The sequence below is a fragment of the Microbacterium aquimaris genome, assembly GCF_039531285.1.
Lineage (GTDB): Bacteria > Actinomycetota > Actinomycetes > Actinomycetales > Microbacteriaceae > Microbacterium > Microbacterium aquimaris.
This window is the reverse complement of the sequence record NZ_BAAAPT010000001.1, coordinates 392,189-622,874: the sequence shown is the minus strand read 5'-3', so window position 1 is coordinate 622,874 and position 230,686 is coordinate 392,189. Positions and strand designations below refer to the sequence as shown.

The window sequence follows — 230,686 nt, the reverse complement described above, 5'->3', positions numbered from 1 at the left end:
GTCCAGCAGCTCGGCGAAGTCGTCGCCGACGGGGATGAGCCGCGCGACGCCGTCGGGCGAGGCGTAGGCATCGGGACGGGGCTCACGCCCGGCGAGGTCGCACAACAGGGCGGAAATGTGGCTGAGGGCGTGGATGGCCGTGGTCGGATCGTTCACACCCGCGGACAGGGCGCGTCCGGCGACATCGTCGAGCTGGCGCAGTCCGAAGCCCACGTCCTGCGCGGGTGTCCGCTCGTAGGCGCTCGTGAAGCACGCCACGATGTCGGAGGCGATCCGGTCATCGGTGGCGCGCGGGCCACGAGAACCACCCGCGGGCCACCAGCGCGCCAGCGGGGTTCCCGAGATCACGCTCGAACCCACAGCGCGTATCTCTGCCACGACGATTCCGTGCTCGTGTGCGGTCTCGACCAGCCGTGCCCGGTCGACGCCGGTGAGGAACCCGGATCGCGCGGCGAACACCGTGTGCGTGTGGTCGGGCTCGACCGGGGTCGGGGAGGGTCGTCCGGGACGGGCGCCGGCGAGGAGGGTGATCGTCCGCGCCGCTTCCCGGTGGACGTCGCGCATCATCGTCTCGACCCGGAGCTGACGCGCCAGGTGCGCGAGGAAGAACGTCAGCACCACGACACTGGCGAGAGTGAGCACCGAGGCGACGGTCACCGCGATGCGGGGCACGAAGGCGTCGAGGTCGTCGGTGGCGTTCTCGACGGTGCGAAGCACCGTGAGGGCGTAGGCGAAGGTGCCGAGGAACACCGCGAGGGTGCCCTGGACCATCGAGTCCGACGCGAACATCCGCAGCAGGCGCGGTGAGGCCTGACTGCTCGCCAGTTGCAGCGCCACGACGGTGAGAGAGAACGTCAGCGACGTCGCGGTGATGAGCGAACCGGCGATGGCCGACAGGACGGCACGCGCCGCATCGGTGCCGCCGGAGAAGACGAACGCCGTCACCACGTCGGGAAGCGACGGGTCGACGGCGCGATCGAGTTCCGGCAGCGCCAGGCCCATCAGCACGGCACCGATCACCGCGATGAGCGGCACGGGCCACAGGCGCGACGCGATCGCGTCGCTCACCACGGCGATGCGTCGTCGCACCGCGCCGCGTCGCGCCATGTGGTCTCCGTCGCTGTCAGCGGGACGTGGGCGCTTCGCCCTCGCCCTGTGTGCGGGTCTCGCCCTCGTGCGCGGCGAACCGGGCGAACGCCTCGTCGACGAGACGCTCGGCCTCGGTGGCGCCGGCCCACTGGTCGACCTTGACCCACTTTCCGGGCTCGAGGTCCTTGTAGTGCTCGAAGAAGTGGCCGATCTCCTTCTGGGTCCACTCAGGGACGTCGTCGACGTCCTGGATGTGCTCCCAGCGGGGGTCCTTGGCGACCACGGCCACGACCTTGTCGTCGCCGCCGGCCTCGTCGCTCATCTTGAGCACGCCGACCGGACGCGCCTTGACGAGCACGCCGGGGGCGATGTCGTGGTCCAGGAGCACGAGGACGTCGAGCGGGTCGCCGTCCTCGCCGAGGGTGTTCTCGAAGAACCCGTAGTTCGCCGGGTAGCCCATGGGGGTGTAGAGGATGCGGTCGAGGTAGACACGGCCGGTCCCGTGGTCGACCTCGTACTTGATGCGGCTGCCGCGGGGGATCTCGATGACGGCGTCGTAAGCGCCCATGCTGGTGCTCCTTCGGAAGACGTGTGGATGCGCGACCAGCCTAGTCGCGCGGGCGGAGTCCCCGAGGCGCCGCGGACGCCCGCGGATGCCGCCCCGCCCGGTACCGTTGCCGCATGTCTCATCGACCGAGCCTGGATCCCGCCGTCGCCGACGTGCGCCGCGCGGTGCGCGCCTCGCTCGCGCGGCTCGACCCGGCCCGCCCGCTCGTGGTCGGCCTGTCGGGTGGGGCCGATTCCCTGGCGCTTGCCGCTGCGGTGGCGTTCGAGGCGCGGCGATCCGATCTGTCGGCGACCGCGGTCGTGGTCGACCACGGGCTGCAGGAGAGCTCGGCGGAGGTGGCCGCGGGCGCGGCCGGGACGGCGGGCTCCCTCGGTCTCGAGGCCCGGGTGGTGGTCGTCGACGTCGACACCGTCGGCGGTGTCGAGGCGGCGGCGAGGCAGGCGCGCTACCGCGCACTGCGCACCGTGGCCGAAGAACGCGGCCGGGCGGCCGTGTTGGTGGGGCACACCCTCGACGATCAGGCCGAGACCGTGCTGTTGGGCCTGGCACGCGGCTCCGGCGCAGCGAGCCTGAAGGGGATGGCGCCGATGTCGGATCTCGACGGGGTCCCGTTGGTGCGTCCGCTGTTGTCGCTGCGGCGCTCCGCCACCCGGGCCGCATGCGCGGCCCAGGGGCTCGAGCCGTGGGACGACCCGCACAACGCCGACCCCCGTTTCGCGCGTGTGCGCACCCGGAACACGGTGCTGCCGGTGCTCGAGCGGGAGCTCGGGCCGGGCGTCGCCGAGGCGCTGGCCCGAACCGCCGAACAGCTCCGGGAGGATGCGGACGCGTTCGACGAGATGATCGGCGAGACCATCGAAGACATCGTCGAGCACGCCGAAGCGGGTATCTCGGTCTCGGCTCCGGCTCTCGCGGCGAACCCGGCGGCGATCCGCCACCGCATCATCCGGCTGGTCGTCGCCAGCGAGTTCGGGGCGAGCCTGAGTCGCGTGCAGACCCTCGAGGTGGCGCGGCTGGTGACGGACTGGTCGGGGCAGGGACCGATCGATCTGCCGGGATGCCGCGCACGCCGTGTCGGGGACCGCATCGCCTTCACCGCGGTGTGAACAATGCGCGACGGTACGGGGCGGACCCGTGACGTGGGAGCCCTCTCACGGTTAGGGTGACGCTCGTGAAGGTCATCGCGGTGTACAGCGTCAAAGGCGGAGTGGGCAAGTCCACGACGGCGGTGAACCTGGCGTACGAAGCGGCGAAGGACCAGCGGGTGCTGCTGTGGGATCTCGATCCGCAGGGCGCGGCGACGTTCCTCCTCGAGGTCAAACCGAAGCTCAAGGGCGGGGCGGAGGCGCTCCTGGGCGGCAAGGGCAAGATCGCGCGTGCCGTGCGTGAGACCGACGTCCAGGACCTGGACGTGCTCCCCGGCGACGACAGCTACCGAGACCTGGAACTCGCCCTCGACGCCGCCAAGCACTCGACCCAGCGCATCCAGAAGGCGCTCGGTCCGCTCGCCGACGACTACGACGTCGTGATCCTCGATTGCCCGCCGGGCGCCTCGCTGCTGGCGCAGAACGTCATCCGTGCCGCCGATCTCGTCGTGCTGCCGGTGGTGCCGGCGCCGCTGTCGGCACGGTCCCTGCAGCAGGTGCGCGATGTCATCGCCGCGGAGTCCAAACCCGCGAAGATCGTCTCGTTCCTGTCGATGGTCGACCGACGCAAGGGCAGCCACCGCGCCGCGATGGAGGAGCTGCCGGCGGCGGAGCCGGACATGTGCAAGGTGGTGATCCCGTCGAACATCCTCGTGGAGCGGATGGGGTCCGAGCGCAAGCCGGTCGCCGCGTTCGCCCCGTCGTCGGAGGTCGCGCAGGCCTACGCCACGTTGTGGAGCATCGCCTGGGTGGCCGCGCGCGACCGCAAGAAGTGAACCGCGCGAGCTTCTAGAATCAGTCCATGCGCGCCGCCGAGATCAGCGATGACCTGACCGACATCCTCGTCACCGAGGAGCAGATCCGGGAGAAGCTGAGCGAGGTCGCCGCACAGGTCGCCGTCGACTACGACGGCAAGGATCTCCTGCTGGTCGGAGTCCTCAAGGGTGCGGTGATGGTCATGGCCGACTTCGCCCGGGCCCTGCCCATGCACGCCCCGATGGACTGGATGGCCGTGTCGTCGTACGGGACGTCGACCAAATCCAGCGGTGTCGTGCAGATCCGCAAGGACCTCGACACCGACCTTCACGACAAGCACGTGCTGATCGTGGAGGACATCATCGACTCCGGACTGACGCTGCACTGGCTGCTGGAGAACTTCGCCTCACGCGGCGCGGCGTCGATCGAGATCTTCTCGCTGCTGCGCAAACCGGATGCCGCGAAGGTCGAGGTGCCCTGCAAGTACGTCGGCTTCGACATCCCGAACGACTTCGTCGTCGGCTACGGCCTCGACTACGCCGAGCGATACCGCAACCTGCGCGATGTCGCCGTGCTCGCCCCGCACGTCTACGCCTGATCGGCGTCCGTGCATTCCGCCGTGGGCGAATGCACAGACGGGGCATAGGCGCCAAGCGATAGCCTGTTCGAACCGCTGAGGCGGCTCCACGCCCGCCCGACGGCCGCCGACGAAAGGGATCGGGCCGCGCCCGCACCATGAACATCAAGAAGATCACTCGAAACCCGCTCTTCTACATCGTGCTGATCGGTGTGCTGCTGATCGTCGGGTTCTCGTTGATCTCGAGTCTGGGCGGCGCGAAGCAGGTCTCCACCCAAGAGGGTCTCGAGCTGCTCGGCGGAGGGACGGTCACCGAGGTCACCAACACCGACGGTGACCAGCGGGTCGACCTGACGCTGTCCGAAGAGTACGACGGTGCCACCGAGGTGCAGTTCTATTACGTCGACGCGCGCGCCGACGAGGTCGTGCAGGCCATCGACGCCGCCGACCCCAGCGACGGCTTCAACGACGTCGTGCCCCAGCCGTCGTGGTTCGACGGCTTCCTGTCCCTGATGATCCCGCTCCTGCTGCTGGGCGTGCTGTTCTGGTTCCTCCTCTCCTCGGCGCAGGGCGGCGGCAGCAAGGTCATGCAGTTCGGCAAGTCCCGCGCGAAGATGGTCACCAAGGAGACCCCCACGGTCACCTTCCAGGACGTCGCCGGCTCGGACGAGGCCATCGAAGAGCTCGACGAGATCAAGGAGTTCCTGAAGGACGCCGCGAAGTTCCAGGCGGTCGGCGCGCGCATCCCCAAGGGCGTGCTGCTGTACGGACCTCCCGGAACAGGCAAGACGCTCCTGGCCCGCGCCGTCGCCGGTGAGGCCGGAGTGCCGTTCTACTCGATCTCGGGGTCGGACTTCGTCGAGATGTTCGTCGGCGTCGGTGCCAGTCGCGTGCGTGACCTGTTCAACCAGGCCAAGGAGAGCTCCCCGGCCATCATCTTCATCGACGAGATCGACGCGGTCGGACGCCACCGCGGTGCCGGCATGGGCGGTGGCCACGACGAGCGCGAGCAGACGCTGAACCAGATGCTCGTCGAGATGGACGGATTCGACCCGAAGGTCAACGTCATCGTGATCGCGGCGACCAACCGCCCCGACATCCTCGACCCGGCGCTGTTGCGCCCCGGCCGGTTCGACCGGCAGATCGGCGTCGACGCCCCCGACCTCAAGGGCCGTCAGCGGATCCTCGAGGTGCACGGACGCGGCAAGCCGCTCGCCGACGGGGTCGACCTCGAGGTCGTCGCCCGCAAGACGCCGGGCTTCACCGGTGCCGACCTGGCCAACGTGCTCAACGAGGCGGCGCTGCTCACCGCCCGCTCGAACGCGCAACTGATCGACAACCGTGCCCTGGACGAGGCCATCGACCGCGTGCTCGCCGGACCCCAGCGTCGCACCCGCGTCATGAAGGACAAGGAGAAGCTCATCACCGCATACCACGAGGGCGGTCACGCCCTCGCCGCGGCGGCGATGAACAACACCGACCCCGTCACCAAGGTCACCATCCTCCCGCGTGGCAAGGCGCTCGGATACACGATGGTCCTCCCTGTGGACGACAAGTACTCCGTGACGCGCAACGAGCTACAAGACCAGCTCACCTACGCGATGGGGGGACGTGTCGCGGAGGAGATCGTCTTCCACGACCCCACCACCGGCGCCTCGAACGACATCGAGAAGGCCACCGGCATCGCCCGCAAGATGGTCACCGAGTACGGCATGACCATGGAGGTCGGACCCGTCAAGCTCGGTCAGTCCTCCGGTGAAGTGTTCATGGGACGCGACATGGGGCACGGTCGGGACTTCAGCGAACGCATCGCCGAACGCGTCGACCAGCAGGTGCGCGGGCTCATCGAGCAGGCCCACAACGAGGCCTACCAGGTGATCAACGACAACCGTGACGTGCTCGACAAGCTCGCCCTGGCGTTGCTGGAGAAGGAGACGCTCGACCACCTCGAGCTGGCCGAGATCTTCCGCGACGTCAAGAAGCTCCCGCCGCGCGCGCAGTGGCTCTCCAGCGAAGAGCGTCCCGTCTCGCAGCTGCCGCCGGTCGACGTGCCGGTCCGTCGGTCCGCCGTGGATGTCGCGGCTTCGACCGAGGCCGACGCCGCGCCCGCCGCCGAATCGGCGACGGAGCCCCGGCCGTCCGGTCAGGCGCGTCCCGCGACCGCGTAGGCTCGGCCACGTGGCCGTCGACCGTGACCGTGTCGCCGCGCTCGTGCGTCAACTGCTCGAGGCGATCGGCGAAGATCCCGAACGCCCGGGACTGAGACTGACCCCCGATCGGGTCGCCGACGCCTACGTCGACTTCTTCGGAGGAGTCGGCGAAGACCCGGCCGCACCGCTGGCGCACACCATCAGCGTCTCGCGGGGCCCCGCCCCGGATACGCTCCCGTCGGGTGCGGTGATGCTGCGCGACATCCGGTTCCGATCGATGTGCGAGCATCACCTGCTGCCCTTCCGGGGGCACGCGCACGTCGCCTACCTGCCGGGCGAGCAGGTCGTGGGGCTCGGTGCCCTGCCGAAGGTGATCGACGTGCTCGCCGCGCGGCCGCAGGTGCAGGAGCGGCTCGGCGAGCAGGTCGCCGACGCCATCGACGGCGCTCTGGACACCCGGGGTGTGCTCGTCGTGATCGACGCCGTCCACGAGTGCGTCACGATGCGCGGGGGTCGTCAGCCCGACGCGTCGACGGTGACCGTCGCCGCGCGCGGGGCGTTCACCGACCCGGTGCAGCGCGCCGAACTGTTCGCACTGCTGGGGGTGCCGAGATGACGGTGATCATGGGCGTCGTCAATGTCACGCCCGACTCGTTCAGCGACGGGGGGCGGTTCCTGGATCCCGACGCCGCGGTCGCGCACGCGATGGCGTTGCGCGAGGCAGGGGCCGACCTGCTGGATGTCGGTGGCGAGTCGACGCGTCCGGGATCCGACCGGGTCGAACCGGACGAGGAGCGCCGCCGCGTGTTGCCGGTCGTGTCCGCACTCGCCCAGGCGGGTCTGGCCGTGAGCGTCGACACGATGAACGCGTCGACGGCCGTCGCCGCGGTCGAGGCGGGAGCCGTGCTCGTCAACGACGTGTCCGGGGGACTGGCCGACGAGGGGATGCTCGCCGCCGTCGCCGCATCCGGTGCCGACATCGCCCTCGGCCACTGGCGGGGCCACTCCTCCGACATGTACGCCCGAGCCGTGTACGGCGACGTCGTCCGGGAGGTGGTCGGGGAACTGGCGGAGCGGGTCCGTGTCGCGCAGGCGGCGGGCATCGCGCCCTCCCGCATCATCGTGGACCCCGGCTTCGGCTTCGGCAAGCGGGGCGCGCAGAACTGGGAGTTGTTGCGCGGGCTGTCCCGCGTCGCCGCGCTCGGACCACGACTGCTCGTGGGCACCAGCCGCAAGCGCTTCCTCACCGAGGCGTTGTCGGCCACCGGCGAGATCGACACGCCGCGCCGCGATCTGGCCACCGCCGTGACGAGCGTTCTGGCCGCGCAGGCGGGAGCATGGGCGGTGCGCGTGCACGACGTCGCCACGACCCGCGATGCCCTGCGCATCGCCACATACGAAGGAGAGTGAACGGATGGATGCCTCCGGCGACCACACCGACACCGACGAGCTGACCCTCACCGGCCTACGGGTCTTCGGTCACCACGGGGTCCTCTCGCACGAGCGCCGCGAGGGCCAGGAGTTCTTCATCGACGTGACGATGCGTCTCGATGTGCGGGAGGCCGCCGGCGCCGACGACGTGGACAAGACCGTCCATTACGGCGACGTCGCCGAGCATGTCGTCGCCCTCGTCGCACACGACCCGGTGGACCTCATCGAGACGGTCGCCGCGCGGATCGCCCGCGATCTGCTCGCCCGCTACCCGCGGCTTCGTTCGGTCACGGTGACGGTGCACAAGCCGAACGCGCCGATCCGCGTGCCGTTCGCCGACGTCTCGGTGCGGGTCACCCGCACCCGGCCGACACGATGAGTCGGCGACTGGCGCAGGGGATCGGCGACCCCCGACCCCACGAGACCCGTCCCGCCGTCGACGCCGTGGTCGCGCTCGGCGCGAACCTCGGCGATCGCGCCGAGACGCTGCGCGAGGCCGTACGCGACCTCGCGCGGCTGCCGCTGGTGGACCGGGTGCGCGCCGCGGAGCCGATCGAGTCGGTGGCCGTGAAACCGGCTGGACCGGACGAGGAGGCGCCCGCGTACCTCAACTCGGTCGCCGTGTTGACCACGCGCCTGGCGCCCGCGATCCTCCTGTCCTATCTCCACGTCATCGAGGCACGCCACGGCCGTGAGCGCCGAGAGAGATGGGGGGATCGCACCCTCGACCTCGACCTCATCGCCTACGGCGACATGACCTCCGACGACCCCGCCCTCACCCTGCCCCACCCCCGTGCCGCGGGCCGCGACTTCGTGCTCGAGCCGTGGCTGAGCGTCGACCCCGACGCCGAGCTGATCGGGCACGGCCGTGTCGCCGACCTGCTCTCCGGGCTCCGGGGGTCGGCGTGAAGCGCACCGGTGCCGGAGTGCTCCTCGTCGTCGCCGTCCTCGGCGCCGGCGCCGGGTTCCTCGTCGATCAGCTCCTGACCGCTTCGGGCCGCCCGACCTTCACCCCCGCGGCGATGCTCCCGATCCTGCTGGTGCTGCTGGGCGCGGCCGTGGTGGCTTTCGCCATACCTGTCCGACGGGCCACGCGGGGCACCGGGGCGTCGCCGGACCCGTTCCAGGCGCTGCGCATCGCGATGCTCGCAAAGGCCTCGTCGATCGTCGGCGCGCTGACGGCCGGCTTCGCGGTCGGACTGCTTCTGTTCGTCCTGACCCGCCCGGTCGTCCCGTCGGTAGGCTCGTGGGGGGTCGTGCTGGCGACCGTCGGCGGCGGCGTCGCGTTGGTCGCCGCGGGCTTGGCCGCCGAGCACCTGTGCACGATCCGGAAGGACGACGATGACGAACACCCCGGAGGGCCCGGCCCCGGAATCGGAGCCGACGGAGCCTGACGCGCAGACCGCGGAACCGGCACCCGACGACGCGCTGATCGCGGATGGAGGACCCATGGCCGCCGCGGTGCTCGACGAGGGGACCTTCACGTCCGTCCGCGAGCCGAAGGGGGAGGCGCGGCTGCCGCTCGGCGATGGTACGTGGCACCAGCTGGCGCCCCAGTACGTCTGGGTGCAACTGATCTCCGGCGGGTTCTTCTTCGTGCTCGCGCTCGCCGTGGCGCTCGTGATGAGTCTGCTGTTCGGGCAATGGTGGATCTGGATCCCCGCCGGGGTCGCCCTCGTGATCACCGCGATCACGCTGGTGATCACGCCCCGGCAGGCGCGGGCCGTCGGATACCAGCTTCGGCAGGACGACCTCGTGTTCCGCAAGGGCATCATGTGGCAACGCGTCGTCGCCGTGCCCTACGGGCGCATGCAGCTGGTCGACATCACCCACGGTCCGCTCGATCGCGGCTTCGGCATCGCGCAGCTGAAGCTCGTGACCGCCGCCGCGTCCACCGGTGTCGTCATCCCGGGGTTGCGGCAGGCTGCGGCGGATGTTCTGCGCGACACCCTCATCGACGTCGCCGAGACCCGCCGGACCGGGCTGTGACCGAGATCCCTCCCGCACCACCCGCGCCGGACGGGCCCGGGCCGACCGGCGGTGTGGCACGATCGCCGCTCAGCGACGGCGACTGGCATCGGATGCATCCGTTGACGCCGTTGTTCCGCGGCGGCCTCGTGCTCGTGATCGTGTCGGGCATCATCATCGCCAATCTGCGTGACCGGGTCATCGACGTGCTCTTCGACGGGTTCTTCCCCGGCGGGTTCACGGGCGCCGAGGACCCGATCGACTTCGTCCTCGGACACGACCTCGTCCTGGTGGTGCTGCTCGGGGTGCTCGGGGTGTTGCTGATCGTCGTCGGGCTGTTCTACCTGATGTGGCGGTTCCACACCTTCCGCATCACGGGCGACGACGTCGAGGTGCGCTCCGGGGTGCTCTTCCGCACCCATCGCCGCGCGCCCCTGGATCGGGTGCAGGGCGTCAACCTCACCCGGCCGATGATCGCCCGCCTCGTCGGGATGGCCAAGCTCGAGGTGGTCGGGGCCGGGCTCGACGCGAACGTGAAACTCGAGTACCTCTCGACGACCAGCGCCGAGGCGGTGCGCGCCGACATCCTGCGTCTCGCGTCCGGCCGGCAGTTGGCCGAGGCCACCGCCAAGGCCGAGCGCGACCGGGTGTCCGGTCGACGCGCGGCCGGCGACCTGGCGGCGACGGCCGCATTGACGGTCTCCTCCGGCCTCGACGGACTCGTGCACGGCGCCGAAGATCCGGCCGACGAGCCGGAGTCGGTCGTGCACATCCCGCCCGGACGCCTCATCGCTTCACAGGTGCTGAGCGGCTCGTCGATCGCGCTGCTGGCCGGGATCATCGCCATCGTCGCCGGGGCGGTCTACGGAACGCCCTGGGTGCTGTTCGGCATCTTCCCGGTCGTGCTCGGCTTCGGCGCCTACACGATCCGTACGATCACGAGATCCCTGCGCTATTCGATCGCCCCCACGCGCAGCGGGGTGCGGATCACCTTCGGCCTGTTCACGACCGTCACCGAGATCATCCCGCCGGGACGGGTCCATGCCGTCGAGGTGTCACAGTCGATCTTCTGGCGGCCCCTCGGTTGGTGGTCCGTCAGCGTCAACCGCCTGTCGGGCAGAGGGGCCGGTGACACCGGGTCGGACCAGTTCGCCACCGTGCTGCCGGTCGGCGATCGCGACGATGTGGCCCGCGTGCTCGGGCTGGTTCTGCCGCATCTCGGGCCGGAGCAGTGGCGGGCGATCTTCGAGGACGGCGTGCTCGGTCCCCGCGACGACGACCCGTACGTCACCACGCCGCGCAGGGCACGGCTGTTCCGCCCGCTGTCGTGGAAGCGTAACGGCTTCCTCCTCGGCGACGACACGCTGTTCCTGCGACGCGGTGTCATCTGGCGCACGCTCGGTGTCTTTCCGCTGGCCAGGCTGCAGAGCGTGGACGTGGCCCAGGGGCCGATCGACCGGCGCCTGGCGGTCGCGAACGTGCGCGCGCACACGATCGCCGGTCGGGTGTCGGGTTCGCTCGGCATCATCGATCGGGATGCCGCCCTCGGCTTGTTCGAGTCCGTCGCCGCCGGGGCCGTGCGCGCGGCGGCGGAAGACCACTCGCACCGTTGGGACGGGGACACCTTCGACGCGTCGGTGGATGATCCCGCCCCCGTGCTGAGCGCATCCCGGGAACACGAGAGAGGACTGGGGGAGAGATGACCCGAGAAGGACGCCTCGGCGTGGGGATCGTCGGCGCGGGGCGGGTGGGCCCGATCATCGGCGCGGCGCTCGCCGGCGTGGGCCACGCGCTCGTGGGCATCACCCACGGATCCGACGACGAACGCGTCGAGACCGTGCTGCCCGGTGTGCCGTTCCTGGACACCCCGGCCGTGGTGCGCCGCAGCGAACTGGTCGTGCTGGCGGTGCCGCGCGACGAACTGCCGGGCCTGGTGGCGGGACTGGCCGAGACCGGTGACTGGCAGCCCGGCCAGCTCGCCCTCCATCTCGACCCGGCGTACGGCACCGACGTCCTCGCCCCGGCGGTGGCCAAGGGCGTCATCCCGTTGGCGATCCACCCGGCGATGACCTTCACCGGAACCTCGATGGACCTGCGCCTGCTCGCGCAGTCGTACGCGGCGGTCACCGCGCCGGCAGCGGTCCTCCCCATCGCGCAGGCGCTCGCCGTCGAGCTCGGCTGCGAACCGGTCGTGGTCGCCGAGGCGTCGCGGGCGGCGTATGCGGAGGCGATCGCGACCGCGACGACCTTCTCGCGCTCGATCGTCGCCCAGTCGGCGGCGCTGCTGGCCGATGCGGGGGTCGCCGATCCGGGCCGCTATCTGTCCGGGTTGGTGCACACGACCGTGGACCAGGCGCTCACCGACCATACGGTCCTGTGAGCGTCCGCCGCGGTCGGGGAGGCGTCTCCGGGTCGATACGATCGTCGGATGATCAGCACCACCGCGGGGCTCCGCGCCCGACTCGCTGAACGGCGAGCGGAGGCCCCCGAGTCGACGGTCGCCCTCATCTCGACCATCGGCGCCCTCCACGACGGCCACCGCGACCTCATCCGCACCGCTCGCGAGACCGCCGACATCGTCGTCGTCTCGATGTTCCTGAACCCGTTGCGTTTCCGCACGGCCGCCGACGCGCAGGCCTACCCGCGCACCCCGGAGGCCGACCGGGCCCTGCTGGCCGATCTCGACGTGGATATGGTCTTCGCGCCGACCACCCCCGAGATGTTCGCCGACCTGTCGTCCACGACGAAGATCTCGGCGGGCGATCTCGGGTTGCGCTACGAGGGCCGTTCGCGTCCGTTTTATTTCGACGGGCTGCTCACGGTGGAGGCGAAGCTGTTCTCGCTGGTGCGTCCCGACACCGCCGTCTACGGGCTCCGCGATCGGCAGCGGGTCTTCCTCGTCGAGCGCATGATCCGCGATCTGTTCTGGGACATCGACGTCGTGACCGTCGACACCGTCCGTGACGACGCCGGGCTGCCGGTGTCCTCCCGGATCGCGTTGCTCGACGAGGCCGACCGGGTCGCCGCCGCACGGCTGCCGATCGCGCTGGAGGCGGCCGCCGCGAACGCCGACCGCAACGTGGACGCGTGCATCGCCGCCGCGCAGGGCGCGCTCATGGGGGAGTCGCGCATCACGCTCGACTACCTCAACGCCGTCGACCCCGCCACCTTCCTCCCCGTCGACGAGGGGCACGCCGGTCGCGCGCTGGCCCTCATCGCCGCGACCGTGGGCGGACATCGCTTCATCGACAACACCGAGATCTACATCGGGTGACCCGTCCCGCACCGCGTCCCGCCGCACGGGGTGCCCCGGAGGGCGGTTCTGCCGCGGCTAGACTGGGCGGCGACTTTTCGCGAGGAGCTCCCCGATATGACCGATACGTCCGCTGCGCTTGAAGACGCGGCCGAGCAGTCCGCCGACGACACCTTCGAGCAGCGGGCGGTGCGCCTGGCCAAGCGCGAGCGCCTGATCGCCGAACGCGAGGACGCCGCCGGCGGTGCGTACCCGGTGGGGGTGCCGGTCACCGACACCATTCCGGCGCTGCGTGAGCGGTACGGCGATCTGGAAGCGGGCGCGGAGACCGGCGTGACCGCCGCCGTCGCCGGACGCGTCGTGTTCAGCCGGAACACCGGAAAGCTCTGCTTCGCGTCGCTTCAGGCCGGTGACGGCAGCCGCATCCAGGCGATGGTGTCGTTGGCGGGCGTCGGCGACGAGTCGCTCGCCGCCTGGAAGGAGCTCGTCGACCTCGGCGACCACGTCTTCGTCTCCGGCGAGGTCATCTCCTCGCGCCGCGGTGAGTTGTCGATCATGGTCGCCGAGTGGCGGATCGCCTCGAAGGCCGTGCTCCCGTTGCCGAATCTGCACAGCGACCTCAGCGAGGAGAGCCGCGTTCGCAGCCGGTTCCTCGACCTGATCGTGCGTGACCAGGCGCGCGAGACGGTGCTCGCCCGGGCGAAGGTCAACCAGAGCCTGCGTCGTACCTTCACCGAGCGCGGCTTCGTCGAGGTGGAGACCCCGATGCTGCAGGTGCAGCACGGCGGCGCCTCGGCACGCCCGTTCGTGACGCACTCGAATGCGTTCGACGCGGAGCTGTATCTGCGCATCGCGCCGGAGCTGTTCCTCAAGCGTGCCGTGGTCGGCGGTATCGACCGCGTGTACGAGATCAACCGCAACTTCCGCAACGAGGGTGCCGACTCCACGCACAGCCCGGAGTTCGCGATGCTCGAGGCGTACGAGGCATACAGCGATTACAACGGCATCGCCGACCTGACGCAGACCCTCATCCAGGACGCCGCCGTCGCGGTGGCCGGATCGACCGAGGTCACGTGGGCCGACGGTACCGTGTACGACCTCGGCGGCGAGTGGGATCGCATCTCGATGTACGACTCCCTCAACGACGCGCTCGCCGCCGCGTGGAGGGACGGGGACGCGCCGCACATCGACGCGCAGACCCCGCTCGACCAGCTGGTGGCGATCGCGGAGCGATTCGAGGTCGAGGTGCCCTCGCACGCCATCCCCGGAAAGCTCGTCGAGGAGTTGTGGGAGCACTTCGTCAAGGGGGGCCTGGAGCGTCCGACCTTCGTCATGGATTTCCCCCTCGACACCAGCCCTCTCGTCCGTGAACACCGCACCATCCCAGGCGTCGTGGAGAAGTGGGACCTGTACGTGCGCGGTTTCGAACTGGCGACGGGGTACTCCGAGCTGGTCGACCCGGTCATCCAGCGCGAACGCTTCACCGAGCAGGCCAAGCTCGCCGCGAAGGGCGATGTCGAGGCCATGCGCATCGACGAGGAGTTCCTGCGTGCGCTCGAGCACGGCATGCCTCCCTCGGGGGGCATGGGAATGGGTATCGACCGCCTCCTCATGGCGATCACCGGGCTCGGCATCCGCGAGACGATCCTGTTCCCGCTGGTCAAGTAGACCCTTCGGGCCACGGAGACCCTGCTCCTGCGGAGCGCGTCAGACCTCACTCCTCGGCATCGGTCCGGGGACGGATGCCGGTGTGCGGCGTGCGGAAGGCCCACGCGGGAAGGTGTCCCGCGCCGACCATCGTCAGCACGATTCCGGCGAGCCCGTGGTCGGGTTCGACCTCGAAGGCCATCTCGGCGAACGCTCCGGCATGGGTCGATCGGCCGAGGGCCCACGACAGCCACGCGCATGTGGCGAGGGCGCCCGCGCGTCGGTCCCGGGGCGCCGCCGCGGCGGCCTGGAGCGACGCCTCGAGCGCCCGGAGCAGGCGCTCCGCATCCGGTGAGGCACCTTCGCCCCACATCCGCTCGGCGAGCTCGGTCGGGTAGGCCATGCCCTCCTCCCACCGCGCTTGCGCGTCGAGGGCCTCGTCGCCATCGAGCACCGTGCCGCACCACTGCACGAGCGCGACATCACGCAGGGCCGGCCGCGCCAGGCACCACGTGAGCAGAGCGAGGTCGAACGCGGCGGCGGTGCCGCTCTCGGCCTCCACGACATCCTCGAACAGCGCGGGGAGGTCATCGAGGGCGTGGATGGCCGCGAGGGCCTGCGGGTCGATCCGCTCGGACGTGTCCGACGCCTCGCCGAACACCGCCCGGACGGCCGTGTCGAGCTGCGTCAGCGCGCGGGCGACACGTTCCTTCGTCGCCAGGTCCGCCGCCGGCAGCGAGGCGCCCGTGTTCTGATCGCCCGTCGGTGCGGAAAGGTCGGGCATGGCCGCGGCGCCGCGTTCGATCCGGTCCAGGTCGTGTCCGCCCTCGGGGCACTCCGGGTCGAACGCCGACCCCCAACCGTCTCCCGCGACGCACAGGGCGTCGGTGACACGGAGACCGGCGGCGTCGGCGCGGGTGATCAGTGCGTCGAGCAGCCGTCGATGAGGCATCCCGCCCGCGAAGCCCGCCGCGGTGTACACGATCGCGGCGAACCCGTCGACGTCGGGGAGCCGGCAGACCATACCGAGGAAGGTCGCCGCGCACCGGTCGATCTCGTCGGCGTCGGCTGCGACGGGGAGATCGACCCGCATCACGCCGGCCGTGCGGGTGCCCACGAAGGGGACGAGAACGAGGCTTTCGGATGGCTGATAGCCGGCGAGGCGAGGGACGAGGGCGAGGAACTCTGCCGCATTGGCGGCCTTCACGATCGAGGTCATACGCCCCACCCTCGCGGGCGGGCACGCGCCGCAGGGGGAAGCCTCGACAGTGGTGGACGACGCGGTCCTCCACAGGCTGCTCGCGGAGGAGTCGCTCCCTCCCCGCGCGACGGCGCGTATCCTGGAGGGGTGGATGACTTCTGGCTCGCAGCCGCTTGGGCGATCCTGCCCACCCTCGTGGTCAGCCTGCTGTTCTTCTGGGTGATCCGCAGCATGATCCGCGCCGACCGGAACGAACGTCGCGCCTACGCCCGCCTGGAAGCCAAGGAGCGTGCCCGCAGAGGCCTCCCTCCCGCCTCCGACGCCCCCGCTTCCGGAAACTGACGCCCGGCCCGATAGCCTGGGGCGAGTGCCCGTTCGTCCGTCGGGCCAGTCAGGGGGACGCCGCAAGTGGCTGACGACGCGATCACGTTCACGTTCGACCCGCCGAGTTGGTGGGTCGTGACGCTCTTCCTCGTCGACTTGGCGATCCGCATCACCGCGATCATCGTCATCCCCCGCAACCGGCGCCCGACCTCCGCGCTGGCATGGTTGCTGGCGATCTACTTCATCCCGTTCGTCGGTGTGTTGCTGTTCCTCATCATCGGAAATCCGCGGCTTCCGCGGAAACGTCGCAAACTGCAGGACGACATCAACGCCTACATCCGGGAGTCCAGCGAGGCCCTCGATTTCGGCAGCCTGCGCCCGAACGCGCCCGACTGGTTCACCTCCGTGGTCACCATGAACCGCAACCTCGGGGCGATGCCGCTCTCGGGTGACAACGACGCCCACCTCATCTCCGACTACCAGGAGAGCCTCGATGCGATGGCCGACGCGGTGCGTACGGCGGAGCGCTATGTGCACGTCGAGTTCTACATCCTGCAATCCGACGAGGCGACGGACAATCTGTTCCGTTCCCTCGAGGAGGCGTGTGCCCGGGGCATCAAAGTGCGCGTCCTTCTCGACCACTGGGCGAACCGGGGTAAGCCCTTCTACAAGCGCACGCTCAAGCGCCTTGAAGACATGGGCGCGGACTGGCAGTTGATGTTGCCGGTGCAGCCGCTGAAGGGCAAGTATCAGCGCCCCGACCTGCGCAACCACCGCAAGCTGCTGGTCATCGACGGGCTCGTCGCGTTCATGGGTTCGCAGAACGTCACGGACTCGACCTACAACCTCAAGAAGAACATCCGTCGCGGCCTCCACTGGGTCGACCTCATGGTGCGCCTCGAGGGGCCGGTCGTGGCCTCGATCAACGCGGTCTTCCTGTCGGACTGGTACGCCGAGACGCAAGAGGTGCTCTACGCCGAGACCGATCTCGACGAGCTGAAGGCCGGGCCGGGCGACCTCGACTGTCAGATCATCCCCTCGGGGCCGGGATTCCGGTTCGAGAACAACCTGCGTCTGTTCGCCGCCCTCATGTACGCCGCGCACCGCAAGCTCATCATCGTCAGTCCGTACTTCGTTCCCGACGAGGCCATGCTGCTGGCGATCACCAGCGCCTGCCACCGCGGCGTCGAGGTGCAGCTGTTCGTCTCCGAAGAGGGAGACCAGGCGATGGTCTACCACGCGCAGCGCAGCTACTACGAGGTGCTGCTGAAGGCGGGCGTGAAGATCTGGATGTATCGCAAGCCGTTCATCCTGCACTCCAAGTCGATGACCGTCGACGACGAGGTGGCCGTGATCGGTTCGAGCAACATGGACATGCGCTCGTTCGGGCTGAACATGGAGATCTCGATGCTCGCGCGTGGTGAGGAGTTCATCACGGAGATGCGCGAGGTCGAGGCGGAGTATCGATCGCTCAGCCGCGAACTGACCCTGGACGAGTGGGAGAAGCAGCCGCTGCGCTCGACGGTGCTCGACAACCTCGCAAGGCTGACCTCCGCCCTGCAGTGACCTGACCCGGTCGCGCCTGCGCGGACTCCGGCGGATTCGTTACATCGGCGTGATCAGACGTGTCGCGATCGTTCAGTCGGTGGGGGCATGATGACTTCATGCTCCACCCTCGCCACGTCATCGCCACTCTCGCGCTGGCCGCTTCGTCAGTCCTGATCGCCGGATGCGCCTCCGGCGCGACCCCGCATTCGACACCGGATCCGCTGGCCTCATCCGACACGGCCGGCAGTGTCGAAGCGGAGGTCGAGGCGGCATGGCTCGATGACGGCAGTGCGATCGGCATCCTCACCTACGGCAGCTCCACGTGCCTTCCGACCGTGGGCGACTCCGGCTATGCCGACGGTGTCTTGACGGTCGAACTCGTCGATTCCGACGATGTCGCCTGCACCCGCGACTTCGTGCCCCGGGGCGTCTACGTGCCGCTTCCGGAGGAGGTCGATCCGACCGCCGACCTCGATGTCGTGGTCACCGGCTCCTCGAGCGGCCAGGCCGAGGTGGCCGGTGACGCCGATCTCGGCGGCAAGGGCGGCGGGCTCGTCGAGGGCGCACCGAGTGCCGGGTGGGCCGGCGACGACGTCGTCCTGCTGCTGACGTGGGGATCGTCCACCTGCCCGCCTCTCATCGGGGGCGCCGTGGCCACGTCCCCCACCGAGGTGACGGTGACGATCGAGCCGCTCCCGGCCGAACAGCCGTGCACCGCCGACTTCGGACCCCGCGTCTCGGTCGTCGCCGTCGAGGGGCTCGGCGACGACGACGGCGGCGAACGCATCGAGGCCGTGCTCGACGGCGACCCGTTCGACGCGCTCCGCATCCCCATCGCCGGCTCCCGCTGACCCGCCCCGCACGGCCCCTCATCCGAACAGCTCCGTGCCACCTGCACGGTTCTGACGGCGGAGTGGTGTGGGGGGTGGATGTGGGGGAGGGGAGGCGGAGGTCGAGTGGGCCGGCGTCGGGGATATGCCCCTGGCGAACAGCGGCCCCTCGGATGCCGCCGCTGGCTAACCTCGATGTATCGCGCAGCAGTGCGACCTGCACCCCAAGCGCCGAGGGAGTGAACGATGTTCGAGAGATTCACCGACCGTGCCCGTCGCGTGGTTGTGCTCGCCCAAGAAGAGGCGAAGATGCTCAACCACAACTACATCGGCACCGAGCACATCCTGCTCGGGCTGATCCACGAGGGGGAGGGCGTCGCCGCGAAGGCGCTCGAGAGCCTCGGTATCTCGCTCGACGCTGTGCGCGAGCAGGTGCAAGACATCATCGGCCAGGGGCAGCAGCAGCCCACCGGCCACATCCCCTTCACGCCGCGGGCGAAGAAGGTGCTCGAGTTGAGCCTGCGCGAAGCACTGCAGCTCGGTCACAACTACATCGGCACCGAGCACATCCTCCTCGGCCTCATCCGCGAGGGGGAGGGCGTCGCCGCTCAGGTGCTCGTCAAGCTCGGCGCCGACCTCAACAAGGTCCGCCAGCAGGTGATCCAGCTGCTCAGCGGCTACCAGGGCAAGGAGCCCGCCGGGGTCGCCGCGGGCAGCGGTGAGCAGGCCCCCTCCGGCGCGCAGGGCGGATCTCAGGTGCTCGACCAGTTCGGTCGGAACCTCACCCAGGCGGCTCGAGACAACAAGCTCGACCCGGTCATCGGCCGCGAGAAGGAGATCGAGCGGGTCATGCAGATCCTCTCGCGTCGCTCGAAGAACAACCCCGTCCTGATCGGTGAGCCCGGCGTCGGGAAGACCGCCGTGGTCGAAGGTCTCGCCCAGGCGATCGTCAAGGGCGACGTGCCCGAGACGCTGAAGGACAAGCAGGTCTACTCGCTCGACCTCGGGTCGCTCATCGCCGGCTCCCGCTACCGCGGTGACTTCGAAGAGCGCCTGAAGAAGGTCACGAAGGAGATCCGCACGCGCGGCGACATCATCGTCTTCATCGACGAGATCCACACGCTCGTCGGCGCCGGTGCCGCGGAGGGCGCGATCGACGCCGCCAGCATCCTCAAGCCGTTGCTGGCTCGAGGCGAACTGCAGACCATCGGCGCGACCACGCTCGACGAGTACCGCAAGCACTTCGAGAAGGATGCCGCTCTCGAACGTCGCTTCCAGCCCATCCAGGTCAACGAACCGGCCCTGCCGCACGCCATCAACATCCTCAAGGGGCTGCGCGACCGCTACGAGGCGCACCACAAGGTGCAGATCACGGATGGGGCGATCGTCGCCGCCGCGAACCTCGCCGACCGCTACATCGCCGACCGGTTCCTCCCCGACAAGGCCATCGACCTGATCGACGAGGCCGGCGCGCGCCTGCGCCTGTCGATCCTGTCGAGCCCGCCGGAGCTGCGGGAGTTCGACGAGAAGATCGCCAAGGTCCGTGAAGACAAGGAAGCAGCCAGCGAGGAGCAGGACTTCGAGAAGGCCGCTTCGCTGCGCGACGAGGAGAAGTCGCTGCTCGCCGAGCGGTTGCGCCTTGAGAAGCAGTGGCGCTCCGGTGACGTTGCGAGCCACGCCGTCGTCGACGAAGGACTGATCGCGGAAGTCCTCGCGCAGGCCACCGGCATCCCGGTCTTCAAGCTGACCGAGGAGGAATCGAGCCGCCTGGTCTTCATGGAGAAGGCCCTGCACCAGCGTGTGATCGGCCAGGAAGAGGCCATCGCCGCGCTGTCGAAGACGATCCGCCGCCAACGCGCCGGTCTGAAAGACCCCAAGCGTCCGTCGGGCTCGTTCATCTTCGCCGGCCCGACCGGTGTCGGAAAGACCGAACTGGCCAAGGCGCTCGCCGAGTTCCTCTTCGACGACGAGGGTGCCCTGATCTCCCTCGACATGTCGGAGTTCGGTGAGAAGCACACCGTGTCGCGTCTGTTCGGTGCCCCTCCCGGATTCGTCGGTTTCGAAGAGGGCGGTCAGCTCACCGAGAAGGTACGCCGCAAGCCGTTCTCGGTCGTGCTCTTCGACGAGATCGAGAAGGCGCACCCCGACATCTTCAACTCGCTGTTGCAGATTCTCGAAGAAGGTCGTCTGACCGACGGCCAGGGGCGCCTCATCGACTTCAAGAACACCGTCATCATCATGACCACGAACCTCGGTTCCCAGGCGATCGCCGGTGGCCCGGTTGGGTTCCAGGTCGAGGGTGACACGTCGACGACGTACGACCGGATGAAGGGGAAGGTCAACGAAGAGCTGAAGCGTCACTTCAAGCCGGAGTTCCTCAACCGTGTCGACGACATCATCGTGTTCCCGCAGCTGAACCGCGGCGAGCTCATCCAGATCGTCGACCTGTTCACCAAGCGGCTCAGCGAGCGCCTGCTCGACCGCGACATGACGATCGAGCTGTCGCTGCCGGCGAAGGAGCGACTCATCGAGGTCGGCTTCGACCCGGCCCTGGGAGCTCGCCCGCTGCGTCGCGCGATGCAACACGAGATCGAGGATCGTCTCAGCGAGAAGATCCTGCACGGAGAACTCAACCCCGGCGACCACGTCAAGGTCGACGCCGAGAACGGCGTCTTCCTGTTCGAGCACGGTCCCCGTGGCGAGAAGGTCTCGGTGGGGGTGGGTACCGCGGGAGAGATCACCGCGACACCGGACATCGCCGCCTCCAGCTGAGGCCACGCGACACGAGGGCGGATGCCCGTCGCACCCTCCCGGGAAGACCGGGGCCGGTGCGACGGCATCCGCCCTTCCGCATGCCCCCCGGATCCTGCGGCGTATGGTGGAGGGATGGCCGAATACGTCGTGCGTCCTGCCCGAACCCGCGATGTGCGGCCCATCCAGGCGATGCTCGAGCCGTACGTGCACAAGCGCATCCTGCTCGGTAAAGACCTGGTGGTGCTCTACGAAGCGGTGCAGCAGTTCTTCGTGGCCGAGGACGGTGACGGCAATCTCATCGGCTGCGGTGCCCTCCACGTCATGTGGGAGGAGCTGGGTGAGGTGCGCACGCTCATCGTCTCGGACGACTGGCTGCACAAGGGGGTCGGTACGGCCATCGTCGATGCGCTCGAGACGCAGGCGCGCGAGCTCGGACTCACGCGCCTGTTCTGCCTCACGTTCGAAGTGGAGTTCTTCGCGCGGCGGGGGTTCGAGACGATCGGCGAGCAGGTGGTCGACCCGGATGTGTACTCGCAGCTCATCCGGAGCCCCGACGAAGGGGTGGCGGAGTTCCTCGACCTCGCGCACGTGAAGCCGAACACCCTCGGCAACACGCGAATGCTGAAGACGCTCTGACCTTCGGCCCCGCGACGTGCGGATCGTCGTCATGGGCGCGCCCACAGCGTGCGCGCGGGCGGCGTGCGTACCCTGGAGGGCATGAGCGGCGACACCCCGCGCAGGCGGCGACACTCCCCGGCGGTCTATCGTCGGCGGCGACTGGCCGTCCTGCTGGTGTTGATGGTGGTCGTCGCGGGTCTGGTCTGGCTGTTCGTCGCCCAGCCTTGGCAGGCGTGGGCGGCATCGGAGTCGGGGCCCACTCCGACGCCAACGGCGTCATCGGCGAGTCCGACCGCGACGCCGAGCCCGACGGCGAGCGAGACGCCCGCCGCGCAGGCGAGCGCATCTCCGGAGGAGTCGGAGACGCCGACCGCGACTCCGTGCGTGGCGCGAGACCTGACGGTCGAGGCGGTCACCGACAAGTCGGAGTACGCGGCGGGGGAGAATCCGTTGCTGTCGATCCGACTCACCAACAACGGTGCGGACTGCACGTTGAACGTGGGAACCTCCGCGCAGTCGTTCACCGTGATGAGCGGCTCCGACGTGTGGTGGCGCTCCACCGACTGCCAGAGCGAACCCAGCGACATGCTCGTCCTGCTCGAAGCGGGGCAGACCGTGGAGAGTTCGACGCCGGTCGAGTGGGATCGCACCCGTTCCTCGGTCGACACGTGTTCCGAGGCGGGGCGACCGGGCGCTCCCGGCGGAGGCGCGTCCTACTATCTGGATGTGGAGATCGGCGGCGTCTCCTCGACGGAGCCGGCGTACTTCCTGCTCTACTGAGCCGGCGCCCCAGCTCGACTGATATATCGTCCTGTCCCCCAAAGAGGGGACAGATACGGTTTCGTACTCGGGTTAGACTGGACGCGCTTCGGTGTACGCCTGGAACTGTCCCCAGCAGCTGATCCTTCCCAGTGGATCACCCAGCGGGCCACGAAGCTTGCTCCGACTTCTGTCGTGAGCGTGACGTGGGGCCGAGTCGATCCCCCAGTTCGCCTCGTCCCCACGTCCCCCTCTTCTCTCCCGCTCGCCGGATAGGCTGGAGCGATGGCGTCAGGCAAGAAGCGCTCGAAGAAGTCCGAGTCCCTCGAGTTCCGCAACACGCAGTTGACGGATGCGCTGCAGACCCAGGACATGGCCGCGGTGGCCTTCGCCTTGCGGCACGGCCCGACCGTGGTGCCGCTGATGACCGTGGGGGATCGCGACAATCCGCTCGACGTGGGGGAGGTCTGGACCTACCGGGACCCGACCTCCGGGGATGTCGCGCTGCTGCTGTTCAGCGACGCCGCCCACAAGCCGGAGAGCCTTCCCGCGGGCGTGGCGTTGCAGTCCCCGCAGTGGCTCCGCGCGTTCCTCGCCGCGCATGAGGAGGAGATCACCACGGTGTTCCTGGACATCGCCGGGCCGCATCCGATGCAGGCCACGCCGACCGATCTCCTCGCGGCACTCGACGCCTGATCACTCAGAACCCCGGCGCCGTCTCGGCCGATGCAGGGGCGGCGAAGCGGTCCATGGCCCGGAGCGCCGCGGACACGGTGCGCTGCTCGGCGTCGACGACGGTGCTGAAGCCCAGGCGCGCCGCTTCGGTACGCCGTTGCGAGGCCTGCGTGACCGGTCGGATCTCGCCGGCCAGGGTGAGCTCGCCGATCGCCGCGGTGCCGCGCGCGAGGGCCCGGTCTTTGAGCGAGTTGGCGATCGCGACCGCGATCGCGAGGTCGGCGGCGGGTTCGACGAGTCTCACGCCTCCCACGGTCGATACGTACACGTCATGCTGTGACAGCGGGAGGCGGGCGCGCTTCTCCAGTACCGCGAGGATCATCGCGACGCGGGCGCCGTCGACGCCGTTGACCACGCGTCGGGGGTTCGGGGCGGTCGTGTCGATGGTCAGGGCCTGCACCTCGACCGGGAGGGCGCGGCGACCTTCGAGCGCGATGGTGACGCACGTGCCGGGGACGGGGTCTCCATGACCGAGGAACAGCGCGCTCGGGTCGGGGACCTCGGCGATGCCGTCGCCGGTCATGTCGAAGCACCCGACCTCGTCGGTCGGGCCGAATCGATTCTTCAGCGCTCGCACGAACCTCAGCGACGTCTGGCGGTCGCCCTCGAAGTGGCAGACGACGTCCACGAGATGCTCCAGCACGCGGGGGCCGGCGATGGATCCGTCTTTGGTGACGTGGCCGACGAGGATCACCGGGAGATTGCGCTCCTTCGCCACGCGGATGAGGGCGGAGGCGACTTCGCGGACCTGGGACGGGTGCCCGGCCGCGCCGTCGCTCAGCGCGGAGGCGACCGTCTGCACCGAGTCCACGATGAGCAGGTCGGGACGCACCTCGTCGATGTGGCCGAGGATCGTCGCCAGGTCGGTCTCGCTCGCGAGGAAGAGCTGCTCGTGGAGGGCGCCGGTGCGTTCGGCGCGGAGGCGCACTTGGGCGGTGGACTCCTCACCGCTGGCGTAGAGCACCCGACCACCTGCGCGGGCCGACTGTGCGGCGACCTCCAGCAGCAGCGTCGACTTGCCGACCCCGGGCTCGCCCGACAGGAGGATGGCCGCGCCGGGGACGACACCGCCTCCGAGTACGCGGTCGAACTCCGCGACCCCGGACGTGCGCCGCGGGGTGTCCCGGGTGTCGACGTCGGTGATGGGCCGTGCCGCGCGCTGCGCGGAGGGGGCGACCGCGGCGACGGAGCGGACGATCCCGGTCTGTTCGGCCGCTTCGACGACGGTGCCCCACTGCTGGCACTCGCCGCATCGCCCGACCCACTTCACGGTGGTCCACCCGCACTCGGTGCACCGGTACGGGGCGGTCTGGGTCGTGCGTCTGGTGGCCATCACCGCAAGGCTACGCGCGGCGTGCGACATCGCCGCGTCGACCGGGTGGTGGCCTCCTCAGACGCCGGCTTCCAGAACGGCCTGCCCCACGATCTCCTGGCTGAACGGCACCGAGTAGGCCATCAGCGCGCCGGCCTGCGCATCTCGCACGATCCGCTGGATGGGTGAGCGCACGAGGTATGCGCCGCCACCGCCGACACGCAGGGCCAGCGCCGCGGCGGTCTTGGCGACCTCATTGGCGAGCATCTTCGTCTCGGTCGCGGCGGGCATCGCCTGGGGGTTCTTGCCGTCGGCGAGCCATGCGGTGCGCTCGGCCATGAGAAGAGTCGCGGTCACCTGCGCCCAGACCATCGCGGTCTCCTGCTTGACCCACTGCTGTTCGGCGAGCACGGCGCCGCCCTTCGCCCGGTGGGCGGTGGCGGAGAGGGCGTCGAGTGCGGACTCGGCGATGCCGATCGAGATGAACGCGAATCCGACGGTGATGAGGTTGGCGTAGTCGACCGGGGGTATCCCGCACATGCGTGCGGATGGCAGCGGAGTGGCGTCGAAGGCGATTGTGCGGCTGCGTGTGGCCCGCATGCCCATGGTCTCGTCGATCGGCGGGAATGAGACCGTCTCGTCCACGGTGACGCCGAAGAACGCGGGGTGGCCGTCGACGCGGGCGTTGAGGAAGAGGTGGTCGGCGGCTTCGGATCCCGACACGAAGAGCTTGCGCCCGGTCAGGCTCCACCCGCCGTCGACGGGCGACGCATCCTGCTGGGAGGCCAGGAAGTGGTTGCCACCGGCCGGTTCGCTGAGGGCGTTGGCGAACCGCTTGCCCGCGCGCAGTTCACCCGCGTAGAACGCCGCGGCCTCCGCCGGCGCCGTCGTCACCAGTGCGTGGGCGGCGCCGATGTGCATGAGCCAGACGGTGGCCACCGCCGGGTGCGAGCGGGCGAGGATGCGCACGATCTGGCCGAGTGTGGCATACGACACGCCCTGGCCGCCGTGTTCGACCGGGAGGAAGGCGGTGTCGAGTCCGCTGTCGGCAAGTGCGCGCAGATGCTCGATCGGAAGGCGGGCGGCGATGTCGTCGTCGGCGACGGTCTCGGCGAAGCCCGCGGCCAGTGTCGTGACGGTGTCGATCCAGTGCTGTTCGTCGGTGGGGACGGCGACGGGGGAGGGGCGGGTGAGCATCGGGGTCCTTTCGGGTCAGGGATGCCGGTCGGCGTCGGTGTGGCCGCACGCGTGGACGGGGCCCGGGAGCAGGACGTCGACGACCTCCTGCGAGAAGGTGTCGACGAGTCCCCGTTCGGTCACGCCCAGATCGGGCACGACATAGAGGCCCACGAACGACAGGATGATGTACGGGGAGGGGATGGGGCAGCCGAGCGCGGCCGTGACGGCGTGCGCGTGCTCGAGCGCCGCGGCGGTCTGTTCGAACGGGGCGTCGCTCATCATGCCGCCGACCGGCAGCTCCACGCGCGCGAGCACGTCGTCGCCGTCGACCGTGACGAATCCGCCTCCCATCGCGCGGATCTCCTCGACCGCGCGCAGCATCGAGGCGTCGTCGGCGCCGACGACGGCGATGTTCATGTTGGGGCAGTTCATCGAAATGGCGATCGCGCCGCGGCGTAGCCCGAATCCACGCACGAATCCGATTCCGGCGAGGGGCTCGGCGTGGTGGCGATCGATCACCGCGATCTTGAGGACGTCGGTCGCGGTGTCGCACTGCACAGCGCCCCCCGCGACCGGGAGTTCGGCCTCGAAGGCACGCTTGAAGTAGCCGTCGTACATCTCCATCGCCCGCACCCGGGCCCGAGGCGTATCGGCCGACACCCGAAGCAGGGCGGGATCGATCACCTCGGGTAGACGGATGCTGTCGCGCGTCCACGCCGGGACCTCGTCGTCCACGTCGAACACCGCGCGACCGTCGCGGGCGACCACGGAGCCGGCGACCATCACGGTCGTCGGCTGCACCTCGGCGAGGTCGGGGATGATCTGCAGATCGGCGAGCCGCGACGGCGCGAGCAGGCCGAGCACCTGGTCGAGTCGGTAGTAGTGCGCCGGCTGCGCGGTGGCCATGCGGTACGCGAGCACCGGGTCGACGCCGAAGCGGACGGCCTGACGGACGTGGTGGTCGATGTGGCCCTGTCCGCTGAGGTCGAGGGCGTGCTTGTCGTCGGCGCAGAAACACATGTGGCGGAGGGCGGGTGCCACGGCGTCGAGGTCGGCGAACAGGGGCACCGTGTTGTCGGCGAGGGAGGACCCCATGACGGTGACCATCGCGCCCAGCCGGGTGCGTTCGAGCACTTCCTCGACGGTGGCCGCGTTGTGGTCGTCGCCGACGCCGGCGGAGAGGTAGCTCCACAGGGTCTCGTGCGATTGCGCGGCGGTGTGCCCGGTGATGCGGCGTCCCGCGACCAGGGCCTCGCGGAAGCGTGCCGTGGACACCTCGCCGAGGTCGAAGGGGTTTCCCTCGCCGAGTGTGGCGGTGACATCGTCGTGGAGGCGCGTGAGCACGGTCTCCTCGGGAATGACGGCGCCGCCGCGTTCGAGCGTGGTCGAGGCCGGGGTCGTGGGGGATACCTGCTGGAAGATGTGGAACGGGGCACCGGTGGTGAGCATGTAGTCCATGCCTTCCGGGCCCCAGACGTTGGCCGCCGCGTTCGGGTCGGTCAGCACCGTGGTCGTGCCGCGTGGCACGCTCACGCGCGCCAGTTGGCCCGGCGTGAGGTTGGTGTATTCCACGTGCAGATGCGCGTCGATGAACCCCGGCACAACCCAGGAGCCCCGCGCGTCGAGCTCGCGCCCGGCGCCGGTCACGTGGCCCCAGGGGGTCAATGTGGCGATGTGGCGTCCGGCGATGAGGATGTCGCGCTCGAGCCACTCCTCGGTGCCGGGGGAGAGGACGAGGCCGCCGCGCACGATGACGTCGGGCCGCTCCAGGCCCGCCGCGACGGCCCGCAACCGCATCAGTTCGGCGGTGGTCGGGATCAGCTGCGTCTTGTCGGTCATCCGGTCTCTTCTCCGGTGCGGGGGGTCGTCGTCCCGTGTGACGGGGAGACCGCCGCCATCATGTCGCGGGGGGTCGACACGATGGCGACGGCCGGCTCGGGGTCACCGCAGCGATGCGCTGACGGTGAGCAGTTCTGCGGACAGGTCGCGCTTCAGATCGTCGTCGGCGAACGAGGCGTCGATGGAACGCTGGGCGAACCCGATCATGTCGGACAGGTCGAACCCGAAACGCTCCGCCGTGACGGCCCAGTCGACATCCAGCGTGGTCCCCATCGGTGCGGGGTCGTCGGTGTTCACGGTCACGAGCACTCCGGCGTCGACGAGCCTGCGGAGGGGGTGCGCCCCCCAGTCCGGGTAGATCCCGAGGGTGACGTTCGACCTCGGGCACACCCCGAGGCTGATGCGCTCGTCGACGAGGCGTGCGATGAGAGCCTCGTCCTCGACGGCGCGCACCCCGTGGTCGATGCGTTCGGCCTGGAGGAGATCGATCGCGTCCCAGACCCCGTCCGGTCCGCTCGATTCCCCGGCGTGCACGGTGCGGTGGAAGCCGGCGCGGGCCGCGCCGGCGAAGGCGTCGCGGAACTTCTCGCCCGTGCGCCCGGCGACCTTCTCGTCACCGTCGACCGAGAGGGCCACCACGCGCCGGGGGCGGGCGCGGGCCAGCTCGGCGACGATCGTCTCGGCGTCGACGGCGCTCTGCGACCGGAGGAGCGAGTAGGCGATGTTCACCCGACACAGGCCGTCCTGCTCGGCGTCGTCGAGACCGCCGGCGAGTGCATCGAGCAGGGCGAACTCGCGCCCTCGCCAAGCGTTCCAGTGCGTCGGGTTGACGATGACGTCGCTGTAGCGCACGCCCGCGGCGGTCTGGCGGGCGGCGAACGCGTAGGCGACCCGTGCGGCCTGCTCGGCCGTGCGGACCAGCCCGCACTGCCAGTCGAGGAAACGGAGGAAGCCCGTGAGTCCTGCCGCCCCGGCGCCCGAGCCGCCACCCGATGTCACTTCCGGTGCGACGTAGTCGGCGTGGGTCGAGATGTCGAAGATGGTCGCAGCCGGCCCCGGCAGGGGGACCCCGTTCTCTCTCGCGAGGGTCAGCAGGTCTATCAGCGAGAACGTGCCCTCAAGGTGCACGTGCACCTCCGCCTTCGGGAGGGCGCGGATCTGCTGCTCGTCGACGCGGACGGTGGTGGCGGGCGGATGTGGCATGACGACCTTTCCGAAGACGCTCACGACAATAGCCCAGCACGCCCACTTGTCGACAAGTGCACGGATCGAGAACGCCACAGATGTAACACGATGGAAATCATCCCCGGAAATGCGCGTGAACTGTCACCCGACGATCCCGCCGGGGTTCTCACTTGTCCACAAGAAGGCTCATCCGCCGTGCCAGGGCGGGCGTACCGTGCGCACCACCGAGTAGGAGGCCACGGCGGGGTTGTGATACTCGAGGCTGTACATCAGCCGCTTTCCGCTGGCGCCGACGCCGACGAGCTCGAACGTCATGACCGGCGTCCCGACGGCGAGCTCGAACGTCGTCGCCAGCGCCTCGTCGAGCAGGGCGACCCCGGGGGTGCTGACCTCCCAGATGACCGGTTCGCCCCAGACGCGGTGAGCGAGGTCGAAGATCGATTCGCCGTCACGGGCCTCGATCTCGTCGGCGAGCGGGACGACGTCGTCGGCCACCATCGCGACGGTCTCGTCGGCGCGCCATCGTTTCCGCGCGCGGTGGGCGCGCGTGGCCGGGGGGAGCTCCATGAGCGCCGCGGCCTGCGACGGGAGCGTCCCGGTCTGCGAGCTGAGGACTTCGACGCTCGCACGGTAGCCGAGGCGGTCGAGCAGGTCGGTGTGCTCGAACTGCTCCTCGAGCCGCACGCTCAGCCGCAGCGCGACGGGGTCCACCGTCGTGACGGTGCCTTGGCGCCGCCGGACGATGCCCTGGGCCTCGAGGGTGGACATCGCGTTGCGGAGCTGCTGCCGGGTGCACCCGAGTCGTGCCGTCAGCTCGTGCTCGCCGGGCAACGGTGCCCCGCTCTCGGCGGCCTCCCTGACGAAGCGCAGCAGACCGTGCTGCATGCGAAGAGCGGCCGGGTCCCCTCCGGGGGGCGGCAGGGGCAGGGTGGTGCTCACGAGGTCGCCTCGGCGCGCTCGGCGAAGTCCAGGGTGGGGAGCCCCCAGGTCTGGTCGGAGGGTGTGCGGAGCATCCGGGGGTTCAGCACTTCGTCGATGACGATCTCGACGACGTAGTGGGCTTCGGCGGCGAGCACGTGGCCGGCGAACGCGCGCGCCCCGGCGTCCTTTCGCCCGACGGCGAGGTGGACGTGGACGACATGGCCCTCGGCGCCGGTGGTGATGGTGCCGGACCCGATCCCCTCCGTGTAGGGGATGCGCACGCTCTCGGGCAGGGGTGGTTCAGGGTCGGCCGACGGGGTCTGCGCGGCGATCAGCTCCACATCGCGGAAGGCGCCGCTGAGGGTGACGATGACACCCTGTGAGATCCTGTGGTGGGCACATGCGCTCGCGATCGATCCGATCAGATCGTCGCCCGGTGCCAACGAGACCGCGATGCGGCGGCCGGTTTCCAGTGATGCGCTCCGCATCGTTCCCCCTACTTTCCTCGACTTATCGACAAGAGAGCCGATCGAGACGCAACCAGCATTCCTCATTCCCTTCAAAATCACGGTTCATCGTTTGTTTCTGACCTGTAAAACATCCTCTTCAGGTCGACTTGTTGACCTTTTTCTGAATCGTGGTAGGTAGTGTGGCCGTTCGTGTGCCGAGCCGGCACGAGGAGAGAGCCGGAGTCCGGCACACGAGAGGGGCCCGCGTGGCGCAGACGGAGAAGCGGATTGCGGCGATGTCGCTGTGGGACGGCGACGCCGATCGGGGCGTGCGCTCGCTCGCATGGCAAGACGGCGTCATCTCCGCGGTCGGGACGCCGCAAGGTGAGGCCGATGCGCAGTACAGCGTGATCCCCGGTCTGGTCGACACCCACGTGCATATGGACTCCCACGCCGGATCGGGGTCGGTCGACTGGATGACCTGGCCTCTGATCACGCCGGCGGAAGAGCGGTCGCTGCACGTGGTCGCACACGCACGACGGGCCGCGGCCGCCGGGGTGACCACGCTGCGCGACCTCGGGGGGTCGACGGTGCAACTCGCCGCCGCGCGCGCTCTCGAGGCGGGCCTGGTCCCCGGACCCCGCCTCCGTGTGAACTGCCCCGTGGGCATGACCGCCGGGCACGGCGACCTGTTCACCCCGCCGCACTTCCCGCATCGGGCGCCGACGGCCGACTCACCCGATGAGTGCCGCAAGCTCGTGCGCCAGTGGGCGCGTTCGGGAACCGACGGCATCAAGATCTACACCAGCGGTGGCGTGCTCTCGGTGGGAGACAAGGTCGGTTGGCGCAACCAGACCACGGCCGAGATCGCCGCGACCGTCGACGAGGCGCACGCCCTGGGCATGCTCGTTGCCGCCCATGCCCACAACGCGGAGGGGATCGACCTGGCGTTGGAGTTCGAGGTCGACTCGATCGAGCACGGAACCGGCATCGAGGAACGCCACTGGGAGATCCTCATCGAGCGCGACATCCCCGTCGCGCCGACCCTGCTCATCAACGACGCGATCGCCGAGCGTCGCTTCCCCGTCAGCGACGAGGCGGCCGAGAAGGCGCAGGCGGTCGTCGCCGAGCGCGACGCCAACTTCGTCGGGGCCGCCGCCGCCGGTGTGCGTTTCGTGCTCGGCACCGACGCCAACGGGGTGATGATCGCGTTCGGAGACCAGCTCGAAGAGATGCGCCTCATGCGGCGTAGCTTCGCCTGGACCTCCGAGCGCACCCTCCGCGCGGGAACCTCCGACGCCGCCGACGCCATCCGGATGGGTCAGACCACCGGACGCCTGATTCCGGGCCTCGGCGCCGACTTCATCGTCGTCCGCGGTCGCCCGTGGGAGGACATCGACACCCTGACCACCGAGAACATCGTCGCCGTCGTCGCCCGCGGTGAGCTCGTGGCCGGCACCCTGCCGGACTGACGCACCACCCCCTCCATCCCCCTAGGAGAAATCTGTGATCACCCGAACCCGAGCGGCCCGTTGGGCCGCCGTCCCCGCCGGCCTCACCGTCGCCGCAGTAGCCCTCTCGGCCTGCTCCGGCGACGCCGAAAGCGCCGCCACTCCCAACGCCGACCTGCCGCAGGACATCGTCTTCGCCCTGATGGAAGACGCCGGTTGCATCGACCCGCAGCAGACGTCGGTCACGACCGCACTGAACGTCGGTCGCCAGCTGACGGACTCGCTGCTGGACCAGGACCCCGACACCGGTGAGATCGTCCCGTGGCTCGCTGAGAGCTGGGAAGTCAGCGACGACCTCACCTCCTACACCTTCACGCTGCGCGACGACGTCACCTTCAGCGACGACACCGCGCTGACCAGTGAGGTCGTGGCCACCAACTTCGACACCATCATCGAACTCGGCGGCTCCGCATCTCTCGCCGGCGCCTACCTCGAGGGCTACACCGGCACCGACGTGATCAGCGACACGGAGTTCACCGTGAACTTCGCCGAGCCCAACGTCGCGTTCCTGCAGGGCGCCACGACGATGTCGCTGGGCATCCTCTCGGAGGCGTCCGCGACGGCCACTCCGGAGGAGCGCTGTGCCGCACCGATCGGCTCCGGGCCGTTCGTGCTGGATTCCTACGTCGCCAACGATTCGATCGTGATCGACCGTCGCGATGGCTACGACTGGGCCTCCGAGCTGCGCGGGCACGAGGGTGAGGCCTACCTCGAGACGGTGACCTTCCCGATCATCACCGAGGCGAGCGTGCGCACCGGTGGGCTGTCCTCGGGCGAGTACGACGCCATCCAGGACCTGCCCTACATCGACGAGTCGCGCTTCACCACCGACGAGTACAACCTGTACGCCAAGGCCAACCCCGGCGTGCCGAACTCTTTCGTCGTCAACACCACGCAGGGGTTGCTCGGTGACGAGAGCGTCCGTCAGGCGATCACGATGGGACTGGACCGCGACCAGATCAACGTCATCGCCGGCTCTGTCAGCGGCGCGGCACCCACCAGTGTGCTGACCAGCTCGACCCCGGGCTTCACCGACCTCGGTGACACGCTCGCGTACGACCCCGACGGCGCGACCGCCGTCCTCGAGGCCGACGGGTGGGAGCTCGGATCCGATGGCATCTACGAGCGTGACGGACAGCCGCTGACGGTCACCGTCACCGCCTTCTACGCGCAGGACGTCCTCGAGGCGGCGCAGCAGCAGCTTCGCGAGGTGGGTATCGACCTGCAGCTGAACATGGTCACCGCCGGTGACTTCTTCGGCGCGATCGCCACGGGCGACTACGAGATGCTCGGCGCAGGGCTCACCCGCACCGACCCCGACGTGCTGCGTGTGCTGCTGTCGGTCGACTCGCCTTCGCGCTGGGGCATCGTCGACGACGCCGAGCTGGAGGCCCTGCTGCAGGAGCAGAGCATGACCGCCGACGTCGACGCGCGTCAGGAGATCGTCGATGAGATCCAGGAGATCGTCGCCGAGCGCGCGTACGTGATCCCGACCCTGCAGACCGTGCAGCTGCACGCGTCGCGCGCGGGTGTCGAAGGCATCACGTTCGACTCGGCCTCGCGCATCCACCTGTACGACACCGTCGTCACCTCCGAGTGATGACCACGCCGGTGCAGCGCGTGGACGCAGGGACGACGACACGGGGACGGGTCGGGGTGGCGGTTCGCTTCCTGCTGCCCAAGATCGGCCAAGCCCTGTTCGTGGTGTGGGCCTCCTACACCGTCGCGTTCCTGTTGATCCACGCGCTGCCCGGCGACCCGATCCTCGCCGCGCTCGCCGTGCGCGGTGGGGACGCGACCAGCACCGACCCGGAGGTGCTGGCGGAATTGCGTGCCCGATACGGCCTGGACGGGCCCGCCTGGCAGCAGTACCTGACCGGCTTCTTCGGGATCTTCCGAGGTGACCTGGGGGTTTCGATCGCCACCGGGATCCCCGTCTCGGAGACGATCCTGCGGGTGGCCGGACCGACGGCGGCACTGGCCGTCTTCGCGTTGGTCGTCGGCTTTCTGATCGCGCTCGTGTTCACGGTGTGGGCCTACATCGCACGACCGGGATGGATGCGGAACCTCGTGCTGCAGATCCCGCCGCTGGGTATCGCGATCCCCGCCTTCCTGACCGGGCTCGTCCTCATCACGGTGTTCTCCTTCGGCCTCGGGTGGTTCCCCGCCTCGGGTGCGACAGGATTTTCGAGTGTGGTCCTGCCGGGCATCACCCTGGCGCTGCCGACGGCCGCGGTGTTCTTCCAGGTGTTCTCCGCGGCGGTCTTCGATGCCGGAGCCAGCCCCTTCGTCTTCACCGCCAACGCCAAGGGGCTGTCGCAGACGACGGTGGTCTTCCGCCACGTGCTCCGCAACGCGATGCTGCCCGCGATCACGATCATCGGTCTGCAGATCGGATACCTCGCCGGGGGCACCGCCGTGGTCGAGACGGTGTTCTCCCGCGACGGGATCGGGCGTCTGATGGTCGACGCGGTGCTCGCGCGCGACATCAACGTGCTGCTCGGCATCGTGGTCGTCGTCGCCACCGTCTACGCGGTGGTCACCCTCATCGTCGACGCGCTGTACGGCGTGATCGACCCGCGTACCCGAACCCGACTGATCGGGTCGAAGGGAGGCCGGCGGTGAAGTACCTCCGTCACCCCGACGTCGTCGTGTCGGTCGTCATCCTCGCGCTGACCGCGCTCGCCGTCATCGCCCCCGCTCTGCTGGCCCCGTACGACCCGTACCAGTCCGTCGGCGCTCTGCGTCTGGCCCCGCCCAGCTGGGAGCACCTGTTCGGAACCGACCATCTCGCGAGGGACGTCTTCTCCCGCGTCATCTACGGGGCGCGTCTGTCGCTGTCGGCGGCCGGCCTCGCCGTGGTCGCCGGTGTCACCGCCGGGGCGATCATCGGCCTGATCACGGGGTATCTGCGTGGCCCCGTCGACGCCGTCGTGATGCGCTTCGTCGATGTCGTCATCGCCATCCCCGGCATCCTGCTGGCACTCATCGTCGTCGCCTCGCTCGGGTTCGGGCCGGTCGCGATCGGGCTCGGCGTGGGGCTGGGCACCTCGGGGACGTTCGCACGCGTGATGCGCGCGCAGGTCATCCGGGTGCGCTCGGAGGAGTACATCGAAGCGGCGCGCACCCTCGGAGTGCGCGGACCCACGATCCTCGTCCGACACGTCCTTCCCAATGCGGCGCGACCGATCATCGCCATGGCCGCTCTCGAGCTGGCACTGGCGATCCTGGCCGTATCGGCGCTGAGCTTCCTCGGTTTCGGGGCCCAGCCGCCGGCACCCGAGTGGGGTTCGCTCGTGTCGGCCGGCCGGGACTTCGTCGCGGTCGCCCCGTGGCTGAGCATCCTCCCCGGTATGGTCATCCTGCTGGTCGTGCTCTCGGTCAACCGTGTCTCTCGATTCATCGGAGGGGAACGATGACCCCCGCACCCCTGCTCACCGTCCGTGACCTGCGGGTGGAGTACACCACCCCCGCGGGCGTCAACCCGGCGCTGCGCGGTGTCGACCTCGACATCGGACGCGGCGAGGTGCTCGCACTCGTCGGTGAGTCGGGTTCGGGCAAGAGCACGATCGCGCATGCACTGGTGCGCCTGCTCCCGGGCGAGGCGTCGATCGTCGGCGGCTCGATCGATTTCGACGACATCGACGTGATGCGGCTGTCGCAGCGTGCGCTGCGTCGCGTGCGCGGTGCGCGCATCGGATTCGTCCCGCAGGATCCCTCCCACAGCCTCAACCCGGTGGTGCGCATCGGTGAGCAGATCGCCGAGGTGGTGCGTCGCCACCTGGGACTCACACCGCCGGACGCGCGTCGGCGTGCGGTCGAGATCCTCGACGAGGTGGGGATTCCGGAGCCGGGACAACGGGCGCGTCAGTACCCCCACGAGCTGTCCGGGGGTCTGCGCCAACGTGTGCTGATCGGCATCGCGTGGGCATGCAATCCCGATCTCGTCATCGCCGATGAACCCACCAGCGCTCTGGATGCCACCGTGCAGCGGCACGTGTTGGACCGGATGCAGGCCCTGCGGGAGAGTCACGGTACATCGGTGCTGCTGGTCACCCACGACCTCGGCGTCGCCGCCGATCGTGCGGATCGGATCGTCGTGGTCAACAAGGGTGAGATCGTCGAGCGGGGCACGTCGACCGAGGTCCTGACGAATCCGACGCACGAGTACACCCGTCGTCTCGTCGCCGCGGCGCCGGGACTGCGCAGTCGCCGTCTGGAACCGACCGGCGGAACGGTCCGCGCCGTCCCCGAGACGGCGGAGCCGTTCCTGCGGGTGCGGGGTCTGGCGAAGAGCTACGGGTCGGCATCCGCGCCGATCGTCGCCGCCGACGGGCTGGAGTTCGAGATCGCGCGCGGTACCACTTTCGCGATCGTGGGGGAGTCGGGCTCGGGCAAGAGCACGACGGCGCGCATGATCGCACGCATCGTCGAACCGGATGCCGGGACGATCATCTTCGACGGGGCGGACATCACGCGGCTACGAGGTACGGCGCTACGTCAGCTGCGCCGTCGACTGCAGGTGGTCTATCAGAACCCGTTCGGGTCGTTGGACCCGAGGATGACCATCGGGGCGATCATCGATGAGCCGTTGCGGGCGTTCGGGATGGGTTCCCGGGCCGATCGTGCCTCAGCCGTACGCGCACTGATGGCCGATGTGCGTCTCGATCCGGCCTTGGCCGACCGTCGGCCTGCGCAACTTTCCGGCGGCCAGCGTCAGCGCGTCGCGATCGCGCGGGCCCTCGCGTTGCGGCCCGAGATGATCATCCTCGATGAGCCGGTATCGGCTCTCGACGTGTCGGTGCAAGAACAGGTGCTGCAGCTGCTGGTCGACCTTCAGGCCGAGCACGATCTGACCTACCTGTTCATCTCCCACGACCTCGGTGTCATCCGGCAGATCTCCGACGAGATCGCGGTGATGCGGCGCGGCGTGATCCTCGAGCAGGGGTCGGCCGGGCGCGTGTTCGCCGAGCCGCAGCACGATTACACGCGGGATCTGTTGAGCGCCATCCCGGGTGGCGGCGTCTCCGCCGGCTGAGCGGGGCCGAGGTCGGCGCAATACCGGATGCCGCGCCGCCCGCGGGAGTGCAGACCTCGTCGCGGCGCGACATCCGGAAGGGTTCAGCGCAATGAGGCGGCGACGTCCCGCAGGGCGTCCGCAGAGCGGTGGAACAGGTCGAGTTCGTTCGGTGCGAACGTCGTCCCACGGATCGGTCGTGCGCCGGACGCGCTGACGATCGACGGGACGGACAGGGCGACCCCGTCGACGCCGTGGAAATCGTGGAGCACGGGGGAGACGGGCATGACGGCGTGCTCATCGTTGAGAATGGCCTCGACGATGCGGGCGCTCGAAAGACCGATGGCGTAGTTGGTGGCGCCCTTGCCCTGGATCACCTTGTAGGCGGCGTTGCGGACGTCGTCGGCGATCTGGTCGAGTTCATCGACGGTCATGCGATCGCCGCGGGGGGTCTCCCAGTCGAGGATCGGGACGGTGCCGATGGTGGCCTTCGACCACAGCGGGAACTCGGTGTCGCCGTGCTCGCCGACGATGTAGGCGTGCACGCTCGACCGCGAGACCCCGGCGCGTTCGGCAAGCTTCCAGCGCAGTCGGGAGGTGTCGAGCACGGTGCCGGAGGCGAACAGGCGCTCGGTCGGAAGGCCGGTGGCCTCCTGCGCGAGCACGGTGAGCACGTCGCACGGGTTGGTCACCACGACGTAGATCGCGTCGGGGGCCACCTCGAGCAGCTGCGGCATCATCTTCCGCATGATCCCGGCGTTGACGCCGGCCAGTTCGATGCGGGACTGGCCGGGGTTCTGTTTGGCGCCGGCGGTGATGACGACCACCTGCGAGCCTTCGACGACCGAGACGTCGTCGGAACCGACGATGTCGCTCGATCCGGTGAACTGCGTGCCGTGCGCGAGGTCGAGCACCTCGGCTTCGACCTTGGCGGCGTTGATGTCATAGAGGGCGACGTGCCGGGCCGAACCGCGGATGAGGGCCGCGTACGCGGTGCTCGCGCCGACACTGCCCGCGCCGACGACGGTGAGTTTCGAGTTCTCGATCACGCTCATGAGCCCAGTATGGCGGGCTCCGCGGGCGCGCGGGTGACGGTTCTCTCGATGTCGAACGACGCCGGTGGAGCGGCTCGATTGGCCCGCGAGGTGAAGGTGTCGTAAGCTGGTGGGCGGTGACGTGTCCGAGCGGCCGAAGGTGCAACACTCGAAATGTTGTGTAGGTTCACCCCTACCGTGGGTTCAAATCCCACCGTCACCGCCAGCTGAGACCCCCGCAGATCCCTTGCAAAAACTGGGATCGCGGGGGTTTCTTCCTGCCCGGGGTGCCCGGTGACGGCCTTCGGTCTGCGACGTGCCTCATCCCTCGAGAGGAGAGCATCGAGGCCGTCGTCGAGTCGGGCGCCGTCCACATTCAACGTCACCGAGGCCTCTCCCGCGCTCGCACGAGAGGCCGTCTCGCTCGTGTCGGGGGCTGGCTTCATGAGCTTGGGCCGCCGGTGTCCCTATCCTGCCGGTGTCCCTATCCTGGGGGGGCAGAGGACGGGGGCGTATGGACGAGAACGCGATCTTCTTGGGGCTCACCACGATCGTCGTGCTCGGCATCGGCGCGCAGTGGGTCGCCAGACGGGCGGGATTCCCGGGGTTGCTCTTGCTCCTTCCGGCGGGGCTTCTGGCGGGAGGAGTCTTCGGCCTTGTCCGGCCGCAGGAGATGTTCGGCGACACTCTGTTCCCGCTGGTGACCTTCCTCGTCGCCCTGCTGCTGTTCCAGAGTGGGCTTCAGCTGCGCCTCTCGGATCTTCCGTCGGATGCGCGCCGCCCGGTGCTCCGACTTGTCGGCATCGGTGGGGCGGTCACCTTGCTCGGCGCCTCGTTCGCCTGCTTGTGGATCCTCGGCGTCTCCACGGAGCTGGCGTTCCTGCTTGGAGCGATCATCGTCGTGTCCGGGCCCACCGTGGTCGGCCCCTTGTTGAACGTGGTGCGTCCGCGCAGGCCCACCGGGGCCATCCTGAATTGGGAAGGCACGTTTCTTGACCCGATCGGGGCGACCCTCGGGGTCGTCATCCTCAATCTGATTCTCGCGGCGGACCGCGAAGGCGCGAACCCCGTGCTCGAGATGCTGGCGCGGCTCGGGCTCGGCGTTCTCGTCGGCGTCGTGGCTGCTGCGCTGCTCGTCTTCGTGATGGCGCGATTCCTGGTTCCCGACAGTATGGAAGCCGCGGTCGCCCTCATGTTCGCCGCCGCGGCGTTCGGGGTCGCGGACATCATCCTCTCCGAGGCCGGGCTGTTCGCGACCGTAACCCTCGGCTTCATCGCCGCGAACCAGAGGGTTGTGCCGACATCGCGTATCCGGGGCTTCGGTGAAACCCTCGAGGTGCTCATCATCGGCATCCTCTTCATCCTCCTCGGTGCGCTCGTCGACCTGGATGCGCTCGCGACATACGCGATTCCCACCCTGGTCATCGTGCTGGTGCTGGTCGTGGTGGTGCGGCCTCTGTCGGTCGCGCTTGCGCTGGTTCGGACGAAACTCCCCTGGCGCGACCGTGTACTGATCGGCGGTTTGGACCCGCGCGGCATCGTCGCCGCTGCGACAGCGGCGCAGTTCTCGGTGGCTTTGACGGCGGCCGGCATCGCCAGCGACTTCCTCCTCCCCGTGGTGTTCGGCGTGATCCTCGGCACCGGCGTGATCTACGCGCTCGGCGCGGGCCCGCTGGTGCGCGCGTTGAAGGTGGCAGAACCCGCACCGACCGGCATCGGCATCATCGGCGACGATCGCTGGCTCGGCGAGCTCGCGCGTGTCCTGCACGAGCGAGGCATCCCGGTCCTGCTCGTCAGCTCCCGCGAGGATGCCGCGGCAGCGGCCGCTGCCGCTGCCGGAGACGCGCCGCGCATCTCGATGGCACACTCCGTCGACGAGGTAGTCGCTGCGTTGCGGGAGGCCGGACTGTCGCAGGTGCTCATCGCGGACGGGCCGGATGCCCGACTGACGGTGCTGAGCGCGGCACTCGTCGGTCGCCTCGGTCGTCGCCGTGTCCTGCGACTGCCGGACACGGACCTGGTTGGAATCCGAGGCCGGATCCCGCGGGGCGCGACGGCTCGTCCGTTCGCTCGCGGGACGACCCGGCAAGACATCGACGAACGACTCGCCGCAGGCGCGCGCATCGCGCTCCGAAGTGACGGGCCGACGGGCGACGCCCTGGTGCTGGCCACCATCAGCGGCGGTGTCGTTGACTTCCGAGACGGCGCGGCGGGCCGCCATTCCGATGAGCGGGTCCTCCTCACCGGGTGACGGGTCACCCCCGTCGAGCTGCACAGCTCGGCACCGGACTGCTGCGCAGTGGCCCAGCCGGTGTACACCGTGCCCGCGGGATGGCCGTCCTGAGGGTCGGGGCCGCCGACGCCGGTGGTCGAGACGGTCATATCGGCGTCGAAGAGGGTCCGGCAGGCGCGCGCGAGCTGGGTGGCGGACTCGGATGAGCACGGGTCGGTCTCGGGGGAAAGCCCGAGAAGGCGCTGCTTCACCGTCGTCTCGTACGCGACGATCCCGCCGCGGAACCAGTCCTGAGCCCCGGTTCCGCGACCGACCTCGCTTGCGACGCGGCCCGCGGTGACGGTCTCGGCCACCGCGACATGGAGTCCGGCGCGTCGGCAGAGTGCCGCCGGGCGCTCAAGTGACGTGCGGTGCGGATGCAGCATCCAGGATGACGGCGCGTGTTTGCTCCAACGCATCGGGCCAGACGAAGTGCCCGAACGTGTCGTTCGCAAAGAAGGTGACGCCCTCCGCTCGGTGACCGAGGTCCGCGTACACCTCGTGCTGGAACAGGAAGGTTCGGCGGTCGTCGAGGTAGGTGCGATACCAGTACCAGGGATCGACGAAGTCGAAGGAGAAGAGCACGCGGGGTGCACCGCGTCCGGCGAGTTCGCGTCCGCGGAGCCCGAAACGGCTGAGCAGGTTCGGTGCCATCTGGGTGCGCTCCACGAGGACCGCGAAGTTGCACACCATGATCGCGTCGAGCAGATAGTAGTTCTCGCGACTCATCGCCCACGCACGGTCTTCGACGTCGGCGGGCCAGTAGCTGTCCATCCAGTAGATGAGCTTGTCGGCCATGTGCTTTCGCATCTGCTCGAAGAACCTCGTGATGCCGGTTCGTCGCTCGAAGGTGGGTTCCGGTGCATTCGCAGGGTCCCAGAACCCGAGGAGGCCGAACTGGTTCCCGAGGAAGATTCCGTCCAGTCCGAAGTCGCGTACGAAGGCTGCAGACTGCGCAGCGACGAAATCCCCGGTGATGAGCCCATCGGTGATGCCGTGGGGGAACGCCGCATACGCACGCGAGTCCGCCGTCAGCGTGGAGGTCACGTCGATGACGCCGCGGGCGATGTTGCCGCCGGCATCCGCCTGCCCGCGCGCGCCTTCAGGGTGCAGATGTGTCTTCCACTCACTGCGGCAGAACTCGGGTCCGGGCTCGAGATACTCGAGAAGCGTGAGGTCGATGCCACGTTCGGCGGCGGCGCCCCGCAGAGCCGCGTAGATGCCCGCAAGCGTGCGATAGTCCAGCGTTTCGTCGCTGAGGAGGAACATGGGGCCGGCCGAGTACGGATTGTGCGACCGCTCGCCGCCCTCGCGCACTCGGGAGAGCCATGAGCGGTTGTGGGTGTGGTGCCCGACGTCCTCGCCGGCGTAGCAGTTGTAGCGCGCCCAGTCGAAGGTGTCGTCCCATGCGGCGGATCCTCGATAGGCGAGGATGTGGTCTCCGTTCCCCGCGCAGAAGTTGAGCGTGAGACGGTCCCCGCGGCCCGCCCATCCGGCGTAGTGGTCGAAGAAGGCTTCGGCTGCCTCGGTGGGGTGGCGCAGCGAGGCGAAGATCTTGGGGGTCAACCACAGGCAGACCTCGCGGGAGGCCGCCACCGTGCGCGTGTGCGCCGCGGAATCCGACATCGTCGTCCTTTCGCACTCTGCCCGCACCGAGAATCGGACGGTAAGCGTTTACCCTATCGTGATCGTGATCGTGATCGTGATCGTGATCGTGATCGCGGTCACGTGTCGGTTGCGGGGGCAGGCCCGGGCGACCCGTGTTCCGCGCCCTCGGTCACACCTTCCGATAGGTGGCGGAGACGGGGCAGTCGAAGGGGTCACGCGCGGCGAGGCCCACGCGATTGAGGTAGGCGATGACGATGCCGTAGGAACGCCACAGCGTCGTCTCGGTGTACGGGACATCCAGCGTGCGGCAGTGCTCGCGCACGATACTGCGGGCCCGGGACAGGTGCGGGCGGGGCATGTTCGGGAACAGGTGATGTTCGACCTGGTAGTTCAGGCCGCCCATGAGCCACGTGGCCCACCAGCCGCCGGAGACGTTGCGGGAGGTGCGCACCTGTTTGCTGAAGAAGTCGAGGCGGGCGTCGGCGGCGATCACCGGCATGCCCTTGTGGTTCGGGGCGAAGGATGCGCCCATGTAGATACCGAACACCGCGAGCTGCACGCCCAGGAAGGCGAAGGCCATCCCGAGCGGAAGGAACACGAAGACCGGAGTCCAGATGAGAGCGAACCGCGCAAGGAGGAGGACGATCTCCCACGTGCGGTCCTTGACGGGGTCGCGGCGGACGACGTGGCGGAACGCGAGGGCGTGGAGGTTGAGACCTTCGAGCGTGAGGAGCGGGAAGAAGAGCCATCCCTGACGTCGGGTGATCGCCCGGCGGAGCCCTCGGGCTTCGGCGGCGTCGGTGTCGAGGAACGAGATCGTGTCGACGTCGATGTCGGGATCTTTGCCGACCCGGTTCGGGTTGGAGTGGTGGCGCGTGTGCTTGGACGACCACCAGGAGTAGCTCATGCCGACCACACCGTTGCCGAGGATCAGTGCGAGCTTGTCGTTCGCGGGGCCGGAGGAGAGGATCTGGCGATGAGCCGCCTCATGGGCGAGGAAGGCGACCTGTGTGAAGAGGATGCCCAGGGCGCCGGCGATCAGCAGCTGGAACCAGCTGTCGCCGAGGAGGATGAATCCGGCGACGCAACCCGCGAACGCGAGTGTCAACACGGCGCCGACCAGCAGGTAGAACCAACGGGTGCGCTGGAGCAGACCGCTCTCGCGGACGACCTGGGAGATGTCGGTGTACGCGCGGGCGATCGGCGGGAAATCTTCCGTTCGCGCGTAGGTCTGTCGGATGGGTCCGAGACGGGGCTCGACGGTGGAGGAGATGTTCCTACCTGTTTTCGATCGGGACCGTGTCGGCCGATGAAGCCAACGGCGGGTGCCGATCGCTGAGTGCCACGTTACGGCCCCGCGTATCCGGCGAAGGGAATACGACCGGACTCCCAGGGGTCGGTCAGGGTATCGACCGGCCCCTGGGCGGCGGTCAGATCAGGCGGATGTTCGCTGCCTGCATGCCCTTGGGGCCGCGCTCGGCGTCGAATTCGACCTTCTGGTCGTCCTGCAGATCCTTGAACCCGTTCCCGGCGATCGCGCTGTAGTGCGCGAACAGGTCGGCGGAGCCGTCGTCGGGGGCGATGAACCCGTATCCCTTGTCGGCGTTGAACCATTTCACGGTGCCAGTGGCCATCGTGTTCTTCCTTTTCATGAGTCGGCCGCGTGAGCGGACGAGGTTGTGCGGTCTCCGAGTGAGACCGCGACGGTTGGGGGGTGTGGTGGCCGGTCGGGTGCGGGGCGCGAGGGCGTCCGCGACGGCGATCCGGGCGAGAGTGGGGGTCGCGTGGCTACCGAGGTCTTCGCCTCGTGCGCTGTGCGCTTCGAACAGGTCGCCGGCTGCGGCGATGAAGCCGGCGTACTCGCCGGAGCGTGTGGCGACATGGACGTCGTCGTCGGCCTGAGCCCAGGTGAGGGCGTGGGGAGGCGTGTGGAGGGTGGCCGCGGTCGCGGCGGATGAAGAAGACAAGAGAACTTTCGAAGAGTGCGACAGCCAGGGACTCAGGGAATCCGCGGGGATAACGTCAACCTGCGCTGGTGCGTTGGGGCGTCGCGAGAACAAGAAGAGAGGCCCGAACGGGCACTCCACTGTATCAGGCTCCGGCGGGGGTGCGTACAGGGAGTCCCTCGACCGGCGGCGCGGACCAGAGCCAGGTGAGGGGAGGACCATCGGCGGGACGAAATCGCTACCGCGGCACCGATCGGGAGTGCGCCGGATCCGTACGGTCGAGTCGACGCGGGCCGTCGAACGGCCGTGTGATGAGTCATCCGAACGAAAGGCCGCAGAATGTGCACCTCGCTCCAGTACACGGATCTCTCCGGATTGCCGTATTTCGGGCGAACGCTGGAACTCGACGTCGATGAGCCGTGGGTCCTCGCCTATGTCCCGGCCGGCATGCCGTTCGAGAGCCAGGCCCCCGAGAACGACCCCGTGACCTTCACCGGCAAGCACGGTTTCATCGCCGTGACGGCGCCCGATCGGATGCCCACGAAGGAGCAGCCGCTCACGCCCAACGATCTGAAGGTGATCGAAGGCCTCAACACCGAGGGTGTCACGTTCAGCCTGCTCGCCTACCCCTCGGCCGGCGGGCCGGGCGAGGCGGCCGCGAAGACACTCGCCGCGATCCAGGCGTGGGACCTCGGCGCGTGGGTGCTCAGCCAGTTCTCCACCGTGGGTGAGGTCAAGGAAGCGCTCAAGACCCAGGAGGTCTACCTCACGCGCATCGCCCTGGTCGGCGATGCGGTCTTCCCGTTCCACCTGGTGGTGCACGACAAGACCGGCGCGTCGATCGTCATCGAGTGGCAGGAGGGCGTCGAGCACGTCTACGACAACCCCACCGGTGTGATGACCAACGGCCCGACGTTCCCGTGGCACCTCACCAACCTCAGCAACTGGACCCACCTGACCAACGTCGACCACTCCAGCGCCACCTTCGGCTCGCTGAAGGTCCGCCAGCCCGACTCGGGTATCGCGACCGCCGCCCTGCCGGGCTCGGGAACCTCCGTCGACCGGTTCATCCGCGCCGTCTTCTACTCGAACTTCGTCGAGAAGGTCGAGTCGGACAAGGCCGCGCTGACTCTGGCGCGGATCATGGACAACTTCGACCGTCCGCGCGGCGCATCCACCAGCCCGCCCGCGGCCGAAGGCGGCGAAGGCGTGAAGTTCCAGGGCATCGGTGCCGACTCGGGCCCGCCCACGGAGTACACGGTGTGGACGAACATGGCCGACCTCAACGGGGGGAAGTTCTACTTCCGTTCCTACGACGCGTTCAACTGGACTTCGTTCGACCTGAAGAAGATCGCCGAAACGGCCACCGGACCGTGCGTGATCCTCACCCCGAAGCTCGACCCCATGGGCGGGGACGCGACCGACGCCTTGCTGGCGGCCAGCGCGGCCTGAGACCGTGAACGCCCCGTGCCGTCGTCGAAGGACGACCGCACGGGGCGTTCGTCGTTCGCGGAGCGCTTGTGAGGAGGGTGTCCGGTCCGCACGATCGCACAGTGCCCGGGCGTAGCCTGGTGAGGCCGATGGCCGGCGACGAGGGAGGATCCGTGACCACGCCGAATCCGTACGAGACGAAGCCCTGGCTCGATGCCTACGCACCCGGCGTGCCGCAGGAGATCGATGAGGTGACCCAGACGCTCCCGGACATGTTGGCCGAGAGCGTTCGCACCTTCGGGCGCAGGCCCGCCCTGGAGTTCTTCGGCCGGGTCACCTCCTATCGTGCCCTCGGGGACGCGATCGACCGTGCGGCCGAGGGACTGCGACGGCTGGGGGTCGTCGCCGGCGACCGGGTCGCGATCGTCCTACCGAACTGCCCGCAGCACGTCATCGCGTTCTACGCCGTGCTGAGGCTCGGCGCGATCGTCGTCGAACACAACCCGCTGTACACGCCGCGGGAACTGCGGCACCAGTTCGAAGACCACGAGGCGCGCTTCGCGATCGTGTGGGACAAGGTGTACGACACCGTCGCCGACTTCCCCTCGGACGTGCGGCCCGAGCAGACCGTCAGCGTCGACGTGTCGGCCGCGTTGCCGTGGACGAAGCGGTTCGCACTGCGACTTCCCGTCCCCCGGGCACGGAAGGCTCGGGAGCAACTCACCCGGTCGCCCGAGGCCAAGCGCGTGCGCCGGTGGAAGGACCTCCTCGAGCACGGGCGACTCTCGCGGCGGGTTCCCGGACCCGGGCTGGAGGACATCGCGGTGCTGCAGTACACCAGCGGCACGACCGGATCGCCCAAGGGCGCGATGCTCACGCACCGGAACCTGCGCGCCAACGCGATGCAGGGCCGAGCGTGGGTGCCCGGTCTGAGCGAAGGCGAGGAGGTCTTCTACGGCGTGCTGCCGCTCTTCCATGCCTACGGCATGACCTTCTGCCTCACGTTCGCGATGAGTATCGGTGCACGTGTCGTGCTCTTCCCCACCTTCGACGTCGATCTGGTCGCCGAGGCCGCGGCCTCGACGTCGCCGACGTTCCTGCCCGCCGTGCCCCCGATCTACGACAGGCTCGCGCGAGCCGCCGCGCGCGACGAGATGGACCTGCGTACCGTCCGCTTCGCGATCTCCGGCGCGATGAGCCTTCCGGTGCAGACGGTCGAACGCTGGGAGGAGGCCACGGGAGGTCTTCTCGTCGAGGGCTACGGGATGACGGAGACCTCCCCCGTCTCACTCGGCAACCCGATCGGGCCCAGTCGTCGACCCGGGACCGTCGGGGTCCCGTTCCCGAGCACCGAGATCCGGGTCGTCGATCCCGAGGATCCCACCGTCGACCTCCCGTTCGGCGAGGAGGGGGAGCTGCTGGTGCGCGGCCCGCAGGTCTTCCGGGGTTACTGGCGGCGCCCGGACGAGACCGCCGACACGCTCATCGACGGTTCGTGGGTGCGTACCGGAGACATCGTCTCGGTCGCGCCGGACGGGTTCGTGACCGTCGTCGACCGCCTCAAGGAACTGATCATCACCGGCGGTTTCAACGTCGCACCGAGCGAAGTGGAGAACATGCTCCAGCAGCATCCGGACATCGAGGCCTCCGCGGTGGTCGCGATGCCCCGGGCGGATGGTACCGAAGAGGTCACCGCCGCGGTCGTCCTGCGCGAGGGAGTCGACCTGGAAGTCGAGGGCATCCGCGACTTCTGTCGCACCCGTCTCGCGGCGTACAAGGTGCCCAGACGCGTCGTCCAGGTCGAGGACCTGCCGCGGTCGCTGATCGGAAAGGTGCTCCGTCGTCAAGTGCGCGCCGAGCTCCTCCGCGACGTGTGATCGGTCCCGCGCCGGATCAGCCGGAGTTCTCGCGCACCGCGGTCTCCAGGTCGCGCCGGTCGCGGATGTCGGATGGCCGCGAGAAGCTGCTGGTGAGGAAGTGCTGCGCGTAGGGGAAGCACGCCGCCTCGAACGGGTCGGCGGAGCGGAACGACGCGCCGAAGGTGTCGACGGTCAGAGCGACAGCCTCTCGCGGGAGACGAAGCGCCTGCCTCATCTCGTCGGGGTCGAAGACGAGGCCGAACGGCTCGGACCCCTCGTATCCGAGTCGCCCGCCGTAGTCCACGCTGAGATTCCCCTCGATCCACAGGCGCTGCTCGAGCGGTTCCAGGGATCCTGAGGGCAGCGAGGCCGACAGCTGCAGCCGATTCGGGCGCTCCGCGCTTCGCATGTCGATGACGACCTCGCCCCGGTGCGTGGTCGTCAGTACGGCGCGCTCGGTCGTGGCCCCCGCGAATCCTTCGCCGGGGCCGTAGTTGATCGTGTTCGACTCGTAGTCGCAGATCACCCACGTGAGCATCCCGGTCCGGGTGTCTTCGGCGATGACGTACAACTCGACCCGCGACCCCCAGAACACCGAGGTGTGGATGTTGAACGCCCCGACGATCGCGCACAGACGAGGGGACTGGTCGGCGAACATGGCCGTCGGGATGAGCCGGTACCGCGAGGGGAGGAGCTTCGCGGCGCCCTCCGGATCGGTGATCTCGTACGACAGGAAGAAGCAGTAGGGCTCGACGACGAAGCCGATGTCGTCGTCCCCGGGTGCGTGCGAGACGACCCACTGCTGGACGCGACGGGGCATCCGCGCCAACATCTCCGCGCGACCGTAGAGGGCCGCGATCGACTTCGGCGAGACCATCGTCTCGGAGTGGGCGATGAACCTGCGCAGCTCGGGAGGTTCCAGTCCGGTCCCCATGGCCGCAAGCGTAGACCGCTTTCGGGTGTGGGGGGCCGGATCGTCGTCAGCGCCCGCGGCGACCCCGGCGGTGGCGCCGCTCGAGGATGACCGCCCACACCGCCACCACGGCGACCCCCGCCACGGCGGAGACCTGCCAGAAGCGGGTCGCGGTGACGTCTGCGATCGACACCGTCCCCACCGCCTCGAAATCCGCATCGGTGGCGAGGAGGGCGGCGGCGGGCTTGGGGGTGCCGTCCACGGCACGGACGCCGACGCCTCCCTCCTCGCCGGCATCCCGGAGGTCCCCGATCGCGACCGGCGTCCCGGTGGCGTCGAGGGCTTCGACCGAGGCGGCCAGTGACACCGCCTGCGCGTGCGCGGTGTGCGGCACCGGAGACCACCCGGGAACCGTCGACCCGGGCTCGAGGACGACGCTCGAGGGCGCCTCGCCTCCCGCCGAGAAGACCGTGGCACCGGCGGGCGCGACCACGGTCAGCTCGCCCATGGCGTCCTGCAACGCGGGCAGCGGGGTCGTGCCCTCGACCCATCCGATCGTCTGAGGGGTGGCCGGGGCGCTCTCCGCGACCGTCCCGGCCACGTGCGCCAGCACCGCGGCGCGGACCGGGGAGAGGTCGTCGCCGTCGACCCCGTCCATGAGGTCGACGACGCGGGCACGCCCGCCGACGGTCTCGAGAGCGTCTCGGATCACCGCGTCGAGGATGGGCCAGGATCCCGGATCGATCGCCGACTGTTGGTCGAGAAGAACCAGGTCGAGCTGGAGTCCCCGGTCGACGATCGCCGTGGCGACCTCCTCGAGTCGTGCGAGCGGACCGGCGTCGAGGGTCTCGGCGGTCACCTCCGGAAGGGCGACGCGGACCCGTTCGGCGCCCAAGGCGACGGCGTCGTCGATCTCGCCGGCGATGTCGGTGCCCGGGTCGGTCCACAGTGCGGCCGGATAGGTGACCGCACGAGCGCCGGGCGCCGCGGCCGCGGAGTCGACATCGAGGCCGACGAGGGAGACGGCGCCGTCGGGGGTCCGCGTGGTCACGACGGACGCGGTCTGTCCTTCACGCCGCAACTGGTCGATGCGCCAGTACCCGTCTTCGAGCACCATGACCGCCGCGTACGGTTCGACGGTGTCGAAGATCGTCGTACCCGCATCCGTCGAGACCTCACGCACGACCCGCGCGCCGGCATCGTCGAACGCAGCGATCGAACCGTCCCGTGAGTAGAAGGTCAGCGTGAGCCGATGACCGGTGGTCCACAGCGCGGTATCCGTCTCGGGGGGGACGGCGAGGACGTTCTCCCGCGCACCTCCGGTGAAGGTGTCCTCGACGGCGTCGACGTCGCCGGTGCTCTGGTGCACTCCCATCGCCGCCCAGGCGCGCACGTACGCCGACTCCAGCTCCACCCGGGTGGCCGGTTCGAGTTCCCGCTCCCGCGTCCACGCGTCGGGCTCCCACGTGACCAGCTCGTCCGCGAGGGTGGGCACGGCATCCACCTCGTGCAGCGCGTCCTCGGTGTCGGCACCGGAGGTGAACAGCTGGATGATCGCGCCGACCTGACCGACCACGAGGACCCCGACCACGACGAGCGTGGCCAGCAGGGCCAGCGCGATGGACCGTTTCGCGGTGGTGAGGGAGGTCATGAGCTCGCCTCCTGCTCGACCGCGACCGAGACGGCCGCCCCGAGGAGGTCGACCCGGACCTGCGCCGGGTCGAGGTCGCCGACAGCGAGCGTGAGAACCGCCTCGCCGTCTTCGAGGAACCCCTCGCCCTCGATGTCACCCGCCGATACGGTCACGACGGCGCCGTCGGGCAGTAGCGCACCGTCCTCGGCCCTCGCCGGGCCGACATGCACCGTGAGGATTCCGCCCTGCAACGACGCCTGCGCCGGGAAGGTCTCGAGCGCCGCCGTGGTGGCCACGGTCAGGGTTGAGGCGGCTTCCACGCCTTTCGACCGCGCCGCGATCGTGACGGTTCCCGGACGCGCCGGGGACTGGATCCAGGTCTCCGCCTGTCCGGCGATCGTCAGCGCTCGCGCCGACCCACTGCCGTCGGGGCCCTCCCAGCGGAAGTCGACCGCGGTCCCGTCGGCGAGGACGTTGCCGAACGCATCGGCGAGCGGGCCGGTGCGCACGTGCAGGAGCGCACGGCCGTCGGCGACGTGGGAGGAACCCTCGGGCTCGGCGAGGCCGAGGGAGAAGGGCAGCGGCGGGCCGGCCACCTCGTCCAGGTCGGCGGTGATGCTCTGCACGTCGGCGAGGCGCGACCACACGGCGTTGCGCCCCGCGACCGTCCCGGAGAACAGGTCGGTGAAGGCCAGGAGGTCGTCGACCTCTCGGGGGGTCGTCTCGGACTCGCCGTCGGGGTGGACGCGGAAGAAGTCGATGGAGGTCCCGTCCGCGACGGCGTTCCCCCAGATGTCGACGGGAAGGGCCACCGCCATCGCGACGTCGTCGGCGTCGGCCACGATCGAGCGTGCACCGACGATGGTCTGCACCGACGCGACCTCGCCGGGGACGATCCGCACCTCTTCGACCGCGACCTCCCCGTCGGAGACCGCGAAGATGGTCGTCAGGCCGGCGATGCGGGTGAGTTTGGCCGGGATCTCCACGGCGACGGTGCCTCCCGCCGTCTCCCGCGGGAATGTCGTGGTGCCGAGTGAACCGGCCACCGTCACCTCGACGCGTTCTCCCGCCCCGGTCACGGTCACGGTCGCCGCCTCCCCGGCTGTGACCTGTTCGGGGGCGAGGACGGTCAGTCCTCCCGGTTCGCCGGCGGCGTCGAGCGTCGCGCCGGCGGTGCCGAACACGACGAGGCCGCTCAGGCAGACGATGCCGATCAGGCGGGGGAGCATCCGGCCGGTCATCATCCGCCTCCGGTCCGCATGAAGCTGGTGAGGGTCACCGACACCGACGAGAAGCCCGTGCCGTCGGGGAGCGGGATCGCGTCCGCCCACGAGGTGTCGGGCTGATTGTGGGAGGGGCCGCCGTACGCGGAGGTCTGGACATCGGGCTGATCCAACACCAGATCCGTCGGGATGGGCACGTCGAAGTCGGCGGTGGACTGCGCCGCGACGCTGTTCTCGAGGTAGGCGTGGTTGACCCAGGCGAGGTCACCGGAGGCGTCGAGGTACGAGAAGAGCAGATGCGGCACCGCCGCCTCGACGACGCCGTCGTTGCGCACCGTCCCGCGCAGACGGAATTCGCCGTCCTCGTTGACTTCCACCCGGAGCCCCTGCACCTGCAGTCCGGTGGGGATGGGGGCGTCGGTCACGACGGCTCGGGCGTACACCTGGACCGCGTCTACGACGTCGCCGGGCGCCAGAGCGAGCGGGGTGATCGCCTGCGGGTCGAACTCGACCGGGGCGGTCAGATCTTCCGGCTCGTCCGCTTCGGCGTCGACGACGCTGTAGTCGTCGTTCGTTCCGAGAACGCCGCCGTCGGCTTCGAAGCCGTAGTCACCGGTGCCGGCGATGTTCTGGAACTCGATGCGGAACGGCGTCGACTCGCCCGGGAGCAGCTTGTGCACCATCACCTGGGCGGCGTCCCATTCGACCAGCAGGTCGTCGTCGGGATCACGCAACTGCGCCTGCACGGTGACGTCCGCGGGTGTGACGTCCGTGTTGGTCACCTGGCCGATGACGATCCACCGGCCGTCGATCTGCACGGTGCGCACCTGATCGACCAGCAGCTCGGGGCGGTCGACGACGTCGAGCAGGCTCGTCACCTCGGACGACACGTCGCGCCTTCCCTGCGAGACGAAGCCCACGTCCGGCCGACTGGCGAATTGATCCGGGGAGGTGGTGGGGTCGCTCGCCGGCAACTGGATGCGCCACCCGGACTCGGTGAGCACCGTCGGGAGCACGGTGGTCACCTCGTAGGTCTGCAGTGAGGTGAGGAAGGTCAACGTCGCCGTCACGGCGGCGCGGTCGTCGTCGATATGATCTTCGACCACGACGATGTCGATCAGCTTGGCGTACGAGGCCACGAGCCCGCCGTCGCTGCTCAGATCCGCCTGATACTGCTCGAACGTGGGGGCCGTCTGCGGGTCGAGCAAGGCGTACGCGTCCGAGAAGCGCCGGAAATCGAGATCGTCGTAGTAGTCGGCGACGACGTCTCCCGGAGACTCGGCTTCGGGGCGGAGGGCGACCACGGCCACCGCGACGAGTGTGCTGACGATGACCACGCCGACGATCGCCTGCGTCCTCCGCGAGGTCGGCCGTGCGGCCGTGATGCGGGACAGTGTGCGACGCAACGGCGGCCGCGGCATCCATCGACGTGGACCCCCGGCCGGGTCCTCGTCCGGCACACGCGCGGCCGCGCGGGCGAGCATGGCATCGAACCGTCGCCCCATGCGGGCGGGCACGTTGACGGGCGCAAGCCATCCGTGCTGTCCGGGTCGGTACCCCCGCCAGCGGCGGGGGATCGGGGCGCCGAACAGATTCCACACCAGCACGACGATCGCGCAGACCAGCGCGGTGGGCGGGATGATCCCCCACATGAGGCGCTGCCACAGGGGCTTCTCCTGCGAGAGCGTGGTGGCCGGGAGGGGCTCGACGTCGGCGCGCTCCCACACGTCGATCCCGTTCTCGAGCGGTCCGAGGTTCGTCCATCCGCTGGCTGAGAGGAGCGGCGCGTAGAAATCATCGTTGTTGAACACGTACTTCAACGAGTACCGCTCCGGGGTGGCCAGGAACTGCTGCAGGCTTCCAATCCCCGGCACGCCGGAGTACTTCGAGCCCTCGATGCGTTCCACCGGTCGCGTGGTCAGCTCGGGTAGGTCTCTCGCGGAGTGGTAGTTGCCGTCGACCATCTGCGCGGTCGTGTTGGCCGACAGCCACGCGACCTGATCGCCGAAGCCGAGCGTGAGGTACCGCCAGTTGTCGTGCTGGTCCTTCTCGATGAAGGACACGATCGGATCGATGTCGATCGCATCGGGCTGGAACGGCCGGAAGTGGGTGAGGTTCGCGGCGAACAGGGTGAACACCAAGAACGACACGGTCACGACACCGAGGACCACCATGCTCACCGCGCGTCCGAGACGTGCCTTCATCCATGCGCCGATGCGTCCACGGGTGGCGCTGACGACCATGGCGCCGGCGAAAGGCAGGATGACGATCGTCGCCCAGAAGGTGAACCGGTCGAGGGTGAGGATGTCGTACGCCCCACCCAGGATCGCGCGGGGGATGAAGGTGGTGCCGCCGGTGCCCAGCAGCGTCAGCGCGGCCAGCGAGGCTGCCTGCGGCCAGGCCCGGGTGGTGAAGCCGCGGACCAACGCATACGGCAGCACCAGGAGCAGCAATCCCCACGGGACGAGCCAGAACACCAGGCCGGCATTGACGTTGACGATGAAGCTGTCACGGCTGGCATGCGGGATGGACACCTGTGTGATCGGGTCGGTGCGCGAGTGCAACCAGTAGGGCAGCACGACCACCAGGAGCACCATGACCACGAGCACGGTGAACACGGCGGTCCGGACGAAGGCGGGCCACACGCGTCGGAGGCGCCGGGCGATCAAGGGCCATGCGGTGTCGCGGGTGAAACGGACCGTGTGCGCTCCGGTCTCATCCGCACGCGGTCGACGGAGCTCCCGCATCATCGCCGCGATGAGGACCGGTCCGATGAAGAACACCGACCCGAAGAGGGTGGTCACGTGGTGGCCCGCCGTGGTGGCCATGACACAGACCACCCCCGACAGGAGCGCGCGGCGCGAGCCGGTGCGTACCCAGCGGTCAGCGAACGGCAGCGCGTTCAGCAGGAATCCGAGCGAGAAGGTGGTGGGGAGCTGCCCGAAGACGTGGACGGTCTCGGCGATCGACGAGGACAGGACGAGGATGATGGCGGCCCATCCGGCGGCGCGATGCCCCACCCAGATCTTCGAGGACCGATAGACCCCGATGGTGAGGATGACCAGCGCGCCCAGCTGCGCGACAACGAACCCGCCCAACAGTCCGAACACGCCGCTCAACGCCGCGATCGTCTGGTGGGCGCCGGGCGGATAGCTCACGGTCGAGAATCCGGTGTACCACCTGTCGTCCCAGCTGGAGAACCACGAGCGCGCGTAGTGATCGCCGAAGAAGATGTGGACGTACGCGTCGTACGTGCGCTGGTAGCTGCCCGAGATCAGGAGCGCCCCGTGGAAGAAGACCACCAGGACCAGCGCGATCAGCAGAAGCCGGTGGCGCAGGACGAAGTACGTCAGTCCGCTACGCGGCCGCGGGACCACCCTCGGCGACGTCGTGTGCCGAGGCGGGGGCGAGGTCGCGACATCGGTCACGGCGTGGCGTGCGGCAGCCCCAGGGCCTCCAAGCATTCGGCCACCGCCTTGGTCATGACGGGCTTGGGGAGCACCGCGTCCACGCCCAGTTCGGCGGGGTCGGCGCTCGGCAGATCGACCACCCCCGAGACCAGCACGAACCGGGGCTTGGGCACGCGACCCGACAGCGAACGGAAGAGGGTCAGCCCGTCCTCGTCGGGCATGCGGTAGTCGCTGAACACGACGTCGAAGGCGTCGTCGTCGAGGAGTTCGCGGGCGTGCTCCGGGCCGTCGGCCTCGTGGACGTCGTAGCCGTTCTTCGCGACCAGGTGCGCCAAGACCGCGCGCGAGACCGGGTCGTCGTCGACGATGAGCGCTTCGCCGGTCACCGGTCGGCCTCGTCTTCGGTGACGAAGTCGAAGATCTCGTCGAACCGGGTCAGATCGAACACGCGCCAGGGTGCCGATCCCCGGGGGGCGACGAAGTCGATGGGGGTTCCGGTCGCGCCGCACCGGCGGTGCGCCTGGACGAGTGCGGCCAGTCCGGCGCTGTCGAGGAAGTCGACCTGCCGCAGGTCGATGCGCAGGCGCGCGGCGCTCTCCAGCTCGAGCGAGGCCACGCACTCCCGCAGGGTGGTCGCCGTCACCGCATCCACACGTCCGGTCAACATCAGCCGGGTTCCCGCCACCCCCAGGGGTCGGGTCGTGATCCGCAGGTCACCGCCCGGGGAGGTCACCTCGTCATGGCCGTCGACCATCGCGTGTCTCCTCGTGTCGTGCGACGCCGGAGCGTCGCTGTCGGCGCCTGGAATCCCGATCGTAGTGGAGCTCATCCCGCTTCATCGGAGGCTCCGGCACGTAGGGCGAAGACGGTCTGATCGTCCGAGCGCGCCGTTCCCGCGGCGAACGCCTCGACGCGGGCGAACATCTCATCGACCATCTCCGGCATCGACAGGCGTGCGACATCGAGGCACAGCGCGCAGAAGCGGTCGTAGCCGAACAGCTCTCCGGCGGGCTCCTCCTGCTCGGCCAGCCCGTCGGAGGCGACGATGAGCGTGGTGTCGTGCGTCAGCGGGATCCGCGACGGCTCCGGTGCGCGACCCCGGATGACGCCGAGGGGCGGGGCGGTCGCCGGCACCATGCGCACGCTCGCCGCGACCTCCACGACGGGGGAGTGTCCCGCGTTGTAGATCACGGCGGTGCGGTCGTCGGCTCGGACGTAGCCGAAGGCGAGCGTGACGAACATCCCGAGCTGGTCGAGATAGTCGAAAAGCTCCTCTTCGAGGTGCCGCCAGACGGCGGGGAGGTCGTCGGGGGAACCGCCGGCGAACGCCGCGCGGAGGGCGCCGACCGCGCGCGACATGACGATCGCCGCCGGCAGTCCCTTCCCGGACACGTCACCGGCGGCGAACCACAGTACATCGGGGGCGGCGACGCTCACGTGGAAGTCCCCGCCTGACACGTGCGCGGGGACACTCCGTGCGACGAGCTCGACCCCCGGTACGGTGGCCGGGCTCGCCGCCAGCGTCGCCTGGGCGATCTGCGACGCGATCCGGTGTTCCTGCTCGAGGGCGGCACGTCGGACGGACGCCTGGTGCATGACGTGCATCGACAGTCCGAGCTCGAGCATCGCCGCGACGGTGTCGATCAGCTGTATATCGGCCGTGGAATAGGCGTCGCCTCCGGAGCGGACAAAGCCCAGCGCGCCGAGGCGGGTGCCCTCGTCGCCCCGTGTCGCCACGGGTGCGGTGACCAGCCGGCTTCCTTCGTCGACGGTGAGGTCTTCGTCGTCGGTCACCCGGGCGCGCGCTCGGACCCGTGCCCGGGCGAGGTGGTCGAGACCCTCGGCGCCGCCCCGGGTGCGCTCGCCGCCGTCGAGCACCGTCGGCGCGGTGACCAGCAGCGTCATGTCGGAGCCGGTGAGGGTGCGGGCCGTCTCGAGCATGTCGTCGAACACGGCGGGGGCGTCGAGCACCTCCACGATCAGATCGGTCAGCTCGCCGATCGCCGCCAGGCGTTCGTGCGATTGCACCTGTGCCTCACTGAGTGCCCGGATCTGGGCGAACTGGCGTCGGTAGGCCTTCGACGCGGTCGCGATGCTCCGCAACAGCGCCGGATCGGCCGACGCGATGTCGGCGAAGTCCCCCAGGGGGCCGAGGTCGAGCTCGGCGTCGGGCGGGGGCTCATCCGGCGCTCGCAGCCAGCGGGAGACCCGCCTGCGTCGATCGTCCGCGGCGGTCATGGGCCGTCGCCGGCTTCGCCGGAGGTGATGGTGAAGACCATGTCCAGCTGGGTGATCTCCAGGATGACGCGCACCGGCGGTGAGGGTCGGGAGAGGACGAGCGACCCTCCGGCCCCGGTGGCCTGCTTGTTCAGCCGGATGAGCTCAGCCAGCGCCGTGGAGTCGATGAACACCACCTGCTCCAAGTCGATGGTGACGGTGGCGTCCGTGCGGACGAGGCCTTCGACGCAGGCGCGGAACTCCGCCACCTCGTTGGCGTCGAACCGCCCCGCCAGCTCGACACGAGCCGATCCTCCCGGCGAGTCGATCGTGATCCTCATCGTCCCTCCTCCTTGTCTGGGTGCCTGCGGGGTGTCGCGTATTGGCCGCGCAGGTCTCGCCATTTGATCGCGACGAGGTCACGCAGGAACAGTAGGCTCACGGCGATCGCGCTCACGGTCGACCCGGGGGCGTCGATCCATTCCACCGGCACCTCGGCCACGCGCAGGTGACGCTTGCCGGCGAGATACAGCACTTCGAGGTCGAACGAGAACCCGTCGACCCGCTGTGTCGTGAACAGCTCCTGTGCGGCGTCACGGGTGAACAGCTTGAATCCGCACTGGGTGTCGAGCACCGTGATCCCGAAGACGATCCGCACCAGAGTGTGCAGGCCCCAGCTGAGCACGCGTCGGAGCCTGCTCTTGTGGCGTACTTCTGCGCCTTCCGCCTTCCGCGACCCGACCACGACGTCGAACCCCTCGGCGGTCTTCGCCTCGAGCATCTCGAACTGCTCGATCGGGGTGGACTGGTCGGCGTCGGCGAACAGGACGAGGTCGCCGCGCGCGGCGAGCATCCCGCGGCGCACCGCGCTCCCCTTGCCCCCGTTGCGTTCGGCCACCAGGACGCGCAGATTCGCAAACCCCAGGTCGCCCACCAGGCGCACCGTGTCGTCGGTGGAGCCGTCGTCGGCGACGATGAGCTCCCACGGTCGGCCGCTCGCGCTCATATGCGTCGCGATCGCCCCGATGGTCGGCAGGATGCGGATCTCTTCGTTGTAGGCGGGGATGACCACCGACACCTCGGGCACACCCTCGATCGGGGTGTTCACCCAGGCCTTATACGCGTGGTAGCGGTCCAGCGGTTCGGTCATATGGCGCCTCCCTCGTCGGTGCCGGCGGGTCTCGGACGACGGACCGCGGCGTCGACCCCCATCGCCGCGACGAGCGTGGCCATGGCGACGATCTGGGTCAGGATGAGCTGCGCGATGTCGTCGTTCCAGATCAGCAGGAGAAGCAATTGCAGGACGGCTCCGGCGAGGACGAACACGGACGGGCGCAGTGTCCCCTTCGACAGGGCCACACTCGCCACCAGGTTCGCGACCGCGAAAAGGGTGGTCGCCACGGCGTAGGCGGCCAACGGGACCGACAGTCCGGCGTAGGCCTCGCCGATGACGATCCCCAGCACCGGTCCGCCCAGCCAAAGTGCACCGGCGGCGCACAGCAATCCCATGCCGCTGATGACGACGATGCTGGCCCGCAGGAGACCGGTCGACTCGTCACCGCCCGCGTGCCGTCGTGCGACCACCGGGAAGACGACCGTCGCCACCGACCAAGAGAGGTAGAACACGGCGCGGCCCACCAGGGCGACGGCGGCGTAGACGCCGGCGTCGGTGGGGGTCAGCGCGGCCTTGGAGATCAGGACGTCGCTGTTGTTGGCGATCATCTGGGCCAGTAGCAGCACCGAGACGAAGGCGCCGTAGCGCCCGACCTGGCGCATCGGGATCGCCGGTGCCGGCGAGGTTCCGCTGGAACGGGCCAGAAGGGTCACCGACAGCCAGGTGACCACGAACGACACCGACAACCCGATGGTGGCCCCGTTGACCCCCCAACCGGCGGCGACCAGGCCCACGGCCACGCCCAGGCGGGTGAGCATCTCGATCACGAAGGTGCTCGCGAGCATCCCGAACCGGAGGCGTCCCTGCATGACGCCGCGCCCGATCGCCTGCTGCAGATAGAACGGCAATCCGAGCCCGAGGATCACGAACGGCCACGCCGACTCGGTCTGGAACAGGTCGGACCAGGCCTGCGCGGGGGCGATGAGGGCGAGGGCCGCCGCGACACCCGCGCCGGTGGTCCACCATCGCAACGATCGGGCGACACGGTCGGCGGCGCCGGGGTTGCCCGTCGCCTCCGCCACGCTGGTGTACCGCGCCGTCACCATCTCGAGCCCGAGGGCGATCGCCGTCGCCGTCAGCATGAGGGTGACCATGAGGTTTGCGTCGGAGAACTCGGCCGGCGTGAGCACGCGGCCGAGGAAGATGTTGAGGGCGTAGTTGCCGATGTTGGCCAGCAGCATCGCGACGGACAGCATCGTGGCGCCGGACACGATCGCCCGGGTGCCGTCGGTACCTCGCCGCTCGGCCGTCACGAGGACCTTCGCGCCAGGATCCGCTGCAGGTGGATGACGTGCCAGTGGACGACCTCCGACATCGGGATGCCGGTGGCGGCGGCGAAGTTCTGTCGCCCGAGTGCGTCGCGGCGCGATTCGTCGTCGAGCACGGACGACAGGGCGGCGGCGAGGCTCTCGGGGTCACCGGGCTCGAAATACTCCCCGGCGAAGCCCTCCTCCTCGATGATGTCGACGAGGTCGCCGATGCGGGGGAGCACGGCGGCGCGACCGTACTCACCGGCCTGGTGCAGCACGCCGGAGCTGCCGGTGGTCGAGGTGTAGGGGAACGCGACCACCGCGGCGCCGCCGAAGATGCGCGCGACGTCCTCCTCGGCGACATAGCCGGTGAACTCCAACCCCTCGAGGTCGGGGTTCGCCTCGGCGACCGACGCCAGGTAGCCCTTCGCGTTGGGGCTGTCGGTACCGGCGATCACCAGACGCAGGTCGTCCCCGCCGCGTTCGCGAAGCATCCGGTACGCGTCGATGAGCACATCGACCGTTTTGTATGTGCCCCACTTGCCGAAGGCCAAGATCGTGCGTGGCCCGTCGGGCACGGCGAACGAGGGCACCGCGATCTCCTCGAAGCTGCCGTGCGGTGAGAGCAGCACGTTCCGGGCCTTGTACGACGAGCGGACGAACTCGACGTACCGCGGGATCGTGAGGGCGACGTAGTTCGCCAGCAGCAGGGCCCGCGTCAGGGCTCGTCCGGCCAGCTTCATCACGCGCGCCATGACGGCGGAGCCCGCGAAGCCCGCATCCTGCATGTCGACGTTGTCGGCGAGGTTGTGCAGGATGACCCCGGTCGGGGTGCGCAGAAGGCGCGTGAGGGCCGGAGCGAGTAGTCCGAGCCCGCCGGCCACCTTCGTGTCTGCGAACGTGGCGAACTGGAGGTTGAACAGCACGGCGTCGGGCTTCTCCCGCCGCACCGCCCGACACAGGCGGAAGAGATTGGACATGGCGTTGAACCGCCACGACACCACGGCGGTCACACCGGGCAACGGCGCGGGCGGGCCTTCGGGCGTCTCGTCGGCGAACACGATGACCTCACCCACGGACTCGTGCCGCGACAGGTGCGACACGAAGTGGAATCCGTACTCGTTCAGACTGTTCTTCCCCGGGGGGAACGCGGTCACGAATCCGATGCGAAGCGGCCTCGATGCCGTCGCCGCCCGCTCTGCGTCATCGTTCTGCTGTGACAATCGGCACCCGCCTTGCTCGTCTTGGGCCGATACTATGCGAATCATGCGGGTCGCCGTCAGGTGACGCGTCGAAACCGTCGGCGGAGGCCACTTGTCCCACACCGTGACCGAACGGATGCCGCGCCCGATCGCGGCGACCTTCGTCGCGCTCGCCGTGGCGTGGGCGCTCGGCGTGGCCGTGACCGTCGCGCTCCCGGAGAATCCGACCGCCGGGCTGGCGCTGTTCGCCGTCGTCGAGGTCGGCGTCTTGTGTCTGCTTCTGATCCGCGCCGTGCGCGGCGGGCGCGAGGGGCTCGTGTGGTGGCTGATGGCCGCCGCGGTGGCCTCGCTCGTGTCGGCGCGGGGCGTCGCGCTTCTGCAGGACCCCGGACTCGACCCGCTCCGGATGGTTCTGAATACCGCGTTCGTCGTCCTGTTCGTCGCGGGGGCGGCGACCCTCGCGCGGCGTCGGACGTCCCGCCGTTCGCTCGCCCTCGTCCTCGACGCCCTCATCACGACCCTCGGGTTGGCGGCGCTCAGCTCGCTCCTCGTGCTGCGACCGTTCCCGGGCATCCGCGGCGACGACCTCATGGTGCTCGCCGAGGTGGGCGGGCCCCTGCTCGCGCTCGGCGCACTTGTCGGTGCGCTCACCGCGCTCGGCCGCGCTCCGACGAGCGCCTTCTGGCTGGTCGGAGGCGGCATCACCCTCATCGCCGCCGCGACGGTGCTCTCCGCGTTGCTCGACGCCGGCGCCACACCGCTACCCGCGGGGGCTCCGCCGGCGGGTGCGCCCGCCGAGGGGGTGCCGCCGACCTCATCGTTGCTCCCCGAGGAGATCGGGTGGATGGTGAACGCGTTGTGGCCGATCGCGGTCCTGCTGATCGCGCGGGGGGTATGGGCGTCGAAGCCGGCGCCGACGAAGACGCCGCGCTCGGCGATCGTCGCGTGGCTTCCGTACATCTTCCTGTTCGCGGCGCTCGGCGTGGTCGTCGCCGCGGCTCTGGTGCCGGTGCCGACGGTCGCGGTGCTGTGCGCGACCTTGGCTCTGCTCCTCGGGGCCGCCCGCTTCGTCGTGACCGTCCGCACCCTCGACCGCCTGCGGCGCGAGACCGTCGAGATGAACGCCAAGCTCGAGATCGCCAACCGTGAGACCAAGGCCGCCGCCGACGCGAAAGCGGCGTTCCTGGCCACCATGAGCCACGAGATCCGCACGCCCATGAACGCGGTGGTCGGCATGACGGGCCTGCTGTTGGACACTCCGCTCGATCGCACGCAGCGGGACTACGTCGAGACGGTGCGCCGCAGCGGCGACATGCTGCTGGACCTGATCAACGACATCCTCGACTTCTCCAAGATCGAATCCGACGGGCTCGTCCTCGAACGTCGACCCTTCAGCCTCCACGCCACCGTCGAGCACGCTGTCGAGCTGTTGGCCTTCGCGGCCGACGGCAAGGGCGTCGAGCTGCTGTGCGACATCGGTGCCGATGTGCCCGACGGCGTCGTCGGCGATCAGACCCGCACCGGTCAGATCCTCGTGAACCTCATCGCGAACGCCGTGAAGTTCACCGAGGAGGGGTCGGTGACGGTGTCGGCACGTGCGGTCGGCGAGGGCGCCGTGGCGATCGCCGTGCGTGACACGGGGATCGGCATCCCCGAGGATCGACGGGACCGGCTGTTCCGCTCCTTCAGCCAGGTCAATTCCTCGACCACGCGACTGTACGGCGGAACCGGGCTCGGGCTGTCGATCAGCAAGGCGCTGTCGGACGCCATGGGCGGCGACATCACCGTGGACAGCGAGGTCGGCGTCGGCTCGGAGTTCACGCTCATGCTTCCCGTCGAACGCGCGGAGTCGCCGGTCACCTCCGCGGCGGGAGATGACGAGGTACTGGTGGGACGGCGCGCCCTCGTCGTCGACGACAACCCCGCGAACCTCGAGATCACCGGCGCGCAACTCGATCGGCTCGGCGTCGCCAGTGAGACGGCGGCCGATGCGGTCGAACTGCTCACACGGATCGCGCGCATGCGCGTTCCCGATGTCGTCGTCCTCGACATGGTGCTCCCCGACATGGACGGCGTCGAGCTCGGCCGCCGCATCCGACGCGTCGCCGGCTGGGAGCACGTGCCCTTCGTCCTCCTGTCGAGTCTCGGCGCTTCGCTCGAGCCCGAGGAGCGCGACATGTTCGCCGGTGTCTTGAACAAGCCCGTGATCCGCCCGACGCTGCGCCGTGCGCTGCTGGAGGCGCTCGGCTCGCGTGAGACGGGGCAGGCCCCCGCGGCGGGTGCGACCGCCCGGGGGATGCGCGTGCTGCTCGCGGAGGACAACGAGATCAACCAGAAGACATCGTCCCTGGTCCTGCAGAAGCTCGGCCACGAGGTCGTCGTCGTCGGCGACGGCGCCGCCGCGCTCGCCGCGGCACGGCAAGAGCGCTGGGACGTCATCTTGATGGATGTGCATATGCCTGAGATGGACGGCATCGAGGCCACGCGACGCGTGCGCGACCTCGAGAGCCCCCACGGTGACGTTCCGATCATCGCGCTGACCGCCAGCGTCGCCGACGACGTGCTGCGCGACGCCCGCGAGGCCGGTGCCGACGGCGTCCTGGGCAAGCCGTTCCGCACGGAGGAACTGGTCGGCACACTGGATGAGGTCGCACGCCGTCCGAGGACGACGCCCGTGACAACGCGGCGCGAGGTGTCCGCGCCCGCCACCGACCCACGACCCGAGGAGGAACGCGTGGAATCCGACTCCACCACCGTCATCGACCCCGAGTACCGCGAGATGCTACTCGAGTTCGAACCCGCCCGACTTGTCGGGCTCATCGAGAAGTTCGAAGGACAGTGCGATCAGGCACGCGAGGGGTTGGCCGGGCGCATGGACACCGACGAGTTCGCGGGCCTGCTGCACAAGCTCGTCGGCAGCTCCGGATCACTCGGCCTGATGGATCTCGCGCGCCTGGTGGTCACCTTCGAGACGGCCGTGCGGGAAGGCTCCGACCTCCCCGCGGACTCCACTTCGCGCTTCGAGGCCGAGACGGCGCGGGCCACGACCGCGCTCGTCGAGTTGCGCGGCTGACCACCGCCGCACCCTTCACCGCGAACCGGCGCCGACGGTGTGCACCGCGCGTGGAGGCGCGGGAGCGGCCTCCGACGGCCGGAAGACCACGGCTCGCTGAACGCCGTAGCTGGTGAGGAACAGGACGACCTCGGTGACGACCTTCGCGACCAGCAGAGGTGTGCCCCACCCGGTGAGGGCCTCCATCCACACGATGTTCGAGGCGAGCAGAAGCGCGGCCAGCACGGCGTAGCGTGCGGCCTGGCGGGCGCGCCCGCTCCCGCGCCGGCGGAAGACCACCCGCCGGTTGACGAGGAAGTTCACCGCCGCGCTGACCATTCGGGCGGCGACGATCGAGAACACCAGCGATCCGGTCGTCGCCGAGAAGATCAGCAGAAGCGCGGTGTCCAGCACGAACGCCAGCAGGCCCGACCCCGCGAACAGGACCAGGGGGAGCATCACGCGGAGCGAGTCGACCAGCGGTCGAAAGTGGCTGGAGGCGTTCTGTTCGAGATAGACCGTCTCGATGGGGATCTCCCGTGCGGCCACGCCCGCGCCGCGACTGCGCAACAGGATGTTCTGCTCGTACTCGAACCGGTCGCCCGGCACGGTCAGCGCCCACGGGATCAGCGAGGCGGGAAGACCACGCAGGCCGGTCTGGGTGTCGCTGAGCGGCCACCCCGCGACGAGTCGGAAGATCCCGCGGGAGACGGCGTTGCCGATGCGGCTGCGCAGCGGCACCTCACCGCGGAAGTCCCGGCATCCCAGAACCAGCGCGGGACTGCCGGCTGCAGCGTCGTCACGCAGCGCCCGCGCGATCCGGAGGATGTCCTCCACACGATGCTGACCGTCGGCGTCGGCGGTGACGACGTCGGCCTCCGGCGCCCACCGGGCGATTTCGGCGAAGCCGGCTTTGAGGGCGGCACCTTTCCCCCGGTTCACCGGGAACCGGACCACCTGCGCGCCGACGCGCTCGACCACGGCGAACAGATCGTCGTACCCGGGTCCGCTCCCGTCGTCGACCACCAGGACCGCGAGGTCGGGATCGGCCGACAGCAGATCGTCGACCAGCCGCGGGAGGCGCGGGCCGGGCTCGAGGGCGGGGATCAGCACATGCATGTCGATCACCCCGCGATGTAAAGGATGTCGCTGGTGGCGCGCTCGCCGCCGTTGGACGGGCTGTTGACCAGGTCGCCCGCGAAATACATGGTGGAGGACCCGCCCCCGTCGAGGTTGTAGGCGGTCGTCGCGCCGAGGTCGACGAAGATGTCGGCCAACTCGGTGAGGGTCACCCCCTCGCTGTAGCCGGTCTGTCTGCCGTCGACCACCACGAAGACGAGGTGGTTGTCGTCGATGACGCCGACGGCGGTGCGCGGCTGGTCGCCCTGGATAGAGTGGTTTCCGAAGTTGGTGTCGATCTCGACCTCTTCGATGCCGTCGACGACCGAGCCGTCTTCGACGATCGCCGGACCGAAGCTGAGGGTGTTCCAGGCGCCGGCGGCGAGCAGCTCGTCCGCGCTCGTGGTGGTCTCGTCGTATACCTCGACGGTGCCGTCGGTGAAGAACACCAGTCCGGTGCGCGCGGGTTCGTCGCGGTAGACGACGCCGTTGCGGATCACGATGCCGGTGTCGCGGAAGCCGTAGTAGTCGCCGTTGATCGCGAAGACGGCGCCGTTGTCCTCGGCGATCGTGCTGGTCAGCTCGGTGATGTTCTGGCCGAATCGATTGTCGGCGAACGCGCTGCGCAGCGCCGTGGCATCCCCGAGAGTGACGTCCGCGACGTAATACGTCACCGTCGCGTCGCCCGACCCCTCGACGACCGTCGAGATCTCGAGGGAGGTCTGGCCGTCGGTGTAGGACGTGTCGGTGAGGATGACCTCTGCGTCCTCAGCCTCCTCCTCGGCCGTCCCGGGCTCGTCCACGGTGACCGACGAGTTCTCGGCCTCGTACGCCGCGACGTCGTCGATCTCGACGTGCTCGACGAGATAGCGGTCCGCGGCCCACGCGGCCGCTCCCGACAGGGTGAGGGTGGTCGTCAACGCCGACGCGAGGATCACGTTCCGGCGGCGGATGCGGCGGTGGCGGCGGGTCGAGCGTTCCATGCATCCAGGGATACGCTCCGGGTCTATCCGTCAACCCGCGAACGGCTGATACGCGGCTATGGGCGTCTATGCGGGGCCTATGGGCTCGCGGCCGGAACGTCGGTCACACGCTGTTCCCCCAGACGCGGCTCGACGGTACCTCCGGACGCGGCCGCGATGGTCTCGCGCAGGGAGGCGACGAGGTCCGGTGGCGTCCAGACCTCGAGGCGGGCGTTGGCGCCGTATGCGGTTTCGCCGAGGACGGCGCCGGAGCGCTCCACCCACTCGCGCAACAGGTTGTCGAATCGGCCCGACTCGGCGTGCGACACTTCCACCGACGCGTGCACGAGGGTACGGCGGTGGACCACCCGGGTGTCGTCCAGGGCCTGCGACACCGCGGTGGAGTAGGCGCGGACGAGACCGCCGGCACCGAGCTTCACGCCGCCGAAGTAGCGGCTCACGACCGCGACGACGTCGGTCAGTCCGCGGCGCCGCAGGACCTCCAGCATCGGCACGCCCGCCGTACCCGAGGGCTCGCCGTCGTCCGAAGACCGCGCTGTGTCGGCCTGCAGACCGAGGACCATCGCCGAGCAATGGTGGCGTGCGTCCCACCACCGGCGGCGCGCCGCGGCGATCACCGCCTCCGCGTCGGCGACCGACCCCACCGGCTCCACCCGGGCGATGAACCGCGACTTCCGCTCGACGACCTCGACCTCGCCGGCGGCGGAGATCGTGTCGGGGTGGGCGTGTGCGGTCATGGTCCTCGTCATCTGTTCGTGGGAGCATGACCAACCTACTTCCGCGGAACCCCCCCTGCCACGGCCTACGCGGCGGGGGACGTGCCGTGCGACAGCGCGAGCCACGTGTCGACGACCGTGTCCGGGTTCAGCGAGACCGACTCGATGCCCTGGTCGACCAACCACGCGGCGAAGTCGGGGTGATCCGACGGCCCCTGCCCGCAGATGCCGACGTACTTGCCGTGGCGTCGGCACGCCTCGATCGCGAGGCTGAGCATCCGCAGCACCGCAGGGTCGCGTTCGTCGAACGTGTCGGCGACGAGGGACGAGTCGCGGTCCAGTCCGAGTGTCAGCTGCGTCATGTCGTTGGACCCGATGGAGAACCCGTCGAAGTGTGCGAGGAACTCGTCTGCGAGGACGGCGTTGCTCGGAAGCTCGCACATCATGACGACCTCGAGTCCGTTCTCGCCACGCACGAGTCCGTTCTCGCCGAGAAGCTCGATGACGCCTTCGGCCTCGGCGACGGTGCGCACGAACGGGACCATGAGCTTGATGTTGTCGAAACCCATCTCGTCGCGCACGAACCGCAACGCCTCGCACTCCATGTCGAAGCAGGCGCGGAAGTCCGCCGAGAGGTACCGGGAGGCTCCGCGGTACCCGATCATCGGATTCTCCTCGTCCGGCTCGAACAGGTCGCCCGCGTAGAGGTTGGCGTACTCGTTCGACTTGAAGTCGCTGAGGCGGACGATGACCGGTTCGGGGGCGAAGGCCGCCGCGATGGTCGAGACCCCTTCGGCGACGCGGCGAATGAAGAAGTCCCGCGGTGTCTCGGCGGTGACGGTGCGTCGCGCGACCTCGGCGGCGATGTCTTCGGGGAGGACATCAGGCTCGAGGAGAGCGCGCGGATGGATTCCCACCTGGCGGTTGATGATGAATTCGAGCCGGGCCAGCCCGACGCCGGCGTTGGGCAGACGCGAGAAAGAGAACGCCTGATCGGGCGTGCCGACGTTCATCATGATCTTCACCGGTGCCGTCGGCATGGTCGCCAACTCGGTGACCACTTCGTCGAACCGGAGGAGGCCGTCGAAGACCTCTCCGGTGTCGCCTTCGGCGCAGGAGACGGTCACATCGCGGCCGTCGCCGAGGATCCGCGTCGCATCACCCGTGCCCACGATCGCCGGGATACCGAGCTCGCGCGCGATGATCGCGGCATGGCAGGTGCGACCGCCGCGGTTGGTGACGATCGCAGCGGCCCGCTTCATGATCGGTTCCCAATCGGGATCGGTCATATCGGCGACCAGGACCTCGCCCTGCGCGAACTGCGACATCTGCGACACGTCGTCGAGCACGCGCACCGGCCCTGCGCCGATGCGCTGGCCGATCGCGCGCCCGCGGACGATCACCTCGCTCCGCTCGTGCAGGACGTACCGGCGGGTGGTGCCACCTTCGACCCGCGAGGCGACGGTCTCGGGTCGCGCCTGCAGCACGTACAGCAGACCGTCGACGCCGTCGCGACCCCACTCGATGTCCATGGGGCGGCGGTAGTGTTCCTCGATGGTCATGGCGATGCGGCCGAGTTCCTCGACGTCGGCGTCGGTGAGGGACAGTCGGATGCGGTCATGCTCGGCCACGTCGAAGAAGTCGGTGCTGGCGCCCGCCTGTTTCGCGTCGGTGTAGCGCATCGCGATCGCCTTCTCGCCGACCGACCGCTTGAGGATCGCCGGCCGCCCCGCGTGCAGTGCCGACTTGGACACGTAGAACTCGTCCGGGTTGACGGCGCCTTGCACGACCGCTTCGCCGAGACCGTAGGAGCTCGTGATGAACACGGCGCCGTCGAACCCGGACTCGGTGTCGAGGGTGAACATGACGCCGGCGGCGCCGACGTCGGATCGGACCATGCGCTGGATGCCGGCGGAGAGTGCGACGTCGACGTCGTCGAACCCGTGGTGCACGCGGTACGCGATGGCGCGGTCGTTGTACAGCGAGGCGAAGACGGCGCGGATCGCCTGCAGGATGTTCTCGATCCCGCCCACGTTCAAGAAGGTCTCCTGTTGTCCGGCGAAGGACGCCTCCGGAAGGTCCTCCGCGGTGGCACTCGAACGCACGGCCCACGTCACCGCCTCGGGGTCGGCATCGCGGGAGACGAGGGTGTCATAGGCCCGGCGGACATCCTGCTCCAGGTCCTCGGGGAACGGTTGCGCTTCGATCCAGCTGCGCACGGCCGCGCCGACGCGGGCCAGTTCCACCACATCGTCGGTGTCGAGGTCGTCGACGGCGTCGCGGATGCGGTGCTCGAGCCCGTCGTGCCGGAGGAAGGACCGGTACGCGTCGGCGGTGGTGGCGAAGCCCCCGGGGACACGGACCCCGAGCTGTGACAGGTGGGAGATCATCTCACCGAGGGAAGCGTTCTTCCCCCCGACGACGGGGACGTCGTCCATTCCGAGGTCCTCGAACCAGGCGATGTTGGTCATTCTTGCTCCTTCGAAGGGTCACCCGGGCAGCTTCATGGACTGCATGATGACGGCGGACATCTCCTCGACGCTCTTGACCGCGGAGTTGGTGAAAGGGACCTGGGCGCGTCGGTACAGGTCTTCGGCGCGTCGCAGTTCCGAGGTGCATTGCGCGAGGCTCGCGTACCGCGATTCGGGTCGCCGTTCGTGTCGGACCTGGCTGAGGCGGCGGGCCGTGGTGGTCAGCCCGAAGCAACGGTCCCGGTGGGGGGCGACCATCGGCGGAAGGTCTTCGGTGGGGAAGTCGTCGTCGGTGAGGGGGTAGTTCGCGACGAGGATCCCGTGGTGGAGGGCCAGGTACATGGTGGTCGGCGTCTTGCCGCACCGCGACGGCGCGACCAGGATGACCTGGGCGATGTCGAGCGCTCGAGCGCTCTGTCCGTCGTCGTGCTCGATGGCGTACTCGACGGCGCGCATGCGCGCGAAGTAGCGGTCGGTGTCGCCGAGCCCGTGGTACTGCCCCAGTTGCTCCGACGCCGTCGCCCCGAGCGCCTGCTCGACCTCGGTCAGGTGGCCCCCGAGCAGATCGATGACGTGACCGGGGGAGGCCATCAGCACGGCGGCCACATCCGGGCGTTTCACGGTGGTGAACACGAGGGGGGGCGGTCCGGTCGTCGCCGCGCGGGTGATGTCTTCGGCGACCGCGTGTGCGCCGGCGGCCGTGTCGACGAAGGGGACGGTCTGGCGGACGAACCGGTGGCCGGGGAAGTTCGCGAGGAGGGCGCTGCCCAGCGTCTCGGCGGTGATCCCCGTGCTGTCGGACACGAAGAACGCCGAGCGCAGCTGTGTGGATGCGTGTTCCATCGATCCCCCGTCGTCGTGAGGACCACCATATGGCGAGAACAGTCGGAAATTATGGCGCAGTTGAGCAGAAAGAAGTAGGAAAATTGACGACACGATAGGAGCGCGGTGCGACGGGGCCTCGTTGCGGCGGATCGTGCGCTCGGGGCGCGGGCATACGATGAACACGCCCGTCGTGCGCGCGGGCACCGAATCGCGACCGGGAGGTACCGCCCCGATGAGACTCGCCGTGCTCGGCTCCGGGATGATCGTGCGCGACTTCCTCCCGCACGCCTCAGACGTCGACGGACTCGAACTGGTCGCGATCTGCGGGAGACCGGGTTCGGCGCAGCGGCTGGAGCAGATCCGGAGCGAGTTCGGAATCGACCGCGTCCACACCGACCTCGACGCGTGCCTCGCCGACCCCGACATCGACACCGTCTGGATCGCCGTCCCGAATTCCCTGCACGCCGCCTACGCCCGCCGCGCGCTCGAGGCGGGCAAGCACGTCGTGTGCGAGAAGCCCTTCGTGCTCGACGAGCAGGAGCTGCGCGACCTGCGCGCGATGGCGGAGGACCGGGACCTGATCCTCGTCGAGGCCATCAGCACGATCCATCTCGCGAACTACCGATGGATCCAGGAGAACCTTCACCGCGTGGGGGAGATCCGTGTGATCCAGAGCGACTACTCGCAATTCTCCTCGCGGTTCGACAGATTCCGTTCCGGTGAGGTCATTCCCGCGTTCGACCCCGCGCAGGGCGGGGTGCGCTGCTGGACATCGGCATCTACACCATCCACTTCGTCGTCGGGCTCCTCGGTCGCCCGCGTAGCGTGCGGTACACCCCGAACATCGAGCGGGGCGTGGACACCTCCGGTGTGCTCGTCCTGGACTACGGCGACCGCACCGCCGTGTGCGTGTGCGCGAAGGACTCCGACGGGCCCATCCGCTCGAAGATCCAGGGCGTCGACGGCTGGATCGCCGTGGACGGCCCGGCCAACGCCGTCCCGCAGGTCTCCTCCCGGCGTCGGGGGGAGCAGATCCAGACCCGCGACCTCTCGGTGCACCCGCACCGCATGGTGGAGGAGTTCCGCACCTTCGTCGACATGGTGGCCCGACACGACACCGCCGCGCGCGACCGGTTACTCGACCACAGCCAGGCGGTCCTCGCCGTGGCCACCGCCGCGCGCCGCTCGGCAGGTCTCATCCCGACGGAACAGGATCCCTCGTGAGCGAATCCCTCGTGCTGGTCGCCAATGCCCGCGACGGGTCGCTGTCGTTGTTCGGCTTCGACGGGACCGCACTGGAGCGGATCTCGGTCACCGGGGGTCTCACGGGATGCTCGACATTCGCCGTCGATCCGGCCCACGATCTGGTGTACGCGGCGGTCAAGGGAGAACCGGCCGGACTGGTCACGCTCTCGCTGGACCGCGACACCGGTCACCTCGAGGAGGTGTCGCGTCGCGACCTGCCTCGTGGGGGCATGACCTACCTGGCGCTCGCGCGCGACGGCGAGGTGTTGCTCGGCGCCTCCTACGGGGGTGGATACGGATTCCTCAGCACGGTCGTCGACGGCGTGGTGGGTGATCCGATCTCGGAGATCGAATACGCGAATCTGCATGCCGTGCTGCCCGACCCCTCCGGGCGCTTCGCCTACTTCGTCGCGCTGGGGGACGACCTCGTCGCCCAGTACGCGATCACCGACGACCCGTCACTCGCGCCGCTCGAGCCGGCCACCGTCGCGTTCCCGGCGGGGACCGGCCCCCGCCATCTGGTGGTGGGCGCGGAAGGCGACGCGGTCTACGTGCTGACGGAGTTCAGTGCGGATGTGGTGCGCCTGCGCCGCGATCGTCGTGCCGGCACGCTCACCTACGACACGGCGGTCGCCGCGCACGATCCCGCCGCCGGCCTGCCGCGCGGGGTGTTCGGGGAGGATCCGCGGGTCGAACCGGCGCTGTGGGGCGCCGACCTGCACTGGGGGGCCGGTGAGCGCCACCTGTGGGCGTCGGAGCGGTCCACGAGCACCCTCACGGCCGTTCCTGTGGCAGCCGACGGCTCCCTCGGGCCCGCAACGACGACGACGCCGACGGAGCCTCAACCGCGCGGGTTCGCGGTGAGCGCCGACGGTGCCCACCTCGTCGCCGCCGGTGAGCGGAGCACCACGGTGTCGCTGTACGCCGTCGACGGGGCGCGGCTCCACCTGCTCCAGCAGGTCGAGACCGGGGGCGGCGCGAACTGGGTCCGCTTCATCGGTCCGCACACACCCACAGCCTGACCCGCCGGGCGAGCGGATCACATCAGCTTGGTCGACTTGAGCGCCCGGTCCATGCTCTCGTTCACGTTCACCAGCGGCTTGCGCAGCACCAGACCCAGCAGGAGCATCGGCAGCAGGAAGGCCAGCAGCCACCCGAGCGACACCCAGAAGTCGGCGTGGTAGATGCCCGCCATCGCCGAGCGGAACGCGTCCATGGCGTGCGTGGCCGGAAGGAAGGGACTGATGTTCTGGAACCACTCCGGCAACAGCACCAGCGGATAGGCACCGCCGGCCCCCGCGACCTGGATCACGAGGATGAAGACGGCGAGGGCCTTTCCGGCATCGCTGAAGGAGACCACGAGGGTGTAGACGATGAAGGTGAACACCAGCGACGTCGCCCAGCCCGTCAGCATGAACAGGAACGGGTGGACCGGATCGATTCCGACGAGCAGGATGTTCCCGAGGAAGACCAGCGTGCTCTGGGCGAGTCCGACCAACGCGAACAGCGCGTAGCGGCCGAGGAACCGCTGGTTGAGGGAGAGCTCCGGGCCGCCCTCGAACGGACGTGACGGCGGGTCGACGCGGAGCGTGACCGCCAGCAGGAGAGCTCCGACCCAGAGCGAGAGAACCGTGTACAGCGGCGCCATACCCGCGCCGAAGCTGACCACCGGGTACACCTCGATGCGGTCGAGGCCGATCGGCTGCGCGATGGCGGCGGCGAGCACCGACGGGTTCGAGCCGATGATCGCGCTGAGCTGGCTGAAGTCGCCGGTGTCGATGGCGTTGGAGAGGGTGTCGACCACGAGGTCGACCTCGTCGGCCGCGGAGGCCAGCAGGTCGGCCAGGTTGCGGTTGTCCTCGGCCGCGTTCTGCAAGATCGTGACCACGTCGCCGACCGAACCGGTGACACCCGCGATGTCCGCCCCCACGTCGCTCATCGCCGCCGCGACGGAACTGAGCGTCGTGGCGAGCTGGTCCAGCGTCGGGCGCAGCTCGTTCGCGTACACCGTGTTGGCGTTCTCGAACGCGGTCATCGCATCCGAGATGCGCTCCTCGATGTCCTGGCGGTACCGCTGGACGTCGTCGTTCCCGGTCGTGATCCCCGACGCCGTCTCCTGGAGGCGGGTGTCGAGGGCCTGCTCCTGGGCGATCGCGTCGTCGAGGAGGGCGACCATGGCATCGAACGCCGGCAACTCGTCTTCGGGGATGTTGGGGCGGACGTCGTCGACGAGTCGCTGTCGGAGCGCCTCGTGATCGGCGATGAGTCCGTCGAGGTCGGTGACCATCGAGTCGATCAGGTCGACGCTCGCGGCGGCGTCGCTGTCGATGCCGGAGAAGATCCGGTCGATGTCGGCCTCGAAACGGTCGAGCTGCGCCTCGCTCGCCTCGAAGGCCGCGGTCAGGGCCTGCGAGGCGCGGGTGACGGCGCTCTCGGCCTGCTGGGCGGCCGTCGCGCCCTCCTGAACGGTCCCGGTCGCCGCGTCGAACTGCGAGTCGACCGCGTCCAGAAGGCTGCCCGCCCCCTCGGCGAGCGGCACGCTGCCCTCGAGGAGCGCGGTGAACATGTCGGCGGTGCCGGCTGCGGCACGCAGTTGGACGCCGACGTCGCTGATGTGTGCCTCGACCCGCGTGAGCGCCGCGTCGGTGCCGGAGTCGCTGAGCGAGGTGATGAGCCCGGAGACGAGGCTGAGGGCGATGTCGCTGAGCTCCTCGGTGAACTCCGAGTTGATCTTCGCGGTGAGGTCGTCGGCGCCCTCGCTCGTGATCACCGGCGCGAGGGGGTTGGACTTGTCGTTGGTGTAGTAGTCCACGTGGGTCCGCTCGGACCCGTCGGTGTAGAAGGTCAGCATCTTCTCGCTGAAGTCCTTCGGCAGCACCATGGCCGCGTAGTACTCACCGGATTCGGTGCCGGCGATCGCCTCGTCCTTCGAGGTGATGACCCAGTCGAGCTGGTCGTTGGCGCGGAGGGCGGATTCGACCATGCTGCCGACGTTGATGTGGAGCGGGATCAGGGCACCGGTGTACCCCTCGTCGACGCTGGCGACGGCGACCTTGAGGTTCTTGGTGTTGTCGAACGGTTCCCAGCTGCCGACGACGTTGAACCACGTGAACGCGGAGGGGATCACGACCAGTCCGCACAGGACGATGACCGACATGACGCGGCTCGTCGCGCGGCGGAGGTCGCTGCGGAACAGTTCCCAGATACCGCTCATCGGCTGGCCTCCAGTTCGGTCAGTTCACGACGCAGCTGGGCATCGGACATCTCCCCCACCTCTGTCGAGAGTCGGAGGCTGTAGCGGATGTATTCGAGCGAGATCAGGGCGACGAAGACGATGATGAGCCACAGGACCCAGAGCCCGACGTAGGTGAGCTTGACGGCGGGGAACACGACGCCGAGCCCGCCGATGACGAGGCTGCCGGCGACGCCGACGATCACGATGGCCGTGCGCACCTTTCGGTAGGAGCGCGCGAACGGGAGGAGCCGCTTGCTCAGGCGCGCGTTGTAGGCCGCCTGGTCGGCCATGGCCAACAGCACGTGACGCAGACGGTACCCCCGCCCGGCCGGCACCTCGCTCTCGTTGGTGAACAGCTCGGTCTCGGCGACTTCCTGCGTGAACAGGCGCGTGAGGTTCGACACGTGGCGACGCAGGACGAGTCCGAGGAAGAACGCCGCCGCGACGAACAGCAGAAGCGTTCCCATGTAGCGGAAGTAGGCGAACCCGGCGAACCCGCTCACCACCTCCCGCATGGCGTCGATGCCGTAGGTGAAGGGGAAGAAGGGATAGAGGGACTGGAAGAATTCCGGCATCAGCTGGATCGGATAGATCCCGGAGGCGCCGGGGATCTGCATGATCACGAGGATCACGACCAGCCCCTTGCCGACATACCCGAAGGTGACCGAGAGCGCGTAGATGATGCTCAGGTAGCTCAGCCCGATGAGGACCGGGGTGATGACGAAAGCGGCGACGTTGACATGTTGTACGCCGATGATCAGGTTGCCGATGCTGAGGGTGATCGCCTGCGCGGTGGCGATCGCGGCGAACAGGAGCCAGCGGCCCAGGTATCCCTGGCGTTCGGTCAGATCGGGGATCTCATCGTCGTCGACGCCGAGCTTGAGGATCACGACGAGGACGAACGCGCCGATCCACAGCGACAGGTTGATGAACAACGACCCCATCTGCGAGCCGTACGAGTTCGTGGGGAAGAGGGTGACCTGGTCGACGACGACCGGCGTGGCCATGAACTCCCCGATCTGCTTCGGGTCCAGCTGGGTCAGCGACTCCAGTTGCTGCCAGAGCGCGGCACCGCCCAACGCCTGAAGGTCGGAGATCGCGACCCCCATGTCGGACTGCAGGTCGGCGAGGTCGCCATCGAGGTTCGCGAGCGCCGCGGCGGTCGCGTCGAGCTGGTCCGCGAGCCCGGTGACCAGGCCTTCCGCCTCGTCGAGGATGACGCGCTGCGCCTCCACGGCGGCGGCCAGGGAGTCGGTCGCGGCACTGACCTCGGCGACCCCGGCCAGCGCGGCGGCGGCCGCCTCGGCCACCTCGGCCGAGGCGATCACGTGGCCGGTGGTCGCCTCCCCGGCGACGCGGACGAGGTCCGCCTGGGCGGTGTCGGCGAGGGCCCGGGCATCCGCCAGCGTGCCCTGCACGTTCGCGAGCGCGCCGTCGATCGCCGACAGGGTGCCGACGTTGGACCGCAAGCCGGTGGCGGCGACGGAGAGATCCGCTTCCAGACTCTCCAGGTGTCCTCGGGTCTCGCCGATGACCCCCTCGACCTCTTCGAGGTCGGCGATGATCTTCGACTCGGTCTCGATGAGCTCGGCTTCGATGTCCGAGCCGCCGGTCTCGATCGCGGTGGCGACGGCTTCGGCCACCTGCTCGGTGAACGCGTCGATCATCTGGGTCTGGACCGTCGTCGCGCCGGTGTCGGTGATCTCCGGCGCGATGCCGTTCTCTTTCTCGTTGACGTAGTACTCCAGCTTGGGCTGGGTGAAGTCACCGGTCGTGAGGCTCAGCAGATCTGCGGAGAACGTCTCCGGCACCACGAATGCGGCGTAGACCTCTCCGCCGTCGATCGATTCCATCGCCTCCGACTCGGACAGGAACTGCCATCCGAGGTCGTGGTTGTCCTTGAGCTGGGCCACGAGCTGATCGCCGACGTTGACCTCGCCCGTGAGGGTGGTCGAGGCGCCTTCATCGAGGTTGACCACGGCGATGGGCAGGTTCGCGGTGTTGTCGAAGGGATCCCAGAACGCCGAGATGTTGAACCAGGCGTACAGCGACGGCGTGATCAGCGCACCGCCCACGATCACCATCGCGAGGGGGACCCGCACGAGTCGCTTCAGGTCACGTGTGAAAACACGCCAGATATTGCGCATACCGTCGCCCACGCGCCCTTTCGGTTCGATTCACGCCCGAACGCCACGCTTGCTTCGGCGGGGCGGGGCTCTGCCGCGACCACGCTAGCTGTGCGCCGCGTCCGCGGCCCCGTCGACCCGGGCGGTCATCACCCGGAAAATCACCCGGGCATCACCCGGTGCAGACCCGGGCAGGGGACGGCCCTGGTCGCACCCCCCGCTATCGGGGGACGTTCCCCGGGCCTCCGATGTGGCGGATCGTGCGACCTCGCTCACGGATGATGCCCAACGATCCGATCACCCACAGCGGGACCTGTGTGAGGAACGCGACGCGGAACGCATCCAGCGAGTAGGTGTCGGGGGTACCCGCCCCCTGTAGGTCCATCGACACGCCGATCATGAGGATCGCGATGAGGGCCGCGAGGAATCCGCCGCCGTTGACGATGCCGGTCGCGGTGCTCAGGCGATGCGACGGGTTGAACGCGCGGGCGTGGTCGAAGGCGATCATCGAGGCGGGCCCGCCGCTGGCCAGGGCGATCACGAGGATGACCAGGAGCCAGATCGGCGCCGTGCCGGGCCAGAAGATCACCGTGAGCCACGCGGCGGCCTGGAAGGCGACCGTCGGGAGGACGAGCCAGCGCGAGCGCCGCGTCGGGTGCCGGCTCGAGAGTGCGCCGAGGATGGGGCCGAACACGATGCCCGCGAGGACGAGGAGGGTCATGAGGCTCGCCGCGACGCCGGCCGGAAGCCCCTGGCCCGCGGTGAGGAATGGGTAGCCCCACAGCAACACGAACGCGGTGCCCGCGAACGGCGTCGTGAAGTGCGACCAGAACCCCAGCCGGGTGGCGGGGTGGGACCACGACTCGCGGAAACCCTCCCGCAAGTCGGCGGTGGAACGCACGATCCGCACGGCCCCCGTGTCGGTGTCGACCGAAGTGTCGATGGCGTCGTCCCGCCGCTCCGGTGGGCGGTTCCGGATGATGGCGAACGTGAGGACCGCGAACAGGATCGTCAGGCCCGCCAGGCTGCCGAAGGCGACACTCCACGACGTGGCGTGAAGCAGCGCCGCGAGGGGGACGACGGCGATGATCTGGCCGAGCTGGCCGATGATCCCGGTCAGCTGCACCAGGAGAGGGGAGCGCTGCGCGGGGAACCACGTCGCGATCACCCGCAGCACGCTGGGAAAGACCGCGGCGTCACCGGCGCCGATGAGCACGCGCGCGAGGATGCCGATCCCGACGGCATCGGCGAAGGCCATGACGAGCTGGCCGGCGGCCATGAGCACCATGCCGGCGGCGATCACCGGCCGGGCGCCGAGACGGTCGAGGATGATCCCGACCGGCACCTGGAGGGATCCGTAGACGGCCAGTTGGATGACCGCGAACATCGACAGGGCCGATGCGTCGGCGTCGAACCGGATCGCGGCGTCGACACCGACCGAGGACAGCGAGGTGCGATTGGTGATCGCCACGACATAGGCGGCCGCGCCGACGATCCACACCGTCCAGGTGCGCCAGCCCGGCGCGTGGAGAGCGGAGCTGGATGTCACAGAAGACCCGTCGATGAAGGAGACGCCCGCGTGCGCGGGCGAACAAATACTACTTTCCCGCCGTGGGGGTGGATGCGGGCTGCGATGCCGCGCCCTCGCGACCGGTGGCCCGTGCTGCGGCGTCGACGCGCCGGACGAGCAGGCCCACGGTGAACAGGGCGACGGCGGCGCCGATCGGCCACGGGTTCGACACGAGTTCGTGGAAACGGGTGCCGTCGAAACCGCGATCGCCGATCGTGGGGAGCGCACCGGCTGCGTCGATCTCCTCGATCGCCAGGTACGACGCGAGATTGCCGAACGCCTGCTGCAATCCACCGAACACCAGGCATGCCCCGGCGGCGACGAATGCCGTCCGGCTGACGGCGGACCGGGTCGGGGCTTCGACGAGCATGGCGTGGGCGGCGACGGCCACGAGGGTGGCGACGGCGACCAGCGGGAGGTATCCCACCGTCGCGCTCAGTGCCGCGAGTGTCGTCGGCACGCCGCCGAGCCCGGAGAGCACGTCGATGCGTCCGATGCCGCCGACGTAGGCCGTTCCGGATCCCACGCCGAAGAACGTCTGATCGAGGGGATCGAGGGTGATCGAGACCGGGGTCGCCCCCGGGCCGAGGGAGGGCCCGAGCGCGCTGAGAAGCGCCAGAGAGGTGAACCACCCCGCCGTGCCGGCGGCGACGAACATCGTCACGGTGACCACGGCGTCTCCGCCCGGCAGGTCGGCGTGGGCACGCCGCCACGCGAAGAAGGCGGTCGCGAGGGCGATCGCGGGGGGAACGGCGACCGCGATCCAGCCGACGACTATCGGCACGGGAACCTCCTTGGTGTCGACACCCAGTATGGGCGATCCCCGTCGGGGGTGCGAGGGCAGGGTCGCCCGCTCAGTCCAGGCAGTCGGAGACGAGTGCGTCGGTGACCAGGTCGGCGGCCCGCGCCCAGTGGGCGTAGTGGTCGGGGTCGCTGTTGATCTGCACGGCGTGGATCGCGTGCGACGCCGGCATCTGCTGCCAACCCTCGATCGTGGCCAGCCGCGCATAGAACAGGGCTGCGGCGCGGGCGGGATCCATCCGTTCGGCGACGGTGCCCCACCAGGCCTGCTGCTGGAAGAGCCCGATGGACGACGTGCGGGAGCCATCCGGGTTGCGAACACCCGAGGTCTCCCAGTCGCCGTAGTCGATGTTGCGCAACCCGGATTCGCCCATCGCGGCCATCACCCCGAGCCGCTGACCATCCCGGCCGAAGCCGGCCTCGGCGCCGACGGTGATGATCGTCAGCGCGTGCGCGAGCTGGGCGCCCGAGTATCCGGCGACGGGGGCGTCTGCGATGACGCCCGGTGCGACGCAGGCGGGGGCGCCCTCCTCGGGTGCGACATCCGCCGCGGCGACGAGTCCCCAGACCCCGAAGACGCCGGCCAGCGCCACGGTAGCCCCCAGCTGCGCACCGACGACGCGACGGCGCGACAGACGCCGTCGCCGTCGGCGTCGTGTCGGGGTCACCCCTCCAGTCCACCTCGCGCGGCTGGGAGTCCGGTCCATGAATCCGGCCGCTCAGGGAGGCGCCCCGTCACCGCGCGCAGGGCGTAGAGGATCGTCGCGAGGTCGACGGCCTCTTGGATGAGCGCGCCGGCGACCGCCGGTATCGCGCCGGTCATCGCCACGAGCATCAGTCCGACGCTCAGCACGATCCCGATTCCGATGGCGGTCACGGCGACCCTGACGGTGTGCCGCGCGATGGTGACGCCGTCGACGACACCGGTGAGGGAGTCCACGAGGACGACGGCGTCGGCCGCCTGCCCGGCGGCGGTCGCACCGCGAGCGCCCATCGCGATGCCGACGTCGGCCGCGGCCAGGACAGGGGCGTCGTTGACGCCGTCCCCGACCATCATCAAGGGGCGGGGCCGCAGCCGTGCGGCGAGGTGGACCTTCTCCTCCGGATGCAGCTCCGCGTGGATCTCGGTGATCCCGACCTGATGGGCGATCGAGGTCCCGGTGGCGCCGACGTCGCCGGTGAGCATCGTGATGCGGTCGATCCCCTCCGCGCGCAGCCAGCGGACGACCCACGCGGACTCCTCCCGCGCGGGGTCGACGAGGATCAGCGAGCCCGCGAATCGCCCGTCCACTGCGACGTAGACCGCCGCGCGACCGGGCGGGAGCTCGAGGCGCCGGAGAGCGGGTGCCGCCTCGGCCACGAAGGAGGGCTTGCCGACGACCACGCGCCTGCCCCCGACGAGGGCCGTGACACCGTTGGTGGCCACCTCCGCGGCGTCCGTCGCGGTCGCCACGGGGATCCCGCGTGCACGCGCCGCCGAGACGACGCCGGATGCCAGCGCGTGGGTCGAGTACTGCTCCGCCGCCGCGGTCAGTCCCAGCACCTCGGACGCGGTGAAGCCCTCCGCCGGCCGCACCTCCGCAACCTCGGGCCGCCCGGAGGTCAGCGTGCCGGTCTTGTCGAACGCCGCGGTCCTCACGCGCGCGAGCTGCTCGAGTACCGCACCGCCTTTGAGGATCACCCCGTTCTTGGCTGCGCGGGACAGACCGCCCAGGAAGGCCACGGGGGCGGCGATGAGGAGGGGGCACGGTGTGGCCAGCACGAGCACCTCGGCGAATCGAGAAGGATCGCCGGAGACTCCCCACGCGGTCACCGCGAGCACGAGGGAGATCGCGGTGAACGGGATGGCGAACCGGTCCGCCAGGCGTTCCACCGGTGCACGTGTCTGCTCCGCCTCACGCACAAGCGTGATGATCTGCTGATACTGACTCTGTTCGCCGGTGCGCTCCGCGCGGAGGCGGACGGCACCCGAACCGTTGACGGCGCCGGACGGGACGGTCTCACCGACCCGTTTGGTCACGGGGATGCTCTCGCCGGTGAGGGAGGACTCGTCGAACTCCGCCGTGACGTCGAGGAGCACGCCGTCGACCGGCACGACCTCCGCGGGACGCACGACCAGCTCGTCCCCGACGGTGATGTCGTCGACGTCCACGTCCGACATGCTCTCGGTCCCGTCCGGGGCACGCCGCACCCGATGGCCGATCCGAGGCGAGCGGTCCAGCAGAGCGGTGAGCTCGCGCGTCGCGCGCCGACCGGCGAGCCGTTCGAGCGCGTCACCGCCGGCGAGCATCAGCACGATGATCAGTGAGGCGATGTACTCCCCGACGGCGAGGGTGGCGACCATCGCGACCACCGCGAGGATGTCGAGCCCGACGTGCCCACGCATGACCTGACGGATCATTCCGACGACGGTCCAGACGATGACGCCTCCCACCCACAGCGTGGCCAGGATCCGGCTCGCGGTGTCCCGGTCCGCAGCGGTCAGGACGAGCACGATCACCAGCACCATCAAGGTGGCGATCAGGGTGGCGTGGGTGCGGAGCACGCGGAGCATGCGCATGAGATCACCGTGGCATGTGTCCGCATCCGAAAAAAGAAGTGCGGCGGAGGTGTCCATCTGGTCGACTGTTGTTCGTCGCTTCAGTGAGGGGCCGCGAAAGGCGGCTCCCGGACCGAAAGGACGACACCATGCAGTACATGCTTCTCCTCGCCGATGAGCCCGGCGCAGGCCCCGCGCAGGACAGCCCCGAGTTCGCCGCCGAGATGGGCGAGTGGTTCGCCTTCGACCAGATGGTCAAAGACGCCGGCGTCTTCGTCGCCGGTGAGGCGCTCCACCCGCAGTCGACCGCCACCACGGTGCGGGTGCGCGACGGTCAGACGGTACTCACCGACGGACCGTACGCCGAAACGAAGGAGCACCTCGGGGGCTTCTACGTGCTCGAGGTCGCAGACCTCGATGAGGCGATCTCCTACGCCGAGAAGATCCCCAACGTCGGGTACGGGGCGGTGGAGATCCGTCCGGTGCTGGACGTGTCGCAGATGCAGCAGTAGTCGTGCCGCCGTCCGAGGTCGCCGAGGTCTTCGGCGCGCAGTGGCCCCGCCTGGTGGCGACCCTGCGCGCGGACCTCGGCGATCTCGACCTCGCCGAGGACGCCGCTCAGCACGCATTCGCCGCGGCGGCCGAGCGATGGCCGCGCGACGGGGCCCCCGATGTGCCGGGCGCCTGGCTGCTCACGGTCGCGCGTCGGTGGGTCATCGACCAGGCGCGCCGAGACGTGCGGTGGGCGCAACGGGAGGAGGCCGTGCGGGCGTCGTTGCGCGTGCCGCAGCGGGACCGCGGTGCGATCGCCGACGATCTCCTGGCGATGATCTTCGGATGCTGCCATCGCGCGCTGGATGAACCCGCACGGGTCGCGCTCACCCTGCGATACGTCGTGGGGCTCCCGACCGCGTCGATCGCCCGATCCTTCCTGGTGCCCGAGCAGACCATGGCCAAGCGCCTCGTCCGGGCGAAGAAGAAGATCGCCGTCAGCCGCGTACCGTTCGAGGTGCCCGATCGCGCGCGCCTGGCCGACTCCCTCTACGAAGTGCTGAAGATCGTGTACGTCATCTACACGCAGGGTCATGCGTCGCCGTCCGGTGAGCTGGTCCGGGGAGACCTGTGCGAGGAGGCCCGGTGGCTGGCCGGGGCCCTGTGCGAGATGCTCCCCGAAGAACCGGAGACGTGGGGCCTGGCGGCGCTATTGGCCTACACCGACGCGCGCCGTCCTTCGCGGCTCGACGACGCGGGGGAGATCGTGTTGTTGCGCGATCAGGACCGGACCGGGTGGAACGCCGAGGACATCGCCGACGGCCGGAGGCTCCTCGGGCGCGGGCTGAGGCTGCGGCGGGTCGGGCCGTACCAAGTGCAGGCGGCCATCGCCGGGGCGCACGCGAGCGCCCCGACGTTCGACGAGACCGATTGGCGCACCATCCGCAGGCTGTACGCGGTGCTCGGACGCCTTGAGCCCTCGCCGATCGTCGTCTTGAACGAGGCGGTGGCGGCCTCCCTCGCGGACGGGCCGGACGCCGGGCTCGCCCTCCTGCAGCCGATCGCGGCCGACCTCGACGAATACCACTACTTCCATCTCGCGCGCGCGGAGATGTGCGCCGAGGCAGGCGCGCACGATGACGCGCGGGCGGCGTTCGACCGGGCTCTCGAGCTGTGCCGGAGCGACGCCGAACGGCGCGCCATCACCCGCGTCGCCGCGGCGAAGCTCGTGTGAGCCGCGACGTCGACCGTGGTCACATCGGTTCCCGCGAAGCTCGTGTGAGTCGCCATCTTTCGGCCCTGCCTTGCTCCCGGCGAGCGAGGTCGTCCCGTGCCCGTACGGCGTCGATCACCGGGTCGTCGCGGAGTCCGGCCAGGTGGGCGATCCTCTCGGTGTACCACGCGGTCACGCCGCCCTCGGGTGTCTCGTCGAAACGCGGGAACGCGGGCGCGGTGGTGTCCCCGCGCCGCCAGCGGGCCGGAAGGTCGGGATCGAGGACGAGGGAACGAGCGAGACCGACGACATCCGCGGTCCCCGAGTTCACGATGGCCGTGGCCTGCTCGAACGTCTTCACCCCTCCGGTGAGCATGAGCGGTATCGACGTGCGCCGGCGTGCTCGCCGGGCGAACCCGATATACGGGGGACCGGACGTGCGTGTCCCGGCATCGGTCGCCGCGCCGGGGAAGTACGTGCCGCCGCTGATGTCGACGAGGTCGACCGCGGCGCCCTCCAACGCGTCGATGAGGGCGAGCGACTGCGCCTCGTCCACGCCCCCGACGAGGCGATCGGTGGCGTTGATCTTGACGGCGACCGGGAACTCCGCGCCGACGGCGTCACGCACCGCAACGAGCACGTCGAGGAGCAGCCGTCGCCGCCGGGCCGGGTCGCCGCCGTATCGGTCCGTGCGATGGTTGAACAGCGGGGAGAGGAACTGGCTGAGCAGGAAACCGTGCGCGGCGTGCACCTCGACGCCACCGAAGCCCGCGAGTTGCGCGCGGCGCGCGGAGGCCGCGTAGAGCTCGGGAACGCGGGCCACGTCGCCGACGGGCATCTCCTCGGCGTGAAGCCCGGGAGCATCGAGCGCGCTCGGTCCCACCGGCCGTCCCGACGCCGCATTCGTCAACGCTCCGGCGTGTCCGAGCTGTGCCCACAAGCTGGAGCCGTTCTCGCCACCCGCGGCGGTCAGGGCAGAGAAGGCGGCGGTGTCGGTCCGCGCGTCGAGCACGACATTGCCGGCGCTCTCGGGGTGTCGGTCCGTGATCTGCACCTCACCGACCAGCGATACCGCCGCGCCGCCGTGCGCCCACCGTCGATACAGGCGGGTGTGCGCCGCCGTGGGGGTGCCGTCGCCGTCGCCCAGGGAATCGGACATCGCGGCCTTCGCGATGCGGTGGGGGAGCTGCGTGCCGCACGGCAACCGCAGGGGGGAGAACAGCTGGTCGCTCGACGTGGTCATCCCCGTCGAGCGTACGGGGTTTGTTGCGGCACGCTACCCTGTGGCGCGTGAACGCGACCGTTGACCCCCTCGCCTCCTCTCACCCCGACGAACCCCACCGGGCCGGGCTCGCTCAGCGGCTGAACTGGCTTCGGGCGGGCGTCTTGGGGGCGAACGACGGCATCGTGTCGACGGCGGCGGTCGTCGTCGGCGTCGCGGGCGCCACGAGCGAGAGCCTTCCGGTGCTCCTGGCGGGAACGGCCGCCCTCGTGGGTGGTGCGATCTCGATGGCCCTCGGGGAGTACGTCTCGGTCGCCTCGCAACGCGACACCGAGCATGCACTGATCGAGAAGGAGAAGCGCGAACTCGCCGACGACCCGGAGGTCGAGCTCGAGGAGCTGACCGGCCTGTACCAGGCGCAGGGGCTCAGCCGTGAGACCGCGGAGAAGGTGGCGACGGAATTGACGGCGAAGGATGCGCTCGGCGCGCACCTGGCGGTCGAGCTGAACATCGACCGGGACGACCTGGTCAGTCCCTGGTACGCGGCCATCGCCTCGGCCATCGCGTTCACGATCGGCGCGCTGCTGCCGCTGGCGACGATGCTGCTCACGCCGCATCCGGAGCGGATCGCGTTCACGTTCGTCGCGGTGCTGATCGCGCTCGGGGTGACCGGCTACGTCGCGGCCTGGATCGGGGCGGCCAGTCGGGGGAAGGCGGTCCTGCGCACCCTGATCGGCGGGACCCTCGCGCTGGTCGCGACGTTCCTGGTCGGATCCCTGTTCGGCACCACGGTCGGCTGAGTCCCCCCGGTCCACGGGTGACCGGTGGATGACTTGACGGGTGAGTTCGACGCCCCGCGGCGGGGTGTCGGGGTGGGCCGCTGGCACCGTGGGACGTATGTCGCTCCGGCCCCCGTCCCTCACGACAGGTCATGCGGCGCCGCCGTGATCGGCTGAGCTGGCTCGCGCAACTGGCACGGTTGTCGCCCACCGCCGTGCCGTGGGATCGTGCGGCGATGGCCGCGGTCGGGATCGCGACGCCCGTCGCCGTGGCGATCGCCGTCGCGCCCGGCGAGGTCTCGGTCATCACGGCCGGTGCGGTCGGATCGATGGGTGCGATGGTCCCCTCGCTGTTCGACGTCGGCGTGACACGGCGACAGAGGATACGGGCGATGGCGACCGTATCCGTCGCGGCCACCGCGGGATTCACGATGGGCACGGTGGTCCACGGGCACGCGATCGCGACGCTCGTGTGCGTCATCGCGGCGACGGTACTCTCCGGATTCGCATCGACGGTGAGCACCATCGTCTCCAACGCCGCCCTCTACCTCTTGGTGTACGCGATCACCGCCGCCAACAGCGACTTCGTCTCGGGGATGCCGTGGACTGCCCCGGCGCTGTTCCTGCTCGGCGGGCTCTGGCGGATCGGCCTGACCGCGCTGGAATCGACATGGCGGGGGCGGGGGTTCGTCCGTGAGCGCAGGGCGATGGCGGACGTGTACCGTGCGCTGGCCCGCGTGCTCGGAGACGGCTCGTCCCGTCGACCCTTGCAGCCGGTGACGCGAGCGATCGACCGGGCGTGCGACGTCCTCGAGGTCGGCCGGAGGAGATCCCTGCGCGACCCCCGGTGGGGTGCGCTGGAGTCGACGATGCAGGATGTCCCCCTGCTCGTCGACGCGGTCCTCGGTGCGAGGCGCCTGCGTCGGCGCGAACGTGCGGAGGCCGCGCTCTTGTTGACGACGGCCGCCGATCGACTCGTCGCGCCCCGAGCGCCGCGCCCGGATCTTCCCCACCTGCCCGGTGACCGGATGCCCACCGATCTGGCGGAGCAGCTGACGGCCGTGGAGCGGCACCTCGATCGGCTGGATCTGCTCGATCGAGGCGAAACGGTGACGCCGGACCGGCAGCGGGAGGAGCGGGTGGTGGCGCGACCGCTGATCCCCGCGCCGGGGATCGGCGACCTGCGTCGCCACACGCTGGCGACGACGTGGGTGGACAACGACGTGGGCCGATGGATTCTGCGCCTGACGTTGTGTATGGCCCTCGCTCAGACGCTGTCGCTCGCGCTGGACCTGGAACAGCCCTACCTGGTGATGCTCGCCGTCGCGCAGGTGATGAAGCCCGATCTCGGATCGGTTTTCGCGCGTGCTGTGCAGCGGGTGCTGGGAACCATCGCCGGGGTGGCGGCCGGTGCCGTCCTGGTCATGACGCTTCCGGCCTCGTGGGGTGTCGTCGCGGTGGCCGTCATCGCCGCGTTGATCCCCGTGGTCAAGCCGCGCAACTTCGCCCTCTACAGCACCGTCAGCCTGGCGCTGTCGGTGATGCTGATCGAAGTGCGCACTCCCGTGGACGCGTCGACGCTCGAGTCCCGCGTCATGGATGTGCTGCTGGGGAGCGCGATCGTCCTCGTGGTCGGCTATCTGCCGTGGCCCTCGACATGGCGGCTCGAAGACCGCGTGGCGGCGCTCGTGGCTCAGGCGGTCCGAAGCGTGGGTGCTTTCGCGGACGCGGATCTGCGCTCGGGGCTGACCGCCGTGCAGCGGCTTGCCACGCTGCGGGCGGTGGATCGATCCCTGACGGACATCCGGTCGCTGGTCGCCCGTCGGCTGGCGGTGCCCGGCGCGGCGAGCGCGGCACGTCGATGGCTCCCCGTCCTGGACGCCGTCGACGCGGTGCGGGACGAGGTCTTGCGGACCCACGCGCGCACCGGGGGACACGGGTCGGCGCGCGCTGCGGCGCACGCACAGCGCGCGGGAACGGCGTTGACCTCCGTGGCGACCGCGATCGAGGAACATCACCCGCCGGCCGCCGTCACCCCGCGCGGCGGATGGGGCTCCCCCCTCACCGCGGCGATCGGTCTCGTCGCCGCGAACGCGGCCCACGCGATGACGCCGGGTGAGGGGGAGCCGCCCGATCAGGCGACCAGGCGGGCGCGCAGCGCCTCGACCTCCGGCTCGGTCAGACCGCCTGACATGAGGTAAGCGGTGGCCCCACCGTGTTCGTCGACCCAGGCCAGTGCCTGCTCGATGGCCGCCGGAGGGGTCCCGCAGAGCATGGTCCGCAGCGACGGCGTGATCGGGATGCCGAACGCCTCGACTTCACGGATCATCGCCTCGGCCCAGGGCCCGGCGAGGTTCTCCTGCGACTGCGCGTAGTCGGCGATCGTGGCATCGCGCTGCACCCCGGCGGTCTCGAGGATCAGGGCCGTCGCGACGCCGGTGCGGTCCTTGCCCGCCGTGCAGTGCACGAGCACCCCGGTCGGGGAGTCGTCGTGGGAGGCGGCGACGCCGCGGGCGGCCTGCGCGAAGACGGCCGCCCCGCCGTCGAGCATCGAGATGTAGAGCTGGTCGAGCGTGGGGAGCTCCTGTAGCGCGGCGGCGGCGTCGGCCGAGCCCGAAGCGATGTTCTTCATCATGTCGGCCATGGCGCCCTGCAGGAGCGGCAGGTTCAGGACGGTGAAGGGGCGCTCGGGGGGAAGTCTGTCCGGGGCGGCCTGCTGTTCGGCGGGCGTACGGAAGTCCGCGATCACTCCGACCGAGGTCTCGGCGAGGGCGGAAAGCCCCACCGGGTCGAGGGTTGACAACGACTCGGAGCGGGCGAGGACGCCTGGTCGCGTCGTGCGCCCGTCGGTGGTCGGCAGCCCGCCGAGGTCGCGATAGTTGTACAGGCCGGGGATCGTGGTCATGCGTTCTCCTCTTGTGTGGTGTCGACGTGGGCGGTGTCGCGGGGGTGGGGTTCGAGTGGTGAGGTCTTGGCGTCCTGTCGCGGGATCACCAGCTGGGTGACGAGCAGGAGCAGCGATGCCGTCACGGGGATGGCGATGAGCGCCCCGAGCAGTCCCAGGAGCGTCCCGCCGATGAGGGCGCCGATGACGACCAGCGAACCCGGGATCGAGATCGCCCGACTCATCACGCGCGGCGTGAGCACGTAGGCCTCGACCTGCATGTAGATGAGGTACAGCACGCCGAAGATCAGCGCCGGCACCCAGCCGGTGAACAGGGCGAGTGAGGTGGCGACGACCCAGTACAGCACCGACCCGACGAGGGGGATGAGGGTGATGCAGAACGCCGCCACGCCCAGCAGCGCCGCGAAGGGGAGCCCCGTGGCAACGTGCAGCGTGAACGCGACGACGGAGTTGATCCCGGCGAGGACCACCATCCCGACGAGGTAGCTGCCGACCGAATCGGTCACCTGACCGGTGATCCGGGTCACCTGGTCTCGCGATCGTGCGGGGAACATCCTCGCGAAGGAGGTCTTGATCCGGTCGAGGGACGCCAAGAAGTACAGGCTGAGGACCAGGACGATGACCAGCCCCGACAGCGTGGTGGCCACGCCCACGCCGACATCGAGCGCGCCGCGCCCCAATGAGGCCAGGTTCGCCGGATCGGTCAGGAAGCTCTGCGCGTCGCTGAGCCACGTGCCCCACTCGGATCCGAAGGTGGAGGACAACCATGCGTAGAAATCGGTCTCGGTGAAGGCATGCAGGGTCTTGGGGGCATCGGCGATGACCTGCGTCACCTGTCGGGCGACGGTGGGCACGATGAGCAGGAGGACCCCGACGGCGACGGCTGCGAAACCGGAGTAGACGACCACGATCGCCCATGCGCGACTGATCCCCCGGCGCTGGAGGAACCTCACGACCGGGTCGAGGCCGAGCGCGGCGAAGAGCGCAAAGCCGACGTAGATCAGCACGGTGCTCAGCTGGGAGACGGCCACCCCCAGACCGATCGCGACCAGTCCGCCGACCGTGGCCGACAGCCCGGTGCGAAACGGACCCCACAACCGGATCGGCGTCGACTCTTCCGGGAGCGGGGGGGCATCGACCATCGACCCAACCTATGGTGAGGAGGTGACCGACCATATGCCCGTTGCGGAATCTGGCACGACCGCCGCGCGATATGAGATCGAGTCCTTACTCGGGGCCGGACCCCGCGGCCGCTCTTTCCTTCCTCAGCCCCGTCGCGATGGCGCCGACGTCGCGGCTGACTGCTCCCCCGATCATCATCCCGACCGCGATGGCGATGAGTGAGCCGAAGGTCTGCAGGATGGTCGCCGTGGCGCCCGCGGTGCCCGAGGCTGCTTCGCTCACCCCGATGAAGCCCATCGCCCCGGGCACGAGCAGCCAGTAACTGCACGTGAGCATGATCGCGGTCGACGGTGCTCCGCGCAGACGACCGGCCAGATAGATCATCGGCACCGCGATCACCGCCCCGACCAGACCCGACAGTTGTGCACCGAGCAGCAGGTTGCCCAGCAACTGCGCGGAGTAGGCGATCACGAGGGCGTAGAGGATCCACAGGAGGGAACCGCGAGGCGCGGACGAGTACAGGTAGTAGCCGAGACTCACCAGGGCGATACCGGCCCACGGCGCCCATGCGCCCAGCTGGTCCCCCGCGGACGCGGACGCATGGGGTTCTCCGGCCACGGACATCCCCGCGTACAAACCGAACGCGAGAAGACCAAGCCGCGCGATTCCGTAGACCAGGCGGCTGGCGCCGGCCATGATCTGCCCCGAGGTCAGCTCGACCGCGGCGATCGTGAGGGTCAGCCCCGGAAGGAAGGTCACCAGCGACGGAGCGACCAGGCGGAGCACGTCGTCGTGGACCAGCGGCCGCACCAGGACGGAGATCAGCAGTGCGGCCAGGAACGCGGTCAGGACCGGAAGGAGGAGGGCCAGTGTCGAGGCCCGCGTCCCGAACATCACGATCAGCCCGACGACGACGCCGAGCACCAGGTACACCGGTAGCGCGGTCAGGGTCGGGTTCAGCACGAGCCCGAAACCGATCGTCAGCAAGACGTGGCCGATGAGGGTGAGCACGGCGCCGAACCGCGGCCGGCCGGCGACGACGCGATCGACGGCCCGGACCACATCGTCGGGCGGGGTCGCCTCGTCCATCGCGATCCGGACGATCTGCTCGATCTCGCCGGCCTGATCCAACCGGAGCGCACCCTGGTCGGCCGCGAAGACCGCGGTGCGTCCCGTCTGCGACGAGTCGTCCTCGATGAGGATGAGGGTGGGCAGCACGAAGATCCGGAGGTCGGTCCGCCCGTACCGTCGCGCGAGTTTGCGAAGCGTCCCCTCGACCTCGTTGACCGCCCGCGACGACGCCAGCAGTGCGGGCCCGACCCTGCCGAGCATGCCCGCCACCCCCAGCGACGGGTCGGGTGTGTCGGCGCCGGGGTCGCCCGCTCCCGCGAGCGCACCTCGTATGCGATTCCACACATCCGTCATGAGTCGACCTTTCCGCTCCGGTCGGCCGTGTCTCGGTTCCATATTCCGCACGGGCGGTGTCAAATTCCGCAGAAGGTGCGGGTTCGACGGGCTCTCCCGGTGGGCCGACGCACCCATGAGTACCATCCGGAAGAGGGACCGGGAAACCCGAACTGTCAGCCTCCGAGCGTGCTGTGGGGTGTGCGTGCGGATCGGAAAGGAGTCGGCAGAATGTGTCTGACGCGGCCGTGAACATCAACGACCCTCAGAGGGCGCGGGATGAACTCGACCGCGCCCTGCAGACCGGCTCTCCCGATGCGATCGCTCGCGCCGCGGTCGCCAACATCTGGCCTCTGTTCAGCTTCCACTACAAGCGCCTCATCTTCGCCGTCGAGGCGCTGCCCAGCAGCGTTCTCGAGCGCTATCCGGTCCTGCGGGTCCTCCACCCGATGACGCCGGTGCTGGCGAGGGGGGCTCGCCCCTACAAGCCGCTGGTCTATCAGGACGACGCTCGCGCGATGAGCGCCGACGAGCTCGACATGCTCACCGTGGTGCAGATGATCGCCTTCCGTTTCAGCGGAGACGTCGCCGCCGCCCTGATCTACGCGCGTCGCCTGGAGGAACGCATCCTGAAGGTGCCGAGCGAGTCCCGCGAACGGCCCGATGGGCCACTGTGGTACTACCACCTGCAGATCGGGGTGACCCTGCTCAGTGCCGGGGACACCACGCGCTCCCTGCGGGAATTCGCGACGGCGCGCCAGCTTGCGCCGCTGTGCGGACAACCCGACGCGGTGCGACTGGCGTTGGCCCGCGCGGCACTCTCGCACGCCGCCCGGGGGTCGTGCGCCGAAGCATCGCGTACCCTCGCCGAAGCACGCGCGTGCCCCGAGCCGGGACCGCCGCACGCGGCGGCCATCGCCGCGACCGAGGCCGCCGCAGCGGCGCTCGTCGAGGTCGAGCACGTCCCGGCCGAGGGGGCGCTCACGGTGCAGACGGTGGAACCCATCGACAGCATCGAGGTGTCGTGGTCGTTCGCATTGTTGGCGCGCGTCCGTGATCATCTCGCTCGTCAGCGCCCGCATGAGGCGCTGGAGGTGCTGTGCCTGGCCCGCGATGCGCATCCGCCGCAGCACGGGTCGTTCGCCTCCGACGTCGTCACCGCCGGTTTGATCGAGACCTCGCTCGCGCTGGGCGACCTGCCGGCGGCCAGCGACGTCTCCCGTCGAACCTCCGGCTCGGGCGTCCTTACGGGGCTGGCGCGCGTGAGGCTCCACCTGGCGGAGGGGCGGTTCGCGAACGCGGTGCACGCGCTCCGGATGATGCTCGCCGACACCGGCCTGGGGCCCGGTCACCGCGCCGAGGCCAACGTGCTGCTGGCCTGGGCGGAGTTCGCGCAGGACGGCCGTGTGCATCCCCAGTTGGCGGCCCGCATCCGCCACCTCTCCCGCGATGAATCCTCTCGCCGGATCCTCGCGGGCATGCCCCGACAGCTCGTCGAGCACCTCGCCGTGTCGGACCCGCCCGAGGCGGGGGAGGACTTCCGCGCCGCGTTGCGGGGGCTCACGCATCCCGAGATGGTGGAGCGCCCGGAGCTGACCGCCGGCGAGTTGCGGGTGCTGAACGCGCTGGCCCAGCACGACACGACCGCCGCCATCGCCTCGACCTTTCATGTGTCCCCCAACACCGTGAAGTCGCAGCTCGCGTCGGTATACCGCAAGCTCGGATGCTCCAAGCGGGACGACGCCGTGCGGATCGCGGCACGATTGAACCTCCTCGCACCCCCCGGCGACGCCTGAGCGGAATCATGAAGACACCCCGATGCGCTCGGCACGTCGGGGTCTTCCTCGTGCGGTCGGCGGGGCGACGACGGCGGATGAGGTGGGGGTGATGCGCGGGTGATCGGGTGATGACGGTGCGGGTGCGAGGCGGGGTGAATTCGCCGGTCGCCACTCGAATCCGCCCCGGGGGTCGAAGATAGCGTCGGCGACATGACCTCTCATACGCCGCAAAGAATGATCATGCGGAACGTCCGTGTCTTCGACGGAGTGAGCGGCCAGGCGCAGGACGGCATGGACGTCCTCGTCGAAGGGTCGCACATCGTCGGGGTCTCCTCCTCGCCGGTGGCCGGCTCGGATGGCGCGTTCGAGGTCGACGGTCAGGGGCGCTTCCTGATGCCCGGCCTCAGCGACGCGCACGTGCACCTGATGGGTAACGCCAACAGCATGGTGGAGTTCCTGCAGGGCCCCACCGGAGCGTTGTACGGCAACACGATCGCCGAAGCCAAGCGCATGCTCCTGCGCGGCTTCACGACCGTGCGCGACATGGGCGGTGATACCGCGCCGGTGAAGTCGCTCATCGACCGTGGCGTGTTCGAGGGGCCGCGCATCTTCCCCAGCCAGGCCATGATCTCGCAGACCTCCGGTCACGCCGACTTCGCCTTCGTGTACGACACTCCGGAGGAATTCGGCGGCAAGCCCAGTCGCACCGAGGACATCCACTTCACCCGGGTCGCCGACGGGGTTCCGCGCGTCCTCGCCGCCGTCCGCGAGCAGCTGCGCCAGGGCGCCAGCCAGATCAAACTGACGCTCGGCGGCGGCGCCGCGTCGATGTACGACCCGCTGAACACGTTGCAGTACACACCGGACGAGATCAAAGCGGCCGTCCAGGCCGCCTCGGACTACGGCACCTATGTCGCCACGCACGTCTACACGCCGGCCGGGATCGCGCGGGCGATCGACGCGGGTGTCGCCTCGATCGAGCACGGGCACCTCGCCGACGAGGAGACCGTCAAGCGCATCGCCGATGCGGGGGTGTGGCTCTCCATGCAGCCGTTCGCCGAAGCGGACCACCACTACCCGGATCCCGTGCGTGCCGCGAAGAACACCGAGATCTGCGAAGGTACGAACCAGGTGTACGAGTGGGCCCGGAAGTACGCGGTCAAGACCGCGTGGGGAACCGACCTCCTGCTGGAACCGCAGTCCGCGCCACGTCAGAGCGAGATGGCCGCGCGACTCGGGGAGTTCTACTCGAACGCCGAGGCGCTGAAGATGCTCACGTCGGGGAACGCGGCGCTGTTCGAGCTCGCCGGTGAACGCAACACGTACCGGGGCGGCAAGCTCGGCGTCATCGCCGAGGGCGGCTGGGCCGACATGATCCTCGTCGACGGTGACCCCCTGCAGGACATCTCACTGATCGGCGACCCCGACACGAACTTCAAGATGATCATCAAGGGAGGCGCGGTCGTCAAGAACGACCTCTGACACACTCGGGTCGACGGCATCGTGACGTGGAGTATCGCAAGAGCGGCCCCGCTGATCCGGCGTCGTCCACCGCCGGCACCGCACGCCGCATCGAGCGGACGCATCGCGCGCCCATCGAGTCACGATCCGGTGCTCCTGCCCCATGGTGGCTTTGCAGCCGCTGCGTCCGAAACCGAAACCGAAGCCGAAACACTAGGAGGACTCCGTGAGTTCCAACACGACCAAGGCTCGCCAGACGACGAACCTCGACCCCACTCTCTCGGTCAACCCCGTCTTCGTCCGCCCCGGCGAGGCGACCGAGTTCGACAAGTTCACGATGCCGGAGCAGCCGAGCCTGCCCGAGACCGCATACCAGATCGTCCACGACGAGGCGATCCTCGACGGTAACTCGCGCCTGAACCTCGCGACGTTCGTCGGCACGTGGATGGACGACGAGGCCAAGAAGCTGTACCTCGAAGCCGCCGACAAGAACATGATCGACAAGGACGAGTACCCCGCCACCGCGGCCATCGAGGATCGCTGCTGGCGCATGCTCGCCGACCTGTGGAACGTCCCGGACGTCAACGACACCATCGGCACATCGACGATCGGCTCCTCCGAGGCTTGCATGCTCGGTGGTCTCGCCCTCAAGCGGCTGTGGCAGGAGAAGCGCAAGGCCGAGGGTAAGTCGACCGAGAAGCCGAACCTCATCATGTCGGCTGCGGTGCAGGTCGTGTGGGAGAAGTTCTGCAACTACTGGGACGTCGAGCCGCGGTACGTGCCCGTCACCCCGGACCACATGGTCCTCGACGGCCATGACCTCGAGAAGTACGTCGACGAGAACACCATCGGTGTCGTGGCCATCCTCGGCCAGACCTTCACCGGGGCCTACGAGCCGGTCGAGGCGATCGCGGCCAAGCTGGATGAGATCCAGGAGAAGACCGGCCTCGATGTGAAGATCCACGTCGACGGTGCCTCCGGCGCGATGATCGCCCCCTTCTGCCAGCCCGAGCTGAACTGGGACTTCCGCCTCGACCGGGTGAACTCCATCAGCACCTCCGGCCACAAGTACGGTCTGGTCTATCCGGGTGTCGGCTGGGTCGTGTGGCGCAACCGCGAGGTGTTGCCCGAGAGCATGATCTTCCACGTCAGCTACCTCGGTGGCGACATGCCCACCCTCGCGCTGAACTTCTCGCGGCCCGGCGCGCAGGTCCTGCTGCAGTACTACCAGTTCCTCCGCCTCGGCCGTGAAGGCTACCGTGAGGTCCAGCAGAACTCGCTCGACGTCGCACAGTATCTCTCCTCGGAGATCGCCAAGATCGGTCCGTTCGAGCTGGTCAGCAAGGGCGACACGATCCCGGTGTTCGCCTGGGTGCTCAAGGAAGGGCACACCGCCAACTGGTCGCTGTACGACCTGGCTGACCGGTTGCGCATGAAGGGCTGGCTGGTGCCGGCCTACCCCATGGCCGACGACATGTCGGACATGGTGCTGCAGCGCATCGTCGTCAAGGTCGGCCTGAGCCGTGACCTGGCCTCGGCGCTCCTGTCCGACATCAAGGGCGAGGTCGCCTTCCTCGACTCGCTCGAGGCGCCGCTTCCTCGCGAGGCGTCGACCGGATCGCACTTCCACCACTGAGTGCTCGGGGTGGGGAGGGCGCCGCCCTCCCCACCCCTTCCGGTGCCCCCATCCGCCGACCCGAAAGACACGCATGTCCGTGAGCGCACCGACCCACAGCACGCCTCGTCGCGCCTTCGTGCCGACGCTGAACAAGCAGTGCTGGGGCTTCATGATCGGGTCCACCTTCTTCGCGTTGGGGTCCGCTCCCGGGCTCAGCGAGATACTGGGCTCGGCCGGCTCGAACCTGCTCTTCTTCATCGGCGCCTGGTTCTTCACCGGCGCGGGACTCATCCAGGTCTTCCTCAGCGGCCCGATCAGCGTCCCCGTCTCGTACCATCCCGGCCGCATGGTACGCGCGGAGTGGTTGACCGCGTCGACGCAGAGCTTCGGCACACTGATGTTCAACGTCAGCACCACCGCGGCGCTGTACGCCAAGAGTGTCGGCGCGCAAGACAAGTACGTCTGGGCGCCCGACGCGGGCGGGTCCGTCGCGTTCCTCGTCAGCGGCGTCGTCGGGTTCATCGCCTACGCGCACGTCGCCCGGCACTGGGACTTCCGCCACAAGGAGTGGTGGTCGGTCCTGATCAACTTCATCGGGTGCGTGGCGTTCGGGTTCTCCGCCATCGGCGCCTATGTCCTGCCCGGGGGAGACCTCGTCAACACCGCGTACGCAACGTGGGGCACCTTCATCGGTGCGATCTGCTTCTTCCTGACCTCGTTCATCGTGTTGCCGTTCTGGAGCCGTCACCGCCGAGCGGCAGGAGAAGCCGCGTCCTGACCCCGCCGCGTCCGACTGTGAAGTCGGACGGCGCCGACCTCGCGATGTGAAGGACCGAAGCCGTGTCTGTGCAACTGCTCGCCGCGATCGTTGTGGCGATCATCGTCGTGACCCTGGCCAACGCGTTCGCGAACCGCATCGGCGTCGCCGGACCGCTGGTGATCATGGCGATCGGGGTCGCGGTCAGTCTGGCCCCCGCCGTACCCGCGGTGACGATCGCCCCGGAGATCATCCTCGTGGGCATTCTGCCGCCGTTGCTCTACTCGGCCGCGGTGGCAGCTCCGGCTCGAGAGTTCACGCGTGAAGCGGGAGCGATCGGCGGTCTGTCCGTCGTCCTCGTCATCGCCTCATCCCTCCTGCTCGGACTGGCGCTGTCGTGGGCGATCCCCGGGCTCGGGTTCCCCCTGGCAGTGGCGTTGGGAGCGATCCTCAGCCCGACCGACGCCGTCGCGACGACGATCGTGAAGAGCCTCGGTGCTCCCCGCAGGGTTGTCACCATCCTCGAAGGCGAGAGCCTGCTCAACGACGCGACCGCGCTTGTCACCCTCCGCACCGCGATCGCCGCGACCGCCGCCGGGTTCTCCGTGATCACGACGATCGGTTCGTTCATCTGGGCGGTGCTCTCCGCCGTCGTGGTGGGGGGTCTGGTGGGGGTGATCGCGCTGCGGCTTCGCGCGTGGACGCGCAGCGCCACCGCCAACACCGCGCTCGGGTTCACCATCCCGTATCTGGCGTACCTTCCCACCGAGTACCTCGGCGGTTCCGGTCTGGTGGCCGCCGTCGCGGCCGGGCTCGTGTGCGGGCAGGGCGCGGCGCGCTGGCTCACACCCGAGCAGCGCATTTCGGACAAGCTCAACTGGAGCACGGTGGAGTCCGTGCTCGAGGGCGTCGTCTTCCTGGCGATGGGACTCCAGCTGTGGGGCATCATCGAACGCAACATCGCCGCCGACGAGGGGCTCGGACGCGCAGTGGGCATCGCCGCCCTCGCCTTCGCGGTGGTCATGGTGGCCCGCGCCGCATACGTGTTCCCGATGGTCAGCGTCCGCAACACGATCCTCGCCCGGTCGGTGCGACGCAGACTCTCTGCGGCCGACGGGGACCGGAGAATCGTCGGGCGCCCCGACGCGCGCCGCGCTCGGGCCGACAGCGACTACTTCCAATCCTCCCCGCTGACGTGGAGACACAGCACCGTCATCGTGTGGGCGGGCATGCGCGGCGTGGTGACACTCGCTGCGGCGCAGACCCTCCCGGCCGACACCCCCGAGCGCGACCTGCTCGTGCTCGTGGCCTTCATCGTCGCCGCCGGAAGCCTGGCCGTCCAGGGTGGGACGCTCGGCTTCGTCGTGAAGATGCTCGGCTTGCGGGGCGAGGGCCGTGAGGGGCCCTCGCGGGAGGAGATCCGCGCGGTCGACGGCGAGCTACGCCGACTCACCGCCCACGCGATGAAAGAGGGGAGGATCGCGATCCCCGACGGCGCGGACGCAGCGTCCGTGCTGGCGACATCACACCTGTTCCGCACGTTGCGCGCGGACGCGCGCGGCCCCGCCGGTGGAGAACGCCTCGAGCTCGAGCTCGAACTCATCCGCGCGATGCGTGCGGAACTGCGCACGCTGGCACGTAGCGGCCGGTACAGCACCCCGTCGCTGCGATACGTGCGCGACGAGCTCGACGCGTACGAGATCAGCGTGAAACTCCACCTCGACGGTGCGGAATGACGCGCACCTCTCTCAGGAAGTGACCTATGGACATCACCACTCTCCCCGTCGCCGGGATCGCGTTGGCGGTGGCCTCGGCGATCGCGCTGGCGGTGGGAAACCTCCTGCAAGGACGCGGCGTGCGCCGGATGCAGACGCGCGTGGAGGCTGCGGGGGGCAGCAGGGTTCTCCACCTGGTGCGCAACCGGTGGTGGCTGGCCGGGGGTGTCCTGCTCGTCTTGTCGACCCTCCTTCAGATGGGGAGCCTCGCCTTTGCGCCCCTGATCGTGGTGCAGCCGGTCGGCGTCACGGCCCTGGTCTTCACCACCCTGCTCACGGCATGGGCCACCCGGCAGGCGCCCTCCGGTGCGGTGCTCCGGGCGATCGGGCTCAGCGCGGGTGGGGTCGCGCTCTTCGTGGTCGTGGCCGCGCTCGTGAGTACGCAACATGCGATCAACGATCAGCAGCTCGTCGCGATCCTGTCCACCCTCGGCGGGACCCTGCTGGTCACCGCGGTGTTCGTGGTGGCCGCGCGTGGTCGACGCCTTCCCGCGTTGACCTGGGTGATCCTCGGTGGCGTCTACTCGGCGTTCGTCGCGACGCTGGGGAAGACGGTCATCCTGCGCGTGCAGACCATCCTCTCTGCGGGCCACTTCGCGTTCACCGATGCGGACGTGCTCACCCTCGCCTGTCTCGTCGGGATCTTCGTCGCGGGGGGCTTGTCGATCTACTTCGTCCAGCGTGCGCACGCGAGCAATCGGGCCGAGGTGGTCGTGGCGGGCCTCACCGTGATCGATCCGGCGGTGGCGGTGCTGCTGGGGATCACCATCCTGGGGGAGGCGAGCGGCGCGCCATGGTGGGCCGCGCTCGCCTTCGCGGGCGCCGGCGCGGTCGCCGTCACCGGGGTCTTCGCTCTTTCCCGCGCCGAGGGGGTGAGACCGGTTTCCTCGCGAACAGGCGCCGGCTCGTGAGCGCGTGGCGTCTCGCGCTGACATGATGGAGGTTAACGATATCGACGTGGGTCGATCAGGAGGACCGATGCCGACGCGCAACCTGCTGTGGCAGGAGATGGGTCCCGTCGACAGTGTCGAATTCGAGGTTCCGGCGAGCGAGACAGCCCGCCACGACGCGTTCGGCGCGTACTTGCGGGCCGCCAACCTGCGCATCGTGGATGTCGCCACCGACGGCGTCTTCCGTGCGGTGATGACGCGGTTCCCCGAGATCACCTTCGCACACGTGACCGCACCCGAGGCGGTGGTCGATTGGCCGCGGGACAGGTTGTCCTGGCAACGGGCTGCCGCGGTGGTGTGTCTCGAGGGCGCCGTCTCGACGCACGCGGAGGGAGCGGTGTGGACGCGAGAGCCGGGGCTGACCCTCGTGCCGCCCGGGGACACCCCGGTGCGGTTCGAGCTGACGGGTGAGCGCAATCGGATCCTGTACCTCAGCCTGCCGGCGAGCATGGTGACCGAGCTCAATCTTCCCGATCACGCGCCGCGGGTCAGCGATGCCCTGCCCGATGAGGCGCTTCGTCCGCTGGTGGCGTTCGTGACGTCACTGAGCGCCGTCCGGATCCCCGGTGAGACCGCCGCCGGTCCGCTGCAGGCCGCTTCGGCGGAGGTCGCCCGCGCTCTCGTGCGCCTGATCACCGAGGGGCACTCGAGGGAGGTCAGTCTGTTCTCGCGCGCGATGCGCGCCATACTGAGCCAGTATCAGGACCAGAGACTGACGGTCACGACACTGGCCCGCGACCTCGGAGTCTCCGCGCGCAGTCTTCAGGCCGCGTTCGCCGAGGAGGGCACGACCGTCGTCGCCGAGATCAGGGCCCAACGAGGTCGTGCCGCGGTGGCCATGCGGCGCGGGAACCCGCACATGCCGTCCGTGGAACTCGCCGCGGCGGTCGGCTTCGGTTCCCTGTCGTCTTTGTTCCGTGCCCTGCGCGAGCAGGCGGACGAAGGCGAGGGTGAGGACGAGGGCGAGGAGGGGCGCGTCGGCGCCTGACCTCAGCGGTCGCGGCGCGTCCGCAGTGCGCGTAGCGCGTTCATCGCTCCGAGGACGATCAGCGAGGCGCCGAGCAGCCACCACAGCACGGCGATCCCCCAGACGGGGGAGGCCACGAGCACCGCTCCCGCCACCAGCGCGACCACGGCGAAGGCGACTGTGAGGGCTTTGTGCTCGGACTCGCGCAGCGTCGCCAGCGTGAGGATGCCTTCGACGATCCACGTCACGCCGACCGCGACACCGAGGAAGACGGCCAGCCACGCCGTCGTCTGGCCGAGGTTGAGCAACGCCAGGATCCCCACGATGAGGAAGACCACCGCCGCCGAGATGCGACCGACCCGCGAGCGCGTCTTCTGATCCTTCGCGAACAGCCCCACTGCGGCATAGACGACCCCGGCGCCGATCGCGTACACGGCGATCAGTGCCGTGGCCACCGAGGCGGTGCGCTCGGGCCAGAGGAGGATCAAGACGCCGATGACGACGGCGAGCACACCTCCGAAGCCCAGAGCGGCACGTGCGCCGGTCGAACGTTCCGGGGTCGCGGTGGTGTGCGTGGCCAAGGGGCGCCTCCAGGGTCGAAAGGGTGCAGCGGGAGCGGAGTCCATCTTGATCGGACCGTGGGGCGTGCGCGGATGATGCGCGGCTCAGTTCACCCCGCGCGTCACCCGGCTGTCACCCGGCGCGTCATGCCGATGCGTCTTCGCCGGCCTGCGCCTGCTGCTCGGCGATCTGCTTGCGCACGTCGTCCATGTCGAGGCCCTTCACGGCGGTGATGACCTGCTCGAGGGCAGGTGCCGGGAGCGCGCCGGGCTGGGAGAACACGAGGATCCCCTCGCGGAACGCGGCGAGGGTGGGGATCGAGGTGATGCCGAACCCGCCCGCGAGCTCGCGCTGGTCCTCGGTGTCGATCTTCCCGAAGACGACGTCGGAGTGCTCGTCCGACGCCTTCTCGAACACCGGAGCGAACGAACGGCACGGTCCGCACCATTCCGCCCAGAAGTCGAGGAGAACGATGTCGTTGTCGGTGATGGTCTCGCGGAAGGAGTCCATCGTGACGGTCTGCGTGGCCATGGAAGCCGCCTCTCTGTCGGTTGCGGGGCTTCTTTCTTCCAGCGTACGCACGATCGGGAACATTCCCGAGCGGTCGTTCAGTCGGGGGTGAGGGAGTCGACGAACAGTCGGCTGGCCTCGGAGATCTCGTGCCGCGCGACGTCGTCGGAGACCTCCGGGGTGCCGTCTCCGGCCTGGGGGCCGTACGCGCCGAACTGGGCGTGCGAGACGCCCTCCAGCACGAGGAATTCGGTGTCGGTGGGCAGTGTCGCGGCGGACTCGTCGACTTTCTCCGGGGTCGCCAGGCCGTCTTCGGTACCCGAGATCGACAGCACGCGTGCGGTGAGGGACGCGCTGATGTCGCCCGCCGGGTACGACGCGTACAGGAGGAGCCCGGTGACGGGTGAGGCCGCGGTGCCGTCGCTCTCGTCGGCCTGTATCGACGCGACCGTGCCGCCGAGGGAATGCCCGCCGACGACCCAGTCGGCGGCATCGGGTACCGCGTCGCGGGCTTCGTCGAATGCGCCCAGGGCGAGGAAGGCGATTCCCAGCGGCTGCTTGGCGATCACGACCGGATGGCCCCGCTCTGCGAGCGGTCGCAGGACGGCGGCGTACGCGCGTGCGTCGACGAGGGCCCCCGGCTGGAAGAACACCGCGGTCGAGGACACCTCCCCGCTCGGGAGGAACACGATCCGATCGGGGGACTCGGTGACCGTCACCGAGGCGTCGGTGCGCATCGCCGTGAGCGCCGGTTCGACGGCCGGGTAGGGGCGCAACCAAGCCACGACGGCGATGCCGGTTGCCGCGGCGACCAGGAGGGCGACGCGTCCGGCTACGCGCAGCGGCTTCGCGGCCCGGGCGCCGCGGAGGGCGAGGGCGAATCCGACGATCGCCAGGAGCGTCGTCGCCCCGAGCACGAGCGCGTATGCCGGGTTGCCGTGGACGACCGCTCCCCACGCCGTGAGGCATACCCACGTGACCACCGCGACGGCGACCGCGGCCAGGACGACCGCGATCCAGGAGAGCACGTCGCGCCGGCGCGGCCGGTGCGACGAAGGCGAGATCGGCCCGGTCACGCTGCGGCGAGGGAGACCGTGCGGAAGCCGGCGTTTCCCATCGAGGAGTCGGGGGTGTTCTGCGACCGGGCGGAATTGCGGTAACGGTTGCAATAGGAGATGTGGCAGAGGAAGCTCCCCCCGCGCAGCACACGCGCGTTCCCGCGGTCCGGGCCGAGGGGGTTCGAGGCGGGCGAGGCGGCGTAGTAGCCGGGGTCCCACCAGTCCGCACACCACTCCCACACGTTTCCGACCGTCTGCCACAGGCCGAATCCGTTGGGGGAGAAGGTGCGGACGGGTGCGGTGGTCAGGAACCCGTCGTCGAGGGTGTTCTCCCGCGGGAAGACGCCCTGCCAGATATTGGTGCGCCACGCGCCGCCCGTGTCCGGCTCGTCGTCTCCCCAGGGGTACTTGGCGCGGTCGAGGCCGCCGCGTGAGGCGTACTCCCACTCCGCTTCGGTGGGGAGGCGGCGTCCGGCCCACGCGCAGTAGGCCAGCGCGTCGTTGTACGACACGTGCACGACGGGGTGGTCGCCGAGGCCGTCGATGGAGCTGTCGCGCCCGCCGGGGTGCCGCCAGTCCGCCCCCTTCACGCCGAGCCACCACGGGGTGCCGGATGCGCGCCCCATGACGTCTTCGTCGGGCGCCGCGAGGGCGAGGTGGAACACGGCGGAGAAGCCGAAGGTCTCGGCTTCGGTGGCGTAGCCGGTGGCGTCGATGAAACGGGCGAAATCGTCGTTGGTCACGCTCGTGGCGTCGATCGAGAAGGCGTCCAGGGTGACCTGGTGCACCGGCACCTCCCCGTCGCCGGGATTGCGGTCGCCGGAGGAGTCGCCCATCGCGAACGTGCCCGACGGGATCTTCACCTGCTCGACCGCGTGGGCCCCCGTGTCGGGTCGGAGCTCGCCGCCTGTCGGGGGGCGCGACGTCTCCAGCGTCACGAAACCGGTCCGCCCGGGGGCGCAGGTGCATCCCGGACCGCACGCACCCGCGCCGGTGCTGTCGTCCGCGCCGTCGTCGGGTGTGGCGTTCACATCGGTGTCCTCAGGCTCCACCCTGGGAATCCTACCGGCGGGGCGAGACCACCCGATCTCGACGAAGGCACCCCATCCCTGTGCGTGGAAGAGATGGTCTCGGTGAGGACGGGTGGTTTCGCGGGGACCCCCGGAGCTCATCGGCGAGGGGCGACGTGATTGAGGATGCTGGGCCAGTGGGTCGAGACGGACAGGCCCGTTCCTCCGGCGACCCGGACCACGCGCGATCTGCGGAGGCGGCGGCGAAGACGGCGCCCATCGACACGGGCGCTCACGGTCGGATGCTCGTCACCGTACACGAGCAACGTCTCCGCCTCGATGTCGCGCACCGACCGCCACCAGTCGTGGTCGTCCAACGCTGCACGGTCGCCCTGCACGCCGGCCCCGCCTTGCACAGCGGCGGCTGTGAGCATCCGACGGAGGCGGCGTCCGGTGCCCGATTCCCCGTAGGCGGGTTCCCGCGGAGCGAAGCCGATGTCGGCGAACGAGAAGGGCACCGCGGGGTCGACCGCGCGGGAGGCCGTCTCGGGGGAGGGCGTGTCGATCAGCGCCAGTCGTCCGACCAGGCGCGGGTGCCGTGAGGCCAGCGCGAGCGCGGCGTGACCGCCGACCCCCCAGCCGACGACGCCGACCGAACCGATGTCGATGCCTTCGAGGCGTTCCGAACCGGCCCCGATGCGTGACAGATGCTGGGCGAGGTCGTCCGCGTGCGTTGTGAACGACGGCCGCTCCCCGGGGCGCCATGGCTCAGACGCGCCGTAGCCGGGACGGTCGAGCGCGACCATCCTCACACCCCACTGCGCCGTCACCGTCGGGTCGGGATCGAATCCGCCGGTGCCCGGCGCCGGGTGGCAGAGCACCACGATGCGGCGGGCGATCGGATCACCGAACCCTGTGACACCGAGCGAGCGGCCGTTCGGCAGCTGTACGAGACGTCCGGACACGGGGACCACCTTCCCTTCCCCGGCCACGGTAGCGTGTGAGCGTGTCGTCCGATGAGCCGTTGGCAGGACATCCGGGCCCGCCGTCGCCCCAACGGGTCGCGCGTCCGCGCGGGACGGTCCTCGAGGTCTTCGTCGCTTTCCTCAAGCTCGGAGCGACCAGTTTCGGTGGTCCCGTGGCGCACCTGGGCTACTTCCGCGACGAACTCGTCACGCGCCGACGGTGGATCGACGACCGCGAATACGCCGATCTCGTCGCCCTGTCGCAGTTCCTGCCCGGACCGGCATCCAGCCAAGTCGGTTTCGGGCTGGGGATGCTGCGCGCCGGCGTCGGCGGCGCGTTGGCCGCCTTCGTCGCCTTCACGCTGCCCTCGGCGATTCTCATGATCGCTTTCGCCTCCGCCGGTTCCGCGATCGCCGGGCCGGTGGGGTCGGGGATCCTCGAGGGATTGAAGCTCGTCGCCGTCGCGGTGGTGGCCCAGGCGGTGTGGGGGATGGCCGGGACGCTCGCCCCGGACAAGACACGGGCCGGCATCGCGGCAGGAGCAGCGGTGCTCGTCGTGCTCGCCGGTGGGTCGATCGCTCAGATCGTCGTGATCGTCGTCGGCGCGATGCTGGGAATGTGGCTGTGTCGCTCGGTGGCCACCGACGCGGACCCGGGCTCGTCGTTCCCGGTCCCGCGCGCGGTCGGCATCCTCTGCCTCGGGGCCTTCTTCGTCCTCCTCATCGGGCTCCCCGTGCTCGCCGCGGTGACGGGGTGGGGGGCCGCGGACCTCGTCGACGCCTTCTATCGCGCCGGAGCGCTCGTGTTCGGCGGCGGCCACGTGGTGCTGCCCCTCCTCGAGGCGGAGATCGTCTCGACCGGGTGGGTCGACACGCGGGAGTTTCTCGCCGGGTACGGACTCGCCCAGGCGATGCCGGGTCCGTTGTTCACCTTCGCGGGCTACCTCGGTGCGGTCTCCGCGGTGGGTCCCGGTGGTGTCCTGGGCGGCGCGATCGCCCTGCTGGCGGTCTTCCTGCCCGGATTCCTGCTGCTGACCGGGGTCTTGCCCTTCTGGAGCGGCTTCCGCCGCCAGGCCGGTGCTCGGGCGGCGATGGCGGGCGCGAACGCGGCCGTCGTCGGCGTACTGGGCGCGGCCCTGTACGATCCGGTCTTCACCTCGGCGGTGGTCGATCCGGCGACGTTCTCGCTCGCGTTGGTGTGCTTCGTCCTCCTCACCGCCTTCCGCGTGCCTCCGTGGGTGGTCGTCCTCGTCGGTGCGGCCGGCGGCGTGGTGATCGCCTCGTTCTTCTGACGCGGTCTCCCCGCCCCCCGCTGAATGCGTGGGGGTGACCGCTCCGCGCGATGACGGACGGATCGAGGGGTCGCCTCACCGGCGACTCCTGTCCGCGCGTCAACCCGACGGGGTGTCGGGGGCCGGGCCATCGGTGGTGTCGGCCGAGGCGAAGGGTGCCGATGCATCGATGATGCGTCGCAGGAAGATCGCAGGCTCGATGCGTTGGGCCTTCGTCGAGCTGGTGACCGATGCTGAGGGAAGCTCGTTCAGATACGCCTCGAGCGCGTCGTTCGCGTCGCGGAGGCGCGTGTCGAGCGAGTCGTCGTCGATGGCGGTGTCGGTGAGCTGCGCGCATGCTCGGATCGCCTCGGCGAAGCGGGCTCGCGCCGTGTCGGTCATGTCCTCCAGCGCTGCTGGGTTCCGTCCCGCGACCACCTCGGCGAGATCTCGCGTGGCGGCGACGGTTTGTTCCATCGAGTGCAACCGGCGGGCGTTGTCTTCCTGCTCGCGCAGATGGCGCTTGCCGCGCGGGTTGGCCCGAGCGGAGTCGTCCGCTTCGGTGACCTCGCGTCGCACCTCATCGGTCATCGCGTCCAGATGCGCCACGGCGGCGTCGACCTGCGCCGGTTCGGGGTCGTCGACGTGATCGGCGAGCGTGTCGAGGAAGCCTCCGGTGGTCTCGCGGAGGGTGGTGAGTTTTCCGCCGGCCCACTGGAAATACAGCGGCGGAACGACGACGAGGTTCACGACGAGCCCGACCACGACACCGACGCCCATCGTCACGAGATACGACAGTGGGTAGTCGTCGGCTCCCGCTTGACCGGCGAGCAGCAGGACGAACACCGCCGCCACAGCGAGGATGTCGCGTCCGGCGCCCAGGTGCCGAATCCCCCCGAGGAGGACACCGACGGCCACGACGGCGGCAAGCGGGATGACCGGGGGGATGTCGAAGTACTCCGTCGCGCCCAGCGCGCCGACCCCGAGGCCGATCCCGATCGCAAGGCCCAGGAGGGTCTGTCCGCCCGTTCGTGCGGTGGCCGCAACCGTGGGGTACATGACCACCAGAACACCGAAGGGCGCGTAGTAGGAGTATTCGTTGTTCACGAAGGGCAGCAGGGGTACGACGGCCCAAGCGATCGCCGCTGCGACCGCGGTCTTGGCGGCCAGGAGCATCCGGTGCCTATTGAGCACGGTGGCGCGCCAGTCGCGCAGATTCGCCCGCATCCGTGACATGACCCCAGTCTTGCGAGTCGTGCACGGGGGCGGTCAACCCCGCGCACGGCGGGCGCGGATGCGCTATGTCGACGGACGACACGGAGGTGTTACCGTTCGATCATCGTCTATATTTATGGATGTCTATGTCCCGCGCGCCGACGTCGCGCATCCCTGAGAGGTCTTCATGTCTGACGCCCTGATCTGGTCGCAACGCCCTATGTCGTCACTCGGGGCCGAGCTCCCGGAGATCGTGTCGTGATCCTCACGTTCGTCGCGGCCCTCATCTTCGTCGCCACCCTCGTGGTGGTGATCTGGCAGCCCAAGGGCTTCCCCATCGGGTACACCGCGTTGATCGGCGCGCTTCTCGCCCTGGTGACGACGGTCGTCGCCGTCAGTGACGTGTTCACCGTCGTCGACATCGTGTGGAATGCGACCCTCACCTTCGTGGCGATCGTCCTGATCTCCCTCATCCTGGACGAGGCGGGATTCTTCGAGTGGGCGGCGCTCCACGTCGCCCGCTGGGGGCGTGGGAACGGTCGGCTGCTGTTCGTGTTGATCGTCGGGCTGGGGGCGGCCGTGGCGGCTGTGTTCGCGAACGACGGTGCCGCACTCATCCTGACCCCGATCGTCGTCGGCATGTTGCGGGCGCTCAAGATCGACGCGAAGGCGGCCCTCGGCTTCATCCTTGCGACGGGCTTCATCGCTGACACGGGAAGCCTGCCGCTGGTCGTGTCCAATCTCGTCAACATCGTCTCGGCGGACTACTTCGACATCGGATTCGCCGAGTACGCGGTGGTGATGGTGCCGGTGGGCATCGTCGCGGTGCTCGCGTCTCTCGGGGTGCTCTATCTCTACTTCCGACGCTCGATCCCCCAGACCTACGACCTTTCCGCCCTGGACACGCCCGCCACCGCGGTCCGCGACCGCGTCACGTTCCGCGCCGGATGGATCGTCCTGGGTGTCCTCCTGGTCGGTTACTTCGTGGCCGACCCGTTGGGGATCCCGCTCGCCCTGGTCGCGGGACTCGGCGCGGTCGCGATGGTCCTCATCGCCGCCCGCCGTCCGCGCTTCGCCTTCGCGCGGGTCGGTGCTCGAGCGGCCGTCGTCGGCGGACCGGAGGACGTGCGCGGCCAGCAGCGATCAGTCGCCGAGCCGGTGATCCCGGTCGCGCGCACCATCCGCGAAGCGCCGTGGCAGATCGTGCTGTTCTCCATCGGCATGTACCTCGTGGTCTACGGGCTGAGGAATCAAGGCCTGACGGACTACCTGTCGGAGGTGTTCGACTACTTCGGCGGGCACGGCGTGGTGGCCACCGCGCTCGGGGTCGGCTTCGTGATCGCGATCCTCGCCTCGATCATGAACAACATGCCGACCGTGCTCATCGCCGCGCTCGCGATCACCGGTGCGAGCGCGACCGGGCTCACGCAAGAGGTGATGATCTACGCCAACGTGATCGGTTCGGACATCGGACCCAAGATCACGCCGATCGGATCGCTTGCCACTCTGCTGTGGCTGCACGTTCTCGACCGCAAAGGCATCCATATCGGGTGGGGTCGGTACTTCCGCACAGGTATCGTCCTCACGCTGCCCGTGCTCTTGGTCACTCTTCTCGCGCTGGCAGGCTGGCTCAGCCTCATCCGCTGAATCGGAGGACGAAGCGCCCTGCGACGTGATCGAGCGCCGCGCCGTGACGGATCCGCTGGTCGTCGAACACCTCGACGCCGTCTGATCGATACGCTGGCCGCGTGGACCCCGTCGTCGCGACACTGACAATCCTTGCGCTCGCGGTCGTCGCGTTCGTGAGCAACCGCGTGCCGATCGCCGTCATCGCGGTAGGGGTTTCGTTGCTGCTCTTCTTCACCGGGGTGCTCACGCTCCCCGAGGCGCTCGCCGGCTTCGGCGATCCCACCGTGCTGTTCATCGCGGGGCTGTTCGTGGTCAGCGAGGCGCTCGATGCCACCGGGGTCACCGCGTGGGCGGGCAAGCAGGTCATCACGCGTGCCGGCACCGGGCGGGTGCGATTGATCGTGGCGATCGGCGCCGTGGTCGCGATCGCGTCGGCGCTGATCAGCATCAACGGTGCCGTCGCCGCCCTCGTGCCCTTGGTCGTGGTGGTCGCCGCGCGCGCGGGGATGCCGCCCTCGCAGCTGCTGATGCCGCTGGCATTCCTCGCCAGCGCCGGATCGCTCCTGGCCCTCACCGGCACCCCGGTGAACATCATCGTCTCGGAGGTCGCCGCCCAGAACGGCGGACGCGCGTTCGGGTACTTCGAGTTCGCGCTGGTCGGGATCCCGTTGGTCCTCGTCTCGGTCGCCGTCGTCATCCTGATCGGCAAGCCGCTCCTTCCCGTCCGCGACGCGATGAGGCTCCCGACCGACCTCGCCCAGCACGCGCGCGTGATCCGTGAGCAGTACGAGGTCACGCTCGACACCGGAACGCTCCTCGGCCCGGCGTCAGGGGTCACCGAGGTCGTCATCGCGCCGAGGTCTTCGCTGATCGGCACGACGGTGGCGCCCGGCATGACCACGCCGGACGGTGAACTGATCGTTCTGGCCGCCCGTCGCGGCGAGCAGATCCTCAAGACCGGTGACATCGTCGTCCAGGCGGGCGACGCGCTCCTGCTGCAGGGGACGTGGGACGCTCTGACCGTGCGGACCGCGTCGGGCGGGATGCTGCCCGTCGACGCTCCTGCGCAGCTGCGCCGCTCGGTGCCGCTGGGGCGCGGGGCGAAACGAGCCGTCGTGGTGCTCGCCCTGATGGTGGTCCTCCTGGCCACGGGCGTGGTCCCGGCGGCCGCCGCAGCGCTGCTCGCCGCGGTCGCGCTCATCCTGTCCCGTGCGATCAGCGTGCCCCAGGCGTTCCAATCGATCTCGTGGACGACGATCGTGCTCATCGCCGGGATGATCCCGCTGTCGACTGCGTTCATCCAGACCGGCACGGCCGACCTCGTCGCCGGATGGGTCCTCGCCGCGATGAGCGGAGCGAGCCCACACGTCGTGCTGCTCGCCCTCTGCCTGTTGACCCTCGTGCTCGGTCAGCTCATCAGCAACGCCGCGACCGTCCTCATCGTCGCGCCCATCGCCGTCTCGATCGCCGCGACATTGGACCTGTCGGTCATGCCGTTCATGATGGCGCTCACCGTCGCCGGAGCCGCGGCGTTCCTCACGCCGATCGCGACGCCGGCCAACCTCATGGTGATGGAGCCGGGCGGATACCGGTTCGGTGACTACTGGCGCCTCGGGCTTCCCCTATCGGTCGTCTTCATCGCTTTCGCCGTGCTCTACGTGCCGCTCGTGTGGCCGTTCTGAGCCGGTAGGCTCGCGGTCATGGGTCGCTTCATCTACGACAACTCCTCAACGTCGGTCGACATCGAAGACCGGGTGCTCGCCCACCTGCGCATCGTCGTGATGAACAAGCTGCGTCGCGCCGAGTCGTTCATGTTCGACGTCGAGGTCGGCGACGGCAGCGGTCGCCGCAGCTTCTGGATGCACCCGTCGGTGGCGATGCAGTTCCACTTCTTCGGCAGCCGTCAGCCCCGGATCAACCGGCTATGGGTCGAAGAGCTGATGCAGACCGCCAGCGGCCCGAACGGTCTGTGGATCGTCCCGGAGCCGCCCGAGGACGAGGCGCCGGTCACCGACGCGAACCCGCCGCGCGCCTGACGCGCCGCCGGAAGGCGGCTATTCGGTGACGCTGACCTGTTCGGTCACGAGTTGGATGCCGCCGGAGGAGTTCGCCGAGTTCGCGAGGTCCTCGATCCACTGACGGCTGAGCTCCGGAGGCTCAGGTGCGTCGAAGACGAAGCGCAGCGGGATCGAAGGGTGCAGCCACAGGGTGCTGCGGCCCTCGGGCTCTCCGGTGGGGTGCTGCCAGGACACGGTGAAGCTCTCGTTGCGACGCAGCTTGGTCGCGATCACGACCTTGAGGTGTGCCAGGGCACGGTCTTCGATGTGGATGGGGGTGGCGGATCCGCCGTAGTAGATGGTGCCCATGCCCGACACGATACGCCGACTCACCCCCTGGTCGACACTCGCGTCGAGCCCCGGTGAGCCGTCGCGGTCGGGGACGCCGGTGGTCCACAGTGGGAACATGAGCGTGAGTGGCGACCCGATCTCCTCGGCCCTGGGCGTCATCCAGGTGGTGATGGAGTACGCCGGGTCGGTCGCTTTCGCGATCTCGGGAGCCGTTGCGGCGGGGCGGAAGAAGATGGACCTCGTCGGCGTCGTCGTCCTCGCCTGCATCGTCGCCGTCGGCGGCGGCACGATGCGCGACCTGCTCCTGGGGGAGTTTCCCGTGTTCTGGGTGGACAACCCGACGTTCCTCCTCGTCGGCGCAGTCACCGCCCTGATCGTCGTACCCCTCACCCGTACGCGGGCCCTCGATCTGCTGCACCGGTACCAGATCGTCCAGGTGAGCGATGCGGCGGGCATGGCCCTGTTCGTGGTCGTCGGCACGAACGTCGCGATCGCCGCTGGAGCAGACAGCGTCGCGGCGGCCATCATCGGCGTCATCTCCGGCGTGGGCGGGGGCATCATCCGGGATGTGCTCGCCAATGACGTGCCGGACGTGTTCCGGAGCGGACAGTTCTACGCCACCGCCGCGTTCATCGGCGCGGGCGTCTACGTGCTCCTGCTCGAGTTCGACCTGGACAGGATCGTCGTGTTCTGGGTGCCCATCGTCATCATCCTCGCCATTCGACTGGGCACCCTCTTCCTCGGCTGGGGCGTGCCGACCTTCCGCTACGGCGCCCCGCCGACCGAGCCGATCCCCACCCCACCGCCGCCGCGCCCGGACGGCACGGAGTGACGGCGGTTTCCGTCCGTTTCATAGGTCCCACCACTCTGCAACGTTTCATCCATTCCTTCGGGGAAGCCTGCGGAAAGATGTGGAAAACGCTTGCCTTCGGTCCTGTGGAGATCCTATGTTTGCTCCGTCGCGGGCGATGCCGCCCGGAGAAGGAGTGAAGCGATGACGCTGAAGATGCTCGAGAAGCCGGCCACCAGATGGTGCGCCGCTGCGATGGCGGCGGCGCTGGCCGTGACGGCTGCGGGGGCGACGACGGGGACCTCAGCCGCGCAGGCCGCCGACCCAGAGGTCTCCACGATCGAGATCGAGCCGACCCAGGACCTCTTCGTCCAGGGAGGAGACGCCCAGATCACCGAGTCTCTGCTCGCGGGCCGCGGCCGCGAGACCCTGATGCGGTTCGATCTCGGTGACCTCCCCGATGGGGTGATCGTGACCGAGGCGACGCTCGAGATGACGAAGTACCACGGGACGGGCGGGGAGATCGTGGTCAGCGACGTCCTCGGTGACTGGGACGCCTCGGTGACGCGCGAGACCATGCCCCCGATAGGCGAGCAGATCGGCGGCGGGCGGGTGCCGAACGCGAACGTGTCGACTCCGCCGGTCGATGTGTCGCTCGACGTGGTCGCCGGGGTGCGGGCCGCTGTCGATGCCGACGAGACCACGTTCGACGTCCACATGAACCAGACCGGGTCGCACGCCTCCGAGTTCCGGTCCTCCCGTGCGGCGGATGAGAACATGAAGCCGGTGCTGTCGATCTCGACGATGACGGAGGCGGCCGTCGTGACTGCGGACGCCGAATCTCTTTCGGCACTGGTGAAGAACCCCGTGTACACCGACATCGTCCTCCCGGCGGAGGGGGAGTACGGCTCGCAGATCACCTGGAGCAGCAGCGACCCGTCGGTGGTCACCGATGACGGCAGCGTCACCCGGCCCGCGGGGGCGCAAGACGCCAGCGTCACCCTCACCGCCGTGGTCACCTTCGGGGGCTCGACCGAGACCGCAACGGTCGATGTCATCGTGCGCGGAACGTATGAGGTCCAGACCTCGCATCCGCAGATCCTCTCCGGCCCCGAGACCGACGCACGTCTGCAGGACCTGGTCGCGACCGAGGACTGGGCCGCCGACTCCTTCGACGCGATCGTCGAGAGGATCGAGCCGCTCGCCGATCGTCACGTGACCGATCCCGAGTGGATCCTGTCCCGCATGGCGATGTTCTGGGAGGAAGGCGAGCGTTACACGCAGGTGTACATCGCCGACCAGAGGTTCGACTACGCCGAGGGCGACGCCCCCGTGCCGACCGTGCGCTTCCCGGCGATGCGCATCTGGAACGACAACAAGAACGCCCCGCTCGAAGAGCGCCTCCCCTACAGTGCGGACGGCTCGATGCGGAACCAGAACGGCGACGTCGTGCCCTACGAGGAGACCGGGCACATGATCCGTCTCAACAACGAGGAGATCCTCCGGCTCGCCGAGGAGGCCGCCTTCTTGCACCACGTCACCGGCGAAGAGAAGTACGCCGCCTTCGGCGCGGACATCTACTGGCAGTGGCTGCTCGGCGTCTACTACATGAACCCGGCGTTGGATCCGGGACAGTCCATGGGCGGCCCCGGCGGCTACGAGCCCGGTGGCAACCTCGGCTACTACGACTACGAGGTCATCCACGATCCGATGGGCGGGCAGGCCGCGATCGTGTACGACTACCTGTACGACTACCTGCTGGCCAACCCCGACCCGCACCTCGATGTGATCGGCAAGGACCTCACGGAGGTCTCCGGCGAGGTCTTCAAGAGGTTCATCGACATCGGATTCGTCCGAGGTGCCAAGCAGTCGAACTGGAACGTCAACGGCTGGAAGTGCATCCTCGACGCGATCCTCGCGCTCGAATCCAACGACTACTACGCCGACGGCAAGGGTCGCGAGCACTACCTGCACTACTACACCACCGAGTCGACGAACTACCACAACGCGCTCCCGGACATCCTGCTCGAGTACGACCAGACGACCGGTCTGTGGCCGGAGTCTCCGGGATACGCGTCGGCCATGGTGAAGGAGCTGCTGGACTTCGCCGCTCCGATCTACAACAACGGCATCGACACCATCGGTGACTACCCGATGCTCGAGAAAGCAGCACTCGCCGTCGGCGCGTGGCTCGACGACCGCGGCACGCTGGTGGTCTTCGGCGACGGACGCGGCGGCCAGCCGAGCTACGCGCCTTTCGAGCGGTTGAACTGGTACTACCAGGAGGTCGGTGACATGGCGGGCGCGGCGACGGTGTCGACGGTGATCCACAACGCGATGGACGCGGGGCTCTACGAACGCTCGACGATGTCGTATCTGGACCTGATGTACGCGGCGCCGCTGGTCGACCCCGTGGAAGGCAGCGGACCCAGCCAGATGGCGTACTCGGAGCATCACCGCCACCTCGTGCAGCGGAACGGGCAGGGGCCGGGCGCGGCGCTCATGGCGACGCTGTACGGGGGATACAACGGCGAACAGCACCTCACCGCCAACGGACTTGCCGCGCAGATCTACGGCAAGGGGTGGGCGACGGCGCCGCAGGCGAAGTCCTACGAGTCGTACTGGTCGAGCGACATCACGTACTCGCGACACGAGGCCGGAGCCAACACGGTCGTGCCGGGGTACAACCACGGGGAGATCACGGTCAACGGGATGGATCCGGCCGTTCCCGAGGACAGCCTCGTCGCTCCCGGCACGACGTCGCCGTGGAACTCCTTCGCGGACGTCTCCGCGAAGGACCACCGACGTCAGCTCGCGATCGTGCGCACGTCGCCGACCACGGGGTTCTACGTCGACGTCTTCCGCGCCGACCAGGACGATTCCGATTACATCTGGCACAGCCTGGGTGATCGTGTCGAGCTGTTCGATGAGGCCGGGGCGGGCCTCGCCACCGCGCCGGCGGACGACCTCGGGTCACCGGTTCCGACGTACCGGTTCTTCAGCGAGCCGGAGAAGGTCGCCCACGACGGCGACCTGCGCGCACGCTGGACGATCGACGACGGTGTCGCGGAAGGCACCGACCTCGTGACCGACATGTGGATGATCGGAGGTGCCGGGCGCGAGGTCTTCACGGTGACGGCGCCGCCGACCACCATCCGCGACAACCTCACGCCGCGCGCCGTCAACGCGTTCGATGACCCGACGGAGGCCGTCATCGTGCGTCAGAACGGCGTCAACGCCGTGGCGTCCCCCTTCGCCGCGGTCTATGAATCCACCGGGTCCGACGAGGTGGGCATCACGGCCGTCGACAGCTTCGGCGAGGCCGACGGGTTCACGGGGCTCGAGGTGAGAAGTGACGACCTGGACGACCGCGTCGACCGCGTCTTCACCAGCACCGTGGACGACGTGCTCGAGCCGGTGGCGGGGGCGACCTTCGCGGGTTCCTACGGCGTGCATACGTCGGACGCAGACGGGTTCGTCAGTGCATACCTCGGCGCGGGTACCCGCCTGACCGATGGCGGAGTCGGCGTGTCTCTCGACGAGCCGGGGGCCGCGTGGCTCACGGTTGCCGAGGGCGGATACCTCTACACCGCCACCCGAGCGGGTGAGGTGCACCTGCCACTCACCGGAGACGGAGAGGTCACCATCGACGGGTTGGTCGTCGACGGTGTCGTCGACGACGGCATCATCACCGTCCCGGTGGCAGCCGGCGACTCTCTGGTCATCGAGGTCGGTGGAGAGGTGGAACCTACGCCGACCGATCCGGCGGGTCCGGTGCTGTCGCTGTCAGCGACCACGGTCGAGGCCGGGGGATCGCTCGGCCTGACCGCTCAGGGCCTGGGCGCCGGTGAGACCGTCGCGATCGAGTTGCACTCCGAGCCGGTGCTCCTGGAATCCGTCGACGCAGACGCCCAAGGGGCGCTCGCGACGACCGTGACCATCCCGGCAGCCACCGCACCAGGGGCGCACGAGATCGTCCTTGTGGCAGAGTCGGGCGCGACGGTCTCCGCGGAGATCACGGTCATCGCCCCGACCGCCCCCGGCGGCGGCGCGGATGAGGCTGACGGGGGAGACCTGGCGGTCACCGGTTCAACGGTCCCGCTCGGCCTGCTGCTCCTCGCGGCGGCACTGGTGGTCGGCGGTGGTGTGCTGATGATCGTGCGGCGCCGGCATCTCCGCAGCTGACACCTGTCCACCCCCAGGCGCCGCCGTCCTCCCATTCGGCGAGGGCGGCGGCGCTTTCGGCTCAGCGGGGCGCGCTTCCGGGACGAGCGACGGCGAAGGCGGATGCGACGACGGCGCCCCATACGGGAAAGAAGAGCCATGCCCATGTCCTCGGGTCGGAGCCGGCGACCGAGTACACCACTCCGCCGATCGCGCTCCCCGTGATCGCGCCGATCGCGGTGGCCAGGCCCTGCACGCCGAAATAACTCGCGACCGAACCATCCGGCGCAAAGCCCGACACGACGGCGTTCATCACGGGCTGCGCGAGCATCTGACCGACGACGAAGACCGCCACGCCGAGGAGCATCACGGGAGTGGTCGGTGCAGCCCCGATGACGGCGATCCCGCCCCCGAGCAGCACGGCAGCTCCGGCGAGGATCACGGGGCGCGTGAAGGTCCGATTCGTCCACGCCGTCAACGGGAGCATCGTCACGACCATCACCACGGCCGCGCCGCTGTAGACGACGCCGACGCCGATCGACCCCGGCAGCAGCTGATCCGCACGGAACGGGATCACGAGATAGAACTGTGTGATCATCACCCCCATGCCCGCCACCAGTGCGCAGTAGCGCAGGAAGGCCATATCGAGGAAGGCTGTGCGTAGTCGCGGCGGAGTCCGGTCGGGGTCGCGGGCCTCCCGCGGGAGTCCGAAGAAGCTCACCACGAAGGCCACGAGGAACAGGGCCGCCGAGCCCGTGCTGACGATGGCGAAGTCGACGCCCGCGAGCACACCGCCCAGTGCGGGGCCCGCGATGAAACCGACGTTGCTGATGACTTCCCGCGTCGCATACACGCGGACCCGATCGCCTTCGGGGGCCAGCGCGGCGTAGGCGGAGTAACTCGCCGGGTGGAACAGGGCCCCACCGAGTCCCGTCAGCAGCGAGGCGACCGTCAGCATCGCGACGTGATCGGAGGCCCCCAACAGGGCGAAACCCGACGCGCGGACGAGGACGCCGATGAGGATCGCGTTGCGGAATCCGATGTGATCGGCGACCCAGCCGGCCAGCGGCATCGTGCCGTTCTGCGCCGCCGTGCGCACCGCCGTCAGCGCGGCGACCACGGCGATGGTGAGCCCGACATCGTCGAGGAAGTGAAAGGCGAGCAGCGGGATCAGCATGTAGAACCCGACCGCCATGGTGAACGTGTCGACGTACAGGATGCGCAGAGCGGCACGACCTGCCGCGTCGCCCCCCACTTAGGGGTGGTCCGTCGTGTCGAGCGTGAGCCACAGGCCCGTCGCCGTGACGGCGGGCACCGAGATCAGCACGAACGGCGCGAGCGTCGGCAGGAGCGTACTCGCGAGGACGCACACCACCACGACCCCCGCCACCGCCAGGGACCTGCCCGGCATCGCCAGCATCAGCCGTCCGCCGAGCGCGAGCCAATCCCGGCGGGTTCCATCGGGAGCGGCGGCTCCGGCCGCGGCGACGGCGAAGAAGTACACCGCCGCCGCGACGGCCAACGGGACGGTCGCCGCGGCGAACAGGAGGCCGATCGAGGGTGTCTCGGCGGTGAGTTCCCGGATCAGGAACACCCCGTCCACGACCAGCACCGCCAAGATCACCGTGGCACCGAGGCCGAGGGGCAGGCTCCGTCGCCACGTGGCGCGGAACTCGCGGAACGTGTTCGTGAAGACGGCGTCATCGCCCTCGTGCACCCATGCGGCATAGGCGCGGCTGAGGGCCAGGGTCGCCGGCAGGATGGTCACCACGGGCACCGACAGAATGAGGACGGCGATCGCACCGGCCACCACGTTCGCCGGGTACATCAGCGCGCCGAGCGCTCGACCCTCCCAGCGTGGCGCTTTGCGTGGCCGCCCGTCGATACCTCTCATCGTGCGTCGATTCTGCTCCCCGCGAAGCCGATTCCCTGCGCGACGGCGCCGGGGATCGGCGCAGTCGCGCCCTCCCAGCCCAGGGCGACCGTCTCGGTCGTCGGCCCGCGCCGGATGGTCACGACGATGCCCTCGTTGTGACGGGCCAGGTTCAGCTCGGCGGGGGTGCGGTCGTCCCAGCGTCTCGCTTCGAGCACGGTGACCAGACGCGCCTCGCGCACCCGCGGTGTGTGCCGGCGAAGCGTGTGCTGCACCTTCTCGATGGCGAGGGACGGGGTGGAGGACGTGGGGTTCGCGTGTACGCCGGTCCGCACGATCTCCGCCCGTGCGGCGGTGTCGTCCAGCGCGGCGATCGGCATCACGGCGTGTCCCGCCTCCCCGATCCACCGGTCGGCTCCGAGCGGCAGTGGCGCGTTGTCGAGCTGCAGCAGCCAGGTCCACTCGCGCTCCCGATCCGCGCGGAGGTCGTCTGCGACCACCAGAGCGCCACCCGGGGTCAGGACGACGTGACGGCGGACACGACGCACACCGAGGGACGTGTCGTACATGGCCGAGCACTCGCTCACCGCGTGGGTGAACCCGGCGTCGAGCGTCGTCGTGAGGATCTCCGCGGTGTGCTCGTAGGGGAGGTTCTCGAACACGTGGTATCGGTCCTCATTCACGAAGCCGTTTCCGTCGATGAGGATCGCGTTGTGGTGCTCGGTGCGTTTGCGCGACGAGTATCCCTCGTCGACGGCGAGATACGACCCTTCGCCCAGGAACACGAAGGTGCCCGCGTCGGGGTGGTGGTGGCCGGCGTTGAGGGTCACCCATCCGTTCTCCCGGCGCTGTGCGTGCGATGACTCCCAGGCTTTGTGGCCGCCCCCGGGTGAGGCCTTGAAGGAGACCATGGCCGCGTCGGAGTCCCAGGAGGTGCGTCCGACGACGAGTCCGAGATCGGGGAAGAAGCGTCGGGGCGGCAGTGATTCCGGGCCCTCCGGTTGAACCTCGGGGTCGAGCCACAGGAGTTCCTGGTAGGCCTCCGGACGGACGCCCGGCTTGACCCCGCTCTCATACGCTTCGCGCCAGTAGAACCGCTCGTCGACGAGGTCGGCCAACCACTGCGCCTGCGGGATCCGGTACTCGGCCGCGAGCTTCCGGTACAGCGCCACCGGGTGCCCGCTGCGACGGTCGTGGCAGTCGCCGTGGTCGACGATCCGCTCGAGGTCGGGCGCGGCCTGGTAGAGCCGGTACCAGAAGGTCTCCCGAAGATAGCTCCCTCGGCGGAACCAGTCGATGTCCTCCTGATCGCGGAGCACATCGAGGTAGCTGGCGATCCACGGCACGCCGTAGCGCCAATACACCACACCTTCGTTGTTGGACCCGTCGTCGGGAAGGTGGTCCAGGACCAGCGCGAAGTTCTCCTTCGCCCGCTCCGTCCAGGACCGTGCCTCCGGATACGTGTCCTGCAGGGCGTATCCCGCGGTGGCCAGCCCGGCATAGCAGATCCAGTTGTGGTTCTGCCAGTACGACGACGACCACCAGCCTCCCTCGGTCTCGACCGCGAAGTCGTACAGCCGTCGCCCCTGCAGCAGCAGCTTGGCTTCGACCGCTTCCTTCTCGTGCGGCTCCAGCGCGTCGCCGGCCCAGCTGTACGCCAGCGACAGACCGTGCAGGATCCATCCCGCATCGAGGTCGTGATCGGGCAGGTTCGCCTTGCCCCAATGGGGGAAGGACAGCGGTGGGGCGATCCACCGTCGGAGCTCGTCGAGATAGTGCTGCTGGCCGGTCAGGCGGTAGGCGAGCGCGAGGTTCGCCGAGCCGGGGCCGAAGTAGGTGATCGAGGCGAGTGGATGCTCTTGGGGGAGGTCCATCGTGCGCATGCGCTCGCACTCCTCCAGCAGTCGTCGGAAAGCGGCGCGACGGGTCGAGTCGAGCTCTCCTCGGAGCACATCTTCGCGGCCGTGGAGCAGGATGGGGTGGGTCACAGTCGAACCTCGTGATCGGTGTCGGGGTCGCCTTCGCAGCGGAAGACGGCACCGGCGTCGGTGAATCGGACATCGCGCAGGCGCACCGGTGCGCCGGCGCGGTAGACGGAGAGGAAGGACACGTCGGCGGCTTCGACGCTCCAGTCGGCGATCGTCGCCGGGATCGCCGGTCGGTCGGAGGGGCCGCGACCGGGGAGCGACACGAGCGTGGCCTCTGCGCGGGACGAGGCATGCGATCCGTGGAGGGTCGCCGCTTCTCCCCGCCACTGGCTGGAGACGACCGTCTCGTCCATGGACACGGTCAGCGGCACGCCGGGACGAAAGCCCAGCGTGATCGCGCGCGACGCGCCGTCCGCCGTCCGTGCACGGACCAGGTCGATGAGCAGACCGTCGCGCAGGGAAACCGCACGAGACAGGACGACACCCGGGACGGCATCCTCGGTCATCCCGACGACGGTGCACGACGCCGCGTCCCAGGCGGTGACCGTCGCGGTGGCCTCGCACTGGTCTTCGCCGTCGACGCGTACGGTCGGGTGCGCGACCGTACGCGCATAGTGACCTCGCCGCAGCGGGCTGGCGTACGGTGGCACTCCGGGGGCGGGCTGCCACCGAGCGTCACGCCCGTAGAGGTAGAGACCGAGTTTGTCGAGGTGTCCGTGGGCGCCCCCGTGGGGTCCGGCGTCGAGCACGGCGTGGATGACATCGTCGGTCAGCACGACGAACCCGGCATCGTCGAAGCGACGGGGGCCGCGCCGTGCGGGGGATGCGGCCACGGGAGTGCCACGGAACCATCCGTCGAGGAGGTCTTCGAGGCCGTCGTGCCCCACGCCCAGCCGGGCCCGGGCCCAGTCCTCGATCCGGTCGAGGCCGGTCTCGGCGAACAGCCCGGAGGCTAGGACGCAGATCTCCAGCACCTCTCGGTGCATGTGGACACGGTCGTAGGGGCCGTCGTGCAGCGCGGGCAGGTACCCGTCCGGTGTCGCGATCACCGTGAGGACGTCGATCATGCGACGCAGGGTGTCCACGACGGCGTCGGGAAGCGCAGCCGGGTCGGTGCCGCGCAGCGCCAGCAGGTATCCGCGCAGGACGAACACGTGGTAGTAGGTGGACGCCTCCCACTCCCAGCCGTCCGGCATGACGGCCAGGCGCATATGCGAGGCGACGTCGTCGACCGGCGCCGGGAAGCAGTGGTCGTCCCACGTGGTCTGGGCGAGGGTCACGAGCCGGTAGGCGGCATCGAGCCACGCGGTGTAGTTGTTTCGTTGGTCATCGCGGTCGACCACGAGGGTGCGACGCGCGTCGACGAAGGTTTCCGCGAGATGCCCGAACATCTCCTGCACGTGCGACGAGGGGGTCCACGCCCCGGCGAGGACGAGGGCGGCGTCGGCGATTCCGACGGCCCATTGCGCCTCGGACAGTGCTTGGGCGAACAGCTTGCCGCGCAGCATCCACGGCTCGCTCTGCGCGCTCCACCCGTCTGCCGCGATGCGCACGTACACGCGTGCGTAGGACTCGACGAGCTCGATGGCCGCGTCTCTGTCCGCGGTGTCGCCGGTGGCGCGGAAGCGGCGTGCGAGCACGCGTGCGCGGCGAGACTGCGCCTGGTGCTCGAGGGCGAGCCATCCGCCGGTGTACTTCTCACCGCGCAGGCGGCAGCCGCAGGCTCCGATGTGGGTGTCGCCGACGCGCTGGGTGAGTTCGACGCCGTGGACCGGGCAGACGTAGTCGTGCCACCACCCACCCGGTCGATCGGGCACCGTGGCTCCCGGAGCCGTCGGCGACACCGGTCGGGTGTCGCCGATCTCCGGCGCCGGGAGCATCGGTGTGGAGGTCATCGGAAGTTCAGTCCTCCGTTGATGTCGACCACCTGTCCGGTGACGTAGGACGACAGATCGGAGGCGAGGAAGAGGGCGACATCCGCGACGTCCTGCGGCGTGCCGGCGCGACCGAGAGGAATGCCCGACACGATGTTCTTCTGGGCCTCGGCGGGGGTGAACGTGTCGTGGAACGGGGTGTCGCCGATGAACCCGGGTGCCACGGCGTTGACCGTGACGGAGGTCGACGCGATCTCCTTGGCCAGTGCGCGCGTGAAACCGATGGTCGCGGCTTTCGATGTCGCGTACACGACGGAACCGGCTCCACCGCCGTTCTCGGAGGCGAGCGAGCTCATCATGACGATGCGGCCGTGCTCGGACGCGGTCAGGTGCGGCAGAGCCGGGCGGGTGGCGAAGAAGGCCGATGTGGCGTTGACGTCCATGATCTGATGCCAGCGCTCGTCGGTCGTCTCGGCCAGCGGCGCGCGGCCGACGAGGTGGCCGGCGTTGTTGACGAGGATGTCGAGGCCGCCGAGGAACTCGACCGCTTCACCGATGAAGGCGTCGGCGGCCGAAGAGTCGGTGAGGTCGGCACGCAGCGCGATCGAGCGGCGTCCGGCCGCCACGATCGACTCGCTCACGGCGGTGGCGCCGGCCTCACTGTTGGCGTAGTGGATGACGACGTCGGCTCCCGCGTCGGCGAGGGTCTTCGCGATCGCGGCGCCGATGCCGGCACCCGATCCCGTGACGATGGCGCGGCGGCCGGTGAGGTCGATGGTCATTCTGGTTCCGTTCGTTGTCGGGTGGGGAGAGGGGCTTACTTGATGCCCGCGTTGGTGAAGCCCTGGATGAAGTACTTCTGGGCGAAGATGAACAGCAGCACCATGGGCACGGTGGCCATGGTGGTCCCCGCCATCAGGTATTGCCACTGCGTGTTGTCCAGCTGTTGGAACACGGCCAGGCCGACCTGGATCACACGAAGATCGTTGCTGCGCGTGACGAGCAGCGGCCACAGGAAGTTGTTCCAGCTCTCCTGGAAGGTCAGGAGGCCGACCGTCGCGATCGCGGGCTTGATCAGCGGCGTGTAGATCTGGGCGTAGATGCGGAACTCCCCGAGACCGTCCAGACGCGCCGCCTCTTCGAGCTCGCTGGGCAGCGACAGGTAGAACTGCCGGAACAGGAAGATCGCCGCCGCGCTCAGGCCACCGGGGATGATGAGCGCCCACCAGCTGTTGAGCCAGCCGATGCCGCCCTGGCCGAAGATGTCGTTGCCCCCGAACAGCGGCATGAACTTCACCAGGAGGAACTGGGGGACGATCTTGGTGTAGGTCGGGATCATCAGCATCGCCACGAACGACAGGAACACGATCTCCCGACCGCGGAAGTAGATGCGGGCGAGCGCGTACCCGGCCATCGAGCCCAGCACGATCGTGATCAGGGTGTGAGCGGTGGCGATGATGAGGCTGTTGCGGAAGTACAGGCCGAACGGGGCGGCGTCGAGCGTGTCGGCATAGTTGCTCCACAACCACTGCTCGGGGAGGATGCTCGGCGGGAACTGTGCCAGCTCCGCCGGGGACTTCAGGCTCGTCAGCACCATCCACACGAACGGCACGAGCATCGTGATCGCGCCGAGGCCGAGGAAGACGTTCAGCAGGATCGTGTTGCGGGTGCGTCGCCGTTTGTGGCTTCCGGGACGGAACTTCCCGGCTTTCGAGCCGATGACGAGGGCTCGGGTGGTCGTGATCGTCATGGGTCAGTCCTCCTCCTTCGTGACCCGCCGACTGATGAGGGTCATCACCAGCAGGAAGGCGAACAGCACGACCGACTGCGCGGCGGCCATCCCCATCCGGAACTCCTGGAACGCGGAGCGGTAGACCTCGTAGGTCATCATCGTGGTGGCGTTGGCGGGGCCGCCGTCGGTGAGGACGTAGATCTGGTCGAACACCTGGAACGCCCCGATGATCGAGATGATGAAGACGAAGAAGGTCGCCGGCTTGAGCATCGGGAGGGTGATGCTGAAGAACTTGCGTACCGACGAGGCGCCGTCCAGGGACGCGGCTTCGTAGAGCGACTCGTCGATGTTCTGCAGCGCGGCGATGTAGATGAGCATCTTGATGCCGATGCCCTGCCAGGCGCCGACGATGATGACCGACCACAAGGCCCAGTCGGGGTCGACCAGCCACGCCTTGCCGGGGATCCCGACCATCTCGAGTGCGGCGTTGAGGATCCCGTACTGCGGGTTGAAGATCCACAGCCACACCATGGCGATGGCGACCGTCGCGGTGACCTGCGGGAGGAAGAACGCGGTGCGGTAGAACTTCTGTGCCCGCAGGCCCTGGTTCAGGGCGACGGCGACGACGACGGCGACCGCCATGGATACCGGGACGGTCCAGAAGGTGTACCAAACCGTGTTCCAGATCGACTGGATGAACACCGGATCCTGGAACATCTCGATGTAGTTGTCGAACCAGATCCAGTTCGGCGCCGCGAAGATGTTGTAGTCGGTGAACGACAGGTAGAACGTCGCGATGACCGGGATCAGCGTCCAGATGCCGATGTGGAGGGCCGACGGAGCGACCATGAGCCAGCCGGCGCGGCGTTTGCTGCGTTCGGCGCGGCTGAGTCCGGCTCGGCGGGTCGCCTTCTTCGTGGGCGGCGGCGGTGGGGTGTCCGCTGACGGTGCGACGGTGCGTTCGATGGTGCTCATCATCAAGCCCTCGGGGGTCAGGGGGTGCCCGGCCGGCGTCGACCGGGCACCCGTGGCGGATTATTCGATGGCGTTGTCGACGAGCGCGGCGAGGTCGTCGAGGGCCTCCTGCGGCGTCTTCTGCTCGAGGAGCGCGGCCTCGACGGCCGGGGCGAAGTCGCCTCGCACCTCCAGCCACTCCGACGGCCCGCCCTCGCGCTTGGCGTACTCGAGGTTCTCCAGCGCGAACTGCACGAAGCGGTTGGATTGCACGTAGTCCGATTCCAGCAACTCCGTCAGCGCGGGGACGTTTCCGCGCTGCTCGTTGGCGGCGAGAGCCGCCTCGGGGCTGGAGAGGAACTCCAGCAGCGCGCGCGCCGCCTCGGGGGACTGCGAACTGTTCGACACAGTCGCGAGCGTGCCGCCGAAGAACATGCCGGGCTCGGTGCCCTCGATGAGGAACGGCTCCATGTGCTCGAGCGCCTCGGGGTCGGCCTCGAGCGCCTGCGTCCAGAGGTTGTTGTGCGCGATGCCCATCGCCGCACGCCCGTTGATGAGGGGATTGACGATGTCGTCGGTCGACGTGAACCCGATGTCCTCGACCTCGTACTCGTTGATGAGGTCTGTCATCAGGCCCAGGGCGGCGACGCCGGCCTCGTCGTTGAAGGTCGCCTCGGTGACGTCCTCGTCGAACAGGTCGCCCCCGGCGGAGAACAGCATCACTTCGAAGGCCTGCCGTGCATCGAGGGAAAGCATGTCGAAGCCTGCCCGCTCGAGCGAACCGTTGTCGGCGCGCACCGTGGTGGCTTCGGCGATCTCGACGAGCTCGTCCCAGGACGAGGGAGGCGCGTCGTACCCCGCTTCCTCGAGGATGTCCATGCGGGCCACACCGAAGCGGGTGTCGAGCATGATCGGCACCGCGTACACGCCGTCCTCCCACATTCCGGCCTCGACGATCTCATCGTCGTAGGTCTCCTTCAGCAGGTCTTCGGTCAGGCCGAGTTCCCCCAGCTCCGCGAGGACGCCCTTGTCGGCGAACCCTTCGATCCATCCGACTCCCATGAGCATCACATCCGGGACGAGGCCGGAGGCGACCGACGTGGTGAGCTTCTCATTGAGATTGCCGTAGGTGGTGTAGTCGACTTCGACGGAGACGTTGGGGTACTCCTCGTAGAACAGGGGCAGCAATTCGTCCTCGAGCAACGCCTGGCCCGGGCTGCCTTCGAAGATGGGGGTCAGCAGGGTGATCTCCCCCGAGACGGCGTCCGGGTCGACATCCCCGGCGGCGTCGTCCGATGAGCCCGTGCATGCGGCCAAGCCGAAGGCGAGCCCGGCGACGGCGGTGATGCCGACGTATCGGCGAGTTGCTGACTTCACTTCCATGTGCGTGTCCTCTCGTGGTGACGGGGATGGCTGCGATGCCTGTGTGGCGACTTCTCTGTCGTCATCCCGCTGTCGATCGTCGATCGGTGACTGATCTGGTGCAACGATGCACTAACAACATCGGAAGCGCAAGAGGGGCGAGCGAGGAATTTCTGGCGAATCGGTACGCCGCACAGTCGTCGCGGGAAGTGTGCCTTGCGCGGAATCGCTAAATCGATACACTGGGGCGACACCGAGCCGAAGGAGCCGCCGTGGGTGACAGGGTCACGATCCAGGAGGTCGCCGCCGCCGCGGGCGTGTCGGCGAGCTCGGTCTCGAACCTGTTGAACGGGCGAACCGGCAAGATGGTGCCGGCGACCCGGGAACGCATCGAGCGCGCGATCGCCGATCTGGGGTATCGGCCCAATCGCGCCGCACGACAACTGCGCAGCGGGCGTACCCAGACGTTGGGGCTGGTCGTCCCGTCGGTCGGCAACCCGTTCTGGGGGGCTTTCGCACGCGAGGTCGAAGTGGCGGCGCTGGAGTTGGGCTGCAATGTCCTGCTGTGCAATTCGGAGCGCGACGCGGCCCGCGAACGTCGCTACGTGGAAGAGCTCTGGGAGGACGGGATCCGCAGCATCATCCTGTGCACGTCGTTGCCCTCGCTCGACCATGTCGCAGATGTGATCGAGGACGGTCTGCGCCTGGTCACCTTCGATCGACCGGCCCAGCCGAACGATCCCGCATCGGTCATCAGCATCAGCATCGACAACAACGTCGGTGGCCAGATCGCCACCAGCCACCTGTTGGGGCTCGGCCACGACAAGATCGCTTTCGTCTCCGGGTCGATCCGGTCCGTGAACCGAGCCGCACGGTACCGCGGGTACTGCGACGCGATCGAGGCCGCGGGTATGTCGGTGACGGACATGCCCAGCTGGACCGGTTTCGGCGCCGAGCAGTTCGGCGACGTCGAGGCGGCGCAGGTGGGCCGCGCGGCGGCACACGCATTGCTCGCCCCCGACGCCGACCGACCCACCGCGATCGTCGCGGTGAACGACATGACCGCCCTCGGCTTCTGCCGCGGCGCCCGCGACATGGGCCTGGTCGTCGGCGAGGACGTCTCGGTCATCGGCTTCGACGGCATCATCCTCGCGGAGTTGTACGACCCGCCGCTGACCAGTGTCCGTCAGCCGATCGGCGAGATGGCGCGCCTGGCGGTCGGGGAGGCGGTGCAGGCGGGTGCCCGCTCCGACGGGGCGGGACGTTCGGTGCTGTTGCGCCCGGAGATCGTCGTGCGCGAGTCCACCCGACCGCCCCACTCGACCGCGACGTCTCGAGCCGACGTCCCCACCGGAGGTTCTCGATGACCGTCGGCACTCCCGCCGCCCGCTCGGCATGTTCTGCCCACCTCGAACAGATGCCGCTGGTCGCGGTTCTGCGCGCATCTCACGCCGACGCCTACGCTCCCGTGGTCGAGGCACTCGTCGACGGGGGCGTCCGCAGCATCGAGATCACCTTGAGCACCCCGGGTGCGATCGCCTCGCTTCCGAGGTTGCGGGACCTTGTCGGGCACCGCGCTGAGATCGGGGTCGGAACGGTCACCTCCGTCGCGGCCGCGGCCGCGGCCGTGGACGCGGGGGCCGGTTTCGTCGTGACCCCCGTCGTCGACGAGGCGGTCATCGCGCGGTGCGTCGCGGCCGACGTCCCGATCTTCGCCGGCGCTTTCAGTCCGACGGAGATCCACACCGCGTGGAGTGCCGGGGCGACGGCGGTGAAGGTCTTCCCCGCGTCGACGCTCGGGGCCTCCTACGCCGCGCATCTTCGCGGCCCGTTCCCCGACCTGCGGGTGATGCCGTCCGGGGGTATCGGGATCGACGACATCGTGCCTTGGCTCGAGGCGGGAGCGGTCGCCGTGAGTGTGGGCGGGCCGCTGCTGGGCGACGCGCTCACCGGTGGATCGGCGCGCGAGCTGGCGCAGCGGACGCGGCGAGCCGTCGATCTCGTCGAGAAGTGGCGTACCCGATGAGCGATCGGGGCGTGGTCACGGTCGGAGAGAGTCTCCTCCGCTTGTCCACCGACCGGGTCGGTCCTCTCGCGCATGCGAGCGCGCTTCACCTCGGATTCGGAGGTGCCGAGTCGAACGTGGCCATCGGGCTGAGCCGTCTCGGCATCCAGACCACATGGGTGAGCAGGCTCGGTGCCGACAGCGGCGGAGACCTCATCCTCCGCGAGCTCCACGCGGAGGGGGTCTCGACCGTCGCAGCCCGGGACGCGCACGCGCCGACGGCGCTCATGCTCAAGGTGAGGCGCACCCCCGAGGTCGTCGAAGTGATCTATCACCGTGCAGGAAGCGCGGCCTCGAAGCTCTCGGCGGAGGATGTGGACCCGATCCTGCTGCGCGACGCCGCACTCGTGCACCTCACCGGGATCACCGCCGCGCTCTCGGACTCTGCGAGGGGCGCCGTGCTCGCTGCGGCGAGGCTGGCGAAGGCGGCCGGCACGCCGGTCTCGTTCGACCTCAATCACCGCGCGAGACTGTGGTCCGCCGACGACGCCCGCAGCTTCTACGCCGAGATCCTCCCCTTCGTCGACATCGTGTTCGCCGGCGACGACGAGGCGCGTCTGATCGTCGAGGGGGATCGTTCCGACCTCGACCTCGCGCGGGCACTGGCGGACGCCGGTCCTGCCACGGCCGTCCTCAAGCTCGGTGCGCGCGGGGCGCTCGCCGTCGAAGGGACGACGACCGAGCAGGTTCCGGCGGTGTCCATCCGCCCGGTCGACACCGTCGGTGCCGGCGATGCGTTCGTGGCGGGCTTTCTCGCGGCCCAGCTGGCGGGGGAGTCACTGAAGGACCGCCTGGGTCTGGCCGTGCGCACCGGGGCCTTCGCGTGTCTCGCCGAGGGAGACTGGGAAGGCGCGCCGCGCCGCCACGAGCTCGGTCTCCTGGGGGCGGCGGATCCCGTCGTGCGCTGACCGTCCGTCGAGGCCTGCCCGTCGCTGTCGGGTCAGCGGAGTTGCGTGACCAGCGCGACGCCCCACGCGGGCAGGTCGATGACCGCATCCAGCCCGTCGGGTCCGGCCTCGAGTTCCCACCTCCGCAGATCGTTCGCCGATTCGCGGATCGCCGCGATCTGTTCGCGAGTGGGGTTCAGGGGCGAGCCCAGGTCATCCCAGCGTGCGATCGCGTTTCCCGAGTGGGGCGAGAGAAGCTCCACGCGGAAGCGCGTACCGGGGCGCACACCCGTGACGTGCAGCGTCGTCGTCCGCGCCGATCCCGTCGCCAACGTCCGTTCGGCGTTCTCACGCGTGTCGAACGACGCCGGAACGGTCTGGGTCACCTCGTCGGGATAGTTGTAGACCACCGCCGAGATCGTTCCGTCGGTGCTGTCACGCGTGATGGCCCCGACCGATGAACGCGTCAGGAGGTCGTCGCCCAGAGCCGCCAGGAAACGGTAGCCGTGATACGTGGGCTTGGGGATGCCGTGATACGACAGCATGCCGAAGCCGCCGTGGAACGGCAACTGCCCGCCGCCCTCCTCCTCGAAGATGTCGGTGAAGGTCCAGTACGACAGCGAGTCCACGAGGCCGATCGAGTCGAGGTTCGCCTTGACGACGTAGGTGGCGGCTTGCGGGTAGTCGTGCGTCCGGTCCCGGGAACTCGACGAGGACGACCACTCGGTGAGGTGGATCTCGGCATCCGGGAAGGCGCTGCCGTCGACGAGGGATCGCAGCAGCCGCAGATCTGCCGGGGTCGCGTCGACCCCGCGCGTCAGGCGCGCACCCTGGCCGTGTTCGTCCAGCGCCCAGTCGGTGGGGTAGGGGTGGGTCGACACGAAGTCCAGGGGGAGTCCTTCTGAGGCGGCGATCCCGAGGAACTCCTCCAGCCACACCGGCTTCCAGTCCAGTGCGTCAAGGTCGGGTGCCTCGCGGGTGTCGATCTGGGCGGAAGTGTCCTCGGTCTCACCGTCGAAGCGGGTATCGGGGACGAAGTTGCTCGTTGCGGGTCCGCCGACGGGCAGTGCGCCGTCAACGGATTTCACGGCACGTGCCGTCCGTCGGTACAGCTCGATGTACTCGCTCTTGGTGCCGTGGAAGAACGGGCGCAGGTTCGGCTCGTTCCACACCTCGAAGTACCAGCGCCGGATCTCGTCGATCCCGTACCGGTCACGCCAGTGCTCGACGGTGAGTCGGATGAGCCGCTCCCAGACGTCGAAGTCCGTGGGCGGACTGCAGTTCGCGCCCCACCAGAACGCCGTCTTCGTCGCCGTCGCCAACTGTGAGGGCATGAAGCCGAATTCGACGAAGGGGCGCACCCCGGCGTCGAGCATCGCATCGAACAGGGTGTCGATGTACTGGAACGAGGGATCGAGACGACCCTCTCCGTCTTCGCGGTACACGAACATGTCGTCGTGGAACAGTCCGTGGAAGCGCACGTATCGGAAGCCCTGCACCTCGGCGACCTCGCGGAGTTGGCGCTGCCAATCGGCCCGGAGGCCCTCGTTCGCACGCCCCGCCCCGACGACGAGGTTCCAATGGTGCGAGAAGCGCTCGCCGGGCGCTTGGGCGTCGACGGTCAGATCAGCCATGATCAGAAGTCCTATCTTCGGTGCGGCCCTACCGGTGTGCTCGCGTCGTTGTGCGGCTTCGCGGTGATATACATCCCATGTCTATCATGGCCTTCATGGACTCTCACACCGAGGTGCGAGGACGCACCCGTCCCAACATCGTTCTCATCCTCGCCGACGACATGGGCTGGGGGGATCTCGGGTGCTACGGCGCCACCGCCATCCCCACGCCGCGCATGGACGCCGTCGCCCGCGACGGTGTGCGCTTCGACGACGCGCATTCCTCCTCCGCCGTGTGCACGCCGAGCCGGTACTCGATCGTCACGGGTCGGTACGCGTGGCGCAGCCCGCTCAAGCAGCACGTGCTCCACAGTCACGCCCCCGCGATCATCGAGCCCGACCGACCCACGATCGCATCCCAGCTCAAGGCCGAGGGCTACGCGACCGGGCTGTTCGGCAAATGGCACATCGGACTCGATTGGAAGCGCAAGGACGGCACGCGGCTGACCGCGTTCGGCCCGGAGGCGGAAGCCGACCTTCTCGACAGGCCGACGCAGTACCCCGCGGATGAGATCGACTACTCCGAGCCGTTCACGGGCGGCCCGTGCGAGCTCGGCTTCGATCGGTTCTTCGGGATCGCCGGTTCGCTGAACATGCCGCCGTCGGCGTTCGTGTCGCAGGATCGGATCGTCGGGGAGCCGACGCTCGAGCGGCCGGTCTATCAGCGCGGGATCAATCCCGGGTTGATGACGGAGGGCTGGCGGGATGATCAGGCCGACATCCGGTTCACGGAGGAGGCCATCGGCTGGATGCGTGAACGCGCGCCGGAGGAGGAGCCGTTCTTCCTGTTCCTGTCCGCCGCGGCCCCGCACCGTCCGTGCGTGCCGCCGGCGCAGTTCCATGGCATGTCGGACGCGGGCCTGCGCGGTGATGCCGTTTGCCTGGTGGACTGGATGGTGGGGCAGATCGACGACACGTTGCATGAGCTGGGCCTCGCCGACGACACCGTCGTGGTGATCACCAGCGACAACGGTGCACCCATGGTGTACCCCGAAGACGGCGACACCGACACCCACCGCCCGAACGGTCCGTTCCGCGGGCAGAAGGGGGACATCTGGGACGGTGGTCATCGCGAGCCGCTCCTGGTGCGCTGGCCGGCAGCCATCCCCGGCGGCCAGGTGCGCGACGACCTCGTCTGCCTGTCGGATCTCTACCCCACACTGCTGGCGGCCGCGGGTGTGCAGGTCGCACCCGGGGCGGCCGAGGATGCCGTCGACATCCTTTCCCGTCTCGCCGAGCCCGGACCCACCCCGCGCGGCCTGCCGGTCGTGCACCACTCGATGGGTGGCGCCTTCGCGCTGCGCATCGACGGGTTCAAGGTGGTCTTCTGCACGGAGTCGGGAGGAGGGTTCTCCTCGATCGGAGCCGACGACGACGGGACCGTCTACGGTGCCGCCGCGCCCGTCGGTCGCATCTACGACCTCGAGAACGATCCGGCCGAGACCACCGACCTGTGGGATGCCCGTCCCGACCTCGCCGCCCAGGCCCACGCCGTCCTCGCCGACATCGTCCGAGGTGCGGACTCCGGTTTTGCCGTCGACGTCGTGCCCGAGCCGGCCCGATGAGTGCTTCGGTGGTGAGCGGGCACGCCGAGGACGGCTGGGGCGGCGTCGTCGATGCCTTCCGGGCGACCGTCCCCGACCCGCGGGAGTCCGGCGCGGCGCTGTCGGTGTGGAGCGACGGGCGAGAAGTCGTCGACGTCCGGGTCGGCACGGCGGATGCCCGCAGCGGTCGACCCTGGCGGGAGGACACCCCCGCCGTCGTCTTCTCGGTGAGCAAGGGACTGGCGGCCCTGGTCGTCGGCGCGCTCGTCGAGGATGGGCTGTTGGCTTTCGACCAGCCGGTGGCGGAGGTCTGGCCGGACTTCGCCGCGCACGGTAAAAGCGCGGTCACCATCGGCGACGTGCTCGCCCACCGCGCCGGGGTCTCCGCGCCGCGCGAGAATGTCGACCGGCGCACGCTCCTGGATCTGCGGGAGTGGGCACGGCGGATCGCGGCGCAGGAGCCGCTGTGGTCACCCGGTGACGCGCACGCTTACCACACGCTGTCGATGGGGCCGATCGTGGACGCGATCGTCCGTCGGGCATCGGGCCGACCCTTCGCGGAGGTGTTCGCCGAACGCGTCGCGTCGCCGCTCGCCGCCGACGTCACTTTCGCGCCGGATGCGCGCGTGCTCGACGAGGTCGCCCACATCACCACCGGTGACGCGTGGGTCGAGGCATCGGAGGCCCGGGCGGAGGACCCCTGGATCACACGGGGGGCGACGCTGGGCGGCGTCATGCCCCGGGCGCTGGTCGCCGGCGGAGACGGGTTCAACGATCGAGACCTCCTGGCTACCGGGCTCCCCTCGGCGGGCGGGATCGGAACGGCCTCCGGGCTGGCACGCATCTGGTCGTCGGCGATCGTGGAGACGCGCGGGCGCAGGTTGCTCGCACCCTCGACCGTCGTCGATCTCACGCGAGTCCGCTCCGAGGGGCCCTTCGTCTTCGCCACCGAACCGCCGCACCCGCGATGGGGTGCCGGGGTCAATCTCGTGAGCGAGACCTTCCCGGGGCTGTCGCCGTCGTCGTTCGGCCACGGCGGGGCGGGCGGGCAGATGACCCTCGCCGATCCGGGCACCGGCATCGCCTACGCCTACGTCCGCAATCACATGGACCCCGCGCCGCCCGCGGACGTGATCGTGCCGGCCATGATTCGTGTAACAAACACGTAACATCCCATCAAATGCGCACACAATCCAACTCTTGGGTGCGCTCTCACGCTTGACACGCGCTATTGATCCCATGTTTAGTGTCAGCTAGCGATTCTCGCTCGGACAGACACCCGACACGTCGGTTCGTACGGCAACCGCATGCCGGTCAGAGATGACCGGGCCCCCCACCTAGGAAAGGACCAATGATGTCCCTGGCATTCTCCCCGCGGCGCAGTCGCCGCGCCCTCGCCATCGCCGCCCTTGCCGGCGCCTCGGCGCTCGTCGTCTCCGGCTGCTCATCCTCGGGCGGCGACGACGGAGACACCGTCACGATCGTCGTGCAGCAGCAGGCGAACTGGGAGGCGATGATGGGTACGCTCGTCCCCGCCTTCGAGGAGGAGTACCCCAACATCAAGGTCGAGTTGTCGACCATCGACCAAGAGACGCGTTCGTCGACGAACACGCAGATCATCGCCGGCAACAACCCGCCGGACATCGCCCTCGTCGCCGGCAATTCGCCGGTTTACCTCGAGACCGTCGAGAACGACGAACTCCTCGACCTCACCGACGTGTGGGAGGCCGCCGACCTCTACGACCGCTACGACTCGGAGACGGCCACTGCGCTGCAGTACGGTGACACCCCCTACCTGGTCGGTATCGCCGGCATCAACTACAGCATCGTCTACTACAACGTCGACATCTTCGACGAGCTGGGCCTGAGCGCACCCGCGGACAACCGCCTCGCGAGCGATGCGGACCTGTTCGCCCTGACCGACGCGGTCCGTGACGCAGGCTACGACCCGCTGGCCGTCGGCGGTGCCGATGCGTTCCAGTGGGTGTGGCAGGTCAGCCAGCTCCTGCAGAGCTACGCGACCCCGGAGGAGATCACGAACTACCTGACCTCCTGGAACGTCGATGTCGAGCCGACGGTCTCGTACACCGACCCGCCCTTCGTCGACACCCTCGAGCGCCTCCAGACGTGGGCGGACGCCGGTGTCTACCAGGACGGCTACCTCGGGCAGGACTACGACACCGCCCAGGCGCTGTTCTTCCAGGGGCAGGCCGCGATGCTGCTCGGCGGCAACTTCACCGCCGGGTCCGTCGACGACAACGGTGCCGGCTTCGAGTACGACTGGTTCCTGCTCCCCGCCGGTGATGACGAGCGTCCCGCGCAGCTGATGACGTACCTGGGTGAGGCGATGGCCATCCCGGCCGGCGCCGCCCACCCCGACGAGGCGAAGCTCTTCCTGGAGTTCTGGATGTCGAACGAGATGCAGGCGGATGCGGTCGCGAATTCCGGATTCGCCCTGCCGTCGGTCAACTCGCTCGACATCGAGGAGCTGCCCGGCATCACCGGCGTCGTCAGCGAACTCGTCGAGGACGCGAACGCGTACGGCGCACCCATCGGATGGGGCTCGGCGACGCCCGGCGCGTTCGCCCAGCAGCCCCTCGGTACCGATGTCGGCGCAATGCTCTCGGGTCAGATGAGCGCGCTCGAGGTCGCCGAAGGCCAGCAGGCTCGACTCGACGAGATCCACGCCCAGTAATCCCGATCGTCGGGGGTGGGGCTCTCAGCCTCACCCCCGACCACAGGTGGTGTGAAATGACGACTACGTCCCCCCAGAAGACAGCCCCCTCCTCCCGGTCCTCCGCCGACCGGAACCTCCCCCCTCTCGATCCGACCGCACTGAACGGGCGTCGCCGACGCGATCGCACGCCGCGGATCGTGTGGCTCATGATCCTGCCCGCGATCGTGCTGATGGTGGCGTTCTACGCCGTACCCACCGCTCAGGCTGTGCGCATGAGCTTCTCCGACTGGGGCGGCATCGGTGAGATCACCTTCGACGGGTGGGACAACTACATCGAGGTCCTGACCGGATCCGCGCTGTACCAGTCGCTCGGGGTCACCGTCGTCTTCGCGCTCGGATCGGCACTCGGGCGCGTAGGAATCGCCACGCTGCTGGCGGCCGCCGTGAGCCAGGGGGTCCGCGGGTCGAAGTTCTACCGAATCGTATGGTTCATCCCCGCCGTCGCCCCGTCGGCGGCCGTGGCGGTGTACTGGTCCACGGCGTTCCAGCCGGGCGTCGGGACTTTCAACGCGGTGCTCGGCCTCTTCGGTCTCAGCGACCGCACCGCGTTCCTCGCCGACCCCGCCACCGCGATCTGGCCAATCATCTTCGTCGACGTCTGGGTCGGCGTCGGATTCGCCTTCCTGCTCATCCTCGGTGCGATGGAGACAGTCCCGACGTCGGTGTACGAGGCGGCCCGCATCGACGGCGCCGGGCGCGTGCGGCAGTTCTTCACGATGACGCTTCCGCTCATCCGACCCGTGCTCGTGGTCGTGACGATCCTCCAGCTGGTGTGGGCCTTCAACAACTTCACCCTCGTTTGGGGCATGACGAAGGGCGGACCCGGTTCGGCCACGACGACCCTCCCGGTTCTCGTCTACCGCGAAGCCTTCGTGGACGGCGACTACGGCTCGGCGACCGCCGTGGCCGTGCTCTCGGGCATCCTCCTCATCATCGTGGGTTTCATCGCGATGCGATTCAGCCAGTCGAAGCAGAAGTGATCATGAAGAAGATTCAAGCTGTCGCCGCACAGATCCCACTGGTGGCCTGGACCACGATCGCGCTCATCCCGTTCGTGTTCATCACCCTTCTGGCCTTCCGCGACCAGAAGGACATCTTCGCCTATCCGCTCGGATTCGGCGGGGACTTCACCCTCGAGAACTTCGCGGTGGCGTGGAACGGCCCCGCCGGCGGCGCCGGCCTGGGGGTCTACTTCACGAACACGCTCATCGTGGCCGTCGCGGGTCTGATCGTGAACCTCGGCGCCGGACTGCCGGCGGCGTACTTCTCCACGCTGCTGCCGGAGAGACTCCGCAAGATCTTCCTCCAGCTCTTCCTGATCGGCACGATCATCCCGCTGATCCTGCTGGTGGTGCCCTACTTCCAGATCTTCGACATGTTGCAGCTGGTGAGCAACCCCGTCGCGCTGGGCGTCACGTACGGTGTGCTCTCGCTGCCGACGACGATCCTGGTGCTCCACTCGTTCTTCGTGGACTTCCCGGCCGAGCTCACCGAGGCCGCCGCGATCGACGGGCTCGGACGCTGGGCGTCTTTCTGGCGTATCGTCGTGCCGCTGTCCATCGGGCCGATGGTCGGCGTCGGCCTGCTGGCGTTGGTGTTCATGTGGGGCGAGGCGCAGCTGGGTATCGTGCTCCTGCAGGCCGCGGACTCGCAGACGGTCCCGGTCGGGTTGCTCGGATTCCGGGGAATGTTCTTCACGACGTTGGGACCGATCTTCGCCGGCCTCGCGCTGGCGTCGCTGCCGATCATCATCGTGTACCTCTTCCTGCATCGCCACATCACCAAGGGGATCGCCCTGGGGGGCGTCTTCCGGTGACGATTCGGCCGGATGTCGTCCTGATATTCATGGACGACATGACGCACTGGTCATTGCGGTCCGCCGCGGTGCGCACACCGAACCTCGATCGTCTCCGTGAGCGTGGTGTGACCTTCACCCACGCGTTCAATCAGGGATCGACCGAGCCGGCGGTGTGCGTGCCGGCGCGGCGCATGTTGCTGACCGGTCTCACCCTGTTCGAGTCGGAGACGCGCTTCGCCGAGGTCACGCGTCTCGGACGCGCCCTCGGCGAAGCCGGCTACGAGACGTTCTTCACCGGCAAGTGGCACAATCCGCCCGAAGCCCTCGACGAGGATTACGGCGAGATCGGTCCGTGGGGCGGGGGGATGTTCGGCTCGGTCGACGGCGAGGGCGACGCCTACCGTCGGCCACGCCCGGATGACACGTGGGACCCGGCGGACATGTCGCGAGGGGGGCATTGGCTGACCCTGCCCGATGGGTCGGTGCAGCACTCCTCCGAGCGGTGGACCGACGCGGCGGTGGACTTCCTCGGCCGCGCGCCCGGCGACCGGCCAAGTTTCCTGCACCTCGCGTACCACGCGCCGCACGATCCGAAGCAGGCGCCGCAGGAATTCCTCGATCTCTATCCCATCGAGGAGATCGACGTGCCACCCAACGCGCTGCCCGAGCATCCGTTCGACAACGGTGTCCTCGACATCCGCGACGAGTTGCTCGCGCCCCACCCGCGCACGCCGGAGGCGGTGCGACTCCACCGTCGCGAGTACTTCGCGATGCTCACGCACGTCGACCGTGAGATCGGCCGTGTGCTCGAGGCGGTCGATCGGCGCGCCGCGCAGACCGGTCGCCCGGCCGTGGTCGTGTTCTCCGGTGATCACGGACTCGCGCTCGGCGAGCACGGGCTCATGGGCAAGCAGAGCCTCTACGATCACAGCACCCGGGTCCCGCTCGTGATCGTCGGCCCGGGTGTGCCCACGGGGGAGCGCCGCGATCAGCCCGTGTACTCGGGTGGCATCTACGCGACGATCTGCGATCTCGTCGGATCGCACCCGCCGGACCATCTCCGGTTCGAGTCGCTGGCTCCCGCGCTGGCCGGAGACGAGCAAGATCGCGAGATCTTCACCGCCTACGGCTCCGATCAACGCTCGATACGCGTTGGATCGCAGAAACTCATCACGTATCGGGATCCCGCGGACGATCAGCTCTTCGACGTCGTCGCCGACCCGTGGGAGATGCGGAACATCATCGACGAGCCCGGCCGGGCCGATACCGTCGCCGCGCTCCGCGAGCGACTCGACGCGGCACGTCGACGGATCGGCGATCCGTTCGTCGACCTGCCCGGGGTCGCTATTGGTCCTATGTTTTGACATGGATTCATCCCATGTTTATTCTGAGAACGCTCCCGTACGGGGAGCGGATAGAGGAGCAGTACATGCGTGATGACGCGCCGGAGACATCGGTCCAGCCCTACCTTCCGCGACGGTCGGTGCACCTCGACTTCCACACCTCTCCGCTGATCACCCCGATCGCGCAGGACTTCGATCCGCAGGAATTCGCGGATCGATTCTCCCGACTCGGCGTCGACTCGGTGACCCTCTTCGCCAAGTGCCATCACGGTCAGCTGTACTACGACACCGATCGGGCCGAGCGTCACCCCGGACTGGGTGGGGTCGACCTGCTCCGATCGCAGATCGAAGCGCTCCGACCTCTGGGTATCCGCACCCCCATCTACATCAGCGTGCTCTTCGACGAGCACGCCGCCACGACCCGCCCCGATTGGGTCTGCGTCGATGACGAGGGCGGCCCGGTGCGTGTCGACTCCCACGGCGTCCCCGGGTGGCATGTCCTCGACATGACCAGCGGCTACCGGTCTTACCTCGCCGAGCAGGTCACCGACGTGCTGGAGCACTTCCCCGACGCCGACGGCTTCTTCTATGACATCTGCTTCGATCAGACGTCTTTCAGCGCCACGGCTCGCGCCGCCGCGATCGCCGCAGGGTTCGACCCAGACTCCGCGGTCGGTCGGCTCGACGCGGCCGCCGCGGTCTCGCACGACTACATGGGACGACTGCGCGACATGGTCGCCGGCGAAGGCCACGACGGTGTTCCCCGCAGCATCTTCTTCAACTCGCGGCCACGGCTGCGCCTCGCCGACGAACTCGGCTACAGCACGCACGACGAGATCGAGGCGTTGCCCACCGGTGGATGGGGGTACGCGTACGCACCCTCGGTCGCCCGTAGCGTCATCCCGATCCAGCCCCGTGCGATCGGGATGACCGGACGGTTCTTCGGCAGTTGGGGCGACAGCGCGAGCCTTCACCCGGCCGCGGCGCTGCAGTACGAGTCCCTGCAGATGGTCTCGCTCGGGCTGGGCATCTGCATCGGTGACTCCCTGCCGCCGACGGGACGTTCGCACGAGGCGGTCACCGCGCGTCTGGCCGACACCTTCGGGCACGTGCAGAAGGTGCAGGATGCCGCGGTCGGCGCGACGCGTGTGGCCGAGGTCGCGGTCATGCGCGCACCGATCGCGGCGGGCGAGGACGTCATCCACGCCGATGCCCCCGGCGCGGGCGAGCTCGCCGCACTCCGGTTGCTCACCTCTCGCGGAATCGACTTCGACTTCATCGGCCCCGGCGACGACCTCGCCGGCTACGGGGCGGTGATCGTGCTGTCAGGGGTCGGTATCGACGACGGGGTCGTCCGGTCCCTGACACTCCACGTCGAGTCCGGCGGAGCGCTCGTGCTCTCCGGCCTGCCCGACGAGCTCGGCCCGCTCGGCGAGCTCACCGGACTGTTCTCGACGGATGCCCTCGGGTTCGCGCGCGAGTTCGTACGCCCCGTCCCGGCCGCCACCGGGCTGCCGGACTTCGACTTCGTCCTTCCCGGTACCGTGCGACGGGTTCGCAGCGCGGACGACGCCACCGTCCTGGCGACCGTCACGGAACCGTACTTCGACCGCACAGTCGACCGCTTCAGCGGCCATGAGTACACCCCCGCCGGGTCGGCCACCGCGTATCCGGCGGTGGTCTCCCGTGGCCGTGTCGCCGCGGCTGCGTTCGGGTTGTTCGAGACCTACGGGGCCACCGGCGTCCCGGAGATCGGCGAGCTTGCCCTCGCGACGCTCGAGACCGTCTATCCCCGTCCGACGCTGAGCCTGCGCGGTGCCGCCCACCTGGAGGGGACCCTGTTCCGGCGCGACGGAGCATCGATCGTGCATCTGCTCAGCTACCTTCCGTCCCGTCGGGCGCTCGCCGACATCGAGACGGTGGTCGACCCCGTACCCGCGCGTGATGTCGAGGTGCGGGTGCGTGCCGAGGGCGGCGTACCGCGCGCGGTCCACACGCTCGACGGGACCGCGATCCCCTTCACCCTCGAGGACGGATACGTTCGCTTCACCGTGTCATTCGACGACGGGCACTGCCTGGTCGTCGTGGAGGAGGAGTGAACATGTCGCAGACCGACAACGCCATCGCCGCCATCAAGGGCATGATCCAGGCCGGCGAGCTGCATCCCGGGGATCGTCTTCCCCCCGAGCGTGAGCTCGGCGAACGTCTCGGCGTCTCGCGCAACTCCCTCCGGGAGGCCGTCAAGTCGCTCGAGACCATCAACGTGCTCTCGGTGCGCCGGGGCGACGGCACGTATGTCACCAGCCTCGAGCCCACCCTTCTCCTCGAGGGAATCAGCTTCCTCGTCGACATCCACGACGACGCGACCCTCATCGAGATGTTCGGAGTGCGCCGCGTCCTGGAGGCCGCCGCTGCTCGCGCGGCCGCGACCCGTGCCACTCCGGCCCTCGTCACGCGACTCGAGGAGATCCTGGAGAGTTCGCGTGGCGCCGAGAGCGTCGATGATCTGGTCGAGCACGACACCGTGTTCCACCGTGAGATCGCCTCGGCCGCGCGCAATCGTTACCTGTCGGGAATGCTCGACACCCTCTCGAGCAGCACGGTGCGTGCGCGTGTCTGGCGTGGTCTGTCGCAGGGGGGAGCCGTCGAGCGCACGCTCGCTGAACACCGCGCGATCCTCGATGCGATCCGCGCCGGCGACGCAGACCTCGCCAGCGCGCTCATGACCACACACATCGCCGGTGTCGAGACCTGGTTGCGGGGCGCCGCCGGCCGATGGGACCCGGAAGACCCCCGAGAGAGGCCTGTCGATGACGGATCCTGACACACCCCGCATCCCGCGTACCCGCTGCACACGGACGGGCCTGGAGCTCTCGCAGCTCGGCTTCGGTGCGGCGCAGCTGGGCAATCTGTACCGACAGACCACAGACGCCCAATCCCACGCGGCCGTCGAGGCGGCCTGGGACGGCGGTATCCGATACTTCGACACGGCCCCCCACTACGGACTGGGGCTGTCCGAGCGTCGCCTCGGGACCGTCCTGGCGGGCAAGCCGCGGGACGAGTTCGTGCTCTCCACGAAGGCGGGGCGGCTCCTCGTCTCGAACCCGGGAGGCGAGGGCCACACCGACTCCGAGTTCGAGGTGCCGGCTACTCTCCGGAGGCAGTGGGACTTCTCGGCGGCCGGTGTGCGTCGCTCCCTCGAGGAGAGCCTCGAGCGTCTCGGTCTCGACCGTATCGACATCGTGTATCTGCACGACCCCGACGAGCACGGCGACGAGGTGGTCTCCGAAGCCTTCCCCGAGCTCGTCAGGCTCCGCGAGGCCGGCGTGATCCGCGCGATCGGCGCGGGGATGAACCAGGCGCCGATGCTGACACGCTTCATCCGCGAGGTCGACCTCGACGTGGTGATGGTCGCGGGGCGGTTCTCGCTCCTGGACCCCGAGGCGCTGCGCGAGTTGTTGCCGGCGGCGGCGGAGAAGGGCGTCGATGTCGTCGTCGCGGGGGTCTACAACTCCGGTCTGCTCAGCGCCGAGACGGTGCCCGAGGACGCCAAGTTCGACTATGAACAGGCCCCCGCGGAGATGATCGCGCGCGCCCGCGCCATCGCCGCGGTATGCGAACGACACGGTGTGACGCTGCCCGAAGCCGCCGTCGCCTACCCGTTGCTGCATCCCGCCGTCGCCTCGGTGGCGATCGGCATGCGCACCGTCGCGCACGTCGAAAGCAGCCTCGAGCGGTTCGGTGCGTCCGTCCCCGATGCTCTGTGGAGCGACCTGCAGGCGCAGGGGCTCATCGACGAAGACTTCCCTTCCCCGACAGGAGAAACCCGATGACGACCATCACCGCCGTCACCGTCAGCGATGTGAGGTTCCCCACCTCGGCATCGGCGGACGGATCCGACGCCATGAACAAAGACGCCGACTACTCGGCGGCGTACGTCGAGCTGAGTACCGACGATCCGGACCTGTCGGGCTACGGCTTCACCTTCACCATTGGGCGCGGCAACGACCTGTGTGTCGAGGCCGCCCGACAGCGCGCCCTTCCCCTCATCGGCAGGGACGTCGACGAGGTCGTCGGTGACCTCGGGGGTGTCTACCGTGAGTTGCAGAGCGACTCTCAGATGCGGTGGCTCGGCCCGGAGAAGGGTGTCGTCCACCTTGCGCTGGCCGCGGTGATGAACGCCGTCTGGGACATGGCCGCGCGGCGGGCGGGCACGCCGCTGTGGCGCCTGCTGGCCGAGATGACGCCCGAGCAGCTCGTCGACGTCGCAGACATGCGTTATCTGTCGGATGCGCTGACGCGTGAGGAAGCGATTGCGCTCCTGGAGGAGATGGTGCCGACGCGCGAACAGCGCATCGCCCAGCTCGAGGCCTCGGGCTACCCCTGTTACACGACCAGTGCGGGGTGGCTCGGTTACTCCGATGACAAGTTGCGCCGGCTGTGTCAGGAGGCCGTCGACGCCGGCTACAAGCACATCAAGCTCAAGGTCGGCGGTGACCTCGACGATGACATCCGGCGGTGTTCGATCGCCCGGGAGGTCATCGGGTGGGATGCCGCGTTGATGATCGACGCGAACCAGGTGTGGGATGTGCCGGAGGCCATCGAGTGGGTGCAGCGGTTGGCGGAGTTCAAGCCGCTGTGGATCGAAGAGCCCACCAGCCCCGACGACGTGCTCGGACATGCCGCGGTGCGCGCGGCTGTCGCCCCGATCGGGGTGGCCACCGGCGAGCACGGGATGAACCGGGTCCTGTTCAAGCAGATGTTCCAGGCCGAAGCGATCGATTTCTGCCAGCTCGACTCGGCGCGCCTGGCGAGCATCAACGAGATCCTCGCCGTGTATCTCATGGCCAAGAAGTTCGACGTGCCGGTATGCCCCCACGCCGGCGGGGTGGGCCTGTGCGAACTGGTCCAACATCTGTCGGTGTTCGACTACGTCGCCGTGTCGGGGACCCTCGAGAACCGGGTCACCGAGTTCGTCGACCACCTCCACGAGCACTTCGTCGACCCTTGCATCGTCGAAGACGGCGCGTACCGCCTCCCCTCGCAGCCTGGTTACAGCGCTCAGATGTACGCCGCATCCATCGAAGAATTCCGTTACCCCGACGGCGCTTTTTGGCGCGCGAGCGGCGTGGCGGGATCCCGCGGACCCGTTCTGGAAGGACAGCGATGAAGTTCATGAGGGTCGGCTCCTTCGGCGCCGAGGAAGCCGTTGTCGAGATCGACGGACGCGTCTACGCCGTCGGGGCGGCGTTGGATGGCGCATTCTTGGCCGGCGGCGGCGTCGAGCGGGTGCGCGCGGCGGTCGCCGCAGGTGAGCTCGCAGAGGTCTCGATCGACGGGGAGCGCCTCGGTGCACCGCTGGAGCGGCCCGGAAAGATCGTGTGCATCGGCCTGAACTACCGGGATCACGCCGATGAGACCGGCGCGGCGTACCCCGAGGAGCCCGTCGTCTTCATGAAGGACCCCTCGACGGTCGTGGGACCGTTCGACGAGGTCATGGTGCCGCGGGCTTCGACCAAGACCGACTGGGAGGTCGAGCTCGGCGTGGTCATCGGCCGCACCGCGCGGTATCTCGACGCGCCGGCGGACGCCGCGGCCCACATCGCCGGGTACGTCCTGTCGCACGACGTGTCGGAGCGCGAGTTCCAGCTCGAGCGTGGCGGACAGTGGGACAAGGGGAAGAGCTGCGAGACGTTCAACCCCCTCGGCCCCTGGTTCGTGCCCGCGACGGAGATCGACGATGCCGGCTCGCTCGGCCTGCGCCTGTGGGTCAACGGCACCCTCATGCAGGACGGGACGACCGCGAACCTGATCTTCGGGATCGACCACGTTGTCTGGTACCTGAGTCAGTTCATGGTGCTCAACCCGGGCGATGTCATCAACACCGGCACGCCGGCCGGCGTGGCGCTCGGTCATGCCGACCCGAAGCCCTACCTGAAGGAAGGCGATGTGGTGGAGCTGGAGATCGACGGCCTCGGACGTGCACGACAGGTGATGGTGCAAGCATGAGCGCGCTCCAGGGGCTCCACGCCATCGTCACCGGCGGTGCCTCCGGCATCGGCAACGCCACCGCTCGGGCACTGCTCGAGGCCGGAGCACGCGTCACCGTGCTGGACATCTCGGTCGACGGTCTCGACGAGCGTCTACGGGGAATCGTGGCCGACGTCACCGACCGCGACTCCGTCGAGGCGGCGGTCGCCGAGGCCGCCGACGCGGCGGACGGTATCGACATCGTGGTCAACAACGCCGGCATCAGCGCCGTCGGCACCGTCGAGGAGAACGACGACGCAGAATGGGCCCGCGTGCTCGACATCAACGTGGTCGGCATGGCCCGCGTCAGCGCCGCGGCACTGCCGTGGCTGCGTCGGTCGTCGGCCGCGGCCATCGTCAACGTCTGCTCGATCGCCGCCTTGAACGGTCTCCCGCAGCGCGCACTGTACGGGGCATCCAAGGGGGCGGTGCTCTCTCTCACCTACGCCATGGCCACCGACCACGTCCGGGAAGGCATTCGCATCAACGCTGTGAGCCCGGCGACGGTGTCTTCGCCTTTCGTGGAGCGGATGCTGCAGAAGTTCCCCGACCCGGTGGCCGAGCGCAGGGCGCTCGATGCCCGCCAGGCGACGGGACGCATGGTCACCCCGGATGAGGTGGCAGATGCGATCGTCTTCCTCGCGAGCCCGGCATCCGCCTCGATCACCGGGACCGCGCTCGAGGTCGACGGCGGCGTGACCCACTTGCGGGTGAGGCCGCAATGAGCGTGCGCCGCATCGCATCGGTGATCGGCCTGCCGCCCGAGAACGTCGAGGTCTACGACCGCTATCACGCGGACGTCTGGCCCGGTGTGCTGGATGCGCTTCGTCGGCACAACGTGTGCAACTATTCGATCTATCGCCACGGCGATCTGCTGTTCTCCTACATGGAGTACACGGGGGACGACTACGAAGCCGACATGGCCGGCATCGCGGCCGACCCGGTCACGCAGGAATGGTGGTCGGTGATGGAGCCGTTGCAGCGCCCTCTCGATGATCGTGCCGAGGGGGAGTGGTGGAAGACGCTTCCGGAGGTCTTCCACCTCGACTGAGGCCAGCAGGCATCGCACGCGGGAGGGAGGGGCATCGTGGCCAGATCGCGCCGTGCCGTGGCGGGTCGCCCGCAACGGGTCACGATCGCCGACATCGCCGCCTACGTCGGTGTCTCGACGGCGACGGTCTCGTACGCGCTGAACGACCCCACGCGGGTCTCCGCGGAGACCCTGGAGAGGGTCCGTGCCGCCGTCGAGGAGCTTGGCTATACGGGTAACGAGGCTGCGCGCCAGCTCCGACGGGGACGGAGCAATGCCGTCGCCCTCATCGTCAACGACGCGGCGAACCCCGCGTTCACGGCCTTCGAAACCGGGGCGGAGCATGCGGCGGCGGTGACGGGGCACTTCATCCTCAACGCGAACAGCTCCGACAACGCCTCCCGCGAGCTGGCGTACCTGCGGTTCTTCGAATCCCAGCAGGTGGGCGGCATCGTCATCGCGCCGGTCGGCGAGCTCCCCGACGAGGCGATCGCGATCGCCGACCGCGGAACACCTGTCGTCAGCCTCGGGCATCTCGGATCGCGATCACCGGTCCCCTCGATCAGCGGTGACGACCTCGCCGGAGGCGAAACCGCGATGACCCATCTGCTCGCGGCGGGGCGGCGGCGTCCGATGTTCGTCGGCGGTCCTCGTGCGCAGTTCGAGCTGCGTCTACGCGGTGCCGAGCAGGCCGCCGCGCGCCGCGGTGTCGCGGTACGTGCTCTCACGCTCGAGGCGGCGACCGTCGAGGCCGGGCACCGTGCCGTGTGCGCCCTGTCGGATGACGAGCTCGCGGGATACGACGCGGTGTTCGCCGGGAACGACCTCCTGGCCATCGGTGTGCTTCACGCACTGATCGAGCGCGGCGTGGATGTGCCGGGGCGGATCGCCCTCGTCGGGTACGACGACATCGAGTTCGCCCAGCTGGCGGTCGTTCCCCTCACCACCGTCAGACACGACGTGTCGGCGATGAGTCGCGCGGCGGTGGAGGCGGCGGTCTCCGGGGGCGCGACCCGACCCGTCCACCGGGAGTTCCCGCCCGAGCTCGTGGTCCGTAGATCGACCTACTTGACGGCGCCGGCGTAGAGGCCGCTGATGAAGAACCGCTGGGCGAAGACGAACAGCACGATCACGGGGATGGACATGATGACGACACCGGCCATGATGTTGCCCCAGTCGGCGAGGAACTCCTGCTTGAAGGCGAGGATGCCGGTGGTCAACGTGCGCTTGCTCGGATCCGACAGGAACAGCAGCGGGACGAGGTAGTCGTTCCACACCTGCACGCCCTGCAGCACCCAGAAGGTCGCGATCGCGGGACGCGACAGCGGCATGTAGACCGACCAGAACATCCGGAAGTACCCCGCGCCGTCCAGGACGGCGGCCTCGGTGATCTCATGCGGGAGCTGCCGCATGAACGCGGCGATGAGGAAGACGCCGAACGGGATGCACAGCGCCGAATAGATCCCGATGACGCCGGCGTAGGTGTCGAACAGGCCGAGGTCGCGGACGACCTTGAACTGCGGGATGACGGCCAGCTGCAGCGGCAGGAAGATGCCGGCGGCCAACAGGAGGTACACGAACGAGCTGACCTTGCTGAAGCGTCGCACGATGGCGTAGCTGGCCAGTGCGGCGGCGATGGTCGCGATGGTCATGCTCGTGAAGGTGAGGAAGACGGAGTTGATGAACAGCTGGGTGAAATCGCCCGTCGTCCAGCTGGTGACGTAGTTCTCCAGCGTCCACACCTCGGGCAACCCGGTGGGGTTCTGCCGCACCTCCTCGTTCGACTTCAGGGAGGTGAGCACGATGATGGCCAGCGGGTAGGCCATCGCGATGCACATCAGGATGAGCACGACATGGCGCGGGAGGGGGCGGAGGCTTCGGCGGACGGTGCGCATGGTGATTCTCACTTTCCGCTTCCGGACTGGCTGGTGTTCATCCGGTTCTGCAGGCCGGCGATGATGATCAGGGCGACGAGGACGAACACCGTCAGGGCTGCGGCATAGCCGAACTGGTTGTAAGAGAAGGCCTCGGCGAACGTCCGTGTCATGTAGAGCTCTGTCTGCCCGCCGGGACCACCCTGGGTGAGGAGGAACACGGTGTCGAAGGCGCGCAGGGCGCCGTTGATGGCGAGCACGGTGGCCAGTCCGATCGTGGGCTTCATCATCGGGACGGTGATGTGCATGAGCGTCTGCCACGGCGAGGCCCCGTCGATGCGGGCTGCTTCGACGACCTCTTCGGGGATCGTGCCGAGACCGGCGAGGAAGATGACGATCGAGAAACCGAGGTTGCGCCACAGGTCGATGGCGATGACCGCGAACAGGGCGAGGTCGTAGTTTCCGAGCCAGTCCTGGGCGAGGAAGTCCAGCCCGACGGAGCGGAGCATCGTGTTGATCGTGCCGGTGTTCGGGTCGAGCATGAACGACCACGCGAACACGACGGCGACGGGGCTGATGATGAACGGCACGAAGAAGATCGACCGGTAGAGGTTGCCGGCCAGCAGGCGCCCGCCCAGGAGGACGGCGATCAGGAACGCGACGATGAGCTGGACGATGATGTAGAAGAACGCGTAGACGACGGTGTGCCAGATCGCCTCGTGCAGGTCTTCGTCGGTGAAGGCACGCAGGTAGTTCTGCAGGCCGATGAACTCGGCGCCGCTGGTGAACCCGTTGTAGTCGGTGAAGCTGTAGTAGATCACCTGCGCGACCGGGTACAGCGAGAAGACACCGAAGATCAGGAGCGCCGGGGCGACGGCGAGCCAGAACAGCCACTGGCGTCGATCACGCCGTCGGACGGGGCCGGAGCCGCCGGCGGGCGGGGGAGAGGCGGTCACGGTCGCCGCTGTCTGAGCCATGTGCAGTGCCTTCTGTGTCGCGTGGTGAGGAGGGCGGCGTCGCCGCCCTCCTCACCACGGGGGTTGTCGACGTGAGGATCAGCCGTTGGCGATGGCCTCGTCGTTGGCGGTGTCCATCGCCGCCAACACATCCGCGGCATCCGCGCGGTCGGCGAGGACGTCCTGGAGCGTGGAGTTCATCGCGTCCTGCACGCCGGGGTTCCAGAAGTCGCTGGGCGTGGGGACGAACTCGACGCCGTCCCATGCCTCAAGCATGGTCGGGAACAGCGGGTCGATGCCGCTGACGTCGATGCCGTCCTTGACCGGGAACGAGCGCAGCGCGGTCAGGATCTCGGTGTACGGCTCGTCGGAGTACAGGTATTCGACGAACTGGTTCGCCGCGTCGGCGTTGCCGTTCTCGGGGTTGATGCCCAGCTGGATGTTGAAGCTTCCCCAGATGGCGGGGGTGTACTCATCGGTCGTGGGGAAGGTGGCGTAGTCCACGTTCAGTCCGGCCGAGCGCACCTCGGGGAGGATCCAGCTGGCGGGGAACATCGCGACCTCGCCCTGGAGGAACGCGGACTGCGCGGCTTCCTGGCTCGTGCCCAGCGGGTCGGGCATGAAGTACGGCATCAGGTCCTCGTAGACCTCGATGGTGTCCATCCAGCCGTCGTTGTCGCTGAAGGTCGTCTCCCCGGCGGTCACCGCCTGGTTGAACTCGGGGTCCAGGTAGTCGACGTTCTGGGCGGAGGCGTGGTAGATGATGAACGCCTGCCACCACATATCCTGCGCCGACATCGCCAGCGGGGTGATCCCGGCATCCAGCAGCGTCTGGCTGGTCTCGAGCAGTTCGGGGAGCGTTGTCGGCACCGATGCGCCGGCCTCCTCGAACAGGTCGGTGTTGTAGATCAGGCCCTCGCCCGAACGGTTCAGGGGGAACGTGTAGACATCGTCGCCCTGGCGCGCGTTCGGCGCGTCCTGCGCCGCGGCCGACAGTTCCTGGAACCAGGCCTGGTCCTGAACGGGGGAGAGGAAGCCGCCTTCGACGTAGAGCGCGGTGTTGTCGGGCTTGACCCCGTAGACGTCGGGGCCGCTGCCACCGGAGAGGCGGGTCTCGACGATGCTGTCGTAGTCGCTGGTGTTGAGAGTCTCGACCTCGACGACGATTTCGCCATCGGTCGACTCGGTGAACGCTTCGGCGACGCTGTTGAACGCATCGATCGACTCGGCACCGTTGTCCCAGATCATGAAGGTGATCGTGGTGGTGCCGTCATCGGAGGCGTCGGTGCCGGAGCACCCGGCGAGCAACCCGAGGGTTGCGGTGGCGGCGACGGCGGTGATGAGTTTCCTTCTCAAGGTGAGCTCCCTTGCTCCCGTGCCCGCGAAGGGAACGCGTGCACAGACGGTGATGGACTGGCGGGTGGTGCGTTCTCGATGTTAATCGATTAGGTAGGACCTTTTCTACCATGGCGTTGCGCACCGGACAAGCTCAAAGGTGCAGTGTGATGCGCTTCCCGTGCCGGACGCGGGGCATTGGTGGGATTGCTGCCCTAAATGGGGCGGTTGACGCGCGGAGGTCTCCAGGGAGAATGGGGTCTCTGGCCGCGACTTTTTTTCTCATTGAAAACGGAACGCGCTTTCCTTAGCCTGAGGACATCGGCGTCGCTGCCGATGTTTCCGCGAAGGTCACAAGGAGGTTCCCGTGGGAAAGATGAGGCATGCCGGCGCGATCGCCGGTCTCGCCGTGGTCGGAATGGTCGCCGGGGCGTGTTCGGCCGGCGAGCCTTCTGCGTCGGACGTCGCGCCCGAGGAGGTAACCGGCACCATCCGCGTGCTGGCGCCCACCTTCCCCGCCAGCAATGAGGGGCAGGCGGCGTTCGACGACGTCGTCGCAGCGTTCCACGAGGAGTATCCGGGGGTGGAGGTCGAACCCGACTTCGCGACGTTCGGCAACTTGAACGAGAAGATCTCGACGGCGTTGGCTTCGGGCCAGTTCTACGACGTCGTCGTGACCGGGATGGGATGGGTGCCTCCGCTGGCTTCCCAGGGTGCCTTCCTCAACCTCGACCGGTTCGGCGTCACGGTCGACACGATCGCTGAGCAGGCCAACCCCGCAGCCGTTGCGCCGGCGCTGTACGACGGCGAGGTCTACGGGTATCCGCTCCTGATCGGTGCCGGTGGGCTCGCACTCAGCCGATCGGCGTTCGAAGAAGCCGGGCTCGACCCCGATTCGCCGCCGACCTCCCTCGAGGAGATCGCCGATATGGCCGAGCAGCTCACCATCCGCGACGAGGACGGGACGATCATCCGTCCCGGGTTCGACTTCTGGGCTGCGGCCAACGGCTACCGGCACCGCTTCGTGTCGGTGCTCGGAGCGCTCGGGCGGGACCTCTATGAGGACGGCGAGCCGGGCTACATGGACGGCGAAGGCGTCGAGGCGCTCGAATGGATGTCGGAGATGATCAACGAGCGCGAGGTGATCGGCTACGGGCAGAAGTCCGCGTCCGGTGCGCCGATGCTGCTCAGCGGCGACGCCGCGATGGGCTTCCTCGGCGGCTATATCGATTGCGAGGACGTCGGGCAGGAGATCTGCGACGACCTGGAGTTCTTCCTCCTGGAGGATCAGCGCCCGGTCATGTTCGCCGGTGGCCAGCTCGCCTCGGTCGGCGCGCAGACCGATCTTCCTGACGCCTCCTGGGCGTTCATCGAGGCGATGTCGACCCCCGAGGCGCAGACGGTGCTCGCATCGATGAACTTCGGTGTGCCGGCGCTCGCGGGTATGGCCGATTCCGATGCGGTGCTGAGTAATCCGTCGAGCGAGTTCTCCTACGGAAACCTCGACTACTCGGTCTACGAGGGCGGTGCCACGAACTGGCTCGACCTTCGCGACACCTTCAACAACGAGCTCGACAAGGCGCTGTTGGGCCAGGCGAGCGCGGAGGAGGTCCTCTCCTACCTCGCCGAGCAATCCGAGTAGCCGGCGCTGAGACCAGGCGACGGGCCACGCTCTGAGCGTGGCCCGTCGTCGTGCGACTGTCAGTCGCCGGCGGCCGAGGGAAGGGTCGCCGGCCGGCACTGGGTCGGGTGCGGACGGTCGCCGAGACGTTCCTGCTCGAGCCACATCGCCCGTTCCAGCTCCTGCCGCACCGCGGCGTAGGCCGGATCGTCCGCGAGATTGGTCAGCTCATGCGGGTCGGACTCGAGATCGAACAGCTCCCACTCCGGCGAGTAGGTGAACGGGCCGGTCCCCGGCAGGCCGAGACCGTCGTTGTAGTAGAAGATCAGCTTGTGGCGTTCCGTGCGGTACCCGTAGTGGGCGGGGGCCTTGTGGAAGACGTCGTCGTGCTCCCAATAGCGGTAGTAGAAACCGGCGCGACGCGACGGTTCTGCGGCGGTGAGCTGTCCCCAGAAGCTCGAGCCCTGCATCCGCGGATGGCTTGAGACGCCGGCGGCGTCGAGGATCGTCTGAGCGATGTCGACGTTCGTCACGATCGAGTCGAGCCGCGACCCCGCGGGGATGGCGCGCGGGTAGGAGATGACGAACGGCATGCGTATGGACTCCTCATACATGAACCGCTTGTCGAACCAGCCGTGATCGCCGAGGAAGAATCCCTGGTCGGAGGTGTACATGAACACCGTGTCGTCGAAGTCCCCCCGTTGGCGGAGGTGATCGGCGACCCGGCCGACGTTGTCGTCCACGGAGGCGACGCAACGCAGGTAGTCCTGCATGTAGCGCTGATACTTCCAGAGGGCCTCCTGCTCGTCCGACAGGCCGGCGGGGGGATCGTCTTTGAGATCCTCCTTGCTCAAGTGCTCGGCCACGCGCATCGCGGCGCGCTTGGCCGAGGAGCTGCGACCGCAGAGGTCGTCTTCGAAGGTGTCGGGAACGGGGATCGGGTCCCTGTACAGGTCGGCATGGGCCTCGTCCGGTTCCCACGGCCGATGGGGCGCCTTGTGATAGATCAGCACGCACCACGGGGCGTCCCCGTCCAACCCGTCGAGCCATGACAGCGCGAGGTCGGTGATCACCTCGGTCGCGTATCCATCGACCCTCCGGAGCCCGTCTCGGGAGAGCAGCCGCGGATTGTGGTACTCGCCCTGGTCGATGAGCACATCCCAATAGTCGAAGTTCTCCGGGTCGTGCCCGGGGCCTTCGCCCATGTGCCACTTGCCGACAATCGCCGTGCGGTAGCCGGCTTCGCGCAACAGCGAGACGAAGGTCGGCTGCGAGGCGTCGATGGGCGTGACCAAGGTGGTGACCCCGTTGACGTGACTGTAGGTGCCGGTGAGGATGCTCGCGCGGCTGGGTGAGCACAGCGCGTTGGTCGCAAAGCAGTTCTCCAGCACGGCGCCGCCGGCGGCGAGGGCATCGATGCGCGGCGTGGTGTTGACCACGGAGCCGTAGGCGCCGATCGCGTGCGATGCATGGTCGTCGGTGAGGATCATCACGACGTTGGGGCGGCGGGTGCCGGGTTGCATGAGGCCTCCGATGCGGGTCTACGAGTAGAGGATTCGGTCGAGCGCGGCCGACGCAGCCCCGATGACTGCTGCGGTGGCGCCCAGGCGCGACGCGCGGATGTCGATCGAGTCGCGGATCAGTGGGAACGTGGCGTTGCGGGATTGGGCGATCAGTTCGTCCAGCGAGTCGGGCGGGAGATCGGCCAGGCCCCCGCCCAGCAGCAGCAGCTCGGGGTTCATGAGGTTCGAGACGGTGGAGACACCCGTCGCCAGATGTGTGAGCACACGCGATGCGTCACGTCGGGCCTCCTCGGCCTCCGAGGCGCACAGCGTCACCAGGGGGTGGGTTCCCGGTGCGGTCGCGATGCGGAGGGCATCGTGGCGGCGGCGGAGGGCCTCGGCTGAAGCGACGGTCTCCAGGCAGCCCCGACCACCGCACACGCAGGCGGCTCCGCCGGGGTCGACCCGCAGGTGGCCGAGCTCGATCGCGCCGTGCACCCCCACGGTGAGAGGCGACCCGTCGACCACGAGCCCGGCGCCGATGCCGGCGCCTGCATAGATGAACCCGACGCTGCGACGGGACCGGCCCGCGCCGAAGCGAGCCTCGGCCAGCGCCATCGAGCGCACGTTGTGCTCGGCGACGACGGGGAGCCCCAGCTCCTGCTCGAGTTGATCGGCGATCGGCACGTCGCGCCAGGCGAGGTTGATGGGCATCAGCATCCGACGCCCCGATTCATCGACGGGCCCCGGCACGGCCACGCCGACCGCCACGGTGGCGGGGTCGCGCAGGTCTCGCACGGCATCGGCTACGCGGGAGATCACGGCGGTCGCCGGCAGCGAGGTGTCGTACGCGAACGTGTCCACCTGATCCACTCCGCCGAGCACGTCGACGACGGCTGTGGTGGCCGTCCCCACACCGATCTGCACCGCGATGACCCGGTTCGCGGCGCGGGACAGGGCGACGGCGACAGCGGGGCGGCCGAGCGCTCCCTCGTTGACCACGTCCTCCTCCTTCACCGTCCCCTCGGCGAGGAGGGTGGTGATCCGGCGTGTGATCGTCGCGGCGGACAGTCTTGTGCGGCGCGTGAGCTCCACGCGGGAGAGCGGGCCGACGTCGCGGAGCGTGCGGAGGATCACCCCGTTGAGGGATACCCCGTCCCGGTCGACTCTATTGCTCACAGAAAGAAATTAACCAGACGGGGCCGCTTCCGGCAAGTGTCACACCGTTGCGGCGGCGTGGCGTGAGCGCTCCACGTCGTCGAACCACGTGTGCATCGCGTCTGTCATCGCCTGTACCCGGCCGGCGTGGGAGGAGGCGAGATCGGTCGTCTCATTCGGATCGGTCGACAGATCGAACAACATCGGCGTGACCTCGTCCGGGCGTGGCACGTTCGGGGGAGGAGTGGTGTCCAACGCAGCCGGTGGCCTCGTCTTGATCTCCACATCACGACGCGCGTCCTCCGCGGTCACGTCGAGGGAACCCGGCCACGCCGGCCAGACGATCTTCCAGTCGGCCTCCCGCATCGCGCAGTTCGACTCGGATTCGGGGCGGTAGCGGGTCCATTGCCAGAACCGCGCTTCGGTGTCGGTGGACTCTCCTCGGAGGACCCCCGAGACATCCCGCCCGTCGACCGGGAGGGCGCCGACGTGTGGCACCCCCGCCACGGCCGCCAAGGTGGGCCGCCAATCGATGAAGTGGACGAGGTCCGCGCGCTCGCCGCCGGGCAGGCCGGCGGGCCACCTCACCATCAGGGGCACACGGATGCCGCCTTCGAACACATGCGTCTTCGAGCCGCGCATCCCGAGGTTGAAGCGATGGGTGGAAGCCTCGCCGGTCCCGTTCGCCTCCGGGCCGTTGTCGCTGGTGAACATCACGATGGTGTCCTCGGTCAATCCGAGGCGGTCGAGTTCGCCGAGCAGGCGTTCGACGCCTTCGTCGACCATCGCGATCATGGCGTAGATCGTCGCCACGGCACGGGTGCGCCCCGGGGCCACGAAACGTTCGATGAGACGCTCCGGGGCCTGGAGGGGGTAGTGCGGGGCGTTGTAGGCGAGGTGGAGGTAGAACGGCTCTTCCCGGTGCCGCCGCACGAACTGGAGGGCCTCGTCTGTGAAGACATCGGTGAGGTGGCGTCCGTCGGCGCGCATGGTCGTGCCGCCGCGGTCTAGGGTCCACTCCCAGTAGTCGCGCCATCCGCCCTGGAACCCGACGAACTCGTCGAAGCCGCGGGCGGTGGGGTGGTACGCGGGATCGAATGCGCCGTTGTGCCATTTGCCCACGAGGCCGGTCGCGTACCCGCCGGCGCGCAGATCGTCCGCCAGTGTCGTCTCGCCGACGGCGAGGCGGTCGAGCCCGCGTGCCTCCGTCGTGTCGATCACTCCGGTGCGGTGCGGGTACCGGCCGGTCAGCAGGGCGGCTCGGGCGGGGGCGCAGACGGGCGAGCCCGAGTAATGCTGCGACAGCTGAACGCCCTCCTCGGCGAACGCGTCGAGACGCGGGGTCGACGACGCGCCGCCGTTCTCCCGGGAGAGGTCGCCGACTCCCATGTCGTCCACGACGATCTGGATGATGTTCGGTGTGCGGGCCACAATGCCTCCGTTTCCGCCCTCGGCGGGTTCGTCCAGGTCCCGTCCGTCCTCTACTGTGCCAGGTCGCGAGACATCTGGAAAGCGATTACCATCAGGGTGCCGCCTCGATGGCGAAGGGCGGCGAGGAGGCGGAGGCCAGGCTCATGGACGACGATGTACTCGCGATCGCGCTCGATCTGCCGCACCACCACCGCGGACTCTTCTTCGACGAGGAACGGCTTGCCCGGCTCGACGCCCTCGGCGCGGTCCGCACGGTCGAGCCCGATCAGGCCGGCCGGGATCCCCGACGTGACGCCGACGTGGTCGTGACCGGATGGGCGTCTCGCCGTCTGCCCGACCGACGCGAGCCTGGCGACCGGCTGCGCCTGGTCGCGCACACCGGAGGTACGATCCGATTCTTGGTGCCGCGAAGTCTTCTCTTCGACGGGGTGACCGTGACGCAGACGGCCGCCGCGATGGCGCCCGCGGTCGCCGAACTGTGCCTCGTGCAGACCATCTCGTTGCTCCGGCGGCTCCCCACGATCGACGCACGGATGCGTGACCGAGAGTGGTCCGCAGCGATCGCCGTTCCGGCGGGGCGGAGTCTGAGGGGCACCCGTGTCGGCGTGATCGGGGCCAGTCGTGTCGGGCGCGCATACATCGCCGCCGTACGAGACCTCGGCGCAGACGTCGTGGTCTACGACCCGTTCCTGACGGACTCCGACGCGCGAGGCCTCGAAGTGGAGCGCGTCGGCTTGGACGACCTCCTGCGCTCATGCACCGTGGTGACGGTGCACGCCCCGGTCACCGAGACCACACGCGGGATGATCGACGCTCGCAGGTTGGCGATGATCCCCGACGACGGTGTGCTCGTCAACACCGCGCGTTCGGCGCTGGTCGACACGCCGGCGCTCGTCGCGGAGTTGCGCGCGGGACGGTTGTCGGCCGCGCTCGATGTGTTCGACGAGGAGCCGCTCTCCCAGACCGACCCGCTCTGGGAACTTCCGAACGTGCTGCTCACGCCTCACCGGGGCGCGGCGACGGATCGGACGTACGCCGAGATGGGGGAGATGGTCGTGGCGGAGATCGAGCGATTCCATCGCGGCGAACCCCCGTTGGCCGCCGTCTGCGCAGAGACATACGACACGATCGCCTGACAGAGAGGTTTCCGTGAAACTCGCCTTCAGCACGCTGGGCTGCCCCGATCTCGCCGTCCCCGAGATCATCGACCTCGCGCGTCGTGGCGCCTACGACGGCGTCGAGTTGCGCGCCGTCGACGGCACGATCGATCTCTTCGCACTGCCGGATTTCGCGCCCTCCCGCGCGCCCGCAACGGCCGCACGCTTCGCTGCGGCAGGCCTTCGGATCGCATGCCTGGACTCCAGCGTCTCGATCGATGGGGCGCTCGAGTCGAGGGATCGTGACGAGGCGCTGCGCAACCTCGAACTCGCCGCGCTGCTCGACACTCCCCTCGTGCGCGTGTTCGCGGGACCTCCGTCGACGGACACCGACGGCCTTGCCGACGGCCTCTGCGCGCTCGGGGAGGCGGCCGAGGGATTCGGCGTGCGCGTGGCCGTCGAGACCCACGGTGCGATGTCCCGCTCCCGCGAACTGATGAGCATCCTGGAGGGCGTCCCCGAACGAGTGGGCGTGGTGTGGGATGTCATGCACACCTTCCGTGCGGGCGAGACGGTGGGGGAGTCGCTCGAGCTCGTTCGGACGAGACTGGCGCACGTGCACCTGCGAGATGCCGCATCCGCGGGGCCCGCGCACGACTATGTGCGTACCGGCGAGGGGATGATGCCGATCGGCACGGTCGTGCGTGCTCTCGACGAGGTCGGGTACGCCGGGTACCTCAGTTTCGAGTGGGAGAAGTTCTGGCATCCAGAGCTCGAGGACGGGCGCGAGGTCATTCCGCACTTCGCGACCTGTCTTCGGGAGGTCATGGCATGAGTACGCTCGTGGGTTCGATGCCCCTGCTGGGTGCGCGGGGGCTGCGACTGGTCTCCGCACCGACTCCGCCGGAGGATCGCGCACGCAGTCCGTACACGGGGCTCACCCGCGACCACTGGATCGCCGCAGCCCGTGATCTGGTCACGTCGGCGGTGCGTTACCGATCCTCGGGGGGTGCGAGGCTCGACCTGCCCGGCCGGCCCTCGCGCCAAGGCACGGCGGTGGACGGGCTGGAGGGGTTCGCCCGTACGTTCCAGCTCGCCGGGCTGCTCGGGGTAGCCGACGACTCCGCGGGTACCCGAGTGCTCCTGGACGGTTTCCTGGAAGGCCTCATGGCGGGCACCGACGCCTGGGGGAGCGCGGAGTACTGGGGGCCCATCGGCCATGTCGACGGACCAGGCGGTCAACCGCAGGTCGAAGCCGCGGGGATTGCGCTCAGTCTCCACTTCTCGCGCACCGTCACGTGGGATCGCCTGGACCCTGCGACACAGGACTCGGTGGCGGTGTGGCTGGCGGGCATCCTCGACAAAGAGCCCTCGCCGAACAACTGGTATCTCTTCCCCCTGACCGTGGGGAGCTTCCTGGAAGCGGTGGGGCGCGGCGACGACCGTACGCGAGCGGTCATCGATCGCGGCCTGGCACTGATCGACACGTGGTACCGCGGGCGGGGCTGGTACAGCGACGGCGACGGTGAGGCATTCGACCACTACGTCGGCTGGGCGCTCCATCTCTACCCGATGATGCACGCGCACCTGCGCGGCGACGCCCTTCTGCTCGGGCGCCTCGGCGAGCGGCTGGAACAGTTCCTCGCATCCTTCTCCCACATGTTCGACCGCACCGGGGCCCCGCTCTACATGGGCCGGTCGATGACGTACCGCACCGCGACCGGAGCGGCGCTGGCAGTGGGGGCGCTGACCGGCCACACGCCCTTGGCCCCCGGACAGTCCAGACGTCTGTTGTCGGCGAACCTCCGCCACTTCCTCGAGCGCGACGTGCGCCGGGACGGCATCCTCGTCCCCGGCTGGTACGGCCCGCACGAACCCACCGTGCAGCGCTATTCGGGCCCGGGCTCGCCGTACTGGGCGTCGAAGGGCTTTCTCGGACTCCTCGCAGCGGCGGATTCCCCACTGTGGACCGCAGTGGAAGAGCCGCTCCCCGGCGACCGCGATGATCGGATCGAGCCGATCGGTCCGAGCGGGTTGCTCGTGCAGACGACGGCGTCGGACGGCATCGTCCGGGTGCACAACCACGGCAGCGACAACGTGCGACCCTTCGAGGCCGACGCCGGTGCACCCGACCCCCTCTACGCGCGGTACGCCTACTCCACCCGCACGGGGCCCACGGCGCTGCACAATCCGAGTGACAACCACATCGAGATCACCTACCGCGGCCTGCGAAGTGCGCGGCGCCGCATCCATCGGCTCGGCAGCGGAACCGACTGGATGGCCTCCTGGTCGGCGATTCGCTTCCCGCGGTTCTCCCCCCTGCCGGGAAGCGACGAGGCTTCGCACGGCCCGGTTCCTCCGGCGGCGCGCATCGAAGCGGTGACCATCGTGCGCGGGGCGGTCGAGGTGCGCGTCCATCGACTTCGATCCGCTCCGCCTGGCTGCGCCCTGCGCTTGTCGGGATGGGCGCTCGCCGCAGAGCGGCCGGAGGAACTCGTCGTCCGTGCCGAACCGGGCGAGATCGAGGTGGCCGGACCCGACGGGTTGCGATCGCGCTTGCTGGGTGTCGTCGGGTGGCCGGATGCGGAGACGGGCGTGGCGACCTGGGGTACGGCCTTCGGGCCGTGGGCGTCGGTGCCCACGCTTCGATCCACCACCGACCATGGACTGTACGTGGCGTTGGCGTCTCTGTCAGAAGCGGAGCCCGCCCTCTGCTTGCGCGACGCGGCACGCATCCGTGTGGACGGGTCGCAGATCACGGTCGTCTGGGCAGAGGGGGGAGCGGACTCGGTCGTCGATCTCGACGCCCTCGACGGTGGATAGCGATTTCCGCTCAGGCGGGGCCCAGGGCGCTTCTGCCCCAGGCTCGCCAGGCGATCTCGACGAATGCCATGCCCGCTGCGACCAGTCCGACCGTGGGAACCCACACGCAGAGGATCCCGGCGGCGACGGCCGCCGCCAGGGCCACGATGCTCACAAACGGCCGAGAGGCCACGAGGCGTACCGCATCGACGATCGCCCCGCGGAAGCCGGGGGTGCGTGCGGCGGCTGTCGGCAGGGCGAGGGCGACCAGGGCGGCTGCCGATGCGATGCACAGGACGACCGCGATCATGATGACGCTGAACGGTGCGGGTGCGGTGAGCCAGAACGCCGTCGATATCCAAGAGAAGATCCCGATCAAGAGAAGAATCGGTCCGTAACTCCAGCGTGCTCGGAACTCTCGTCGAACTCCGGTGAGCATGTTCGTCAACGGGTGGGACGGCCCATCCTGCGACACATGTCGCCGCGCCTGCATGGCGGCGGTCGAGCCGGGGCCCGCGGTGATCAGTCCGACCCACAGCACCAGCAGCGTCAGGGAGATCACGAGCAGGTCGCCGATGACCGTCATCACCCCGAGCAGGGTCCACCGGTGAGGGGGGCGGGAAGAGCTCGCGTCCAGGGGCATGCACACAGTCTCGCATCACGAATCGATCACGGGGTTGACGGACGGTATGCGCTTTCCATATTCTCAAGGCAATCGCTTTCAAGAAGATCGCGACAGACAATGCAGTCACTAGGAGGTTTCCGTGGAAAAGCGCACACGGCTGTTTTCCGCCATCGCAGCTCTCGGCGTCGCCGCGCTCACCGTCACCGCATGCTCGGGTGACAGCGGTGAGTCCGGAGGATCGTCCGACGACCCGAACGAGGTCACGGGCACGCTTCGCGTTCTCACGCCGAGCTACCCCGCCAGTACGGAGGGTCAGGCGGCATTCGACGAGGTCGTCGCCGCCTTCAACGAGGAATACCCCGGTGTCGAGATCGAACCCGACTTCGCCACGTTCGGCACACTGAACGAGAAGATCTCGACCTCACTCGCCAGCGGCCAGCCCTACGACGTCCTCGTCACCGGAATCGGCTGGGTCCCGCCCTTCGCTTCGCAGGGAGCCTTCCTCGACCTGAACGAGTTCGGGGTCACGGCCGACACGGTGGCCGCCGAGACCTCCGAGGCGATGGTTCCGGCCGTCACCTACGACGGTGACGTGTACGCCTGGCCGTTGATCCTCGGCGCCAAGCCCGTGGCGCTGAGCAAGTCCGCGTTCGAGGAGGCCGGTCTCGACCCGAACTCACCGCCGACGACGCTGGACGAGCTCATGGAGGTTGCCGAACAGCTCACCATCCGTGACGCGGACGGCAACCTCGAGCGCGCCGGCTTCGACTTCTGGGGTGCTGACCCCCGGCATGCATACGTCGCATTGCTCGGCGCGACCGGCCCGGATCTCTACGAAGACGGCGCACCCGGCTTCGACGGCCCCGAAGGCGTCGAGGCGCTGGACTGGATGGTCTCGGCGGTGAACGACTCGAAGATCACCGACTTCGGCCTCGCCTCCGCATCCGGCGCCCCGCTCATGTACACGGGAGAAGCGGCGATGGGCATGGTCGGTGGCTACATCGACTGCGAGGAGCTCGGTCAGGAACTGTGCGACGACCTGGTGTTCTTCAACCTCCAGGATGAGCGCGAAGTGATGTTCACCGGTGGTCAGGTCGCTTCCATCGGCGCGGGCACGGAGCTCCCCGAGGCCGCATGGGCCTTCATCGAGGCGATGGCCACTCCGGATGCCGAAGCCGCGATGGCGTCGATGAACTTCGCCGTGCCGGCCATTGCGGGATCGGAGGACGCAGAGGTCGTCACGAGCAACCCGGCCAGTGAGTGGACCTACGCGAACCTCGACAAGGTCGTGTTCGAGGGTGGTGCCGCCAACTGGCTCGACCTGCGCGACACCTTCAACACCGAGTTGCAGAAGGCGCTGCTCGAGGAAGCGAGCTCCGTCGAGGTGCTCGAATACCTCGCGGCCGAGTCCGAGTGACCCCAGGCCGTCATTGATCGTGCGGGGTCGGGTGTCGTCCGTTCACCCGACCCCGCGCACTCTCGGAACAGACCATGAAGGAGGCTCGCGATGACCACGAGCATGGATGAGAAGGTGACGCCGTCACCTTCCGAGGCGCCGCCGCCGGCCGCGCCGAGGCGCCGCCGCAAGCACTCGGGGATGGTGCGCTCGCAGCGTCGCGCAGGGTATGTGTTGATGGCCCCGGCGATGGTGAACATCTCGATCTTCTTGGGTCTGCCGCTGGTCCTGGCGTTCATCCTCAGCTTCACCGACTACGGGTTCTTCGCGCCGCCGGAGTTCATCGGCATCGACAACTACATCGAGATGGCCGGGGATCCGGACTTCCAGATCTCTGTCGTGAACACGATCGTCTACACGATCATGGTCGTGCCGGTCGCCATGGCGCTCGCGCTGATCGTCGCCCTCGCCCTGAACATGCCGATCCGGGCTCGCGGCACCTACCGGGTGATGTTCTACGTGCCCGTCGTCACCGCGACGGTCTCGGTCGCAACGGTCTGGCTGTGGATCCTCAATCCCTCCTTCGGCCTGGCAAACCAGATCCTCGCCCTGTTCGGGTTGCCGCCGTCGCAGTGGCTCAACTCACCCGACACGGCTCTGATGAGCCTTGCGATGGTCGGGATCTGGCAGGGACTGGGCGCGAAGATGGTCATCTACCTCGCCGCGCTGCAGGGTGTGGACCCCGCCCTGGTCGAGGCCGCTCGCCTCGATGGGGCGAACCGTTGGCAGGTGTTCTGGAACGTCACGTGGCCCAGCCTCGGCCCGGCGCACTTCTTCGTCTTCGTCACCTCGATCATCGCGTCGTTCCAGGTGTTCGACCTCGTCTACGTCACCACGCAGGGTGGGCCCGCCAACGCCACGCGCGTGCTCGTCTACGACATCTACCAGAACGCGTTCTCGCGCCTGCAACTCGGCTACGCCTCGGCGGAGTCCGTCTTCATGTTCGCCCTCATCGCGGTCTTCATCGCCGCCGGGCTGTGGCTGCAGAGGAGCAAGTCAGAATGACCACCGAACTGATCCGCTACCCCAGCACCAAGAAGAAGTCGCTGGGTTCGAAGATCCGCTGGACCATCTTCTACATCGTCCTGTCGGTCGCCGCCTTCGCCATGGTCGTGCCGTTCATCTGGATGGTGCTGACCTCGCTGAAGTCCCCGGCAGAGGTCAACTCGTTCACCTGGTTCCCCTCGGAACTGCACTGGGACAACTACGTCACCGCCATGACGGCGGCGCCGTTCCTCGACTACTTCCGGAACAGTTTCATCCTCGCGATCTCGATGACGCTGTTGACACTCATCTTTGCCACGGCGGCGGGCTACTCGCTGGCGAAGATGCCCATCCCGGGCAAGACGTACATCATGTGGTACGTCATCGCGATGCTGATGGTGCCGTTCCAGGTGGTCATCGTGCCACTGTTCCTCGTGGTCAAGAGCATTCCGCTGTTCGGTGGGAACGACATCTTCGGCCAAGGCGGCAGCGGCTGGCTCGACAGCTGGTGGGGTTTGATCATCCCGCTGTCCATGGGGCCGCTGTTCATCTTCCTGTCGCGCCAGTTCTTCACCTCGCTGCCCGATGAGCTGGGAGAGGCCGCGCGCATCGACGGCGTCACCGAGTACGGCATCTTCGCGCGCATCATGTTGCCGCTGGTCAAGCCCGCACTGGTGACGATCACCGTCTTCCAGCTCGAGGCGGCATGGAACAGCTTCCTCTGGCCGCTGATCGTCACCAGTTCTCCGGACCTGCGCCCGCTCCAGCTGGGGCTGGCGATCTTCGCGCAGGACGAACTGAACGTGCAGTGGAACTACCTCATGGCGGGCGCGACGCTCGCGACGGTGCCGATGATCATCCTGTTCATCGCGGCGCAGAAGTACTTCGTCCAGGGCCTCGCGAGCTCGGGGCTGAAGGGATGACCCGCGTGGATGCGCCCCGGTCCGACCGGCCCGGGGCCGATGTGGCGAACCCCGACGAGCTCGGGCTCGGCCGGTACGCGGTCGCGATGAGTTCGGACGACCTGGCCCGCAGGCTTTTCGGTCAGGATCTGGAGCTGCTCCGCGCGGCACCCGGGGTGGCAGAACTCCCGGTGGTGACCGCCTTCGACGACGAGACGTTCGCGCGTCTGGCCGACGTGGACGTCCTGGTGACCGGCTGGGGGGCGCCGGCGATCACGGCGGAAGTGCTCGACCGGTTACCCCGACTGTCGACGGTGATCCACGCCGGTGGCGGGACGGACGCCTTGATCGCCCCGGAGATCCGCTCGCGCCTGCAACGCTCCAACGCCGGATCGATCAATGCGATCCCGGTCGCCGAGTATTCCCTGGCGATGATCATGCTGGCCTGTCGTCAGGTCTTCGCGTCGCAGCGAATCTACCGTCAGGTGCGCGGCCGCGTGGACCGCGAGCAGACCTTCCCGGACGCGGGACTGTTCGGGCAGACGGTGGGACTGGTGGGTGCATCGCGGATCGGGCGACGGGTGATCGACCTGCTCCGGCCGTTCTCGGTGCACATCCTCCTGGCCGATCCGTACCTCACCGAGGACGACGCGTTCACGCTGGGTGTGGAACTGGCTCCGCTGGACGAGGTGATGCGGCGTAGCGACGTGGTGTCTTTGCATCCGCCGTTGAACGATGAGACGCGCGGCATGATCGGGGCCCGCGAGATCGCGCTGATGCGGGACGGTGCGACGTTGCTGAACACCTCCCGCGGCGGGGTCGTCGACCTGCCCGCGCTGCAGTCGGAACTCTTGTCGGGGCGCATCGAGGCGATCCTCGACGTGACCGACCCGTTCGAGCCCCTCCCGGCCGACTCTCCGCTTTGGGAATGCGAGAACGTGGTGCTCACCCCGCACGTCGCCGGATCGATGGGCACCGAATTGCGCCGCATGGGCGAACACGTCGCCGACGAGCTGACCCGGGCGCTCCGGGGGCAGCCGCTCGAAGCCGACGAGTCGCCCGCCCGCTGAGCGGCGAGTCAGTCGCTTGCACCCCCGACCATCGGAAGCATCCGGCGGTCGGGGGTGCTTTCGCGGACCACGACATGCCCGTGCACGACGCTCACGCGGGGCTCCACGGGGCGTTCGGTCAGCGCCAGTCGGATCGCCTCTGCGGCCACGTCGTCCCAGGGCAGGTGCACCGTCGTCAGGCCCGGGGTGACGTCTCGGAGCGCCTTGATGTCGTCGAAACCGGCCACGGCGACGCCCTGCCCACGGGGGCCGGCATCGCGCAGGAGCGAAAGCGCGCCCAGAGCCATGGCGTCGTTCACCGCGAAGATCGCGTCCAGGCGGATGCCGCGCCGCACGAGGTCTCCCGCGGCGGCGTATGCGGCGTCGCGGGAGAACTCACCGGTCACGACACGGTCGGCCGACAGCTCGATGCCCGCCTCCGCGAGCCCCTCGAGGAAACCCTCCGTGCGGTCGCGCTGGGTCAGCCCGTTGGCGTAGCCGGCGAGGACGGCGAAGTGCTCGTATCCGCGCGCGACCAGTTCGCGGGCGAGTTCGCGTGCTCCCTCTCGGTTGGCGTACGCGACCGTGTCGAAGGGCAGGCCAGGCTGGGTGATCAGCACGACGCGCCCGCCGTCGGCCTCGTAGCGGCGCAATGCCGTCACCAGGGCGGGGGTGCTGCGGTCATCGACGAAGCGTCCTCCCATGGTCATGACGATCTGGGATCGCTGACCGCGGGCGGTGTCGACCGCCCGCGCCAGGTCGGTCGTGGATGATCCGGCGACGACGAGACTTATCGGTAGTCCTTCGCGGTGTGCCTCGTTGACCACGCCCGCCACCATGGGGTTCGCATAGTCGTCGGGCATGGCTTTCAACAGCAACGTGATGCCGCGCGTACGTCCCCGGGCGACCGTCTGCGCGGCGAGGTTCGTGGTGTAGCCGAGTTCCTCGGCCGCAGCGAGCACACGTACGCGGTTCGCGTCGCGCACGCCGCGGGTCGTCGGATTGAGCGCGCGCGACGCGGTCGCGGTGGACACTCCGGCGCGCCGGGCGACATCGACGAGTCGGGGCGATCGATGCTCGGTCACGACGTCTCCTCTCTGGCATCATTGCGATTGAAAGCGCTTGCCGATAGTACCGCCGCGTGTGCGGTCCGGGTTCTGCCACGCTGGAGACGGAGAACGCATGACCATCGATGCCCACGCCCATCTCTGGGACACGAGTGCGTTGGGGTACCCGTGGCTCGACGGAGCACCGTCGTTGCCGCGCGCGTTCCTCCCGGAAGATCTCCAGCGCGGTCACGCGATCCCTTATGTCTTCGTCGAGGCCGATCGCCGTACCGACCAGGGGGCCGCCGAGGCCCGATGGGCGGCCGGATTCGAAAGCGCCGGGCCGTCCGCCATCGTCGCGTTCGCCGCGATCGAGGCGGACACGATCGACGAAGAGCTCGACGCGCTCGTTGAGGTGCCCGGCGTCACGGGGGTGCGTCGGCTGTGGCAGGACCGCCCCGACGACCTCGTCACTTCCCGCGAGACGGCGCGGGGGCTGCGCGCGGTGGCCGACCGCGGCCTCGTCGTCGACGTCTGTGTGCGCTGGAGACAGCTGGCCCCGGTCGCCGACCTGATCGCCCGCCACCCCGACATCGCGTTCGTCATCGACCACCTCGGCAAGCCGCCGGTGACAACGCCGGAGCTGATGGGCCCGTGGCGAGTTCTGCTCGAAGCGTGCGCGCGCCCGAACGTCGCGGTCAAGCTGTCGGGCTTGCCCGCGGAGGACGACTCCGACCCCCGCCGCGACACGGGGCCGTGGTTGCGCGCGGCTTTCGACTTGTTCGGACCGGATCGATCGATGGTGGGCAGTGACTGGCCGGTCTCGGCCCGCGAGGGCCTGTCGCGTACCGGGTGGTTCGACGAGGTGCGCAGCGCCCTCGCCGTAACCGACGACGAATGGCACCGCGTCTCGCACGCGACTGCTGCGCGGCTCTACCGGGTCGGGGAGTCCGCCGGCGTCTGATCCCCGGACCCGTCGGGGCTCGTCCCGGACCAGGTCGGAGCGGAGGGACCGTCCTCCCGATGGGGGTGGGAGCCTCGCTGGGCGGCCTCGAGGCGTTCGGCCTCCTCTCCGCCCACAGCCTCGCCTCGGGCGACGAGCCCGGCGACATCCGAGAGCGGAATCTGCTTGAGGAACAGGCTCAACAGGAATGCCACGCCGATGAAGGGCAGGACATACCAGAACACCGGAGCCAGCGCATCGGCGTAGGCGGTGACGATCCCGTCACGCAGTTGTTCCGGGAGCTGGTCGAGGACCTGGGGGTCGATCGTCGCGGTCGCCTCGGCGGCCTGGTCGGTGCTGGCTCCGGCGTCGAGGAAGACGCTCGTGAGGTTCTCGCTCAAGCGTGTCGTGAACAGCGTGCCGAACACGGCCGTGCCCAGTGCGGCGCCGACCTCGCGGAAGTAGTTGTTCGTGCTCGTGGCCGACCCGATGTCGGAGGCGGGTACCGCGTTCTGCACGACGAGGACGACCACCTGCATGATCAGGCCCAGACCTGCGCCGAAGACGAACAAGAACACGCAGATCATCCAGATCGGCGTCTCGGCGGTCATCCCGGCCATCAGCACGATGGCCGCGCCGGTGATCAGCGTGCCGGCGATCGGGTACGCCCGGTAGCGCCCCGTCTTCGTGATGAGGAGGCCTGAGGTGATCGAGGTGCCCATGAGGCCGACCATCATCGGCAGCATCAGCAGACCCGAGACGGCGGCCGAGGTGCCGGAGGCCATCTGCAGGAAGGTCGGGATGAACCCGATCGCCGCGAACATCGCCAGCCCGATCATGAGGCCGATCGCGGTTGCGGTGACGAACACCGGGTTTCGGAAGAAGCTCAGCGGGATGATCGGGTCGACGGCCCGCGACTCGACGAACACGAACAGCCCCGCCGCGACCACGAGGCCTGCGCCCCACATCCATGTCTCCGGTGCATCCCAGCCGTAGGCGGTGTCGCCGCCGAAGTCGGTGAAGAAGATGAGGCACGTGGTCGCGACCGACAGCGAGAGCACACCGAGGATGTCGATCGGCTTGGTGGCCTTCTTGGACGGCAGCTTCAGGGCGACCAGCGCGATGATGAACGCCGCGATGCCGATGGGGATGTTGATGTAGAACGCCCACCGCCACGTGAGGTGGTCGACGAAGTAGCCGCCGAGGAGGGGGCCGGCGACCGCCGACAGGCCGAAGATCCCGCCGAGGGGGCCGAGGTATTTGCCGCGCTCGGAGGCGGGCACGATGTCGGCGATGATCGCCTGCGACAGGATCATGAGGCCCCCGGCGCCGAGGCCCTGCATGGCGCGGAAGGCGACGAAGCTCCAGAAGTCCCCCGCGAAGGCCGCTCCCACGGAGGCTGCGGTGAACAGGCCGATGGCGATGAGGAAGAGGTGACGGCGGCCGAGGACATCGCCGAACTTCCCGTAGATCGGCATGACGATGGTCGTGGCCAGCAGGTATGACGTCACGATCCAGACCTGGTGCTCGACACCGCCGAGCTGGCCCACGATGGTCGGCATGGCGGTGGAGACGATCGTCTGATCGAGACTGGCCAGCAGCATCCCGGCGATCAGCGCGCTGAAGATGATCCAGATGCGCCGTTTGGTCAGCAGGAAGGGCTGCTCCGTCGTGGTGGAGGTCATTCGGGGTCCTTGTCGGATGTCAGGAGGGGGAGTCCAGGAGGGAGCGGGCGACCGCCAGGCGGTGCCGGAAGAGGTCGACGAACGGGACGGTGGCGTCCCGGCCGAAGAACTCGTCCACGCAGGGGCGGATGAGTGCGCCGATCAGCTCCACCGCGACCGCGGCGCGGACGTCGTCTTCGGGCCACCCCTGGCGGCGCGCGATGAGGATGCGGTCGGCGCGTTGCGCCTCGAGGATGTGCGCGATGAAGGTCTGGTGCAGTTCGGGGGCCTTTTCGAGGGCGGCACGCACGGACCGGATCTCGGTGAGCTCCATCTCGCGCGCCTCCGACCGTGCGATCAGGAGGGTCGTGAGGTCATCGAGCAGATCGCCGCGTGATTCGACGAACGCCGTCTCGGCGTCGGTGGTGTCACTACGCGTCGAGAACCCGAGCACGGCGTTCTCTTTGCTCGCGTAGTAGTTGAAGAAGGTGCGGCGCGACACGTGCACGTCGGCGCAGAGCTCCTCGACGGTGAAGCCGCTGAACCCGCGTTCCGCGGTGAGCTCGCGGGCGCGTCGGCGCAGCGCGCGCTCGGTCTCACGCGTCCGCTGCTCCCGCAAAGAAACTGCACTATCACCCACAAAGTGCATTTTTGCACTCCTCACCCCATAGTGCAAACGACTCCACCCCCCGTCCTCCAACCCCGCGCAGCGTCGAGCCGTGTGGGCGTGGGCAGGGAGCGCGTGGGTGGGGGCTAGGGGCGGGGGCGCCAGGTGTGCTGGGGGGCGTAGCCGAGCATGCGGCGGGCCTTGTCGATCGACAGCAGGGTCTCGTGCGCGCCGGGTTCGCCGCGCACCTCGACGTCGGGGAACACCGCGGCGATCAGCTCCCCGTTGGGGCGCTCCATGACGGTGTCCGCGGCCGCGATGATGTAGGCCTCGAAGCCGTCCGGGGCGTGCCGGAGTGCCTTCTCGACAGCCTGCGCCCCGTCTCGGGCGTCGATGTAGCCCCACAGGTTCCATTTGCGCCGCATCGGGTCATCCTGGAACTCTGCGAACGCCGCGTAGTCCTCGGGTGCCATCACGTTCGAGAAGCGCAGGGCGCTTACCGACAGGTCCGGATGCCAGCGGACCAGTTCACGTGCGAGCTGCTCCTCGAGCGTCTTCACGATCGAGTACACCGACTCCGGTCGCGGTGCGTACTCCTCGTCGACCGGGATGTACGGCGGGGGCACGTCGAAGGGGAGCCCCAGGACCGTCTCACTCGACGCGTACACGATCCGACGGATGCCGAGTCGGACGGCCGCCCAGAACACGTTGAACGTCGAGGGCATGTTGTTGTGGAAGGTCGCCACGTCGGTGCGCAGTCCCGGCGCGGGGATCGCGGCGAGGTGGACGACGGCGTCGAAGGGCGCCGACCGGTCGACACCCCCGAGGGCGTCGACGACCTGGCCGTAGTCGGTGAGGTCGACCTGGACGAATCCCTCCGCGCGTGCGCCGACGACGTCGAAACCCGTGACGTCGTGTCCGGCGGCGCGGAGTTCACGGGCGACGGTCGAGCCGAGCTTTCCGGTGACCCCGGTCAGAGCGATGCGCATCTGGCCACCATGCCACAGTCCGTGCTGCCCGCCCCGTGCGGTGACCCGGCGGCGTCCACCCGCGCCTGTTCCGATGGCCGTGCACACGCCCGTGGTGCGAACGTTCGAGGCCGGCTGGGCCGGGGGCCACGGCGAACCCGGGGTCTGCTCAGGTGGATGCCCGGAGGACCAGCTCGGTCGGGAGGGTGACCGACGCGGCCGCCCCCGGTGCGCCCTCGGCGGCATCGGCGAGAAGACCGACCGCGGCGGCGGCCATCTCCCGGATCGGCTGACGCACCGTCGTCAGCGGCGGACTCAGCCACCGTGCGCCCCGCACATCGTCGAAGCCGACCACCAGCACGTCGTCGGGGACGATGAGCCCCTCGCTCGCCGCGGCGGCGTAGACGCCGGCGGCGAGTTCGTCCGAGACGGCGAACACCCCGAGGCGCTCGCCCCCGCGCAGGCGTCGCAGCAACGGCAGGATGGCGTCGCGTGCCGCCGGCGCCCGCCACGCGCTCGTGGTCGCATGCACCTCGGCCTGCGGCAGGTGTCGCGCGAGTTCCTCGACGAACCCGTCGCGTCGTGCCCGGCCGTATCGGAAGGGAGGGTCGCCGCCGAGCACGGCGAACCGTGTCGCGCCGCGTGCCGCAAGGTGGCGCGCGGCCGCGGCGGCACCGGCGCCGTCGGTGGTGCGGACGTTCGGCATCCCGTGGGTCGCCTCGGACGGCGGGTCCAGCAGGACCACGGGGATCCCCGATTCCCGAACCGACTCCAGCTGCGCAGTCGTGGGGGAGATGAGGCCCAGCACGATCCCGGCCGATCCACGCCGTCTCACGCGCACCGGCCAGTCGTCGCCCGGGAAGTCGGTCTCCTCGGTGAGGACGAGATCGAAGCCGTGCGCGGTCGCCGCCCCGTGGGCGCCGGCGGTGACCTCGTCAGACCACGGGTTGTGGAACCTCCCGAGCACGAGGTCGATCATGTGCCCGCTCGCGGTGGGGCGACCCCCGCGTGCGGGCTCGCGTCGGTAGCCCAGTCTCGCCGCGGCCTCGCGCACGCGACGGCGGGTCTGCGCGGAGAGGTCGCCGCGGCCGGAGATGGCGCGGGAGGCGGTGGCGACACTGACCCCGGCGGCGGTCGCGACGTCGGTGAGGGTGGCGAGCGGCATGGGATCCACCCTTGTGGAGGTCGATGTTTTGCGCAAGAGGGTGGGAAGCGTCCCGGCGGCGGTGGCACGCTCGTCGCGGAACGACGAGAGGAGCATCGATGACGATGACCATGCAGGATGCGCCGTTGCGCATCGCCGTGATCGGCAACGGATTCATGGGCCGCATCCACACGCAGGCGTGGCGCACCGCGCCCCGCTTCTTCGACCTCGGACGCGAGATCGAGCCGATCGTGCTGGTCGGCCGCCGGCCGGAGGGTGCCACAGCGGCACGCGATCTCGGTTGGCCCGAGTACGCCACCGACTGGCGCGACGTGGTCACGCGCCCCGACATCGACGTCGTCGACATCTGCACCCCCGGCGACACGCACGCCGAGATCGCCCTCGCGGCGCTCGCCGCGGGCAAGCACGTGCTGTGCGAAAAGCCGCTGGCCAACTCCGTCGAGGAGGCCGACCGCATGGTCGCCGCCGCCGCGTCGGCATCGAGCGTGGCGATGTGCGGCTTCAGCTACCGGCGCACCCCGGCGCTCGCCGCCGCGCGCGCGTTGATCGCCGAAGGCGCGCTCGGCGAGATCCGCCATGTGCGCGCGCAGTACCTGCAGGACTGGCTGAGCGACCCCGATGCGCCCCACACCTGGCGTCTCGATCGCGAGCGCGCCGGATCCGGCACGCTCGGCGACATCGGCGCCCACTCCATCGACACCGCGCAGTGGCTCCTCGGCGACGACATCACGGCCGTCTCGGCGGTGTTGCGCACCTTCGTGTCCACGCGACCCCCGCTGGCCGGTCAGGCCGGGCTGGGTGGGGTCGGTGGCTCGGGGGACCGGCTGCCGGTCACCGTCGACGACGCCGCAGCCTTCACAGCGACCTTCGCGGGTGGGGCACTGGGCGTCTTCGAGGCCACGCGCATGGCCACCGGGCGACGCAACGCCAACCGGATCGAGATCAACGGATCCCTCGGGTCGGTCGCGTTCGACTTCGAGCGCATGAACGAACTCGAGTATTACCGTGCCGACGACCCGTCCGGCGCGCAGGGCTTCCGGCGCATCCAGGTCACCGAGCCCGAGCACCCGTACGCCGGGGCGTGGTGGCCCGCAGGCCACGGACTCGGCTACGAACACCTGTTCACGCACCAGATCGTCGACCTCGTCCGCGCGATCGGGGGCGACCTCGACGCGGCGGCTCCGTCGTTCGCCGAAGCCGCCGACGTGCAGCGCGTGTTGGCCGCGGTGGCGGAGAGCGCGGCGAACGAGGCCGTGATGACGCCGGTGCGCCGGGTCGGCGGAGAGGGGAGCGAGTCATGACCCGCACGGCGATCGTGGTCCGCGGCGGCTGGGAGGGGCATCACCCCGTCGAGGCGACCGAGGTGTTCCTGCCGTACCTCCGCGCCGAAGGGTTCGACGTCCGCGTCGAGGACAGCCCCGAGGTGTACGCCGACGCGGATCGGATGGCGGCGACCGACCTGGTGGTGCAGTCCGTGACGATGTCGGAGATCTCCGACGACGCGGTGAAGGGACTGCGCGCCGCCGTCGAGGCGGGCACCGGCCTCGCGGGGTGGCACGGCGGAATCGCCGACTCGTTCCGCAACAGCGCCGACTACCTGCAGCTGGTCGGCGGGCAGTTCGCCACGCATCCCTCCAAGCACCCCGATGAGTTGCGCGGCGACGAGACCGACAACTACCTCACCTATCGGGTGACCATGACAGACCTCGGCCGCGAGCATGAGATCACCCGCGGCATCGAAGACTTCACGCTGCACACCGAGCAGTACTGGGTGTTGCACGACGACCTCATCGACGTGCTCGCCACCACGACCCATCCGGTGCAGCCCTATCACCCGTGGCACCGGCCCCTGACCTCGCCGGCGGTGTGGACCAGGCTGTGGGGGCGCGGCCGCGTATTCGTCGCCACCCCCGGGCACAGCGTCGAGGTCCTGCGCGACGACGAGGTCCGGACCATCATCGAGAGGGGGATGTCGTGGGCAGCCCGCACACGGTAGGGATCGTCGGCCTCGGGGTCATCTCCCGGGCCTACCTCGACACGCTCGCCGGGGTCGACGGCGTGCGCATCACCGCCGTCGCCGACCTCGACCTCGACCGCGCGGAGGCCGCCGCTGCGGACCTCCCCGGATGTCGCGCGCTCACGACGTCCGAGCTCGTCGCCGACCCCGACGTCGACACGGTGTTGAACCTCACAATCCCGGCCGCGCACGCCGAGGTGGCCCTGGCGGCCATCGCAGGCGGCAAGGACGTGTTCGGCGAGAAGCCGCTCGCGGCGACCTTCGCCGAGGCGCAGGGTGTGATGGCGGCCGCAGAGCGTGCCGGGGTCCGGGTGGGATGCGCCCCCGACACCGTGCTGGGGACCGGCGTGCAGACCGGGCGGCGTGCGGTCGACGACGGCCTGATCGGCGACCCGGTCGGCGCGACGGCCACGTGGGTCTCGCCCGGGCACGAGCACTGGCATCCGCAGCCCGACTTCTACTACCGGGCCGGCGGCGGTCCGCTGCTGGACATGGGGCCGTACTACCTCACCTCCCTCGTGCAGGTGCTCGGTCCGGTCGTCGCCGTCTCGGGCGCGGCGTCGCGGGCCCGTGCGACCCGGGTGATCGGGTCGGGGCCCCGCGCCGGTGAGCACGTGGCGGTCGAGATCGATACGCACATCGCGGGCGTCCTCGAGCACGCGGGTGGCGCGATCTCGACGGTCACGATGAGCTTCGACGGCGTCGCCACCTCGGCGCGCCCACTGGAGGTGTACGGCACAGAAGGCGCGGTGGTCCTGCCCGATCCGAACCTCCATGCCGGCGACGTCTCGCTGCACCGCCGTGGGGGAGAAGGGTGGGAGGAGCTGCCCCCGTCCGCCGGGTACGAGGATGCCGCCCGCGGCGTCGGACTGCTCGACTTCGTCGCCGGGCACGGGCGCGCCGGAGGCGCGATGGCGCTTCACGTGCTCGAGATCATGGAGTCGCTGCACGAGGCCGCCGCGGTACATGCGCGGCGGGAGCTGACCACCACGGTCGAGCGCCCCTCCCCGGTTCCCCTGACCCCCGCATCCGCCTGGCGCTGAGCCCCACGGGCGGGTGCGGGCGGGCGCGAATGCCCCACCCGGGGGTGGAGGTCTGTGCCCGTCCCGACCGCGCGGTCACGCCGAGGCGAGGGTGCCCGCAGGGTCGGCCAGCAGCGGTGCGAACGCCGCCTCGGCGGCGCCGATGAGCAGCCGGTCCTCGGCGAGCGCGGCGGTGCGGATCTCGACGTCCTCGGCCGCGGCGGGCATGCATTGGGCCTGCATCGCCTCGACCAGGGCGGCGGGATCGCTCTCGGCGAGGGTCGCGAGAAAGCCGCCGAGGATCACGACCGACGGGTTCAGCACGTTGACCGCATTCCCGAGGGCCGTGGCGAGGATGCCGCGCTGACGCATGATCTCGTCGCGCACATCCACGGCGGTCGATCCCGACAGTGCCGCGGCGAGTGTCGGCTCGTCGGCCGAGGTCAGCCGCGCGGCGGCCAGGAGTCTCGCCCTGCTCACCTCGTCCTCCAGTACGCCGTCGTCTGCCCGCCGATGCGTGGCCGAGGCGATCCCGGGACGGTTCTGGCCGAATTCGCCGGCATACCCGGATGCGCCGGCCAGGGGCATCCCGGCCACGATCACGCCACCACCGATGCCGGATGCGCCGCCGTTGAGATAGACGAGGTGGTCCACGCCGGCACCGGCGCCGAAGCGGTGCTCGGCGATCGCGCCGAGGGTCGCGTCGTTGTCGACGGCGGCGGGCAGGCCCGTGGCCTGTTCGGTCATGGCGCGCAGCGGGGTGTCCCGCCAGCGCAGGTGCGGGGCATGGCGGACGAGGCCGTCTGCGGCGCGGACCAGTCCCGGTACCGCGAGGCCCACGCCGACGAATTTCGCGCCCGCCAGCTCCCCCCGGGCCCAGCGGTCGAGGGCATCGGCGAGCTGGGCGACGGTCGTCTCGGGCGAGGGCAGGTCGGTGGTCTCAAGGCGTTCGCGCACCTTGATCTCGCCGTCCAGGCCCACGGCGGCGAGGGTGAGCGCGTCGACCTCGGGGTTGGCGGCCAGCACCACCACATCCGGATTCGCCGCGACCACGGGGGAGGGTCGGCCGACGCGCTTGGTGGGGTCGGGGGCGCGTTCGATCACCAGGCCGAGCTCGACCAGCTCGGCGGCCAGCGCCGCGACGGTCGAGCGGTTCAGCCCGGTGGCGGCCGTCAGCTGCGCGCGAGACAGCGCACGTTCGCGGTGCACCAGCTCGAGGAACCGGGCGAGGTTGCCGCGACGCATGTCCTCCACGGTCGACATGGCGCTCAGCATGCGTTTCTCCTCTGTGACGTCTCAGGCCGCGCGGGGAGGGCCGCTCGCGGGGCGTGGGCCGAGCCTAGCGGGACGATGCGGGCGATTCCGCGTTGACCCGCGGGTCACCGTGTTATACGTTGTCAAGCGCAACAATTCCTTCACTCGACGCGGAGAAGACATGCCCACCCCCACCCCTGCCGACAAGTTCACCTTCGGCCTCTGGACCATCGGCTACAACGGCACCGACCCGTTCGGCGGGCCCACCCGTCGCCCTCTCGACGTGGTGCACGCCGTCGAGAAGCTCGCCGAACTCGGCGCGTACGGCATGACCTTCCACGATGACGACCTGTTCGCGTTCGGCTCGACCGACGCCGAGCGTCAGACGCAGATCGACCGCCTCAAGGGTGCGCTCGAGGCGACGGGGTTGACCATTCCGATGGTGACCACCAACCTCTTCTCGGCGCCGGTGTTCAAGGACGGCGGCTTCACCTCCAACGACCGACAGGTCCGTCGTTTCGCGCTCCGCAAGGTGCTGCGCAACATCGACCTGGCCGCCGAGCTCGGTGCCAAGACCTTCGTCATGTGGGGCGGTCGGGAAGGCGCCGAGTACGACTCGGCCAAGGACGTGCGGGCCGCGCTCGAGCGCTACCGCGAGGCCGTCGACCTGCTCGGTGACTACGTCACCGACAAGGGCTACGACATCCGCTTCGCCATCGAGCCCAAGCCCAACGAGCCCCGCGGCGACATCCTGCTGCCCACCGTCGGTCACGCGCTCGCGTTCATCGAGTCGCTCGCACGTCCGGAGCTGGTCGGCCTGAACCCCGAGGTCGGGCACGAGCAGATGGCGGGACTGAACTTCACCGCCGGCATCGCCCAGGCGCTGTACCACGGCAAGCTCTACCACATCGATCTCAACGGCCAGCGGGGCATCAAGTACGATCAGGACCTCGTATTCGGCCACGGTGACCTGCACAACGCGTTCTCGCTGGTCGACCTGCTCGAAAACGGTGGCGTCAACGGAGGCCCCTCCTACGACGGCCCCCGGCACTTCGACTACAAGCCCAGCCGCACCGAGGACGAGACCGGCGTGTGGGACTCCGCCGCCGCGAACATGCGCACCTACCTTCTGCTCAAGGAGCGCGCCGCGGCCTTCCGCGCCGACCCCGAGGTGCAGGAGGCGCTCGAAGCGGCGAAGGTCACCGAGTTGTCGCAGCCCACGCTGGCCGCCGGGGAGTCCTACGACGACCTGCTCGCCGACCGCTCGGCCTACGAGGATTTCGACGCCTCCGCCTACCTCGGCGGCAAGGGCTTCGGCTTCGTCCGCCTGCAGCAGCTGGCCACCGAGCACCTGATGGGCGCCCGCGGCTGACGCCGTCGTACCGAGACCCGGGCCTGCGTCCGAGACCCCGCCGCGTGCGGCCCGGTCTCCGACGTCGAGCCCGGTCTCACCGAGAGGAGACGCGATGACACTCGTCGCGGGGGTCGACTCATCGACCCAGTCGTGCAAGGTCGTGATCGTCGACGCCGACACCGGGGCCGTGGTGCGCGAAGGGCGCGCCGCGCACCCCGACGGCACCGAGGTCGATCCCGCAGCCTGGTGGCGGGCCCTGCAGGAGGCGATCGCCGCCGCGGGTGGACTCGACGACGTCGCCGCGTGGAGCATCGGCGGCCAGCAGCACGGGATGGTCGCCCTCGACGCGGAAGGGCGGGTGATCCGCGACGCCCTGCTGTGGAACGACACCCGCTCCGCCGGCGCCGCCGAAGCCCTCATCGACCAGTTCGGCGTCGAGTCGCTCGCGCAGCGGACCGGGCTCGTCCCGGTCGCATCCTTCACGATCACGAAGCTTCGCTGGCTGCGCGACGCCGAACCCGACAACGCCGCACGGGTGGCCGCCGTCGCGCTTCCGCACGACTGGCTCATGTGGCGTCTGCGCGGGTTCGGCCCCGTGGGCGAATCGGCCGGCGGGCCCGTGCTCGAAGAGCTCGTGACCGACCGGTCCGACGCGTCCGGAACCGGCTACTGGAGCCCCGACGCGTGGGCGCCGGGCCTCGACGGCTACGACCGGGAGCTGTTCATCGCGGCCCTCGGCCACGACGCGGTGCTGCCGCGCGTGCTCGGCCCGGCGGAGTGGGTCGTCGACGGCGCCGAGCGCCGCGTGGCGCCGGGTGCCGGCGACAACGCCGGCGCCGCCCTCGGCGTCGGTGCGGGTACCGGTGACGTCGTGGTCTCGATCGGGACCTCCGGCACCGTCTTCGCCGTGAGCGCGGAACGCACCGTCGATCCGTCCGGGACGGTGGCCGGCTTCGCCGACGCGGACGGCGGATTCCTCCCGATCGTGGTCACCCTCAACGCCGCCCGCGTCCTCGACGCGATCGCCCGGCTTCTGGGTGTCGACCACACGGCACTCAGCGACCTCGCGCTCGCCGCGCATCCCGGCGCGGGGGGTCTCACCCTCCTTCCCTACTTCGAGGGCGAGCGCACGCCGAACCTGCCCGATGCCACCGCGTCCCTCACCGGCATGACCCTCGCCTCGACCACGCGCGAGAACCTCGCCCGCGCCGCGGTCGAGGGGATGCTCTCCGGTCTCGGCGCGGGACTGGACGCTCTCCGCGAGTTGGGTGTGCCCCTCGAGCGTGCCCTGCTCATCGGCGGCGCGGCGCAATCCGCCGCGGTGCGGGAGATCGCACCGGCCGTCCTCGGTCTTCCCGTCGAGGTGCCCGCCCCGGGTGAGTACGTCGCGCTCGGCGCCGCCCGCCAGGCCGCCCGCATCGCGGGGGCCTGAGCGCCGCTCGCCGCCCGCCGCATCACCGCGGGCGGACCGCGTGGCGCTCACTCGTGACGGGGGGCTGATACTCCAGGAGTGGATGCGGTTCAGCCGTTCGAGTGCAGACCGGCCGACGGCGGTACCATTCGGCCATGACGGACCGGAGCGCCGTTCTCACCGACGCCCATCAGGCGTTCGCCCGTCGCGACTGGCGGCGCGCGCGCGACGGGTTCGCCGCAGCCCGCGCCGATGACGCCCTCAGCGCGGTGGATCTGCGTGCGCTCGCGTCGAGTCAGTGGTGGCTCGGCCAGTGCGAGGACTGCATCGATGTCCTCGACGAGACGTTTCGGAATCAGCGCGCCGCGCCGGATGCCATCGGCGCGGCGAACACGGCCCTGACTCTCGCGCTGCTGCGCATCACCCGCGGTGAGGTGACGGTGGGAACCGCGTGGTCACGGCGCGCGGCTCGGCTCCTGGAGGATGTGCCGCCGCGCATGGAGCACGCCTACCTGGCGTACCTCGACGCGAGCCTGGGCATGTACGACGACGGTGAGCCGTGGTCGACTCGCAGCGTGAAGAGGTTGGTTGCGCTCATCGGCCTCGTCGGCGATCACGACGTCGCAGGCGTCTCGGCTCTCGCCGCGGTCGTGACCGGGATGCACGACCTGCGTCGCGGTGACCCGGAGTCCGGGTTCGCGCACCTCGACGAGGCGATGTTGTCGGTCACGTCGGGGGAGATCGAGCCGGAGTGGGCGGGTGACATGCTGTGCACCACCATCCACACGTGCCACGAGCTCGCGGACTTCGGGCGCATGGCGGAGTGGACGCGCGCGACGGAACGGTGGAGCGCCGACTACGGCGCGGAGGCGGTGTACGCCGGGGTCTGTCGCGTGCACCGGCTCGAGCTCCAGTCGGCCGAGGGCGACTGGGCGGGCGCCGAGGACGCGCTCGAGCGCACGTGTGCGGTGCTCGAGCGCACGGACCCGTGGGTGGCGGGCGAGGGATGGTACGCGCTCGGTGAGCTGCGTCGCCTCCGCGGCGACGGCGAGGGCGCGAGGCGGGCGTTTTCGCTGTCCCGCGCGGCGGGTATCGACCCTTCGCCCGGCGAGGCGCTGCTGGAGCTCAGCGAGGGCTGCGTCGATCAGGCATGGGCATCGCTGACCGCATCCCTCGCCGGCCGGGACCGGCTCGCACGCACCCGGCTTCTGCGGGCGGGTGTTCAGATCGCGCTGGCACGTCGAGACCTATCCGCTGCGGATGGCCTGGCTGACGAGCTGGAGCGTGCGGCGGGCGAGTACGGCACGGAGGGGTTCCGCGCGTGGTCGACGCACACGCGTGGGATGATTCTCCTCGCCCGGGGACGCCCGGCGGAGGCCCTGACGTCACTCCACGAGGCGCTCCACCTGTTTCGACGCCTGCAACTGCGGTGGGAACAGGCGCACGTGCTGACGTGGATCGCCGATGCGCACGCAGCGACCGGCGCCATCGCGGGAGCGCAGGCCAGGGCGGACGCGGAAGCGATCGTCGCCGAGATCGGGGCTCGGCCGATCACCTCCGTCCTCGCACGGGAAACGCCCGGCCCACCCGCCCCGCTCACCGTGCGGGAGGCCGAGATCCTCGCTCTCGCCGCGCGGGGAGCGACGAATCGCGACATCGCCCGGGAGCTCTTCATCAGCGAGAAGACCGTCGGTCGACACCTCGCGAACATCTACCTGAAACTCGGCGTGAGCTCGCGCACGGCTGCGGCCGCCTGGTGGCACGAGCACGGCTGACCGGGGATCATGCAGACGGGTGTGGAACTGCATGATTCTGCCGATGAGGGGTGGGTGTCGACGCTTCTAGATTCGACGCATCAATGGTCTCGATGACAGGAGGACACCATGTCCACAGCGGTGGAGGATGAGCGCGGCGGAGCATCGGAGGTCGATGCGTTCGCAGAGAAGGTCATGGCGGCGGCCTTGGGGTGGGTGGACCTGATGGCGATCCACCTCGGTTCGCAGATGGGATGGTACGACGCTCTCGCGAAGGCGGGTCCGATGGATGCCGAGGAGCTGGCCGTGGCGACCGGGACGAGTCGCCGATACGCCCAGGAGTGGCTCGAGCAGCAGAGCGCGGCGGGCATCCTCGAGGTGGACGACCCGGCAGGACCTCGCGTGCGACTTGCCGCGGGTGCCGCGGAGGTGCTCACCGACCGTGGCAGCCTGTCGTATCTCGAGCCGCTGGCTCGCATGTTCGCTGCCTCCGGTGCCCAGATGCCTCGGCTCGTCGAGGCGTACCGCTCGGGCTCCGGGGTGAGCTGGGAGGAGTTCGGCGACCACGCGCGACAGTCGCAGGCCGATATGAACCGGCCCTGGTTCGACGCTCTGCCCGAGGTGATCCGTTCCGTCGACGGGCTGCATGCGCTTCTCTCGCGACCCGGCGCCCGGATCGCCGACATCGGGTCGGGGGCAGGCTGGTCCTCCCTCGCACTCGCCCATGCCTATCCGCAGGCGGCCGTCGACGGCTTCGACGTGGACGACGCGTCGATCGAGATGTCGCGGGAGAACGCGGCCGCGGCGGGATTGGGTGGTCGCGTTCGCTTCGAGCGGGCCGATGCTGCCGATCTGGCCGCTCATGGCCCGTTCGATGTGATCTTCGCTTTCGAGTGCCTGCATGACATGCCGCACCCCGTCGATGTGCTGGCCGCGGCCCGCGACGCCGTCGCCCCGGGCGGTGCGGTGGTCGTCATGGACGAGGCGGCCGCCGAGACGTTCTCCCCCGATGCCGGCGCCCTGGAGCGTCTGCTCTACGGGTTCAGTCTCTTCATCTGTCTACCGGACGGACTGAGTCATCCCGGAAGCGCCGGCACGGGAACCGTGATGCGCCACGACACCCTTCGCGAGTATGCACGCGAGGCGGGATGGGGCGATGTCGAGATCATCGTCCCCGAGTTCGGTCTCTGGCGGATCTACGCTCTCACGTGAGGGGTGGTCACGAGGGGACCGGCCGACTCCGCCGGCACCGCCATCAGGCTGCGGTCGCCCACCGGGCGAGCCGCTTCACAAGATTCCGGTGTCCGGCGGAGGCATACGATCGGGCGTCGTGGCCGAGGACGTCGACGGCGATCCGGCTCGCGCCGTACGTGCGGACCCACGCCGCCGGCATCCGCTCTCCGTCGACGGTGAACTCCGCCACGACCTCCCGCCGGCCGATGGCCTGCAGGCGCGCGTACTGCTCGTCGAACACCGTGAAGTCCGAGAGCGCGTCGCCGTCCGGGAACGGATGCACACGGACGTCGATCTCGCCGGCGGGCGGGTGCCACGACAGCTGCGGAACCCACATGCCGCCGATCGCGGCGGCCCAGTCGGGATAGTCCCGCATGCTCGCGACGGCGCAGTGCAGTGCGAGGACGCCCATACCTCGATCCAGCGCCCGGGAAAGGCCGTCGACGGACAAGCGCGGAGCCGGCACGGCGTCCTCGCCGCGCCACGGGTCACCGGCGTTCACCACGAGAAGATCGAAGCCGTCGAGCCGGGCCATGGCGTGGTCGACGTCTTCGTCGACGTCGACCACGAAGCCTGCGTCGGTCAGGATCGCCCTCAGTTCGGGGGTGGTCTCGGGGAACGGGTGCCACGGATCGGCGTAGTGACCCGTGCCGCTGGCGATGAGCGCCTTCATGGGTGCCTCCTGGTCGGCCGTCGCGGGGAGAGGGCTTTCCCAATCCTATGGTGCTGTTTCGGGCGTAGTCTCGAGCGGATGAGTTCCCCCGCGTCCGCGCTTTCGTCCGGCGCTCCAGGATCCTCTGCCCCGCGATCGTCCGAGGTCGCGTCGCCACCGTCGGCGGCGCCCGTCGCTCGTCCGCGAGGCAGGCAGGTCGTCCTCGAGGTGGTGCGTCGTGAGAGCCTCACCCCGCACTTGGTCCGTGTGTACCTGGGTGGTGACGGCTTCGACGATTTCTCGGCCGGCGCCGATCCGGACAAGCTCGCGTGCACCGACACGTACACCAAGCTCCTGCTGGCCAAGCCCGGCCTCGGCCTCGAACCGCCGTACGATCTCGAGGCTCTCCGCGCGCAGCTTCCCCGGGAGGATGTGCCCTCGCGGCGCACCTACACGATCCGCGACGTCGACGAGTCCGCCCGCACGATCGCCATCGACTTCGTCGTGCACGGAGACGACGGGTTGGCCGGGCCGTGGGCCGCGTCGGCGCGACCCGGTGACCGGATCGCGCTCTCGCTCCCGGGCGGCGGGTACGCCCCGGCCGACGGTGATGTGACCCACGTGATCGTCGGCGACGACTCCGCGCTCCCCGCGATCGCGCGTGCCGTCGCCGCGCTGCGGGAGGACGCCCGAGGCGTCGTGGTCGTCGAGGTCGACGACGAGGCGTCGCAGCTTCCGCTCGAGGCCCCGCCCGGCATCGAGGTGCGGTGGCTGCACCGCGTGGGGCCGGACGGCACTGCGCACCCGGGCACCCTCATGGTCGCCGCGGTCGACGCGCTCGACCGCCCCGACGGCGACCTCGACATCTTCGCGCACGGCGAGAGGGCGGCCATGAAGCGCCTCGGCGCGATCTTCCAGGAGAAGTGGGGGATCGGCCGCCGGGAGATGTCGGTGTCGGCGTACTGGGCCCACGGCCGCGCCGAGGACGCGTTCCAGGCCGAGAAGCGCGAGTCGGTGGGAAAGATCTTCGCCGATTGAGCCCGCCGCTGGAGGTGTTCGTTGCGTCCCCATGCGCGAACGACACAGGAGATCGACGCGTCATCGCGCGTGACGGCACCAGCTGAGACTCCGAGCGGCCTGGGCTTCCTGCGGTGTTCGCGCAGGGGGAGCGGGCGGCGAGGGCGGGGTTCGGGCGAGGGATCGACCGGGCGGGCAGAATGGGGCCGTGTCGCAGGACGAGGTCGACGAGGTCGCGGCGGAGCTGTACGCACTTCCGCCCACCGCCTTCACCGCGGCGCGCAATGCGCGGGCCGCCGCGGTGGGAGGGGATGTCGGCTCCCGCATCAAGGCGCTGCGCAAGCCGACGGTCTCCGCCTGGACCGTCGACCTCCTCGCCCGGGAGGGTGATCTCGGTGAAGCGCTCGATCTGGCCGCGGCATTGCGGGAGGCGCAGGACGACCTCGACGCCGCCGAACTGGCCCGCTTGAGCGGGCAGCGTCGACAGCTTGTCGCGGCGCTCACCGCGCAGGCCGTCTCCCTCGCCGAAGCTGCGGGGGTGACCGTCAGCGCCGCCGCCCGCGACGACGTGCACAAGACCCTCAACGCTGCCGTCCTGGATGCCGCAGCCGCGGCGGCGGTCCGCACCGCACGGATGGTGCGGCCCCTCGAAGCCACGGGATTCGGCACGGTGGACGCTGCCGGGCTGGCCGATGTCGTCGGCGGTTCCCTCCCGGGCGTCGAGGTCGATCCGCCGCGGGACGACCTGGCTCAGCGTCGTGCGAGACGAGCCGCGGAGAAAGCGGCGCGCGAGGCCGACCGCGCCGCGAACGACGCCGCTCGCGACGAGGCGAAGCTCGCCGAACGGCGCGACCGCGCACGGCACAAGCTCGACCACGTGCGCGAGCGGCTGGACGACCTCCGCCGCGACATCGCGCGTCTCGAGGCCGACGAAGCCGCCGCCGCCGCCACGCTCACCGAGCTCGAGGACCGGTTGGGAGCTGCCGCCTCGACCGCCCGCGCGGCCGCGGCCCGGGCAGAGGACGCCCGTCGGTCCCTCACAGAACTCTCGTAGTGATCGACCGTACGGTGGGGGTCATGGCGACGCCACGACCCGAAGCGGCCGAATCCGACGATCTGCCCGTGATGCTCAGCCCGTCCGAACTGCGCACGGCGCGGGACGAGTTCCAACAGTTCCTCATGGAGTACCGGTTCGGGATGCAGGAGATCGAGACGAAGATCTCGATCCTCCGCGACGAGTTCCTGCAGCGGCACGATTACAACCCGATCGAGCACGTCTCCAGCCGCGTGAAGTCGCCCGACAGCCTGGTCGAGAAGGTGAGACGGCGGGGGATCCCGGCGGATTTCGCGACGGTGCGCGACCAGATCACCGACATCGCGGGCGTGCGCATCACGTGCAGCTTCGTCACCGACGCGTACCGTCTGTTCGACCTCCTGGCCGCTCAGGACGACATCGAGGTGCTGCAGGTCAAGGACTACATCGCCGCGCCGAAACCGAACGGCTACAAGAGCCTGCATGCGATCCTCCAGGTGCCGGTCTTCTTGTCGACCGGTCGCATCGAGGTCCCCGTGGAGGTGCAGTTCCGCACGATCGCCATGGACTTCTGGGCCAGCCTGGAACACAAGATCTACTACAAGTACGACCGGCAGGTGCCCGCGGAGCTGCTGGACGACCTGAAGGACGCCGCCGACAGCGCCGCCGAGCTCGACACCCGCATGGAACGTCTGCACCGGGAGATCCGGGGCTCGGGGGCGATGGGTGGTGCACGGCCCATACCGGACGGCGCCGGAGACGATGTTCCGGCGCACACCGCCGTGGCGGAGGGAACCGTCCCCCCGACGTGGGCGCGGCCGCCGGAGATCCGAGATGCTCCGGTGCTCGACGCCTGACCCCGTGCTCGGGGGCGATCCCGGTGCGGGGGCGGGCGGGAGTGACCCCTCCGACTCGGTAGCCTGAGGCGGTGAACGACCTTCAGCCGCAGACTCTGGTGATCATCCCGCTCCTGGCGGTGCTGGCTCCGTTGCTCGCGCGGGGAATGGGCCGGTGGGTGCGCGTGCCGGTGGTCGTGTTCGAACTGGTGCTCGGCATCCTCATCGGCCCGGCGGTGCTCGGCTGGGTGGGGGACTCGGCCTTCATCGAGCTGATGGCCGACTTCGGCCTCGCGACCCTCTTCTTCGTCGCGGGTACCGAGATCGAATTCGGAGCCTTCCGTGGCCGACTCGGTCGGCGGGCGAGCCTCGGATGGCTGTTGAGCCTCGGAGCGGGAGTGCTGTCGGTGGTGATCCTCACCCCGTGGGAGGCGGCGGTCGTCATCGGAATCGCGCTGTCGTCGACCGCGCTCGGGACCCTGCTGCCGGTCCTGCGCGATGCGGGAGAGCTGAAGACCCCGTTCGGCCAAGCCGTCGGCGCCGTCGGCGCGCTCGGCGAGTTCGGCCCGTTGATCGCGATCTCCCTGTTCCTCGGCAGCCGGGACATCGGCCTGTCGACGCTTGTGCTGTTGCTGTTCATGCTCATCTCGGGTCTGGCCATCTGGCTGGCCTTCCGCATCCCCCACGGGGCGATGCACAAGGCGGTGAGCGCGACCCTGCACACCTCGGGGCAGTTCGCGATCCGGGTGATCCTGTTGATCCTGGGCGGTCTGGTCGCGGTGAGCGTTCTGCTCGAGCTCGACTTCCTGTTGGGCGCGTTCACCGCCGGGATCGTGTGGCGCCTGATCATGCGCGATGCGGACGAGGCCGATCGGGAAGCGGTCGAGAGCAAGGTCGAGGCGGTCGCGTTCGGCTTCCTCGTGCCCATCTTCTTCATCTACACCGGTGTCACTTTCGACCTGCAGGCGCTGCTGGCCGACCCGATCCTGTTCCTCGGCCTCCCGATCGTCCTCGTCGCGCTGTTCGTGATCCGCGGACTCCCCTCGATGCTCGCCTCGCCGGTGGGCGCGAGCGGACGGGAGCGTCTCGCGATGGCCTTCATGGGTGCCACCGGGCTGCCGATCATCGTCGCCGTCACCTCCATCGGTCTCGACGAGGACATCCTGACCACGGTGCAGGCGGCGCTTCTGGTGGGTGGGGGGATGCTCTCGGTGTTGCTGTTCCCGCTCATCGCGATGCGGTTGCGGGGCGAGCGCGCCGCGCGTGTGGCTCCGACCATGGACGACATGGCGTGACCACGATCGCCCGGCTCTTCGACGACGCCCGCGATCGCCTCGCGGGGCTGCCCCGTGAGGCGATGGGTGAGCTGGTCGAGCCGCGGCGACTGTGGGGTCTGCGACGGGCTCCGCGCGTCGTGGCGCGGGGCGAGGCGTGGCATCTGGGTGTGCTCCTCATCGGCGAGGACTTCGTCGCGGCCACCGGTGAGATCGTCCGGTCGCGGGAAGAGGCCCGGCGCGGGTTCGCCGCGGAATCGCAGCGGGAGCGCGCCGCCCTGCAGGCAGCCGTGTTCCGGGGCGGATTCCGCGAGGGTGTTCCGGTGCACCTCGGGTGGCGGATGCTCGATGTCGCCGCCGTCGAAGCCGGCGGGACCTCCGGTCCGGTCGCGGTGGTCGAGGGCGTGCCGAGTGTGCGGTGGAGTCCCGGTGCCGGGTTCGCGCCGTTGGCACGCTACCTCGATGAGCGGATCGTGCTGCTCGCGGATCCACCGCGCGGGGCATGATAGCGACGCGGGCCGCTCTGGGGGAGGGCCACGTGAGCGCTCCCGCATCCTCTATGGTTGAACTCCCGGACTCGAGGGGGTTCACGTGCAGGTATGGCCCGGATCCGCGTATCCATTGGGTGCGACATTCGATGGGAACGGCACGAACTTCGCGTTGTTCAGCGAAGGGGCCGAGAAGGTCGAACTGTGTCTGTTCGACGAGGACGGCGCCGAGACGCGCGTCGAGCTGATCGACGTCGACGCGTTCGTGTGGCACGGATACCTTCCCAACGTCCAGCCCGGGCAACGCTACGGCTACCGCGTGCACGGCGCATACGACCCGGCCAACGGTCAGCGCTACAACGCGAACAAGCTCTTGCTCGACCCGTACGCCAAGGCCGTCGACGGCCGTGTGCACTGGGGGCAGTCGGTCTTCAGCTACACGTTCGGCGACCCCGATTCGCGCAACGACGACGATTCGGCGGACGACATGATGAAGGGGGTCGTCATCAACCCCTTCTTCGACTGGCAGGGTGACCGGCCGCCGAAGACTCCGCTGCACGAGACCTTCATCTACGAGGCCCATGTGAAGGGCCTCACGCAACTGCATCCGTCGGTGCCCGAAGAGATGCGCGGCACCTATGCCGGTGTGGCCCATCCGGCCGTCATCGACCATCTGCAGAAGCTCAGCGTCACCGCGATCGAACTCATGCCGGTGCATCAGTTCGTCAACGACTCCACCCTTCAGGAGAAGGGGCTGTCGAACTACTGGGGCTACAACACCATCGGGTTCTTCGCCCCGCACCACTCCTACGCCGCGACCGGGGTCAACGGTCAGCAGGTGCAGGAATTCAAAGCGATGGTCCGCTCGCTGCACGAGGCGGGCATCGAGGTGATCCTGGATGTGGTCTACAACCACACCGCCGAGGGCAACCACCTGGGTCCGACCCTGTCGATGCGCGGCATCGACAACGAGGCGTACTACCGGCTCGAGCAGAACGACAAGCGCTACTACACCGACTACACCGGCACCGGCAACAGCATGAACGTCGGCCATCCCCACTCGCTGCAGCTGATCATGGACTCGCTGCGCTACTGGGTCCTGGAGATGCACGTCGACGGGTTCCGCTTCGACCTCGCCTCGACCCTGGCGCGCGAGTTCTATGACGTCGATCGCCTGTCGACCTTCTTCGAGATGGTGCAACAGGATCCGGTGGTCTCCCAGGTCAAGCTGATCGCCGAGCCGTGGGACGTCGGTCCCGGCGGATACCAGGTCGGCAACTTCCCGCCCCAGTGGACGGAGTGGAACGGGAAGTACCGCGACACCGTGCGCGACTTCTGGCGCGGTGAGCCGCAGGCGCTCGGGGAGTTCGCGTCGCGCCTGACCGGGTCGAGCGATCTGTACGAGCGCTCCGGTCGCGCACCGGTCGCCTCGATCAACTTCGTCACCGCCCACGACGGTTTCACCCTGCGCGACCTCGTGTCGTACAACGACAAGCACAACGAGGCCAACGGCGAAGACAACCGCGACGGCGAATCACACAACCGGTCCTACAACCACGGCGTGGAGGGGCCCACCGACGACCCCGAGATCCTCACCGTCCGTGCCCAGCAGCAGCGGAATTTCATCGCCACGATGATGCTGAGCCAGGGTGTGCCGATGCTCTCGCACGGCGACGAACTGGGGCGCACGCAGTTCGGGAACAACAACGGCTACGCGCAGGACAACGAGCTCACCTGGATCGACTGGGAGTCGGTGGACCAGCCGCTGATCGAGTTCACGGCGGCGCTCGCGCGCCTACGGAAGGACCACCCCACGTTCCGCCGGACCCGGTTCTTCGACGGCCGCCCCGTGAAGATGGAGGAGGGGCGGCCCATCCCGGATGTGGTGTGGCTGCGGCCGGATGGCACCCTCATGCAGCCGGAGGACTGGGATTCCGGGTTCGGTCGCACCGTCGGGATCTTCCTCAACGGCCGGGGCATCCGCGAGCGCGACAAGTGGGGCGAGGAGATCACCGACCGCCACTTCATCGTGCTCTTCAACGCCGGTGACGAACCGGTCGACTTCAAGATCCCCGCGCCCCGGTACGGTCCCGAGTGGGATGTCATGGTCGACACCGCGGGCGACTGGGCGAACACCGGCCCCGTCTCGCCGGGGTCTCGCATCCCCCTGCAGGCGAAGGCGCTCGTCGTATTGCGCGAACACGACCTGCCCGATCCCGAGGTGGACCACTCGGTGGCGGCGTCGCTGAGCATGCTCGTGCACGCACGCACGGCGGAGATGCCCGTGATCACCCCACCGCCCTCGGCGGCAGCGTCGGTGGACGAGGCCGACGGCGCCGACTGAGGCTCCGAGAGAACCGGAAGAGGACGCCATGCCCGCGCATCCCGTGTCGACCTATCGACTGCAGATCCGTGCCGGCTTCGACCTCGACGCGGCGGCCGCGATCACCGGGTACCTCGCCGACCTCGGCGCGGACGCCGCGTACCTGTCGCCGCTGCTGCAGTCGACCCGCGGCAGCGACCACGGCTACGACGTGACCGATCCCACGCGGGTGGATGCCGCCCGCGGCGGCCCGGAGGCGCTCGAGCGTTTCTCCGAGGCGGCGCGCGAGGCCGGCCTCGGGATCCTCGCCGACATCGTGCCGAACCACATGGGCATCTCGAAGCCCCAGGAGAACCCGTGGTGGTGGGATGTCCTCACGCACGGTCGCGCCTCGGTGCACGCCGAGGCGTTCGACATCGACTGGGCCTTCGGTGACGGCAAGGTCCGTGTGCCCGTGCTCGGTGCGCCGCCGGCCGAGGCGATCGGGGACATCCGTGTCGACCCGACGCCCACGCCCGAATCCGCGACAGGGCTCGCGCGGTACTTCGACCACATCCTCCCGCTGGCCCCCGGGTCCGTGCACGACACGGACGATCTGACGTCGGCGGACGGTGTGCGCGCTGTCCTCGATCGGCAGAACTGGGAGCTGCGCTTCTGGCAGGACGAGGCCGCAGAGCTGAACTATCGGCGCTTCTTCGCGGTGACGACCCTGGCGGCGGTCCGCGTCGAGCGGCCCGAGGTCTTCGACGCCGCTCATGCCGAGGTGCTGCGCTGGCTGCGGGAAGGCCTCGTCGACGGTCTTCGGGTCGACCACCCGGACGGGCTAGCCGACCCCGGGGGCTACCTCGCGAGGCTCGCCCAGGCCACCGAGGGTGCGTACGTGTTGGTCGAGAAGATCCTCGAGCGCAGTGCCCACGAAGCCGCCGCCGAGCCGCCGGAGACGCTCCCGGCCTGGTGGGCGACGGCAGGGACGACGGGGTACGACGCGCTCGCCGAGATCGAACGGGTGCTGATCGATCCGAACGGTGAACAGCCGCTCACCGCCCTCGACGGTGTCCTGCGCGGCACGGTGCCGGTGTGGACGGACATGATCCACGACACCAAACGCATGATCGCCGACACCATCCAGGTTTCGGAGATCCGGCGGCTCGTGCGCTGCCTGCCCGAACCGATCGCCGACGCCGACGACGCCCTCGCCGAGCTGCTCGCATGCTTTCCGACCTACCGGTCGTACCTGCCGGCCGGCATCGACGACCTCCACCACGCCGTCGACGAGGCCCTGCGCCGCAGGCCCGATCTCGCCGACGCGGTCGCCGCGCTCGCGCCGGTGCTCTCGGACGGCTCCCTCGAGGTCGCGCGGCGCTTCGAGCAGACCACCGGACCGGTCATGGCCAAGGGGGTGGAGGACACCGCCTTCTACCGCTACACGCGCCTCGGCTCGCTGACCGAGGTCGGCGGGGACCCGTCGGTGTTCTCCCTGTCGGTGCCCGGGTTCCACGCGGCATGGCAGCGCAGGCAGGCCTCCTGGCCGCACGCGATGACCACCTTGTCGACGCACGACACCAAGCGCGGCGAGGACGTGCGCGCCCGCCTGGATGTGCTGGCGGAGCTGCCGGGGCGGTGGGGGCAGACCCTGGATGCGCTCCGCGAGGTCGCCTCGACCGGCAACGGCCCCTTCGACAATCTGCTGTGGCAGGCGATCGTCGGGTCGTGGCCGGCCTCGCCGGAGCGTCTGCACGCCTACGCCGAGAAGGCGGCACGCGAGGCAGCCGAGCAGACCGGATGGTGGCAGCCGGACGAGGTGTTCGAGCAGCGCATGCATGACCTCGTCGATGCCGCGTTCGGCTCCGCTGAACCGATCGTCTCGCGGTTCGTCGAGGAGATCCGCGACGCAGGATGGTCGAATTCCCTTTCGGCCAAACTCCTGCAGCTCGCCGGCCCCGGCGTGCCCGACGTGTATCAAGGTTCGGAGCTGTGGGAGACCTCACTCGTCGACCCCGACAACCGGCGACCGGTGGACTTCGGCGCGCGGGAGCGGATGCTCGCCGAGCTGGATGCGCCCGACGCGACGCGTCCCCCGATCGATGAGAGCGGGGCGGCGAAACTCCTGGTGACCTCGCGTGCGCTGCGATTGCGCCGCGATCGGCCCGAGCTGTACACGCGGTACACGCCGGTGACCCTCGTCGGCGACGCGGCGGACCACGCGGTCGCGTTCGACCGCGGCGGGGTGATCGCGTTGGCCACGCGCCTCCCGATCGGCCTCGCGGCACGAGGCGGCTGGGGTGACACGGCGGTGATGCTGCCGGAGGGGACGTTCGTCGACGTGGTCACCGGCCGACGCGTCCCCGGCGGTGTCCGCCCGCTCGCCGACGTGCTCGCGACGTATCCGGTGGCGCTGTTGGCGACCGAGGCGGCCGAGGCGACCGATGTGTGAGTTCGCGCGCACGCGCGGAAGGAGCGGGGCATGAGCGTCGAGGTGTGGGGCCCCAGGGCCGAACGGATGCGGTTGCGTCGACCGGGCGCGGACGACGTGGAGATGACCGTCGATGCCGACGGGTGGTGGCGGTGCGACGTCGACCTCGCCCACGGCGACCGCTACGGGTTCGTGCTCGGCGACTCCGAGGACGCCAGGCCCGATCCGCGCTCGCGACGTCAGCCCGACGGCGTCCACGGACTGTCGGCGCACGTCGACCCGGCGACGCTCGCCACTGCCGTGCCGGTGACACCCGCGTGGACGGGGCGCCAGCTGGCGGGCGGCATCGTCTACGAGATGCACGTGGGCAGCTTCACCCCCGAAGGCACCCTCGACGCCGCTGCGGATCGACTGACGCACCTGGTCGAGCTCGGCGTGTCCCACATCGAGCTTCTGCCCGTGAACGGTTTCAACGGGGTGTGGAACTGGGGATACGACGGGGTGCTCTGGTACACGGTGCACGAGGCCTACGGCGGGCCCGCGGCATACCGCCGCTTCGTCGAAGCCGCTCACGCGGCCGGGCTCGCCGTCATCCAGGACGTCGTCTACAACCACCTGGGCCCCAGCGGAAACTACCTCCCCGAGTACGGCCCCTACCTGCGTGACGCCGAACGCAACACGTGGGGGTCGAGCGTCGACCTCGACCAGGCTGCGGTGCGGGCGTTCATCGTCGAAAACGCGCTGATGTGGATGCGCGACTACGGTGTCGACGGTCTGCGGTTGGATGCGGTGCACGCCCTCAAAGATGCCCAGCCCGTCCACATCCTGCGCGAGCTCGCCGAGGCGACCGATGCCCTGTCCGCCCACCGGGGGGTCCCGTTGACCCTCATCGCCGAGTCGGACATGAACGACCCGACGCTGATCCTCCCGCGCGAAGCGGGCGGCTACGGCCTGCACGCCCAGTGGAGCGATGACTGGCACCACGCGGTGCACGTCGCCCTCACGGGGGAGACCGTGGGCTATTACGAGGACTTCGCCGCCCCGGACGCGCTGACGAAGGTCTGGACCCGCGGGTTCTTCCACGACGGCACGTACTCATCGTTCCGTGGTCGCGACCACGGGCATCCGATCCCCGCCGAGGTGCCGGCCTGGCGTCTGGTGACCTTCGCCCAGGATCACGACCAGATCGGAAACCGCGCTGCCGGCGACCGGCTGAGCGACTCGTTGTCGCCCGCGCGGCTGGCGGTCGCCGCCGTCCTCACCCTCACCGCGCCGGGTACCCCGATGCTGTTCATGGGAGAGGAATGGGGGGCATCCACCCCGTGGGCCTTCTTCACCTCGCACCCCGAACCCGAGCTCGGCGAAGCCACCGCGAAGGGCCGGATCGAGGAGTTCGCCCGAATGGGATGGGACCCCGAGTCGGTCCTGGACCCCCAGGATCCGCGAACCTTCCACCGGTCGCGCCTGGCCTGGGAGGAAGCCGGCGACGGTGACCACGCGCGCCTGCTCGCGCTGTATCGGCGCTTGGCTCGGCTGCGGCGAGAGCACCCAGACCTCACCGACCCCGACCTCGCGACACTCGGCGCCGAACTGGTGCGCGACGGCGATCCCGGACACCGAGCCTGGGAGCTGCGTCGGGGGGCCCTGCGGATCCTCGTGAATCTGACCGACGAGGTCCTGCAGGTCTCGGTGGCGCCGGAGGAGATCGTGGTGATGGCGACATCTGCGGCGGTGAGTGAGACGGCGGATACGGTGGCCGTTCCCGCCGAGTCCGCGGTCATCGTGTCGCCGGAGCGCTGACGCGAGCGGGACCGGTCATCTCGGACGCGGCGTCGAGGAAACCGCCGCGGGGCTCCCCCATCACCGTCAGACGGCGACGCGCGAGGCGAAGTTCCGGAGCATCGTGAGGGGTGCATCGACCGTCGCGGTCAGAACCCTGTCGGCGACGGCGTCGAAGTCGCCCGCGTCGAAGTAGCCGTCGTTGCGATAGACCACCATGCGCGCGGTGAAGTCGGCCGGTGTCGGCTCGGGGTGGAACTGCGTCGTGTAGACACGCTCACCCACGCGATACGCCTGCACGGGGCAGGGCGCGTTCGTGGCGAGCTGCACGGCCCCGGGCGGCAGGGCCTCGGTGCCCTCCTTGTGCGCGGTGAGCGCGGTGAAGGTGTCGGGGAGCCCGGCGAACAGCGGGTCGGCGAGGCCCGCATCGGTCATCTGCACCTCGGCCGGGCCGGTGTCCTCCGGATAGGCGCGGCTGACCGTGCCACCGAGCATGCGGGTGACCACTCCGATGCTGTAGCACGTGAACAAGCCCACCGGGCCTCCGCCGGCGCAGGCGGAGGCGAGGCGCTCGAGATCGGCCTCCACGCGTCGCTGCACGTCGGTCTTGGTGGCCTCCGGATCGGTCACGTTGAACGGGCTGCCTCCGACGACGACCCCCGTGTAGCCGCGGATCCTCCCCGGATCGAGCGGGGTGCGCACCAGGTCGAGTTCGTCGAGCTCGGAGAGCCCCATCGCGCGCCGGAACGACGCGAATTCAGCGTCGGCGGCCACACGCTGTGGGCGCGCGCAGACGTACAGAATTCGCGCGTCGGACATTTCTCGATTCTCCCATGTATCACCGTGCGCCCTTTCGCGCTCTGTCGAGTTGTGGACAGAATGGGCTTCATGACGCATACGGGGTCTGGGGCCTCCGTCGAGTCCGTCGATCAGCCGCGGTGGGAGAGAGCAGCTGCTTGCTTCCGCCGGTGGCGTGACGGCGACCGTCGGGCGATGGATGAGTTGGTGGCGGTGATGACACCGGTGCTGTGGCACGTGGTGCGCGCCTACGGGCTGGATGCGGCCCTCGCACAGGATGTGGTGCAGACCACGTGGCTCACCCTCGTCCAACGTCACTCCTCGATCGCCGATCCGAAAGCCGTGTCCGGCTGGCTGACCACCACCGCGCGCCGCGAGGCGTGGCGGGTGGGCAAGCAGCAGCGTCGTGCGGAGGCGACCGAGGCGGAGAACCTCGAACCCCACCTGCCCGTCCACGAATCCGCGGAGCAGACCGCGGCGACCGACGACGAGTCGCGTCGCCTGTGGCTGGCCGTGGGAAAGCTCGATGAACGCTGCCAGCGGCTGCTGCGCATCGTCGCGTTCGACGACCGCCCCGACTATGCGCGCATCGCCGCCGACATGGCGATGCCGGTCGGATCGATCGGACCGACGCGTCGGCGCTGCCTGGGCAAGCTCCGCACCCTTCTCGAAGGCGCCGGAGGAGAGAAGGACGCACATGGACACTGAAGACTTCGCCGCCGACGCGGCGCTGTTCGCGCGGCTGCGCGCGACCTGGGACGACGTCGATCCGATGCCCGCCGACATGATCGACCGCATGGTCGCCGCGGTCGCTGTCGCCGACCTGTCGCGCGAGTACGCGCTGCTGACCCTCGTCGAGGGGGCGATCACCGGCGCCGTGAGGACGACGCCGGCCGAGACCGCAACCCTGCAATTCAGTCGCGGTGACACGAGCGTGCTCCTGCACGTGAGCGTGACCGAGAGTGGCAAGCGTCGCATCGACGGGTGGGTCGACGCCGAGACGCTCGCCATCCGGCTCGTGCAGGGCGACCGGGATTGGGCGGCCGAGCCGGCCGACCACGGACGGTTCGCCTTCGAGGAGGTCCCGCCGGGCATGACCCGACTGCGGATGGCCGTGCGGGGCACCGACGGGGAGATGAAGGAGTTCGAGACGCCTCAGTTCGAGGCCTGACCGGGCGCGGATGCGCCCGCATCCGCACGAGTGAGACCGTCGCGTGAGGCGGGAAAGATCAGGGGGACGCATGGTCGACAACGTCGACGAGCCGGGTTGGCGGGATCGGATCGAAGCCGGGCGGCCCCGCGGGGTGCCGCTGGACCCCGGGATCGAACAGGTCGAGGGCGTGGACCCGTACCCCACGACCTACGCCGCCGATCACGTCCTCCTCACCGAGGGGGCGCGGCTCTCGGAGATCCTCGAGATCCTGCGAGAAGCCGGCGCTTACTTCGGGTGGGGCGTGCGCGTGGAGACCATCCGCGGCGATCGCCTGAGCGACGCCGAGGCGGAAGAGCGCGCGCGGGTCGCGGAGGAGGAGTTGGGTCTGCCCCTGGTGCTGCTCGGCATCATCTTCCCGGACCCGAAGCCGGGTCGTGACGATCAGCCGGTGCCGCCGATCGATGCGTGGCGTCTGTTGCAGCGTGCCCGCGCGATCTTCGGCAAGGACCTGCGCGGCGTGGCATTGGACCACGTGATCAGCGTCGACCCGTATGGCTCGACGAACCCGTACGGTTCCACCAATCCCTACGGGTCGACCAACCCGTACGGCTCGACCAACCCGTATGGCTCGACGAACCCGTACGGTTCCACGAATCCCTACGGGTCGACCAACCCGTACGGTTCGACGAACCCGTACGGCTCGACCAACGCCCCCGGGCCCGGCGCTTACGCGTATCCCGGTTCCGGCGGACGCGAGGTCGTGAGTTACATCGGGGATCCGCCTCGACGCGATGATGAGACCGTCGTGGGGCGGCGGCCCGTGGTGGCCTTCATGGACACCGGGTGCGGGAAACACGCGTGGCTTCCGCCGTCGATCGTCGACCGTGATCCGCATGTGAACGGCGAGCCGATCGGCATCACCGATCCCGCCACCGATCCGGAAGCGATAGGCGACATCTCCGGGCCCTACGACGGCTTCCTCGACGCCGCCGCCGGGCACGGCACCTTCGTCGCCGGAGTGGTGCGTCAGATCTGCCCGGACGCCGACCTCATCTCGATCCGAGTCGCCGACAGTCAGGGCACCCTTCTCGAGGGTGAGTTCCTCGCTGCCGTTCGTGCGGTCGCCGAACTGGTGATCCGCGACGCGCGAGGCTTGCCTGGCGGGCGCCCCATCGACGTGCTGAACCTGTCGCTGAGCTACTATCACGAGACCCCGGAGGACGGGCAGTTCGACCAGACCCTCGTGCGCTATCTCGTGGCGGCCCGCCGGCACGGCTGCGCCGTGGTGTGCTCCGCCGGCAACGACGCCACCAGTCGGCCCGCCTTCCCGGCGGCGCTGTGGCGGTGGCCCGATGCGGAGTTCGTCGTCGACGATCCGGCCGACGCCGCCCCGCACCTGTCGGTGGGAGCGCTGAACCCGAACGGCAAGAGTCTCGCCCTCTTCAGTAACGTCGGCCGCTGGGTCCGCGTCTACGCCCCCGGTGCGTCCGTGGTCAGCTCCGCGCCACCGTTGAACGGCGGTACGCAGGCCGGCACGCGCAACGACCGCTTCGGGCTGCGTCGCGAGACGATCGACCCCGACGATTTCACCGGCGGCTTCGTCATGTGGAGCGGAACCTCCTTCGCGGCGCCCTTCATTGCGGGACTCCTGGCCGAGCGGATCGCCGACGGCTTGATCGACGGCACCGCGGACGAGTCCGTCGCGGCGCGTGTCGAAGCGCTCGAGAAGGCCGGCTCACGGGCGCTGCGCGAGTGGGACGGCCACCGCCGCGCTCCCGCCTGATCCCGCGCCGGTGCGGGGACGCCGGCGTTGTCCCCGCACCGGCGAACCTCAGCGCCGGCGCACGCCGCCGCGGTGCGGGCGGCTTCGAACGGACACCAGAATCGCGCCCATGAGGAGCAGAGTCGATCCGAGGACGAGGGTCCTGCCCGTGGGGCCCACATCGAGTCCCGTGGCGGGCAGCGCATCCACCTCGGCGTGATGGGTCGGTGATGTGGTCTCCGCTCCGCTCGCGACCTCGTCGGCGTCGCGGTCCGGTTCATCCGTCGGTGATCCGGCGTCGCTCGAACCGCCGTCGGGGTCGGAGTCGCCGACTGTGCCGGCGTGCAGCGCCAGTTCGTTCGAACTCTCCGCGGGCGCCGACTCGAGGCGGTACGGGTCGCCGAGTTCACGCACACGGACACCGAGGGAGTGGTGCAGCGTGATGAACGATGACTCCTTCAGCGTGAACGTGGCATTCGCCGTGCTCCACGGCGTCGCGTCCCGCTGCACCCCGTCGCTGTCCTCGTAGTACCACTGATACTCGTACACCGGATCGTCGGTACCTTGGCCGGCCGGAGCAGGGATGCTCCACGTGCCCGGGCATGCGTGCACCACAGCTCCGACCGCGGGCTCCGGGAGCCCGGCGCCGCACGATGCAGATGCGGAGATCGTCGGAGCGGTCGCGACGGTCGAAGCGGGACCGGCGGCGCACTCCTTCTGTGTCTTCGTGATGACATTCGACGGGATCAAGGGTGACGCGCCGTCGATCGACAGGGGCATGACCGAGGTGATGGGAAGCTCCCACCCCGACCCGCCGAACAGGTGGGTGAACTCCCGTCCGAGGGACCACTCCGCGTCGATGACGTAGACCGTCTGCGTCCACGTCAGCATGAAGTACCGCTGTGGCGGCACGGTGTATGTGACACTCTACGATGTCGCCGTCGCGGTCGTTCGGGTGGTCGCGATGGCGCCCTCGTGGGAGATCGAGAACTCACCGCCGACGTTGAAGGCCGCAGGCGCGTCCTTTCCGGTTCCGCCGGCGATCGAGATCTTCCCGCCGACGGTCGTCTTGTCCGACACCGTCGAGCTGTTGCTGATGGTTATCGTCGACGACTTGGTGATCGTCTCGTCCTTCTCCCCGTCGTTGTGCCGGCGGGTGACGCTGTCGCTGTCGACCGGAGCTCCGCAACCCGCCGCGCGAATCTCGACGCTTCCGCTGGCGCGCACGGCGGAGTCATTGGGGGGGAGCCAACCGTCGGTGGCGTCATTGCGCACCGCGCAACGCAATGTGTTCTCAGCGCAGCGGTGAGTGGCGGCGCTCGAGGCCAAATGGAGCACGTGTTCGAATTCCGTCCAGTTACCGGTGGCCGAATCCTTCCGGTCGTTGATGATCACCCAGAACTGTGCGCCGGTATGGACGTTGACGCCCGCCGTGATCTCGTTTCCGGTCGTGTCTTGTCGGTGGTAGTAGTCCGTCCCGCACTCGTTGAATCCCCGGGCCGGATGGTTGTGCAGGCCATACGTGGGGTCCAGGGCCTCGTAGTTGCCGTGGCCGTGAAGCCCGTTTGCGTCCGAGTAGAAGCACCGCCCGTTGTATTCGGAGACGATGTAGAACGCGTTGTGGTCGAACACCGGTGAAGGTGTCGCCGCATCGGGCCGCGGCGTCTCCTCGAAGGGGACGAGAAAGAAGCGCTGGGTCACGTCGGCGGTGTTGCAGGGCTGATCGATGTGGTCTCGGATGTAGCCATCCGGGGTGCGGAAGTCCCAGCGTGCACTGAGGCAGCTTCCGTTGCCCCGGCGAATGAGGACGGTGCCGTCGTCTGCCGCGGGGTCGGCCTCGGTGATCGACACGTTGTAGGCGTCTTGTCCGAGCCCGTTGCGCAGCCACAGCGTCTGGCCGACCGGGTCGCCGTCGGCGGCGACCGCCGGAGTGGTGGCCGCGAGAGATGAGCCGCCGGCGATCGCGAGGCTCAGCGCCAGGGTCGCGGCGACGACGAGCAGTCCTCGGCGGCCCCGTCGAGGTTCCGATCGTCGATATCGGAGCGAATCGATCAGCGGCATGGAATTCTCCCTGGGGGCGGTTGCAGCGGGCGGAGCTTGCGGACACATAATAGTGGACAAGGTTTCTCAGATACACGCCCCTCGCTGCACCAGGATCTGTGCCATACGGAAAGAGCCGTGCGAGATGATGAGGGCGTGGGGATGGATGCGACGCGGCTGCACGAGCAGGCCGTCGCGCAATGCATCGACGGTCGCTACGCGACGGCGCAACGCACGCTCGACCGCGCGGCCCGCCTCACCGACGACCGGGACCTCCTCGCCCGCATCTGCGGCACCCGCGCGATCGCCCTGCAGCGAACGGGGCGACCCGAGGCGGCGGAGAAACTGCTGCACGACACGCTCGCCGAGCCCGGGCTGAGCGCCCACACCGAGGCGATCCTCCTCGGCCAGCTGGGCGGGCTCGCAAACTACGGCGGACGCCTCGAGGAAGGGGAGCGCTGGCTCGGGCTCGCCATCGAGCGGCTTGCCGGTGACGCCGTCGCGGCTTCGCGCATCCGGATGAATCGCAGCCTCGTGCGCATGCAGCAGAGACGGCTGGCCGCGGCCGCCGAAGACCTCGATGCGGCCGTGGCGGTGTTCACCGAGAACGGGTTGACCACCGATGCCGCGCAGGCCCGCCACAATCTCGGCTACACGGCGCTGCTGGAGGGAGACCTCGTCCGCGCCCTGCGCGACATGAACGCGGCGCGGGCCGAGGCCGCGAATTCGCCCGTCGCCGAGGCGATCGGTGCGATGGACCGCGCCGAGGTGTTCCGGGATGCGGGGTTGACCACCGAGGCCGAGGAGCTCTTCCGCCAGGCGGCCGCGATCTTCGGGTCGAACCGGATGCCGCAATCGCGTGCCGAGGCGGAATTCCATTTGGCACGATCGCTCCTCGCTCACGATCCGGTCGAATCCGCCCGCGTCGCCGGCGACGCCGCACGGCGCTTCCGTGCACTCGGCAACGACGCTTGGGCCTCCCGTGCCGAGGCGGTTCGTCTGCGCGCGCGGTTCGGAACCGATCGCGCCGGGCGCAGGGCCACGCGACGACCGGTGTCCGGCGAAGCGGCCGAGCGTGTGGCGGTGGAGCTGGTCTCGCACGGCTTCCGTAGCGAGGCGGCCGCGCTGCGGATCGCCGCGGCACTCGCGGCGGTGCAGGAAGGAGACGCCGCTGCGCCGGCGCCGCGCGTGCCCGCGTCGGCTCCGATGGAGGTCCGGGTCCTCGGCGACGAGTTGAAGGCCGCCCGCGCCGCCGCCCGGGGACGCGCCGCCGAGGCACGCCGCCACGCGGCCACCGGCCTGGACCGCCTCGCGGCCTGGCAGAGCACCTTCGGCAGCATCGACCTGCAGACATCCGTCGCGATGTACGGGACCGACCTGGTGTTCACCGGCCTGCGTTCGGCGGTGGCGACCCGTCGGCCCGAGATCGTGTTCGAGTGGTCCGAGCGGGCGCGCCACCTGAGCCAGCAGGTCGTGCCGCTGCGCCCGCCGCCGGACCCCGAGATGGCCGAGACCCTTGCGGAACTGCGGATGTTGCGGGCCGAGGACCCCGCCGGTGATTGGCTGTCGAGCCCGCGCGCCGCGCACTTGCGTGACCGGGCACGCGAGCACCAGTGGACCTCGGTCGGCACCTCCCGCATCGATGAACGCGTAGGCCTGGCGGTGTTCCGTGACGCCCTCGACGACGAGACAGCCTTGGTCGCGTACGTCTACACCGGCGCGGAGATCGTGGCGTTGGTGGTCGACGGGTCAGGTGCCGAGGTCGTCGAACTCGGCGGCGACCCGGTGATCCGGGACCTGCAGAAGGGGCTGCGTGCCGACCTCGATGTGGCCGCGTCGGTACGTACCGGCTCGATGGCCGCCGTGGTCCGTCGCTCCCTCGACGCCCGCCTCGCGGCGCTCTCCGTCGCGCTCCTGGACGAGCCGCTCCGACGCACCTCCGCTCGGCGGTTGGTGGTCACCGCGCCGGGCCTGCTCAACGGCATCCCGTGGTCGATGCTCCCCGGCATGCGGGGGCGGGTGTTCACCCTCGCCGCGTCGGCATCCCAATGGTTCCACCGCCGGGACTCCTCCGCGTCGACGGAGGCGTCCCGTGCGGGCTTCGCGGTCGGTCCACGCGTCGCGCGTGGCGGCGAAGAAGCCCGTCTGGGCGCCTCGGCGTGGAAACGGGCGCCCGTCGTGGAGGAGGAGGCGGCGACCGTGTCGCGGGTCACTGAGCTCGCCGGCGCCGTCGATGTCCTCCACATCGCCGCGCACGGTCGTCACGCGGTCGACAACCCGATGTTCTCCGGTCTTGAACTGTCCGATGGCGCCCTTTTCGGGTACGACATCGATCTGATCCCCCGGGTTCCGAGCACCGTCGTGCTCTCGGCATGCGAGGTCGGTCGCTCGGCGGTGCGATGGGGGGAGGAGGCTGTCGGCATGGCGCGTGTGTGGTTGCACGCCGGATCCGCATCCGTCATCGCCGCACCCGCGATCGTCGCCGACGACGTCGCGTGCGAACTACTGGGTTCGATGCACGTCGAGCTGGCCGCCGGGCTCGCGCCGGCAGAGGCACTCGCGGTGGCTTCGGACCGTCTGGGCGTGGTCTCACCGTTCCAAGCCCACGGGGCCGGGTTCTGAGCGTCCGGCCGGTGCGGGTGATACGCGGCAAGAGAATCTTGGTGGCGATGTATCAGCGATCACTCAGGGTGCTCTAGATCTGCGAAGTGGTCGTGTTCGGTCGGCTCCGGGGGGCGCCGACCGCTGGGGGCACGAGGAGTTCCCCGCCAATTCGGGGCTCGCGGGGATTCACGCCGCTTCCGGGGGATGCCGTTCGCACGTGTGGCGGCATCCCCTGTTCCGCTCCCGGGGTCAGCTGCGGGAGGAGTTGGCCGTTCGACCGCGGACGATGCCGACGAAGGTGTCGATCAGCGCAGTGGTGCGGTCGACGGGCCAGGCCAGGGCGACCGTGGAGGTCGGCCCCGATTCGAGGGGGCGGTACGCCACGTCTTTGCGGTGGTGCAGCCGGGCGAGCGACATCGGCACGATGACGAAGCCGACACCTGCCGCCACGGTTGCGATCGCCTCTTCGGTGGTGGCGGGGGCCGCGAACACCGGCCGGTCGACTCCCGGGAACATCTCGGTGCGGAGCCCGAGGACGTCGTCGGCGGGCACGATCAGCACCTCGCCGGTGAGGTCGGCGGCGGTGAGGGCGTCCGCGGCCGTCAGGTGGGACTCGGCGGAGGTCGCCACCACGGGGACCTCGTCGTACAGCGGGATCACGTGCAGGTCGGTCTTGTCGATCGGAAGCCGCACCAGCGCCGCATCCACCTCGCCCGAGACGAGGGCCTCCCGCTGGGCGGCGACCTCCAGCGGGTGCCACTCCAGCGGGTTGTCGGGCATGCGCATCCGCCACGCGTCGATCCACTTCCCGGGCGTCGCACCGGTGATCCCGCCGAGGAGGAACGGTCCCGGCGGGGGAGCGGGCGCGGCCGCCCGCGGTGGGGGAGGTGACGGCCGCATCGAGTCCTGCGCCTTCGGCGTGCGCGGCTTGGCGCCCTGGGTCTTGCGGTGCGCAGACGGACGCCCCGGGCGTGGGCTGCGGCCCGCGGGAGTCGGTCTCTTGGCCATGAAGCCACGGTAGTCGTTCGCGCCGGCGCGGCACGGCGTGGTTCGGTAGGGGACCTGGGTCTATGGTCTGCCGGATCCCCCCTCCGGACACTGGAGACGTTCCCTGCTCCGAGAGGTTCCCTGCCATGCCCGCACGCGTTCGAACATCCCCCTGGCGCCGGCTCACGGCCGCCGCGCTGGCCGCGGGGGTGCTGGCCGCCACCATGACGGCCGTCACCCCGCCCCAGCCCGCCACCGCGGCCGAGGGACCCGGGCTGAACATGCTCGTGAAATCCGACGCGAATACGGCCGACGACCGCAACACGATCTCCGTGCGCCCGCACCCGGGCGAGCCGTCGACGGGCTTCGTGCAGATCCAGTTCGACGACGGGTTGTGCCTCACCGAGGACTGGATGGCGAGGCCTCATAAAGAGTTGTTCTCCGAGGCGGTCAACTGGGAGATCGAGGACAGCATCAGTCAGACCTGCTCGGAGAGCACGTGGCAGCGGTTCTCCATCCAGCCGGTCACGGAGAGCCCGGTCGACACCGCCGCCGGCGCGTTCTGGATCGTCAGCGCTTCTACCGGGCGGTGCTACTTCAGCGACCGCAACGGCCTCCACGGATCGGGGAATCTGCACACCACGTACCCTTCAACGACACACAAACCCGCCAAGCGCGGATTCGTCACCTGCGGAGAGCCGTTCGTGAGGGCCAGCGCCGCCGATGGGGAGAGCTACGTGATGTATGCCGGCACGTACAGCCAGCGCTTCAGCATCAAGAACGATGAGAGGTACGCCAATGGCGCGTACCGGCATTGGTCGTACCTGCTCGCGTACGCCGCACGAGCGGGGGCGTCCAATTGCGCGGGCGATGGAAACTGCCGCGTCCGCCCGGAGGGGACCGAATCGTGGCTTCTGCCGACGGACCCGACCGTGACCACCTCCGGCTCGATCGACACGCGCCTGGCCGGGTGCGGAGAGGCGATCGGCGACGGCAGCAACGTCCTCTTCTTCAACAACAGCGCTCAGCCGGTCACCCACCGCGCGACGAGCCAGATCTCCTCGACGGTGCAGGAGACGCACAGCTACTCCGCCTCCGTCGGGGGCGAAGTCGAGACGACCATCGGGGGCAAGGACGCTTTCGTCAATGTCGCGATCAAGGGTTCGTTCAGCTACACCGGCACCACGGTCGAAGCGCAGAGCAACGGCGCGCAGAGTTCGGTCGACAAGACCGTCACCGTGCCGCCTTTCCACCACCTCATGGTCACCTGGAGTGAGTCGGTGTACACACTGGACGCGAGGTGGCGCCTCGGCGTGACGCCCGGCCAGTCGGGGTGGGAAACCGCGACGCAGTCGAGCATCCCGGTGCGCGTCGACGGTCAGCCGGCGCAGCAGTCGACCGTCGTGATCAGCAGCACGAAGAAGACCTGCCTGGCCGGACCTGCCGCCACGAGCACATCAGACCCGGAGATCGCGATGTCGATCGAGCAGTGCGACGCCGCAGGGACCCCCGAACTCGACGCGGCCATCGTCGGACGGACCTACGTCGCCTGCCCCGGTCAGTGGGAGATCCCTGAGGCCACCGCGGACGGCGCCTCCACCGACCCGGTGTTCGCGTACCAGTGGTACTACGTCGATGCGGCCGGCGAGCAGCATCCGATACCCAACGCCACGCGCAGAAGCTTCACCCTCCAGGAGGAGTCGTTCCTGCCCAGTCACACCTTCCTGGGAGTGAGTGTGGCCGAGGTCGGCGACATGCACCGCCTCGAGGCCCAACCCGTCGTCGCCCCGCGGACGGTCAAGCTCAGCGCACCGGCCACGGCGTCCGCGTCGCGGACGATCGCCGAAACCTCGCTCGCGTCGGCCCCGGTCGACGTCGTCCCGACGTTCGCGGGCGAGTCGGTCTGGCTTCCCGCCGGCGCCGAGGCGGAGCGTTCCCTCGTCGCCGATGCCGACCTCGTCGGGTCGCTCGCCGACGGCGACGGCATGGCGCTGACCGTCGACGGCGACGTCCCGCCGGGAATGGACATCTCACCCGACGGACGCCTGGCCGGCACCCCCACGGTTCCCGGCGAGTACACCGTCGTGCTCACCGATACGGTGGGGGACCCGGCGAGCGCGACCTTCGTCATCACGGTGTCGGACGAGTCGGTCCCAGAGCTGGCCGCCGACCGCTTCGACGTGGCCGTCGATGAGGCGCTGGGCCAGGTCCTCGACATCCACAACCGCGAGGACGAGGTGCTCCAGATCGTGTCGGGCACGCTCCCGCCCGGTGTGGAGTTCGATGCGGCCTCCGCGACGCTCACCGGTGCGCCCGTCGTGCCCGGAACCTCCGTGTTCGCGGTGCTCGACACGGCCGATCCGTTCGCCTCACCGCATGAGGTGACGATCGTGGCCGCGATCGCACCCACCGCGTTCGACGTGCGCCCGCTGCCGGTCGCTCAGGTCGGTGTCGGCTATCCCGACGGGATCTCGCTGGTCGCCGGTGCGCCGCCCGCGGGCGCCGCGATCGGTGTCGACGGTGAGACCGCCGATCTCGGCGGCCTGATGATCGATGCGGAGTCCGGCCGCATCCACGGGACGCCCACCACCGCGGGTCGGTACACCTTCGCCGTTCGCGATCTGACGACGTCCGACAGCCCGGCAGCGGAGTTCACGCTGGTCGTCTCCCCGGCAGAGGCGACCGACGGCGGCGCTGCAGACGGCGACGGCGGCGCGGTCGGCGGGGGCGCGACCGAAGACGACGACGCCGCCGGTTCCGGGACGTCGTCGGACGGTGCGGGAACGCTGGCCTCCACCGGAGCGGACGACGCGCTGTACGCGTCGGCTCTCGCCGTCGCGCTGCTGCTGACGGCCGCGGGGTCCGTCGTCTACGTCGCGGCACGGCGCGCGCACCGACGCGAGCGCTGAACGGCGCGCGCGGGCGAGCAGGCGACGGGCCGGCCCGGACGCTAGGGTTCGATCATGATCGCGATCCTCGCCACCGTGTTCGGGGCGCTCGCCGCCCTCCTGCACGTCTACATCTTCGTCATGGAGTCGGTGCAGTGGAGCAGGCCCCGGATCTGGAGGCGGTTCGGCGTGAAGGACCAGGCCTCTGCCGACACGATGAAGGAGATGGCGTACAACCAGGGTTTCTACAACCTGTTCCTCGCCGTCGGCGCGGTGATCGGCCTGGTGTTGTTCTGGACCGGGGGAGCCGGGACCGCGGCCGACGTGGCCGGTCGGGCCCTCGTGCTGTTCAGCCTCGGTTCCATGGTCGCCGCGGCCCTCGTGTTGCTGACGACCGGACGGTCGTACCTTCGCGCGGCTCTCGTGCAGGGGACATTCCCGTTGCTCGGCTTCGCGCTGTTCCTCTTCGCCTGACGCCACTCCGAGCCGGTCCCCGCCTTCCGCACCGAAGCCTCCGGCACGGGTGTCCGGTTGCCGCTCGATGCCGCCACGTCGTCGGATTCCGGCATCCGGTGGCACGCGAACGTGGGTCGGGTCAGCGGCAGAGGGACCAGATGCCGGCGGCGGTGTCGCGGGCCGTGGATTGCGCGGCCTGGAGGTCTGGCCAGTAGCGGTCGTTCGGGTCGATGCGCAGCGCCTCGCCGGCTCCCGAGGCGACCAGCTCGAGGTTCACGAACGTGCCGTCCTCGGTCCACAGGTACAGCAAGACCCGGTCGTAGCGGTCGCGTTCCTCGTCGTCTCGGGCGGCCCAGACGGTGTCGCCCGCCGAGACCAGGGAGCGCAGCGCATCCGTGGCCTCGGCTCCACCGCACTCGAGGTCGGGGTACACCTCGGGGGTGTCCACGCCGATCAGGCGCACCGCCACGTCGGTGTCGACCGGGTCGCCTCCCGCCGGGGTCCAGGGCGGGGCCGTGTCCGGGAGCGGGCGGGCACGTACCGTGTCGCCGTCGACGACCTGTGTGACCTCGACCGCCACGGCGTCGGCCGGTGCCGTCACCGGTGTCGCCGCGGGCGACGTGGTGCATCCGGCGAGCACGCCGGAGATCGCGCACACCAACGCTCCGGTCGCGAGGCGGCGAGAGCGTCGGATCATCCCTCGACCCTATGCCGGGGGTGATCCATTCCGCGGCGGATCCATGCCGCGGGGGATCGGCGAGGTCAGGCGGCCAGATGCAGGCCGCGTCGATCGGTGGCGACGGTCTCGCCGTCGCCGATGCTCTCGTCGTCGCCGATGAGCGAGCCGACCGCGACGCGCGCACCGTTTCCGACGTGGGCGCGGATCCCGATCTTCGCGCCGGCGCCGATCGCGGCGCCGGGACCGATGTGGGCCTGAGGGGCGATCTCGGCTTCGGGTCCGATCACGACATCGGACTCGACCCACGCGCCTCGGCCGACGTGCACGTTCGCGGCGATGCGGACTCCCGGTTCGACGTACGCCCCCGACTCGACGATCGCGGTCGGGTGCACTTTGGCGCCGTGCGCGATCAGGCCCCGGCCGTTGGCGTGCTTGCGGTAGCGCAGCGTCTCGCCGTGGTCGTTCTCGATGTCGACGTAGTTCTTACCCACAGTCCCCTCCTCTGACGTCTGTTGACGTCGGATACAGGTACAACTTCCTTGATTGTCTATTCATTCCCCCGGATCCACCGATTCGGATGCACCGGGTTGACATCTGTTGTTCGGTGCGGCATGGGGATCGGATGGGACCGGGCCGTCGGTGACAATGGGAGCGTGACGAGCGAACCGATCGACGATCCCGACGCGCCCCGTGCGGCCACCGGCCCCTCCCTCGTCTTCGATGACCAGAGCACGCAGCACTCGTGGGCCGAGGACGTACTCGGCATCCTCACCGGGACCTTCGTCGCCTCCCTCGGTCTGTTCCTGCTCCAGTCGGCCGGTTCTGTCACCGGCGGGACCGCGGGTCTGTCCCTCCTTCTGGGCTATGCGACGGCGTGGCCGTTCTGGCTGCTGTTCGCCGTGATCAACCTGCCGTTCGCGGTCTTGGCGGTGTGGCAGCGCGGGTGGAGCTTCACGGTGCGTACGGCGATCTCGATCGGCCTGGTCTCGGGCTGGTCGATCGTGCACCAGTCGATGCTCGTGCTCGAGTCCCTCGATCCGGTCTACGGGACTCTCGGGGGCAACCTGCTGGCCGGTGTCGGGCTGCTCATCCTGTTCCGCCACCGCGCGAGTCTCGGTGGTGTCAACATCGTGGCGCTGATCGTGCAGGACCGCTGGGGTTTCCGGGCGGGGTGGACGATGATGATCTTCGACGTGCTGATCATCGCGTCGGCACTGCTGGTGGTCTCGGTGTGGAGCGTGCTCCTCAGCGCCGTGGGCGCCGTGGTTCTGAACCTCGTTCTGGCACTGAACCATCGCCCCGGCCGGTACATCGGTCACTGAGGATGTCGGGACGGCGCCCGGATGGCCCCGGGGATCAGGTCTGGCAGCGCGGACACCAGAACGTGATGCGCTCGGAGGTGGGGTCGGCGCCCATCTGACCGCCCTCGATGAGGGTGCCGCACCGGCGGCACGCGCGTCCTTCCCGGCGGTAGACCCAGGTCGAGCGCCCCGGTCGGGAGTCACCGGTGAACGTGCGGCCCGCTCGATCGCGGTTGGCGCGGATCATGCGTGCACCGAGGTCGAGGAGCGCCGGTGTGTCGACCTCAGGCGCGGGGGTGGTCGGCAGGACGCCGCGCACGAAGAGGATCTCATTGGCGTATTCGTTGCCGAACCCCGCGACGTTGCGTTGATCGAGGAGAGCGACATGGATCGATCGGGTGTCCACAGACAGGCGCCGTGCGGCCTCTCCCGGGTCCCAGGTGGGGCTGAGGGGGTCGGGTCCGAGGTGGCCGACGAGGGTGTCCTCCTGATCGGTGGGGACGACCGCGATGTCGGCGAGGTCGAAGCCGACCGTGTCGTGGGTGAGGGTGCCGAGCACGGCGCGTGCCTTGTGGCCGGGCTTGCGCCATCGCCCGCCACGGTCGTAGACGTGCCACTCCCCCTCCATCTTCAGATGGGTGTGGAGGGTCCAGCCGTCGATCCGGTGGAGCAGATGCTTGCCGCGGGGGACGACCTCCTGCACCGTGCCGCCGGTGAGGTCGACGTTCGCGACGCGGGGCACGCGCAGGTCGAAGCGCGCGAGCTCGCGCCCCTCGAGCACGTCGGCGAGGCGTCGGGCGGCGCGGAAGACGGTGTCGCCCTCAGGCATCGGCGGAGGGGGTCGGTGAACGGAGCGTGTCTCGCTCAGGCATGGGTGGATTCCCGCCGGGCGTCTCCGACCGTGCTTCGTCGCAACGTCAGACCCCGCGGGGACTCGACGAAACCGGCGCTGCGCAGGGCTCGGCCGAGCGCGGTCCCGTAGACGAAGGCGCCGTTGACCTGCTCGATCGTGAGGGTGTCGAGCCGGCGCCGGCGGGCGGTTCCGGCGAGATCGGAGGCGGCGGCCCCCAGCGCGTCTTCGTCGTCGGTGAACACCAGCGCGGTCTTGCCGCCCCGCTCCAGATACAGCGCGAGGTCGCCGTCGACGAGCACGACGAGGCCACCGGCCTTGCGGCCGGGCCGGTGCGACACCTCGGCCAGCGCGGGCCAAGGAAGTGCGGCGCCGTAGGGGTTCGCCGGATCGGTGGCGGCGAGGGTCACGGTCGTGCGCGGGGGCGGGTCGGCGAGTGCCGCGAACTCCCGGATGCGGTCGACGGTCGCCGACGCCGCGAACTGCGCTGCTCCGAGCTTCTCGATGACATAGCCACGTCGACAGTGTCCGGCCTCTTCGAACCCCGCGAGCACGCGATACACCTGCGCGAAGCCACCCGGCACGCCTTCGGACTGGACGGAACCGCGCGTGACGACACCGTAGCGGTCCAGCAACAGGCTTGCGGCGGCCGTCGCGCGAAGCGCCGCATCCGGTTCGAGGTCGGGGACGAGTGACCAGCGACCGCCGATGGCCGGTGGTCGCGGCGGGGTGGATGCGGACACCCGCGGGAGGGTCGCCCCGCGGTACATCCGTGAGCGCGGCGTCTTGCGGGAGACCCGATGTGCTTGTGACCCCCCGGCCACGAGCGTGCGGACGGGGGCGAAGGTGTCGTTGGTCACGTGTCCGGCCCACGTCAGGCGCCAGAGCGCATCGATGACGGACTGTTCGTTCTCGGCGGCCGTGAGGGATGCGAGCTGCGCCGCGAAGTACGCGCCGCCGGCGCCGAGCACGTCGACGACGCGGGCGTCGAGGGAGCCTTCGGCGATCTCGAGGTCGTCGCGGGTGAGCGTCAAGGGCGCGGCGTCGGCGGGGTGGAACGCGATCCAGCCGTCGCGTCCCGGGAGGGCGCCGTGGCCGGTCCAGACGACCTCGCCGGAGGCGGTGAGCTCGTCGAGCATCGCCGGTGCGTAGTCGTGCACGCGCGAGGGCAGGATGAGCGACTCCCATGCGCTGGCCGGTGCGGGCACGCCGGCGAGCTGTTCGATGACCGCCGCGAGGCCGTCGATGCCCTCCAGCGGGCGGTTGATGTGCTGCCAGACGGGGAGGAACCGCGCGAAGGCCTCCGGCGGCACCGGTTCGACGCTGCCGCGGATGGCCGCGAGGGATCGCATGCGCAGTCGACGCAACACCTCGCTGTCGCACCACTCCGTCTCCTCGAGTCCACCGGCGCCGTCGCGTGAGGTGCCGGCGGGGAGGAAGAACCCGCTGGAGACACGCCCCTGCCCCTCGAGACGCTGCAGGGTGTGGCGCGCGACGGCGACCCCGACGCCGAGGCGTTCGGCGAGGGCGTCGGCGGTGAAGGGACCGTGGGTGCGCGCATAACGGGCGACGAGGTCGCCGAGGGGGTCGGGGAGCGGTTCCAGGAACGCGTTCGGGATCCCGACGGGGAGTGCCGCGCCGAGGCCGTCGCGCAAGCGCCCGGCGTCTTCGATGGCGGCCACGCGGGCGGCGCCGGCGATGGTCACCCGGATCGCCCTGCGGGCATCGACGAGGTCGCCGAGGAGTCCGGCCGCGGTGCTCTCCGTCGCCGGGGCATCGTCGCCGGTCGCCTCGAGGCGTTCGGCGACCTCGCGGGCGTCGAGGGGACCGAGGATCCGGAGCAGGTCGGCGACGCCCTCGACGCCGCGCACGCGTCTGTCGGGGGCGAGCTTCTGCGCTTCCCGCTCGAACCGGGCGATCACCTCGGGGTCGAGGAGCTCGCGCATCTCGACCTTGCCGAGGAGCTCCGAGAGCAGGGCGGGGTCGACCGAGAGCGCCGCGGCGCGACGTTCGGCCAGGGGGGAGTCGCCCTCGTACATGAACGCGCCGACATATCCGAAGAGGAGGTCGCGCGCGTAGGGCGAGGGTTGGCTCGTCGTCGTCTCGACCAGGCGGATGCTTCGATCGCCGATCTTGCGTGCGACGCGTAGCAGGGCGGGGACGTCGTAGACGTCCTGAAGGACCTCGCGGAGCGTTTCGAGGATGATGGGGAAGGTCGGGTAGCGGCGGGCCACTTCGAGCAGTTGCGCGGAGCGTTGGCGCTGTTGCCACAGCGGGCTTCGCCGGCTGGGGTTCATCCGTGGCATGAGAAGCGCGCGCGCCGCGCACTCGCGGAATCGTGACGCGAACAGGGCTGACCCGCCCACCTCGTCGGTGACGAGTTGCTCCAGCTCGTCGGGTTCGAAGACGAACAGGTCGGCACCGGGCGGCTCGGTCGCCGCATCGGGGACGCGCGCGATGATGCCGTCGTCGCTCGCCACGGCCGCGCCCTCGACGCCGAGGCGCTCTCGAATCCGGGCGTTGACGGCCAGCGCCCACGGCGCATGCACCTTCATGCCGTACGGGGAATGCAGGATCACCCGCCAGTCGCCGACTTCGTCGCGACTGCGTTCGACGGTGAGGGTGCGGTCGGTGGGGATGCTGCCGGTCGCCTCCCGCTGCTCGGCGAGGTAGGTGAGGAGATTCTCGATGGCGGACGCGTCGAGGCCCGCATCGCCGAGGCGCGCTTCGGCCTTCTCGCGTTTCGCGCCGGAAAGCTGCCGCGCCATCGTACCGAGCGCCTCGCCGAGCTCGGCGGGGCGGCCCAGACCGTCGCCATGCCAGAAGGGGAGCTTCCCGGGCTGGCCGAAGGCGGGGAGGACATTCACGCGATCGTGGGTGATCTCCACGATGCGCCAGCTGGTCGTGCCGAGGGTGAAGACGTCGTTCACGCGCGACTCGTAGACCATCTCCTCATCGAGCTCGCCGACGCGGGCGTTCCGGGTTTCACCTGCGACGAAGACGCCGAACAGACCGCGGTCGGGGATCGTGCCGCCGCTGGTCACGGCGATGCGCTGCGCCCCGGGGCGTCCGGTGAGAGTGCCCTTGTCGCGATCCCAGACCACCCGCGGCCGGAGCTCGGCGAACTCATCCGAGGGGAACCGGCCGGCCAACAGGTCGAGCGTGGCTTCGTAGGCCGAGCGCGGGAGGGTGCGGAAGGGGGCGCTGCGCCGCACCGTCTCGAACCAGCCCTCCACATCGATCTCGCCCCGGGCGGCGGCGGCCACGGTCTGCTGCGCGAGGATGTCGAGCGGGTTCTGGGGCACGGCGATCGACTCGATCTGCCCGGCGAGCATGCGCTCGGTCACGATCGCGGTGTGAAGGACGTCGGCACGGTGTTTGGGGAACAGGGCCGCCCGGCTGACCTCCCCCACCTGGTGCCCGGCGCGCCCGACGCGTTGCAGGCCGGAGGCGGCCGAGGGGGGAGCTTCGACCTGGATGACGAGGTCGACCGCGCCCATGTCGATGCCGAGTTCGAGGCTGCTGGTGGCCACGACGCAGCGGAGAGCCCCGGATTTCAGCTCCTCCTCGACCTGCGCGCGCTGCTCCTTCGAGACGGATCCGTGGTGCGCTTTGGCGAGCGCCGGCGCGGCACCCGAGGACACGCCCGCCTGCGCCATCATCTCGGCGGGCATGCGGGTCGGTCCGGCAGAACCCGGCGGGCCGGACGGCTGCGCATCCTGCGAGGGGGTGTCGAGCCCGAGGCGGTCGGCGTAGATCTCGTTCAGACGACCGGTGAGCCGCTCGCCCAGGCGGCGGGAGTTGACGAAGACGATCGTGGACCGATGGTCGAGGATGCGGTCGACGATCGCCTCTTCGACGTGCGGCCAGACCGACCCGGTCATCTCGGTGTTCTCTGCGCCGGAGGCCGCGCCCGACGCGGACGTGCCGCCTGACCCGTCGCCGAACCAGTCCTCGTCGATGGGTGATCCGTCCAGGTCCCCGGCGTTCCGGTCGCCATCGTCCCGCCCGCGCGCCGGTCCGGGGGCGGGCGGCGGGTTGAGCATGTCGTCGACGGGAACGACGACCTTCAGGTCGAACTGCTTCGACGCCCGAGGAGCGACGATCTCGACGGGTTCGGATCCGCCGAGGAAGCGAGCGACCTCGTCGATCGGGCGCACCGTCGCCGAGAGTCCGATGCGCTGTGCGGGGGATGCGTCGGGGTCGTGTTCTCTGCGGAGCGCGTCGAGGCGCTCGAGGCTGACGGCGAGGTGGGCGCCGCGCTTGGTCGCCGCGACCGCGTGCACCTCGTCGACGATGACGGTGTGCACCTCGCGCAAGGTCTGCCCGGCCTGGCTGGTGAGCATGAGGTACAGCGACTCGGGTGTCGTGATCAGGATGTCGGGCGGGGCTGCGACGAGTTTGCGCCGGTCCGCAGAGGAGGTGTCACCTGATCGGACGCCGACCGACACGTCCGGCACCGCGATGCCGAGGCGCCGAGCGGACTGTCCGATCCCCACCAGCGGGGAGCGCAGGTTGCGCTCGACGTCGACGCCGAGCGCTTTCAGCGGCGAGATGTAGAGGATGCGGGTGCCGCGTGGCGGCGGGGTATCGGACTTCGTCCGCCCGCGCCGGTTCCCGCTTGACCGCGCCGTCACGACCTCATCGGGCACCGGCGCGTGCGCCTCCCGGAACACCCGGTCGATCGCCCAGAGGAATGCCGAGAGCGTCTTGCCGGATCCGGTGGGGGCGACCACAAGGGCGTGCTTTCCGTGCGAGATCGCCTCCCACGCGCCCCGCTGCGCGTCGGTCGGGCGTGCGAAAGCTCCGCGGAACCAGTCCTGCGTGGCAGGGCCGAACCGCTCGAGCACGTCGCCGGAGCCAGCCATCCTCCCATCATGCTCGTTGCCACCGACATCGGCGCGGGCTTGCGCGGTACGTCCTCGCCGCCCCGTGAGCATGCGGCCGGGCTGGCAGCTGTCCTCACCGTTGCGCGATCATGCCGTCGCGCAGCTCGAGGGTGAGGTCGACGCCGAGGCGGGCGAGGAAGGCGGGGTCGTGGCTGACGACGAGGACGGCGCCGCGGTAGGCCGACAGGGCGTCCACCAGCTGGTCCACCGTGTCGAGGTCGAGGTTGTTCGTCGGCTCGTCCAGGACCAGGAGCTGCGGAGCGGGGTCTGCCAACAGCAGACGTGCCAGGGCGACGCGGAACCTCTCGCCGCCGGACAAGGTGCCGACGGGGCGCTCCACCGTCGCACCGCGGAGCAGGAACCTCGCGAGACGGTTCCGTACCTCCGCGGGCGGCATCTCGGGGGCCGCCATGCGGACACTCTCAAGCACGCTCGCGTCGTCGTCGAGACCGTCGACGCGCTGCGGCAGGTACCCGATCCGCTCCGTGTGCGAGACCGCCGACAGCGGCGATCCCGGCTGTCGGCAACTCCTTCGATCCGGGCGGTCTGCACCGAACGTGGGCGTATCCGCTGATCGCTCGTCCGGATGGGAGGAGCTCGCGACGAGGCGTTCGAGCAGCGTGGTCTTTCCGGCACCGTTCGGCCCGGTGAGGGCCACGCGCTCGGGGCCTTGGATCGTCCACGTGCGCTCGCCGTCGCTGAGTGAGGCGATCCGTCGGGTCGCGGCGACTCCGGGGCCGGGGATGTCAATCCGGATGCCGACATCGTCGCGCACGCGTTGCGCGGCGGCGTCGAGTGCGGCACGCGCCTGCGACTCCTTGCCCGCCGATTCCCCCCGGAGCCGCCCCGCGGACTCCTGCGCCGCGCGTTTGCGTGCGCCGGCGACGATCTTCGGAACGCGTCGCTCGAGCTCGGCCCGCCGCCCGTACGCTCGCCGCCTCGCGATCGTCGTCTCGGCCTCGATGCGCTGGCGTCGTTCGCGGCGCAGTGCGTTCGCGGCCGCGGTCTCCGCCTGGCGGGCGGCGTCCTGCTCCGCATCGAGCCAGGCCCGCCAGCTCGAGTACGGGCCGCCGAACACCGTCAACGTGCCGCCGTGCAGTTCAGCGGTGTCATCCATGAGCTCGAGCAACCCGACGTCGTGGCTGACGACGACGAGTGTGCCGCGCCACGCCGTCACCAGACGCGCGAGACGCTCCCGCGCACCCTTGTCGAGATTGTTGGTCGGCTCATCGAGCAGGGTGATCGCCGGGGCGCGCAGCCGGATGCCGGCGAGAGCGGCCAAGACCGCCTCGCCGCCGGAGAGCTCGCCGACGGTCCGATCGAGCGTTTCGGGCGGCAGCCCCGCTTCGGCGAGGACCGCGTGCGCACGCGCTTCGACGTCCCACGCGTCGCCGACCGCCTCGAAGTGCCGCGGATCGGCGTCGCCGGATTCGATCGCGCGCACCGCGACCACCGCGTCACCGACCCCCAGCAGGTCGGCGACCGGTCTGCCGGTGTCCAGGGTCAGCTGCTGCGGCAAGCGCGCGACGTCGCCGACGGTGGTGACGGCTCCGGATACGGGGGACAGGTCGCCCGAGATCAGACGCAGCAGTGTCGACTTGCCGGAGCCGTTGCGGCCGACCAGGCCCGTGCGGCCTTCGCCGATCGCGCCGGACAGCCCGTCGAGGGCGGGCGTGCCGTCCGGCCAGAGGAAGCAGAGGCGGTCGAAGACGACCGCGGAGGTGCGTGCGGAGGCGGGCATGATGGCCCTTTCGGTGTCGGCGTGGGGCGCTGACAGCCGGGAGGCCGAAGCTTCGGCTCCTTCCGGAGCGGCCCGCCGTGCAGAGGGCGGGCAGAGGCGACGTCAGCGCGAGGGGGTCGCGAGAGCGTCGAAGGTCTTCACCGGTCATCCTGACGTCGGGAACGGGACTCCACGACGATAGCGTCGCCGGACGGCGAGGGGAAGACCGATCCGCCGACTCGGGCTCAGCCGCCGAGGGTCTCCAGTTGCTTCTCCAGGAACACCCGAACGTCGGACATCTCCTGCTCCGACACGCTGTGGGTCAAGCCGGGGTAGACGCGGCCGCTGAGGTCGGCGTGGCCGGGAAGCCACTGCGTCGTGTGGTCGATGAGCGCCGGCGGGATCACCTCGTCGGCCGTGCCGCGCCCCCAGAACACCGGCGGCCGGCTCTCGGCGATCGTCGCGTCCCCGGGGAGATCGCCGGGCGTGACATAGCCGGACAGGTTCACCGCGAATGCGAAGCGTTCCGGTTGCAGCCGAAGCGCCTGGAGGGAGACCGCGCCGCCCTGAGAGAACCCGAGCAACCCGACCGGCACATCCGGTGCGACCCGGTCGATCCACGACACGAGGGCGGATGCGGCGGCGGTCACGTGGGACGGGTCGCGGCCGTCGAGTCCGTCGATGGGGTACCAGGAGTGTCCCGGCGTCGGGAACGGGGGAGCGAGGGGAGCGCGCACCGCAGCGTAGGCGAACGCGTCGGGCAGGGAGGGCACGAGGCCGAACAGATCGCCCTCGTGCGACCCGTAGCCATGGAGCAGCACCAGGAGCGGTCGCCCCGTGCGGGTCGCTTCGTCGGCGGACCACAGCACGACGTCGTGGTCGAGCACGGGCGTGTTCGGGCTCTCGGCGCTCATGCCGACATTGTTGCAGGACACCCCGACACACCCGGAACGGGAGAGGCGACGTCGTCCGGAACCGGCGGTGAGGTATACAGGAGGCATGCCGGTTCGTACGCCTGATCCCGACCCGAACGACGGGGACGACGACGGCGCCCCGCGTGATCCGTTGCGTGATTTCGGTGGCGACGCAGGTGGATCGTCGAACCCCGGATGGCTGAGCGAGGTCGAACTCGCCGAGGCGCGCAGGCGCATGCCGATGCTCTACGTCGAGGCGGTACCGGTGCGCACCGACGGCATGGGTGCGGTGACCGAGGTCGGAATCCTGCTGCGGGCGACACCCGTCGGTGAGATCACCCGGTCGATCGTCAGCGGCCGCGTGCGCTACGGCGAGACCGTGCGGGATGCGCTGTTCCGGCATCTGGAGAACGACCTCGGCCCGATGGCCTTCCCGCTCCTTCCGCCGCAACCGGTTCCCTTCACCGTCGCCGAGTACTTCCCGATCCCCGGGGTCAGCGCCTTCCACGACGACCGCCAGCATGCCGTGTCGCTCGCCTTCGTCGTGCCGGTCACCGGCACGTGCGAGCCCCGGCAGGACGCCCTGGAAGTCACGTGGATGAGCCCCGAGGAAGCCGCCTCCGACGCGCTCGCCGATGAGATGGAGGGCGGTCGGGCCACCCTCATCCGTCAAGCGCTCGCGAGCGTCGGCTGCCTGCGCTGAACCGGGGGAGGACGGTATGCCCAACAGCCCTCTGCTGATCGAAGTCGCCATCGCGATCCCCATCGTCCTGGGTCTCGCCTACGTCATCGCGCGTGTCATCCGCTGGACGTTCGGCGCACGCCTGCGTCTGGAGATCCGGACGATGACGATCGTGTCGACGCTCGGGATCAGCATCGGGATCCTGCTCTCCGGCATCTTCTTCTACGGCCTGCGCCTGTGGATGCCGACGACGATCCTCCTCGCTTTCGGCACGAGTCTCGGGCTGTCTTTCGCCGTCGCGGGTCTCGCTGCGGCGCTGAACCGCGGGGCGCAGGATGTGAACGTGCCGGCGCTTCTGGCTGCGGGGGAGTCCGACAGGGTCGAGTTCAAGGAGACCGCGCGCTGGAACGTCCGGGAGGACAAGAAGGACCCTCGGATGGAGCTGGCGATCGCCAAGACGGTCGCGGCCTTCCTCAACAGCTCGGGCGGGGTGCTCGTGATCGGGGCGAACGATGCCGGTGAGGCGATCGGTCTCCATCGTGATCTCGCCACGTTGCGGACCCCGGACCACGACCGTTTCGAACTCTGGTTGCGCGATCTGCTCTCCACGCTCCTCGGGCGCAACGCGGCGGCGTTGCCGCGCATCCAGTTCAACGGGACGGGAGGCACGGCCGTGTGCGCGGTCAACTGCCCACCCTCGCCGAAGCCGGTGTTCCTCGTGCGCGCGAAAGACGGCGGCTCGACCGACCTTTGGGTGCGCGTGGGCAACTCCACGCGTTCGCTCGGAGTGGACGAGGCCGTGCAATACGTCGCGGAGCACTGGCGGCCGTCGGTGTGGACCTGGTTGTCCGGTAAGCCCGCACGGTAGTGGGGCGTGCCTGTTGTGGGGTGTGGACCTGGTTGTCCGGTAAGCCCGCACGGTAGTGGGGCGTGCCTGTTGTGGGGTGTGGACCTGGTTGTCCGGTAAGCCCGCACGGTAGTGGGGCGTGCCTGTTGTGGGGTGTGGACCTGGTTGTCCGGTAAGCCCGCACGGTAGTGGGGCGTGCCTGTTGTGGGGTGTGGACCTGGTTGTCCGGTAAGCCCGCACGGTAGTGGGGCGTGCCTGTTGTGGGGTGTGGACCTGGTTGTCCGGTAAGCCCGCACGGTAGTGGGGCGTGCCTGTTGTGGGGTGTGGACCTGGTTGTCCGGTAAGCCCGCACGGTAGTGGGGCGTGCCTGTTGTGGGGTGTGGACCTGGTTGTCCGGTAAGCCCGCACGGTAGTGGGGCGTGCCTGTTGTGGGGTGTGGACCTGGTTGTCCGGTAAGCCCGCACGGTAGTGGGGCGTGCCTGTTGTGGGGTGTGGACCTGGTTGTCCGGTAAGCCCGCACGGTAGTGGGGCGTGCCTGTTGTGGGGTGTGGACCTGGTTGTCCGGTAAGCCCGCACGGTAGTGGGGCGTGCCTGTTGTGGGGTGTGGACCTGGTTGTCCGGTAAGCCCGCACGGTAGTGGGGCGTGCCTGTTGTGGGGTGTGGACCCGGTTGTCCGGTAAGCCCGCACGGTAATGGGGCGTGCCTGTTGTGGGGTGTGGACCCGGTTGTCCGGTAAGCCCGCACGCTAGTGGGATTCCGGGTCAGGCGGTGGTCTCCCGGGCGATGGCGGCGATGAATGCGTCGATGTCGGCCTCGGTGGTGTCGAAGGAGCACATCCACCGCACTTCGCCGCGGGCCGCATCCCAGTCGTAGAAGCGGAACGACTCGCGCAGACGGTCTGCGACGCCGTCGGGCAGCGTGGCGAAGACCCCGTTGACCTGGGTCTTCTGGGTGAAGTCGACGCCGCGGATCGAGCCGTCGGCGAGCCCCGCCTCGACGCCGGTGCGCAGGCGTCGCGCCATCGCGTTCGCGTGACGCGCGTTGCGCAGCCACAGGTCGTTCTCCATCAGGGCGATCAGCTGGGCGGAGACGAACCGCATCTTCGACGACAGCTGCATGTTCAGCTTCCGCAGATAGGTCAGGCCGTGGGAGGCGTCCGGGTCGAGCACGACGACGGCCTCGCCGATCATCGCCCCGTTCTTGGTTCCGCCGAAGCTGAGGACGTCGACGCCCGCGTCGCGCGTGAACGCGCGCAGTGGCACGTCGAGGGCGGCGGCGGCGTTGGCGATGCGGGCACCGTCCATGTGAAGGCGCATGCCATGGCCGTGCGCGTGGTCGGCGATCGCGCGCACCTCGTCGGGCGTGTAGAGCGTGCCGAGTTCGGTGGACTGGGTGATCGACACGGCCAGAGGCTGCGACCGGTGCTCGTCCCCCCAACCCCACGCTTCGAGGTCGATGAGTTCCGGGGTGAGCTTGCCGTCCTCCGTGGGCACGGTGAGGATCTTCACGCCGGCGACCTTCTCGGGTGCGCCGCCCTCGTCGACGTTGATGTGGGCGGTGGATGCGGCGATCACCGCGCCCCACCGGGGCAGCATCGACTGGAGGCCGACGACGTTGGCCCCGGTGCCGTTGAAGACGGGGAAGGCCTCCACGCCTTCTCCGAGCTGATCGACGAAGAGCTCCTGCAGGCGGGCCGTGTACCGGTCCTCGCCGTAGGCGACCTGATGTCCCTCGTTCGCGGCGGCGATGGCCGCCAGCACGTCGGGATGGACACCGGAATAGTTGTCGGACGCGAAACCGCGCAGCGCGGGGTCGTGGAGGGGGGTCACGGGCATCCAGCCTACGCTTCCGGGTTCGAAGGGTGCGGTTGAGGGGGGAGGGGGACCGGGGTGCGTCAGCCGAGGGTCACGACCGTGTCGTTGACCGCCGCCGCGTCGTCGTCCCAGAGTCGTGCGAAGGCGTCGGCCAAGGCGAACTCCCGCCCCGCCAGGGCCTTGACGCGGTACGTCACGGCCGCCGCACGGAGCGGCTCGCCCGCGTCCCGTGCGTGTTTGGCGAATCCGTGCGCGACGGCCCGGTTCCATGCCTCGGCCGCGGCCTTGACCGCCGCGTAGTTCGCGCCGCCGGCGAGGGGCCGTGTCACGGCCGTCGACGACACGATGGCCGTGCGAGCGGCATCCGAGTCCCGGAGGGTGGGGTCGAAGGCGCGCGACACGTGGCGAAGGGCCGTGAGGGACGTCTCGAGGGCGCGGAAGTCACCCTCGGTCTGTCCCGTGAGTCCGCCGCCCCCGCGCCAGCCGCCGACCAGGTGCAACACCCCGTCGAGGGCCCCGACCCGTTCACCGAGGTCGTGGACGGCGGTCTCGTCGGTGAGGTCGCACCGTTGCGTGCGGATCCCGGGCAGTGTCTCCCGCAGGGTGCCGAGCGCGACCTCGTCCCGCGCCGCGATGATGACGTGCGCACCCGCGGCGGTGAGCACTTGTGCGGCGACCCGCCCGGCTTCGCTCGTGCCGCCGGCGAGCAACACGGTGCGCCCCGCGACGCCCGTCACGCGGCCCTCTCCCGTCGCGTCACCGTCGCTCACCCGTCGCTCGCACGGATGCCGCTGGTGGAGGCGATGACGGGGCGCATCTTCTTCTCCAGGGCCTCGTAGAACATCGACAGGGGGAACTCGTCGTCGAGCACGGCGTCGGTGTAGCCGCGCGGTGGCCCGGCGAGGATGTCGTCCGGGAGACCCCGAGCCCAGCGGGATGCGGGATTCGGGGTGAGCACGGAGCGGACGAGATCGTACGCGGCGAGCCAGTGTGCGGTCTTCGGTCGGTCGATCGAACGCCAGTACAACTCGTCGATGGCGTCGCCGAGCGCGACGACCGCCGCGGGCACCTCGTTCCAGTCGAAGGTCAGGGCGCTGTCGGTCCAGTGCAAGACGTCACGCTGGTGGAGCCACGCGAACAGCAGCTGACCGCCGAGTCCGTCGTAGTTGCGCACCCGCGAACCGGTCACGGCGAAGCGGAAGATGCGGTCGAAGATCACCGCGTACTGCACCAGCTCGGCGTGGGCGAGGATGTCGCGTTCGACGGCGTCGAGGTCGTCGCGGGCGCCATACCGGGCCTGGAGCGCGACGCACTCGCGGAACGCGGTGAGATCGCAGCGCAACTCTTCCAGGGAGTACAGGAAGTACGGCATGCGTTGCTTGATCATGAACGGGTCGAAGGGCAGGTCGCCGCGCATGTGGGTGCGGTCGTGGATGAGGTCCCACATCACGAAGGTCCGCTCGGTGAGCGCCTGGTCCTCGAGCATCCGGGCGGCTTCGGTGGGCAGGTCGAGTTTGGTGATCTCGGCGGCCGCGCGGGTGACGCGGCGGTAGCGGGCCGCCTCTCGGTCCTGGAAGATCGCCCCCCACGTGAAGGTCGGGATCTCCCGCATCGCGACGGTCTCCGGGAACAGCACCGCGGAGTTCGAGTCGTAGCCGGGTGTGAAGTCGACCAGGCGCAACGAGACGAACAGTCGATTGGTGTAGTCGGCCTCGAGACGGGCGATCGTCTCGGGCCAGATCACCTCGACCAGGAGGGCTTCGACGTGTCGCTCGGTGGAGCCGTTCTGCGTGTACATGGGGAACACCACGAGGTGCTGGATCCCATCGACGCGGTGCTCCTGTGGATGGAACGCGACGAGCGAGTCAAGGAAGTCGGGCACGCCGAAGCCCTCGTCCGCCCAACGCCGGAAGTCCCGCACGGAGGCGGCGAGGTAGGCGGCGTCGTGGGGGAACAGCGGCGCGAGCGCGTCGAGGGCGGCGACGATGGTCTGCACGTGGGTACGGGCCACCTCGTGGTGGGCCGGATCGGGGAGGGAACCATCGGCGGCCTGGAGCGGGTGCAGGGCGGTGGCGGCGTGCTTGAGGGCGAGCCAGGCGGGCGAGGTCGCAACGGCGGCGGGGTTCTCCGGCGTGCGGAAGGCGGAAGTGAGAGCAGGCATGGTCACGGGGGAACCTCCGATCATCGCGATGCGGCGAGTCTAGATTTCCTCCCGCCAAAGGTGTCGGTCACCGGAAAAGTTCCTGTTGAAGAGGCGTTCGGTCGGTAGCATCGAGGGATGACTCCGGATGTTCCTCCGCCCGCGGCACGGCTCGACGACGAGACCGACGCGAGGATCGTCCGTGCCGTGTCCCTCAATCCCCGAGGAACGCTGGCCGAGCTTTCGGCCGCGGTGGGGCTGTCGGTGTCGGCCGTACAGGCACGGCTGCGCAAGCTGGAGGCCCGCGGAGTGATCGCCGGGTACCGGGCCGTCGTCGACCCCGAGGCGGTCGGTAAGCCCCTCGCCGCGTTCATCGAGATCACCCCGCTCGATCCCGCACAGCCGGACACCGCCCCCGAGCTGCTCGTGCACCTCGACGAGATCGAAGCCTGTCACTCGATCGCCGGGGCGGCCAGCTACATGCTGTTCGTGCGGGTCGCGACCCCGCGACACCTGGAGATGCTCGTGCGCGACATCCGCCTCGCGGCGTCGGTGAGCACCCGCACCACCGTCGTGCTCCAGACGTTCTACGAAGGTCGCCCGCTGTTGCCCGGGGGCGGGTGAGTCGGCTGAGTGACCGCGGGGCGTGAAGCGCTCGTCAAGCCCCGCGGCCGGACGGGGCGGGGGGAGTACCGTCGCAGAGGTGACGACGGACAACCTCGCCGGTCGCGGCCTCCTGATCGTGCTCAATCCGAAGTCGGGACGCGACCGCCTGCACGACGACCCGCGGCCGCTCATCGCGCGCCGTGTGCCGGGCGCGACGGTGCACACGCTCGCGGACGGGGAAGACCTCGTCGACGTGGTCGATGCCGCGATGTCGGATGATCCGGCGCCCGCGGCTGTCGCGATGCACGGCGGGGATGGGTCGGTGTCGACGATGGCGCACGTGGCCCGACGCCACGGCATCCCGCTTCTGGTCCTGCCGGCCGGCACCTTCAACCACTTTTCGCGGGCCATCGGCATCGAGACGATCGACGACGCCCTGGAGGCGTACGTGACCGACCGTCGCCGTCGTGTCGCGGTCGCGGAAGTGCGGGCCGACAACGACGAGCCGATCACGGTGCTGGATGCGGTCACGCTCGGTCTGCATCCTGGATTCGTGGCGGAACGCCGGCGGCGTGTCGACCGACTCGGCACGTGGATCGGAGGTGCCGCGGCGGCGTGGCGGGAGTTGCACGGCGCCTCGCCCATCCACGTCGGCCGTGACGGTCGGCGCGCAGATGTCTGGTCGGTGTTCGTCAGTGTCGGGGCGAACAGCCGGGCGCGCATCGCGACCCTGCAGCGCATCACACTCGACGACGACCGGCTGGACGTGCGCTTCCATCACGCACGCGGCTCCCGGCTGCGGGCCGTCGCCTCGCTCGCGTTCGGGCGCAAGACGACAGCGGTGTTGCGGTTCACGCGGATGCTCCCACCCGAATCCGACATCGAACGGATGCTGCTCCCCGAGGTGGACATCACCGTGCGGCGCGGGGCGGATGGGAACCTCTCCTTCGTGCACGACGGTGAACTCGAACAGCGCGACGGGGATGCCTTCCGCCTGCGGGTGACGGGGATCCCCGCCGCGCTGGAGGTCTTCGCCCGGCGTCAACCACGCGAGAATCGCCCCGCCGAAGACGAGACCTCTTGATCGACACGGCCTAGGAGTGCTGCGGGAAACCGAGGTCGAGGCCACCGTGCGAGGGGTCGAGCCAGCGTGAGGTGACGGCCTTCTCCGCGGTGAAGAAGTCGATCCCGTGGGTGCCGTACGCTTTGGCGTCCCCGAAGTGCGAGGCTTTCCAGCCCCCGAACGAGTGGTACGCCACCGGCACCGGGATCGGCACGTTCACCCCGATCATCCCCACACCGACCTCGTGCTGGAACCGGCGGGCGGCACCGCCGTCGTTGGTGAAGATCGCCGTCCCGTTGCCGTACGGGCTGGCGTTGATGATGTCGACGCCGTGCGTGTAGCCGGCCACGCGCACGACCGACAGCACGGGGCCGAATATCTCGTCGCGGTAGGCACTCGAGGTCAGCGGCACGCGGTCGAGGAGGGTCGGGCCGAGGAAGAACCCGTTCGGGTCGCCGTCGGGCGCGACGTCACGGCCGTCCACGACGATGTCCGCGCCGTCGTCGTGGGCGGTGTCGATGGAGGCGCAGACACGGTCGCGGTGCGCGGCGGTGATCAGCGGTCCCATGTCGCAGCCGCGCCGGCCGTCCCCGGTGCGCAGCGTCGCCATACGCGCGGCGATCCGCGCGACGAGGTCGTCGGCGACGGACTCGACCGCAAGGACGACGGACACGGCCATGCAGCGCTCGCCGGCTGACCCGAACCCCGCGTTCACGGCGGCGTCGGCCACGAGGTCGAGGTCGGCGTCGGGGAGCACGAGCATGTGGTTCTTCGCTCCGCCGAACGCCTGCACCCGCTTGCCGTGGGCGGTCGCCGTCTCGTAGACGTAGCGTGCGATCGGGGTGGAACCGACGAATGAGATCGCGGCGACGTCGTCGTGGGTCAAGAGCGCGTCCACCGCCTCCTTGTCGCCGTGGACGACGTTCAGCACGCCCTCGGGCAGGCCCGCTTCCCGGAAGAGCGCGGCGAGCCAGTTCGCCGCGGACGGATCCTTCTCGCTCGGCTTGAGGACCACCGCGTTGCCCGCGGCGATCGCGAGGGAGAAGAACCACAGTGGCACCATGGCCGGGAAGTTGAACGGGCTGATGATCCCGACGACCCCGAGCGGTTGACGGAGCGTGTAGACGTCGATGCCCGTCGAGGCGTTCTCGGTGTAGGCGCCTTTGGTGAGATGTCCGAGTCCGCACGCGAACTCGACCACTTCGATGCCGCGTGCGATCTCGCCGCGTGCGTCGCCGAGGACTTTGCCGTGCTCGGCGGTGAGGATCTCGGCGAGTTCGTCGGTACGGGCGTTCAGCAGCTCGCGGAAACGGAACATCACGGCTTGGCGTCGCGCGACGGACGTGTCGCGCCACCGCAGGGCGGCGTCGGCCGCGTCGGCGACGACGGCGTCGACGTCGTCCGCGGTCGCCATGCGCACGTACCGCCGGATGCGGCCGAGGGCCGGGTCGTACACCGGGGCGGTGCGGGTGGAGGTTCCCGTCCACGGCGCTCCCGCGCGCCAATGGTCGAGGACCTCAGGGGTCGCCGGGGTCTCCGGCGGGGTGTTCATCGTGTCGGTCATCTTCGTCCTTCCGATCCGGCTCCCTCGTGAGGAGCGCAATCCCAGTGTGCGTCGGCACGCGACCGAGCGACAGAGGGGGTCGGAACGACTTCCGATGGCCGGTGGTCAGGCCGTGAGGGCCTCCGTGATCAGTTCGAGGGTCTGCGTGCGCCCGGGCGTCGCGTCGAGGGGTTCGGTCTCGTACGATCCGGCGATCGGCGAGATCATGACCTCGTCGACGTCGTGGCGCGACGCGAATCCGCGCAGCTCGCCCGCGACGTCCTCCCCGGTGCCGACGAACCACGTCGACCGGGCGGCGGCCATGATGGTCTCGCCGATACCGGCGAACTCGTCGGCGGTCGCCTTCGCGTGTTCCACGGTCTCGGCGGGCACGAGCGGCTTGTTCATCCGCAGACGCGCCATCATCCGCTGGTTCGGCAGCGATCGTTCCTCCGCCTCCTCGCGCGTGGGTGCGGCGACGACATTGACGGTGAGGAACGTGCGCGGGGCATCGAGGTGCTCGGAGGGCTGGAACTGGGTGCGGTACACCTCCAGGGCACGCTCGAGCCCCTGGCCGGAGAAGTGATTGGCGAACACGTACGGGAGCCCGCGTGCCGCGGCCAGCTGCGCGGAATAGTCGCTCGAGCCGAGCAGCCACACCTCTGGGGCGCCGGTCGCCGCCGGCGTCGCGTGCACGTCGTAGGTGCCGCCGGAGGCGAACCGCAGCGCCGCCCCCTCCGGGGAGACCAGGCTCAGGATGTCGCGGACGTGCTCCGGGAACCGCTCGACGTCGCTGGTCGTGCCGCTCTGGCGCAGCAACTGTGTGATCACCGGATCCGAACCCGGTGCGCGGCCCAGGCCGAGGTCGACACGACCGGGCGCGAGCGCCTCGAGCGCGGCGAACTGCTCGGCCACGACCAGCGGCGAGTGGTTCGGGAGCATGACGCCCCCGGAGCCGATGCGGATGCGCTCGGTGCGCGCCGCCGCCGCGGCGGTCAGCACGGGTGGGGTGGTCGAGGCGACGGCCGGCATGTTGTGGTGTTCCGCGAACCAGTAGCGACGGAACCCCAGGCGTTCGGCGCGGACGACCAGGTCAAGGCTCGCGGCGATGGCCTGCGAGGAGGTCTGTCCGGTGCGGACCGGAACGAGGTCGAGTACCGACAGGGCCGGTGCGGCGGCCATCACGGGAGGCGGTTCGCGCGTGCGGCGGCTTCGCGCAGCTCCGTCGCGGTCTGGCGGACGACGTACGTCGGCCGGTCGCGCTCGAGGCGCCACGACTCGCTCAGCGGGCCGACGTTGACGGTGTCGAATCCGAGTCGGTCGTAGATGTCGGTGACCAGGGCGATCGCGTCGTCGTGATCGCTCGCGGTCCCGAGGGCGCGACGGTCCGCGGTCCCGGCGGGGGTGCCGTCGGTGTTGATCTGCGTGGACATGATGTGGTTGAAGGCCTTCACGACCTTCGACTCGGGGAGGCGCCGCTGGACCATCTCGGATGTGGTCGTCTGACCCCGGTCGAGGGGCTCGACGTGGCCGTCCCGTTCGAAGTAGTAGTTGTTGGTGTCGAGCACGATCTTGCCCGCGAGAGGGCGCACCGGCAGGTCTCCGATGGCCTTGAGCGGCACGGTGACCACGGCGAAGTCACCGGCGGCCGCGGCGTCTGAGGCGGTCGCCGCACGCACGGCCGGGCCGAGTTCGTCGACGAGTTCCTGGAGGGTTTCGGGGCCACGTGAGTTCGCGATCACCACGTCGTACCCCAGACCGCTGGAGGCCCGGGCCAGGGCGCCGCCGATGTTTCCTGCTCCGATGATTCCGACTGTCGTCATGCTCAGGAACAACCCGTCGGGGTGCTCCCGCATTCCCGGCCGGACTCGGAGGAAACCCGTTGTTGGGGTGTTGGGGTGTTGGGGTGTTGGGGTGTTGGGGTGTTGGGGTGTTGGGGTGTTGGGGTGTTGGGGGTGGGACGTCGAGCTCAGCGGGAGCGCTTCACGACGTCGAAGGCGTCGAGAGCGCGCCGGCGGGTCTGCTTCAGATCGACCATCGGCTCCGCCGGCTCCCCGTCGGTGTCGTCGGCGTACTCCGGGGCCCATTCGCGCACGTAGCGACCGGTCTTGTCGAATTTGTCCGCCTGAAGCTCCGGGTTGAACACGCGGAAGAAGGGTGCCGCGTCCGCGCCCGACCCGGCGACCCACTGCCAGTTGAACGGATTGCTGGCGGCATCGGCGTCGACCAACGTGTCCCAGAACCACTCCTCACCGCGACGCCAGTCGATGAGGAGGTTCTTGATCAGGAACGACGCGGTGATCATCCGCACCCGGTTGTGCATGTACCCGGAGGACCACAACTCCCTCATGCCGGCGTCGACCATGCGGAATCCGGTGCGACCCTGTTGCCAGGCGTCGAGGTCGGCGCGTTCCGGGCTCGGCCACGGAAAGGCGTCGTACTCGGCCCGGAGGTTCTTCTCCGCCAGCTGCGGGAAGTGGTAGAGCGTGTGCCAGGCGAACTCCCGCCAGCCGACCTCCGAGAGGAAACCGTGTGCGGATGCCGCGTGCCGGCCCGTCCCGGCGTGTTCGAGGGTGTCGTGCCACACCGTGTGGGGGCTCAGCTCCCCCCAGCGCAAGCGCGGGGAAAGCAGCGAAGTCGCTCCCGCCGCTGGTTCGTCGCGTGCGGCGTCGTACGACCCGAGGTCCTCGTCGAGGAAGTCGCGCAGGCGTCGTCGCGCGGCCTGCTCGCCGGGTTCCCATCGCTCCCGCAGGCCGCCCGCCCAGTCCGGCCGCGTCGGCAGCAGCCCCCAGTCGTCCAGCTCGTCGGATGCGGGTGGCTGTGCCCGTCCGGGGATCGTCCGGGGTTCGGGGAGGGGTTTGCGGGGTGCGGGCTGTTCTTGACACGCCTTCCAGAAGGGCGTGTAGACGGAGTAGTGGCTTCCCGCGCCGGTGGTGACCGTCCAGGGCTCGAACAGCACATTCGCCGCGAACGATGCGACCTCGACGCCGGCATCGCGCAGGGCGGACTTCAGGTCGGCGTCGATCTCACGTTCGGGTCCGCCGTAGCGCCGGTTCCAGAACACGGCGCCCGCGCCGGTCTCGTCGCACAGATCCCGGATCACCCGCCCGGCGGCACCACGGCGGAGCACGAGGACCGATCCCCGGTCGATGAACCGGTCGCGCAGCTCGGCGAGGCTGTGGTGTAGCCACCACCGTGCCGCGCCGCCGAGGGGCCGGACCCCGGCGGACTCCTCGTCGAGGATGTACACGCCGATGACCGGTTCGCCCCGCTCGATCGCGGCACGCAGCGCGGGGTTGTCGGCAAGACGCAGATCGTCACGGAACCAGACGAGGGAGGGGGTGCCCATCCCCTGACGGTATCGAGGGGGAGCGGGAGTCGGGGGATGCCTTGACAGGACCGGTCCCGTGACGGCGGTTCTGCGGGCGGGGCGTCAGGCGCGACGGAGGACGCGCGCGCCACAGGCCGGGGCGGGCGCGCGTCACAGGCGGGAGATGTCGTGGCCGGCGGGCACGACGATCTTCAGGGTGCCGGCGTCGATGCGCACATCCACCTGGACCGCGTCGCCGAATTCGTCGCCGTCGAGTTGGACCGGATGCGCGGCTCCCGCACCGACGTGCAGCCCGACGCCGCGCGAGTAGCGCACCGCACTGTCCTTGGTGCGCAGCTGCAGCACGCGGCGTCCCGCGCGGAACCGACGCAGAACGCTGTTGTCCCACGCGACGCGGCGCCACACGAGCAGCCAGCCCAGCGGCCCCTTTGGTTGGAACACGACGATGTCGAGCGCACCGTCGTTGATCGACGCCTCGGGGATCAGGTCGAGTCCGCCCGGCAGATGCCCGCAGTTGGCGAACAGTACGGACTGCACGCGCGTGGACTGCAGCTTGAGTCCGGGGATCTCGTACATCACCCGGAACGGCTTGGCGTTCGCGAGGGATCGTGCGGCACCGTCGACGTAGGCGACCCAACCGACCGACTTCTTCAGGCCCGGGTTGGTGTTGGCGATCATCGCCGCATCCAGTCCCATGCCGCCCATCACCACGAACGCATGCTCGGCGGTCGATCCGTCCTCGCGGGTGAGGAGGGCGAATCCGATGTCCATCGCCACGGTCTGCCCGCTGAAGGCGGCGCGGATCATCGGTTCGGGTCGGTCGAGGGGAAGCCGGAGGTTGCGGGCCAGCAGGTTTCCGGTCCCGCTCGGGACGATCACCATGGGCACGCCCGACCCGGCCATCGCCTCCGATACCGCACGCACGGTGCCGTCACCTCCGGCGACCAGGACGGTGGTCGCCCCCGCCTTCAGCGCCTGACGGGCGACGTCGTCGCCGAGATCGTCGATAGTCGTCTCGTAGAACAGCGGCTCGGACCACCCGGCCTTCTCCGACTCCTGGGCCACGATCGCGCGCAACCGCGCCTGGTCGACCTTGATCGGGTTGTAGACGAGGGCGGCCTTGGGATTCTCGGGGTTCTCGGGGGCGTGAGCACGCTCGTCGTGGGGTGCGTTCGAAGCGTGGGCCATGCGCATAAGAATAGGGGAGCGCGGCGGGAGACCCGATGCGGCCGGTGGGGGCGCGAGAACAGGGGAGCGCGGCGGGGGACCCGATGCGGCCGGGGGAGGGCGCCGGCGGGCCGGCCGTCTGGTCGCGGCGGCTGACTAGACTGGGCGGGTGATCGATCCGGTGCTGCTGCGTGAGAATCCCGACCTGGTCAAGCGCTCGCAGGAGGCGCGCGGTGCGTCTGCCGACACGGTGGATGCCGCGCTGGCCGCCGACAGTGCACGTCGCGCCGCCCTCACCTCCTTCGAGCATCTGCGTGCCGAACAGAACGCGCACGGCAAGACCGTCGCGAAGGCCCCCAAGGAGGAGAAGGCCCAGCTGGTCGCGCAGGCCAAGGAGCTCAGCGAGAAGGTCAAGCAGGCACAGCATGCGGTGACCGCGGCTGAGAAGGCCGCAGACGAGGCGCTCGCCGTGGTGGAGAACATCGTCATCGATGGGGTTCCCGCCGGCGGCGAAGAGGACTTCGTGACCCTCCGCACCCACGGGGAGCCGCCGGCGTTCGACTTCACACCGCTCGACCATCTCGAGCTCGGCGAGAAGCTCGGGGCGATCGACATGGAGCGCGGCACGAAGGTGTCGGGGAGCCGCTTCTACTTCCTCACCGGTATCGGCGCCCGCCTCGAGCTGGCGTTGATGAACCTCGCGCTCGACCGCGCCCTGCAGGCGGGTTTCACCCCGCTCATCCCGCCGACGCTGGTGCGCCCGGAGGTCATGCGAGGTACGGGATTCCTGGGGCAGCATGCCGCAGAGGTGTATCACCTCGAAGAGGACGACCTCTACCTCGTCGGCACGAGCGAGGTGCCCCTCGCCGGCTACCACATGGACGAGATCCTCGATCTGACCGGTGGACCCAAGCGCTACGCGGGATGGTCGACCTGCTACCGCCGCGAGGCGGGGTCATACGGCAAGGACACCCGGGGCATCATCCGGGTCCACCAGTTCAACAAGCTCGAGATGTTCATCTACACGACACCGGATGCTGCCGAAGCCGAGCATGATCGTCTGGTGCAGATGCAGGAGCAGATGCTGCAGGACCTCGGCCTCAGCTACCGCGTGATCGATGTGGCCGCCGGTGACCTGGGGTCGAGCGCGGCACGCAAGTTCGACGTCGAGGCGTGGGTTCCGACGCAGGGTGCGTACCGTGAGTTGACGTCGACGTCGAACTGCACGACCTACCAGGCGCGTCGACTGAACATCCGTCACCGCCTCCCGTCCGAGGAGGGGGGCAAGACGCAGATGGTCGCGACCCTGAACGGCACGCTGGCGACCACTCGGTGGATCGTCGCGATGCTGGAGACCCACCAGCGTGCGGACGGTTCGGTGACCGTGCCCGAGGTGCTGAGGCCTTTCCTGGGTGGGCTCGAGGTCATGGAGCCGATCGCGTGAGTTCGGGCGAGCTTCCCGGCATCGGTGAGGTCGAGGTCGAGACCGAGGCGGGGACCGCCGAGACGGTCGAGGCGCTCGCGCAGGGCGATTCTTGGGGAGGGCGCACGCCCGAGCGTGTCCTCATCGCGCTGGACATCGATGGGACCGTGATCCTCGAAGACGAGTCGATGAGTCCCGGCGTGGTCGAGGCGGTGGCCGATGCGGTCGCGGCGGGCCACGAGGTGATGCTCTCGACAGGGCGGAGTTGGGCGTCGACCGAGCCGATCCTGACGCGTCTGGATATCGCGCCGGAGTATGTCGTGTGCGCCAACGGGGCGGCGATCCTGCGACGTGCGGATGCGCAGACCCGCGAGTACGAACTGCATCACACCGAGCAGTTCGACGCGCACGAGGTGCTGACGCTGTTGCGCGAACACCTGCCCGATGCGCACTACATGGTCGAGCGCCCCGACGGTCATCGTCTCTACACCGACTACGTCGACGACTGGAATCTCGGGGCGGCCGATCGTGTGCCTTTCGACCAGCTCGCCGCCGACCCCGTGAGCCGCGTCGTGGTGATCTCGCCCGAGAACACCAACGGCGAATTCCTCGAGCTGGTGCAACGCATCGGCCTCAACGAGGTCTCGTACGCCGTCGGGTGGACGGCGTGGCTCGACATCGCCCCCCAGGGCGTCGACAAGGGCACGGCGCTCGAGAGGGTGCGGGCCGACCTCGGCCTCGACCCAGCTCACGTGCTCGTGATCGGTGACGGGCGCAACGACATCGGCATGTTCGAGTGGGCGGTGCGCAACGGCGGTCGTGCGATCGCGATGGGCCAGAGCCCCGACGAGGTGCGCGCGGCCGCGAACGCCTCGACGCACACGGTGCACGAGGGTGGGGTCGCCGCGGCGCTTCGCGCGCTGTGATCCGGCCGGCCTCTCGGCTCGGGAGGGTCAGAAGGGCGCGACGGTGGGGACCCGAGGTTCGGGGTCGGGCCGGAAGACCGGGACTCTCCGTTCCGGTCTGACCAGGTATCTTCGACCGGTCGGTGACGTCCAGATCACGTCACCGTCGTCGCGATGCTCCAGTGCCCAGCCGCCGTGGTGTTTGAGGATGTGGTGTCCTTTGCATAGCGGGTGCAGGTTCCGGAGCTCCGTCGTCCCGCCGTCTTCCCATGCCACCGAGTGGTCGATCTCGCACCGCTCGGCGGGCATTCCGCAGCCGGGTCCCATGCACCGGCCGGCGCGCCATCTCACGATGTCTCGAAGCGCCTTCGGGGGACGGTAGCGGTCACGTCCGAACGAGAGCACCGCACCGGTCTCCGGGTGGGTGAGCACACGCATCCATTCGCGCGCGCCGCCGCAGAGCTCTCGCGCCGTCGAGTGCGGGATCGGTCCGAGGCCTTCCACGGAGGCGGGGTCGGCGCCGGCGGGCTGCTTCTCGTGAACGAGCGACAGGGCCGGCACGGTGACGACGACCGTCGCGCGGACACCGCGTGCGTGTGCCGGTACATGATCCGTGGTCCCGTCGATCAGGAGGTCTCCGAAGATGTCGGCACGCACCTGATCGAGGGTGCGCTCCTCACCGTCGACGGCGGTGATCGCCTTGCCCATCGTGGTGAGACGCTGATGGATGGCTTGCGCTTCGACGGCCGGCATGTGCGCGCCGATCCACGCCATGCCGTCGTTCCCGGTTTCGAGCACGACACGACGTCGGGTCACCGCGTCTTCGTGCCGTTCTTCGAGGGTGCTCGCGCGGTGGTCTTCGACGAGCTTGCGGAGAGCGCGGCGGAACGGGCCGATCTGCAGATTCTCAGCGGCGTCGAGAGCCTCGGGGAGCAGAGTTGCCGCGGCGTCGGGGCCGAGCTCATCGAGCCCGGCGACCAGGACGTAGCCCTTGTCGTCGTCGATGCGACCCGCGTGTAGGGAGTGCCACACCTCTGGATAGCGGTGGACCAGCGCCTCCGCCTGCTGGAGCATCGCCTCGGCGACGTACTCGGAGACGCGCATGCCCGCCGCCAGCTCCAAACGGACCGAGCGGAAGGCGACCGACGCTAGATCGACGCCGAACGCGGACGCTTCCGTGACCGCCCGCCGCCGCATCCCGTCGATGGCGACGTAGCGCTGCGCGACGAACCGCATCATCACGTGGCTCAGGTCGAGGACGTCATCGAGCGAGTCGGGGTGATCCGACGCGGACTCCATGAGGAGCTCCAGGGGGATCTCGAGGTGCGGCATGCCGTCCTCGTCGATCCAGGTCTCCGGGTCGTTGTCCATACTCGAACACTAGAACATACCTCCGACATCGCCTCGAGGGAGTGTCGTCCGGTGTTCGTCGGGCGCCGCCCGCGCCCGCGCCCGCGCGCCGTTCAGTGCATCCACAGAAGCCGTTGCGACAATAACGGCAAAGCGCCGTCGACTAGACTCGACGCCGTTCGACGGATGCCGCCACGGCGGCCTCGTCGGGAGGGTTGTCCGAGCGGCCGATGGAGCTGGTCTTGAAAACCAGTGGGCAGCAATGTCCCGTGGGTTCGAATCCCACACCCTCCGCCACAACATCGTGGTCGGCGT

191 protein-coding genes, 2 tRNA genes and 2 pseudogenes (1 of these 195 only partly in view) are annotated in these 230,686 nt (G+C 69.4%); 106 read left to right on the top strand and 89 right to left on the bottom strand.

All coding sequences use genetic code 11. The annotated features are described in order from the left end of the window. Nucleotides 1-1,107: the 5' portion of a DUF2254 domain-containing protein gene (locus tag ABD204_RS02930; protein ID WP_194423198.1), read on the bottom strand. 237 nt of this gene lie to the left of the window's left edge; 1,107 of the gene's 1,344 nt are visible here — the first part of the coding sequence; its start codon is at nt 1,105-1,107; the stop codon falls past the left edge of the window. 16 nt (nt 1,108-1,123) lie between these two features. Continuing rightward, nucleotides 1,124-1,657 carry an inorganic diphosphatase gene (gene ppa, locus ABD204_RS02925; RefSeq protein ID WP_194423197.1) on the bottom strand — a complete coding sequence of 178 codons (534 nt, stop codon included), beginning with the start codon at nt 1,655-1,657 and terminating at the stop codon, nt 1,124-1,126. Nucleotides 1,658-1,770: 113 nt separating this feature from the next. Between ppa and tilS the strand changes: the two genes are divergently transcribed. From tilS to lysS, 14 genes are all read left to right on the top strand, one after another. Continuing rightward, on the top strand, nt 1,771-2,763 hold the full coding sequence (gene tilS / locus ABD204_RS02920; protein WP_194423196.1) for a tRNA lysidine(34) synthetase TilS: 993 nt from the start codon (nt 1,771-1,773) through the stop codon (nt 2,761-2,763). A 65-nt stretch (nt 2,764-2,828) separates the two neighbouring features. After that, nucleotides 2,829-3,578 carry a ParA family protein gene (locus ABD204_RS02915; RefSeq protein WP_194423195.1) on the top strand — a complete coding sequence of 250 codons (750 nt, stop codon included), beginning with the start codon at nt 2,829-2,831 and terminating at the stop codon, nt 3,576-3,578. A 26-nt stretch (nt 3,579-3,604) separates the two neighbouring features. After that, nucleotides 3,605-4,156, top strand: coding sequence for a hypoxanthine phosphoribosyltransferase (gene hpt / locus ABD204_RS02910; RefSeq protein WP_194423194.1), 552 nt, complete (start codon nt 3,605-3,607; stop codon nt 4,154-4,156). Nucleotides 4,157-4,293: 137 nt separating this feature from the next. After that, entirely contained in the window at nt 4,294-6,303 is a 2,010-nt protein-coding gene (ftsH, locus tag ABD204_RS02905) for an ATP-dependent zinc metalloprotease FtsH (RefSeq protein WP_194423193.1), read from the top strand. A gap of 10 nt (nt 6,304-6,313) precedes the next feature. Then, nucleotides 6,314-6,901: a GTP cyclohydrolase I gene (gene folE, locus ABD204_RS02900; RefSeq protein ID WP_194423192.1), complete on the top strand. Its 588-nt coding sequence runs from the start codon at nt 6,314-6,316 to the stop codon at nt 6,899-6,901. Then, nucleotides 6,898-7,695: a dihydropteroate synthase gene (gene folP / locus ABD204_RS02895; protein ID WP_194423191.1), complete on the top strand. Its 798-nt coding sequence runs from the start codon at nt 6,898-6,900 to the stop codon at nt 7,693-7,695. The genes folE and folP overlap by 4 nt, the downstream gene beginning before the upstream one ends. A 4-nt stretch (nt 7,696-7,699) precedes the next feature. Continuing rightward, nucleotides 7,700-8,095: a dihydroneopterin aldolase gene (gene folB, locus ABD204_RS02890; protein ID WP_194423190.1), complete on the top strand. Its 396-nt coding sequence runs from the start codon at nt 7,700-7,702 to the stop codon at nt 8,093-8,095. After that, a complete protein-coding gene (folK, locus tag ABD204_RS02885) occupies nt 8,092-8,625 on the top strand; it encodes a 2-amino-4-hydroxy-6-hydroxymethyldihydropteridine diphosphokinase (RefSeq protein ID WP_194423189.1) in 534 nt (177 codons plus the stop codon). Before folB ends, folK begins: the two co-directional genes overlap by 4 nt. Next, nucleotides 8,622-9,110, top strand: a complete 489-nt coding sequence (locus ABD204_RS02880) for a DUF3180 domain-containing protein (protein ID WP_194423188.1) — start codon at nt 8,622-8,624, stop codon at nt 9,108-9,110. The genes folK and ABD204_RS02880 overlap by 4 nt, the downstream gene beginning before the upstream one ends. Before the next feature lie 55 nt (nt 9,111-9,165). Beyond that, nucleotides 9,166-9,705 (top strand): PH domain-containing protein, encoded by a 540-nt coding sequence (locus ABD204_RS02875; protein WP_241747858.1) that lies wholly within the window; start codon nt 9,166-9,168, stop codon nt 9,703-9,705. After that, the gene (locus ABD204_RS02870; RefSeq protein ID WP_322597488.1) at nt 9,702-11,387 is read left to right on the top strand and encodes a PH domain-containing protein; all 1,686 of its coding nucleotides are present in this window, start codon (nt 9,702-9,704) and stop codon (nt 11,385-11,387) included. The genes ABD204_RS02875 and ABD204_RS02870 overlap by 4 nt, the downstream gene beginning before the upstream one ends. Beyond that, complete coding sequence (locus tag ABD204_RS02865) at nt 11,384-12,064, top strand: DUF2520 domain-containing protein (protein WP_194423186.1); 681 nt, start codon at nt 11,384-11,386, stop codon at nt 12,062-12,064. The genes ABD204_RS02870 and ABD204_RS02865 overlap by 4 nt, the downstream gene beginning before the upstream one ends. 48 nt (nt 12,065-12,112) lie before the next feature. Continuing rightward, complete coding sequence (locus ABD204_RS02860) at nt 12,113-12,958, top strand: 4-phosphopantoate--beta-alanine ligase (RefSeq protein WP_194423185.1); 846 nt, start codon at nt 12,113-12,115, stop codon at nt 12,956-12,958. Nucleotides 12,959-13,054: 96 nt separating this feature from the next. Further along, on the top strand, nt 13,055-14,605 hold the full coding sequence (lysS, locus tag ABD204_RS02855; protein ID WP_194423184.1) for a lysine--tRNA ligase: 1,551 nt from the start codon (nt 13,055-13,057) through the stop codon (nt 14,603-14,605). Nucleotides 14,606-14,651: 46 nt separating this feature from the next. On the opposite strand, the gene ABD204_RS02850 is transcribed toward lysS, so the two are convergent. Then, complete coding sequence (locus ABD204_RS02850; protein ID WP_194423183.1) at nt 14,652-15,803, bottom strand: DUF4192 family protein; 1,152 nt, start codon at nt 15,801-15,803, stop codon at nt 14,652-14,654. 129 nt (nt 15,804-15,932) lie between these two features. Between ABD204_RS02850 and ABD204_RS02845 the strand changes: the two genes are divergently transcribed. From ABD204_RS02845 to ABD204_RS02815, 7 genes are all read left to right on the top strand, one after another. Then, entirely contained in the window at nt 15,933-16,127 is a 195-nt protein-coding gene (locus ABD204_RS02845) for a hypothetical protein (protein ID WP_194423182.1), read from the top strand. A gap of 117 nt (nt 16,128-16,244) precedes the next feature. After that, nucleotides 16,245-17,675, top strand: coding sequence for a cardiolipin synthase (gene cls / locus ABD204_RS02840; RefSeq protein WP_409263987.1), 1,431 nt, complete (start codon nt 16,245-16,247; stop codon nt 17,673-17,675). A gap of 98 nt (nt 17,676-17,773) precedes the next feature. Then, nucleotides 17,774-18,508, top strand: a complete 735-nt coding sequence (locus ABD204_RS02835; protein WP_194423181.1) for a hypothetical protein — start codon at nt 17,774-17,776, stop codon at nt 18,506-18,508. Between the two features lie 225 nt (nt 18,509-18,733). Beyond that, entirely contained in the window at nt 18,734-21,259 is a 2,526-nt protein-coding gene (locus ABD204_RS02830; protein ID WP_194423180.1) for an ATP-dependent Clp protease ATP-binding subunit, read from the top strand. Nucleotides 21,260-21,373: 114 nt separating this feature from the next. After that, nucleotides 21,374-21,877, top strand: coding sequence for an amino-acid N-acetyltransferase (locus ABD204_RS02825; RefSeq protein WP_194423179.1), 504 nt, complete (start codon nt 21,374-21,376; stop codon nt 21,875-21,877). An 81-nt stretch (nt 21,878-21,958) separates the two neighbouring features. Continuing rightward, nucleotides 21,959-22,639, top strand: a complete 681-nt coding sequence (locus tag ABD204_RS02820; RefSeq protein WP_194423178.1) for a hypothetical protein — start codon at nt 21,959-21,961, stop codon at nt 22,637-22,639. Nucleotides 22,640-22,903: 264 nt separating this feature from the next. Then, nucleotides 22,904-23,314, top strand: coding sequence for a dehydrogenase (locus ABD204_RS02815; RefSeq protein WP_194423177.1), 411 nt, complete (start codon nt 22,904-22,906; stop codon nt 23,312-23,314). A 4-nt stretch (nt 23,315-23,318) separates the two neighbouring features. Here the strand turns inward: ABD204_RS02815 and radA are convergent, their stop codons facing one another. From radA to ABD204_RS02785, 6 genes are all read right to left on the bottom strand, one after another. Next, nucleotides 23,319-24,686, bottom strand: a complete 1,368-nt coding sequence (radA, locus tag ABD204_RS02810) for a DNA repair protein RadA (RefSeq protein WP_194423176.1) — start codon at nt 24,684-24,686, stop codon at nt 23,319-23,321. Nucleotides 24,687-24,743: 57 nt separating this feature from the next. Then, on the bottom strand, nt 24,744-25,862 hold the full coding sequence (locus ABD204_RS02805) for an acyl-CoA dehydrogenase family protein (RefSeq protein WP_194423175.1): 1,119 nt from the start codon (nt 25,860-25,862) through the stop codon (nt 24,744-24,746). 15 nt (nt 25,863-25,877) lie between these two features. Continuing rightward, entirely contained in the window at nt 25,878-27,683 is a 1,806-nt protein-coding gene (locus ABD204_RS02800) for an adenine deaminase C-terminal domain-containing protein (protein WP_194423174.1), read from the bottom strand. Nucleotides 27,684-27,785: 102 nt separating this feature from the next. Beyond that, nucleotides 27,786-28,910: an adenosine deaminase gene (gene add / locus ABD204_RS02795; RefSeq protein ID WP_206697129.1), complete on the bottom strand. Its 1,125-nt coding sequence runs from the start codon at nt 28,908-28,910 to the stop codon at nt 27,786-27,788. Nucleotides 28,911-29,054: 144 nt separating this feature from the next. Continuing rightward, complete coding sequence (locus tag ABD204_RS02790) at nt 29,055-29,807, bottom strand: GntR family transcriptional regulator (protein WP_194423173.1); 753 nt, start codon at nt 29,805-29,807, stop codon at nt 29,055-29,057. Then, nucleotides 29,804-30,277, bottom strand: a complete 474-nt coding sequence (locus ABD204_RS02785; protein WP_194423172.1) for a PPC domain-containing DNA-binding protein — start codon at nt 30,275-30,277, stop codon at nt 29,804-29,806. Before ABD204_RS02785 ends, ABD204_RS02790 begins: the two co-directional genes overlap by 4 nt. A 227-nt stretch (nt 30,278-30,504) precedes the next feature. Between ABD204_RS02785 and ABD204_RS02780 the strand changes: the two genes are divergently transcribed. The 5 genes from ABD204_RS02780 to ABD204_RS02760 are packed head-to-tail and all read left to right on the top strand — an operon-like array spanning nt 30,505 to nt 36,787. Beyond that, a complete protein-coding gene (locus ABD204_RS02780) occupies nt 30,505-31,710 on the top strand; it encodes an amidohydrolase family protein (protein WP_194423171.1) in 1,206 nt (401 codons plus the stop codon). A 34-nt stretch (nt 31,711-31,744) separates the two neighbouring features. Further along, nucleotides 31,745-33,349, top strand: a complete 1,605-nt coding sequence (locus tag ABD204_RS02775; protein ID WP_194423170.1) for an ABC transporter substrate-binding protein — start codon at nt 31,745-31,747, stop codon at nt 33,347-33,349. Then, a complete protein-coding gene (locus tag ABD204_RS02770; RefSeq protein WP_194423169.1) occupies nt 33,349-34,374 on the top strand; it encodes an ABC transporter permease in 1,026 nt (341 codons plus the stop codon). The genes ABD204_RS02775 and ABD204_RS02770 overlap by 1 nt, the downstream gene beginning before the upstream one ends. Then, on the top strand, nt 34,371-35,168 hold the full coding sequence (locus tag ABD204_RS02765; protein WP_194423168.1) for an ABC transporter permease: 798 nt from the start codon (nt 34,371-34,373) through the stop codon (nt 35,166-35,168). The genes ABD204_RS02770 and ABD204_RS02765 overlap by 4 nt, the downstream gene beginning before the upstream one ends. Further along, nucleotides 35,165-36,787 carry a dipeptide ABC transporter ATP-binding protein gene (locus tag ABD204_RS02760; protein ID WP_194423167.1) on the top strand — a complete coding sequence of 541 codons (1,623 nt, stop codon included), beginning with the start codon at nt 35,165-35,167 and terminating at the stop codon, nt 36,785-36,787. The genes ABD204_RS02765 and ABD204_RS02760 overlap by 4 nt, the downstream gene beginning before the upstream one ends. A gap of 83 nt (nt 36,788-36,870) precedes the next feature. Here ABD204_RS02760 and ABD204_RS02755 read toward each other — a convergent pair whose 3' ends face one another. Beyond that, complete coding sequence (locus ABD204_RS02755; RefSeq protein WP_194423166.1) at nt 36,871-37,821, bottom strand: L-lactate dehydrogenase; 951 nt, start codon at nt 37,819-37,821, stop codon at nt 36,871-36,873. Between the two features lie 115 nt (nt 37,822-37,936). On the opposite strand from ABD204_RS02755, the gene ABD204_RS02750 reads away from it, so the two are divergent. Together ABD204_RS02750 and ABD204_RS02745 are read left to right on the top strand one after the other, a co-directional pair. After that, nucleotides 37,937-38,026: transfer RNA gene (locus ABD204_RS02750), tRNA-Ser, on the top strand. Nucleotides 38,027-38,314: 288 nt separating this feature from the next. After that, nucleotides 38,315-40,051, top strand: a complete 1,737-nt coding sequence (locus tag ABD204_RS02745) for a cation:proton antiporter domain-containing protein (protein ID WP_241747762.1) — start codon at nt 38,315-38,317, stop codon at nt 40,049-40,051. Nucleotides 40,052-40,092: 41 nt separating this feature from the next. On the opposite strand, the pseudogene ABD204_RS02740 reads toward ABD204_RS02745, so the two are convergent. From ABD204_RS02740 to ABD204_RS02725, 4 genes and pseudogenes are all read right to left on the bottom strand, one after another. Next, nucleotides 40,093-40,458: pseudogene (locus tag ABD204_RS02740) on the bottom strand (CinA family protein); the annotation flags it as partial. Further along, nucleotides 40,430-41,698 (bottom strand): hypothetical protein, encoded by a 1,269-nt coding sequence (locus tag ABD204_RS02735; RefSeq protein WP_194423165.1) that lies wholly within the window; start codon nt 41,696-41,698, stop codon nt 40,430-40,432. The pseudogene ABD204_RS02740 and the gene ABD204_RS02735, both read right to left, overlap by 29 nt. 151 nt (nt 41,699-41,849) lie before the next feature. Further along, nucleotides 41,850-42,953, bottom strand: coding sequence for a fatty acid desaturase family protein (locus tag ABD204_RS02730; protein ID WP_322597563.1), 1,104 nt, complete (start codon nt 42,951-42,953; stop codon nt 41,850-41,852). A gap of 157 nt (nt 42,954-43,110) precedes the next feature. After that, nucleotides 43,111-43,314 (bottom strand): cold-shock protein, encoded by a 204-nt coding sequence (locus tag ABD204_RS02725; protein WP_194424198.1) that lies wholly within the window; start codon nt 43,312-43,314, stop codon nt 43,111-43,113. 651 nt (nt 43,315-43,965) lie between these two features. On the opposite strand from ABD204_RS02725, the gene ABD204_RS02720 reads away from it, so the two are divergent. Continuing rightward, complete coding sequence (locus ABD204_RS02720; RefSeq protein ID WP_194423164.1) at nt 43,966-45,078, top strand: linear amide C-N hydrolase; 1,113 nt, start codon at nt 43,966-43,968, stop codon at nt 45,076-45,078. A gap of 128 nt (nt 45,079-45,206) precedes the next feature. Beyond that, entirely contained in the window at nt 45,207-46,934 is a 1,728-nt protein-coding gene (locus tag ABD204_RS02715) for a long-chain-fatty-acid--CoA ligase (protein ID WP_194423163.1), read from the top strand. Between the two features lie 16 nt (nt 46,935-46,950). On the opposite strand, the gene ABD204_RS02710 is transcribed toward ABD204_RS02715, so the two are convergent. From ABD204_RS02710 to ABD204_RS02660, 11 genes are all read right to left on the bottom strand, one after another. Next, complete coding sequence (locus ABD204_RS02710) at nt 46,951-47,850, bottom strand: hypothetical protein (RefSeq protein WP_194423162.1); 900 nt, start codon at nt 47,848-47,850, stop codon at nt 46,951-46,953. Between the two features lie 46 nt (nt 47,851-47,896). Next, entirely contained in the window at nt 47,897-49,480 is a 1,584-nt protein-coding gene (locus ABD204_RS02705; RefSeq protein WP_194423161.1) for a hypothetical protein, read from the bottom strand. Further along, the gene (locus tag ABD204_RS02700) at nt 49,477-50,691 is read right to left on the bottom strand and encodes a hypothetical protein (RefSeq protein ID WP_194423160.1); all 1,215 of its coding nucleotides are present in this window, start codon (nt 50,689-50,691) and stop codon (nt 49,477-49,479) included. The genes ABD204_RS02705 and ABD204_RS02700 overlap by 4 nt, the downstream gene beginning before the upstream one ends. An 11-nt stretch (nt 50,692-50,702) precedes the next feature. Continuing rightward, a complete protein-coding gene (locus ABD204_RS02695; protein WP_194423159.1) occupies nt 50,703-54,062 on the bottom strand; it encodes a hypothetical protein in 3,360 nt (1,119 codons plus the stop codon). A 47-nt stretch (nt 54,063-54,109) separates the two neighbouring features. Next, nucleotides 54,110-54,481: a response regulator gene (locus tag ABD204_RS02690; RefSeq protein WP_194423158.1), complete on the bottom strand. Its 372-nt coding sequence runs from the start codon at nt 54,479-54,481 to the stop codon at nt 54,110-54,112. Then, entirely contained in the window at nt 54,478-54,849 is a 372-nt protein-coding gene (locus ABD204_RS02685; RefSeq protein WP_194423157.1) for an STAS domain-containing protein, read from the bottom strand. Before ABD204_RS02685 ends, ABD204_RS02690 begins: the two co-directional genes overlap by 4 nt. A gap of 71 nt (nt 54,850-54,920) precedes the next feature. Continuing rightward, entirely contained in the window at nt 54,921-56,333 is a 1,413-nt protein-coding gene (locus ABD204_RS02680; protein WP_194423156.1) for a PP2C family protein-serine/threonine phosphatase, read from the bottom strand. Further along, nucleotides 56,330-56,653 (bottom strand): STAS domain-containing protein, encoded by a 324-nt coding sequence (locus ABD204_RS02675; RefSeq protein WP_194423155.1) that lies wholly within the window; start codon nt 56,651-56,653, stop codon nt 56,330-56,332. Before ABD204_RS02675 ends, ABD204_RS02680 begins: the two co-directional genes overlap by 4 nt. Further along, on the bottom strand, nt 56,650-57,462 hold the full coding sequence (locus tag ABD204_RS02670; RefSeq protein ID WP_194423154.1) for a dolichyl-phosphate beta-glucosyltransferase: 813 nt from the start codon (nt 57,460-57,462) through the stop codon (nt 56,650-56,652). The genes ABD204_RS02675 and ABD204_RS02670 overlap by 4 nt, the downstream gene beginning before the upstream one ends. After that, nucleotides 57,459-58,739 (bottom strand): oligosaccharide flippase family protein, encoded by a 1,281-nt coding sequence (locus ABD204_RS02665; protein ID WP_194423153.1) that lies wholly within the window; start codon nt 58,737-58,739, stop codon nt 57,459-57,461. The genes ABD204_RS02670 and ABD204_RS02665 overlap by 4 nt, the downstream gene beginning before the upstream one ends. Beyond that, a complete protein-coding gene (locus ABD204_RS02660; protein ID WP_206697128.1) occupies nt 58,736-59,893 on the bottom strand; it encodes a glycosyltransferase in 1,158 nt (385 codons plus the stop codon). Before ABD204_RS02660 ends, ABD204_RS02665 begins: the two co-directional genes overlap by 4 nt. Nucleotides 59,894-60,050: 157 nt before the next feature. Here ABD204_RS02660 and ABD204_RS02655 point away from each other — a divergent pair, with 157 nt between their 5' ends. Next, nucleotides 60,051-63,011 (top strand): hybrid sensor histidine kinase/response regulator, encoded by a 2,961-nt coding sequence (locus tag ABD204_RS02655; protein ID WP_194423151.1) that lies wholly within the window; start codon nt 60,051-60,053, stop codon nt 63,009-63,011. A 15-nt stretch (nt 63,012-63,026) separates the two neighbouring features. On the opposite strand, the gene ABD204_RS02650 is transcribed toward ABD204_RS02655, so the two are convergent. From ABD204_RS02650 to ABD204_RS02630, 5 genes are all read right to left on the bottom strand, one after another. Further along, complete coding sequence (locus ABD204_RS02650) at nt 63,027-64,109, bottom strand: GtrA family protein (RefSeq protein WP_206697228.1); 1,083 nt, start codon at nt 64,107-64,109, stop codon at nt 63,027-63,029. A gap of 5 nt (nt 64,110-64,114) precedes the next feature. Next, a complete protein-coding gene (locus tag ABD204_RS02645) occupies nt 64,115-65,092 on the bottom strand; it encodes a phosphodiester glycosidase family protein (protein ID WP_194423150.1) in 978 nt (325 codons plus the stop codon). 77 nt (nt 65,093-65,169) lie between these two features. After that, nucleotides 65,170-65,829 carry an IMPACT family protein gene (locus tag ABD204_RS02640; protein ID WP_194423149.1) on the bottom strand — a complete coding sequence of 220 codons (660 nt, stop codon included), beginning with the start codon at nt 65,827-65,829 and terminating at the stop codon, nt 65,170-65,172. A 65-nt stretch (nt 65,830-65,894) separates the two neighbouring features. Next, a complete protein-coding gene (gene ppsA, locus ABD204_RS02635) occupies nt 65,895-68,279 on the bottom strand; it encodes a phosphoenolpyruvate synthase (protein ID WP_194423148.1) in 2,385 nt (794 codons plus the stop codon). Between the two features lie 18 nt (nt 68,280-68,297). Beyond that, nucleotides 68,298-69,122 carry a pyruvate, water dikinase regulatory protein gene (locus ABD204_RS02630; RefSeq protein ID WP_194423147.1) on the bottom strand — a complete coding sequence of 275 codons (825 nt, stop codon included), beginning with the start codon at nt 69,120-69,122 and terminating at the stop codon, nt 68,298-68,300. A gap of 157 nt (nt 69,123-69,279) precedes the next feature. On the opposite strand from ABD204_RS02630, the pseudogene ABD204_RS02625 reads away from it, so the two are divergent. The 3 genes and pseudogenes from ABD204_RS02625 to ABD204_RS02615 all read left to right on the top strand — a co-directional run. Beyond that, nucleotides 69,280-69,630, top strand: a pseudogene (locus ABD204_RS02625) (Gfo/Idh/MocA family protein); the annotation flags it as partial. A gap of 236 nt (nt 69,631-69,866) precedes the next feature. After that, nucleotides 69,867-70,328, top strand: a complete 462-nt coding sequence (locus ABD204_RS02620) for a Gfo/Idh/MocA family oxidoreductase (RefSeq protein ID WP_409263986.1) — start codon at nt 69,867-69,869, stop codon at nt 70,326-70,328. Then, nucleotides 70,325-71,371: a lactonase family protein gene (locus ABD204_RS02615; protein ID WP_194423146.1), complete on the top strand. Its 1,047-nt coding sequence runs from the start codon at nt 70,325-70,327 to the stop codon at nt 71,369-71,371. Before ABD204_RS02620 ends, ABD204_RS02615 begins: the two co-directional genes overlap by 4 nt. 17 nt (nt 71,372-71,388) lie before the next feature. On the opposite strand, the gene ABD204_RS02610 is transcribed toward ABD204_RS02615, so the two are convergent. From ABD204_RS02610 to ABD204_RS02585, 6 genes are all read right to left on the bottom strand, one after another. Continuing rightward, a complete protein-coding gene (locus tag ABD204_RS02610; RefSeq protein WP_194423145.1) occupies nt 71,389-73,563 on the bottom strand; it encodes a YhgE/Pip domain-containing protein in 2,175 nt (724 codons plus the stop codon). Further along, a complete protein-coding gene (locus ABD204_RS02605) occupies nt 73,560-75,731 on the bottom strand; it encodes a YhgE/Pip domain-containing protein (protein ID WP_277816622.1) in 2,172 nt (723 codons plus the stop codon). Before ABD204_RS02605 ends, ABD204_RS02610 begins: the two co-directional genes overlap by 4 nt. Nucleotides 75,732-75,930: 199 nt before the next feature. Next, nucleotides 75,931-77,259 (bottom strand): MFS transporter, encoded by a 1,329-nt coding sequence (locus ABD204_RS02600; protein WP_194423143.1) that lies wholly within the window; start codon nt 77,257-77,259, stop codon nt 75,931-75,933. 49 nt (nt 77,260-77,308) lie between these two features. Continuing rightward, the gene (locus ABD204_RS02595; protein WP_194423142.1) at nt 77,309-78,064 is read right to left on the bottom strand and encodes a hypothetical protein; all 756 of its coding nucleotides are present in this window, start codon (nt 78,062-78,064) and stop codon (nt 77,309-77,311) included. Nucleotides 78,065-78,134: 70 nt separating this feature from the next. After that, nucleotides 78,135-78,749, bottom strand: a complete 615-nt coding sequence (locus tag ABD204_RS02590) for a hypothetical protein (protein ID WP_194423141.1) — start codon at nt 78,747-78,749, stop codon at nt 78,135-78,137. Beyond that, a complete protein-coding gene (locus tag ABD204_RS02585; RefSeq protein WP_194423140.1) occupies nt 78,746-80,641 on the bottom strand; it encodes a heavy metal translocating P-type ATPase in 1,896 nt (631 codons plus the stop codon). The genes ABD204_RS02590 and ABD204_RS02585 overlap by 4 nt, the downstream gene beginning before the upstream one ends. Nucleotides 80,642-80,769: 128 nt before the next feature. Between ABD204_RS02585 and ABD204_RS02580 the strand changes: the two genes are divergently transcribed. Together ABD204_RS02580 and ABD204_RS02575 are read left to right on the top strand one after the other, a co-directional pair. Beyond that, complete coding sequence (locus ABD204_RS02580) at nt 80,770-81,132, top strand: YciI family protein (RefSeq protein WP_194423139.1); 363 nt, start codon at nt 80,770-80,772, stop codon at nt 81,130-81,132. Nucleotides 81,133-81,134: 2 nt separating this feature from the next. Continuing rightward, nucleotides 81,135-82,346 carry an RNA polymerase sigma factor gene (locus ABD204_RS02575; protein ID WP_194423138.1) on the top strand — a complete coding sequence of 404 codons (1,212 nt, stop codon included), beginning with the start codon at nt 81,135-81,137 and terminating at the stop codon, nt 82,344-82,346. A 19-nt stretch (nt 82,347-82,365) separates the two neighbouring features. Here the strand turns inward: ABD204_RS02575 and ABD204_RS02570 are convergent, their stop codons facing one another. Then, nucleotides 82,366-83,568, bottom strand: coding sequence for an oxidoreductase (locus tag ABD204_RS02570; RefSeq protein ID WP_194423137.1), 1,203 nt, complete (start codon nt 83,566-83,568; stop codon nt 82,366-82,368). Nucleotides 83,569-83,615: 47 nt separating this feature from the next. Between ABD204_RS02570 and ABD204_RS02565 the strand changes: the two genes are divergently transcribed. Both ABD204_RS02565 and ABD204_RS02560 read left to right on the top strand, forming a co-directional pair. Continuing rightward, nucleotides 83,616-84,347 carry a VIT1/CCC1 transporter family protein gene (locus ABD204_RS02565; RefSeq protein ID WP_194423136.1) on the top strand — a complete coding sequence of 244 codons (732 nt, stop codon included), beginning with the start codon at nt 83,616-83,618 and terminating at the stop codon, nt 84,345-84,347. A 131-nt stretch (nt 84,348-84,478) separates the two neighbouring features. Further along, the gene (locus tag ABD204_RS02560; protein WP_194423135.1) at nt 84,479-86,527 is read left to right on the top strand and encodes an FUSC family protein; all 2,049 of its coding nucleotides are present in this window, start codon (nt 84,479-84,481) and stop codon (nt 86,525-86,527) included. On the opposite strand, the gene ABD204_RS02555 is transcribed toward ABD204_RS02560, so the two are convergent. The 3 genes from ABD204_RS02555 to ABD204_RS02545 form a co-directional block, all read right to left on the bottom strand. Next, nucleotides 86,461-87,231, bottom strand: coding sequence for a tyrosine-protein phosphatase (locus tag ABD204_RS02555; protein WP_194423134.1), 771 nt, complete (start codon nt 87,229-87,231; stop codon nt 86,461-86,463). The genes ABD204_RS02560 and ABD204_RS02555 overlap by 67 nt on opposite strands. After that, nucleotides 87,228-88,373: an AI-2E family transporter gene (locus ABD204_RS02550; RefSeq protein ID WP_194423133.1), complete on the bottom strand. Its 1,146-nt coding sequence runs from the start codon at nt 88,371-88,373 to the stop codon at nt 87,228-87,230. Before ABD204_RS02550 ends, ABD204_RS02555 begins: the two co-directional genes overlap by 4 nt. An 85-nt stretch (nt 88,374-88,458) precedes the next feature. Continuing rightward, nucleotides 88,459-89,778 (bottom strand): threonine/serine exporter family protein, encoded by a 1,320-nt coding sequence (locus tag ABD204_RS02545; protein ID WP_194423132.1) that lies wholly within the window; start codon nt 89,776-89,778, stop codon nt 88,459-88,461. A 212-nt stretch (nt 89,779-89,990) separates the two neighbouring features. Between ABD204_RS02545 and ABD204_RS02540 the strand changes: the two genes are divergently transcribed. The 7 genes from ABD204_RS02540 (at nt 89,991) to ABD204_RS02510 (ending at nt 99,084) form a co-directional block, all read left to right on the top strand. Further along, nucleotides 89,991-91,553, top strand: a complete 1,563-nt coding sequence (locus ABD204_RS02540; RefSeq protein ID WP_194423131.1) for a helix-turn-helix transcriptional regulator — start codon at nt 89,991-89,993, stop codon at nt 91,551-91,553. Between the two features lie 222 nt (nt 91,554-91,775). Beyond that, nucleotides 91,776-93,017 carry a metal-dependent hydrolase family protein gene (locus ABD204_RS02535; protein ID WP_206697126.1) on the top strand — a complete coding sequence of 414 codons (1,242 nt, stop codon included), beginning with the start codon at nt 91,776-91,778 and terminating at the stop codon, nt 93,015-93,017. A 205-nt stretch (nt 93,018-93,222) separates the two neighbouring features. Beyond that, nucleotides 93,223-94,632, top strand: a complete 1,410-nt coding sequence (gene gad, locus ABD204_RS02530; RefSeq protein ID WP_194423129.1) for a glutamate decarboxylase — start codon at nt 93,223-93,225, stop codon at nt 94,630-94,632. Between the two features lie 79 nt (nt 94,633-94,711). Continuing rightward, nucleotides 94,712-95,392, top strand: a complete 681-nt coding sequence (locus ABD204_RS02525; RefSeq protein WP_206697125.1) for a hypothetical protein — start codon at nt 94,712-94,714, stop codon at nt 95,390-95,392. A gap of 62 nt (nt 95,393-95,454) precedes the next feature. After that, complete coding sequence (locus ABD204_RS02520; protein ID WP_322597486.1) at nt 95,455-97,107, top strand: cation:proton antiporter; 1,653 nt, start codon at nt 95,455-95,457, stop codon at nt 97,105-97,107. A 26-nt stretch (nt 97,108-97,133) separates the two neighbouring features. Beyond that, nucleotides 97,134-98,057, top strand: coding sequence for a DMT family protein (locus ABD204_RS02515; protein WP_194423127.1), 924 nt, complete (start codon nt 97,134-97,136; stop codon nt 98,055-98,057). Between the two features lie 67 nt (nt 98,058-98,124). Continuing rightward, on the top strand, nt 98,125-99,084 hold the full coding sequence (locus tag ABD204_RS02510; protein WP_194423126.1) for a helix-turn-helix transcriptional regulator: 960 nt from the start codon (nt 98,125-98,127) through the stop codon (nt 99,082-99,084). Nucleotides 99,085-99,086: 2 nt separating this feature from the next. On the opposite strand, the gene ABD204_RS02505 is transcribed toward ABD204_RS02510, so the two are convergent. The 5 genes from ABD204_RS02505 to ABD204_RS02485 form a co-directional block, all read right to left on the bottom strand. Continuing rightward, a complete protein-coding gene (locus ABD204_RS02505; RefSeq protein ID WP_241747760.1) occupies nt 99,087-99,644 on the bottom strand; it encodes an HdeD family acid-resistance protein in 558 nt (185 codons plus the stop codon). Between the two features lie 124 nt (nt 99,645-99,768). Next, a complete protein-coding gene (gene trxA / locus ABD204_RS02500; protein WP_194423124.1) occupies nt 99,769-100,155 on the bottom strand; it encodes a thioredoxin in 387 nt (128 codons plus the stop codon). Between the two features lie 77 nt (nt 100,156-100,232). Beyond that, nucleotides 100,233-101,162, bottom strand: a complete 930-nt coding sequence (locus ABD204_RS02495; RefSeq protein ID WP_322597485.1) for an alpha/beta hydrolase — start codon at nt 101,160-101,162, stop codon at nt 100,233-100,235. A 44-nt stretch (nt 101,163-101,206) separates the two neighbouring features. Further along, nucleotides 101,207-102,223 (bottom strand): formylglycine-generating enzyme family protein, encoded by a 1,017-nt coding sequence (locus ABD204_RS02490; protein WP_457809947.1) that lies wholly within the window; start codon nt 102,221-102,223, stop codon nt 101,207-101,209. Between the two features lie 137 nt (nt 102,224-102,360). Beyond that, a complete protein-coding gene (locus ABD204_RS02485; RefSeq protein WP_194423121.1) occupies nt 102,361-103,167 on the bottom strand; it encodes an alpha/beta fold hydrolase in 807 nt (268 codons plus the stop codon). Nucleotides 103,168-103,208: 41 nt separating this feature from the next. On the opposite strand from ABD204_RS02485, the gene chrA reads away from it, so the two are divergent. Continuing rightward, nucleotides 103,209-104,459, top strand: a complete 1,251-nt coding sequence (gene chrA / locus ABD204_RS02480) for a chromate efflux transporter (protein ID WP_322597483.1) — start codon at nt 103,209-103,211, stop codon at nt 104,457-104,459. A gap of 99 nt (nt 104,460-104,558) precedes the next feature. Here chrA and ABD204_RS02475 read toward each other — a convergent pair whose 3' ends face one another. Further along, nucleotides 104,559-105,674, bottom strand: a complete 1,116-nt coding sequence (locus ABD204_RS02475; RefSeq protein ID WP_194423120.1) for an aromatic acid exporter family protein — start codon at nt 105,672-105,674, stop codon at nt 104,559-104,561. Nucleotides 105,675-105,911: 237 nt separating this feature from the next. Here ABD204_RS02475 and ABD204_RS02470 point away from each other — a divergent pair, with 237 nt between their 5' ends. The 3 genes from ABD204_RS02470 to ABD204_RS02460 all read left to right on the top strand — a co-directional run bounded on the left by ABD204_RS02470 (nt 105,912) and on the right by ABD204_RS02460 (nt 109,318). Further along, nucleotides 105,912-107,300 carry an arsenic transporter gene (locus tag ABD204_RS02470; RefSeq protein ID WP_322597482.1) on the top strand — a complete coding sequence of 463 codons (1,389 nt, stop codon included), beginning with the start codon at nt 105,912-105,914 and terminating at the stop codon, nt 107,298-107,300. Nucleotides 107,301-107,401: 101 nt separating this feature from the next. Continuing rightward, complete coding sequence (locus tag ABD204_RS02465; protein WP_194423119.1) at nt 107,402-108,964, top strand: SLC13 family permease; 1,563 nt, start codon at nt 107,402-107,404, stop codon at nt 108,962-108,964. A gap of 18 nt (nt 108,965-108,982) precedes the next feature. Then, nucleotides 108,983-109,318, top strand: coding sequence for a DUF7882 family protein (locus ABD204_RS02460; protein WP_194423118.1), 336 nt, complete (start codon nt 108,983-108,985; stop codon nt 109,316-109,318). Between the two features lie 18 nt (nt 109,319-109,336). Here the strand turns inward: ABD204_RS02460 and ABD204_RS02455 are convergent, their stop codons facing one another. Further along, the gene (locus ABD204_RS02455; protein ID WP_194424193.1) at nt 109,337-109,648 is read right to left on the bottom strand and encodes a DUF7882 family protein; all 312 of its coding nucleotides are present in this window, start codon (nt 109,646-109,648) and stop codon (nt 109,337-109,339) included. Nucleotides 109,649-109,745: 97 nt separating this feature from the next. Here ABD204_RS02455 and ABD204_RS02450 point away from each other — a divergent pair, with 97 nt between their 5' ends. Then, on the top strand, nt 109,746-110,462 hold the full coding sequence (locus tag ABD204_RS02450) for a trimeric intracellular cation channel family protein (protein WP_194423117.1): 717 nt from the start codon (nt 109,746-109,748) through the stop codon (nt 110,460-110,462). A 162-nt stretch (nt 110,463-110,624) separates the two neighbouring features. Beyond that, nucleotides 110,625-114,605, top strand: a complete 3,981-nt coding sequence (locus ABD204_RS02445; protein ID WP_194423116.1) for an immunoglobulin-like domain-containing protein — start codon at nt 110,625-110,627, stop codon at nt 114,603-114,605. A 61-nt stretch (nt 114,606-114,666) separates the two neighbouring features. On the opposite strand, the gene ABD204_RS02440 is transcribed toward ABD204_RS02445, so the two are convergent. The 8 genes from ABD204_RS02440 to ABD204_RS02405 are packed head-to-tail and all read right to left on the bottom strand — an operon-like array spanning nt 114,667 to nt 124,328. Then, nucleotides 114,667-115,839, bottom strand: a complete 1,173-nt coding sequence (locus tag ABD204_RS02440; protein ID WP_194423115.1) for an MFS transporter — start codon at nt 115,837-115,839, stop codon at nt 114,667-114,669. After that, nucleotides 115,840-116,478, bottom strand: coding sequence for a DUF624 domain-containing protein (locus ABD204_RS02435; protein ID WP_194423114.1), 639 nt, complete (start codon nt 116,476-116,478; stop codon nt 115,840-115,842). It abuts the gene before it with no gap. Continuing rightward, nucleotides 116,475-118,445: a DUF4962 domain-containing protein gene (locus ABD204_RS02430; protein ID WP_322597481.1), complete on the bottom strand. Its 1,971-nt coding sequence runs from the start codon at nt 118,443-118,445 to the stop codon at nt 116,475-116,477. The genes ABD204_RS02435 and ABD204_RS02430 overlap by 4 nt, the downstream gene beginning before the upstream one ends. Further along, nucleotides 118,442-120,280: a heparinase II/III domain-containing protein gene (locus ABD204_RS02425; RefSeq protein ID WP_194423113.1), complete on the bottom strand. Its 1,839-nt coding sequence runs from the start codon at nt 120,278-120,280 to the stop codon at nt 118,442-118,444. The genes ABD204_RS02430 and ABD204_RS02425 overlap by 4 nt, the downstream gene beginning before the upstream one ends. Next, nucleotides 120,277-121,041 (bottom strand): SDR family NAD(P)-dependent oxidoreductase, encoded by a 765-nt coding sequence (locus tag ABD204_RS02420; protein WP_194423112.1) that lies wholly within the window; start codon nt 121,039-121,041, stop codon nt 120,277-120,279. Before ABD204_RS02420 ends, ABD204_RS02425 begins: the two co-directional genes overlap by 4 nt. 35 nt (nt 121,042-121,076) lie before the next feature. Further along, nucleotides 121,077-122,009 carry a carbohydrate ABC transporter permease gene (locus tag ABD204_RS02415; RefSeq protein WP_194423111.1) on the bottom strand — a complete coding sequence of 311 codons (933 nt, stop codon included), beginning with the start codon at nt 122,007-122,009 and terminating at the stop codon, nt 121,077-121,079. A gap of 3 nt (nt 122,010-122,012) precedes the next feature. Further along, the gene (locus ABD204_RS02410) at nt 122,013-122,966 is read right to left on the bottom strand and encodes a carbohydrate ABC transporter permease (RefSeq protein WP_241747759.1); all 954 of its coding nucleotides are present in this window, start codon (nt 122,964-122,966) and stop codon (nt 122,013-122,015) included. A 60-nt stretch (nt 122,967-123,026) separates the two neighbouring features. Continuing rightward, the gene (locus ABD204_RS02405) at nt 123,027-124,328 is read right to left on the bottom strand and encodes an ABC transporter substrate-binding protein (RefSeq protein ID WP_194423109.1); all 1,302 of its coding nucleotides are present in this window, start codon (nt 124,326-124,328) and stop codon (nt 123,027-123,029) included. A 251-nt stretch (nt 124,329-124,579) separates the two neighbouring features. Here ABD204_RS02405 and ABD204_RS02400 point away from each other — a divergent pair, with 251 nt between their 5' ends. Genes ABD204_RS02400 through ABD204_RS02390 form a run of 3 tightly spaced genes read left to right on the top strand, consistent with a single transcriptional unit; the run spans nt 124,580 to nt 127,280 of the window. After that, complete coding sequence (locus ABD204_RS02400) at nt 124,580-125,674, top strand: LacI family DNA-binding transcriptional regulator (protein ID WP_322597480.1); 1,095 nt, start codon at nt 124,580-124,582, stop codon at nt 125,672-125,674. Then, nucleotides 125,671-126,333, top strand: a complete 663-nt coding sequence (locus ABD204_RS02395; RefSeq protein ID WP_241747758.1) for a bifunctional 4-hydroxy-2-oxoglutarate aldolase/2-dehydro-3-deoxy-phosphogluconate aldolase — start codon at nt 125,671-125,673, stop codon at nt 126,331-126,333. Before ABD204_RS02400 ends, ABD204_RS02395 begins: the two co-directional genes overlap by 4 nt. Then, nucleotides 126,330-127,280, top strand: a complete 951-nt coding sequence (locus ABD204_RS02390; protein ID WP_194423108.1) for a sugar kinase — start codon at nt 126,330-126,332, stop codon at nt 127,278-127,280. Before ABD204_RS02395 ends, ABD204_RS02390 begins: the two co-directional genes overlap by 4 nt. 32 nt (nt 127,281-127,312) lie before the next feature. On the opposite strand, the gene ABD204_RS02385 is transcribed toward ABD204_RS02390, so the two are convergent. Next, nucleotides 127,313-128,893 carry a GH39 family glycosyl hydrolase gene (locus ABD204_RS02385; protein ID WP_194423107.1) on the bottom strand — a complete coding sequence of 527 codons (1,581 nt, stop codon included), beginning with the start codon at nt 128,891-128,893 and terminating at the stop codon, nt 127,313-127,315. A 95-nt stretch (nt 128,894-128,988) separates the two neighbouring features. Between ABD204_RS02385 and ABD204_RS02380 the strand changes: the two genes are divergently transcribed. The 14 genes from ABD204_RS02380 (at nt 128,989) to ABD204_RS02315 (ending at nt 144,500) form a co-directional block, all read left to right on the top strand. Continuing rightward, nucleotides 128,989-130,497, top strand: coding sequence for a sulfatase family protein (locus tag ABD204_RS02380; protein ID WP_194423106.1), 1,509 nt, complete (start codon nt 128,989-128,991; stop codon nt 130,495-130,497). Beyond that, nucleotides 130,494-131,645, top strand: a complete 1,152-nt coding sequence (locus tag ABD204_RS02375) for a serine hydrolase domain-containing protein (RefSeq protein ID WP_194423105.1) — start codon at nt 130,494-130,496, stop codon at nt 131,643-131,645. Before ABD204_RS02380 ends, ABD204_RS02375 begins: the two co-directional genes overlap by 4 nt. A 185-nt stretch (nt 131,646-131,830) precedes the next feature. Continuing rightward, the gene (locus ABD204_RS02370) at nt 131,831-133,171 is read left to right on the top strand and encodes an ABC transporter substrate-binding protein (RefSeq protein WP_194423104.1); all 1,341 of its coding nucleotides are present in this window, start codon (nt 131,831-131,833) and stop codon (nt 133,169-133,171) included. 188 nt (nt 133,172-133,359) lie between these two features. Next, nucleotides 133,360-134,193: a carbohydrate ABC transporter permease gene (locus tag ABD204_RS02365; protein ID WP_206697123.1), complete on the top strand. Its 834-nt coding sequence runs from the start codon at nt 133,360-133,362 to the stop codon at nt 134,191-134,193. 2 nt (nt 134,194-134,195) lie between these two features. Continuing rightward, nucleotides 134,196-135,029 carry a carbohydrate ABC transporter permease gene (locus ABD204_RS02360; protein ID WP_194423103.1) on the top strand — a complete coding sequence of 278 codons (834 nt, stop codon included), beginning with the start codon at nt 134,196-134,198 and terminating at the stop codon, nt 135,027-135,029. Next, the gene (locus ABD204_RS02355; protein WP_322597479.1) at nt 135,026-136,375 is read left to right on the top strand and encodes a sulfatase-like hydrolase/transferase; all 1,350 of its coding nucleotides are present in this window, start codon (nt 135,026-135,028) and stop codon (nt 136,373-136,375) included. Before ABD204_RS02360 ends, ABD204_RS02355 begins: the two co-directional genes overlap by 4 nt. A 65-nt stretch (nt 136,376-136,440) precedes the next feature. Continuing rightward, nucleotides 136,441-138,453 (top strand): alpha-amylase family protein, encoded by a 2,013-nt coding sequence (locus tag ABD204_RS02350; RefSeq protein ID WP_194423101.1) that lies wholly within the window; start codon nt 136,441-136,443, stop codon nt 138,451-138,453. A 2-nt stretch (nt 138,454-138,455) separates the two neighbouring features. Further along, entirely contained in the window at nt 138,456-139,178 is a 723-nt protein-coding gene (locus ABD204_RS02345) for a FadR/GntR family transcriptional regulator (RefSeq protein WP_194423100.1), read from the top strand. Then, nucleotides 139,165-140,187, top strand: coding sequence for an aldo/keto reductase (locus ABD204_RS02340; RefSeq protein WP_194423099.1), 1,023 nt, complete (start codon nt 139,165-139,167; stop codon nt 140,185-140,187). Before ABD204_RS02345 ends, ABD204_RS02340 begins: the two co-directional genes overlap by 14 nt. Continuing rightward, the gene (locus ABD204_RS02335) at nt 140,184-141,524 is read left to right on the top strand and encodes an L-fuconate dehydratase (RefSeq protein ID WP_194423098.1); all 1,341 of its coding nucleotides are present in this window, start codon (nt 140,184-140,186) and stop codon (nt 141,522-141,524) included. Before ABD204_RS02340 ends, ABD204_RS02335 begins: the two co-directional genes overlap by 4 nt. After that, nucleotides 141,521-142,363, top strand: a complete 843-nt coding sequence (locus tag ABD204_RS02330; protein ID WP_194423097.1) for a fumarylacetoacetate hydrolase family protein — start codon at nt 141,521-141,523, stop codon at nt 142,361-142,363. The genes ABD204_RS02335 and ABD204_RS02330 overlap by 4 nt, the downstream gene beginning before the upstream one ends. Next, nucleotides 142,360-143,109 (top strand): SDR family NAD(P)-dependent oxidoreductase, encoded by a 750-nt coding sequence (locus ABD204_RS02325; RefSeq protein WP_194423096.1) that lies wholly within the window; start codon nt 142,360-142,362, stop codon nt 143,107-143,109. Before ABD204_RS02330 ends, ABD204_RS02325 begins: the two co-directional genes overlap by 4 nt. Continuing rightward, nucleotides 143,106-143,435: an L-rhamnose mutarotase gene (locus tag ABD204_RS02320; protein WP_206697122.1), complete on the top strand. Its 330-nt coding sequence runs from the start codon at nt 143,106-143,108 to the stop codon at nt 143,433-143,435. Before ABD204_RS02325 ends, ABD204_RS02320 begins: the two co-directional genes overlap by 4 nt. A gap of 36 nt (nt 143,436-143,471) precedes the next feature. Continuing rightward, nucleotides 143,472-144,500, top strand: coding sequence for a LacI family DNA-binding transcriptional regulator (locus tag ABD204_RS02315; RefSeq protein ID WP_194423095.1), 1,029 nt, complete (start codon nt 143,472-143,474; stop codon nt 144,498-144,500). Here ABD204_RS02315 and ABD204_RS02310 read toward each other — a convergent pair. The 3 genes from ABD204_RS02310 to ABD204_RS02300 all read right to left on the bottom strand — a co-directional run bounded on the left by ABD204_RS02310 (nt 144,479) and on the right by ABD204_RS02300 (nt 147,600). After that, nucleotides 144,479-145,309, bottom strand: coding sequence for a carbohydrate ABC transporter permease (locus ABD204_RS02310; RefSeq protein ID WP_194423094.1), 831 nt, complete (start codon nt 145,307-145,309; stop codon nt 144,479-144,481). The genes ABD204_RS02315 and ABD204_RS02310 overlap by 22 nt on opposite strands. Nucleotides 145,310-145,317: 8 nt before the next feature. Next, nucleotides 145,318-146,265, bottom strand: coding sequence for a carbohydrate ABC transporter permease (locus ABD204_RS02305; RefSeq protein ID WP_194423093.1), 948 nt, complete (start codon nt 146,263-146,265; stop codon nt 145,318-145,320). Between the two features lie 78 nt (nt 146,266-146,343). After that, on the bottom strand, nt 146,344-147,600 hold the full coding sequence (locus ABD204_RS02300) for an ABC transporter substrate-binding protein (RefSeq protein ID WP_194423092.1): 1,257 nt from the start codon (nt 147,598-147,600) through the stop codon (nt 146,344-146,346). Nucleotides 147,601-147,955: 355 nt separating this feature from the next. Here ABD204_RS02300 and ABD204_RS02295 point away from each other — a divergent pair, with 355 nt between their 5' ends. After that, complete coding sequence (locus tag ABD204_RS02295; RefSeq protein WP_241747838.1) at nt 147,956-149,221, top strand: extracellular solute-binding protein; 1,266 nt, start codon at nt 147,956-147,958, stop codon at nt 149,219-149,221. Nucleotides 149,222-149,280: 59 nt separating this feature from the next. On the opposite strand, the gene ABD204_RS02290 is transcribed toward ABD204_RS02295, so the two are convergent. The 3 genes from ABD204_RS02290 to ABD204_RS02280 are packed head-to-tail and all read right to left on the bottom strand — an operon-like array spanning nt 149,281 to nt 153,291. After that, entirely contained in the window at nt 149,281-150,723 is a 1,443-nt protein-coding gene (locus tag ABD204_RS02290) for a sulfatase family protein (RefSeq protein WP_194423090.1), read from the bottom strand. Between the two features lie 18 nt (nt 150,724-150,741). Then, nucleotides 150,742-151,881 carry an ROK family transcriptional regulator gene (locus tag ABD204_RS02285; protein WP_194423089.1) on the bottom strand — a complete coding sequence of 380 codons (1,140 nt, stop codon included), beginning with the start codon at nt 151,879-151,881 and terminating at the stop codon, nt 150,742-150,744. A gap of 39 nt (nt 151,882-151,920) precedes the next feature. Then, complete coding sequence (locus ABD204_RS02280; RefSeq protein WP_194423088.1) at nt 151,921-153,291, bottom strand: sulfatase-like hydrolase/transferase; 1,371 nt, start codon at nt 153,289-153,291, stop codon at nt 151,921-151,923. 143 nt (nt 153,292-153,434) lie between these two features. On the opposite strand from ABD204_RS02280, the gene ABD204_RS02275 reads away from it, so the two are divergent. The 3 genes from ABD204_RS02275 to ABD204_RS02265 are packed head-to-tail and all read left to right on the top strand — an operon-like array spanning nt 153,435 to nt 157,211. Next, the gene (locus tag ABD204_RS02275; protein ID WP_322597478.1) at nt 153,435-154,427 is read left to right on the top strand and encodes a hydroxyacid dehydrogenase; all 993 of its coding nucleotides are present in this window, start codon (nt 153,435-153,437) and stop codon (nt 154,425-154,427) included. A 13-nt stretch (nt 154,428-154,440) separates the two neighbouring features. Beyond that, a complete protein-coding gene (locus tag ABD204_RS02270; protein WP_194423086.1) occupies nt 154,441-155,223 on the top strand; it encodes a sugar phosphate isomerase/epimerase family protein in 783 nt (260 codons plus the stop codon). Then, complete coding sequence (locus tag ABD204_RS02265) at nt 155,220-157,211, top strand: DUF2264 domain-containing protein (protein ID WP_206697121.1); 1,992 nt, start codon at nt 155,220-155,222, stop codon at nt 157,209-157,211. The genes ABD204_RS02270 and ABD204_RS02265 overlap by 4 nt, the downstream gene beginning before the upstream one ends. A gap of 10 nt (nt 157,212-157,221) precedes the next feature. Here the strand turns inward: ABD204_RS02265 and ABD204_RS02260 are convergent, their stop codons facing one another. Continuing rightward, entirely contained in the window at nt 157,222-157,833 is a 612-nt protein-coding gene (locus ABD204_RS02260; protein ID WP_194423085.1) for a hypothetical protein, read from the bottom strand. Nucleotides 157,834-157,954: 121 nt separating this feature from the next. Between ABD204_RS02260 and ABD204_RS02255 the strand changes: the two genes are divergently transcribed. The 4 genes from ABD204_RS02255 (at nt 157,955) to ABD204_RS02240 (ending at nt 162,227) form a co-directional block, all read left to right on the top strand. Continuing rightward, nucleotides 157,955-159,232 (top strand): extracellular solute-binding protein, encoded by a 1,278-nt coding sequence (locus ABD204_RS02255; RefSeq protein ID WP_194423084.1) that lies wholly within the window; start codon nt 157,955-157,957, stop codon nt 159,230-159,232. A 90-nt stretch (nt 159,233-159,322) separates the two neighbouring features. Then, complete coding sequence (locus ABD204_RS02250) at nt 159,323-160,276, top strand: carbohydrate ABC transporter permease (RefSeq protein ID WP_194423083.1); 954 nt, start codon at nt 159,323-159,325, stop codon at nt 160,274-160,276. After that, the gene (locus ABD204_RS02245; protein ID WP_194423082.1) at nt 160,273-161,178 is read left to right on the top strand and encodes a carbohydrate ABC transporter permease; all 906 of its coding nucleotides are present in this window, start codon (nt 160,273-160,275) and stop codon (nt 161,176-161,178) included. Before ABD204_RS02250 ends, ABD204_RS02245 begins: the two co-directional genes overlap by 4 nt. Continuing rightward, entirely contained in the window at nt 161,175-162,227 is a 1,053-nt protein-coding gene (locus tag ABD204_RS02240; RefSeq protein ID WP_194423081.1) for a hydroxyacid dehydrogenase, read from the top strand. Before ABD204_RS02245 ends, ABD204_RS02240 begins: the two co-directional genes overlap by 4 nt. Before the next feature lie 8 nt (nt 162,228-162,235). Here ABD204_RS02240 and ABD204_RS02235 read toward each other — a convergent pair whose 3' ends face one another. Further along, nucleotides 162,236-163,291 carry a LacI family DNA-binding transcriptional regulator gene (locus ABD204_RS02235; protein WP_194423080.1) on the bottom strand — a complete coding sequence of 352 codons (1,056 nt, stop codon included), beginning with the start codon at nt 163,289-163,291 and terminating at the stop codon, nt 162,236-162,238. A gap of 97 nt (nt 163,292-163,388) precedes the next feature. On the opposite strand from ABD204_RS02235, the gene ABD204_RS02230 reads away from it, so the two are divergent. Next, nucleotides 163,389-164,216 (top strand): amidohydrolase family protein, encoded by an 828-nt coding sequence (locus ABD204_RS02230; RefSeq protein ID WP_194423079.1) that lies wholly within the window; start codon nt 163,389-163,391, stop codon nt 164,214-164,216. On the opposite strand, the gene ABD204_RS02225 is transcribed toward ABD204_RS02230, so the two are convergent. From ABD204_RS02225 to ABD204_RS02210, 4 genes are all read right to left on the bottom strand, one after another. Continuing rightward, entirely contained in the window at nt 164,186-165,880 is a 1,695-nt protein-coding gene (locus ABD204_RS02225; protein WP_194423078.1) for an MDR family MFS transporter, read from the bottom strand. The genes ABD204_RS02230 and ABD204_RS02225 overlap by 31 nt on opposite strands. A 19-nt stretch (nt 165,881-165,899) precedes the next feature. Beyond that, nucleotides 165,900-166,499, bottom strand: coding sequence for a TetR/AcrR family transcriptional regulator (locus tag ABD204_RS02220; protein ID WP_194423077.1), 600 nt, complete (start codon nt 166,497-166,499; stop codon nt 165,900-165,902). 113 nt (nt 166,500-166,612) lie between these two features. After that, nucleotides 166,613-167,455 (bottom strand): NAD-dependent epimerase/dehydratase family protein, encoded by an 843-nt coding sequence (locus ABD204_RS02215; RefSeq protein ID WP_194423076.1) that lies wholly within the window; start codon nt 167,453-167,455, stop codon nt 166,613-166,615. Nucleotides 167,456-167,603: 148 nt separating this feature from the next. Continuing rightward, nucleotides 167,604-168,599 (bottom strand): LacI family DNA-binding transcriptional regulator, encoded by a 996-nt coding sequence (locus ABD204_RS02210; protein ID WP_194423075.1) that lies wholly within the window; start codon nt 168,597-168,599, stop codon nt 167,604-167,606. Between the two features lie 98 nt (nt 168,600-168,697). On the opposite strand from ABD204_RS02210, the gene ABD204_RS02205 reads away from it, so the two are divergent. From ABD204_RS02205 to ABD204_RS02195, 3 genes are read left to right on the top strand one after another with little or no spacing between them, the layout of a single operon-like run. After that, the gene (locus ABD204_RS02205; RefSeq protein WP_409263969.1) at nt 168,698-169,900 is read left to right on the top strand and encodes a Gfo/Idh/MocA family protein; all 1,203 of its coding nucleotides are present in this window, start codon (nt 168,698-168,700) and stop codon (nt 169,898-169,900) included. Beyond that, the gene (locus ABD204_RS02200) at nt 169,897-170,595 is read left to right on the top strand and encodes a ThuA domain-containing protein (RefSeq protein ID WP_194423074.1); all 699 of its coding nucleotides are present in this window, start codon (nt 169,897-169,899) and stop codon (nt 170,593-170,595) included. Before ABD204_RS02205 ends, ABD204_RS02200 begins: the two co-directional genes overlap by 4 nt. After that, nucleotides 170,574-171,659 carry a Gfo/Idh/MocA family protein gene (locus ABD204_RS02195; protein ID WP_194423073.1) on the top strand — a complete coding sequence of 362 codons (1,086 nt, stop codon included), beginning with the start codon at nt 170,574-170,576 and terminating at the stop codon, nt 171,657-171,659. Before ABD204_RS02200 ends, ABD204_RS02195 begins: the two co-directional genes overlap by 22 nt. Nucleotides 171,660-171,734: 75 nt before the next feature. Here ABD204_RS02195 and ABD204_RS02190 read toward each other — a convergent pair whose 3' ends face one another. Next, entirely contained in the window at nt 171,735-172,913 is a 1,179-nt protein-coding gene (locus tag ABD204_RS02190) for an ROK family transcriptional regulator (RefSeq protein WP_194423072.1), read from the bottom strand. A 160-nt stretch (nt 172,914-173,073) separates the two neighbouring features. Here ABD204_RS02190 and xylA point away from each other — a divergent pair, with 160 nt between their 5' ends. From xylA to ABD204_RS02170, 4 genes are all read left to right on the top strand, one after another. After that, nucleotides 173,074-174,264 (top strand): xylose isomerase, encoded by a 1,191-nt coding sequence (xylA, locus tag ABD204_RS02185; protein WP_194423071.1) that lies wholly within the window; start codon nt 173,074-173,076, stop codon nt 174,262-174,264. Between the two features lie 94 nt (nt 174,265-174,358). Then, entirely contained in the window at nt 174,359-175,678 is a 1,320-nt protein-coding gene (locus ABD204_RS02180; RefSeq protein WP_194423070.1) for a xylulokinase, read from the top strand. 134 nt (nt 175,679-175,812) lie between these two features. Beyond that, the gene (locus ABD204_RS02175; RefSeq protein WP_277816621.1) at nt 175,813-177,432 is read left to right on the top strand and encodes a response regulator transcription factor; all 1,620 of its coding nucleotides are present in this window, start codon (nt 175,813-175,815) and stop codon (nt 177,430-177,432) included. A gap of 108 nt (nt 177,433-177,540) precedes the next feature. After that, a complete protein-coding gene (locus tag ABD204_RS02170; protein ID WP_194423069.1) occupies nt 177,541-178,623 on the top strand; it encodes a class I SAM-dependent methyltransferase in 1,083 nt (360 codons plus the stop codon). A 43-nt stretch (nt 178,624-178,666) separates the two neighbouring features. Here ABD204_RS02170 and ABD204_RS02165 read toward each other — a convergent pair whose 3' ends face one another. Beyond that, entirely contained in the window at nt 178,667-179,317 is a 651-nt protein-coding gene (locus ABD204_RS02165) for a ThuA domain-containing protein (RefSeq protein WP_194423068.1), read from the bottom strand. A gap of 210 nt (nt 179,318-179,527) precedes the next feature. Between ABD204_RS02165 and ABD204_RS02160 the strand changes: the two genes are divergently transcribed. The 8 genes from ABD204_RS02160 to treZ all read left to right on the top strand — a co-directional run bounded on the left by ABD204_RS02160 (nt 179,528) and on the right by treZ (nt 190,480). Next, the gene (locus ABD204_RS02160; protein WP_344098301.1) at nt 179,528-180,334 is read left to right on the top strand and encodes a siderophore-interacting protein; all 807 of its coding nucleotides are present in this window, start codon (nt 179,528-179,530) and stop codon (nt 180,332-180,334) included. 187 nt (nt 180,335-180,521) lie between these two features. Then, nucleotides 180,522-181,367: a transposase gene (locus ABD204_RS02155; RefSeq protein WP_194423066.1), complete on the top strand. Its 846-nt coding sequence runs from the start codon at nt 180,522-180,524 to the stop codon at nt 181,365-181,367. A gap of 23 nt (nt 181,368-181,390) precedes the next feature. Next, nucleotides 181,391-182,203: a GTP pyrophosphokinase gene (locus ABD204_RS02150; protein ID WP_194423065.1), complete on the top strand. Its 813-nt coding sequence runs from the start codon at nt 181,391-181,393 to the stop codon at nt 182,201-182,203. 71 nt (nt 182,204-182,274) lie between these two features. Then, a complete protein-coding gene (locus ABD204_RS02145) occupies nt 182,275-183,477 on the top strand; it encodes a cation:proton antiporter (RefSeq protein ID WP_194423064.1) in 1,203 nt (400 codons plus the stop codon). Next, entirely contained in the window at nt 183,474-183,962 is a 489-nt protein-coding gene (locus tag ABD204_RS02140) for a glutaminase (protein WP_194423063.1), read from the top strand. The genes ABD204_RS02145 and ABD204_RS02140 overlap by 4 nt, the downstream gene beginning before the upstream one ends. Nucleotides 183,963-184,047: 85 nt before the next feature. Next, nucleotides 184,048-186,288 (top strand): glycogen debranching protein GlgX, encoded by a 2,241-nt coding sequence (glgX, locus tag ABD204_RS02135; protein WP_194423062.1) that lies wholly within the window; start codon nt 184,048-184,050, stop codon nt 186,286-186,288. A 28-nt stretch (nt 186,289-186,316) separates the two neighbouring features. Beyond that, on the top strand, nt 186,317-188,701 hold the full coding sequence (gene treY, locus ABD204_RS02130) for a malto-oligosyltrehalose synthase (RefSeq protein ID WP_194423061.1): 2,385 nt from the start codon (nt 186,317-186,319) through the stop codon (nt 188,699-188,701). Nucleotides 188,702-188,731: 30 nt separating this feature from the next. Continuing rightward, entirely contained in the window at nt 188,732-190,480 is a 1,749-nt protein-coding gene (treZ, locus tag ABD204_RS02125) for a malto-oligosyltrehalose trehalohydrolase (RefSeq protein WP_194423060.1), read from the top strand. A 66-nt stretch (nt 190,481-190,546) separates the two neighbouring features. Here treZ and ABD204_RS02120 read toward each other — a convergent pair whose 3' ends face one another. Next, complete coding sequence (locus tag ABD204_RS02120) at nt 190,547-191,278, bottom strand: glutamine amidotransferase-related protein (protein WP_194423059.1); 732 nt, start codon at nt 191,276-191,278, stop codon at nt 190,547-190,549. 174 nt (nt 191,279-191,452) lie between these two features. Here ABD204_RS02120 and ABD204_RS02115 point away from each other — a divergent pair, with 174 nt between their 5' ends. The 3 genes from ABD204_RS02115 (at nt 191,453) to ABD204_RS02105 (ending at nt 194,193) form a co-directional block, all read left to right on the top strand. Continuing rightward, nucleotides 191,453-191,965, top strand: a complete 513-nt coding sequence (locus ABD204_RS02115; protein ID WP_241747755.1) for an RNA polymerase sigma factor — start codon at nt 191,453-191,455, stop codon at nt 191,963-191,965. Further along, nucleotides 191,955-192,428 (top strand): hypothetical protein, encoded by a 474-nt coding sequence (locus ABD204_RS02110; RefSeq protein ID WP_194423057.1) that lies wholly within the window; start codon nt 191,955-191,957, stop codon nt 192,426-192,428. Before ABD204_RS02115 ends, ABD204_RS02110 begins: the two co-directional genes overlap by 11 nt. A 70-nt stretch (nt 192,429-192,498) precedes the next feature. After that, on the top strand, nt 192,499-194,193 hold the full coding sequence (locus ABD204_RS02105) for a S8/S53 family peptidase (RefSeq protein ID WP_194423056.1): 1,695 nt from the start codon (nt 192,499-192,501) through the stop codon (nt 194,191-194,193). A gap of 48 nt (nt 194,194-194,241) precedes the next feature. On the opposite strand, the gene ABD204_RS02100 is transcribed toward ABD204_RS02105, so the two are convergent. Together ABD204_RS02100 and ABD204_RS02095 are read right to left on the bottom strand one after the other, a co-directional pair. Then, a complete protein-coding gene (locus ABD204_RS02100; RefSeq protein ID WP_194423055.1) occupies nt 194,242-195,063 on the bottom strand; it encodes a hypothetical protein in 822 nt (273 codons plus the stop codon). A 36-nt stretch (nt 195,064-195,099) separates the two neighbouring features. Then, nucleotides 195,100-196,233 (bottom strand): hypothetical protein, encoded by a 1,134-nt coding sequence (locus ABD204_RS02095; protein WP_194423054.1) that lies wholly within the window; start codon nt 196,231-196,233, stop codon nt 195,100-195,102. Nucleotides 196,234-196,350: 117 nt separating this feature from the next. Here ABD204_RS02095 and ABD204_RS02090 point away from each other — a divergent pair, with 117 nt between their 5' ends. Then, nucleotides 196,351-198,834 (top strand): CHAT domain-containing protein, encoded by a 2,484-nt coding sequence (locus tag ABD204_RS02090; protein ID WP_322597476.1) that lies wholly within the window; start codon nt 196,351-196,353, stop codon nt 198,832-198,834. 231 nt (nt 198,835-199,065) lie between these two features. On the opposite strand, the gene ABD204_RS02085 is transcribed toward ABD204_RS02090, so the two are convergent. Further along, nucleotides 199,066-199,824: a LysR substrate-binding domain-containing protein gene (locus tag ABD204_RS02085; RefSeq protein ID WP_241747754.1), complete on the bottom strand. Its 759-nt coding sequence runs from the start codon at nt 199,822-199,824 to the stop codon at nt 199,066-199,068. Nucleotides 199,825-199,949: 125 nt separating this feature from the next. Between ABD204_RS02085 and ABD204_RS02080 the strand changes: the two genes are divergently transcribed. After that, nucleotides 199,950-202,712, top strand: coding sequence for a putative Ig domain-containing protein (locus ABD204_RS02080; protein WP_194423053.1), 2,763 nt, complete (start codon nt 199,950-199,952; stop codon nt 202,710-202,712). Between the two features lie 54 nt (nt 202,713-202,766). Continuing rightward, nucleotides 202,767-203,165 (top strand): DUF1304 domain-containing protein, encoded by a 399-nt coding sequence (locus tag ABD204_RS02075; RefSeq protein ID WP_194423052.1) that lies wholly within the window; start codon nt 202,767-202,769, stop codon nt 203,163-203,165. Between the two features lie 121 nt (nt 203,166-203,286). Here ABD204_RS02075 and ABD204_RS02070 read toward each other — a convergent pair whose 3' ends face one another. After that, a complete protein-coding gene (locus ABD204_RS02070; protein ID WP_194423051.1) occupies nt 203,287-203,844 on the bottom strand; it encodes a thermonuclease family protein in 558 nt (185 codons plus the stop codon). Between the two features lie 65 nt (nt 203,845-203,909). Then, on the bottom strand, nt 203,910-204,317 hold the full coding sequence (locus tag ABD204_RS02065; protein ID WP_194423050.1) for an LbetaH domain-containing protein: 408 nt from the start codon (nt 204,315-204,317) through the stop codon (nt 203,910-203,912). A gap of 120 nt (nt 204,318-204,437) precedes the next feature. Between ABD204_RS02065 and ABD204_RS02060 the strand changes: the two genes are divergently transcribed. Beyond that, nucleotides 204,438-205,148: a YitT family protein gene (locus ABD204_RS02060; protein WP_194423049.1), complete on the top strand. Its 711-nt coding sequence runs from the start codon at nt 204,438-204,440 to the stop codon at nt 205,146-205,148. 34 nt (nt 205,149-205,182) lie between these two features. Here ABD204_RS02060 and ABD204_RS02055 read toward each other — a convergent pair whose 3' ends face one another. From ABD204_RS02055 to ABD204_RS02040, 4 genes are all read right to left on the bottom strand, one after another. Further along, complete coding sequence (locus ABD204_RS02055; RefSeq protein WP_194423048.1) at nt 205,183-205,956, bottom strand: Fpg/Nei family DNA glycosylase; 774 nt, start codon at nt 205,954-205,956, stop codon at nt 205,183-205,185. 35 nt (nt 205,957-205,991) lie between these two features. Beyond that, nucleotides 205,992-210,845, bottom strand: coding sequence for an Lhr family ATP-dependent helicase (locus tag ABD204_RS02050; protein WP_194423047.1), 4,854 nt, complete (start codon nt 210,843-210,845; stop codon nt 205,992-205,994). Nucleotides 210,846-210,939: 94 nt separating this feature from the next. Continuing rightward, on the bottom strand, nt 210,940-212,607 hold the full coding sequence (locus ABD204_RS02045; protein WP_194423046.1) for an ABC-F family ATP-binding cassette domain-containing protein: 1,668 nt from the start codon (nt 212,605-212,607) through the stop codon (nt 210,940-210,942). A gap of 224 nt (nt 212,608-212,831) precedes the next feature. Beyond that, the gene (locus ABD204_RS02040; protein ID WP_194423045.1) at nt 212,832-213,500 is read right to left on the bottom strand and encodes an alpha/beta hydrolase; all 669 of its coding nucleotides are present in this window, start codon (nt 213,498-213,500) and stop codon (nt 212,832-212,834) included. A gap of 85 nt (nt 213,501-213,585) precedes the next feature. On the opposite strand from ABD204_RS02040, the gene ABD204_RS02035 reads away from it, so the two are divergent. Next, entirely contained in the window at nt 213,586-214,203 is a 618-nt protein-coding gene (locus ABD204_RS02035) for an NUDIX hydrolase family protein (RefSeq protein ID WP_194423044.1), read from the top strand. A gap of 16 nt (nt 214,204-214,219) precedes the next feature. Further along, nucleotides 214,220-215,050 carry an AlbA family DNA-binding domain-containing protein gene (locus ABD204_RS02030; protein WP_241747753.1) on the top strand — a complete coding sequence of 277 codons (831 nt, stop codon included), beginning with the start codon at nt 214,220-214,222 and terminating at the stop codon, nt 215,048-215,050. Between the two features lie 740 nt (nt 215,051-215,790). Here ABD204_RS02030 and ABD204_RS02025 read toward each other — a convergent pair. From ABD204_RS02025 to ABD204_RS02015, 3 genes are all read right to left on the bottom strand, one after another. After that, on the bottom strand, nt 215,791-216,858 hold the full coding sequence (locus ABD204_RS02025) for a threonine aldolase family protein (RefSeq protein WP_194423043.1): 1,068 nt from the start codon (nt 216,856-216,858) through the stop codon (nt 215,791-215,793). Between the two features lie 65 nt (nt 216,859-216,923). After that, on the bottom strand, nt 216,924-217,613 hold the full coding sequence (locus ABD204_RS02020; protein ID WP_322597474.1) for an SDR family NAD(P)-dependent oxidoreductase: 690 nt from the start codon (nt 217,611-217,613) through the stop codon (nt 216,924-216,926). Next, nucleotides 217,610-219,004 (bottom strand): DUF6421 family protein, encoded by a 1,395-nt coding sequence (locus tag ABD204_RS02015; protein WP_241747830.1) that lies wholly within the window; start codon nt 219,002-219,004, stop codon nt 217,610-217,612. The genes ABD204_RS02020 and ABD204_RS02015 overlap by 4 nt, the downstream gene beginning before the upstream one ends. A 117-nt stretch (nt 219,005-219,121) precedes the next feature. Between ABD204_RS02015 and ABD204_RS02010 the strand changes: the two genes are divergently transcribed. Together ABD204_RS02010 and ABD204_RS02005 are read left to right on the top strand one after the other, a co-directional pair. Further along, a complete protein-coding gene (locus ABD204_RS02010) occupies nt 219,122-219,607 on the top strand; it encodes an Lrp/AsnC family transcriptional regulator (RefSeq protein ID WP_194423042.1) in 486 nt (161 codons plus the stop codon). A gap of 79 nt (nt 219,608-219,686) precedes the next feature. After that, nucleotides 219,687-220,673, top strand: a complete 987-nt coding sequence (locus ABD204_RS02005; RefSeq protein ID WP_194423041.1) for a diacylglycerol/lipid kinase family protein — start codon at nt 219,687-219,689, stop codon at nt 220,671-220,673. A gap of 10 nt (nt 220,674-220,683) precedes the next feature. On the opposite strand, the gene ABD204_RS02000 is transcribed toward ABD204_RS02005, so the two are convergent. From ABD204_RS02000 to ABD204_RS01980, 5 genes are all read right to left on the bottom strand, one after another. Further along, nucleotides 220,684-222,216, bottom strand: coding sequence for a CoA-acylating methylmalonate-semialdehyde dehydrogenase (locus ABD204_RS02000; RefSeq protein ID WP_241747752.1), 1,533 nt, complete (start codon nt 222,214-222,216; stop codon nt 220,684-220,686). Nucleotides 222,217-222,321: 105 nt separating this feature from the next. Continuing rightward, the gene (locus tag ABD204_RS01995) at nt 222,322-223,377 is read right to left on the bottom strand and encodes an LLM class flavin-dependent oxidoreductase (protein WP_194423040.1); all 1,056 of its coding nucleotides are present in this window, start codon (nt 223,375-223,377) and stop codon (nt 222,322-222,324) included. Continuing rightward, nucleotides 223,377-224,051: an NADPH-dependent F420 reductase gene (locus tag ABD204_RS01990; protein WP_277816620.1), complete on the bottom strand. Its 675-nt coding sequence runs from the start codon at nt 224,049-224,051 to the stop codon at nt 223,377-223,379. The genes ABD204_RS01995 and ABD204_RS01990 overlap by 1 nt, the downstream gene beginning before the upstream one ends. Nucleotides 224,052-224,164: 113 nt before the next feature. Beyond that, complete coding sequence (locus ABD204_RS01985) at nt 224,165-225,544, bottom strand: cryptochrome/photolyase family protein (protein ID WP_194423038.1); 1,380 nt, start codon at nt 225,542-225,544, stop codon at nt 224,165-224,167. Nucleotides 225,545-225,676: 132 nt separating this feature from the next. After that, nucleotides 225,677-226,714, bottom strand: coding sequence for a diacylglycerol/lipid kinase family protein (locus ABD204_RS01980; RefSeq protein ID WP_241747751.1), 1,038 nt, complete (start codon nt 226,712-226,714; stop codon nt 225,677-225,679). 148 nt (nt 226,715-226,862) lie between these two features. Here ABD204_RS01980 and serS point away from each other — a divergent pair, with 148 nt between their 5' ends. Together serS and ABD204_RS01970 are read left to right on the top strand one after the other, a co-directional pair. Continuing rightward, nucleotides 226,863-228,137: a serine--tRNA ligase gene (serS, locus tag ABD204_RS01975; protein ID WP_194423036.1), complete on the top strand. Its 1,275-nt coding sequence runs from the start codon at nt 226,863-226,865 to the stop codon at nt 228,135-228,137. Then, nucleotides 228,134-229,042 carry an HAD family hydrolase gene (locus ABD204_RS01970; RefSeq protein ID WP_409263968.1) on the top strand — a complete coding sequence of 303 codons (909 nt, stop codon included), beginning with the start codon at nt 228,134-228,136 and terminating at the stop codon, nt 229,040-229,042. Before serS ends, ABD204_RS01970 begins: the two co-directional genes overlap by 4 nt. A gap of 27 nt (nt 229,043-229,069) precedes the next feature. Here the strand turns inward: ABD204_RS01970 and ABD204_RS01965 are convergent, their stop codons facing one another. Continuing rightward, nucleotides 229,070-230,392 carry an HNH endonuclease signature motif containing protein gene (locus tag ABD204_RS01965; protein WP_241747750.1) on the bottom strand — a complete coding sequence of 441 codons (1,323 nt, stop codon included), beginning with the start codon at nt 230,390-230,392 and terminating at the stop codon, nt 229,070-229,072. A 188-nt stretch (nt 230,393-230,580) separates the two neighbouring features. Here ABD204_RS01965 and ABD204_RS01960 point away from each other — a divergent pair. Continuing rightward, nucleotides 230,581-230,668, top strand: a tRNA-Ser gene (locus ABD204_RS01960). Nucleotides 230,669-230,686: the final 18 nt, after the last annotated feature.

Excerpts from the sequence above, each read along its gene's own strand:
- ppa (WP_194423197.1), bottom strand. The coding sequence starts at position 1,657 with ATGGGCGCTTACGACGCCGTCATCGAGATCCCCCGCGGCAGCCGCATC.
- ABD204_RS02060 (WP_194423049.1), top strand. The coding sequence starts at position 204,438 with ATGGGGATCGGATGGGACCGGGCCGTCGGTGACAATGGGAGCGTGACG.
- ABD204_RS02320 (WP_206697122.1), top strand. The coding sequence starts at position 143,106 with ATGAGCGTGCGCCGCATCGCATCGGTGATCGGCCTGCCGCCCGAGAAC.
- trxA (WP_194423124.1), bottom strand. The coding sequence starts at position 100,155 with ATGGCCACGCAGACCGTCACGATGGACTCCTTCCGCGAGACCATCACC.
- ABD204_RS02040 (WP_194423045.1), bottom strand. The coding sequence starts at position 213,500 with ATGAGCGCCGAGAGCCCGAACACGCCCGTGCTCGACCACGACGTCGTG.
- ABD204_RS02225 (WP_194423078.1), bottom strand. The coding sequence starts at position 165,880 with ATGACCTCCACCACGACGGAGCAGCCCTTCCTGCTGACCAAACGGCGC.
- ABD204_RS02605 (WP_277816622.1), bottom strand. The coding sequence starts at position 75,731 with ATGCGCAATATCTGGCGTGTTTTCACACGTGACCTGAAGCGACTCGTG.
- ABD204_RS02380 (WP_194423106.1), top strand. The coding sequence starts at position 128,989 with ATGGACTCTCACACCGAGGTGCGAGGACGCACCCGTCCCAACATCGTT.
- ABD204_RS02435 (WP_194423114.1), bottom strand. The coding sequence starts at position 116,478 with ATGAGAGGTATCGACGGGCGGCCACGCAAAGCGCCACGCTGGGAGGGT.
- ABD204_RS02705 (WP_194423161.1), bottom strand. The coding sequence starts at position 49,480 with ATGACCTCCCTCACCACCGCGAAACGGTCCATCGCGCTGGCCCTGCTG.
- ABD204_RS02675 (WP_194423155.1), bottom strand. The coding sequence starts at position 56,653 with ATGAGGATCACGATCGACTCGCCGGGAGGATCGGCTCGTGTCGAGCTG.
- ABD204_RS02015 (WP_241747830.1), bottom strand. The coding sequence starts at position 219,004 with ATGCCTGCTCTCACTTCCGCCTTCCGCACGCCGGAGAACCCCGCCGCC.
- ABD204_RS02050 (WP_194423047.1), bottom strand. The coding sequence starts at position 210,845 with ATGGCTGGCTCCGGCGACGTGCTCGAGCGGTTCGGCCCTGCCACGCAG.
- ABD204_RS02670 (WP_194423154.1), bottom strand. The coding sequence starts at position 57,462 with ATGACCGAACCGCTGGACCGCTACCACGCGTATAAGGCCTGGGTGAAC.
- ABD204_RS02510 (WP_194423126.1), top strand. The coding sequence starts at position 98,125 with ATGCCGACGCGCAACCTGCTGTGGCAGGAGATGGGTCCCGTCGACAGT.
- ABD204_RS02200 (WP_194423074.1), top strand. The coding sequence starts at position 169,897 with ATGACCCGCACGGCGATCGTGGTCCGCGGCGGCTGGGAGGGGCATCAC.
- ABD204_RS02390 (WP_194423108.1), top strand. The coding sequence starts at position 126,330 with ATGAGCGATCGGGGCGTGGTCACGGTCGGAGAGAGTCTCCTCCGCTTG.
- ABD204_RS02850 (WP_194423183.1), bottom strand. The coding sequence starts at position 15,803 with ATGACCTCGATCGTGAAGGCCGCCAATGCGGCAGAGTTCCTCGCCCTC.
- ABD204_RS02115 (WP_241747755.1), top strand. The coding sequence starts at position 191,453 with ATGGATGAGTTGGTGGCGGTGATGACACCGGTGCTGTGGCACGTGGTG.
- ABD204_RS02735 (WP_194423165.1), bottom strand. The coding sequence starts at position 41,698 with ATGTCGGATTCCGCGGCGCACACGCGCACGGTGGCGGCCTCCCGCGAG.
- ABD204_RS02445 (WP_194423116.1), top strand. The coding sequence starts at position 110,625 with ATGACGCTGAAGATGCTCGAGAAGCCGGCCACCAGATGGTGCGCCGCT.
- ABD204_RS02215 (WP_194423076.1), bottom strand. The coding sequence starts at position 167,455 with ATGCGCATCGCTCTGACCGGGGTCACCGGAAAGCTCGGCTCGACCGTC.
- ABD204_RS01995 (WP_194423040.1), bottom strand. The coding sequence starts at position 223,377 with ATGGCCGCCGCACCGGCCCTGTCGGTACTCGACCTCGTTCCGGTCCGC.
- ABD204_RS02715 (WP_194423163.1), top strand. The coding sequence starts at position 45,207 with ATGGCCGGCGACGAGGGAGGATCCGTGACCACGCCGAATCCGTACGAG.
- ABD204_RS02640 (WP_194423149.1), bottom strand. The coding sequence starts at position 65,829 with ATGACCGCACACGCCCACCCCGACACGATCTCCGCCGCCGGCGAGGTC.
- ABD204_RS02685 (WP_194423157.1), bottom strand. The coding sequence starts at position 54,849 with ATGGTCGACGGCCATGACGAGGTGACCTCCCCGGGCGGTGACCTGCGG.
- ABD204_RS02550 (WP_194423133.1), bottom strand. The coding sequence starts at position 88,373 with ATGGTCGATGCCCCCCCGCTCCCGGAAGAGTCGACGCCGATCCGGTTG.
- ABD204_RS02555 (WP_194423134.1), bottom strand. The coding sequence starts at position 87,231 with ATGACCACGATCCCCGGCCTGTACAACTATCGCGACCTCGGCGGGCTG.
- ABD204_RS02405 (WP_194423109.1), bottom strand. The coding sequence starts at position 124,328 with ATGGAAGTGAAGTCAGCAACTCGCCGATACGTCGGCATCACCGCCGTC.
- ABD204_RS02245 (WP_194423082.1), top strand. The coding sequence starts at position 160,273 with ATGACCACCGAACTGATCCGCTACCCCAGCACCAAGAAGAAGTCGCTG.
- radA (WP_194423176.1), bottom strand. The coding sequence starts at position 24,686 with ATGGCCACCAGACGCACGACCCAGACCGCCCCGTACCGGTGCACCGAG.
- ABD204_RS02360 (WP_194423103.1), top strand. The coding sequence starts at position 134,196 with ATGAAGAAGATTCAAGCTGTCGCCGCACAGATCCCACTGGTGGCCTGG.
- lysS (WP_194423184.1), top strand. The coding sequence starts at position 13,055 with ATGACCGATACGTCCGCTGCGCTTGAAGACGCGGCCGAGCAGTCCGCC.
- ABD204_RS02035 (WP_194423044.1), top strand. The coding sequence starts at position 213,586 with ATGCCGGTTCGTACGCCTGATCCCGACCCGAACGACGGGGACGACGAC.
- ABD204_RS02760 (WP_194423167.1), top strand. The coding sequence starts at position 35,165 with ATGACCCCCGCACCCCTGCTCACCGTCCGTGACCTGCGGGTGGAGTAC.
- ABD204_RS02805 (WP_194423175.1), bottom strand. The coding sequence starts at position 25,862 with ATGCTCACCCGCCCCTCCCCCGTCGCCGTCCCCACCGACGAACAGCAC.
- ABD204_RS02570 (WP_194423137.1), bottom strand. The coding sequence starts at position 83,568 with ATGACCACGTCGAGCGACCAGCTGTTCTCCCCCCTGCGGTTGCCGTGC.
- ABD204_RS02030 (WP_241747753.1), top strand. The coding sequence starts at position 214,220 with ATGCCCAACAGCCCTCTGCTGATCGAAGTCGCCATCGCGATCCCCATC.
- ABD204_RS02350 (WP_194423101.1), top strand. The coding sequence starts at position 136,441 with ATGCGTGATGACGCGCCGGAGACATCGGTCCAGCCCTACCTTCCGCGA.
- ABD204_RS02410 (WP_241747759.1), bottom strand. The coding sequence starts at position 122,966 with ATGAGCACCATCGAACGCACCGTCGCACCGTCAGCGGACACCCCACCG.
- ABD204_RS02110 (WP_194423057.1), top strand. The coding sequence starts at position 191,955 with ATGGACACTGAAGACTTCGCCGCCGACGCGGCGCTGTTCGCGCGGCTG.
- ABD204_RS02190 (WP_194423072.1), bottom strand. The coding sequence starts at position 172,913 with ATGCTGAGCGCCATGTCGACCGTGGAGGACATGCGTCGCGGCAACCTC.
- folP (WP_194423191.1), top strand. The coding sequence starts at position 6,898 with ATGACGGTGATCATGGGCGTCGTCAATGTCACGCCCGACTCGTTCAGC.
- ABD204_RS02170 (WP_194423069.1), top strand. The coding sequence starts at position 177,541 with ATGTCCACAGCGGTGGAGGATGAGCGCGGCGGAGCATCGGAGGTCGAT.
- ABD204_RS02725 (WP_194424198.1), bottom strand. The coding sequence starts at position 43,314 with ATGGCCACTGGCACCGTGAAATGGTTCAACGCCGACAAGGGATACGGG.
- ABD204_RS02825 (WP_194423179.1), top strand. The coding sequence starts at position 21,374 with ATGGCCGAATACGTCGTGCGTCCTGCCCGAACCCGCGATGTGCGGCCC.
- ABD204_RS02785 (WP_194423172.1), bottom strand. The coding sequence starts at position 30,277 with ATGCGGAGCGCATCACTGGAAACCGGCCGCCGCATCGCGGTCTCGTTG.
- ABD204_RS02830 (WP_194423180.1), top strand. The coding sequence starts at position 18,734 with ATGTTCGAGAGATTCACCGACCGTGCCCGTCGCGTGGTTGTGCTCGCC.
- ABD204_RS02710 (WP_194423162.1), bottom strand. The coding sequence starts at position 47,850 with ATGGGGACCGGACTGGAACCTCCCGAGCTGCGCAGGTTCATCGCCCAC.
- ABD204_RS02240 (WP_194423081.1), top strand. The coding sequence starts at position 161,175 with ATGACCCGCGTGGATGCGCCCCGGTCCGACCGGCCCGGGGCCGATGTG.
- ABD204_RS02180 (WP_194423070.1), top strand. The coding sequence starts at position 174,359 with ATGACACTCGTCGCGGGGGTCGACTCATCGACCCAGTCGTGCAAGGTC.
- treZ (WP_194423060.1), top strand. The coding sequence starts at position 188,732 with ATGAGCGTCGAGGTGTGGGGCCCCAGGGCCGAACGGATGCGGTTGCGT.
- ABD204_RS02085 (WP_241747754.1), bottom strand. The coding sequence starts at position 199,824 with ATGGCCAAGAGACCGACTCCCGCGGGCCGCAGCCCACGCCCGGGGCGT.
- ABD204_RS02250 (WP_194423083.1), top strand. The coding sequence starts at position 159,323 with ATGACCACGAGCATGGATGAGAAGGTGACGCCGTCACCTTCCGAGGCG.
- ABD204_RS02630 (WP_194423147.1), bottom strand. The coding sequence starts at position 69,122 with ATGGAACACGCATCCACACAGCTGCGCTCGGCGTTCTTCGTGTCCGAC.
- ABD204_RS02700 (WP_194423160.1), bottom strand. The coding sequence starts at position 50,691 with ATGCTCCCCCGCCTGATCGGCATCGTCTGCCTGAGCGGCCTCGTCGTG.
- ABD204_RS02095 (WP_194423054.1), bottom strand. The coding sequence starts at position 196,233 with ATGCCGCTGATCGATTCGCTCCGATATCGACGATCGGAACCTCGACGG.
- ABD204_RS02055 (WP_194423048.1), bottom strand. The coding sequence starts at position 205,956 with ATGCCTGAGGGCGACACCGTCTTCCGCGCCGCCCGACGCCTCGCCGAC.
- ABD204_RS02080 (WP_194423053.1), top strand. The coding sequence starts at position 199,950 with ATGCCCGCACGCGTTCGAACATCCCCCTGGCGCCGGCTCACGGCCGCC.
- ABD204_RS02650 (WP_206697228.1), bottom strand. The coding sequence starts at position 64,109 with ATGCATGTGCTGATCCCCGCCCTCGAGCCCGGCCCGCGCCTCCCGCGG.
- ABD204_RS02340 (WP_194423099.1), top strand. The coding sequence starts at position 139,165 with ATGACGGATCCTGACACACCCCGCATCCCGCGTACCCGCTGCACACGG.
- ABD204_RS02375 (WP_194423105.1), top strand. The coding sequence starts at position 130,494 with ATGAGTGCTTCGGTGGTGAGCGGGCACGCCGAGGACGGCTGGGGCGGC.
- ABD204_RS02070 (WP_194423051.1), bottom strand. The coding sequence starts at position 203,844 with ATGATCCGACGCTCTCGCCGCCTCGCGACCGGAGCGTTGGTGTGCGCG.
- ABD204_RS02815 (WP_194423177.1), top strand. The coding sequence starts at position 22,904 with ATGGCGTCAGGCAAGAAGCGCTCGAAGAAGTCCGAGTCCCTCGAGTTC.
- ABD204_RS02755 (WP_194423166.1), bottom strand. The coding sequence starts at position 37,821 with ATGAGCGTGATCGAGAACTCGAAACTCACCGTCGTCGGCGCGGGCAGT.
- ABD204_RS02325 (WP_194423096.1), top strand. The coding sequence starts at position 142,360 with ATGAGCGCGCTCCAGGGGCTCCACGCCATCGTCACCGGCGGTGCCTCC.
- ABD204_RS01985 (WP_194423038.1), bottom strand. The coding sequence starts at position 225,544 with ATGGGCACCCCCTCCCTCGTCTGGTTCCGTGACGATCTGCGTCTTGCC.
- ABD204_RS02175 (WP_277816621.1), top strand. The coding sequence starts at position 175,813 with ATGACGGACCGGAGCGCCGTTCTCACCGACGCCCATCAGGCGTTCGCC.
- ABD204_RS02230 (WP_194423079.1), top strand. The coding sequence starts at position 163,389 with ATGACCATCGATGCCCACGCCCATCTCTGGGACACGAGTGCGTTGGGG.
- ABD204_RS02450 (WP_194423117.1), top strand. The coding sequence starts at position 109,746 with ATGAGCGTGAGTGGCGACCCGATCTCCTCGGCCCTGGGCGTCATCCAG.
- ABD204_RS02120 (WP_194423059.1), bottom strand. The coding sequence starts at position 191,278 with ATGTCCGACGCGCGAATTCTGTACGTCTGCGCGCGCCCACAGCGTGTG.
- ABD204_RS02150 (WP_194423065.1), top strand. The coding sequence starts at position 181,391 with ATGGCGACGCCACGACCCGAAGCGGCCGAATCCGACGATCTGCCCGTG.
- ABD204_RS02515 (WP_194423127.1), top strand. The coding sequence starts at position 97,134 with ATGGACATCACCACTCTCCCCGTCGCCGGGATCGCGTTGGCGGTGGCC.
- hpt (WP_194423194.1), top strand. The coding sequence starts at position 3,605 with ATGCGCGCCGCCGAGATCAGCGATGACCTGACCGACATCCTCGTCACC.
- ABD204_RS02010 (WP_194423042.1), top strand. The coding sequence starts at position 219,122 with ATGACTCCGGATGTTCCTCCGCCCGCGGCACGGCTCGACGACGAGACC.
- ABD204_RS02260 (WP_194423085.1), bottom strand. The coding sequence starts at position 157,833 with ATGCCCCTGGACGCGAGCTCTTCCCGCCCCCCTCACCGGTGGACCCTG.
- ABD204_RS02535 (WP_206697126.1), top strand. The coding sequence starts at position 91,776 with ATGCGGAACGTCCGTGTCTTCGACGGAGTGAGCGGCCAGGCGCAGGAC.
- ftsH (WP_194423193.1), top strand. The coding sequence starts at position 4,294 with ATGAACATCAAGAAGATCACTCGAAACCCGCTCTTCTACATCGTGCTG.
- folK (WP_194423189.1), top strand. The coding sequence starts at position 8,092 with ATGAGTCGGCGACTGGCGCAGGGGATCGGCGACCCCCGACCCCACGAG.
- ABD204_RS02425 (WP_194423113.1), bottom strand. The coding sequence starts at position 120,280 with ATGACCTCCACACCGATGCTCCCGGCGCCGGAGATCGGCGACACCCGA.
- ABD204_RS02105 (WP_194423056.1), top strand. The coding sequence starts at position 192,499 with ATGGTCGACAACGTCGACGAGCCGGGTTGGCGGGATCGGATCGAAGCC.
- ABD204_RS02420 (WP_194423112.1), bottom strand. The coding sequence starts at position 121,041 with ATGACCATCGACCTCACCGGCCGCCGCGCCATCGTCACGGGATCGGGT.
- ABD204_RS02835 (WP_194423181.1), top strand. The coding sequence starts at position 17,774 with ATGCTCCACCCTCGCCACGTCATCGCCACTCTCGCGCTGGCCGCTTCG.
- ABD204_RS02720 (WP_194423164.1), top strand. The coding sequence starts at position 43,966 with ATGTGCACCTCGCTCCAGTACACGGATCTCTCCGGATTGCCGTATTTC.
- ABD204_RS02000 (WP_241747752.1), bottom strand. The coding sequence starts at position 222,216 with ATGACCGACACGATGAACACCCCGCCGGAGACCCCGGCGACCCCTGAG.
- xylA (WP_194423071.1), top strand. The coding sequence starts at position 173,074 with ATGCCCACCCCCACCCCTGCCGACAAGTTCACCTTCGGCCTCTGGACC.
- ABD204_RS02075 (WP_194423052.1), top strand. The coding sequence starts at position 202,767 with ATGATCGCGATCCTCGCCACCGTGTTCGGGGCGCTCGCCGCCCTCCTG.
- ABD204_RS02800 (WP_194423174.1), bottom strand. The coding sequence starts at position 27,683 with ATGACCGACAAGACGCAGCTGATCCCGACCACCGCCGAACTGATGCGG.
- ABD204_RS02610 (WP_194423145.1), bottom strand. The coding sequence starts at position 73,563 with ATGAGCGGTATCTGGGAACTGTTCCGCAGCGACCTCCGCCGCGCGACG.
- ABD204_RS01990 (WP_277816620.1), bottom strand. The coding sequence starts at position 224,051 with ATGCGGGAGCACCCCGACGGGTTGTTCCTGAGCATGACGACAGTCGGA.
- ABD204_RS02415 (WP_194423111.1), bottom strand. The coding sequence starts at position 122,009 with ATGACGATCACGACCACCCGAGCCCTCGTCATCGGCTCGAAAGCCGGG.
- ABD204_RS02395 (WP_241747758.1), top strand. The coding sequence starts at position 125,671 with ATGACCGTCGGCACTCCCGCCGCCCGCTCGGCATGTTCTGCCCACCTC.
- ABD204_RS02330 (WP_194423097.1), top strand. The coding sequence starts at position 141,521 with ATGAAGTTCATGAGGGTCGGCTCCTTCGGCGCCGAGGAAGCCGTTGTC.
- ABD204_RS02560 (WP_194423135.1), top strand. The coding sequence starts at position 84,479 with ATGCGGCGCCGCCGTGATCGGCTGAGCTGGCTCGCGCAACTGGCACGG.
- ABD204_RS01980 (WP_241747751.1), bottom strand. The coding sequence starts at position 226,714 with ATGGCCCACGCTTCGAACGCACCCCACGACGAGCGTGCTCACGCCCCC.
- ABD204_RS02305 (WP_194423093.1), bottom strand. The coding sequence starts at position 146,265 with ATGGCTCAGACAGCGGCGACCGTGACCGCCTCTCCCCCGCCCGCCGGC.
- ABD204_RS02370 (WP_194423104.1), top strand. The coding sequence starts at position 131,831 with ATGTCCCTGGCATTCTCCCCGCGGCGCAGTCGCCGCGCCCTCGCCATC.
- folB (WP_194423190.1), top strand. The coding sequence starts at position 7,700 with ATGGATGCCTCCGGCGACCACACCGACACCGACGAGCTGACCCTCACC.
- ABD204_RS02100 (WP_194423055.1), bottom strand. The coding sequence starts at position 195,063 with ATGCTGACGTGGACGCAGACGGTCTACGTCATCGACGCGGAGTGGTCC.
- tilS (WP_194423196.1), top strand. The coding sequence starts at position 1,771 with ATGTCTCATCGACCGAGCCTGGATCCCGCCGTCGCCGACGTGCGCCGC.
- ppsA (WP_194423148.1), bottom strand. The coding sequence starts at position 68,279 with ATGACCAACATCGCCTGGTTCGAGGACCTCGGAATGGACGACGTCCCC.
- ABD204_RS02745 (WP_241747762.1), top strand. The coding sequence starts at position 38,315 with ATGGACGAGAACGCGATCTTCTTGGGGCTCACCACGATCGTCGTGCTC.
- ABD204_RS02820 (WP_194423178.1), top strand. The coding sequence starts at position 21,959 with ATGAGCGGCGACACCCCGCGCAGGCGGCGACACTCCCCGGCGGTCTAT.
- ABD204_RS01965 (WP_241747750.1), bottom strand. The coding sequence starts at position 230,392 with ATGGACAACGACCCGGAGACCTGGATCGACGAGGACGGCATGCCGCAC.
- ABD204_RS02860 (WP_194423185.1), top strand. The coding sequence starts at position 12,113 with ATGATCAGCACCACCGCGGGGCTCCGCGCCCGACTCGCTGAACGGCGA.
- ABD204_RS02335 (WP_194423098.1), top strand. The coding sequence starts at position 140,184 with ATGACGACCATCACCGCCGTCACCGTCAGCGATGTGAGGTTCCCCACC.
- ABD204_RS02475 (WP_194423120.1), bottom strand. The coding sequence starts at position 105,674 with ATGTCACGGATGCGGGCGAATCTGCGCGACTGGCGCGCCACCGTGCTC.
- ABD204_RS02295 (WP_241747838.1), top strand. The coding sequence starts at position 147,956 with ATGAGGCATGCCGGCGCGATCGCCGGTCTCGCCGTGGTCGGAATGGTC.
- ABD204_RS02210 (WP_194423075.1), bottom strand. The coding sequence starts at position 168,599 with ATGCCGCTCGCCACCCTCACCGACGTCGCGACCGCCGCCGGGGTCAGT.
- ABD204_RS02290 (WP_194423090.1), bottom strand. The coding sequence starts at position 150,723 with ATGCAACCCGGCACCCGCCGCCCCAACGTCGTGATGATCCTCACCGAC.
- ABD204_RS02875 (WP_241747858.1), top strand. The coding sequence starts at position 9,166 with ATGGCCGCCGCGGTGCTCGACGAGGGGACCTTCACGTCCGTCCGCGAG.
- ABD204_RS02310 (WP_194423094.1), bottom strand. The coding sequence starts at position 145,309 with ATGCGCACCGTCCGCCGAAGCCTCCGCCCCCTCCCGCGCCATGTCGTG.
- treY (WP_194423061.1), top strand. The coding sequence starts at position 186,317 with ATGCCCGCGCATCCCGTGTCGACCTATCGACTGCAGATCCGTGCCGGC.
- ABD204_RS02680 (WP_194423156.1), bottom strand. The coding sequence starts at position 56,333 with ATGACCGCCGCGGACGATCGACGCAGGCGGGTCTCCCGCTGGCTGCGA.
- ABD204_RS02045 (WP_194423046.1), bottom strand. The coding sequence starts at position 212,607 with ATGCCCGCCTCCGCACGCACCTCCGCGGTCGTCTTCGACCGCCTCTGC.
- ABD204_RS02580 (WP_194423139.1), top strand. The coding sequence starts at position 80,770 with ATGCAGTACATGCTTCTCCTCGCCGATGAGCCCGGCGCAGGCCCCGCG.
- ABD204_RS02385 (WP_194423107.1), bottom strand. The coding sequence starts at position 128,893 with ATGGCTGATCTGACCGTCGACGCCCAAGCGCCCGGCGAGCGCTTCTCG.
- ABD204_RS02345 (WP_194423100.1), top strand. The coding sequence starts at position 138,456 with ATGTCGCAGACCGACAACGCCATCGCCGCCATCAAGGGCATGATCCAG.
- ABD204_RS02770 (WP_194423169.1), top strand. The coding sequence starts at position 33,349 with ATGACCACGCCGGTGCAGCGCGTGGACGCAGGGACGACGACACGGGGA.
- ABD204_RS02585 (WP_194423140.1), bottom strand. The coding sequence starts at position 80,641 with ATGCGCATGCTCCGCGTGCTCCGCACCCACGCCACCCTGATCGCCACC.
- ABD204_RS02455 (WP_194424193.1), bottom strand. The coding sequence starts at position 109,648 with ATGGGCACCATCTACTACGGCGGATCCGCCACCCCCATCCACATCGAA.
- ABD204_RS02365 (WP_206697123.1), top strand. The coding sequence starts at position 133,360 with ATGATCCTGCCCGCGATCGTGCTGATGGTGGCGTTCTACGCCGTACCC.
- ABD204_RS02205 (WP_409263969.1), top strand. The coding sequence starts at position 168,698 with ATGACGATGACCATGCAGGATGCGCCGTTGCGCATCGCCGTGATCGGC.
- ABD204_RS02645 (WP_194423150.1), bottom strand. The coding sequence starts at position 65,092 with ATGGAACGCTCGACCCGCCGCCACCGCCGCATCCGCCGCCGGAACGTG.
- ABD204_RS02265 (WP_206697121.1), top strand. The coding sequence starts at position 155,220 with ATGAGTACGCTCGTGGGTTCGATGCCCCTGCTGGGTGCGCGGGGGCTG.
- ABD204_RS02275 (WP_322597478.1), top strand. The coding sequence starts at position 153,435 with ATGGACGACGATGTACTCGCGATCGCGCTCGATCTGCCGCACCACCAC.
- ABD204_RS02460 (WP_194423118.1), top strand. The coding sequence starts at position 108,983 with ATGGGTCGCTTCATCTACGACAACTCCTCAACGTCGGTCGACATCGAA.
- ABD204_RS02865 (WP_194423186.1), top strand. The coding sequence starts at position 11,384 with ATGACCCGAGAAGGACGCCTCGGCGTGGGGATCGTCGGCGCGGGGCGG.
- ABD204_RS02545 (WP_194423132.1), bottom strand. The coding sequence starts at position 89,778 with ATGACGGATGTGTGGAATCGCATACGAGGTGCGCTCGCGGGAGCGGGC.
- ABD204_RS02165 (WP_194423068.1), bottom strand. The coding sequence starts at position 179,317 with ATGAAGGCGCTCATCGCCAGCGGCACGGGTCACTACGCCGATCCGTGG.